This window comes from Pseudalkalibacillus sp. A8 (assembly GCF_045920555.1).
Lineage (GTDB): Bacteria > Bacillota > Bacilli > Bacillales > Fictibacillaceae > Pseudalkalibacillus.
Window position 1 is genome coordinate 4496534 of record NZ_CP174509.1, and the last position, 230686, is coordinate 4727219.

The window sequence follows — 230686 nt, forward strand, 5'->3', positions numbered from 1 at the left end:
CATTCAATGCTCGAACCTTGATGACATTCAATTCCTTATCAACTGCCACTTCTATACTTGGATTGATATCGAAACTCACGTATGCGGCTGCCGATGCCTTATTTTGTTGGAAGGGCATTCCGCCAGCGAATAACATGAATACGATGATTGCTACTAAAGAAAGAGAGAAGGAAGGTAATAACTTCCTATTAGGCTGAAAAAACGCATCAGAAACTTCGGGTGGACATATATATTCCTGTCCAACCTCAGGCTTTTCTCCTTTTTTCAACCGGACACGCTCGAAGCTGCCATCTTTTGTCAAAATTACAGCTTTTCGCTTGGAAACTTCCATAATCAAGCCGCGTTTCACTCATTGGTCCCTCCCTTCTGTAGGATGTCAGGAGGGCTCAATGTAAGATCTAAGCGCTGTGTACCCTCCAATATAAATCAATGCAATCGCTATTATATACTTTCGATTCCGTTCAATCGTTTTACGACTGCAAGAGACCATATTTAATAAATCTTTTATCGGGAGTTGCTTCTTCTCCGTTAAATATCCTGCCAATTTTTCGTTTTCCGCTAAAAGTTGGGCGATTTGTTTTGCATTTTCACGAGCATCAATATGCTTAGGACAGTTCTTGCTCAAGACTTTGAAAGTAATGCCATAATCTTTGAGCAGTTCTTGATACTCTTCGATTTCATACACACGATTCTCTACTTGCAATTGCTGATCATAGTGGCTGATCGCGGCTTGCTGTTCTGCAAAGCTGTCTTCTATACGACCTTCTTCATCGGTTTCCTCAGGCTCGAGAAAAATATACCTGTTTTGTCGAGCTTCTTTACGGATAAAATCAATCACACGTCTGCGGATGACCATATCGGCGAATGTGAGAAACCTGCTGCCTTGTCCTTCTTGATATTGATTAATTGCTTCGTTGAAAGCTGTCAATCCAATACTGTATTCGTCACGAGATTGATCAATATACTGGTTACAAACTTTTGACGTCACTTTTTTGATGAATGGTTGATAATCTTCAAGCAATTCATTACGCAGGTCTTCATCACCGCGTGCAATTCTTTTCACCTTATCTTCTATCGTAACTGTTCTGTTTGTCACTGCTTTATTGAATTTTGGTTTGATTAGTAAATTCATGTTCATTGATGTCATTATTGTATCCACCTCACTACGGACAAGTATTTTACACTTTTTTGTTTGAGGATATCCAAACGGAATATATATAAAAAGTTAGAATTTTTTATGCAAAGGACAAGAAATCCATAACTCATTTATATCATTATTTCAGCGGTTTGGAGGATACAATTTGATAACAATGTTACAAGCTCTTTAACAATTGTAACATAATTTTATTCTGACTGAATTGACTAAATTTTCAAACTTTTTCAAGTTTGGTGCGGTTTATTCGACAAACGTCTGCATCATTAGAGTGTAAGCGTTTTCCATGTGTTTCTTACTAGAAAAAACTTATCTCCCGCATTCAGAGATAAGTTTAGATTTGAAATATAAAAGGAAATATTATACATCAAAAATTAGTGTTATTTATAAAATTTTTTTATTAGATGATAAATATGGTCCACAGAACGGAACGAATAGAGCTTCTTAACCACTTTTCCATCATCCAGAAATGCCAGGCAAGGAACGCTTTGTATCTTCAGTTGCTTCGCTGCAGCTGGCATTTGATTGATATTTCCAAATAGGATGTCTGGTTTTTCTTGAACAGGAAAAACAGCTAAGGCAACTTCTAACATTTGATTGGCTAGTTTGCATGTTCCACACAAAGGGGTGTAGAAATAAATGACCGTCCGCTCCCTTTTAAAAATACGTTCAATCAATTGATGATGGTTCACTTCTTGTATCAAATCAAGCTTTCCTTCCTTTTAGGCTCTGTTGTACCTTATCATTGATTTTTGATTTTTCGAACGAAATTCAATCCCTTTCCGCGGGCTTAAGAAAAGCGGAAGCGACCACGCTTAGTCACGTAGGTCACTGGAAGACTGACGAGAAGACTGTTGCCGCCGCAGGAATTCTGAAGTGATCCAAGTGACTGGTCGCTGAGCTAGACATTACTTCTCTGAATTAGCCTAATTCAGTAAGCCTCCTCACTTGCACAGGATCTCAACACAAAAATGAAATCATTTTCGTGTCTGCGATGAGAATTCTTAGAAGCTGGCTTCGACGTTCATCAAAGGACGTGGTGTTATTTAGTCGAAGTTCATTATTATACTCGAAGATCCTTTAAAAGCGTGGGGTCTCGCCTGGCTCGCTTTTCCTGCCGGAGTTTCGCGAATTTCGCTAAAAACAAATAAAGAAACCAACATTAAGCTTTAACAACGTCTTTTTTGAAATCACTCTTTAAGCTGGAATTTTAATAACCGATCGTCTTCAGGAGTTGGATTGCCTCTTCCATCTCGATTGTTAGTAATGGCATATAAGGACCCATTTACGATTTCTACATCTCTCATCCTGCCATATCCTGCTGTAAAGGTTTGGCTTTTCTTTTCATCTAGATCAAATTCCCTGATCTGCTGGCCTGCTAGAAATGCCGCGTAAATCTTTGAACCTGATATTGCTATACCAGAAGGGGCCCAAGTATCCTCACCAGAATGAAATAAAGGCTCTATCATCCCTTCCTGTTCTTCATCACCTTGGATGACCGGCCATCCATAATTTCCTCCAGACACAATTTCATTGATTTCATCATGACCGGTAGAGCCATGTTCGGAGCTGTACATTTTTCCATCTTCCGTCCAGTCTATCCCTTGCGGATTCCTATGTCCATAAGAGTAGACGGGAGAGCCAGCAAATGGGTTGTCATCCGGTATGGATCCGTCCAAATTCAGGCGTAATATCTTACCTGCTAAACTCGATCGATCTTGTGCAAGCCCTGACTCACCTGCATCACCTGTTGTTATATATAGGTTTTCGTCAGGTCCGACAGCTAAGCGACCACCATTATGGATCGGCCCACCTGGGATCCCTTCCATCAGGATATCGGTTTCCTTCCAAGTCGATCCTTCCTGTTTAACTTTTACTACACGATTAAGAAGCCTTCCTCTGTCTTCATATGTATGATATAAATAAGCTTCTAACGGCTCTTGACTCCCGTCTATAATATGAAATCCCAGTAATCCACTTTCCGTTTCTGAGACAACGCCCTTAGTAAGGTCGACAGTCTGGCTTTCTTTAGCAGCATCCTGGATCTTTATGATTTCGCCTGGACGCCCAGACAAATAATAGACAGTATCTTCAACGATATTGATTTGCCAGGGGACATCCAGTTGTGTAGCCAACGTTTCAACCACTCGGCTTTGGTTGACAGGTTGAGATGAGGGATCAGATGGTGTCTTGTCATCAGGTGATGTCGAGTCGTTATCGGTACAGCTAAACAACATTAGTATCGATAAGACCGGTATCAATAATTTCATGTGGCACCTCCATTCAAAAGATAGCCGCGGTTTATTTCAAAATCAGCATTCATTAATATTTGGGCAAGGTACATATACGGGGTCTCTGCCACCTCCTTGTAAATACTCTGGGTATAAAGATGCCTCGCATTCGGAAGTTCTCTTTTCAAAATTTTTCTCAGCTTATGCCCCGCATCATCTTCATCCACAAGTATATAAATATCTCTATCCTCAATGGATTCGATAAGCTCTTCTAGTTTATCGAAACTTATCGTCCCATGTGTACAGATGATTTCAACAGGTTCATCCAAGAGTTTCCTTACTTTTTCACGGTCCGTTTTCCCCTCGACGATCAATACTTTCTTATCTATATCCATTTATCGTTCCCACCTGTTTCCTTATCGTTAGAAATTCGTTTGATAAAAGGCTCTGCTAAGTATAAATGCTTTTATAAGTGCAAAAGGTGGTGGTTTCGGAAGTGACACCCTGCACAACAGAAAAGCAGTTACTTTTTGGATGTACCATGGCTCAGCCTACGCCAAGGCTTGGCTTTCCCAACTTTTCTTTATGAAAAATTTCAAAGTGAAATTCACGACACTCCTGCGGGAATAGCGAGCCAGGCGAGACCCCGCAGCGATTCAAGGATCTTCGATTAACAACCACCACGTCCTGTGGTGAACGTCGAAGCCAGCATAAGGAAAGCTTCTAAGAATTCTCATCGCAGACACGAAAATGATTTCATTTTTGTGTTGAGATCCTGTACAAGTGAGCGAGGAGGCTCGCGGATCGCCCGCGGAAAGGGAGTGAATTTCGTAGAAATTAATAATAAAGAAAAACAATGCTAAAAAGAAAAAAGCAGCGGCTCACACTGGACCGCTGCTTAGCACCAACCAAATTCACAATCATCAACAAGCTGTTGATTTCGAGCAGGCGGGTTCGAATCATGTCGATAGAACTTGTCCGAGTCAAACTCGAAACCTTCTCCCATCTCATACAGATTGCCTTGATTAGTGAAAGTGATTTTACCTATCTTATCCTTGTTCAAGTACAGAGACATAGAACCCTGGTCCATTTTTCCATAAACCTTATCCGTAATATCTGTTCTACGAATATCTTGGCTCATATAGATCACACCCTTCTAAAATTTGTAGAAGTCATGCATCATTGTTATGTTCTGTCACTGTTGAAAAACTTATTCTTCACTTACCATCTTTTGATAATCATCTGCAGACATCAACTTCTCAAGCTCTGATTCATTAGAAAGCTCAACAACGATCATCCATGCTTTTTCATATGGTGATTCATTGACAAACTCAGGATTATCCTCAAGATCTTCGTTAACCTCTAAAACTTTTCCGCTGACTGGTGCATATAATTCAGATACAGTCTTTACAGATTCAACACTTCCAAATGGCTCGTCCACTTCGATATCGTCATCTACTTCAGGAAGCTCAACGAATACGATATCTCCAAGCTCATCTTGTGCAAATGCTGTAATTCCAATATAAGCTTTGTTTCCTTCAACTCTTACCCATTCATGTTCTTCTGAATAACGTAATTCCTTTGGATATTCCATTCTTATCCCTCCATAAATTTCATATATTGTTTAAATTCTAAAATGATTCTAATGTAATAGTAATATAAAACAGTACGCTCACGCAATCTGTTCTATTTCCAAGTTTGTTCGAACTGATCTTCTTTATAACCCACTGTAACCTTTTCGCCGTCTGTCACAATCGGGCGCTTGATCAACATTCCATCTGAAGCAAGCAATTCCAACAATTCTTCCTCTGTAGCAGTCTTCATCCGGTCCTTCATTCCGAGTTCACGATATTTCTTCCCGCTCGTGTTGAAGAACTTCTTCAACTCTAGTCCGCTTTTTTGATATAAAGTTCTCAATTCCTCTTTTGAAGGGGTGTTCTCCACAATATGTACATCTTCGTAAGAAACACCATTTGCATCCAGCCATTTCTTTGCTTTCTTGCATGTTGAACAGCTTGGATATTCATAAACTGTTAGCGTCAATAGGGACACTCCTTACTCATCAATTTCTGTATTTTTTGAAGAGCTCAATTCTATTCTATCACAAGTCATTTGCGGACAAACGTATAAAGGCTTAATTTTAACAAACTGGCGTTGAGGATTTTGGGTTAGCTTAATCGGCTGGATTTTGGTGTAATTAATCGACGCACAAATAATTTTTCTGGTGCAATAAATCCATCTATGGTTTGGTGCTATTGTATAGAATAGGCCTGTAAATTCGCGAATTCTTACTGATTTTTTTGAATCCTGACATCTTTTCACTGTTCTATCGGCATTTATCGTCTCATTTAATAGTAAAAGACAAGCTTTTTGAAGGAGAATGCCGATGTTCTCTACTATTTCTGGTTTCATCCTATTAGGTCTTTCAATCGCAGCTCCAATTGGTCCAATCAATATCGAAATTATCAAAAGGGGGCTCCAGTATGGATTTTGGTCAGCTTTTCTCGTGGGAGCAGGCGGGATTTCATCTGATTTTGCACTAATGGGTCTGATGTTTTTTGGGCTTTCCCATATCATGACTCTTACATGGATAAAAATCAGTCTGACTCTATTAGGTTGTTTCATCCTTTTGCATTCTGGTTGGACAAATCTCAGGATGGCATCCCTGACAATAGAACCTTCGAATCCTTCCGAGTCCATTCCCAGTGATATTGGTGTCCGCTCCTATTTGACCGGCATGACCATCGCGGCATCAAATCCAATGAATTTACTGTTTTGGCTCGGAATTTATGGCTCCGTCCTCAGCAGTTCACTACAAAAGAGCAACCATCTTCAATCTTTCTTTTTATGCAGCCTCCTTTTCATTGGAATAGGTTTATGGAACTTGAATCTCGCATTTACTGTTCATTTTGGAAGACTTTTGATGAATACCCTTGTGAAGAAGTGTCTCAATACTTTTGCAAGTCTCATATTGATCGGTTATGGCCTGAAGTTCGGTTTTATAGGAATCAGCGAATTGCTACATATAATTATTTCTTGAAGTCTCAACTCTTTTCCTCCTACAATCCATGGTATATGTAAAAGAGGTCCCCATCAGCATTGAGGACCTCTTTTGAGAGAGTGTGTTTTTATCTGGAAAAGAGAGTTTTGATTAAAGAACATGACCGAACCTAATTAGATTCAAATAGTCGATAAATAATTGATGTGAACCTCCTATCTAAACGACGTACTTTTCTTCTTTCAACAAGACACCTGTAACTTCACGCTTCTTTTTGACAACATTGATCGGTGTGTAACGGGTCAATTTCTTAAGAGCTGAAAGCATCATTCGAAGCTGATCCCCGTCTTCGATCGCGACGATGGACTCTTTTGCATGTGACTCAATACGCTCGAATGCTTCCTGACAATAAATTTCCGTCAAACGGATCTTTTGGGCAGCTTTTTCTGCACCTTGTTTTTGGATTGCCTTTTCTGTTCTCAAGACGACAGATTCAATTGCATATGCTTCACTTACGATATCCGCAACATTCGAAAGGATTTCTTGTTCATGTTCAAGCTTTTCTCCGTATTTCTGGACTGCAAGACCAGCAATCATCAAGAATATTTTCTTCGCATTTTTCACAAATTGCTTTTCCTGTTCAAGCGGCTCATCACTAAGCTCTTCCGGCATCAGCATCATCAGCTCGTTTTGCAGCTCTGTCGCTTTTTGAAGAAGAGGCAATTCACCTTTCATCGCTTTCCGGAGAAGCGTGCCTGGCACTAACAAACGGTTGATTTCATTCGTTCCTTCAAATATCCGGTTGATCCTTGAATCACGATACATGTTTTCAACTTCGTACTCGGACATGAAGCCATATCCACCATGGATTTGTACAGCCTCATCGACTACATGATCCAGCACTTCAGAAGCGAACACTTTATTCAGTGAGCACTCAATGGCATATTCTGCAATCCCTTTTGCAAGGAGTGAGCCATCTTTTTGCTCTTCTGGCGATAAGACACCTAAACGATATTCATACATTCCGACTGTACGATAGACGGAGCTCTCGGAAGCATACGTTTTAGCTGCCATCGTTGCAAGCTTCTCCTGGATGAGTGTGAAGCGCGAAATCGGCTGCTTGAACTGTTGGCGTTCATTTGCATATTTGATCGATACTTCAAGCGCACGTTTAGCTGCCCCTACACAGCCTACCGCAAGCTTGTATCGGCCAATATTCAAAATGTTGAACGCAATGACATGCCCTCGTCCGGCTTCACCTAATAGATTTTCTTTCGGCACTAAGGCATCCTCAAGGATAAGGGTTCGTGTAGATGAGCCTTTGATCCCCATCTTCTTTTCCTCTGGCCCGGTAGATACACCTTCGAAATCACGTTCTACGATGAACGCAGAAAATTGTTCGCCATCAATTTTGGCATAAACTACGAAAACATCAGCAAAAGCAGAGTTCGTGATCCATTGTTTTTCACCATTCAAAACATAGTGAGTTCCAGCGTCATTCAGCTTAGCGACCGTTTTCGCCCCTAACGCATCCGAACCTGATCCTGGTTCAGTCAGCGCGTAGGCTGCAATACGTTTTCCTGTAGCAAGGTCAGGTAAATACTGCTGCTTCTGATCTTCATTCCCGAACAAGACGATCGGCAATGAACCAATCCCGACATGGGCACCATAGCTTAATGAAAATGATCGTGCTCTTGAAAACTTCTCTGTGATGAGAGAGGAACTGATCTTATCGAGAGCAATACCTCCGTATTCCTCAGGAACATCGGCCCCTAGAAGCCCTAACTCACCTGCTTTCGTCAGTAAGTCTCTCGAAATGTCAAACTGATGGTTTTCAATTTTCTCAAGCTGTGGAACGACTTCTTTAACGACGAATTCTTCTGTTGTTTTCCCCATTAAAATCTGTTCATCGTTGAAATCCTCTGGTGTAAATACACTCTGCGCTTCAACTTCTTCTATAAGGAAGCTTCCACCTTTTGCTGCTTTCTTTTCAACACTGCTAGACATACCTTTTACCTCCTTTTTTATGATTGGATCAATTCGAATACTCCAGCGGCTCCCATACCCCCGCCGATACACATCGTGACAACTCCGAACTGCTCATTTCTTCGTATCATCTCGTGCATTAGCGTCAATGTCAGTTTCGCACCACTGCATCCAAGTGGATGGCCTAATGCGATCGCTCCGCCGTTAACGTTGACTTTCTCCTCATCAAGACTTAGCTGACGGATGACCTGCAGGGATTGTGATGCGAATGCTTCATTCAGTTCGAACAATCCAATGTCAGATTGCTCAAGTCCCGCAAGCTTCAATGCTTTTGGTATGGCTTCTACCGGACCGACACCCATGATTTCAGGTGCAACCCCAGCAACAGCGAAAGAACGGAACTTCAAAATCGGCTTAAGTCCTTCTGCTTCAGCCTTATCACGATTCATGACGAGCACTGATGCTGCCCCGTCACTCATCTGTGAGGAGTTGCCTGCTGTAACGCTTCCCCTTGCAGAGAATGCCGGCCTCAGTTTACCGAGCACATCAAGTGATGTATCTGCTCGTACTCCTTCATCCGTAGTGAAGTTAGTCGTTGTTTCTTGTAATTTATTGTTTTCATCAACCCAGCGATTCGTTACTTCCACTGGTACGGTTTCATCATCAAATTTACCTTCTTGGATCGCACTAGCCGCTTTCTGGTGGCTTCGTAACGCAAATTGATCCTGCTCTTCTCTTGTAATTCCGAATCGGTTAGCTACTTCTTCTGCCGTATAGCCCATCCCCATGTAGTATTCGGGTCTGGAATCCAGAAGAGCTGCATTCGGCTTGACGACATGCCCGGGAACAGGTACGAGACTCATTGATTCTGCTCCACCCGCAATGATCGCTTCAGCATGACCGAGCATGATCCGCTCAGCGCCATATGCGATACTTTGCAGTCCAGATGAACAATACCGGTTAATCGTGATAGCTGGAACATTATCTGGAAGTCCAGCAAGACCACCGATCAAGCGGGCCATGTTCATCCCCTGTTCCGCCTCTGGAATCGAACATCCGATGATCAGATCATCAATCGGTCCTTCATAGCCTCCTGCACGCTTCAAGGTCTCTTTCACCGTCAATGCTCCAAGGTCATCTGGTCTTACATTAGCGAGAGTCCCTTTTTTTGCTTTTCCGACAGGTGTTCTTGCACCTGCTACAATTACAGCTTCTTGCATCTTCACCCCTCCTTAGTTGCGTAGTGGTTTTCCTTTGACGAGCATATGCTGCATACGTTGTTGTGTCAGCGGTTCACCTGCAAGGCTCAAGAATGCTTCACGTTCAAGATCCAACAGGTATTGTTCATCAACGAGTGAACCTTCAGGTACTTTACCACCAGCAATGACATACGCTAATTTTTTAGCAATTTTCAAATCGTGGTCCGAAATCATGTTACCGAATTTCATCGTCTGAGCCCCGAGAAGCATCGTCGCATAACCCGCTTCCCCTGCTACAGGGATCTTTTTACGTTGAGGCGGTCGATATCCTCGGTTATATAAAGATAATACTTGTTGTTTTGCATCATAGATGAGATGGTCCGCATTCACACTGATACCATCCTGCGGTCGTAAAAATCCTGATTCCTCCGCCTCATGGGCTGATGTTGAAACCTTTGCCATCGCAATCGATTCGAATGTTTGGATAGCGAGCTTCTGAAGATCAGGTTTGATATCTTTCGGCACTTGTTCCAAGAGGCGAGTGTATAATTCTTTGTTACCGCCACCGCCAGGGATGATGCCGACCCCGACTTCAACAAGGCCCATATAAGTTTCAAAGGATGCCTGAAGACCTGCTGCAGGTAACGATACCTCTGTCCCGCCGCCAAGCGTCATATTGAAAGGAGCGGCGACGACTGGCTTCGCACTATAACGTACTCGTGCCATCGTTTGTTGGAATTGACGGACCATGAAATCAAGCTCGAAGAAATTATCATCCTGTGCTTCCATCATGATCAGCATCAAGTTGGCACCGACACAGAAGTTCTTTCCCTGGTTACCGATGACGAGACCTTTGTAGTTATTCTCCACTTCGTCAATTGCATAATGGATCATTTGGATGATATCCGGCCCGATTGCATTGTTTTGTGAGTGGAATTCGAGCAAGGCAACCTCATCACCCAAATCTATGAGGCTCGCACCAGTATTTTTCTTGATAACACGATTTTCATTTTTAAGTCGACTTAGACGGATGATTTTATCATTCTCAATAGCTTGTTTGTACTCACCCTTGTTATAGAATTCAAGAGTCGTACCTTTTTGCTGATAAAATTCCTTCTTGCCTGATTCAAGCATTTCAATAACCCATGCAGGAATCGTTTCACCTTCTGCTTTCATGCGCTCAACCGACTTTTCAACGCCGATTGCATCCCATGTTTCAAAAGGGCCTAACTCCCAGCCGAATCCCCATTTCATTGCGTCATCGATCGCTTTGATGTCTTCTGCAATCTCATGGGTTTTTTCCGCTGAATATAAAAGGACTGGTTTCAATATCGACCAGATGAGCTGCCCTGCACGATCATCCGCATATACAAGCGCTTTCATTTTATCCGGTAATGTTTTTGCTTGTTTACTAGTTTCGGTCGATGTTGTTTTCAACTTCTTACGCGGCCCGTATTCGAGTGTTTCAGGATCCAGCTCAAGAATCTCGCTTTTTCCATCGACTTTCTTCTTCAAATAGAAACCTTGACCACTCTTGCTTCCAATCCACCCTTTTTCATTCATTTTCTCCATGAAAGCTGGAACCTCAAAGACTTTCTTTTCTTCGCCTTCAACCAGTTCATGCACATTGTTAGCGACATGTATGAAGGTATCGAGACCGACTACATCCAATGTACGGAAGGTGGCACTTTTCGGTCTCCCGATCGCTGGTCCAGTTACACTATCAACCTCTCCGATTGAATAGCCGTTTTTCAACATTTCTTGCACCGTTACCAACAATCCATAGGTTCCGATCCGGTTTGCGATGAAGTTTGGCGTATCTTTAGCTTCAACGACTCCTTTTCCAAGTACATCTTCACCGAATTGATTGATGAACTCGAGCACTTCAGGTTTCGTCTTGTTGGTCGGGATAACTTCCAGCAGCTTTAAATAACGCGGCGGGTTGAAAAAATGCGTTCCAAGGAAATGTGCTTTGAACTCCTCGCTTCTTCCTTCTGCCATTGCATTGATTGAAATCCCTGATGTGTTTGAACTTACAATCGTTCCTGGCTTCCGATATTTTTCAACCTGTTCGAATACTTTCTTTTTGATATTCAAGTTTTCTACGACGACCTCGATGATCCAATCAACTTCACCTAATTTCTCAAGATCATCCTCTAAATTCCCCACCTCGATCATTTCCAGGTGATCCTTAGAGCTTAGCGGAGCTGGCTTGTGCTTTAATAGTTTCTGTTTTGCGGTTTCTGCCAATTTGTTTCTCACAAGCGGATGCTCAAGAGTGAGCCCCTTTGCTTTTTCCTGTTCAGTAAGTTCTCTTGGGACGATATCCAGTAACACACTCGGAATTCCAACGTTAGCTAAATGAGCGGCAATACCTAAACCCATGACCCCAGAGCCGATTACTGCTGCCTTACGAATCTGATACGACATGATGAACCTCCTTCACATGAATGAATACTCATTCATTTTTTAAGCAAAAAATAGAGTCTAACCAAAAAGTTTGTTAAAAATGAACTCCTCTATAAATACTATAAGAAATTTTCAGGCAAACCGCAACACAAATTTCAGAAAATTTTTATGATTTTGTCTTATATTTTACTCTGCTTGCTTTATGCTGATGGACGATTCATTTTTATTATTTCTTTGATTTGATCAATGTGTCTTCGCTCGTGATAACCGATAAATTCAATCCACTGCGATAATTTCATAGGTCCGAAAATCGGATGAGAAAATGCCCTTTTTTCAAGTAATGAAGGGTCTTCAATATCCTCTAAAACCTGAGTAAGTTTATTTCTTGATTGCTGTAAAGCGATTTTTGCTTCATCTTTCGATTGATACCGTCCGATCGGGCGTACATACTCCGGAGCTTCTACAACCGGGTACCTTTTTGCGGAACGATAAACTGGATGATCGGGTGTTTCTGTATCGACTCCCTGACAGATTAAGTGTTCACATTGTTTGGTAATGACTTTCTCGATTAAAACAAGGTGCTCCAGTACTTCAAGAACAGACCAAGAATTCACTGATATACGGGATTGAACCTGATCTTCTGGAATTTCATCAATGACTCCCATTAATTCTTTCCTGCCTTCTTGAAAAACGGACACTCCCATCCCTCCTCAAAAAACTTTAATGTCCACGATACCAATCTTCGACAAACACCTGGTAAAATCCCTTTATTTTTTATCATAATATGCTCGTATGTCCGGTAAAGGTGTTAATTTTTTCTCATTGATTAATAGCCAAGAAACTAAAAAAGAAACAGACGTTACATGCCTGTTCCTTTTTTATGATCTATTTACTTTCCAAATACACCTTTTAGTACGAAAGCTACGTTAGCAGGTCGTTCAGCAAGGCGTCGCATGAAGTAACCATACCAATCATTTCCGTAAGGTACATAAACACGCATTTTATAACCTTCATCACGAAGCTGACGTTGTCGGTCAATTCGAATCCCGAACAGCATCTGGAACTCAAATTGGTCATACGAGATATTGTGCTCTTTCACAAGCTCTTTCGTATATGAAATGATATCATCATCATGAGTAGCGATTGCCGTATAATTACCATTCAATAAATGCATTTTAATGATTTTTTTGAAGTTCTCATCCACATCTTTTTTCTCTGGAAAAGCAACAGAAGGTGATTCCTTATAAGCCCCCTTCACCAATCGCAAATTCGGATTAAGGGAGTCGAGATCCTGAATATCCTCAACAGTTCGATACAAATAAGCTTGCAAAACTGTACCGATATTTTCGTATTCTGATTTCAGTTCCTTAAATATATCTATGGTAGCCTGACAGCGTGCTTCGTCCTCCATATCAATGGTAACGAAGACCTCATTCTTATCTGCTGCTTCCATAATACGTTTCATATTATCTATTACTAATTCTCTGCTGATATCCAGCCCCATTGAAGTCAATTTCAACGAAAGCTGAGAGTTCAATTTTTCTTTTGCTATCGATTCGATCGCTTCAATACAGTGATCGGCCATCTCTTTAGCCTCACGCTCGTTATCGACAAACTCTCCAAGGTGATCGATCGTAACGTAAAGCTCTTCCTCATTCAACTTTTTAATGGCTTCTATTGAACTTTCTAACGATGCCCCAGCAACAAAGCGCCCTGCACCAAAGCGGAGGCCGTACCTCTTCGCCATCTCAGTTGCTACCTTATTTTTTCCCATGAATAAAAAGAAATTTTTCAGAATCTTTTCCATAAAAAATCCCCCTATACTAAAAACGAATACAAAAGGTTGTTAGACTATATGTGAACGAAAACTAAATTTCTTAAACTCCAACAGTATTTTAACATTTTTTCGACAACATTTTTACTTTTTTCAAAATTTAATTTTTTCTACTTTAAAATTGTAATGATTCTTATAAAAGTGTAAAATTACACAAAAGCATTTAAGGGAGAAATTCGTAATGAATATGAATCAGATGATTGAAATTGTTTCCTCAAAATTGAAATTAATCCGAATTGAACATGGTTACACCCAGGATAAAATGGCGTACACATTGGGAATCTCTAAGAAAACACTTTTACAGATCGAAAAGCAAAGAACGCAAGCGAACTGGACGACGGTAGCAGCAGTAGCAGCTTTGTTCCGTAATAGCGAAATATTGAGAACAGCATTGGGCGGAGATCCGGTGGAACTTGTTGAAATCCTTGCCCACCATGGAATCGAACGGCCAAAAGAACAAACATTAGGCGGAAAGGTATGGTGGAAGGATATGAAGCAAGAGAATGGATTCCGCCTTCAACAAAATTTGATCAGCAAACATTATAGGATTCTTGATGCCGATAATCACCGCTGGTACAGTTCGTTTGATGTAGACGAAGCTTACGAACGTTTAAATGAATTAGTAAACTCTTGATGCTGCTAGTTTGTATAACATTCGGGCATTGTGGAAACCTAACCTCGATATTAGGAAAAGATAAGAGGAGGGAACTCAATGCAACAACAGCCACAACAAACACCTCAGAATCAACAAGGCTATATGCCACAACCTCCACGTGTCATGACTGGAAAGGATCATCTATATGTTACCGACATGATGGACTGGAACCTGCTGGCAGCAAAAAAGTGCAGTTATTTTGCTAAACAGTGCAAGGATCAACAAGTTAAAGCAGCGATCGAACAAGCAGCACAAATGCATGCTCGTCACTATGACCAAATCTTGCAACATCTTCAAAGCCATTTGGGAGATCAAATTCAAAACCAGAACATGACGCAATAAGGAGGGTTAAGATGAAAATTCAAAATCCAGAAACAAACATACCGAAAACACCAGAAATGAATGACCGTGATTTCATCAATGACGTATTAGCAACAGAAAAATATTTGACAGATGCATACTCGACCGCATTGAACGAAGCAAGCCATCAAGCGCTTTACCAGGACATTTCGTCTATAGCAAAAGAAACGCAAGATTGCCAGCGTAACGTGTTAAATGTAATGTTCCAAAAGGGCTGGTACACATTTGAACAAGCGCAGCCCCAAAAACTGCAACAAGCTTACCAACAATTTTCCGGCTATAAGAATCAACTCCCCAACGGAGGAACACCAATGCAATAAGGTTGAAAACTTGGCCATATTCGGTAGCGAAATTTGCGACACACTCCTGCGGGAATAGCGAGCCAGGCGAGAACCTGCAGTTTGGATGCAGAAGTGATGTCCAGCTCAGCGACTAGTCACTTGGATCACTTCAAACTTCCTGCGGCGGCAACACACTGATTTTACATCTTATGTGTGAGCCCACGCAGAACCGAACTTTGTTTGGTTCGAGCTCTCGTCAGTTTTCCAGTGACCTACGTAACTAAGCCGGTCGCTTCCGCTTTTCTTCTGTCCGCGGAAAGGGAGTGAATTTCGCGATACAATCAACTTTAACAGTGCTAAGTGTGAAAAAAAGGCTTGGTTTGTGGACCAAGCCTCATCCTTTTACAATCTGTAAATTATTTCTTCTGCTCATTCCGATATAGTTCATTCTGCTCGCGAATCTCCTGGATGAGTTCTTTCATCCCTTCTTTTGCATCAGGGTACTGGTCGTTCCAGTGTTTGACAAGAGGCGGCATCGACTTTGACATGTACGTGTAGAGCGCCCACATCTGCACTTTCTCTTTCAACTCGTCGTCTGACTCTCCTAATAACAGCTCTGTATATTTGGTAAGTAATCCATCGAACTGTTCCCTTAGTTTTTGATCCATCAAATCACCGTCCTCCATATTTGTTGTCATTCTATCATAGGAAATCTCTTAATAAAAACAGCTCAAGCATCGAACCATTTATTCTTCATCGCTAAAATCGCAGCTTGGGTACGATCGTGTAATCCTAACTTTCCAAGTATGTTGCTGACATGGGTTTTAACCGTCTTTTCTGTAATGAAAAGCTCACTGGATATTTCCTTATTGTTTCGTCCAAGGGTGATCTGACGGAGGACATCTTTTTCTCTAGCAGTCAATTGGTTGAAGCTTTGTTCGGCTTCTGTCGTTTTTGTGCCATTCGAAACATGGCTCAACAGTTGAGAGGTCGCTGTCGGGTGGAGATGGGTTTGACCGGAATAAACAGCTTTGATTGATTTTACCAGTTCATCAGGCTCGATATCCTTCAATTGATAACCATCTGCTCCTGACTGTAATGCAGGGACGACATGATCCTGGTCTGAAAAGCTCGTAAGGACGATGATTTTCATTTCGGGATGTTCGTTTTTTATACGTTTTGTGGCCTCGATTCCGTCCATGACAGGCATGGTCAAATCCATCAAAACAACGTCAGGCTGTAAATCTCTTACTTGTTGGATCGCTTCCTCCCCGTTCGAGGCTTCCCCTACCAAGTCGATATCAGTCTGAGTGCCGAGAAAGAACCTAAGCCCTTTTAAAACCATCAGATGGTCATCCACTAACAATACTTTAATCCCCATCGAAACTCCCTCTTTCCTGCTTGATTTGAAATCTTACTTCTACTGTCGTTCCCATACCTAGCTCGCTTTCGATTTTCATCTGCCCCCCCATGATTTCTGTACGTTCTTTCATACTTGAAAGACCGAACGACCAACTATTACCATCCCTGAGAGTGAAGCCACATCCCTCGTCCTGAATATGTAAGACGACTTCATCTTTTTTCCGGCTTAAAAACAGGTGAACCTCGTTTATACGTGAATGCTTATGGACATTATTCAACGCTTCCTGGCCGACACGCCACAACGTTTCTTCAACTAATCTAGGAATATTCCCTACTCCTTCAATCTGTTCGTTGACATTCAATCCTAAAGATTCACCATATTTTTTCAGGGAAACGATGACCCCTTCTTCCAATCCTGCAGGCTTTAATTGCCAGATCATCGCTCTCATTTCACCAACGACCTCTTGGGACAAAGCCTGCAATTCGGTTAACGATTCTACAATCATTTCATTTTCCGGTAATTGTTTCACGTATTCCTTGAGGCCCCGTGCAGTCAAGCTTAATGAAAAAAGCTTTTGGTTCACAGAGTCATGTAAATCACGGGCTAGACGATTCCGTTCCTCAATCAGTGCAAGCTCTCGACTCCTCTCGAACAGGCGCGCCTTTTCCAGTACAAGCGCTAGATGATCCCCTAACGCCTTGAGAACATCATTATCAATATCGTTCGAGTTTTCCGCTTCTAGATTTCCGATCAGACAACCGATCCACTCTTCTCCGATCAATAAAGGTACGTTGAAGGACTTTCCGACGGTTAATTCATAGTTGTTCAACTCTTGTTGGATTTTAGGATTGTGAAGAGAGCCTTCTAGATCACCATCAGGAGAAATCGGATATCGCTTATGTACTTTTTGTGAAGCTCCTTGAAAATAGGTCGCTCGTAAAGCGAGGATATTTTCCTCTTTAATAAATAAGGCCAGTGAACCCAAGTCGAATAAGCGACCGATATTTTCAACCGCATATTGAGGCAGATGATGGATATCATCCATTTTCCAGATAGAGCGGCTGAATTCGTCCAGCTTCGCATATTGTTCCGCTTTTTTCTGTTGGGTTTCAAACAATTTTGTCCGCTTGATCGCCGTGCCAATTTGATAAGAGACTGATTGCAGCAGGTCCAGTTCGTCTTCCGTAAACTCGTTTTTCCCAGGTTCTGCTACATTCAACAGGCCGAATTTCTCGCCGCCAGCAATAAGGGGAACTGTCGCATGATGAGTAATCCCTTTCGTATCACCCCAATCATACTCGATCGCATCTTCAATACGCTTGCAATTGATGATGTTGACGGCCTTTTGCAAACGGCCATCCCAAATCTTATCTAAACACCAGCAACCACCCTGGCACATCGGTTTCTTCTCATCCCAGGACAAGGCTGGAGGCAGGTTCACATCCGCAACGAAAGTATAATTAGGTTCTTTACTTGTCAAAAAAATCCAACCAGTGGACAAACCAGTCACTTCCAGCAGCTTTTCCAACACAGACTGGAGCATCTCTTTCAAATCATTAGATTGATTCAACGTCTCAGCGATCACTTTCAACGTATGAACTCTAGACATGCCACCCACCCGCTTTCTCTTTATCTAAAAGTTTTTACTGCAAATTATACATGAAAATCCGCCAATCTATGTCCTCACATAAAAAGACGGATTACATAATAACTATTTTGCTATCGAACGTTCTGTTCCTGCTTAACACCAAGTTTTTCTGTCAAATCGACAAGCAGGTCCGTGATCACTTGCAAACGTTCTACTGATTCACGATCGACCAGATCATAATTTTCATCGTAACATTCAGGGTCAGAAACGAATTGATCAGGCAACACGAAAGCATATAGACCTCTCAGCACTGTCCTCATATTGTTCAACGCGTTGATGCCGCCTTTACTGCCACCAGAGGCTGCTGCAATGGCCGCTGGTTTATGCTTGAAATGAGTACCTCCAAGGAAATCCAATGCATTTTTCAAAACCCCGCTCATTCCATTATGATACTCAGGTGAAGTGATGAAGAATCCATCAGCCTCTTTCGCTTCTTTATAGAGCTTTTGAAGGGAATCATTTTCTTTATTATCTTCATCCCCAGGAAAAAGCGGTAATTTTTCTATTCCAAGGTCATAGTAGGCCACCATGACACCTTTCTCTTCCAATAGTTCTTTCACAAGCTTTGCAATGCCACGTGTCCTCGATTTTTCCATCGGACTACCATTGATCACTAGGATGTTCACCAAAAACCACACCTTTTTCTGTATTATTTATCATCAGTGTAACCAAAACGGCATGTTCAGACATCCGGTAAAGGATTGAAAAACCAATCATCAAATGGTTGTATAAATTCACACGATTCCTACGACTAAAGTTGTAGAGATTAGACAACACCCGACATTAATGAAAAATAAAATAAAGCAGAGGTAATTAGACCAAGTCCCACACTGATGACAACAGGAAACTGTTTGATAAGACTGAACAATGTCACCATTATCATAACGATTCCTCCAACTCCCCATAGCAACGTTTCCTTGGTCAAGATAAAGGATATCACTGATTGAGAATCGATTTTCCCGTCAAAAAAGTACATGAATAAAGGTGAAGGAGGTTCTTGCTGAATCGTCCGCCACACTTCATGAGGAGGAACCTGCTGGGACAGAAATGCGGTAACCGAAAAAACAAAAAGAACAAGGATTGTTTCCCCCTGGAGCGACCTTTTTACATGCTTGTTCCCATTTCTTTGAATCGATTTTTTCAAATAAAACCCGTGGATACAAGCATAAAGAAGTACCGGTATCAATAACAGGTGCTTAATCACTAAAGCTTGACCGTATGATAAAACCCATGAATCAACATATTGCGGCGCTACGATTTCGTTGATCAACAGGCCGCCTCCGGTCAATATGAGAACAGCACCGATTGAAAATGGCGTATACCACTTCAAGAACGGAATCCAATCCGAATTACGTGCGGAACCCCATGCCACGTATAAAAGTATACCGATCCATCCTGCTATCGCGATCACATGTAAGAAATGCGCGAGAAATCCGACTACAGGGTAGAGTGAGGCAGGGTGACTTGCAAATGAGAATGAACTGATCAAAATGACACTTAAAAATACACCGAGCCTGGCATAGAACGTCGTTTTATCCAAATCATTCTTATAGACAAGGAAAAATAAAACACCAGCAATCAAAAGGCTCGCAAACCATGCTTTCCCGACATTGAAAGAAAACAACACCGAGGTAAAGGTATCCCAGTAACCGATGCTCTTAGATAGGTACTGGATGATCTGCAAGAGCTGGACGAACATAAGGATCGGAATTGAAACAATGATCCATAATAACAGTTCCTTAGGAACAGCCACTTTCGGTTTATGTTTTTCAGGGATTGACTGAAGCAGTAAACCACCTAAGAGTAAAGAGAATGCTAAATACAAGATCCCTTTGAACAATATGATCATTCTGCAGCCTTCTTCCGTAGAAGCCACCAGATTAGACCTATACCAGCAAGTACAGCAATAGAAGCGATCCCGATAACGACTGGAGATAATCCATCTTCTACTTTACCTTGATTGTTTTCTCCTGTTGCGGAATCCTGATTTTTTTCAGATGGTTGTTCCACTTGATCCTCATCTGTATTTTGATTTTCCTCAGAATCATCCGATTCATTTCCAGATCCTTCTGTTTCACCTGTGTCTACTGAAAACGTAAATTCGCCCTCAACAACGTGGGAGTCCTCTGAAATAATCTCATATGAAACAGTATAAGCCCCGGTTTGCAAAGGTTCCGATAACTGGCCAAGCATTACATCATTCTGAATGTCTACTGACTCTACTTCTCTAGACACTCCACCCTGATCTGTGACCGTGAATTTACTGCCCTCTTTGATTTTCGAATTGAACTTGAAAGTAATGATATCTAGAGAATGCTTCACAACTTCTCCATCTTCAGGCGATGTACCTTGCAGAGACGAATGCGCATTTGAAGATATAGGATTGCTCATCATCGTAAAAATGATTATAAAACAGATGATCAAATATTTATGCATAAGATGTTCGATCCTTTCTTTTCAACTATCGAATCCATCTTACCACCTGTGCATTCCCGTTTCTACTTTGTTCACATATCTTTAACTATTTGGCGTTGCTATCATTCTAAAAATGCCCGGATGGCAAGTTGGAATCTCTCTTGTTCTTCCAGGAAAGGATAGTGATTACTGTATTGGAATCGTAAAAAGGTCGACTCACCATCATGTATTTCTTCCGAGCATTCGATCGGACACTGGACATCTTGTTCTCCGCATATTATCAATGTTGGAGTTGAGATATCTCCCAATTTACCCCTCAGATCGAAATTCGGAAAATCATACTCTCCGAAGTAATCCAATCGTATTGTTGCCATCTTTTTAAAAACATCTGCAGAAAAATAACGTTCATAATTTTCAGGATCTTGTAATGACCATTTCGTCCGTTCACGTGAAAGCAGCTTACGTTCATCAGGGTGTAGACAATTTGACTTCAGGCGATTGATCAATTCTTGCATTCTATTGAACTGTGGATGATCTTGGTGATAGATACTGTCTTTCTTTGACGCATACTCCCCACTTACTGCACTTCCTACTAAAACCAACCGGTTTAAGGAGTCTGGAAATTCCAGGGCATAAAGGAGACCAAGCATCCCTCCTGTTGAATGTCCTGCAAACGCCCATTCTTTTAGGCCTAATGCTTTCCTCAGGGCTTCCAGGTCCTTTACAGTTTCGAACATCGATAATTCCTCGATGTTTTCATATTTGTGAATATATTTGCAAAATGGTCCCCAGTTTCATTGAATTCTGAATATAGATGTGTGATACATACTGGGATCCCATCTCCTTTAGTAAAAATCTCGAACGTTCCCCGCCCTGTTTCAATCAACTGCGTTTTCCACGTACTCAATCCACCACTCTCCTTATCTCTAACTATTTTATAGGAAGAAATTTCCCTTTTATTATGATCCAAAACCTCTGATTTTTCGTTGGCTTTTTGAGTCTCTTTGAAAGTTTACTCAACCGTGTAAATGTTCTTATCCTGAATCCTAGATAGCGATGCAGTTTTTGCTTTGTAACTTAATTTGTATACAAATTATATTTACACATATTATTATTTCCTTTATACTGGTTGTATTGGCAGGAGGTGTTCTGGTATGGGTATGACAAAAGATAAAGCGATTGGATCAGCTACTGTAAGGCTTAGCAAAAAGTTAACACGCATCGTCAATGTTTATCTGAAACCCTATCATATTACGACTGAACAATGGAGTGTACTCCGGACATTGAACGAAGCGGATCATATTTCACAGAAGCAATTATCAAAGAGATCGGACAAGGACCAGGCGACTCTTACAAAGATATTGGATCTTTTGGAAAAAAATGAATACATCGATCGGATACCTAATCCGAGTGATCGACGTTCATTTCTTATCAAGATAACGGATAAAGGAATCACACTGACTGAAAAAATACTTCCATACTTAGAAGAAATTTATTTGGAGATCATTTTGGGGATAGATGAGGACGACTTGCAAATTTATCAGGATGTATTGCTTTCATTAGAAGATAACATTGATACACTGCTTGAAAACCGAACAACTAGAAAGTAGGCATATTATGAAACATACACACAAATTATGGACACTACAGTTCACAGCCATTGTACTGATGGCTTTTTTATTTTTTCTATCGTTACAGTTGCTGACCGCGGGATATCCTGCCTATATAACAGATTTGACGAACAACCCCGCCCGAGGGGGAATGATGACGACTGTTTTCATGATCGCGGCAATACTAACCCGACCATTCATCAGTCCGATCATGCTTCATGTCAACCTGAAAAAACTTAGCCTTTTGTCACTTATTTTCATTTCAATTACCATCTCTCTAGGATATGGACAGGAATCGGTATTTCAATTGTTTGTGCTACGATTCCTCCATGGGGTGGGATTTGGAATCATTTCAACCATATTATCCACTGTTGCCACTATGATCATTCCAAGAAAGCGTATTGGTGAAGGAATCGGATACTATGGATTGGCTACAAGTGTCGGAACCAGCCTAGCTCCTATGTTAGCTGTATCTATTCTCCAATTTTTTTCTTATAATCTCATGATTATCATAACTGTGTTGTTAACAATCGCCACGGTGATACTCAGCTTCTACATGCAAGTACCTGCTTCCCCTGCACAAAACAATGCACAACGGACTTTCAAAGATTACGTCTTCGATAAAAGTGCTCTAGTCCCCTGTCTGTTAGTAACCCTCTTCACTGTCTCTTTAGGCGGGGTCCTCAGTTTTTTGAACGAGTTAGGTAAGGAAGCTGGCATTATGGAATCGGTCCCTTTATTTTTCTTGATCATTGCAATCATCATGACGCTGGTTCGCCCAATCTCTGGCCGAGTTTTCGACTCTTACGGGCATAAAGTGATCATCATTCCTGCAACATTGAGCGGAATAATCGGGTTATTTCTGTTGGCAATTACCCATAGCACCCTCACCTTACTCATGGCTGGTTTCTTTTACGGACTTGCATATGGGGTCATGACACCGACGCTCCAAGCTCTCGCAGTAAGTTCAGTATCATTGGAAAAACAAGGAACTGCAAATGCCATGTTCTTTTCATCAATGGACTTAGGGATTGCCCTCGGTTCCGCCAGCCTTGGTCTGTTGGCAACTTTCAGCGGGTATCACTTCATTTATGGCATATCGATTTTAAGTTTAGTGGCGCTTCTTTTCACTTATACAGTTGTATTCTTCAAGGGTAAAAAACAATCGGAATTGGCTGGAGAAGCTTCATGATTATCTGTTTATAAAAAGGCTACGTTATACTTCATTGTTGATATATGCGAAATTCACTCCCTTTCTGCGGCGATCCGCAAGCCTCCCCGCTCGCCTCGCTGCGGGGTCTTGCCTGGCTCACAATAGAGCCTATAAAAAAGGACTGGGCCTGACATCGATCCGATGTTTTAGCCCAGTCCTTTTTCAATTCCTTTTTATTTTCGCATACATGGTCAAATCGATGAACCCTTTACCACTAAACGCATAATCCTTTAACACGCCTTCCCTTTCAAATCCTAATCTCTCAATCAAACTAGTGGAAGCTCTATTATGGGGCGAGATAAGTGCCCCTACCCGGTGGAGGTCCAGATGCTCGAATCCAAATTCGATAATGGCTTCAATCGCTTCCTTCATATAGGCATTGCCCCAATATTCCGGCGAAAGTTCATATCCGATTTCGGCTCTATAATAACGATGGTTCCAATTATGGAAACCGCATGTCCCGATCAGTCTTCCATTGGACTTCAAGAAAATCCCCCATCGTACGACCGTATTATGCTTTAAGCCAACACGAAATTTCCGAATCAGTTCCTCAGCTTCAGAAATGTCAGTCATTGGGTCCGAACCGTAATACTTAAGGACGTCTTTATTCGTAAAAAGATCATATAGTATTTCAGCGTGTTCATCTTTAATTTCTTTCAAATGAAGTCGATTCGTGCTCAATTCAGGAAATGATTCCATGTTATCCATTCACCTTTCTGCGCACTGTCCATCGATTCAAGATAGTCAGGGCATATATACAAGTCAAAAGCCAGACTCCTCCTGCTGAATAACCTGCTATCACATCGCTCGGATAGTGGACATGTAAATATATTCGCGATAATCCGATCAGAAAAATCCATACACTTACCAGCAGAACGATAGGCCAATATCGCTTGCCATTCCTTCGTAAATACCGGACATACAAATAGCCCATGATTCCATAAGCAGCGATCGAAACCATTGCATGACCACTTGGAAAGCTGTATCCCCCAACCTCGACTAGATGTTCAAGATCCGGTCTTGCCCTTTGGAAAGATCCTTTGAGCACTGTATTCAATCCCCACGCCCCAAGTACTGAAATGAGCAGGATAAGAGCTTCCCATTTCAGTTGTATTCTTAAGAGAAGGATGAGTATGATCAAAACCACAATAACGTATGTATACGTATCACCTGCATGTGTTATGAAAATCATGAAGTTTGTCAGCCAGGGTGTTTGCAAGCTATAAATAACATTCGAAATGAACATATCGAATCCCTGCAATTCATTTTCCAGAAGCTCATCAGACAACTTGGAGAAGAGACCTAATAAAGCCAATGCAGCGATAATGCCTAATATCAATTCAAGACTGATTTTTTCTAATGCTTTTTTTGTTCTTGAAGTATTGAGACCAACCATCAAACCCTCCCTTTCATGCCCTATGAATCCTATTTGATTTTATTTAGAAAATGAGCCGAAATTCATATTAAGGAGCCTATTTAAATGTAAATTTGCATAAGAGGATATGCCACTAAATAATAGTATTTTATCACGAAAATCTACTTGCTATGGTATACAGAAAAGATTTTCCAAATTAAATATTTAAGAAGGGATTTTAAAAATCCATCAAGAAATAACAACATCACAGAAATATAGTTTAAAACTTTGGGGTGGTTACGTGAAGAGGTTAATGGTAAAGCCGCGCAAACGGATTATAGTAAAACCGACTAGAGATGTTGAGTATAAGCTTGTCTTCATCGGAAGCCTGATCGGGTTCTTCTCCTCGTGCCTCTATTTCGTGTTATTCGAGCATATCTTCGGTACTGTAAATGACATGAATTTTGCGATCATCGGAAGCTTCTCAGGCGTCATCGCTTCATTTGTAGCCTATATGTGTCTGAAACTTGTAGATTATCAAACACGGAAATTCGCCATATGTATTGCCATCTGTTCAATATGGGGGTTGGTCAGTGTCAGTTACTTTTATACAATCCCTGCTCTGTTGTTATTATCGTCAACTTTCCTTTGCTTTTGGAGGAAAAACAGGGAAATACGTATCATTAAGTAAAATAAAAAGAAAAAAAGGGGTGACATGATCGCCAGCCCCTTCATTATTCCTTTACACGGTCGAACGTCTTTTTTCTTCTAACGAAATGATATCTTCCTCATCTTCATCTTCCTGATTCGAGGTCTTCAATCTTACTTCTTTTAAAAATACGGCCAGGATCACTGCCAAAATCATTGTAAATACCCCAATAAGGAATGCGCCGCTAAGGGCATCACTCAACGAATTTCTCATCGCGCTGATTACCTGACTCATTAAATCAACCTGTTCTGCAGGAACTTTTTCTTTAAAAGCCTGAAGTTGCTCAGGATCCATAAGAATTTTAGGATCCGCTGCTCCTTCAATGTTTCCTGCAGAACCAGCCATGTCTGTATTTTTCATATTAGAACTCATGATCATATTCATGATAGCACCCATTATCGATACCCCGATCGTACCCCCTAGCTGTCTAAACAATTGTACAGATGAGGTAGCAACACCAAGGTATTTATAAGCGACCGAATTTTGGATGGTTATCGTGAAAATCGGAAAACTGCAGCCCAGTCCAAGGCCGATGATCACCAATCGGTAAATTGTATCAAGGTTCGTACTGTTGATGTTTAACGTAGTCAATGAGAAGATCCCGATCCCCATCGTCGTTAAGCCGAGTATAGCCATTTTTTTATATTTTCCAGTCTTTGTGATCAACTGACCGACAATCGTACTTGATACGACCATGCTCAGCATCATCGACATCATGATGAAGCCAGTTTTCGTTGCAGATGTTCCGATTACGCCCTGGATGAAGAACGGCATATACATAATGGCACCGAACATGGCCATGCCAATCAATAATCCGATAAGGTTGGATATCGTAAAGACGCTATTCTTAAAAAGATCCAATGGCAGGACCGGATTAGAGACCTTCCGTTCGGCATATAAGAATGCCATTAAAGCTATGATAGATATGGCAAACAGGCTGTTCACCTGCAAAGAGCCCCACGCATACTGGTTCCCTGCCCATGAAAAGGCAAGCAACAACGGAATGATCGTACCTGCAAGAAAGAGGGAGCCGAAATAATCGATTCTTCCATGGTCTTTACGCGGTACACTAGGAAATAAACGCATTATCAAAATGAACGCGACAAATCCGACGGGGAGAAAGATCCAGAAAATCCACTTCCACGAAAAGTGATCGACAATGTACCCACCTAGGGTCGGGCCGAACACACTTGAGAGACCGAATACTGCAGCCATCAATCCCTGCCAGCGGCCTCTCTCGCGTGGAGAAAACAAATCACCAATCGACGCAAAAGATGTTGAAAAGATCATCCCGCCAGCTAAACCTTGGAAGCCTCTATAAAGAATGAGCATTGTCATTGTATCGGCCGTTCCACATAAAAAGCTCGCAATGATGAATAAACCTAATCCGAGCAGTATGAATGGTTTACGGCCATACATGTCAGACAATTTGCCGACTAAAATCGCTGTGACACTTGAGGCAAGCATATAGATCGTAAAGATCCAGCTAAAGTAATTCATCCCCCCGAGTTCGGATACGATTTTCGGCAGAGCCGTTCCAATGATTGTTTGGTTTAACGCGGCAAATAACATAGACGCTAACACCGCAACCATAATCGTGATTTTTTTCTTCATAGGTAAATGTTCCATATTTCGCATCTCCTAACTTTCATCCTATGAATAGTTCACTATGTGAATTAATAAACAAAAGTCAATGTTATACATCATTGTTGATATTTTCGAAATTCACTCCCTTTCCGCGGGCGATCCGCAAGCCTCCTCGCTCACTAGCACAGGACGTGGTGGTGTTAGTCGGAGATCCTTAAATCACCGCGGGGTCTCGCCTGCTCGCTTTTCCCGCAAGAGTGTCGCGAATTTCACTAAAAATTTTTCGGTAATAAATCAACATTAACCTTTAACAACGCCTAACAAAAAAGAAAACTTTGGGATTCACCAATGTTTTCATTCTTTTTTTAACTAAATTACATACCTCTTTGTTTATTTATGCTTAGAGGAATCAGTGATTTTCGAAAAAAGCTTCACAAGAGTTTGCATCTCATCATCGGAAAGGTTTTGGAACTTTCCTTCCATATAGTGATGCTTTTTTACCTCAAGTGAATTCACTAGCTCGCGTCCTTTTTCGGTAATACAAAGATAGATCACTCTTCGATCATTTTCTGCTCTTTTCCTTGTGACGAACCCTCGCTTGACCAGTCGATCAGTCACCGCTGTGATATGACTAGTAGCCACATTGAATTCTTGGGAAAGCATCGAAGTCATTACCTCTTCTTTTTCCATGATGAATTTCATATAAGTAAATTCAGTCGAGGTACATTCATCTTCAAAAAGGTTGTTGATTTCCTTCCTAAACATCCTGAATGTTATTCGGAAGCTTTTTTCCAACTTCCATATTAATTGCTGTCGATTATTCATTACACTACACCTAACAATCCTTACATTTAGTTAACCTAGTTAAGTATATCAGATAATTGGTGATATTAAAACCACTGGACTTGTTTACAATAGTAAAAAAGGAATTGTAACCATCTGCAAGGCAAGAATATTTATGCATATTTTATTAAAAGTATAGCTTCACATTATCAATTTTGATGAATTTATACTATACTGTTAGTGGAGTTTTGTTTGAAAGGAAGAGTCATATGAATATTGGCTTTTACTTACTACCAAAGAGTGAAGTGAAATACTTGAATCCTGAATCGACCATCCGGCAAGCGTTGGAAAAGATGTCTTACCATAAATATACGTCTGTTCCACTTGTCGATGACGAGGGTAAATATTCAGGAACCTTGACAGAGGGCGACCTTCTATGGAAATTGAAAGAAGACCTTGATGCAGAAGAAGATTATGATGAAATCCAAAGAATCAAATTAAAGGATGTGCCAAGACGGGTAAAGAACATTCCGATATCCATTAACGCCAATATGGAAGACCTCATTACACTGGCCACGGACCAGAACTTCATTCCAATTACGGATGATAATGGACATTTTATCGGAATCATCCGACGAAGGGATATCATCAAGTATTGTGCAAGTGTTATTTGGGAAAAAAACGAAGCATAAAGAAAACTTGGCAAAGCCAAGCCGCAGGCGTAGGCTTGAGCTATAGTTGCACTTATACTGAAGAAAGTACTTTATACTTTCTTTAAGTGTAAATGAAAGGGCGGAGCTGACAAAATGATCGGCTCCGCTTTTTATATTTGGCTCTGGTGAAAAATTCAGGTTGAATCTTACGATTTTCATCTCATTGGTTGTTCTATTTCTAAAACGTGGGAACAACCTCGCTTTCTCCTGTCGGTTCATTAAATGGAACAGAAATCAGCAAAAAATCAACAAGTTATTTAACAGAGCCCCATGACTGAATTTCTTTAATTTGTAAATTTTATTTTTATTGTACAATTAATCCTGGTTTCGTTCTATCGAATTTTCACCCCTCGTTTTTCCAGGTATTTTTAGGGGTAATATAAAGAGTAGTCAATCTGAGAGGATAATGTGGATGAAACGTATCAGACAGTTTTTTCTATGCTTGATTATGATCCTGTGCGTTGGAATCATCATTTCTGCACAACATTCGCCAGATCTTAAAATACTTGCAGGGATCATCTATCTTAGTATTGCATTATCGGTTTGTTATGTATTGATGCTTGAAAACCGTTCACCATATAAAACACTTTTATGGATGTATGCCATATTATTCATTCCGATACTGGGCTACATCTTTTTCATCTATTCTGGCCAGTTGGAAGTAAAAGGCCATTTATTTAAAGCAAAAAGGATGGATAACTATAGAAAAGCACAAGAAATGCAGCTTGAAAACAAACCTTCTGAAAGATGGACACACCTAAATGATACTGAGCGGGAATATTCGAGTTTGATTACGACTCTTAGTGATCAGACCATCAGTTTCCATTCTTATACGGAGGTCTTACGTAATGGCGATCAAAAATTCCCTCGGTTGCTATCTCAATTGAAAATTGCAAAAGACTATATCCATATGGAATATTACATTTTCCGTTCAGATGATATCGGTCGAGAAATCATAGATGTCTTGTGCGAAAAAGCGGCAGAAGGTGTCGAGGTTCGTTTCATTTATGACGCGATTGGAAGTTTGAAACTTTCAGACCGTGATGTATCGAGAATGAAAGAAGCAGGTGTCCAGGTTCATAGTTTTCTCCCAATACGGAAAGGATTTTTCAATCAAAAATTCAATTTCAGGAACCACCGCAAAATTGTCGTGATCGATAATAGGATTGGTTTTGTAGGGGGATTGAATGTCGGCAATGAATATCTGGGTAAAGACAAGAAATTCGGCTATTGGCGGGATACCCATCTCATTGTAAAAGGAGAGGCTTTACGGGATTTGCAACGCGTGTTTTTACTCGATTGGAGTTATGTCAACAATGAGACCTTATTTTTAGAACGATATCTATCGATGGAGCCAAGTGAGGAAAGCGGAGGTGTCCAGGTCGTGCCAAGTGGACCGGACACTTCCCAAGGCGTCATGAGCTATTTATATTACAGTATGATCACTTCCGCCAAAAAATCGGTATGGATTACAACGCCTTATTTCATACCGAGCAAAGAGATCCGTACGGCACTGCTTATCGCCGCTGTTAAAGGGATCGATGTAAGACTAATGGTCCCTGAAACGAATGATGGTTTTTTAACGCAATATGCCACCCGCTCCTATTTCAGTGAACTGTTGCGTTATGGAGTGAAGATCTACCTGTATCAGAAGGGGTTCCATCACCAAAAAACGATTATCGTAGATGGAAGTTATGCTACCCTTGGTACAGCAAATGTAGATTTACGAAGCTTCCATCTTAACTTTGAGGTGAACGTATTCATGTTCCGAACCCCAACAATCGAAACTTTGATTACGCAATATCAAGAGGACCTGGAAGACAGTTTGGAGATTGAAATGGAAAACCATCAAAAACGAGGGCTGTTCCTACGGACAAAAGAATCATTCTGTCGATTATTTTCTCCGGTGTTATAAATTGATGAACTTAAAATTTTGAATAGCTGCCAACAAACTTAGAAGCCTTCGCTGAGTACCTTACACCCAGTTTTTCGACCCGTAAAGTACTTAGAGGCCTTCCTTGAGTATTTTACATCTAGTTTTTCGTACAGCGAGGCACGAGAAAGCTTTTTTGAGAAGGAATGAATTCCACAAAAGCCTATGAAAAATTAACTCCAATCCGCGCATACTAAACGAAAGATGATTGCATAGGAGGATGTATGGATATGGGATGGATTTTTCCGATTGGTTTTTGGCTTATCGGCACACTTGTGGCAGCTAGCCCAGGAGTGCTTTTCCGCCTAGTTGAGAAGGAGAAGGAAACATTAAGGGAGGAAGCAGATGAAACGAGGTTCCGTGATCATTTAGCTTCTGTTTTCTTCACAGTCGAAGAGAAGTTGATGAGTTCGATACCCTGGTGGTCTTTCACATTAATGTGCTCTATCTTAGCTATTTTTTTGTTTACATTTGGTTTCGTCGCATTAAGCTTTGTGCTTGTCTGGTAATTGCTTAATCATCTTCTTTAAGCAATTTATCAAAATCCACCGTCCAGCGACTAGTCAAGCTATCTCTTTCCAACCGAATGACGGCATTATGCTTATCCAGCCCTCTTCTATTGCTTGTTATGACTTCTACTGAATATTCGGTAACAAGTAATGTAGAGGGTTCTTTGTCTGATAATGGCTTATTTGGATGGACAAAGAAAAGTTTATTCAGCATCCTTTTTTGAATTGGATGGCTGACTAACTTGTTGATGATCGTGTAGTCCTCCTGATTGACAGCATGGATGAAGATACTGGCCAATTCATCACTTGTCGCCTTTTCGATATAGTCATCCAACTTGCCCGAGGCCTTCAGGATCATCAATTGATGAGATGGGTCCTCTTTGTTCGTTTTATGGGTAGTGCTGTTCGGTAGATGAATGCAGAAGTGGCCCGGAAAGTTATTGGCTAATGCACCAGCACCATGAGGCATTCCGTGCATAGAGGCTGGGATCATCTCAGATCCATTCCGTATGAATATCGCTCTCCGCTTCCAGCTCCATCTCCCGTCATAAATCTCTTTCATGATTGCCGTATCGGTCTTAGTAAGAGGCTGTACATCGGCATGATGTGCCCCTGCCCTTCTTTGGACAGTAAAAAATAAACCTGTCTCAATATCAACAACTTCAAAGGTGCTTTTTCTCGGAAAAATCACATCGGTTTCTTCCCATGTCTTCCATTCGATTCGTTGCGGTACATGGGTACCATCATCAAAAATGGAAGGCAAATATTCAACTTTGATATTTTGGGCTACAGCTTCTTCTATTGAGGAAAGATTTGTTGAAAGCCCACAACAAACCACCAGGAGCGACACAAGGGGTCTTCTCATTTCAACTTCTCCGTTCCGCAGTTATTTCTTCTCCTCTATAGTGTTGCATTTGAACATTCCACACTATAACAGGTAATTTTTGTACCAAAAGACTTCCATTTACCAGTATCGGCAAGACCATATAACAGGGAATGCTATTCAAGTGAGGAGGGAAAATAATGAAAAGAAAAAAGAACCGATTGGTTGAAATCGAACATCCCCATATACGGGAAGTCGAAGAACACACCGTTCACCCAGGGGTAGATGAAGAACGTAATGGAGACCTTGTGCAAAATACGGCTCATGAAGAAGACTACCAAGCAGAACAAGCCCAGGGTTAAGCAGATACTGTAATAAAGAAAACTTGGCAAAGCCAGCCTTTAACGTACGCTGAGCCTTGGTTCCTTCTTATATTCAAGAAAGTATTTTATACTTTCTTCTGCAAAAAAAGGTTGATCCGAATCGGGTCAACCTATAATCTCGTCTCTTATGTTTTATCACCAAGTCTAATACGCGGATCGATCAATCCATAAGCAAAATCAATAATCAATATCATTGCTACCAACAAGAATGAATAGAATAACGTTGTGCCTATGATAACCGGGTAGTCATTGGTGGTAATTGAAAGCACGAACTGTTCCCCAGTCCAGGGACAGAGAAGATGCGTTCAATGACTAGAGTTCCTGTCATTATGCCGACCAACATTGGTCCCAATACGGTTATCAGTGGAATCAACGCATTTCGTACAGCATGGTAGAGGATGACATTTGCCGAACTGACCCCTTTTGCTTTCGCTACAACTATATACTCTTGATTCAAAACTTCCAAAAGTTCCGTCCTGATGAATCTGGCTGTAACGGCCATCGGGAAAATCATCATTGCGATCATAGGTAAAATGGTATATTCAAAACCTTCCCAAAATGCTACAGGAAGCCACTTCAGTTTTACACCTCCATAATATTGAAGCAACCCAGCAAAAACAAAACTTGGAACTGAGATACCGATTACCTAAACTAAAGTAGAGGAGTAATCTAAATAAGAATTTTGTCTTACAGCAGCTATAATTCCTAGAATCACCCAAACAAACTTCCAAAAACCATCGACTGAAATCCAAGTTGGGCTGAAGGACCAATCCTTTGCAAAATCAAATCAGTTACTTTCCGCCCCTCAAATTGGAAAGATATCCCCAAATCCCCTTGTACAAGGTTCGTCATATCTTTAACATATTGCAATGGGAGGTCCCGTAATGAAATATAGAACTTATTATTTACAGCTATGCGACCTTTTCTCGGCTGAAGAGTTTGTGGAAGTCCCGTTGAAACGCCTGGCAGATGAATGGGAAATCACTACACGGTATGCAAAAAAAATCATCCAAGAATTGCATCGACAAAAGTTCATTGAATGGAAGCCAGGAATCGGGCGCGGAAACCTTTCAAAATTACGGCTCTTATACAGTAAAAACGAAGTCGTTATACAATTGGCGAAAGAGCACATCAGGAAGTAAAAGATTCAAGAAGCCTTCACTGTCATACATACGCATGCTCCAGAGGTCAAAGAAAATTTTGTTGATTGGCTTTCTGATCCATCATTATAAAATAAAAAAGACTCATATGTTCGGAAGGAACAAATTGAGTCAGCTCTATTTCAACAATTTCTTCATGATTTTCAATCCATTTTTATTTGATGGGTATCGGAAATCGATGTCAAACCGGTTCGTCTGTCTGACAATACTTTTTTGATGTGAAAAAGCATCAAAACTCGCTTTCCCATGATAACTCCCGGTACCACTTTCCCCAACACCACCGAACGGTAAATAAGGTGAAGCAACATGAAGCAGGGTGTCGTTAATACAACCTCCTCCGAAAGACAAGCTCTCAACCACATATTTTTGCTGTCCTTTTGATTCAGAGAACAAATAAAGAGCGAGTGGTTTAGGGTATTTCCGTACTGTACTGATGACTTCTTCAATCGACTCGTATTCCAATACAGGCAAGATCGGTCCAAAGATTTCTTCCTGCATGACCGTGTCCGTCCAACTGACTTGATCGATCAATGTCGGTTCAATGGTCAGTGAATCTTCATTTTTCATTCCACCTGTTATGATCCGTCCTTCGGCAAGGTATCGGCTGAGCCTTCGGAAATGTTTTTCATTGACGATATTCGTCATCTCAGGGTTTTCGAGCGGTGTTTTCCCATAAAATTGATGGATATACTTTTTGATCTTATTGACGAGTTCTGTTTTTACTTTTTTGTGTACATATAAATAATCTGGAGCAATGCATGTTTGACCTGCATTCGTAAATTTCCCCCATACGATCCTTTTGGCAGCAAGTTCCAGATTTGCACTTTCATCGACAATCGTCGGACTTTTTCCACCAAGCTCAAGGGTTAACGGAATCAACCTTTTAGAAGCGGCTTCCATTACGATTTTTCCAACATTAACACTGCCCGTGAAGAAAATTTTATCGAAGTCTTGTTCCAGAAGTTCCTGACTAACTTCTACTCCACCTTCTACCACGGCAACATACCGTTCTTCATAGATTCCTCTAATGAGTTTTGCAATGACCTTGGAAACGGTCGGTGTCAGTTCTGAAGGCTTGATGACTGCACAGTTCCCGGCTGCGATCGCCCCTACCAATGGAGAGATTTGAAGCTGGAAAGGATAATTCCAAGGAGCAATGATTAGACATACCCCATAGGGCTCTGAATAAATATAACTTTTAGACCCGAAATGAGTAAGAGCAGTTTTCACACGCTCAGGTTCTGCCCATCTTTTTAGATGCTTCAGGGTAAAGCGGATATCTTTGAGTAAAATGCCTACCTCTGAAGAATAGGCTTCAAATTCCGATTTGTTGAGATCCTTTTTTAACGCGCTCAGGATTTCAGCCTCGTTTTCACTAATTGCATCCTTTAATGTTTCAAGCTGGTGGATCCGGAAGTTAACTGACTTCGTTTCACCTGAGAAAAAATAAGTTCGTTGCTGCCGAAGGGTTTCTTGGATTGTTGGCATATTTATTCGAACCTCCATGGTCTATTCACTCAAACACTTAAACAAAATGTATATCAGCTGCCACCTTCCGTCAATGAATAGGTAGATCCTTTGGATGAACGTGGGGTTTCGTATAAAAGTTGGTGTTCTTGGAAAAGTCCTTTAAACTATGGATAATACATAATTGTATGGAGGAGATTTCTTATGCACCCTTTATTGAAAAAGATGAATTATAAAAACCAGCCCGAAATCTGGGTGATCAAAGCACCAGCAGAATTCGAAGCTGTCATGAATGAAATGGCTGATGAAGTAACGATCATGGAAGATCTGAAAGCTGGAAACAAAATCGATTTTGTCATCATGTTTGCTTACAAACAAGCTGATGTCGCTCCTTTCGTGGATGAACTGCTGCCACAGCTTGAGGAAGATGCTTTCGTCTGGTTCGCCTACCCGAAGAAATCGTCCAAGCGGTATAAATCTAATCTATCAAGGGATACTGGGTGGCAGCCGATAGGAGATTCTGGTTTCGAGGGAGTCAGGCAAATTGCAATCAATGATGATTGGTCCGCGCTACGTTTCAGGCACGTGGATTATATCAAAACGTTAACACGCAGTAAGAAATTAGCAATAAGCGAGCAAGGTAAGAAGAGAGAGATCTAGTCGTTGAATGATAAATGTCAAAATAATTTGTGGTTTTGTCAAAATAGATGGTGACTTTGTTAAAAACAATGGAACAACAATGGGGATAGTCCACTCGGACCATCCCCTCTTTTTATTTCTCGCTTTTTACGTATTCATTTTCTTTACTGTTTTCCTTTTGGTTGGCTGGAAAACCTTCTCTTGTTCGTGTGATTTCTCTTGTCAATTCATCGACGCTAGAGCGGACATTCCCTTTTCCAGAGAAATTCTCGATTAGTTCCTTAACATCTAAACCAGAAGAAGCTTTCAATGACTCCTGCAACGTCGACATCAGATTTGTTGCATATCCTGTAACCTTGTTGGCTCCTCCACCTTCACCGCTTCCAGTATCGACGACTGTGATTTTATCAATGTTGGACAGCGGGCTTGCAACTTCTTTTGCATAAGAAGGCAGCATGTTAATGATCATATCGAGCATTGCAGCCTGGCCGTACTGTTCAAATGCTTCTGCAATTTTCTCTTTCGCTTCTGCTTCAGCAAGACCTTTCAGACGGATGACTTCAGCTGCAGATTCACCTTGAGCTCTTTCTGCATCAGCTTTCGCAACACCGTCGATTCGGATTTTCTCAGCTTCTGCTCTCGCCATTGATTCAATGCGATATTGTTCAGCATCTGCTGAAGCGATTTGTTTACGCTTATCAGCTTCTGCAGATTGTTCAACAGCATAACGATCAGCATCCGCTTTTTTCTTGACCTCTGAATCATATTGCTTCTCACGACGAGCGATTTCTTTTTCTTCAAGTTCAATTTGCTTTTGACGCTCAATGATCTTGATTTGCATCTGATGCTCTGTAACCTCTTGCATCGAGCGTGCTTCTTCAAGATGGTAAGCCTGGTCTGCACGCGCTTTTGCCCGGTCTTGTTCTTCCCTATATTCTGCGATTTTCAACTGATTGGTCTTTTCTGCTTCCGCTACTTCGGTGGCCCGCTCAAGCTCGGATTTTTTCGCATCTTTATCCGCTTCTGCACGTTTGATGCGAGTTTCTTTTTCAGCTTCTGCAGTTGCAATATCAGCATCACGTTTCACTTGAGCGATCCTCGGCTTACCGAGTGACTCTAAGTATCCGTTTTTATCACGAACATCTTTAATTGTGAAAGAGACGATATTCAGACCCATTTTGGCAAGGTCCTGGGAAGCGACACGTTGTACTTCTTGAGAGAATTTTTCGCGGTTTTTGTAAATCTCTTCGACTGTCATCGACCCGAGGATGGATCGCAGGTGCCCTTCTAGAACTTCACGTGCTTCATTCTCTCGATCACTTTTTGTCTTTCCTAAAAACTGCTCAGCAGCAGTAGCGATTTCTCCGATTGAACCTCCGATTTTGATGATAGCCGTCCCATCAGCCATGACTGGTACGCCTTGCTCTGTGTATACTTCTGGTGTTTGCACATCGATTTTACTGGACAAAAGGCTCAACGATTCAGCCTGTTGGAATACGGGAAGCACGAAAGTACCGCCCCCGTGTACGATTTTGATTCGGTTACCGCCTTCATCGATGTTGACATTCCTTGAGCCCAGGTAACTGCCTGTGACGATCAAGGCTTCATCAGGACCAGCTGTACGATATTTTGAAACGAACACACCGATTAATGCAATTAATAAAAATGCTACGATTCCAATTACAATGAAAAGTGGACTTAGACTCATGTTACCCTCCTGAAAATCTGTAATATTACACGTTGAAAGGTGATGACTCATATGGAGTAACGTGCAGAACTCCATCTTTAGTCTCTATGACCAAAATCTCTGAACCCGCCTTTATCGGCTGGTCATCAAGACTAACAGCAGACTTTGCGATATTTCCACTGTTCCCGCTGATCAATACCTCACCATAACCATCAGAAGGAATGGAAGTAATGACTTGGCCGATCCGACCTTGTAAGTCTTCAATTGCATACGTATTTGATTCCTCCGCTGAAGAGAGTGGAATCAAAACAAAAATATTTAACAGCGTGACTGAAAGGAAGGCTAAAAGTACTGAAACGATCAAGATCAGCCAGCTGTTCATGCCAGTCATGATTTCAAATAAGTACCCGCACGCACTGAATATCGTGATGAAAGACAGGATCAATGTCGGATTGAAGAAGGTCTCTGACAAGACTTCAAAAATCCCTTCCAAAATATCGCTCATCAAAATGTAAATGAGCGTCAAGCACCCTCCTATGATGAGTCCATAGAGATAGATCGTCTCCATGGAAAAGCCAAACAGTTCCATATGAATCCCCTACTCGTTCGTTACATTCGATTGGTTTGCTATTCTTTCTTTCAGTAAGCGTAATTCTTCATCTACAGTGCTTTTTTTCTCCATTTCTTTCAATTCATCGTCTAATGTTCTGCTGGAAACATTCAAATCCTCACTCGTTTCCGCTTCAGCCTCGTACCGAAGCACCTTTTCTTCCATACGTTTAAATCCCTTTTTCGAGCCTTCACTGTTATGCATTGACATGGAACGATTGATGTTCGTACGAGCTTTAGCAGACTGGGAACGGGATTTTAATGTCGCTTTCTTCATCTCCATATCACGGTATTCCGATTTCATTTCTGTCAGCTTTTCCTTCAGATCAGCTGCAGTTTTGGACGCCTCAACAAATAATTGCTCCAATTGATCAGCTTCTTGTTGAAGACGCCCTTTATCTTCCAATGCTCTTTTCGCTAGATCTTCGTTGTTTTCTTGAAGAGCGTGGATCGCCTGTTCTTCCCGTTTTTCAACCATGGATTGCGCTTCTTCCCACTTCATCTTCAGCAGCTTTTCTTCTGCCATGATTTTCGCTGTCGCTTTCTCAGCTTCCTGGATGTCCGATGCCATCTCGCGCAAGTATTGCTCGACCATCTTGATCGGATCTTCCGCTTTATCGATCAGACTGTTCAATTCCGAATTGACTACCGTCTTCACCCGTTTAAAAAGCTCAAACATTAAAATCCCTCCATTAGCCTGAATATTATTGATACATTCAACTTCTACTCATTGTTTTATTACGGTTAATTGTGTAAAAAGTTTCATATATTTGTAAAATAATTTTAATGATGATTTTTTATTGGAAAGCGTTCCAAGTGAGACCGACGCAGCGAAGAATGAGCGAGGAGGCTTGCGGATCGCCTGCGGAAAGGGAGTGAATTTCGTAAAAATAAACAATTACGTATAACAGTGCCAAAAAAATAAACAACCTTTTCAGGCTGTTATTAATTAGTCGGAAGTTTGATCATGAAGGTGGTCCCTTCTCCAAGCTCACTTTCCACCTTGATCGTTCCTTTATGATTTTGTATGATTCGATAACTAACCATCAGACCTAGCCCTGTTCCTTTACTCTTCGTCGTGTAAAAAGGTTCTCCAAGCCTTTCAATGATTTCAGGAGAAATTCCACAGCCCTCATCTTTTATCGTAATGGATACGGAGTCCGTGTTTCCCCTCGCTACTTTTACCCATAAGTTGCCTCCACTTTCCATGCATTCGATTCCATTTTTGATCAAATTGATGAATACTTGTTTCAATTGGTTTTTTTCACATAAGACGTTTGGTAAATTCTCCTCTATCAATATCCGGAGGGATACATTCTTCAACTTGGCTTGTGGAGCCATGAATGTAATTGTGTTTTTCATGATTGTACTTATATCCTCTTGGGAAATGTGGTGAGCTTGAGATTTTGAGAGAATCATAAACTCGGAAATGATCTTGTCGATGCGATCGAATTCATTCAATATGACATCATGGTAGTCAAGATTACAAGGGTCTTCTTTCAAGAGCTGGATGAAACCTTTGATTGCGGTGATCGGATTTCTGATTTCGTGGCCGATCCCTGCAGCCAATTCTCCAACTACTTGCAGGGTTTCGGATTTCCTTAAAGATTCCTCTAATTCTTTTTTATCGGTAATATCCCTTAAAATGGTGAGGTGGACACCCTGGAGGATATTTGCCTTTGCTACAAAATCGACATGGGGTTCCGCCCGTCCATTCTTTTGAGAACTGTTTCCCCTTTTATGCTTTCATCCGTTTTTAACTTTTCCAGTGACCTGTTGAGATGTTCCATCAAATCAGCTGGATATTCTCCCTCCTTAATATTTTCAATTGAAATTCCAAACAACTTGCTGGCTGCATGGTTCGATTCGATAGGTACTCCTTCGTCATTGAAGAAAATGATCGCATCCTGTGCCTCATTAAAAATCGCTGTGAACTTCCCCTTTTCGCTGTTTATTTTTTGCTCTGTAATATCAATAGCTGTTCCAACTACTTCAATCGTTTTTCCGTTATCAATAATTGGGGACAATATGGCCAAATAGTAGTGATCTTTAAAGAAGATCTCGAAAGTGACAAGCTCGCCTTGATATGCCAATTCATAATTTTCGTTTAAGATCGACGCGGCATCTGGCGGAAACATTTCCTCAACCGAGTGTCCTACCAGTGAAGCGCTGTGCAGTTGGTTCTGCTTCGATAATATGTCATTTGAAAAAGTATAGATGAATTTCCCCTCACCACGTTTAATAAATTTAAAAAGAACACAAAACAAATTGTTAAAGATGTTTTCATAGTTTTTTAATTCTTGTCGTAAATTTGAATTAATTTCCCTCAACTCAGCTAATTCTGAAAAGCCTATGCCTGCCTCAACTCTTTTCATTACTTTTCCACCTTTATAATAAAAATTCATTTAGGATGTATGTTTTTCTTTTAAAAATTATTATTCTCTTTTTCATAGGCTCATTCCTCTCTTTAATCTAAAGTTTGTAGTACTATTTACTCAACACTAATTATATTGATGAGGTGATTGTATGCGTAGTTCTAATCCTAGTTTAAATGATAAAACATTCCGTAGATTCCAAGGAACAGCTTCTGAAGGTAATGCCATGACAATCGGTGGTGCCGTAAATCGAACCTTCATCCTTCTTGTCGTGTTAATGGGAAGTGCCTTCTATTCCTGGAATCAGTACTTTTCAGGAGATACGGTTCAGCATCTGTTGTGGATTGGCATTCTTGGCGGACTAATAATGGCTTTAGTTACAGCATTCATTCCTAAAGTCTCCCCTATAACAGCTCCGGCCTATGCTTTACTTAAGGGATTGGCGATTGGTTCCCTTTCTGCGATCTATGAATCTCAATACAGCGGCATCACTTTACAGGCCGCTCTACTGACGATCAGTACTCTACTGGCGATGCTTTTGTTATATAAGACTGGGGCAATCAAAGTTACGAAGAATTTCAGAATCGGAGTCATATCTGCTACTATGGGGATTTTCTTCGTGTATTTGATTAATATCATCCTGAGGTTTTTCGGAATGAACGTTCCTTTTCTCCATGACACAGGATTGGTTGGAATCATCATTTCTTTGGTCATCGTTACTGTAGCCGCACTGAATTTAGTCTTGGATTTCGATTTCATTGAATCAGGTGCCAGACAACAAGTACCGAAATATATGGAATGGTATGCCGGATTTGGATTATTGGTAACACTCGTTTGGTTGTATATTGAAATGTTAAGGCTGTTGGCTAAGATCAGAAGAAATTGATATGGGGGCATCGGAATGAGCAAATTGAGGGTGGAGCATGCGAAGTCTTGGTTTCATGACGTTTTTGGGAGAGGTGACCTGGATCGGTTAGATGAAATTACTATTGGTGAGGTAAAAATAGAAACTGCAGGCCGTCATTCAGTCGGATATTGGATTCCTTGATTGGTACCGTTCGACTTTCACAAACAGTGAGTGGGAATTAGATGATCTCATTACAGGGGATGAAAAGGTTGTTATCCGCTATACTGGAACAAGTACGTATGCGGATGGCTTGGATTACCTGCACGGGAAGAGCCGGTAAAGGAAACGGGAGTATTGATTTTTGCTTATGATGGGGATCTGATCAGCAAAGTATGGTGTGAATTAAGCGACCTGGAAGTATTTAGTGACTTAGGCGGGCTAGCACATACCAAAAAAAGCTGAAAGCTGAGAATGTCAGAAAAACTCTGTTATACCCAGGGTTTTGAACCCAAACATAAGGGTTGATCCGAAATCATCGGGTCAACCCCTATTCAGGCCGTAACTCCTACGAATAAAACAACAGTCCCATAAAATGATACACATTTGTCGGATGAAACAGAGAACCATTCCATATATAATAAAGTCAGTGGACTTCGGTACCTGATACGGTTGAGAGTAAGCACCTTTTTTGGTGCCTGGTACCGTAGCATTTAATAAAGGATGATGTAGATGAAGCGTATTTTATTAACGGGGGGCGGCTCGACCGGTCATGTTGCTGTCAATCTTGCTTTGATCCCTCACTTGAAACGTAACAATTGGGAAATCCATTATATAGGCTCACACAATGGGATTGAACGTGAATTGATCGAACATATACCTGAAGTAACCTATTATCCGATTTCCACCGGGAAGCTGCGAAGATACTTTGACATTAATAACTTTAAGGACCCGTTCCGTGTCATTAAAGGGATCGGCCAGGCTTTTCGGATCATCCGGAAGGTAAAGCCGAGTATCGTCTTCTCCAAAGGCGGATTCGTGTCGGTTCCAGTCATTCTTGCTTCTCGACTTACGAAAACACCTGTCATTTCTCACGAGTCAGACATGAGTCCTGGGCTTGCGAATAAAATTTCAATGCCTTTTGCTTCAAAGGTTTGTGTGACTTTCCCTGAAACACTCAAACATCTCCCTGAAGATAAAGGGATTTTACTAGGGTCAATTGTTCGTGAAGAACTGAGGACAGGCTCGAAGCGAAAAGGACTCCATTTATGCGATTTCACTGAATCCAAGCCAGTCATCCTCGTGATGGGTGGAAGCCAGGGAGCGAAGAGAATCAATGAAGCGATCAGAAGCCTGGTACCTACATTGACGAAAAAATACCAGATCGTTCATCTTTGTGGAAAAGGGAAAGTCGATAAAACAATAAACGTCCATGGATATAAACAATTTGAATATATAAAAGATGAGTTGCCGGACATTCTAGCCATGACAGATTTAGTCGTCACACGAGCGGGTTCAAACTCGATCTATGAATTTCTCGATTTACAAATCCCGATGATTCTTGTCCCGCTCCCACTCAGCCAGAGCCGGGGCGATCAAATCCAGAACGCTGAATCTTTTAAAAAGCAAGGCTTCGCTGAAGTGATACAGGAAGAAGATGTCACGGACGAATCCCTTCATCAGTTGATCGAAAAAACATTCAATGAACGAGACAAGTATAAAGGAAGCATGCAGCGGAGCGAGCAAAGCAACCCACTTGAAAAGCTGTACGGATTACTTGAAAAGTACAGCAAATACTAGTTATCATTTGATTTTCTATTCAACTATCATTAAACTATAAACAAGAAAACTTCATAGGCTCATTCCTTAAAGGGGAGTAGCTTACCACAACAAGGTCGTCATTACAGGAATCTATTCCTCGGCTTTGTTGGCAACATCTTGTTGTTAGCGAGACCTTTACCAGTTGTTCGAATTTCTGGTGGTCTCTTTTAAATAGACGTGATCACCGGATAAGGTGGTCACGTTTTTTCATTCCTATGAAAGGAGAGGAGAAAATGGCAATTAAAAAACTGATCAAAGCATTCATCCTGAAGAAGGGATACAGTGTTGCAAAGAATCATATCATCCCTATGGCAAAGAGAGAATTTAAGAAACGTCGTAAAAGATAAATTTTAGCGAAGAACTAAAACAAGTTAAAAGGAGAAATGACATGAAAAAATGGTTGCTTTCCAGTGTGATGGTGTTAATTTCGATCATGATCCTAAGCGGATGCTCCCTACTTCAAGGAGTCAATAATACACTTGAATATGTAAACGAGGCTACGAACTATATCAATACTGCAAGCACCTTTGCCGATGAAGTCCCTGCACTTGCTGAACAAGCGGTCTCTGATAAGAATGCGCGCGTCGAGCTGGAGGAAAGACTCAATCAGATGAAGTCAGATATTACAGCATTCAATGAGTTGGATCCACCAGGAGTGGCTGAAGGCGTTCATGAGAAAATAGAAGGTTACAATGACACCCTCGAGCAAGGTATTGACGGTTATTTAAGTAAGGTTGAAAATGGAGAAGTAGACCCGAAGATGCTTGAAGACTACGAAATCCTTCAAACAATCAATCAATTGACGAATATAAAGAACCAGCTTGAACAGCTGGGTTCATGATATATATGAAAAAGGACTGCCCCGTTTCCTAAACGAAGACTCTGGCCAGTCCTTTTTTTATTATTGAATTATCTCTGCACTTCAAAGTGCTTTATTTGAATGACATCAGCAGCGACGTAATGTTCATTTCCGATGTTGATCAAATGTGGTGGATACGGTGACAATGGAGGGACTTCTATTTTCTCCTGGGTAACGACCCTTTGTGTAGGATCATTTCTTGGAATGGATGAGAGCAGGGCCTTTGTATAAGGATGTACTGGATTTCTGTATATCTCTTCTTTCCCGGCAATTTCTAACATATGCCCTCCATTCAAGATGCCCACTCGGTCGCTCATATGATGGACGACACTTAAATCATGAGATATGAAAAGTGTTGTCAGATTGAATTCTTTTTTTAAATCTTTCAACAAATTCAATATTTGAGCCTGTACAGAAACATCCAAGGCTGAAACTGGTTCATCAGCAATAATCAGTCTGGGATTCATGACCAGGGCACGGGCTATTGCAACCCGCTGCCTTTGTCCCCCAGAGAAGTCGTGGATCGTCTTATGATAGGTACTTTTCGCCAACCCGACATTTTCAAGCATCCGGTAAGCTTTTTGTGTTCTTTCTTCAGGAGAAAACATTTTCTGTATGACCATTGGCTCTCTAGAATTTCCCCTACTCTTAGACGTGGGCTGAGAGACTCATAAGGATTTTGAAAAATCATTTGGAAATCCCTTCTCATTTCCCTCATTTTATTTCCAGTTAACTTGGAGATGTCTGCTCCATCAAACTTTAGGAGTCCATAGTCAGGCAGCAATAGGCGTAAAATTGTCCTAGCCAGCGTTGTTTTTCCAGAACCTGATTCTCCAACAATACCTAAAGTCTCCCCTTCGTATACACTAAAAGTAACCCCTTCAATCGCTTTTTTTATATTCACACCATCATGAAAGGATGTAGATAGATTTTGCACTTCAACCAGCTTATTCATATATTCGACACCTCAGGGCTTTCAGTAAAAAACCTGACATGATGCCCAGGTTCCACTTCAATCAAGGTTGAGGGGGAATGATATACTTTTTCATCTGCTGAGAACGTTTCAGGAGCAAAAATTCTTCCTTCATAGGCCGCTTCTTCACTTACGGCATCTCTTATCGTCAGGAGATGATCCCTTGGCTCTTCAATTTTCGGGATGCTATTCATCAATCCCTTCGTATAGGGGTGAACCGGATTTTTAAATAGCGTAAATACATCAGCAGTTTCAACGATTTTCCCTCCAAACATCACAATTACCCGATCGGCATACTCTGCAACTAATCCGAAATCATGTGTAATAAATAGAATGGAAGTACCCGTCGTTTGCTTGTAGTCATTCATAAGGTCCAAAATTTGTTTTTGTGTAGTAACATCAAGTGCTGTTGTCGGCTCATCAGCAATAATTAATTGAGGGTTACATGAAATAGCCATCGCAATGAGGGCACGTTGTTTCATCCCTCCAGAAAGCTGGCCAGGGTATTGATTGAAAACTTCTGTTGGCTTATGAAATCCAACTTTCGTTAATAGGCGCAGAGCTTCACATTTAAGCTCTTCACGATTCATCATCCGATGATAAGCCAAACCTTCCGTAATCTGTTTTCCGATTTTCATAGACGGATTCAAGGAAATTGAAGCATCTTGAAAAATCATTGAGATTTTTTTACCGCGAATTTGCTGTAATTCTTTTTGGTCCAGTAATAATAAGTCTTTATCTTCGTAAAAAACATGCCCGCCAATAACCTGTCCGTTTCTGGGCAACAGTCCTAACATAGACAGCGATGTTATACTTTTTCCAGATCCAGATTCTCCAATCAACGCAACGGTTTCACGTTTATCAATCGAAAAACTGACATCATCAATTGCGATAAACTCTTCTTTTTCCGACTTGAAAGCGACTTTAAGATTTCGAACCTCTAATAGTATCATGACCCGCTCCCCCTGTCTGTCTGTTTCATCGTATTCTGCATTCCATTGATTATGAGATTCATAGAAAATATCGTCAATGAAAAGAAGGCTAACGGAATAAGAATTACATGCGGGTTATGTACGATCTCTTGAAAATTGTTGCCTATCAGACCTGACCATTCCCCGGTAAGCGAAACGAACACTTCATGTGTGCTCAAAAGATCCCCGTCCAAGATTGTTTTTACACCACCAAGAAAAATCAACAAAACGCCAAGATGAGCGAGCAAAATCAAAACTTGGATGATTTGTTGAGCGATCACCAATAAAAAACGACTAGCCATCTCCGGTAATACGTGTTTGATATATACATAGCGATGCTTTGCCCCCAAAGAAAATGTACTGACAATGTGCTCCTTTCTTGAAATTCTTGCGATATCCTTTGAAAAAATAGAGATAAGGGGTGGGACTCCTATAAGAATCAATATGATGCACTGAATCGTCACAATCTCAAGAAAACCGCTCCCCTTCTCTGCTTGTTTTACCGCTAAAGGTGCCATTAACAAATAGGCCAATATGGAAGCAGGTACAAAGATGGTAGACTCGATGATGTCCTCTAACAAAGGCTTAAGTTTTGCATTGTATTGATGATAAACAATTGCAAACAGACCTGAAAAGACAACTCGGAATACAGCAATCACAATAGCAACAAGCAATGTATATTTAGCCCCATTGATGAGGAGGATCAATAAATTCCTTCCAAATTTGTCCGTTCCAAATGGAGGGACTTGTGAAGGCGAAAATGGTGCTACATCAACCAGTCTCCCATCTTCGTATAAATATTTGACTTCCTCAGGATGGTCAAAAAACAAGAGGTACATGAAACTCAACATGATTAATGAAATGATGATGAAGCTTCCAATCAGGAACTGTGGTTGTTTCCATATGGTATGTCTCATGCTGCCTGCTCCTCCTTATTTCCAGTAGATTTATCGATCATCGATTGTGCTAGTTCAAATAAGAATAAGAAAGGGATCGTTATCATGATGGAACTGACGATAAATACGAAGATATTCGGGCTGAGCATGATTCTCATCAAACCATGAATATTGAACACATATTCCATAATAAAAAGATTTGAAAGCATAAATACAAAAATCGTTTTGAAATATAGAAATAAATTGAACAACACGTTTCTGAAAACATGTCGGATTAAAATGTAATAATCCCCCATACCCATTGATTTCGCTACGTTTACGTATGGTTTATTCCTCTCTTCTTCAAGTAGGAGAAAGGTTATTTTGAAGAGTTGGATTGTCGGCAGGACAGATAGGACCAATATTGGAAGCAAATAGATTTTATCATCATAAACGACAGTAACATTACTGATAAGCCAGCCTGTCTTTTGATATATGTAAACAATCAACAGTTGCAAAGATATTACGATGAACAAATCAGGTATGGATTCGAGTAATGTCAGCATCCCGTAAACCATTTTCTTAACAAAACGAGGCAATAACGCGGTGCAGAATGTAAACATGATCGCTAAAAATAAACCGAGTAATAATGCCCCGAAGAAAATCGTCATGGAATAAGCATATTTATCAAAAATACCTGGAAAGAAATCATACGTTTTTCCATTGAATGTATAGGATTGTAAGTTGATTGTCTGGTCGAAGCCATATAGAAGGCTTGGCAAAAAACCGATAAAAATAATTCCGATTATAATTGATTTTAGTCTTTTAAAATAACCGCCCAGCGACACCTTTACTCCCCCTCTTTCGTTCGATGAAGTCTTCTCTAAACCTGTTAATGGTTATTGAATATTCTGAAATAATCGTAACAATGAAAACAAATTATGTAAACAAATTCCATATTGTGTAAAGGGGGCTTAACAAATCGGGGACTTCCGTTGATGTGTTTTCTATTTCTGGGTATATGAAAAGGCGACCGATACGGCCGCCTTTTCATTCCTAGTTTTTATTCTTTTTTTTCTTATAGATGACAAACCAAACAATCAACAGGATCGCAACGATACCTAGGATGATATAGATCGTTTTGGAGTACAGCTTTACATATTGTATGATCTCCGTCCAATTTTCACCTAGTGCCGCACCAATGCTTACGAGGAGGATGTTCCATATGATCGTACCAAGGGTTGTGAGAACGATGAAAAAAAGAAAAGGCATATTTGACATACCTGCCGGGATAGAGATGACGCTCCTTAAAAATGGCATCATCCTTCCAAAAAACACGGTCCATTTCCCATAACGATCAAACCACTCATCGGCTCTATGTACGTCATTCTTTTTTAATCGAATGATACGCCCCCAACGATCGATGATTCTCTCGAGGTTTTCCACATCCAATAACAGCCCCACACCATAAAGGACGATCGCCCCAAAAACGGAGCCCGCAGTGGAGGCGATGATGACACCAATGATATGAAGATCCGTTGTTGTCGTAACGAATCCACTGAAAGGCAGCACCACTTCAGAAGGAATCGGTGGAAATAGATTTTCTAGAGCCATAATGAAGAAGATTCCAAAATAGCCATATTGCTCGATGATCGCTGTATACCAACTTTCCATTACATGCTCCTTTTAACAGATTCAAACGCTATGATCTTCCTATAATACTTCCCAATCCTCAAAAATTTGAAACGGTCCTGGTACCAATCTAAAAGCCTTCTCCCCCAAGGGATGCGAAACGGTGTCAGGTACATAAAATGAACCGTTGCTACAGATGGGTTCTGAAAGTGTACCTGGCACCGTTTAAATGATATCAGGCACCGTCTCGAAATGACAGTGCCTGAAGAATTATTAATTATTCAATTCTTCACGAGTTTGAATTTGATATCTTTGGTATTTTTGTCGATTGCGCCTACGTCGTTGTTGAAGATGTCCGATTTGTTTTCTTCTGTAGGTTCGATGTGGATATCAAACACATTTTCGCCATCAGCAAGAATGACCTCGTGGCTCCACGACATATCGTCATTAATTGTTACAGCTTCACCATTGATCGTAAGTACACCTTCTTTAATCGCATTTCCGCTCAAAACGACCTTGTCATCTGATATAGACTGTCCATTGGCGTGTGAGGTAATGACAATCGGTTGATCGATCCAGCGCAGGATCGTATCCTCAACAACCATTTTATTATTACCCTGGTTTTCAACGACCACCTTCATATCTGTGCCAGGTGCGCCATACCCATAATAACTGATATCGTCATCAGTCGAGTCATATGGTGTGTGATCAGCCAATCCTTCTTGATCCCAAGAATTACCCTTCACATATTTGTACGTCAAAACTTCACCGACCTGCATATCAACTGTATACTCCCAATCTGGTGTTACCGCTCCATTACGGCTCATTTCCCAGGCACTTGTATTCCAGCCGTTCAAGCTGTTCGGCATCGTAATTTTCGTATCAAGCGGGGTGTAATCCGGTGCATTCACCTTGAACGTCACTTCTACCATGACAATGTCTGGCTTTACAGCAACGGAATTGGAATCGACATAATTTCCATAACGATCATAGACACGTACCACATAGGTATACTCCTTGCCGTTTTCCACACTCAAATCTCGATAGCTGGTCGCATTAGGATCCCAAATTTTATCGATCACTACGCCGTCACGAACAATCGCAATCATATAAGGATCATCCGGGTTTTCCAGACTCCAATCCAAGTTGACCTGCCCAGACTCCTGGATCGGTTCCTCTAAAATAACCGAGTCTACCGGCAGTGTTTCATCTTCAGATTTTGTGATCGCAACTGTCTGTGTTTCCGAAAAAACCCAATTGCGGCCAAGATCTGTCGTAAACGCGTAACGGTATTGATAGTCCCCGGTTTCTAATGGTAAAAATTCTGCAGAAAACGTATTCGCACCATCTTTTTGCCCTTTATATCCGGTATTAACCGTTTCCCACTTATTAGAACCAGGAGAGAGTACTTGCAGGTTCGCCTCCAATCCTTCAACCAGCTCTTCAGCCGAATGGTCTCCAACTGAAATGGTTGCTTCTACTGTTTTCGACTCAGCCAAATCCAGAACAGAAGATTCAAGTTCCGTTACGCCTTCGATCGAGTACGATCCCTCTTTCAACGGAATGTGCGGGATTACTTGTTCAGTAGCGTTTTTTGCCGATTCATTCCCATATCGATCGACAGCAACCACCGCAAAATAATACTTCCGACCATTATCTAGTTCGTCGACTTTTATAGTAGTGCCCTCTGTCGTTTCTACCTTTTTATAAAGTGACCCTTCGATATTCGTCATGTAGACATTGTATTTTTCTGCCTTATTTCCATTCCATGAAAGGGTCACTTCTCCGATACCTTCCTCAGCTTTTAAATCTTTGACGGCTGAAGGTGCGTTGATATTCGCATTTTTTGCGATGAACATCTGACCGCTCATCGCAGGAATCGTCAGTGTTACTTTTCCATCCTCCACTTTCACATCATTCTTTTCAGATAGCTGACCTTTGAATTCAACCCCATTAAGGGCGAAACCTTTAACATCTAATTCCACTGTTTTCTTTTCACTTCCACGGTTAATCGCCACAAGGCCATGCTTTTTATCCAAACTACGACCATAGACGAATACATCACCATCCGCATGAAGATTCTCCAGATCACCATGTGCAAAAAGGTCTTGATATTGCGCACGTATCTTGCCAAGCTTCTGATAATGCTTGATCAGCTTTTCATTTTCTTCTCCCCATGGATATGTCCGTCTATCATCCGGATCCTTCGAACCTGTAAGGCCAGCTTCATCCCCGTAATAGACCGTCGGAGCACCTGGGTAACCGAACTGGAAGATCGCTGCCAGCTTCAATCGTTTTAAACCAAGCTCATGGTCATAATTTTGATCGAATTCCGCCCGTTCGGCATTTTCAGATCCATTTCCAAGTAAAAAAACCGCTCGGGCTGTATCATGGGAACCCAGCAAGTTCATCAAGTTGTAGAATGCTTCGTCTGGATAGTCCTCCTGGATGGCGGTCAGTTGTTCAGCAGCACCGTGTGCATTCCCGTTTCGTAAATAATCGAGCATCGCACCACGGAACCGGTAGTTCATCACTGAATCATAAAGATCCCCAAGGAAGTATTTGGACGCATCATCCCAAATTTCTCCGAGAATCAATGGATCGTCATTCGTCTCTGTTTTGGTACCTTTGATTTCTGTACGGAATTCTCTCCAAAACTCTGGATCTACTTCATTAGCCACATCCAGTCGCCAGCCCGATCCTCCGTGTTTCAACCACGATTTTGAAACGGAATCCTTATCGTACATGATATAATCCGCAAATTCCTCATTGTTCAACTCTGAATCATAAGGAACTGCCTCACCAGGAACCGAGGCGATTTCTGGTAAACTGTCAAATCCCCACCAGGCCTGGTAATCATAGCGCTCATTCGGTGTACCTTCTTCGACCTTATTATTCTCTATGTTAAACCAGTTGTGGAAACCGTATTCACTGAACACTTGTCCTTCTGCTAGAAATTCTTCCTCAGCTTTAGCCTTTGCGTCTTTCTCGGACAAACCTTGCTCATTCATATAATCGTAGATTCGCGCCCAATACTCGTAAGCTCCTACTGTTTCATATTTTCCATAACGGTCAAAATAAATCGAGTCGTCTCCTACATGATTGAACACACCATCCAATATGAGGTGCATATTCCGTTTTTTCAACTCTTGTGTAAACTTCTTGAACTCCTTCGGTGAACCGAACATCGGGTCGACCGCTTTGAAGTCAGTTGCATCATATTTGTGGTTTGATGCAGCATGGGCTACTGGGTTAAGATAAATGGTGTTTACACCTAGTGACTGGATGTAATCAAGCTTTTCATGGACACCTTTTATATCTCCTCCAAAGAAGTCATTGCTCCAGATCCCATCTCCCTCGTAACCTGAGGTAGTTTCGAGCCTTGGATTATCAGGAAGCTCACTCCATTCCTGATGTTCGATCGGCTCGATACCACGCGCATTCTCTTTCGAATCATCGTTTTCCGGGTTACCATTATTAAAACGATCAGGGAAGATTTGATAAACAACCGATTCCTTCATCCAATCAGGAGTTTTGTATTCTGGTTCGTACACTGTAAGCTGGAATAAATCAAGCACCGTATCACCAGTACGGCCAGATTTTCCTTGTGTCGTATCCTCCCCGTATTCTTTAACTGTTTTACCATCTAAAGCTATGAATTTATAGCCATAGACTCCTTTTTCTTCAGGTGTGAACTTCGCTTCCCAGTATTCACGTTCTCCTTTTCCATCAACATCAGTCCATCCGACCTTCTCCATTTTGATCAACTTGGAATTTCCAGAGGTTTGGTTCTTTAAAAGAAGGTTAGCGCCCGTCAAGTCGCTTTTTTCAGCCTCCAACCGCAGTTTCACTTCTTCTCCGGTTTTAATCGCACCAAATGGTTTACGGTAGACTTCATTCCACGAATCGTGAAATAGCTTGTCTGCTTTTATACTGCCATCAGGTCCAGAACCTTCGTTACTTGTCGTCACTTCCTTTGTTTCGTGATTAAAGTAGAATGTCACCTCTTGATCTTTAATTACGTCAAATTTCGCATTTTCGCCTGGATACTCTTCACCCCAACCATTTCCAAGGACAACCTTGAATTCATACTCGCCCTTTGGAATATTTGCTGTGTATTCGTAAATGTTATCGTGATTTCCATCTTCTAAAATGGCTGTCGATGTCCCTGGTGACCAGGCATCACCTGCACCGATGGGAGGTTGCAGGGATCCAGCTAGACGCGGTGCTTGGTCCTCAGTCATAGTCGTCGTTACATGTGTCTCGTCATTGTAGACGAAGAGTACTTCCTTTTCCTCATCCAAGTTGAGAATCATGTTTTGACCACCCGCTTCACCGTTTTCACCGTAATTTTCATCCCAGCTTCCATTGATTGCGATTTTAAATTCATAATTCCCAGGTGGTAATGTCTTTTTTAAATAAAATTTCCCACTCTCTGCTTCCGTCATCTTGAAATCATCCGATGCGGGGTTCCAGTATGTAGAGTCACCCTCTTCCCCAAAACTACCGACCACACGAACTGCCCTTTCTTCTGCATCAGCTTTTGACGTTTGCACACCGGAAAACATCTGCAACGTCAACAGAAAAACCATGACCAACAAAAAAATCTTCGAACCTCGTATTCTCACACGATTACTCCTTTCAGGCTTTGGATTTAATACGTTCACACAGTTTGAATGAAAGTTGCGAAAACGTTTGCACAAATGTAAAAAAAGAATGGCTGCGATAGTCGAGATAACTCGTGCAACCGTTTTCATATTATTATACAGAATGTTCTAAATACTTCATATGGGACTTTTTGCATAAATAAGTAAAAGGGCATCTTTTTAAGATGCCCTTTCATTACGTTTTCTTTAGCAACATCCCTGGTCATTATCACTGCCACAGCATGAATCTGCATCATCACTTCCGCAGCAAGAATCATTTTTCTCTTCTTGTACTTCCTTGATCTCAACACCACAACAATCACTGTTCCTTTGCCCTTTTCCAGATACTTTTTTGATCAATTGGATCATCTTCTTCATCTCCTTAAAATGTTTGTTTTTATTACATCAATTATTTTTGATTATATAGTTAAAAAATTTAGCAGGTGCACTGGCATTCATACTTTGTCTGGGAATCTACAGTTGCCTTCGGAGTTGCGAATTTTGCATACAGTTCCCTCAACTTGAACCAAACTGTATTTTGGTCGTTGGTTTCGACCTTTGGTAAAGCTTTGTTCATTTGCTCTTTGCGATACTCGATCTCTGTTTCCATTGAATAAAAGTTTAGCATTTGAAATTCCTTAAATCAAATTTTATTGATTAATTAGATTATATTCTTCCGGATTCCATTTTGCAACTATAAAATCAAATTTTTTTGATTTATTAATTGCATTTCAATTCTTCCCATAATATACTGTGGTTAATCAAACATTTTTGATCGAGGTGATTGAAATGAAAGAAATTGAACTTGTTGACGAATCCCTTCCTCGTACTTTTGAAAAATATGAAACGAAATTCAAAGCAATCGCCGATAAGAAAAGGCTCCAGTTGATGTATCTTCTCACTCAGAAAGGTGAAGTCTGTGTATGCGATCTCGTTGATATGATGGAAATGCCGCAGTCTAAGCTCTCTTACCATCTTAAGATACTACTGGATGCAGGCCTTATCACAAGAGAAACACGCGGAACATGGAGTTACTACAGATTGAATCAAGACGAAGTGAATCACTTGTTATCTGCTGAGCTTTGCTGCTTATTCAGACCTTCTTGCTGACAGAAGGTTTTCTTTTCACCTAATTAATCAATTTTGTTTGATTAATAAAAACAAAATATGAAAAGGATGATCCATATGTGGATGGAAACATTGGAAAACTTTTTATGGATTGCATTAGAATTAACAGTTCTTTTCGTCGGTATTTCATTTGTGATCAGCCTGCTCCAAGGCTACATCCCTTATGAAAAAATCGAAAAGAAACTCGTTGGTAAAAACAAACTGTTTGCTGCATTTTTCGCTCTATTCTTTGCGTTTATTACGCCTTTTTGCTCATGCTCGACAATACCGGTCGTCGTCAATATGCTTAAGAAAAAACTTCCCCTCAACATTGTAATGATTTTTCTATTTGCTTCACCAGTGCTTGATCCTACAATTCTAACAATCATGGGTGTCATACTCGGCTGGAAAGTAACGATCATTTATACCGTTCTGACATCAACATTCTCCGTCATAATTGGATTTACTCTCGGCGCTCTAGGATTCGAAAGGGCGATCAAAAATGTAGTCATGTCGGGTTACAATGAGAAAAGCCAAAAATTCAATTTTAAGTTGGCGTTCAAAGAAACCTGGGATCTGATGAAAAGCGTCTATCCGTATTTACTGCTCGGGGCGGCTATCGGTGCGATCATTCACGGAACCGTACCTACAGAATGGATTTCAAACGCTTTTGGAAAAGACGCCTGGTGGCTCATTCCTTTAGCTGCCATTATCGGGGTTCCGCTTTATATTAGATTATCCAGTATGATTCCGATTTCTCAAATATTGATTGCAAAAGGGATGGCTCTCGGACCTGTCATGGCCATGATGATCAGTTCAGCCGGAGCAAGCCTTCCAGAAGTCATTCTGCTGAAATCGATCTTCAAAAAGGAACTCGTCATCACTTTCGTTCTCTCTGTCATTACGATGTCGACGATCTCCGGATTCGTGTTTTACCTGATTTAAGTTTGAAATCTTAACTTGGAGTCTTGTCGAGTAACTTGGTGCTCTGGTCATGCATCTATGAGCTCTGGTCGTGCAACTTGGAGCTCTGGTCGTGCATCTTACAAACTTGGTCATGCATTCTAGGCTTCCATAGGGGAATTCTGTACCTTAGAACATAGATGAGGACCGCTTTCACATTGAGAAGCGGTCCTCTATCTTCTTATTAACAGCATTCGTCCTGACCAAGGAATACCAGCCCGGCTCCTTGAGGTGTTTGCTGAAAATCTACCGTAATACCCTCAGTCACTGAAACAATTCGTTCGTCGATAGATACACGGATACCATTCAATTCCTTAACTTCATCATTCTCTTGAGGCTCATCCAGAGCCATTCCCAATTTGGGACCGCCTCAGCCCATGCCCGCAAAATAGATACGGATTCCTTTTGCATCATGCTGATGGAGGATGCCCTCGATTGCTTGCTTTGCACTATCTGTAATTTGCATCAAACTCTTCCTTCCAATTAAAGCATTTCATACCTTAGTTTAGAGTATTCCTGTACCATACTCAACCGTTACTGTTTACTTTTTAGGTGATGTCATTTCAATAGTAATCGGTTGTGGTTGTGGCGGTGCACAGCATAAGGAAAGATCACGTGCGTCACCAGCGGATTCGAATTCGGAATCCTCTTTCGTATAAAAGATCTCCCATGCATTTCCATCTGGATCATATACCCAAACCTTATCCTGGACTGCATAGCAGCAAGTCGTATCCATTTCATCGATTAATAGCAATCCGGACTCACGAAGGCGTTCGCCCATTTTCAACACGTCATCTGTATTGTTCACTTGGAAGCCTAGGTGGTTCAATACGCCTTCCTTGTTGAAATCACGGACATTTAATGAAAAATGCAATGCTGGTTCTTCAAGTTCGAACTTCGCATAATTGTCTTTTACTTTCGTAGGCACAGCACCAAAAAAGCTTTTATAGAATTCAAGAGACTTTTCCAAATCGCTGCAATTCACAGCTACATGCATTCGGTTGATCATGAAAACCTCTCCTTTTCATTTGATAGGCTCGGTTATTCTTGTTGATGTCTGCAAAATTCACTCTCTTTCCGCGGGTGATCCACAAGCCTCCTCTCTGGGGTCTCGCCTGGCTCACTTTTCCCGCTGGAGTGTCGTGAATTTCGCTTATACTCCAAGAGCGCCTTTAAAAATCACTTTTCCTCTTTTGCAAACTTCTGGATCCGTTCACTGATTTCATCACGTACACGTTGGAAAAATGCCCACTTTTCTTCTTCTGTGCCTTCAGCTTTTGCAGGGTCGTCGAATCCCCAATGGTCCCGTTTTACATGAGGGGGTGTCATCGGGCACTTATCGTTTGCATCTCCACATAGCGTAACGACAAAATCCGCTTTGTTCAACAATTCCGGATCAATGATATCAGATGTTTGATCGGTGATATCGATATCGGCTTCTTCCATTGCTTTCACTGCATTCGGATTCAAGCCGTGCGCTTCTATTCCGGCTGAATGAACCTCAAATCGGTCCCCAAGATATTTTTTTCCGAACCCTTCAGCCATCTGACTGCGGCATGAGTTTCCGGTACATAGGAAATAGATGATTGGTTTAGACATTTTACATAACTCCTTTTAAATGTTTTTTAGATTCGGGTCTTGTTATTCTTGATTGTTGATTTTTGCGAAAGTCACTCCCTTTCCGCGGGCGATCCGCAAGCCTCCTCACTCACTTGCACAGGATGTACTGACTTCGACGTTCACCATAGGACGTGGTGGTACTTAGTCGAAGTTCATTATTATACTCGAAGATCCTTAAATCGCTGTGGGGTCTCGCCTGGCTCGCTTTTCCCGCAGGAGTGTCGCGACTTTCGTTCAAAATGTCATCTTCATATTTAACAATGCCTAAGATATGATCAACAACCAGATGTATAGTCCGGTCAGGGTGATGAACAATGTCGGTATTGTAAGGATTATACCGATTTTGAAATAATAACCCCAGGAGATTTTGACTCCTTTCAACGAAAGAACATGAAGCCATAACAATGTTGCCAGTGAACCGATCGGTGTTATTTTTGGTCCTAAATCGGATCCGATGACATTGGCATAAATCAACGCTTCACGAATTGTACCTGATGTCGTTGTGTCTTGAATGGCCAGGGCATCAATCATGACAGTCGGCATATTGTTCATAATCGATGAAAGAATCGCAGCAATGAATCCCATGGAAATGGTTGCAACGAATAAGCCTTGATCAGCTGCTGCTTCAATGACAGCCGCCAATACATCCGTCAAACCTTCATTCCGCAAACCGTAAACGACGACATACATACCGATTGAGAAAAAGACGATTGCCCATGGCGCTCCTTTTATCACTTTCCTTGTTGCGACAGCCGGACTCTTTTGTGCCATAAACAGGAAGAAGATAGCTACGACACCTGCAATGATCGACACTGGAATCCCGAAAAATTCACTCACAAAATAGCCAATCAAGAGTATTGCTAGTATCAGCCAGGAAAGATGGAACATCTTATGATCCTTGATCGCTTCCACTGGTTTTTTCAGTTGACTTAAGTCATAATTAGCTGGAATGTCTTTTTTGAAATACAGATACAAGACCAGAATGCTTGCCCCGATTGCGAAAAAGTTCGGCACGATCATGCGGGAAGCATATTCCACAAATCCGATGTCAAACACATCTGCCGATACAATATTCACCAGATTACTTACAATCAAAGGTAAGGATGTCGTATCTGCAATGAAACCGCTGGCCATGATGAACGGCAATATCATCCGTTCTTTAAAATTGAGGGCTCTTACCATCGCAAGGACAATCGGAGTCAGGATCAATGCTGCGCCATCATTGGCGAAGAATGCGGCCACAATCGACCCGAGAATCGTCACATAGACGAACATCTTCAGCCCGTTTCCTTGCGCGATCCTAGCCATATGCAATGCTGACCACTCGAAAAAACCGATTTCATCTAGAATCAAGGAAATAATGATGATTGCAATGAAGGCGAGTGTCGCATTCCAAACGATATCGGTAACGGCTATCACATCACCAAAATCTACGACTCCTACAAGTAGGGCTAGAATGGCACCCCCGCAGGCTGACCAGCCGATCCCCAATCCTTTCGGCTGCCAAATGACGAGAACTAATGTAACGATAAATATGAATAATGCTAAAATGACCGATAACAATTCAAAACCTCCAATTTTCGTAAAGAAAACTTGGCGAAATCAAGCTTTAGCTTAGATTTCGCCTTAGTTGCACTTATACTGAAGAAAAGTATAGATACTTTCTTCAAGTGCAACGAATACGAAGCCCTGCTTTTTCAAGTGCCTCGAAATGATGGGCACCATCAGGGACATGTTTTAAAATTTCTTTAATCATAGAATAACCTTCAAACTCTTTGTTAATGGAATAAAAGATCCATTGCCCTCTTCGTTGTTCCTTTACCAATCCAGTATCCCTTAATTTTCTGAGGTGTTGGCTGATTGCTGGTTGACTCATTTTTAAAATCTCGACGAATTCACAAACACAACAGTCCTGCTCATTGACTAGAGCGATCATCGTAAGACGGGTTTTATCGCCTAGCAATTTTAAAATTTGAGCAGCCTTCTCCGTTTCAAGCATCGTGGTCTCCATTCGGATTCACCTCCAACCTTAAATCATTATATAAGTATATACTTATATACGCAACAGTTAATTACTGAAATTCCACACATTATGATACATTAAGGTTAGTATTTTACAAAAGTCCTTCATAAGTGAATGAGGTGCACGAATTTGAATCTCTTACTTGTTATGATCGGAGGATTTCTCGGTTCGATCAGCAGATATATGTTAGGTGAATGGTTGTATATGGAGAACGGCTTTCCGATCGGTACTTTATCGGTCAACTTGATCGGGTGTCTTTTTCTTGGCTGGTTCACCGCATTCATAATAAAAAGAAAAAAAATATGGCCAGAAATCCCTTTACTGGTTGGAACCGGTTTTACCGGGTCTTTCACCACGTTTTCTACATTTTCTGTTGAGACAATCCAACTACTAGAACAGCAGATGATTATGACAGCAATTACATATATTCTGATAAGCGTCTTTGCCGGTATTGGATTGGCGTACATCGGCTATAAACTTGCTGGCTACAAGAAAGAGAAAGGTGGTAGCCTCCGATGATCGCATTGATTGGTATTGGTGGAGCACTAGGTGCAGCCACAAGATTCTGGATTGGCATGGCCTTACCCAAACACAGAATTATCAACGGAATTTGGATCGCTAACATAACAGGCTCTTTTATCCTTGGTATCCTTGCGAATCTTTTCTTTTCTCAACAACTTTCTGAATGGGTCTGGGCTTTTTTTGGTATCGGATTTTGCGGAGCGTACACGACGTTTTCAACCTTCAGTATAGAAGCTCTTGAAATGATACAGGCACAACAGGTGAGACGTGCTGTTATTTATGTCGTATCATCCGTAATAGTTAGTGTTACGTTTGCCGCCATCGGATTTTTCATGTGAAAGAAGGTGACCATTTAGGCCACCTTTTTTAAGGGAATTGTTCACTTCTTCTTGATCGTAAATTGATCTTCCAGCATCGTCCAGTTTTCTGGGAAGTCTTCTCCAAGAACCCAATAAGCAATGCCTCGGAGTTTGTACTCCTTCACCAAATTGAACTTCGCTTGCATGCTCTGTTCATTTTCGAACCAAACTTCATGCTTTTTTCCTTGGTCGTCTTTATAGTTGAAATGTGGTGCCTGGGATTTGTTATCAAATTGGACTTCAACATTTTCCTTAATAGCTAGATCTGCAGCCTCTTTTGGAGATAAGCGTTTTGCAAACTTACCGCCCTTTTTATAAGGTAGTGTCCAATCATAGCCATAGAGTGGTGCCCCCATAACAATTTTTTCAGGTGGAATTTTTGATAAGGCATATTCGACTACTTGTCTCATCTGAGGAATCGGGGAAACCGCCATCGGAGGACCACCCGACCAGCCCCATTCATAAGTCATCAGAATGACATAGTCCGCTAGCTCTCCGTGACGCTTATAATCATGCGCCCCATGCCATGGACCCGCTTGTTCATCACTTGTTTTTGGAGCGAGTGCAGTAGAAACTGTGTAACCTGCTTTTCTTACTTGTGGGAGAATCGTGTCGAGAAATCCGTTATACAGCTTGCGATCCTTTTCACGGATATGCTCAAAGTCAATGTTCAACGCTTCATATCCCTTTTCTTTCATCGTATTCAACACGTTTTGGATCAGCGCTTTATTCGCTTTTTTGTCTGTAAAAATCGAGTGGGCAACATCCGGGGAGAAATTTCCCTCTGTAAAGTTGGTAAGTACCATCATCGGAGTACCGCCAGCCTTCTTCACTTCCGCAATCGCAGCTTCGTCCTTGATAGGGGTAAGACTACCGTCAGCTTTGACCTGATAGCTGAAGAAAGCGACATTGGATAAATGTTTCCCTACCTCTTTGACCTCATTGACTGCTTTATTAGGATCAATCGGCTCAAGGAATCCAATTGTTTCAATTTGCATCTTCCCATGTTGGGTATCTTTCGGATCCACCTTTTGGATCTTAGCATCCGATTCAGGTTTTGGATGCGGATTCGCTTCCGAGTTTTGCTGAGTCTCATTCGCGCCAGGGTTATTATTGTTATTTCCAGCGCAAGCCGTCAAGGCAAGTGAAAGCGAAAATAATACGATCATCAATTTCTTCATCATAGAACAGCTCCTCTAACATTTCATAGTCATAGGTTTTGTAGCCGTTAGAAGAGTTATGCAAATAAAGAAAACTTGGCGAAATCAAGCTTTAGCGTAGATTAAGCCTTAGTTGCGCTTATGCCACGAGGTGTAAAGAAAACTTAGCGAGGCCAAGCCTTGTGAACGTCGAGCCTTAGTTCCTCGAAAAAGCAAATACTTTTCCTTCGTGCGATGCGTTGCTTTCGAAGCTATAAACTTGTGCGCTTATATTGAAGAAAGTATTTTATACTTTCTTTAAATGTAAAAAAGACGCTAATAAGGATTAACGTCTCTGATCATTCAGTCATTTCTTTTGCACGGAATGGCAAAATCACTTTTTTATAATAAAAGGCCACAAGTTCAATGATCAACTTCGGTATTTTTTTCAAGAAAATCTTTTTATAATAACGGTAGTATCCACGTTTCAGATCATCCCATTGCCGACATTTCTTCTTTTGGGTGAATCGGACGACATCAATGACTTTCACCTTACCTTCATTTGTCAATATAAGGTTTCGCAGATGGATATCCGATGGATTCAAGCCCATTGAGCGTGCAAAATCCAGCGCTTCATCTACTTTCTCTATCATTTCGTCGGTAATCGGAATGCCTTTTTGCAAGCATTCATAAAACGTATTTCCTTCTATATACTCCATTACAATATAATTCGGTCCTACTTCATGAATCGTTGGGAAGTACGAACATTCCTCTAGCTTTTTATAAATATCGCCTTCCTGCTGTGCTAAATCTGCAAATTGATCGAAAAATACTTTTACAGCGTGTTCACTTCTTTCATCCTTGAAAACGAACGCACTTCTCCCTTTTCCGATCATTGTATACTCAGTTGGCTTTCGAATTAATCGGTCTGACTTCGTGACCACCTGACCCGCCAGATTTGGAGATGTGATTTGCATGGCAAAACCTCTCTCTTTTTTGATATCTTCATTTGAAAAGATATGAAATGGATAGATGACATAGAATTCGTTATAGTGCCGTATTTTAGGACTATTTTAATACTGTTCAATCTTAGAAGCTTGGGGAGTAGTAGCCCTTTAGATAGAAATGAGAGGCTTATGACCAATTTTCAATGCGCTCGTCCAATTACCCAAACAAGCCTTATTGTACAAGCATAGGATAGTACTATCTTATGGTAATAAGGAGGTTTTTTCATGAGTGATTTAGTTGGAGGTATCGATTCAAGAAAATTGGCGGTTCTGATCATCATACTGTTCATCCTTCTTGTCATAGTAGGAGCAGCATTTCCTATAAGAAGAAGAAGACGCCGCTTCGGCTTTTGTAGTGGTGGCTTGGGCTGTTGGTAAGATAGAGGGGTATATGTCTACCCCTTTATTTTATATTTATATACATACTGAACAATGTGAAACTACTTCACAATCATGACGGGACACTGCGCTCTTTTTGCAACTTTATGGCTGACACTCCCCAGCACCATTTCCTGGAACGTATTCAGTCCTCTGCTGCCGATAACAACCAGATTAAACAAATTTTCGTTTGCATATTTTACAATCGATGGTCCTGGTTCGCCCTTAAGGACCTTTATTTCGTATGGGACATTATTGTTTATCAAGATTTCTTCAGTGTTTTGTAGCCTTCTTTTGCGTTTTTCTTCGATCGCTTCCTTGCTTCCCTCAGATAAAACATCTGTTTTTGAAGTTGCACCATCAATTACATAGACAACTGTCACCTTTGCCGTTTCGTCACACTGTGCGATGAAACTCGCTTTTTCTGCTGCCCTCATTGCATGATCAGATCCATCGGATGCAAGTAGAATTTTGGTAAACATGATCTCCTCCTAACAAAAAGCGATTTATGATATATTAATTTTCTCACTTTTTATATAAATTTACAATTTTCTAACTTTAACTTTCACACAAATTTTTAATATAACCCTTTTAATCGAAGTATTTGCTCGATAATCGAAGTATTGAAGAGAAGAATGCGTTTTCTCGGGATTAACGTTCCTATATGAAACGATGTTATAATCCATATGTTCACAACGGCTCCGACTTTCATGAGAGTTGAAAGTCATTAATATTAAAAATATACAAATAGAGAGGTGTATTAAGTCTTTGAACGTACAAAAATTACAACAAGAATGGTTTAGCAACGTCCGAGGAGATGTTCTTGCCGGTATTGTCGTTGCACTCGCTTTGATTCCTGAAGCGATCGCCTTTTCAATCATAGCTGGGGTAGATCCGATGGTCGGTCTATATGCATCGTTTTGTATCTCAGTTGTCATTGCTTTTATGGGTGGTAGACCAGGAATGATCTCTGCTGCTACAGGTGCAATGGCTTTGCTTATGGTGACACTAGTTGCCGACCATGGATTGCAATATTTACTGGCTGCAACCGTATTGACTGGTATCATACAGGTTTTGATGGGCGTATTGAAACTTGGAAAAATGATGAAATTTATTCCTAAATCCGTCATGGTAGGTTTCGTCAATGCTCTGGCGATTTTGATTTTCATGGCTCAGCTCCCACATTTTATAGGTGAAACTTGGATCATGTATGCAATGGTCGCAGGTGCTTTAGCCATCATTTATATTTTACCGAAGTTTACGAAGGCTGTTCCGTCGCCACTTATCGCAATCATCGTCATGACAGTAATTGCGGTCACGTCAGGTGTAGGTGTACGAACAGTTGGAGATATGGGACAGCTGACGCAAGCCTTGCCTATGTTCTTGATTCCTGAAATTCCGCTTAACTTTGAAACGCTGAAAATCATTTTCCCTTATTCATTCGCATTGGCAATCGTAGGGTTGCTTGAATCCCTGTTGACAGCTCAGATCGTCGATGATATGACAGATACGGAAAGTGATAAGAATAAAGAAGCGAAAGGCCAGGGAGCAGCGAACATCGTTGCTGGATTTTTCGGTGGTATGGCTGGATGTGCGATGATCGGACAATCCGTCATCAACGTCAAATCTGGTGGTCGAGGCAGACTATCGACTCTCGTTGCAGGAATTGTACTCATGTTATTGATTCTTGTATTCAACAATGTACTCGTGCAAATTCCGATGGCTGCATTGGTCGGCGTCATGATTATGGTTTCGATCGGAACATTCGATTGGTCATCATTGACAAAATTGCATGTTATGCCGAAAACAGATGCAGCAGTTATGATCGTGACCGTTGTGACAGTCGTAGTGACTCACGATCTTTCTAAAGGAGTGCTTGCAGGGGTTATCCTGAGCGCAATCTTCTTTGCTGCTAAGATTTCGAAAGTACATGTCGATACGAAAATCGAACAACACTTGAATACGAAAACGTACGAAGTTAGAGGACAACTATTCTTTGCCTCTGTTACAGATTTCGTATCCAAGTTTGATTTTAAAGATGAAGTGGAAACTGTAATCGTCGACTTTTCATATGCTCATTGCTGGGATGATTCCGCAGTTGGAGCTATCGATAAAATCGTATTGAAATACAAACAAAATGGCACAAAAGTGGAAATCATCGGGTTGAATGCAGATAGCCATAAATTGATCGAGCAATTAGCTGTCTACAATAAAGCCGGTGCTAAAATGGCAAACCACTAAGAAGAAGGTGTTGGACTGAATGTCCAGCACCTTTTTTGTATGGTAAAAAGCAATTTATGTACATCTTTTCAGTTTTATTGAACATTTCCGATGATGTATGTACAACTATCCCGATTTATTGAACATTTAGGATGACATATGTACATCTTTTCAAATACGTTGAACAAAACCTAAACGGGGATAGCATCCAAATAGTCTAGCCTAACTTTCCAGATCAAAAATGAAGTTATATCATTTACAGAAGAAAAGAATATTGTTATCATGATATAGATTTTCGATTTCGATTATCGATATTGATATTCGATTTTTGGAGGTGGTAGTTAGATATGACCGATAAAGTGTTACGGAAACTGTTCTTAGGTTTCATTCAGATCCATATTTTACACCATGCGAAAGAGCATCCGATATACGGAGCCTGGATGGTCGAAGAGTTGCAGGAGCATGGTTATGATATCAGCGCAGGAACGTTGTATCCTATACTTCATTCGATGGAGAAAGATGGCTTGTTAGTGAAGGAAGATCGCAATGTGGAAGGTAAAATCAGAAAGTATTACACCACGACTGAAGCAGGTGAAACTGTTCTGGATGAAGCAAGAAATCGTGCTTATGAATTGTTTAAAGAGATCTACGACTAAGAAGGGAGCTTGAATCATGAAAACATTATTGGAGATTTTCCTCATATCCTTGCGTTTAGGTGTTTCCTCATTCGGCGGCCCTATAGCGCATTTAGGCTATTTTCACGAAGAATATGTACGGAGGCGAAGATGGATTGACGAACGCACTTATGCCGATCTTGTTGCCTTGTGTCAGTTCCTCCCGGGACCTGCGAGCAGCCAGGTCGGAATCGGAATTGGTGTCGCCCGGGGAGGCGCGCTCGGTGGATTTATTGCATTTCTAGGATTCACCATGCCTTCTGTCATCGCCCTGATTTTGTTTGCACTCCTTTTAAAAGAACTGGATATTGCAGACGCAGGTTGGATTCAAGGATTGAAACTAGTGGCCGTTGCAGTAGTCGCTCATGCGATTATCGGAATGGCATCGAAACTTACACCAGATATCAGTCGGAAAACCATTGCCTTGCTTGCAGTCATCATTACACTTATTTGGCAAACCACGTTTACGCAAGTAGGTATCATAGTAGCTGCTGCAATTGTCGGCTTGTTCCTATTCAATAAAAAAAGCGAAGAGGACACCGAACATTTTGGACTACCGTTATCAAAACGATTTGCGACTGTTTGTATTATTCTTTTCTTTGGACTCTTAGCTTTACTTCCATTTTTAAGGGAAATTACCGGTGCTGATTGGATTGCCATGTTTGACAGTTTTTATAGATCAGGTGCGCTAGTGTTTGGCGGTGGACATGTCGTTTTACCTCTATTGGAACGCGAATTCGTGCCGACTGGATGGTTGAGTGAGCAAGAATTCCTTGCGGGTTATGGTGCAGCCCAGGCTGTTCCCGGACCACTCTTTACGTTCGCAGCTTATCTAGGAGCTGTGATCAATGGTTGGAAAGGCGGGTTGCTCGCCACTGTGGCAATCTTCCTGCCAGCATTCCTTTTGATTTTCGGAGCACTTCCATTCTGGGACAGCTTAAGGAAAAATCGAAAAATGAAAGGTGCATTACTTGGTGTAAATGCTGCTGTGGTAGGAATTCTGATTGCTGCCTTTTATCAGCCGATTTGGACGAGTTCAGTAACCTCATCCATCGATTTTGCATTTGCAGCTGTTTTGTTCAGCATGCTGGTTTACTACAAGCTCCCGCCATGGGTTGTAGTAGTGACAGGGGCACTAGGCGGGATAATATTAGGATATATGTAATTAAAAAGTGCCAAGCGCTCTCTTTAAAGAGAGACTTGACACTTCAACTTTACTGCTGAGTGAACATCTGTGTCCAATACTCACCATGTTGACCGCCATCTGTATGTCCAACTCCAATGTGTGTCAGCTTGGCATCCATGATGTTCCGTCGGTGACTAGGACTGTTCATCCATTGTCGAACAACTTCTTCAGGTGATTGTTGTCCTGCTGCAATGTTCTCAGCTGCAGATTGATAATCGACACCATTCTGCTTCATCATCTGGAAAGGTGATCCGTAGGTCGGTGAGTTGTGGGAGAAGTATCCTTTGTTTGCCATATCATTTGACTTTTTCTGAGCGACTTGAGCAATTTCTCTATCACCTTTTAACGCAGGCAAGCCATTCTTCGCTCTTTCTTGGTTCGTCAATTCAATGACTTTCTTTTCAACTTCGCTCATTGTTCCAGCACCAGTTTGTTGACCCGTATCGCCAGGCTGTTGAGCGGTATCACCAGGCTGCTGAGTACCAGGTTGCTGGATATCTGGCCGCGCGCTTTGGAACCCACCGCCATATTGCTGGCCATAAGGACCTTGAGTATTTGGTGTATAGTACTGGAAACCTCGATCGTTCCCCCAAATCGGTGTGAAACGATTATTCTGACGGACTCTCGCCCCGTCATCTGTACGATCATACCTTACCGTGTTGTATTGCATACCTTCTTCGTTTTCTTGACCTGTGTCATCCATATTACATCCAGCTAGCATCCCAGCTGATAGAAATGCTGTAAGACCCAGGGTTAGGATACGTTTTTTCATGCATCTATCTCCTTTATTGAAGGTTTTATGCCTTCTTAATGTTTGCATATCCGTATCATTTAACCCTGAGTAACACTTGGTGCAGTGGGAAAATATCGGTAAAAATGATTTTCCTTTTCTTGAGTTAGAATAAGCCTGATCGAGAATGATTCCGTCTAAACTGAAAGCTCGTGCGTGTTCGTCCGTTCTTTTTTACTATGTCTGAAAAAGAACACCTCATAGAGGACTGGTATTAAAATCAATGTCAATAAAGTAGAAGAAGTCAAACCACCAATTACCGTCAAGGCCAATCCTTTTGAAATGAACGTACCGGTTGATGTTGTGAAAGCAAGCGGGGTCAAAGCCGCAATCGTTGCTAAAGCAGTCATTAAAATCGGTCTTAGACGAGTTTTTCCAGCTTCAATCAATGCTTCACGGACACTCATGCCTTTTTCATCACGATTCCTTGTGATTCTGTCAGTCAAAACAATCGCATTGGTTACAACAATGCCGATCAACATCAAGAATCCGATCATAACACTGATTGATAGAGGTTCTTTTGCGAAATACAAAGCTGTAAAAGAACCGATCGGCACGAAAATAAGCGACGATAAGATGATAACAGGGATTCGCGCTTTTCCAAATGTAATGAGCATCGTCAAATAAACAAGTCCCATAGCAGCTATCATTGCAATCCCCATTTGCTGGAACTCCCCTGCCGTCTCTTCACTTCCACCACCGCTTTCAAAAGAAACGCCATCTGGAAGCTCAATTTCCGTTTTTACGCCGTTGACTACTTCATTCGTAACAGCCTGGACATCGTTCCCTTTCACATGACCGGTTACACGAGCAAAGACTTTTCCATCCAGTTTTTGAATCGCTGTGTAACTGTCCGTTTCCTTAATGTCAGCAATCTCATTCAATTTCACCGTACCTTGTGGACTGTAGACTTCCATCTCTTCTAGAGCTTCAGCAGTCAAGGTGTCTTCATAAGATAATTGAACAGTTTTGTTTTCATCATTTAAGTTCAATTCACCAATCTGGACGGGTCTGGTCTGATCTGTAATCATTCCTAGTATCTGCATGCCTGCAATCCCTTTTTCACTAGCCTGTTCAGAATCAATCTCGACGAGGTATTGCTTCTGTTTTTCAGAAAAATTGTTGGTAATGTCTTTAAGGTCGTCGTTACCATTCATATAGGATTCAACTTCTAGCGCTGCGGTTTGTAATTTATCTAGATCAGTGGAATAAAGATCGATCGACACAGCATTGTTTGTTGGCGGTCCGCTTGCTGTGAATTCCATTACATTGAATTCACCTTCTTCCGCTTCAGCATCCATGATCACTTCCATATCCGTGCGAATCTCTTCAAGAAATTCAGTAACATCAGTGTCGTCCCTCAACGTCAAATAGTAGGTTGCTTTGTTTTCTTTCTTCAAACCTGTGAAGAAATCTTTACTTCCTACGGCTGCGGTTACATTTCCAATTTCTCTTTTATCGATGAACATCTCTTCCATTTGAAGCGATACTTCATTCGTCCGTTCCATTGATGTGGTTGCTGGAAGTTCGATCGTCGCATTCAATATCTTTTGTTCCTCATTCGGGATGAACGTGAATCCAAGCGATGGCACAAGGGAAAATGAGCCGCCTAAAAGTAAAAATGAAAGCAGGATTGCGGTCACTTTATGGTTAAGGGAACGTTCGATCACTTTTCCATACATCCTTTGCAATGTCCCTTCCTTTTCTTCCTTCGGTGCTTTTTTGAACGAATATTTCGCCAGGATAGGTACAAGTGTGATCGAGATCAAGAGCGAAGCGATGAGTGCAAATGTTATTGCCAGGGCAAACGGCAGGAAAAATCCTCCTGTATCCCCTTCAACTAAACCAAGCGGTAAAAAGACTACGATTGTGGTTAGGGTTGAAGAGACGATCGCTTTGAAAATCTCTTTCGTCGAATCTGTGATGATTTCATTGGTGATTTTTTTGTCAGGCGATTTTCGAACACGCCTGAAAATGTTTTCGATTACGACAATGCTGTCATCAACGACCCTCCCGACTGCTACAGCCATACCACCTAACGTCATCATGTTCAACGATATTCCCAGCTGCAATAGGAAGATGGATGAAAACAGCAATGAGAACGGGATGGATATAATGGCGATGATTGTCGCCCTGATGTTCCTTAAGAAAAGCAATACGGCGAGCGATGCAAATAATGCTCCCAGTAACCCTTCACGTATAAGGGTGTGTACAGAATCCTTAACACCTTTTGCAGTATCAAACCCTATATAATAATCAATTTTCTTTTCATGTTCTTTTAAAACCTCCGTCACTTGATCAGCGACTTCAACAGTGTTCGCGTCCTGTTTTTTCGTAATCATCATAGATAACGAATCCATCAGATTATACCTCGTCATCTCAGCCTGATCAGTCACTTCCTCGATAGAGGCGATATCTTTCAATAAAATCGGGTTGGGATTAGCTTGTTGCTGATCCAGTTGGGTAGCCAGCTGCAGATTTTCAAGTTCTTCGGTCGTTTCAATTTCCTGCTCAACACGGACCGGTATCTGGAACTCATCGGCTTTCACTTGACCCGCAGGATATGAAAAGTATTTTTCATTGATTTGTTTTTGGATACTATCCAGCGTCAGACCATTCAGTAAAGCTTTTTCCTGATCAACGGTGATTTGGACAAGGCGATCCTTTTGACCAGAAACCTCAACATCATTTATCCCTGATATTTTTTTGATATCAGGAATGATTTCATTTTCGAGATAAGCATCCAGGTCAGTATCCCCCTTAGCAAAAATAGAGATATCATAAATCGGAATCATATCCATGGAAAAGCGTTTGACATCCGTTTGAACGGAATCTTCTAAATTCGCTTCCTCAATCAATTTGTTTATTTGCTGTTCTTTTTTATCAAGGTCAGTATTATGCGGAAAATTCAATGAGAGCAGTGCAAAGCTTTCATATGATGAACTTTCTAATGTCTTCAATCCTTCCAGCGAATTGAACTGTTCCTCAAGTTTGCCCGTGACATTTCTGTTCACATCGTCTGGCGATGCTCCTGGATACACAACTTCTACCGTCAACGTCGGATCTTCAATATCCGGAAACATTTCGATACGGAGGTTGGTTATTGCATAAAGGCCTCCGAGAATGATTAAAAAAGTAATGATTAAAATAGCTGCAACATTTTTGAGACTGAATCTGATCAATGAATTCATGTCCTCTCCCCTTTCTTCGTTTTCATTAAGCTGCACCGTTAATTGTAACCACTGGAAAAGGAGACAGTAACTGGCTCTGGAAGGGGATTCCAATACGGCTTAAGGCTTAGAGAATTGGAAGGCTGGAGGCTTATGAAGTGGCTGTTTTTTGTAGAATCACTTTAAAGAAAGAATTTTGAAATGAAATGAGATTATTTCTACAAATGCTCTCCTTAATAAAAATTATCTCTATACCAAAAAAGGGATAGTTCCTTTTCGGGCCATCCCTTTTCGTTCGATTCATAAATCAATCCTTTTGAAGGTCTAGTTGACAATCCTCACATACAACTAGTATTTCATAGCTGGATTCTTCTGTTTCTTCTTTTTCTACTCGTCCGCAAACTTCACACGTTCTTGGCAACTAAATCATCCTTCCTTGGGTCACTCTTTTTTCACGATGTCAATGGGATTTTCAATTTCAAAACCGGCATCAACGACCGCTTGTTGAAAATCTTCAAAGGAGGCAGCATTTTCATTGTACGATACAGTCGCCTCTTGCGTATCTAAATTCACTTCGACTTGTCGTACACCCCAAACATCATGTAAAACTTTACTTATTGTGTCTGCATCCGTTTTTGTATTCATCTGTTTGAATGCAATTGATTTGGTTTTCAATTGGAACCCCCCCTTAGATATCTTGTTCTAATGCAAGGTTTTTTTCTCGATTGCCTGTCCCATGCCTACCATAAAATTCATCATGAAGGTGAGGGACCGCTGGACATCTGGATCACGCATTAGTTTCGTCAGCCTCAATAAACTAACATTTTCTTTCTTATCCATATTTTCAGCCGACTTCTTAAGTCCTTCATTAATCCCATTCAACATGATTTTTAGTTGCTCTGGATCAAGTTCGGCTAAAAATTCGACCGCATTGATTCCGTTTTTGATGATCCGGTGCATACCAGGCTGGTTTAGTTCTCCGATAGCAAGGACTCCAATTTGGTCTCTTGTTTTCAGGAACCCTTTTATCATGTCGAGAATTTCCGATTGATGCAGTTCTTGAAGGATTTCCAGAAGACTTCCTAATGCTTCTCGGTTTTTAGCAGTCATTTCCATTAAACTGTTGAGCGCCTGTGTGCTTTCTTCCACCGTATTGGAGTTGTTTTTTTCAATTTGCTTGATCGCTTTCGCCATCGATGATAACCTCCTTTTCAATCATCTTGGAAACCGGAACATAATCAGATCGGTTCCATTTCTTTTCTATCTCGACACCTATGTGAGGTTGACGATTTCCAAAACGATGATTCTCTTTAGGCAGAGGTGATTCGCCGACTTGATCGAGGATCTCCATTTTGACCTGCATTTCTTTATAATTCGGCGTATGGGTAGTTACGTCGTGATAACTGCTGGTCAACTTGTTTACGGCTTCTAATTCTTCTCTCGAATTCATCGTCAAATACAATTCATTTCCTTTTACATGTTCTGTAACCCAGACCCTGACGTTGACTTCACCGTATGGAGAAACGAGCCGAACAAACGCCCCCGTTTTTATATTCCGTTCGTTTGCAAGTTCAGGAGAAACTTCCAGCCATGGATTTGGCACTTTATGAGTGATCCCCTTCGACTTATAGGTCATGTTGCCTTCGTGAAAGTGTTCAAGCAAACGTCCATTGTTCAGGTGCAAGTCATACTCTTTACCCGCTTTAAAAGGCTCCCTCCACTCTGCCGGAATCAATCTTGCTTTTCCGTCCGGAAATCCGAATGTATCCGTATATAACAGAGGTGTATCGCTCCCATCTGGCGCTACAGGCCAAACCTGGCTGTTCCACCCTCCCAGACGATCATAGCTCACACCTGCAAACATTGTTGCAAGACTGGCTGCTTCATCCATTATTTCTCCGGGATTCTTATAGTTCCAATCAGCCCCTAGGCGATTCGCAACTTCCTGAAAGATCAACCAATCAGGTTTGCAGTCTCCACGAGGATCAAATACTTGATAAAACCGTTGGATCCTGCGCTCTGTATTGGTGAACGTTCCATCTTTTTCAAGGCTTGGAGCAGCAGGTAAAACTACATCGGCAAACTGGGCTGTTTTGGAGAAAAAGATATCCTGGACCACAAAAAACTCCAACTTTTCCAACGCTTCATGGACGTAATTGATGTTCGAGTCGACCAATCCCATTTCTTCTCCAAACAGGTACATACCCTTGACTTTACCATCTTGTATGGCCTCGACAATCTGATGGTTGTCTAATCCTGGGTTCTTTGGTAACGTAACATCCCAAGCTTTCTCGTATCGAGCTCTCACTAGATCGTTTTCTACCGGCTCATAGCCCGGGAACCAGGCTGGCATTGTACCGAAATCGCAAGCACCCTGTACATTGTTGTGGCCACGTAACGGATAAGCGCCAGTTCCCGGTCTGCCATAATTCCCGGTAATCAACAACAAATTTGAAATGGCTGTGCTTGTTTCAGTCCCACCCATGTGTTGCGTCACTCCCATTGCCCACAGGATACAAACACTGTCAGCTTCATGGATATACGTTGCCAGTTTGATGATATCGTCTTTCGTTATTCCGGTAACTTCTTCTGCGTAATCAAGCGTGTATTTTTCAAGAGTTTTGACATAGTCTACATAACCGTTCACCCGGTTTTCCAAAAATCCTTTGTCTTCCCAGCCCTGGTCAATTATATATTTCGTTACTGCAGATATCAGCACTAAATCGGTCCCTGGGTTTGGATGGAAGTAATGATCTGCTAGTTGAGCCAGGTCATTTTTTCTTAAATCAGCAACAATCAGTTTCTGGCCAAAAAGCTTATGTGCACGCTTCACTCTGGTGGCGAGGACTGGATGGGATTCTCCCAGGTTGGCTCCAATGACGAACACCAATTCTGCGGTGGCAATATCACGAATTGTACCTGAATCTCCACCGAGTCCGACAGTCCTCATCAGGCCTGCTGTAGCAGGTGATTGGCAGTAACGCGAACAATTATCCACGTTATTGGTGCCAAAAACGGCTCGTGAAAGTTTCTGAAATAGATAATTTTCTTCGTTCGAACATTTTGATGAAGCGATGAATCCAAGAGCATCAGGTCCATGTTCATCCTTTATTTCGGAAAGTTTCGACGCAATGAGGCTAAGCGCTTCCTCCCAGCTCGCTTCTACAAAAGTATCCCCTTTCCGGATCAAAGGTTTCGTCAATCTATCCTCACTGTTCACAAAATCCCATCCGAATTTTCCTTTGACACACGTAGAAATGCCATTTACCGGTGCTTCCGGCTCAGGTTGTACCTTTAGGATGTCGCGGCCTTTTGACCAAATCTCGAAGCTGCACCCGACACCGCAATATGTGCATACCGTTTTTGTCCGTTTTATACGGTCTTTACGCATTGTTGCTTCTATATTGGAAATCGTGAAAATTTGCTTATAGCTGGGCTCTACTTCTTTGGTCAAATCAATCATAGGCTCAAGAATGTCTTTGGGAATCGACGTCATGTAACCGGCTTCTCCAAGCATCGACTTTTCCATCAATGCATTACAAGGACAGACAGTGACACAATGTCCGCAGGATACACATGAGGAATCATCGATCGGTACATCGTCATCCCAAATGACACGAGGTTCTTTACGCTCCCAATCGATGCTTAACACTTCACTCACTTGTAAATCCTGGCAGGCTTCTACACATAAGCCGCATAATATACATTGGTCAGGTTCATATCGATAAAAGGGATGAGAATTATCAGGTGGATATGGCTTCGGGGTAAATTCATATTTTTGATGTTCGATCCCTAGATGTTCCGCTGTATTGTGGACTTCACAATTACCATTGTTGTTGTCACACACAGTGCAGTATAATTCGTGGTTTTTTAAGATTCGTTGCATCCCCTCTAATTGTGCAGCTTTCGCCCGATCAGACAACGTAGATACCTTCATCTCTGATTCTACCTTAGTCGCACATGCCCGCACGATTTCACCATCAACATCGACCATACACGTATCACAAGTTTGAATGACACCGATACCTAGATCAGGTTGATAGGAACATATACCCGGAATGTAAAGGTCACTTTGTGATTTAGCGACTTCAAATATGGATTGACCCTCTTTTGCATTAAATTCTTTTCCGTCTATTTGGATGGCCAACATTTTCTCTTCCATTTCTTACACCACCTGAATGTAATTATTCATCCCGCCTTTTCACTGCACACTAGTATTACCTTCGATAGTGTAAATATACTATCAAGCATGGGTGTAAAGCTGACAGTGAAAAGGCGAAATCTACTACATGCATGGATATGAACGCAGGGCAGTCTAGAAAAAAAGAAAACGCATCTAAAATGCGTTTTCAACTAGTCATATAACCTTATTCTAAAAGAAAAAAGAGAGAATGACTCAACATCATTCTCTCTCGAATTATTTTCTTTCCCTAATTGATTCTCTTTCTATCAGCTCGGTTGACAGCTTGTAATATGGCTCTACTTTTTCCTTGGACAGCTGCTGGAAAATCAAGTGCACCGCAAGCGCACCTGCTTCGTATTTCGGCTGCCGGATCGTCGTCAATGGGGGCGAAACGAACTCGGACAACTGAATGTCATCAAAACCGACGATCGAAACATCTTCGGGCACCCGTATGCCTTTTTCCTTGAATGCCTGCAGTCCACCGATCGCCATTTCATCGTTTGCATAAAAGATTCCCTCAGGTAAATCATTCTGCGCAATCAACATTTTTGTCGCCCGATAACCGCTCTCACGTGTGAAATCACCGGAGATTTTCCATTTAGGGGCATACGGCAGGCCGTGCTTTTCTATGGCGGCCTCATATCCACGGAATCTCAGCGAATTGTCATGAGAATTGCTAGGACCACTGATGAACGCAATCTTACGGTGTCCTTTTTCAATCAAATGTTCCGTAGCTAAGAACCCGCCCTGCCAGTTGTCGACTTCGACCTGCAATACATGGTTATGATTCAAGTGCCGATCCAATACGACAATCGGAAATCCTTCACGCGCAGATTCTAAAATCGTTTCGTCACTGATGTTATGGGCTAAAATGATGACACCATCGACCCGTTTTTCTTTTAAAAACTTGACTGCCGTGGATTGTGTGTCCCCCATTGAATTACAGGCTATCAAGTCATAACCGTTTGTCATCGCGACGGTTTGAACCCCATTGATCAGCTCAGAATAATAAGGACCTGACAAATCGCTCAAAATCAAAGCGATCGTGTTCGTCTTCGTCCTTTTCAAGTCTGATGCGATGCCGTTCTTCTGATAGTTCAGCTCTTTGGCTGCTTCGATCACTTTCCTCTTCGTATCGGGACTGATTTTATCGATATTGTTCAGTGCATAAGAAGCTGTCGATACCGCCACTCCTGCACGTTTTGCTACATCTTTAATCGTTGCCATAACCTTCACATCCTACCGCTTGCTAATTATCTATCTCTTGAAAAACAACTCCAACACTCTCTGAATGTGCTGATCCCAATAACCCCATTCATGATTCCCAGGGAACTCTTCATACATGATATCCAATACAATCCCTTTACAATGATCGCGAAAACGAAGGTTCGATGCATAAAGATGATCTTCCGCTTCGCAATTTAAATATATAAATGGTTTGGGTGATTCACTCTGCGCCAATTGCGTTGCTAAATGAAACAGGTCGTCGTCACTGCCTTCAACAGGCCTGTCACCGAAAATCGCTGCAAAATCCTTTGGGAAATCAGGTAGTCTTTCCAGTATATCCACCGCACCTGAAAGACTTGCAGCTGCTCGGAATTTTTCCGGATGACGCATTGCCGTTTTCAATGCGCCATAGCCGCCCATGGAAAGCCCTGCAATATAGTTGTCTTTTCTTGCCGAAGACAATGGAAACATCGATCGCGCCGCCTTAGGAAGCTCATGACTGATGAAAGTGAAATAATCATGTCCATATTCCATATCCGTATAAAAGCTTCTGCCTACAGCAGGCATGACAACCGCAATCCCATAAGATTCCGCATAACGTTCTATGGAAGTGCGCCTGCTCCAGACCGTATGGTCATCCGAGAGCCCATGTAACAGATAGAGTGTCGGGTATATTTTCCCCTGAACAGCTTCATCCGGATCCAGCAACCCCACCGGCTGTGGTAAAATCACATGTATTGAAGTGGAACACTGCAAAGCTTCCGAATAAAAGTCACATTGAATGAATGCCATGAACGTTCACCTGCAATCTTTCAGCAAATAGACGACGGCTTCATACGGTCTTAACTTAAGAGCATCTGGAGATTCCGCTGAGTCGTCATAGTTACTTATTACTAATTCCGCATCAATAGCTGAAAACCCTGCTGGTAACGTGAACTTCGGTGTGCCTTCGTTAAAATTCGCAACGACAAGGAGAGATTCACCGTCAAGACGCCTGACATAAGCGAAAATTTCCTCATGATCTGCTTCAATCAGTTCGAAATTGCCATAGACGATGATCTCATGTTCTTTTCTTAACTGGATCAGCTTTTTATAATGGTAAAAAATCGATTTCTTATTATTTAGAGCATTCGACACATTGATTACACGATAATTCGGGTTCACTTTGATCCAGGGCTCTCCGGTCGTAAAACCGGCATGCTTCGAATCGTCCCACTGGATTGGCGTGCGTGCATTATCCCGGCCCTTCGTAAAAATCGATTCCATGATCTCATCATGTGGAGTGCCTTGTTCCGTTTTTTCCTGATAAATGTTAAGTGTTTCTATATCCCGGTAATCTTCAAGGTCATCGAATCGGATATTCGTCATCCCGATCTCTTCCCCTTGATAAATGTACGGTGTACCTTGCATCATGTGTAATAGGGTCGCAAGCATTTTTGCTGATTCGACGCGATATTCATCATCATCTCCCCAGCGCGAAACGATTCGAGGCTGATCGTGGTTATTCCAGTATAAACTGTTCCAGCCACGCCCATGAAGCTCTGTCTGCCACTTGCTCAAAAACGACTTCAAGTCCTTAAGCTCCAGCTGCTTTAAAGCCCATTTCCCTTGACCCTCAACCTCGTCAAGTGACATGTGCTCGAATGTGAACACCATATCAAGTTCTTTACGTTCGGGTGCTGTATAAAGTTTCGCTGTATCAGTCGTAGCTGAAGGTGTTTCCCCGACCGTCATCACGTCATACTTAGATAAGACCTTGTCATTCAGTTCCTTCAAGTATGGATGAAGCATCGTTCCATCGGTAAGGACACCCTGGTCGACTTCTTTTCCGATCAAATCGATGACATCCATCCGGAAACCGCTGATTCCTTTTTCGAGCCAAAAGTCCATCATCTTATGGATCTCGGCCCGAACCCTCTCATTATGCAGGTTCAAATCGGGTTGCTTCTTGCTGAACAAATGGAAATAGTATTGGTCTGTCTGCTCATCATATTCCCATGCTGGACCGCTGAAAACTGAGCGGATATCACTCGGTGGGCCACTTTCTCCATCCCGCCAAATGTAAAAGTCTCGATACGGATTTTCCTTCGATTTCAGTGATTCAATAAACCATGGATGTTCATCAGACGTATGATTGATCACGAGATCCATGATAATCCGGATATTTCGTGTTTTCGCTTCCATGATAAGTTCATCCATATCTTCCATTGTTCCAAACTCATCCATGATTCCGTAGTAATCACTGATATCATAACCGTTATCATCATTCGGAGACTTATAGACAGGACTGAGCCAGATCACATCGATTCCGAGTTCACCAAGATAATCCAGCTTCTGGATGATCCCTGGGATATCTCCAATTCCATCCCCATCACTATCATTGAAGCTCCTCGGGTATATTTGATATACCGTTGATGAATGCCACCATTTTTTATCCATAACATCCTCCAAAAAAATCATTAGTTAAAATTCAAAAGAGGAGGCAACTGTTCGTCATCCTCCACTTTTTATATCCTATTACTTATTTAAGTCCCGACATCGTAAACCCTTCCACAATATATTTCTGGAAGAATGAAAAGATGATGATGATCGGTACGACCATGAACGCAGCCCCAGCCATCTGCAAACCGTAGTTGCTCGCATATTGGCCTTGCAGCAACGATAATCCGACCGACAATGTATAGAGGCTTTCATCATTTGCAATGATCAACGGCCACAAAAAACTATTCCAGGCACCGATGAACGTAAGGATCCCCTGGACAGCGAAAATAGGTTTCGCGATCGGAATGATCAGCTTGAAAAAGATATAGAATTCTCCCGCTCCATCCAACCGAGCCGCTTCGATCAGGTCTGTCGGAATCGTTGTCATGAACTGCCTGAATAAGAAGATACTGAAGGCAGCAGCAAGTCCGGGCAATACGATACCAGTCATCGTATTGGTCAGACCCATTTCATTCAAAATCAAATAGACAGGGATCATTGTAACTTGGGCAGGAATCATCATTGTAGCCAATACGAGGTAAAAGATCGGTTCCCGCCCTTTGAATTTGAATTTTGCGAACCCATATCCCGCCATCGCATTGAATAGTAGACCTACAAATGACATCACGACAATGATGATCGTATTTTTCAAATAAACACCGAAATTGAGCCGCTCGAACAAATTGATATAATTTTCAAGAGTCGGGTTCTCAGGGAACAGCGTCGGTGGAAACAACAGCACTTCTCCGTTCGGTTTGAAAGAACTCGTAATCATCCATATGAAGGGGATGGAAACGAGGATTCCTCCAACGATAAGGAGGATACTGACGATTGTTTTTTCGAATTTATTGTTGATTGTATTTGATTCCATATGATCAACCCCGATCTAGTACTCTGTATCAGATTTCCGGATTTTGAACTGGACGAGTGTAACGACGATGATGAATACGAACAACATGAATGATCCAGCTGCTGCATATCCGAATTCGCTGTATTGGAAGCCTTTCTGATAAATGAACAAAGCCATCGAAATCGTACCGTTCAATGGACCTCCCTGGGTCATGACGAATGGTTCCTCGAAAAATTGCAGCCAACCGATCAATGTGGTGATCGTTACGAAGAACGTAGCATAACGCAAGAGTGGAATCGTGATTTGGAAAAGCATTTGAAAACGGTTCGCTCCGTCGATTTTCGCCGCTTCATAATAAGAATGCGGAATTCCCTGTAATGCAGCAAGGAAAATGATCATATTGATTCCGATCCCCTTCCAGACCGCAAGAACGATCAAGGAAAGCTTTGCAATCGTCGGTTCCTCGAGCCAAGGGATTTTGTCTGCATCCAATAATGACAAGATATAGTTGAATAGACCGTATTCCGTGTTGTATAAATAACCCCAGATGACTGCGACTGCAATGATGTTCGTAATGGAAGGCATATAATAGACTCCTCGGAAAAACCTGAACAACAAGTTTGAACCATAATTGAGGAGCAATGCGATTCCTAAAGAACAAACAATGACAAGAGGCACACCGATGATCGCATAGAATAACGTGTTATAGATTGATTTATGAAAAACTTCATCCGAGAAGAGTTCTTTGTAATTTTCAAGTCCGATATAGTTGATATTCGACCAGTTCGCAAGACCCTTCAAATCCAGGTCTGTAAAACTGATGAAAAAGGCTACAAAAATCGGAACGATGCTGAAGACCAATAAAATAAGGACTGCTGGCCCGATAAACATGAAGGGATGTCTATCCTGATATAACCGTTTGAATCCATTGCCCATAATACCCCACCTAACTGAACTATACTCCCGTCTATCGATTGATTCAGACTATCCTGTTTCGTAAAAATGGAGTTCAGGCATGCTCATTGATGCCTGTAACTCCACTATTGTCCTAATCAAATATCATCACTCTTCATTCGACTCAATGACTTTCTGACGATAAGCGTCTAATTCCTTATCGACGTCCGCACCACCGACAGTGATTTTTTCAATCGCATTAAGTAGCTCTTGACCGACAACTTCCCAGTTCTGGATTTGCGGAGAAGCTTTTGCCGTTTCTAACTGTTCACCGAACACCGCCAGCTTTTCATCTTCCTTCAGAGTTGGATCTTCCCAAGCTTCAACTCTTGAAGGCAACGTATTGGAAGTCTTGAACCATTCGATTTGAGTATCCACTTCGTTCATATAGGAGATGAACTTCAAAGATTCTTCCACTTTTTCCGAACTGCTGAAAATGGAGAAGTTCGATCCACCGATACTAGAAGCGACTTGTTCCTTTTTCGGCATTGTAGCAATCGCCCATTTCCCTTCGAGATCCGGTGCTTGATCATTCAAGATGTTCACCATCCAAGGACCACTGAAGAACATCGGCTTCACGCCATCTTTGAATGCTTGTACAATGTCCATCCCCTCTGCTGTCGTGCTGATTCCCTCTTCAAAATAGCTGGTATAATAGTTGATTGCTTCATCAAACGCCGGGCTGTCTAAGTTAAGGTTCTCTTTATCCGTATCGAATTCGAAACCATTTTGCCAAGCGAAAATGAAAGGCATGATTTGATCGTTACGGTCGATGTCCAGTCCGTAATACTTGTCTCCACGATCTGCCAGCTTACCTGCAGCATCTTTCAATTCATCCCAAGTTGCTGGCGGCTCCTCATAACCCACTTCTTTCAAAAGATCTGTGCGGTAATAAAGCACTCTTGTTTCGACATACCAAGGAATGCCGACAACCTGATCGTCATATGTCATTGTTTGTGCGGCACCTTCAAAGTAATTTTCAGGTTTGAATTCAGGGTAATCTTCCATATACTCAGATAAATCAAGAAGTGCACCTGCATCGGCAAATTCAGATACCCATGTCGTTCCTAATTGGACAACGTCAGGACCCTTTTGAGAGGCAACTGCCGTCAAAAGTTTGTCATGGGCATTCTCCCAGGGAATAGCTTGTACATTGACATTTATATCCGGGTTTTCTTCTTCAAATTTCTTTGCAATCTCGCCTAGCTTCTTACCTTCTTCCCCCATAGCCCAGACTGAGATGGTGTTATCATCTTCTCCAGAGCCGTTGGAACAACCTCCTAACAAAGCAGAAACAGCCAAGAGACAAACCATGAAAAGCATTACGACTTTTTTACTCATTCTTAAACATTCTCCCTTCTATTACTATTTTCGACTGAAAAATGATTTTAAACAAATATCGACATCTTAAAAATTATGAAGTTTATCAAACCTTGTCATTGAAACGTTTCGATAACTCGATTATAATCAAAGGTGTATCCGCTTTCAATACTTTTTTGAAAAAAATCAGAAATTTTTATCATTAAAAGCTTTCTATGAGTCTGGATAACTTGCCAATTTGCATATATAAAGAGTTTTCGATTCGTTTCTTTCTGATTGACTCTTTATAAGAAAGCGCTTATAATCCATGGTAACTAAAAATTGAAACGTTTCGATAAATACGCACATAAAATAATAATTCTAGAACCCAGGAGGATAAATATGAGCGACCAGAATTTATCTACACTTTTACATGAGATGACATTGGACGAAAAAATTGCTCAGCTGACACAGTTGGCCACCCCATTCTTCAAAGGGGCTTCTGATCAGGGACAGATTACTGGACCTATGGCTGAATTGGGAATAACCGAGGATGTCGTACAAAATAGTGGTTCTGTACTTGGAGCTTCCGGAGCGAAAGTGACGAAGAACATCCAACAAGCTCATTTAAAAGAAAACCGATTGGGCATACCTCTATTATTCATGTCCGATATCATTCATGGTTACAAAACCATTTTCCCAGTACCTTTAGCGATCGGCTGTTCATGGGACTTGGATCTAGCAGAGCAAAGTGCAGCCATTGCCGCAAAAGAAGCAGCTGTTTCAGGGGTGCATGTGACGTTTTCTCCAATGGTGGATCTCGTTCGCGATCCTCGCTGGGGCAGGGTGATGGAGTCTACAGGCGAAGACCCATTTCTGAACAGTGAATTTGCAAGAGCATTTGTACGAGGCTACCAGGGTGATGACCTCTCAAATGACCATGTTCGGGTTGCGGCCTGTGTAAAGCATTTCGCTGCATATGGTGCTGCAGAAGGCGGACGGGACTATAACACAGTCGATATGTCAGAAAGACAGCTTCGTGAGTACTATTTGCCAGCCTATAAAGCAGCGTTAGATGAAGGCTGCGAAATGGTCATGACCGCATTCAATATTTTGGACGGCATCCCGGCGACGGGTAACAAGAAACTTATGCGTGACCTTTTACGTGACGAGTGGAATTTTGACGGCGTCCTTATTTCGGATTGGGGTGCGGTGAAAGAATTGATTCCGCATGGTGTTGCAGCTGATGAAAAAGAAGCTGCGCATCAAGCTTTCTCGGCTGGTGTGGACATTGAAATGATGACACCTTGTTATGTACACAATGGCAAAGCGCTCATTGAAGAAAATATTCTTGATGAAGCGTTGGTCGATGAAGCTGTATTACGGATTTTGGAATTGAAGCAAAAGCTGGGACTATTCGACAATCCGTATCGCGGTGCAGATGAAGAGCTTGAAAAAGAAATCGTCTTCTCTTCCTCCCATCGCCATGCTGCTCGGGAGTTAGCTGCTAAATCTTCTGTGCTGCTGAAGAACGATGGAATTCTCCCGCTTAAAAAAGAACAGAATGTCGCACTTATCGGCCCTTTTGCTGAACATGACGACCTTCTCGGCCCATGGTCTTGGAAAGGCTCAAAAGAAGATGCTGTAAAAATAAGTGTAGGGTTATTGGAAAAAATCGGGTCAGCTCAACTATCTGTTACAAAAGGAAGTGATGTGAAAACCACTTCACAAGCACAAATCGATGAAGCGATGGAAGCTGCAGAGAATGCTGATGTCATCGTCCTTGCGCTTGGTGAACATTCAGAAATGAGCGGGGAAGCAGGTTCCCGGGCCGATATCCGCTTGCCACAAGCCCAGCTTGATTTGATAAAAGCTTTGAAATCTTTGGAAAAGCCGATGGTTGCAGTTCTTTTCAATGGACGGCCGCTTGATCTTCACGGCGTTGTCGATCAGACAAATGCGGTGCTCGAAGCCTGGTATCCAGGTTCTGAAGCAGGATCCGCTGTTGCTGATCTCTTGTACGGTGATTCAAATCCATCAGGACGATTGACGATGTCCTTCCCTTATTCGATCGGACAGGTTCCAGTCTATTACAACCATTACAATACAGGACGCCCAAAGGATGCGCCTGATGCCCAAGTACGGTATGTCTCTCAATATTTGGACATTCCGAATGAACCGCTCTTTCCGTTTGGATTCGGCTTAAGCTATACCACTTTTTCATATAGTGATGTAACCCTGTCGGACAATGTTTTAAAAGAAGATGAACCGATCACACTGACAGTGGACGTAACGAATACCGGTGAAATGAAGGGTGAAGAAGTCGTCCAGCTCTATGTACGTGATGTAGCGGGTGAAGTCGTCCGGCCAATGAAAGAGCTGAAGGGATTCGAGAAAGTATCACTAGAGCCTGGAGAAACGAAGCAAGTCACATTCACTTTGAATGAAGAACAACTTCGATACTATCATTCCGATTTAAGTTTCAAGAGTGATACAGGAGAATTCATCGCTTATATCGGACCTAACAGCCGAGACGTCAGTGCACATCCATTCAAACTAGAGAAATAGAGGTGGCTTCCATGAGTATAGATCTACAAAAAGACAGCAAGATCGAAATCAAAACAGGAAACTTACAGTTCTCATTTTTAAGTACCGGTGACCTGTTTGGAATCTTCCATCAATCCGCGATGATCAATCAGGTCCTTGCAAACCCGATCGACGGGTCATTGAACAATATCTACCTCCGTGTTTTTAAAGGTAAAGAGATCATGGCTGCACCGCTTATCGGTATGCATTCCGATAATGAAATGGCAGTCTCTGATTCCAAAATCAAATGGTCCGGAACCTTTGAAGGGATCCAGTATGAGGTTATATTTCATTTAGCGGACAATGGTGCGTGGTTCTGGGATGTGAATTTGGAAGGGGCCGATGTCGAGTTCGACTTGATCTGTGGCCAAGACCTCGGCTTGGCTGACAAGGGTGCGGTCCGTTCAAACGAAGCGTATATGTCCCAGTATATCGACCACTCTGTCTACGAGGATGCAAATCGAGGGTACGTCGTTTGCTCCCGTCAAAACCAGCAGACGCAATCCGGATTCCCTTATATCCAGCAAGGTTCCTTGAATAAAGTAAAGAGCTATTCAACAGACGGCTACCAATTTTTCGGGACATCTTTCCGGGATACGAATGAATCAGAAGCGTTATCGAAAGAATCACTCGCAAATGAAATCTATCAGTATGAGTTTGCATACATCGCACTACAGACTGAGCGTAAAACGCTAAGAGGAGAGGAAAGGATCGTTTTCTACGGGCTTTATAAGGAAGACCATCCGGAAGCAGTCGCCTCCTTAGAGTACGAGGATGAAGTTTTTGCTGCCTGGAAGCAGGTCGATCAAGCTGAAGAAACTGAATTCCGTTCACTCGATAAGGTTTCGATTTCTTCAAAGTTTGCTGCACCTTTAAAAACCGTAGAAATGACAGAAGATGAAATCAATCAACTCTTCCCTGCTAAAAAACATAAAGAATACCAGGACGAAAAGTTACTTTCATTTTTTACAGACACACACGAACATATCGTTTTAAAAGAAAAAGAACGACTTGTCGAGCGTCCGCACGGGCATATTCTTATGTCCGGCCATAACGACCGATTGGCCGAGAACGTCATCACGACAACTTCCTATATGACTGGGGTGTTCAATTCCCAACTCGTTGTCGGAAATACCTCGTTCAACAAAATGCTTACGAATACACGTAACGCATTGAACGTCATGAAAACATCCGGACAGCGTCTCTATATTGAACGCAACGGGACGTATCATCTACTAGGTATGCCTTCCCTGTTCGAAATCGGGTTCAATTACGTCCGCTGGCATTATAAAACGGAAGATGACCTGATCATCGTCACGAATCATACGACCGTGGACACTCCTGAGGTCCGGTTGAACGTACGATCTGAAAACGGAAAAACCTATCGCTTCTTGTTGACGAATCAGGAGACGATGAACAACAACGAATACGAGATTGCTTTCAACGTTGATAAAACCGGAGAAACAATCGTTTATACTGCTGGTGAAAAAGCAGACAGTGCGAAGACATTCCCTGAATTAAGCTACCGTATGAGAGTAGATGGAGCTGAAGCTCAATTGACAGATGAGCAGGTCTTCTCTCCTGCCCTTGATGCGAAATCAGCTTCCCTTTCCGTATTGGAAATCAGTTCATCTGATGATTGGACCGTGACGATCCAGGGCTTGCTTCATGGCGAAGAAATGGCTTTCACTGAAAAAGACGTGAAGGAAGAGATTGAAAAGTACCGGCGATATTTTGTTGACGTGATGAATGGGTTCAAACTCTCTTCGACTCGTTCTGCATCTCAACAGATCGATAAGTTGAACACCCTTTCCTGGTGGTATACGCATAATATGCTTGTCCATTTCTCCGTGCCGCATGGCCTTGAACAATACGGCGGTGCCGCCTGGGGAACACGTGATGTCTGCCAGGGGCCGACGGAATATTTCCTAGCAACACAGAACTATGAATCAGTCCGTGAAATCATCCAGACGGTATATTCTCATCAATATGGTGATGACGGCAGCTGGCCGCAATGGTTCATGTTCGACAAGTACTACAAGATTCAAACGGACGAAAGCCATGGTGATGTGATCGTCTGGCCGTTGAAGGTCCTCAGCGATTACATCCGTGCAACAGGAGACTTTGATATTTTACAAGAAGAAATCCCTTATACGTTACGCGATGGCTTTGATTTCAGCCAGGATAAGGCGACACTTTTCGATCATGTCAAAAAGCAAATTGGTTATATCAAAAACAACTTTTTATACGGCACGTTCTTGTCTTCTTACGACGATGGAGATTGGGATGATACCCTCCAACCGGCGAACCAGCAACTGAAAAAGTACATGGTCAGCAGCTGGACGGTAGCTCTCACGTATCAAGTGATCCATCAGCTTTCAAAAGTATTGGAAAAAGTCGATCATCAAGAAGCGATCGAGCTGAAAACGCTGGCTTTCGGAATCAAAGAGGACTTTAACCGATATATGCTCAAAACTGATGTGCTGCCAGGATTCCTTTACATGGAAAACATAGCGCAGCCAGAGTTGATGATCCATCCGACAGATACAAAAACTGGCATCGATTACCGTTTGATCCCGATGAATCGGAGCATCATCAGTGAACTCTTCACACCGGAACAAGCTCAGTCGCATTATAAGCTGATCAAAGAGCACCTCTACTGTCCTGATGGTGTCCGTTTGATGAATCGCCCAGCCAATTACGAAGGCGGGGTCAGCACTCACTTCAAACGCGCAGAGCAAGCTGCAAACTTCGGACGGGAAATCGGCTTGCAATACGTACATGCCCACATTCGGTTCGTCGAGGCGATGGCAAAGCTTGGTCGTGGTGATGAGGTCTGGAAAGGCCTTGAAATCATCAATCCGATCTGCCTGAAAGATGTCGTACCGAATGCAGAATTACGCCAAAGCAACACGTATTTCAGTAGCTCGGATGGAAAGTTCAATACCCGTTATGAAGCTCAGGAACGGTTTGAAGAACTTCGTAAAGGTACCGTCCCTGTCAAAGGTGGATGGCGCATCTATTCGAGCGGCCCAGGAATCTATATGAATCAACTGATTTCGAATGCCCTTGGAATCCGTCAGGAAGATGGCAAGCTGGTCATCGATCCTGTTCTATCTGAGGAACTGGATGGCTTGCAGTTCGAGTTTAAGATCCAGGGTCGGCCAGTAACATTTGTTTATCATATTAAAAATGAAGAAAAACAAGTGAATGTGAACGGTGAAACAGTCGAATCAACTGCCGTTTCTAACCGATATCGCACAGGCGGATTTGCGATTCAACTGGAAGAACTTAAGAACCGCCTCAAGACAGACGACAATCTAATCGAAATCAACTTGTAGACATAAGGAGTGCTGGAGAATTAGCTTCTGGCACTCTTTCATATTTGGGTCAAACGGGTTGCAAGTGTTTAACGGACATACAAGCCCTTATTCGGCATAAGCTTTCGGAAATGGGCGGTTGTTCACAAATAAGGTCGCTGATGTCCGTCAACCTAACAAAATATCCAAAAAACGACCACAGTAAAAATCCTGTGGTCGTCTTATCTTTTTCATTGCTTCAAACTTTTCAAGGCATTCGGAAAATGGTCATTATAGATTTGCAGTGTTTCTTTCGCTTTCTCATATGTTATCTGGAACATGATCATGAGAATAGCAGTACGGGCATCTCCATTAGCGGAATGACTATATTTCAATGCTGTTTTTTCATCTACTCCTGTCACTTCTTTGATGATATGCACAACTCGATGTCTCAGTTTTTCATTCGTCGCTTGGACATTCACCATCAGATTGCCATACACTTTTCCAAGCTTGATCATCACCGCAGTGGAAATCATATTCAACACCATCTTCTGAGCAGTGCCTGACTTCAATCTGGTCGAGCCTGTTATCACTTCCGGACCGACCAGAATCTCGATCAAATACTGAACATACTGGCTTAAATCTGCATTCGGGTTGCAAGATACAGCTACGGTCAACGCTCCGATGTTAGATGCCTTCCTGACTCCCCCGATGACATAAGGTGTCCTGCCGCTTGAGGTGATTCCTACTACAGCATCTTGGTCGGAAACAAGAGACATGACATCTTTCTCACCCGCTGCCATGTCATCTTCAGCATTTTCGATTGCCGTCTTTATCGCACGGTCTCCCCCAGCAATGATTCCATTTACCAAATCATAATCTACACCGAATGTAGGCGGACATTCGGATGCATCAAGAATTCCTAGACGGCCGCTCGTTCCAGCTCCGAGATAAAATAATTTACCGCCTCTTTCCATCACATCGACAATCGCTTCAATCGCTTTTGTAATCTGAGGTATGCTTTTCTCAACAGAGTAAGCAACCGTTTTATCCTCTCGATTCATGACTTGGATGATTTGATGGACTGAAAAAGTATCCAACTTTTCTGATTCCTTATTCCGCTGTTCTGTCATCATGTTTTTGTTGATCATAAATGCCCTCCTGGTCATCCTATCCAATTTTTCTTCATTTCCGGGCTTTTATCTCTTCACCTGGAAAGAAAACAGCTGAAATAATCCCCGTCCTCTTTTATTTGACCGCCCCGGCCGTCAAGCCTTCCATGAATTGTTTCGATGCAATGAAAAACAAAACGATCATCGGCAATGAAGATAACGTCAAGCCAGCAAAGAGCGCTCCCCAGTCCGCCGAATATTCTCCGAACAAAGAAAGCATCCCCACGGGTATCGTTTTCTTCATTTCATTTGTAATGAATACTAACGGGAAAAAGAAATCATTCCAGGATTGTATGAAATTGATGATCATGACAGTCCCTAAGGCTGGCCTCATGATCGGCAGCAATACATGCCAGAATACCTTGATATCCGTCGCACCATCAATCCTTGCTGCTTCTTCGAGCTCTTTTGGCATCGTCCTGAAAAATCCCGTCAAAATCAAGATGGATAACGGAATCCCTGTGGCCGTATAGATAAAAACGAGGGACCAAAGAGAATTGATGAGACTCAAATCTTTCATAAGCATGAATAATGGGACGATTCCTAGTTTGATAGGAATCATCATCCCGATCAAAAAGAAGAAGAAGAGATAGTTGTTCCACCAGAACGTATATCTGGCGATGTAAAATGCGGCAAGCGAACCGAATAATAAAATGAAAATGACAGACACTGCACTAACAAACACACTGTTCCAGAAAAAGGTGAAAAACGGTATTTGATCAAGCAGTTTTTGATAAGGTTCAAGACTGAAGGTTTTAGGGATTGATAACGGATCTTTGAAAATTTCCGCATTGGTCTTGAAGGAAGAATAGATCATCAAAAGGATCGGATATATGCTGATGACAGCAAATATGAAGGCGATTAAATAATAGATGGACCTGGATGCGATATGATCTTTCATATTCTTCCCTCCTAGTAAAGTAGTAGATTTGTCAGAACCGAGAGATTCGAGGAAGCAAGTGAACGATCACCGGAGTGTACTTTTAGGTACATGAGGATGAGAGCGAACACAGCTGACAACGAAGCTCGATGGTTATCACAAATCTGCCTTATAGTTGGACTTCACGCCTACGCAACACGAATAAGAATAGTGCTGATATGCTTGCGATGATCATGAACAGGACGACTGCTAATGCTGACCCTAAACCGATGGCTGCAGAGTTTGCACCGCCGGAGCCGAATGCGAGCCTGTAGAAATAGACCGCCAATGTATCAGTAGAATAATAAGGTTCTCCCATCGAGCCCTGCATTGCATAAACAAGTTCAAATGCCTCAAATGCATGGATGAAGGTCAACACCGTCATGATGGTGATCGATGGAATCATCAGTGGCAGAATGATCTTCCTGATCAGTTTGAACCCATTTGCCCCATCCAACCGTGCAGCTTCTATTAAGTCATGAGGAATCCCTTGTAAACCGGCAAGGAAGATCAATACCGCAAAACCGAGACCGAACCAGGAATTCACGAGGATGATCGCAATCAAAGCCGTATCCGGATCACCAAGCCACGCCTTTGCCCAGCTTTCTAGCCCAAGCTTTTCCAAAAAGACATTCAGGGCACCGAAATTGGGATTGAGGATAAGCTTCCATAAAAACCCTACGATAATGACTGAAAGTAACCGGGGCAAAAAATAAGCTGCCTTGAAAAACTCTGCAAATCTGATTTTTTTATAAATGATATAGGCAAGCCCGAATGCAATTCCGTTCTGAACGACCATTTCCAACAGGAAGTAGATGACGTTGTTTTCGAAAGCATTCCAAAACATACTATTGAAGGGTTCTCTCGTGAACAGCGCTATGAAATTTTCGATTCCGATGAACGCCCCTCTCCGGATGCCTTGCCAATCAAAGAGACTGTAAGAAAAGGCAGCAAAAAGCGGATAGATGATGAAAGTGACATATATGGCGAGGGCAGGAATCGGAAAAAGATGGATCGCCATCTTCCGCCAATTCCTCTTGTTCTTCTGCTTTGCTGGTATGTGGGTTTTCGTTTCAAGCTCCATCAATTCCTCGCCACCTTTTTACAATCATTGATTATTGAAATGGTTCGAAGTAGGTTACGGCATTTCCTTGCAGTTTTTCGGCAACACCTTTAGGTGTCTGTTTACCGAGATACATTCCTTGAAGTTCCGTTTCTAGCGTTGCCTTCGTTGTCGGGTTTCCTCTATTGAAATGGACGAGCATCATGTAAGAGGTGGAATATTCGTTGGACGCCTCAGCCATCGCAGTGACGAGCTCATCCTCTGTTTTTACACCTGGAACCGCAGGGATCCGTGCCAATTCATCTGAAAACAGCTTCGCAAATTTTTCAGTCGTCATGAATTCAAGGAATTTCTTCGCCTCCTCTTTATTTGTTGAGTTCGCATTAATTCCATATGAACCGTCCACCCATGTCGTCATCGTCGGATCCTTTCCTTCAGCTGACGGCATCGGGAAGAATCCGATCTCGAGGTCAGGGCTCATTTCACGGAGCACTTCAATTTCCCAGCTTCCTAACGGGAACATTGCAGCCTCTTCGGTAAAGAAGAGGGTACGGATATCTTCCATCCCGAGTCCTTCATAATTTTCCGGGAAGTATTGTTTCAGCTCATCCATTGCATCAAGGGAAGAAACGAATTCCTCACTAGTGAATGTTTTATCACCTTCAGTGATCTGATCCACGAACTCATTCGCACCATAATGTGCCGGGCCGACAATCGCATGAGCTAACGATAGCAACCAGCCTTCTTTCGTTCCAAGTGCGATCGGAGTGACACCTTCTTCCTTCAGTTTCTCATTCAATTCAATGAATTCATCCCACGTCTTAGGCTCTTCCAATCCAAGGTCATTGAAAATTTTCTTGTTATAGAACATCTGTGCAGAGTTAAGTGATAGAGGGACACCGTAGACTTTTCCGTCCTCAGATGTCGCAGCAGAAAGAGTTTCCTCAGTAAATACATCGATTCCGTCCAGATCATCAATCGGCTCGAGATAACCTGCTTTTGCTAGCTCCATTCCAGGAGCATACGGACGGAGTTGGATAATGTCAGGACCTTCTCCACTTTGTAAGGCGGTGTTGAGAATCGTATCGTATTCTGTGTTCTTCGATGGCTTGAACTCGACTTTGATATCTGGATGCTCTTCATTGAAAGCCTCGATGATTTTATCGTAAGCAGCTTTATCCTCTGTTCTCCAGCTCCCGATCGTCAAAACTTCACCATCGCCGTCTTCCCCATCACCTTCAGTGTCGCTGCCTGAATTACTGCATCCAGCAAGAGCAAGGGACAGGACCAGCAATACCCCTAGAAACAAACTCAACATCCGTTTCATAACATTGAACCCCTCCTGTGTTTTCATAAGTTTTATTACTCCTCATATACGAGGGAAAAAACTACCTTCAATCTATTTCTTTTGAAACCTGTACGGCCTTTCTTGTCCGTTCAAGAGCGTCAATACTTTTATCGTAATGACGGCTTGTAATCCCGATATACAAGATATCGATTACATTCAACTGCGAAATCCGTGAGCTCATCGCTCCGCTTCGGATGCTTTTTTCTAACGAGCTTGTGAACAGATTGATATCAGCCAGATCAGCTACTGGATTTCTTCCGAATTTTGTAAGCGAAATGGTCTCCGCTCCATTTTCTTTGGCAATCTTCAATGATTCGATGACATCCTTTGTACGTCCAGAGTAAGAAATGCCGAAAGCAACATCTTTTTCGGTCAGATTCGCACTGATCGTGCCTTGTGTATCAAAATCATAAGCAGCCTCACACCACCGATTGACCCTTGTCAGTTTCTGTTTGAAATCTTGGGCGATGACTGCAGAAGCACCGATACCGAAGACGGCGATTTTTCTTGCATTGCTCATAACCGATACAGTCTTTTCCACTTGTTCAGGTGAAAGAACGGATATTGTATCATTGATCGATTGGATATTGTTATGGGATATCGATGTAATGATGGATGATACCGAACCATCTGTCGGTATTTCTTGATAGGAATGATTGTTGTTATTGAACTGCGCCAGATCACCAGCGATCCGTAACTTCAATTCTTGAAATCCTTTATAACTTAGTGTCCTTGAAAGCCTTATGATCGTCGCTTCACTTACTTTCGTCTTTTTAGCCAGCTTTTGGACGGACAGATTGACAACCTCACCAGGATTCATCAAGATGTACTCCGCCACTTTACGTTCCGAAGGCTTAAGTGAAGGCATAGACTCCTGAATGCTGATCAAACCACCATTTAACATAGTCAAATCTCCTAATTTATCCTTATATTGATATTAAGTGCAGAAAATAATATTACATAAATCAATACTATTAACGAAATATTATTACTAAACTGAATTTTCAGAATGAAGGAGTCCGACAATAAAACATATTTTCAGATCCATAGAATTGTATCCTTGGAATTCAGGGGCTGACACAAAGCACCATTTTGTATCAAAAACACGATTTTTCAAAATGTTGTTAAGTACGGAGAGACTAAGACGCTTATGGTCAGCCCCGTGATAACCATTCTAGTAGATCAAGTATTGTTCTCGTGTTTCTTTGAATTGATCAAGTCCTTCCTGCCACTGGGCTTGAATTTCCTCAACAGGTTGGCCGTCTTCAATCGCATCTCGGACCCATCCGTTCCCGATCAACAGATCAAAGAAAGAAACACCTGCACTGTTTTCTGCACGGAATTGGAACTCTTCAGGATACAAATCATGGATGGTTTTTACGAGATGTAATCCTGTTTCAACAGGTGAGAACGCCTTTTTATCCGTTACATGAAGCTGTACACCATGACTCAATTTTCCGCTATGCTTCGAGAAGGTCGGCGTAAATGAAGCTGCCCTGAAGGTGACCCCTTTCAGATCCAATGCATTGAGTTCTGCTGCAAGTTCTGTACTGTTGATGAAGGGTGCTCCGATCAATTCAAACGGCTTCGTCGTCCCTCTTCCTTCCGACACATTTGTCCCTTCAATCAACGCTGCACCTGGATAGACGAGAGCTGTTTCCAGTGTAGGCATGTTCGGTGAAGGGAGGACGAATTCAAGCGGTGTTTCATCGTAATACATATTCCGTTTCCAGCCTTCCATCTTGACGACGGTCAGATTTGCGCCGATATCGAATTCGTCATTGAACAATTGCGCCAGCTCTCCGACTGTCATCCCATGACGGAGCGGAATCGGATACATGCCTACAAATGAACTGTAATTAGAATCAAGCACTGGCCCTTCTACTTTCGTTCCGCTGATCGGATTAGGGCGGTCCAGGACGATGAACGGGATATCGTTTTCAGCTGCTGCTTCCATCGCATAAGCCATCGTGTAAATATACGTGTAAAAACGTGTACCCACATCCTGAATATCAAACAGGAGCACATCTATGTTTTCCAGCATCTCGGGCGTCGGTTTTCTAGTTGATCCATAGAGGCTGTAAACAGGTAGTCCTGTCTCTTCATCAATGTAAAATTCGACATATTCACCTGCTTGAGCGCTTCCACGAACACCGTGCTCGGGACCATAGAGTGTAGTGAGATTCACATCAGGATCATCATGGAGCAAATCTACAATACTATTAAGCTCCTGATCGACTCCAGTAGGATTCGTGATCAACCCTACTCTCTGTCCTTCAATCAGGTCCTTCTGTTCATCCAGCAACACTTCTACGCCGAGCTTGAACTCCTTATGTTTTTCTTTTCCGTGACCCTTACCGTTGTTGTCATGAGCGAGCGCGACTGTAAGTGACGATAGTGCGAGAATGGATGTAAGCACCATGACCAACCATTTTTTCACGTCAATCCCTCCAATTTTTCAGATTTTGATTCCTAAAAACATCCAAAGCCTAGGTTAGGATTAAAACCTGCGCTGGTACCATCCTACTCCGGACCATTCAGGTTTCAACACCGTTCCATCTAGTAGTGTGAGTTTTAAGTTATCCAGATACCAACCTCTTCCATTCGTATAGGAATCTGTTTTATAGTTGAACCTTATGTGTTTCGTTTTGGCAGGAACCTGGACTGCTATCCCGCTCCAATCCTTGCTACCGGTCAACGGCTCATGGATCCGGGTCCAATTTTCACCATCCTCAGAGACTTCGATGTGTCCAAAATCATAATCTGATTCAAGCCTGTACCAAGTGTCAAAAGTCAATGTTGCAGATTCCTCTAAATCCACTTGTGCAGCAAGTGGACGTTCCAGGGTGTCTCCATAACCAGAAAACCATGCTGGACTCTTATCATTCATGGGAACTGGTATTGAATCGGCTACTTTTCTAGCGAATGCACGCCGTGCTACATTAGTAGATACGGTATTTCTCGTTGGATGTACACGGTTTGTCAGCAGGATGGCTATTGTAGCATTATTCAGGTCGACAACGACAGAGGTACCAGTATATCCGGTATGGCCGACAGTCGATTCAGAAGAAAGAGCATCCATGAACCATCCTTGCTGGATCTCCCAGCCTAACCCATGATCATCTCCAGGAAACTCCGGAATCTGGTTTTCTACGAGTAGTTTCACAGTATCTGGATGAAGGATCTGCTCATCTCCATATCTGCCTTCATTTACATACATATGGGCAAGTTTGGCGAGATCCTTAGCAGTAGAGAATACGCCTGCATGACCTGCTACTCCATCCAAGGACCAGGCATTTTCATCATGGACTGTTCCCCAGACGAGACCTCGGCCTGTCCATGGCTGATATTCCGTTGCAGCAATTCTTTCTTTTAAAGTGGAAGGCGGATTATACATCGTATCCTCCATCCCCAACGGATCTGTGATATTCTCTTTTACATATTGATCCAATCGTTTTCCTGAAAGACGTTCTACTAGTGCACCGAGCGTGATCATGTTCAAATCGCTGTATGTATAAGCCTTGCCCGGTTCATTTTTTAGTGGATGGGCGAATACGATCTGTAATCGATCCTCCCTGTTTTCTCCTTGCGTATAGAGTGGAATCCATGCGGTAAATCCTGAGGTGTGGGTCATCAGTTGTCTGATAGTCACTTCTTCTTTTCCATTTTGGGCAAATTCCGGGATATAGTCTGCAACCGGGTCGTCCAGATTAAAGGCGCCGTTTTCGTAGAGTTTCATTGCAGCTGTAGTCGTGAAGATCTTACTGATCGAGGCAAGGTCGAAAATGGTATTTTCTTGCATCCTGACTGGGTTTTCCATTTCATTTTTGCTGTCATCGGAATATCGTGCCGCATATCCATATGCTTCTTCTTTGACGACATGGCCTCTCCTGGCAACAAAGGTGACGGCACCTGGCATAACTTCATCTTCAATCATCGTCTCCATGACTCCATCGATTTCATGCAAAGGCGCTTCTCTCATTCCTGCTGCTTTCGCGGATCCTGGATGGAGGACTGGTGATATCGGTCCGGGTTCTCCCCACGAAAACTCAGGGTGTGCGTTATTCATTGCAGTTTTGCTTTGATGCTTTTCAATCGACTGTTTGATGGGGTGTTGTCCTTCTGCATTCGAAACATGACCACTCACAAATAAACTTGTACCTCCTAACAATACGGCCAAAGCAATCGGTAAGGATTTCTTTTCCATAGCTCCTCCTTGTCAAGTTTGTGATAGAAACTCACGGAACCCTCCCTCCCTGAATTTGTAAGTGTTATCAAAATGTAGTTTAAGAGTACCTAAGCTCCAAACGGGTTGTCTATACCACTTAAGTCCCTGACCACCGATTTATCGTCCGTTAATCGTGACATTGGAATTGGGTAGATTTCTTTATTTTTGAAATATTATGACATATTATAACTGGAGATTAGAAGTATTGTTTCGCAAGATGGAAAAGGTTGAGGACAAATATTCCACTATTTGTGACAAACAGGGGTTGGAGGACATCTGGTCCTTTATTTGGGTAAAACGCCGCTGATTTTAAATGATTTTTCGCAAATAAGGTCTGTGGTGGCCGCTATAAAAATACCATGTGGATCAATTTATAAAAGTGGAAAGGAGCTGACCCATAAGTGTCTGAGTCCCTCCGTACTTAACAACATTTTGAGAAAAATCGTGTTTTGATACAAAATGTTGTCTTGGAGGTGTCGGACACTTATCTTTTGGGTCAGCCCCTTTTTACATGATTATGAATCAATATTTATGATCCCGTGTTCTCCTCGTAGAACCTTGCCCGTTTTCTTTAAGACTACCTTTTCGTTTTCTTCTAAGTTGGTGAATACGATCGGAGTTACGACCGAGCGAGCGTTCTTCATCAGGTAATCGAGATCCAGCTCGATCAAATTCTGCCCTTGTTTCACCTCATCGCCAGCTTTAATATACGTTTTGAAGCCTTGACCATTCAGTTCTACTGTATCTAGACCGATATGGATCAGAATCTCATAACCTTGTCTGGATTCGATTCCGATTGCATGCTTGGTAGGGAATATATTGGCGATCTTCCCGTCGACAGGTGAAGTCACTAGATTGCCAGTTGGTTCAATGGCGAATCCATCTCCCATCATTTTTTCCGCAAAGGTAGGGTCATCCACTTCTTCAATCGGTATCACGTTTCCATCGATTGGAACTGTAAAATCACGAGCACCCATGTTCGTTTTCTTGCTTTGCTTCACCTCACTATGAGATGGACTGGAAGCTTCTTCGTATGATCCCCCGGCCATTTGCCGTTGCATGGAAGTCGCGACGAACTCGACATTCGTACCGACGATGACCTGGAGATTGGTCCGGTCCATTTTCATGACGCCTCTTGCACCATGCTTTTTCAACCCTTTTTCGTCGACCGAATCCATGTCAGCAACCTTTAAACGTAAACGGGTCGCACAGCTGTCAAGTGCTTGAATGTTTTGTTTGCCACCAAGTGCTTGGAGGAAATGATGAGCCATCACATCATGTTTATTGCCACTAGGTGTTCCGGATTCTGGTCCTTCACTTTCTTCTTCATTATCATCTTCGCGCCCCGGCGTCTTTAAATCCAGCGCTTTGATAAGGAAATAGAAAACGACAAAATAGATTGCCGCATATACCAGACCCACACCGAATAGCAGCCACTCACCTTTAGCAATACCAAGGTTCAGGAAGAAGTCGATTGCTCCAGCCGAAAAACCGAATCCATGATGGATATCCAGAACATAGGCTACTACCATTGCGCTTCCAGTAAGAAAAGCATGTACACCATACAAGATAGGTGATAAAAACATGAATGAGAACTCGATCGGCTCTGTAATTCCTGTCAAGAAGGAAGTGAAAGCCAATCCGATCAACATCCCTGTTACAGCTTTCTTCTTTTCCTTCTTAGCTGCCGCAATCATCGCAAAACATGCAGCAGGAAGTCCAAACATCATGATCGGGAAAAACCCAGCCATAAAGATACCGGCTTCAGGATCACCGGCGAAGAAACGATGCAGATCTCCAGTAGCGCCATTATATTCGCCAAATACGAACCAGACAAGACTATTGAGCACATGATGCAGACCGATCGGAATCAGCAGGCGGTTCATGAAACCATAGATTCCTACTCCAGCTGCTCCAGCATCGATGATCCATTGACCGACTGCATTGATACCGTCTTGGATCGGTGGCCAGATGAAGCCAAAAATCGCCGCTAGTACAACCATCGCCCCAGCCGTTATGATCGGAACGAAACGTCTGCCGCCAAAAAAACCAAGATAATCAGGAAGTTCAATGTCATAAAAGCGGTTATAAAGTAATCCCGCCACTACACCGGACAATATCCCGCCAAGGAAGGCCATATTGATGTCTTCATTTATAGCCTGTGTCCCCTGGGTCAAGATAAAAAATGCCACCGCACCAGCTAACCCTGCTGCTCCATTCGAATCTTTTGCCAAACCGATAGCCACCCCGATTGCGAAAAGCAATGGAAGATGGTCAAAGATGGCCGCACCTGCAGCTGCAATGAATGGAATACCCATTAGATCATCTTGTCCTAACCGTAAGAGCAATGCAGCTGCAGGCATGATTGCAATCGGGAGCATCAAAGCTCTCCCAATACGTTGCAAAAATCCTAACATAATCAATCCTCCTTTTACTATTAGAAATATTCAGAAAATAATACCTAACATACATAGATATATCAAAAAAACCTCAAAAATAGTTTTAAAATTTCATAAATAGGATAAAAGTACGAAATATAATTCCCAGATTTCTTTTAAGAGAAATATATGAAGCCTTCATAAGGACATTTCATCCGCTTTATGGCAATGGACTTGTCTTATGACACCTTCATACGCCATAGAAAGGGAATGAATTTTGCAAAAATCAAATCAGCCATCCTCCTCTAAAAAAGTGAGAGCACAAAAAAAGGTTGAGAAATCCCTTCTATAGCTAGAAGCAACTTTATACATCCCTTTCGCTCACCTTCTTCATCCTAATAATACTCCGACCCGGCTGAAAAAAGGTGTGCAAAGACACACAATATCCATTAAATGTTACGGTAAATGAAATTTATAGTTTGAATTGATTAGATATCCTTTAAAAAGAAAAGCGTAGTGATGATCTTCAGCTTTCAACGTTAAATGTTCTGCCTTTCCGTCATCTCCCCTTTTGAATAAGAGCCTGCCTGATGGTTTTTCAAAACTTATTTCGGCTGCATTTTCTCTCGGACAAGAATTAAGCGAATCGACTATCTCTTTTATTTCATCTGAATCCTCCGTAGTGAAATAGGAATTTTTCAGATTTACCTCGATCGAGCTGACTTCATATGTAATCAATTCTTTTCGGAATATGTTTTTACAGGATTGATCATAAAGCATGGAGGAAATGAAAATGACAAGAGTCAGAATCGTTCCAATAATAAGGATCAAAATTTTTTTCATATGGGGACCTTACTTTTCATGACTAGAAAATATTGGATATATTTAAGGTTTCCTTATTCATATCAGAATCCCTTTTATAAAAGAAAAAAATGATCGGCTATTATCAGCTAATCATTTTTACTTCGTCTATTTTGTTGGTGTTTTGTGGCAGATTTAACGTCCACTTCCATCCTGTCTATTCTTTTTTCGATAGCAGCTTCAATCATTCTCAGGGTGTTACGATCTTTTGAAGCAATGAAGGTGATCGCCATTCCTTTTTCCCCAGCTCGCCCAGTCCTGCCGATCCGATGGATATAACTCTCCGTATCCTGTGGTACATCATAATTGAAAATGTGTGAAACCCCTTCGATATCAAGTCCCCTCGAGGCTACATCGGTCGCAATCAACATATGGATTTCGCCATTTCGGAAACGTTTCATGACATCCTCACGCTTTGCTTGAGACAGCCCGCCATGCAGCTCATCTGTCAAATATCCTTTTTCTGATAAAGCATTATGCAGTTTACTTACCCGCCGCTGCGTCCGGCAAAAAATGATCGCTAGAAACGGCTGTGTCTCTTTGACCACTTTCAATAATGCATTCTTCTTTTGGCGGTCCGTCGTTTCTACCACATACTGTTTGATTTCTTGAACGGTTTTGGTCGTCGTTTTTACTTTTATTTGTTTAGGAGAACGCATATAACGGTTAGCGAGCTGCCGGATGTCATTCGGCATCGTTGCAGAAAAAAGCGCTGTTTGCCTCGATTCATGAGTATGATTGATGATTGCTTCGACATCCTCTAGAAAACCGATATAAAGCATTTGGTCTGCTTCATCCAGAACAAGCATCGAAACATTTGAAAAGTCGATTGTCCCTCTTCGGATATGATCCAAAATCCTGCCTGGTGTCCCGATTACGATATGTACACTATTTTCAAGCTTTCGGATTTGTTGAAGTACATCCTGACCACCATAAACCGCTAGAACTTTGATTTTCTCATCATCTGTCAACTTGTATAGCTCATTTGTCACTTGCAGCGCCAGTTCTCTTGTCGGCATGATGATCAAGCCCTGGATGACATTTTGATCGGGACGGATTTTCTCCAGCATCGGGAGGAGGAAGGCATAGGTTTTGCCTGAACCTGTCTGAGCCTGGGCAACGATATCTTCCCCTTTTTTTAAAAGAGGAATTGATTGTACCTGTATTTTAGTAGGATGGGTGATACTCTGATCCGCCAATTTTTTCATATACTTTTGTGATAATCCTAATGTTTTAAAGTCTGTCATATATGTCACCTGTTCTTCCCATGATCTTAAACAATTATTAAATGTTTGTTGGTATTTTTTCAATAAAGAAAGCCAACTTATCTCTTAATCATGATTTAAAAAGTATACTTCCGGTTTCAAAATTTGTATATAGACTAGCTAGATAAACTTCTCCATAGATAAAATACAGCGTAAGCTTCCCAATTCTCCCAACTGGAAAAAAGCTGGCGGATTTCTTCAGGAGCAGGCTTTGTTTCCCTCCCAAGGAGTTTTTTCAAAGCATTCTGCAATCCAGCATCACCGATCGGAAAAGCAGAGGGATCCCGCAAGCATCGCATCATAACATAATGGGCGGACCAGGGACCTATTCCGCGGATGGATAACAGCTTTTGTTCAGCATTTTGTAAATCTTCCATAAGCGATTCCTTCGTCAACGAACCATTTGCCATCATCTCCGCGATGCCGATGATATATTCCGCTTTCCTAGCTGTAAACTGGAGCTCTTTTAAATCTTCACTCATTAAACAAGTTATTTTTTGAGGTTCTGGGAATAGCCAGAATATTTGTCCATTATACTCTACACTTTTCCCAAAAGCTTCAACAAATCGTCTTTTTACCGTATAAGCAAACGGCAAATTCACCTGTTGGCCGATCACTGACCAACAAAGAGCTTCAAACAAATCAGGTACACCGATCACTCGGAGTCCATAGAAGTTTTTTGTCAAACCGCTTAATAACGTGTCCTGTCCAGCAATTTCATAAAATGGCTGCAAGTCCGTTTTAAGATCGAACCATTCTATAATATAATTTGTGACATTCCTATAAACAGATTCAGTGCTTGGAGGGCCTGTCACAAAATCCACCTGGATCATGCCTTCCTCGTTTTCTTTGATTTCAATGATCGTTGTACAGTCTTCAACCATCAGAAGTTTATAGACCTTCTCTTCCTTAATCGAATGCATGCATTCCAGAGGAGATCTTTTCAGATAATGAAGGGTTTCAGCAAAACTGAATTCATGTGGAGACCTGATTTTAATGCATTTTAAACTTGAATCAAAATTGAAAGCGGGCGTGTCCCTGTTTCGAGTAATCATGAAATCCCTCCAGTTGAAGCAATTTTTCTTTCGTTTGCAACCCGCCTCTGAACCCCGTCAGTGCAGCATTTTTTCCGATGACACGGTGACAAGGAGTGATGATCGGAACCGGGTTTGCACCGTTAGCTGTTCCAACTGCCCGGACTGCCTTCGGATTCCCTAAGGCATCCGCAATCTCTGAATAGCTACGGATTTGACCATAAGGAATATTCGTCAATTGTCTCCATACAGACGTTTGAAAGGTGGTACCTCTGAAATCGAGCGGAACATCGAACTCCTTCCGTTCTCCATTCAAATATTCCTTCAATTGAAGGATATATGGTGCAAGGTACTCATCGTCTTCTACAAGGATGGTGTCTGGAATCCGCTTTTCCACCCATGTTTTCAAAGTATCAAACGTTTCAGAAGGCCAGGTTATCCGGCATAAGCCTTTTTTTGTGGCCGCGATAAAAAGTGGATCATTTTGGAACATCGGATGTGTAAAGGTGCTCCAATAGACAGTCGTCATCATTTTTCCCTCCTAGTTACAGATTGATTATTTATTCGATATTCGATGGGGGTACACCCTGTCGTCTTTTTAAAGACAGAGGAGAAGTGCGAAACACTGTTGAATCCTACAAGTGGAGAAATTTCCGCAATCGGTATCTCCCTTTTTAAAAGTAAACCTTTTGCTGCTTCCATTCGTTTCTGCAATAATTTTTTCGAAGGCGTCATACCCGTCATCCGTTTATAGACACGTTGCAAATGATATGGGCTCATATTCAGCTCTGTAGCCATATGGGAAAGCGTCAAGCTCTGCGGGTATTTGTGTTGGATCATCTTATTTATTGACTTCACAACTTCTGCATCGGGGCCATGTTTACTCGGATTTTCCGGACGACATCGCTTGCATGGCCGGAACCCTGCCTCTCTAGCTTCTTCAATACTTTTGAACACCTTGACGTTTTCTGGTTTCGGGGTTCTTGAACGACAGGACGGTCTACAGAAAATCCCAGTGGTAACAATTCCGACATAGTACTGTCCATCATAACGTGTATCACGAGATAAAATCGTTTCATAGACTGATTTGAAGACTTGTTCTGAATCCATTCACTTCTCCCTCCTTATCTACTCAAATTATAAACCAACCAATCATCCGTGATAACACTTCAGGAATAGGACAGCAAAAAATCGACAGTGGAGCAATTCATTCGTTTTTTTGAATAGTTTGGTATACAATTTTTAACATACATTTGATAAGGAGAATGAAAAGATGATTGTACAGAAAGCGGCTTTGGAACATGTTGAAGGAATTTCGAGATACATATAAAGAAACCCACTCAGCAGAATATATTGAAAGAGTCATGTACGATTACAACTGGCAACGGAAAAATATGACCAACCATTGTGAGGACACCATCTATTCTGATCCTCTGGCACAAGATTACTGGGGTGTCGACTTGAACCGCAACCACTCTGTAGGTTCTGTTTATGATGGTTATATCGGTGCATCAACTGATTGTACGAGTGCGGTCTACGCTGGTCCGGAAGAAGGTTCAGAGCCTGAGGCGCAAAATCTGATCTGGCTCGCAGAACAGAATCCGAATATCAAATTCGGTATGAACATTCATAGCTACGGTGGTTACTTCATGTGGCCTCCAGGTGCTTATACGGAAGATCGTACGACGTTACCACGACCGACTGCTGGTGAAGAAGCGTATTTCTGGCAAGCCTCTGAAGTGATTCTCGATGAAATCAAAGACCACCGCGGTACAGTCATTTTACCAAGCCGTACTGGCCCGATCCCTGATGTACTATACTCTGCAGCAGGAAATTCCGCTGATGCTCTCTGGTACGATTATGGCATCTATGCCTGGGACTTCAAGGTAGGTGCAGACATCTGGAACGAAGGACAAGGCCGCTGGCAGGCTGTCGGTTTCCAGCCTCCTTTTGAAGAAGGCCATGAAGAAGCGATGGAATTTGCGAATGGTATGAACGGCTTGTTCAATGTAGCCTATCAATATGCAAAAGATAAGAAACCGCCTACCTCCAAAATTGAGCCAGGGAAAGAAAAATATGAGGATCCTGTCGAGATATCCTTCGAAACGAGTGAACCTGCAACCATCTACTACACACTCGATGGTTCGAGAACGACCTTTGAATCTGATAAAATCCAGATCAAGGATACAAGGGAAGGTGCTGAATCATTGTTGATCGAGGAAACGAGGACCATCCACTGGTTCGCAATGGATGCAGCGGGGAATATCGAAAAGAGTTACAAGCCAGACGGCAAAGGAAAGAACTACAATAAAGCGAAGATTACAATAAAATAGTTGTTATGTGAGGCTGCCGATATTTGTAGGCGGCCTTATTTACATTCTGGCGTAGAGTTTTGTAATGATACATAATCTCTGGAATAAATAAATTTACATATTCTTGTTGACTCTAACGTTACGTGATACCTTAAAGTAATCATTAAAGGGAGGTTGTAAAGCCATGAAAGTGAAAGAAGTAGCTGACCTGGTCGGCATCAGTGTGCGCACACTGCATCATTATGATGAAATCGGATTATTGAAGCCGGATGAGACGACAGAAGCTGGGTATCGCCTTTATTCGGATGATAATCTTGAAACCTTGCAACAGATCCTATTTTTTAAAGAGCTTGGCTTCCCTTTGAAAAAGATAAAGGAAATCATCAACAGTCCATCCTTCGATCGGCAGGAGGCATTGAAACTCCATCGGAAGATGTTAGTTGAAAAACGTACCCGCCTCGACAAGATGATTTCCACGATCGACAAAACGATTGAACACAAGAAAGGAGCAATTCAAATGACGAATAAAGAGAAATTCGAAGGATTCGATTTCAGTCAAAATCCTTATGAAAAAGAAGCGCGTGAACGCTGGGGTGATGAAGCTGTCGATAAATCGAACGCTAAACTGGCGAGCATGACAGAAGAAGAACGGAAAACATTAGGTGATAAGATGAACGAGATTTATCGTAACCTCGCCGATCTTCGGGACACATCGCCTGAATCAGAAGAAGCACAAGCTGCCATCAAAGAATGGTACGTTTTCTTGAACAGCAACTTCGACCATTATTACACACTTGAAGCCTTCAAAGGATTGGGCCAAATGTATGTGGATGATGCACGGTTCACCAAAAACATCGACCAATTCGGTGAAGGACTGGCGAGATTCATGCGGGATGCAATGGCAGTCTACGCAGACAAAAACAAAGAGTGATTTTTTTGGATGCGGGGCTGATGAGAAAACCTATGGAGAAGATGAGAATCTCCATGGGTTTTTGTTCGTGCTGTTTCCGTTTCCAGCATAAAATCTTCATCCATAAACGACTTAATGTGGACCCCTCCTCTAATCTGCTTTTGATTGTTCAACTTCATCAGTGATATGGATCGCATCCCGTTGCGCAATCAGGCACAATTCCGCTGCCTTGAATGTATGGGATTGTTTCATAGCATTCTCAGTACCGTTGATACAATCCAAAATCAGTTCCCCAAAGTACGGAAACCCTACTTTCCCACTCAATGAGAAATGCTTTTCTCCGTGATCGTTCACCAGATAAAGATGATCGCCATCCTCTTCCCTAGCAATGTCAATATACTTCCGCATCTCTATATATCCCTCGGTACCAAGGATGAGTGTTCGGCCATCTCCCCATGTTCGGAGTCCATCTGGCGTCAACCAATCGACCCGAAAGTAATTCGTAGTACCATTATCAGCTATCAAACTTGCATCCCCAAAATCCTCGAGCTCTGGATGATCCTTATGCTTGTAGTTTCCGACTTTGCTATGGACGACTTTTGCATCTTTCGCATCAACATAGTAAAGGAATTGCTCAATCTGATGACTGCCGATGTCACAGAGGATTCCGCCGTACTCCTCTTTTTTGAAAAACCAGTCCGGTCTGCTCTCGACACTGATCCTATGAGGTCCTGATCCCTGTACCTGGACAACTTTGCCGATCGCCCCTTGTTCGATAAGCTGACCTGCAAATACAGCACTTTTAACATGCAGCCGCTCGCTATAATAGACCGCCCAGATCAGGCCGGTTTGGAATGTTTTTTTACGGGCCGCTTCTAATTGCTCTAAGGTTGTGAATGGGGTTTTGTCGGTGAAGTAATGCTTCCATGGTCCATCACCTTCAAGCCTAAGTCACACCGTCGGGAAGGGATGGCAGCTCCGGCTACCAGTCTGATAGACGGGTCATTTAAAATCTCTTCCTCAGATGAAGCAACCTTGACTTGAGGGTAGACATTGCAGAAGTCCTGTACTTTTTCAGAATCCGGATCATAGACCCATTTCAATGTCGCCCCCGCTTCTGTCAACCCATTGCACATACCATATATATGACCATGATCCAACGCCATGGCAGCAAACTGGAATTCCCCTTCGTTGACGACAGGCTCACTTTTTCCTTCTGGCGCATAATTCATACCGTCTGCTTTTTGCATCCTATAACCTCCTTAATGATCCACATCCGCTACACAGCGGAATCCGATATTTCCAGTCGAACTATCTGGAGAGTTCGAGCTTCTCGCTGCCACCCGGTAGCGATTGCAATAGGATTTATGACAAAGGTAGGAACCGCCTCTCATCGACTTCACTTGACCTGAAACAGGTCCTGTCGGATTTGTGTTTGTACTTTCAAGGTGGTAACGAGGGCTGAACCAGTCGGAGCACCACTCCCATACATTCCCGCATACGTTATACAGGCCAAAGCCATTCGGGTCATAGGCATCGACTGGCGCCGTCCCTTTGTATCCATCCCTTGCAGTGTTTTTATTCGGAAATTCACCTTGCCAGATATTACATTGATGCTTCCCGTTCACAATCAGATCATCACCCCATGCGTAGGTTTTTTGCTCCAACCCGCCACGGGCAGCATATTCCCACTCTGCTTCTGTAGGCAGTCTCTTTCCAGCCCACTCACAATACGCTTGAGCATCATTCCAGGAAACATGGACGACAGGATGAGCCAACCAATCCTCTACTGTCGAGCCTGGCCCTTCCGGCTGTCTCCAGTCAGCTCCCTCAACTGCTATCCACCAGGGAATATTCGGGACTCTTTGTGGTTTCTTGGCCCACACCTTTTCAGCTATAAAATGATGGAATACGAAGGACCAGCCGAACTTTTCTGCTTCCGTCACATAACCAGTTGAATCGATGAACGCTTTGAACTGTCTGTTTGTAACTGCATGAATGTCGACATAGAAAGGGTTCAAACTGACTTCTCTTGCTGGACCTTCTCCATCTTTCAGAAAGCCTCCTCTACTGTCCGTCCCCATAATGAAGGTTCCACCGTCAAGAAAAACCATTCCCTCCTTGGAAAGGTCTTTCTTCTCGATGGTTTTCGTTCCTTTTTCCATTCTTTGATGGTCTTGGTTTCTTCTTGGTGCACAACAATTCTTCATTTTTCTCCTCCCACTACCAATGTTTGTTACATTATGTTCCCTCAAAATTTTAATGTGGTGATGACGGGATAATGGTCTGACGGATAAGCACCGTTAACTTCACTGTTATCAATCTCGCTTTTCACTACCTCGACATCTCGTGTCGTAAAAATATAGTCAATCGGTCCCCCTTCCTTTCCACCTTGAAAGCCGTGGAAAGTCTTTCGGAATGTACCTTCCAGTTTGATAAATGAGTCCTGTAAGTTTGCAGATCTGTCAAAAAGCTCTGCTTCTCCCCGTAAAAAGCGGACGACTGGATCATCAGGTTCACTGTTAAAATCCCCAGTCAAAATCACAGGGAGCTTCTTTTTCCGATGCTGTTCATTTAATTTTTCTGAAATCAAGTGGATTCCATGTTCCCTCGCAGACTGGCTTATATGATCAAGATGGGTGTTATAATGGATGAATTCCTGGTAGGGTTCTTTCTTGAATCGGAAATGCCCCCACGTACACACCCTTGGAAAATCACTTTCCCAGCTTATACTGTTTGGTACATCCGGCTTTTCAGACAACCAGAATTGGGCTGATTCAACTACTTCCAATTTCCTATGATCATAGAAGATCGCACAAAACTCATCCGTCATACCTCCGCTTCTTCCTTCGCCTATCCAGTGATAATCAGGCCAATCCTTACGTAAAGCTTCAATCATATAAAGCAGACCTTCTTGAGTACCCATTACAATAGGTTGATGTTTCTTTATGATAGAAGATACTTTTTTTATTCGATGAGGCCATGAATTCGCACCATCCTGAGGAAGATCTACCCTTAAGTTAAACGTCATCACTTTCATATCCATTTAATTTCCTTCCTTAATCAAAAATACGTGAAATTGCTTCGTATTCCTTTAAATGTGAAAAAAGGATCAACCATAGTAGTAGCTGATCCTTGTTTTTTAATTTTGTTCAATTTCGCATTCCTGCTTACAAGTCATTTTGTTTGAGAGACCGGGCTGTTATCCGTCAACCGTTCTGTAAAAAATGACATCCCCCGTTTGAATGCAGTCAATCCATACAACATGGAACTCCAATCAATCAAGGTGATTTTAGTCGGATACCATCGATCTTTTCGTTCCAGATGCCACCAGGAATAGCGGTGCAACCCGAAATGGTATGAAGCTCGAAACTTTTTTTCATCCTCTGGATCATCAGGGTTCGTATAAACATCATAAGGAAAATGGAGTTGATAAAGAGCGTATAGATCGTGAATCCCTGCAGGATAGACAGGCAAGAACCCTGCTACGATATAAGCAGACGCGATGTCACCCGGTGCATTATTGACTTTATCTGCATGATAACCCCCGTGCAGTCCATCATTCGGTCCAGCACCATACCCCCATACAAAGGATGGCACATCATCAAGCTCTTTCCATTTCAGACGGTCAACGTGACATGCATTGGTGTAGAAGTCTTTATACACCTCGCTTTTAGCGTATTCCTGCACGAGATAATAAGGAAATTGATGTACAAATGATGACAGGAAGGCGTTTTGATCATTATCTGTCAATACCGGGATATCACGATACTTGGCTTTTGGAAGCTCGGTCAATTTCTGTTCAGTAAAATTACTGTACCATAGTGTTTGGATATCTTCATTTTCCGGGTTGCCCAACAAGGCAAGATGAGCAACCAGCGCATATTCGTTGAAAGCAGGCAACGGAGCTGTTCCAGCACCGTCATTCACGATCATGTTGATGACACCATTTTCCTTATCAGCGACCACTACACTCCATTCGATCTGCTGCAACAGTTTTACAGCCATTTCTTCTATCTGTGGGGCAGTCTCCTTGAAATGTTTTCCTGCGAAGAGCGCCCCTGCTACCAATAAGGAAGTATCGATCGTCGATATCTCCGAATTGAGGTTTTCACCTGTCTCCATATCGACGAAATGGGCATAAAATCCTGTCGCAGCATCACGGGCTGGTTGACAACCTACTATTTCACCCATCACACACTTCAAGGTAACAAGTGCCTTTTCAGCAGCTTCTGCATCCCAACCTTCCATGTCTGCGACACATAAACCGATCAAGCCGACGCCAGTAGCTGCAATCGAGCATCTGTAATCAGGATTTTCGCCGAATGTCATGTAGGCATCAGCATACAAACCTGTCCGTGGATTACGTGAAGCATCCAGCAATGCATAGGAATCTTGATATTGGCGATCGAAAAAGGTTTTGACATCGGGAGGCAAGTATTGATAAAAATCCGTCAAATCGCTCATCTTCATAACCCCTTCCTAAACTTTATTGTAAATCCTATCGAATTTTTCATGGCGGCCTTCTAGACGTTCGGCTGCTTCATGCCGCTCTTCTTCCCGAAGTTTATTTACGTGTTGCGGGAATTCGCCTCTGGTATGGTAAGGTCCGCCTTCGTGGATGACATTCCACATCGGATCGATCGGATAATCGGAAGTTACCATCTGCTCTGCGACCCATTCGTCGAGGAGCCTCAATCCCTGCCCGACGATATCGGGACGTTCTTCAACTAGATTGTTTGTTTCATGTGGATCATTTTCGATATCGAACAACATCAGATCAGGAAAGTCTTTCAGCCCATCATGATATGTCCGGATCAGCATCCAATTATCGAACCTTACTGAACGTTGACAACTCCAAGCAGCCTGACTGACCACAAGATAAGGCCTTCCCGCCGATTGCCCATCCGTAAGTGCCGGCAGAAAGCTTTTACCGTCCCATTTTTTACGAGGTTCAGCCCCAGCCATTTCCGTCAGAGTCGGTCCAAGGTCGACTTGATAATGGAAATCTTCATCAACTTGTCCTTGACGTATTTCTGGACCAGCCATGATCAGAGGGATTCGGCTCGTTATATGATCCGCTGTCTGGTGGTCACCATACACATTCAGTTCACCCTGGTTTTCACCATGGTCAGCAGAGATGATGATGATCGTTTCCTCGAGCAATCCTTCCTCTTCTAAAGCATGGAGAATCATCCCGACATGATCGTCAACATGACGGATGGCTGTATCATATCCGTCGATCCATCTCTTGAAATCTTCACGAGAATGGATTTCCTGCGGCAGATCTGGCCATTGATTACCAGCAGGGACGTTCCTTGCACTCATCGGTCCGAAACTCTCCTGATGCTTGGCGATGATCTCGTCTGTCAACCATTCTGGAGCTGGATCGTTTTTGAAAGGGTTTCCATAAGATTCCGGGGTTCGATATGGTGTATGAGGATCCCAAAAATTGAGATACAACAACCAGTCTTGTTTTTCTGTCCCACGCCCCTTGATCCATCTTAGAGCTTCTTCTGTAACTTCTCCTGCTGTTTCTCCAGCATGCTTGCCAGTATCAATCATCTCAAGAAACCCTTCCACTACATCCCAGTTCGCATGTCGGCTAGGAAATGGACTGATCATAGCGGTATGATGACCTTTGAATCTCATCACATCCACCCATGCTTGATATGGGGAATGGTGATAATTGAATGGCCTCTCTGAACCGATTGGACGGTTATCTGCTTCAAGGCCGCCATGATTTACAGCACCAGTATGGATGCCGAAACGAGATTTGAACATCGCATTTCGTGAAGGAGCACATGGGGCATCAGATGCATAATAATTCGTAAAGGATGTACCTCTTTCTGCAATTCTATCAATATTAGGTGAGGTATTCCTATGATAGCCATAGCACCCTAGATGATCAGGACGTAATGAATCGATATCAATATATAGGATACGCATGATAATCTTCCTTTCTTTCATGTTTTCGATTTGTACAATTCATAGAATCAATTGATTTTTTTGATCAATGGCAGGATTGAATGATTTCAGCACTAATCCTAGATATTACATAGTCCCTCCTTTTCGTTTATAATAAAAGAAAAGACTCTGACTGAACATAAACAAAATTTATATGTTTGTACAATTCATAAATTTATTTATCCGGAGTGGTAAACGATGTTGAAAATCTATGGAGTTTATCATGATGTGGACCCTACCTGGCGTACCGAGAAATCCCGCGGTTTGAATACCCTCGTATACGTTACGGAAGGAAAAGTCCATTACTTTATTGAGGATGAGCAATTTGAATTGGAAAAAGGCGATCTATTATATATCCCTTTCAATCTGTACCGAGCATGGAAAAACCATCCGAATGAAACTCATAAAAAATATACGATCGTTTTTTCCTGGGAGGATCAAGCACAAGAAGAACTTCCGATTTTTACTGAAAGGAACCGGTTATTGAATTTCAAGCCGAGAAATTCCGCCTATTTCGAACAGCGTTTTGCGTTTCTGTTTGTACAATGGTTAGGCCAAAGGTCTTTCTATGAGCGATTGTGCCATAACGTCATGTCGGAACTTCTACTGCTGCTCTCACAAGAGAAAACGGAGAGGAATGCATCTCCTGCCAAAGAACAGATCGTAAGAAGGATGCAAGAGTATATCCTTTATAACTTCCGGCGGAATATAACCATCGATGAGTTGGCTTCAATAGTGGATGTGACACCTAATTATGTCACCATCCTATTTAAAGAAGTCATCGGCGTCACACCGATTCAATATCTGCACCAGATCCGTATCAATACAGCATGGGATCTGATGACAGATACAGACATGACGATCAGAGAGGTCGCAGAATATCTTGGATACTGCGACCAATCTTATTTCAATCGCATGTTCAAAAAATGGATGGGTACTGCACCTTCACGAATGAAGTCTTAGAAGTGATGATGTTGGTAATCTACCATTTACCAACATAAATTCATTGTTTACCAATAAAATAAACAACTTAACCAACAATTTCTGGCACTTTACCAACAAAATCATGTCCTTACCAATATTTCGTGTAAAAATACACTTGACTAAAATATAATCTATTAAACGGTTACTACACTTGACTTGGATAGGTTACGGACTTCATCTGCCGTTACTTCTCTTCCAAGATGGTCGGATAAATAGATACCTTCACTGATTAACATGGTATCCAGGGCAATCTGTGGTGTCGGAAGAAGATCCACACGGCCTTGAAGGGCTGCAATCCAGTGATGTTGTGAAGAATCATAAGCGTCTGTGTTTTCCCTTAATTGATGCCATCGGTAATCAGATTGGTCTCCGGGAAAAACAGTGTCCACATCCAAGTCACACATCGTAGTATGGTAACTTAACGGCGTCCTTTTTCCATTATGAACCCCGCGTATGCGGATTCCACCTTTAGACCCGACAATGCTGCTTCCATCGAATTCATTCAGATGGATCGCCCAGCTCTCCAGAATATCAAGGGAAACCCCATCCTTAAACCTGACATAGCCTGTTGCCACTTCCTCAGTATCGAATCTGCAGATCTCCCTTCTTTTCGGGTCCATATCCATTTCTTGATAGACATTTCCGGTGATTGTAGACACCTCTGGCATATCCATCAAGTACAAGAGCTCGGATATATGATAAACACCCATATCGAATAATGCTCCGCCGCCTGCGGTTTCTTTTCTCGTAAAGAACTCTGTGCCAAACCCATCTACGTATGGTCTACCTCTCCTTCTATAGCCAGCTGAACGTGCATGAAAGATTTTACCGAGCTTGCCCTCTTCAATGAGCACTTTGGCTGCTTTCGTTTCTCTCAAATAAAGATTACTCAGTTGGATATGAAGCTTTTTCCCACATTGCTGGGCCATTTGAAGCATATCACTTCCATCAAGATAAGATCCTGCGATCGGCTTTTCACAATAGACATGTTTACCCGCCTGTAACGCTTCTATTGTGACAGGTGCATGATAGTTATTATGAAGGCATACATCAACTGCATCCAGATCATCCCGTTCAAGCATTTTACGAAAATCGGTATACTTGTTCGCTATGTTGTATTTTTCAGCAACACGATCCAGCTCTTTCTCATTGATATCGGAAGCAGCGATCACCTCAACTCCAGGGATTTTCGAATAAAACTCCAAATGTTGTTTTCCTATTATACCGACGCCGATAATGCCAACTTTGATCGTTTCCAAATTGAATTCTCCTCTCTTGGCCCTTTAGAGTGATAGGACAGGTGATCGGTGTTTCAATGCTCGTCTGACAGAAGCAAGCTGCCACTCGACTTCTATATACTCATTTACGCCGGAATGGTGTTCAACGCCCAGACAACCTTCATATCCGGAATCAAATAAAATATCGATCTTCTCATCACACTGAGGAATCGTCCATGCAGCCATATGTGTATGGAACGTATAAGGGGCACAAAGCCGATCACCATTTTCTTTATCAACATCCCAATTGTCAAAATGGAGCAGGATGCCGAATGCCGGATCATTGACTGCGTCAAACACTTTTTTGATATTGGCTGGAACTCTGGATGTACCCCAATGGTTTTCAGGGCCCACTTTATAACCACCTTCTCTTGCTCTTGAAGCATATTCTTTATACCGATTGACCGTATACTCAAATTGTTCCTCACTCATATCGATGTCATGGCCCCCCATATCGATCCGTATTGTTTCAGCTCCAAGGACTTCCGCAGCCCGAAGATTTTTCAAGGCGTTCTGATAGTTTTGCTCTCTTTTTTCAGGATTTTCTTCCCATAGATGAGCGCCATCCACGCATAGGTTGGCAAGAGTCAGACCTTTTTCATCCATTGCTTCTCGCACTTTTTTTAAATAATCTTCATCCGTGTTGAGTAACATACCATTCCAAATGTCGGCTTTGTTTAAGTGATAGCGGTACTTGATACTTTCCAAATAGCCGAACACATCCATTTTTCCTTCTTGTAAAAGTCCATGAAAAGCGAATGATGCAATCGAAATGTTCATGTACATATCCTCCGATTCTATTTTTCATTAAACTCTACTAAAAAACGGCTTACTCCTTTATATCCCTATTCCTTCACGCTTCCAACACCTCCTTAAAGAAAACATAGAAAACCCAAGCTTTTAGCGGTGGCTGTACCTTTGATGCAGCTCTAGATGCATGATTGTCTTTAAGTAAAAAAAAACAGAGCACACCCATAATGCTTTTGATGTCTCTGCTTCTAGTTGAATTTTATGGAATTTATGATAGAACTATAGATTCACTTAAAGGAAACTGTTAAATGGTCATCAACTTTCGCATGTTTTTTTGAAACAACATACGCTACATCTCCATTCAACTCCACAACGTAATCATCACTTTCCGCAATTTCACGATCAGTATCAAATGCGATGATATCTTCGCTCTGTGTGAGACGGAAATCTATCCGATCGTCCTCTACATTTTGGATTTCTGCTGTAGAGTAAAGGATTTTCACATCCCCAAAGGAAACATCAACAGGAAGCATGACCCCGTCTTTGCTTTGCAACTCCAGTAAACGACCATCAAAAAGCTTTGTTTCATCCTCATAAAGATGCAGTTCCTTATCAAACCCATCAAGGTTCAAAAGATGGATGAAGCGTTCCCTCTCCTTCGTTGCGGTAGAAGTCGTGAATATCCCATGATACTTGCAATCATGTTGGAGTGCAGGTTTCGCACCAAGCTTTTCTAATGCTTCTTTATAAAAACCGATATTACAATTGTAATTGGTTGATATCACGATCGCCCTTCCATCACCCACTCTCGTATCGAAACCGCATACTTCATCGGTTCCATATACGCGGATGATAGGTGCTGCCTCTCCAGAATCAAAAACCTGGGCAATATGGGTCCTGATTTCAGGACGGGTTTCAGCCCAGTTATCCCCATAAACGGATAATGCGTAGTGTTGGGATGCTTGTCGAAAGCCAGTCGGCTTCACACCAAGAGCTTCAGCAAATATGGTGCATGGTTCACCTTCCAAATCATATGTTGGTACTTGTCCGTAAAGAAGTATATTTCCACCATCGCTCAGATAGTCAGCAAGTTTTTGCTGTAGTCCCTCATCCATATATAGAGCGGAAGCTAAAACTAGTACAGGTGTCGATTTTGGATCGATCGTCCTATTCTGTACATCGATAGAACCGAACCGGTAACCAGCAAGCAGCATCGCCCGAGCCATGTTATCCCATGCCGCCGAAGCACGATTAGCTTCGATATTCTGGTACATTTCTTTGATCTTCTCACTATTCGGGTAACGTGATTCTGTCATGAAGTAGTCCGGAATGAAGGCGAATGAAACATCATCATGTTCCTCTTCCATTACAGCAAGTTTATCGGCAACTGCCATCATCGTTTTTGTAGCACGTGCCATCCTCAGAAACGTATAATTCAGTTCTCCTTCTGGACTTATAGGAGCCGCGAATCCATGCCGCTCTCCGGTATGAGCGATTCTGTCATTTCCATCGTCAAATTTCTGATCAAGGCGATAGTTTCTTCCACCCGTGAACAGGTAATAGTTGATAAGGCGGTTGCCTTGTGCGATACACATACGCAACTTGAAATCTGCAGCAGATGGATCGTACCGGCTGCTAAGGGTTTCCCCGAAATTCCCATCCCCGCAATTAAATTCGACCGAGGTCAGAGGCTGGTCTGGATTGTGTACAGCATCCATGAATCCATTGATCAAATAGAGATCCTGGAAAGTACTCATATCCAAATCGCCGAAATAGATATCGGAACCAGAAATGTAGCCTTGTGCTTGTGTGTAAGACTCATAAAGTTGACTGATCCCGATCGGGTATGTCAATGTGCGGCCTCCCCCTGTGCCATGTATGTTGATGACAAACGGCACATCTTTTACCCCGAATTCTTCTGCATATGAGCGAAGGGTTGTGACATACCTGGCAAAACGGTTCCTCATATAACAGCCGAGATCGTGATGAAGGGAAGGAGAATAATCTTCCTTCGGAGAGCGGATGGAATCATTCCGTATCACTTCATTCTCCATTTCGAACGGATAACGGTGTCTCAATTCTTTAGGATCATAACGTTCCTTCAACCATGCAGTGAAATCATCTAGGACATGATCGGTGAGGTCCGGGCTGTTGCTGACCCAAGAAAGCATCCCTATTTCATTGTCGAGCTGCACCCCGATGATGTTCCCTCCTTTTGTGTATAACCTTGGGGCAATGACGTCCATGACCGCTTCATACCATTTCTTCGTTTCTTGTAAAAATGCTGCGGCGAGATAATCGAGCGTCTTAGTCGCAACCTGCTTTCCGTCCCAAGTGATTGGTACGACTTCCGGGTGTTTCTCTATCACCCAATAAGGAATCCCTTCATTTTTCATCTCAGCCATTATAAATGGTCCTGGACGGACGAAGAAATAAAGGTCATTCTCTGCACATAAATCGATGAATCCTTTCAAATCCAGTTCGTGGCGCGACTTTCCTTCCAAATCGAACTCCCCTTCAACCGGTTCATGACAAAGCCATGGGACATAAGAGGCGACAGCATTACAACCTGATGCTTTCAGCTTATCAAGACGGTCTTGCCATTCTTCCCGATCCAAGCGGTAATAATGGATTTCACCACACATGATGATTTTGGCTTCCCCATCTATGAGAATCTGCTTGTTTTTGATATCGATCATTTTATACCCTCCAATTTCCTCTCTACTTGTCATCCATTTTCAAACCTTCCTCTTGTCTTTCATCAATTTTCCTAAACATCATTTGTGCAACCCATGTGAGGAACAGCGCACTAAGACTTCCACCGAAAAAAGGGAAAAGGGTCGGAAGAAGAAACATGACGAAACCGATGAATGTTATCCCAGAAATCGCCGTAAGACTCTTCAAGGGATGCAACATCGCAATGAAGATCGTATTCCTGAACAGATGGATAAGCGTCAATTTATAATGAGCGAATACTGGGAAAATCATCACCAGGATCAAACCATAAACGAACAGGAGCATGATGGTGAACGATTTCAAAAGAAAAAAGAGCGTCGTATCCGAGGATGAGAAGAATATATAATCCAAATATAAAATAATCCCCAATCCAGCCATGATCCATCCGAAAGCATTGGCCTTCCAAAAATCGTTCTTATACGTTTTCCAAAACAAAGAGAATACGGAAAAGTCATCCTCCCCTCTTACCCAGCGACGAATCAAAACGAACATGGCTGACGTTGCCGGGAAAAGGCCGAGGATCACCAGCCCAAGTACGGTGAACACGATCCACAATACGTTTACATAGGCCATCCTCGTGATCCATTCAAATAATACAAACAACTTACCTTTGAAATTGGTACCTTTCAACACATCAATCCGCTCCATTATTGTATTTGGCACTGTCAGTCTTCTTTGTTGTTCTTCGAAATTCGCCTGGCTCGCTGTTCCCGCAGGAGTTTCGTGCATTTCGCTAAAATTTAACAGCCTAATTTAAAAATTGAACCGCCCGACGATTGCTTCAACCCGTTACGGATTCTCTCAATCGTTTGATGACGACCGTTTTCGGCTCACTGATCTCTTTGAATATGATCGTGTCTTTATCTGAAGAATCATCCGAATCTGCCATCCAGCTGTCATCGCACCTTAATTTCACAGACCCTTCAGGTCCGACCGGATGCAGGGTCATTTCGATTTGATCATTGTCTTCCGCCAAACGAGTCAGTTCTACTGTCGCAAACTCGATCGTCAAACCGTCGGTAACTTCATAGTTTCTGAGATAGATTGCCGAAGATCTTGGCGGCAGGACAACCTCTTCCTCATCAAACAACGGTTGACCATTTTCATAGATGACAGCAGATCGTTCCACTTCATCATAATTTCCGACAAAAAGGAACGATTCAACTCCGTTCTTCCGTTCTACGAGCGATAGGTCAGGATCCGTAGACTGCAAATGTGTATTGATCTCCATTCTGTCTGCAATTTTCTTGATGACATCCAATTGATAACTGTAATCATGCCCGATCGCAATTCCTAACACGAGGACATGTCCTTTTCCGTAAGGTTTCTTATAAGCCGCAACCTCATTTCCTCCTGATCGGGTGAATGCCGCGATGGGTTCACCATCAAAGAAAGTGAAGCGCAGCCGTTGTTTGATATTGACGGAATCAATATCTAATACATCTACATAATCCGTACCTCCGACGACCTGCCATTCCCCAAGGTCGAGTTCATCAGCTAGTATTTTACACGTGTTCCCTGAGAGATCTTTTGTCGGAATCTCCGGATAAAGGATGAGATTCCCTCCTTGTTTTACATACTCAGCAAGGCGTCTCTGCAGCTTTCCATCCATCCTTTTGCTTGAAAACACCCATAAGGAAGGAACGTCTTCGACCGGGATGTCTTTCAAAAGATCAAGGGCTTCGAATTGGATATTCGTGCTGACCAACAATCGGAGTATTCCATCATAGGAAACGTGATCCCGTTTTCCGATTGAATCGCCGAGCATTCCTCTGTCACGGTCCTCAACCACTTCTGTCATATAATCATCCGGATTGAAACCGACGTAGGTATGTACTTTTTTCTGTGAATTTATCAATCTCGTACCGATCGTTTTGAAAACATTCCCTAAATGTTGCGCTTTATGGTAGTTGGGGCGTAATCCGCCTTTTGAATCGATCGGTGCTTGCCACTCATGCCTTCTTCCGAAAAGTCCGAGATTTTCATAGTTTTCTCCTGCCACAAACATATAGTAGTTTAATGCGTTCATCCCATGCGCGACGCAAGTACGTGTGTTCAAATCCAAGTCCTGCGGGTATAACCTTGGCCGATCCGCCAATCGTCCAGATTGGAATTCTGCTGAGAAAACAGGCTGGTCCTGCTGTGATATCGCTCTTGTGAAAGTGGTTGATAATACGAGATCATGATAGTTGTCGTAGCCGATCCTACCAGGATAGAAATCTCCGGCAATGGCGACATCATCAAATTTAGCCGTGCGATACAATTGGGATAACCCGATCGGATAGTGGATCCCCCTGCTGTAAATCGAAAAATCAGTGAATCCGTGCACATTGATGATGAACGGAACGGTTATTCCTGTATCCTTCGCAAATTGCCGCAGATCCCCCGTATAATCCCTGATGTATTCCCTTCTGAATTCGCCCCATTCATAATGGAAGGAAGGGTAATCTGCAGGCAGCTCCTTCTTATAGGTTTCAAGGAAACTTGTAAAAGACTGTTCTTCAACTTGGTAGTGTGAGTTGAACTTGTCGATCGTGCCATATTTAGTTTCGAGATAGTCACCAAATTTCCCAAGCGTATCCGGGTTGTAATCAGAACTGTTGCTTACCCAATGGAACATGCCGATCTCATTGCATAATTGATACATGATGATCGGCCCGTCTTGTTCGATTTGCTGCGGGGTGATCAGTTCGTTCACTGCTTCATACCACTTTTTCGTCTTTTCCAAAAATACGGGATGCCTGTATGAAACGACCCGGGTTCCATGTTCGTCTCCATTACGTTTTCGTGAAATCACCTCTGGGTATGAGTCCAGAAGCCAATCGGGAATGCCATGGAATCGGACTTCGGCCATTACATATGGGCCTGGTCGGACAATACAATAGAGACCGTATTCTTTTACGAATTCCAAGAAAGATTTCAGATCTCTTTCGGCTCTAGTTTCACCTGTAAAGTCATAAACGCCTTCCTCGATTTCATGCCACACCCATGGGACATACGAACTGACCAGGTTACACCCAGCCTTTTTCAATTTGTTGAGGCGATCCTTCCATTCGCTTTTAGGAACACGATAGTAGTGTAATTCTCCACCATAGAGTAACTCTTCTTTTCCGTCGATGATAAATTTCTTCTGCTTCATTCCAACTGTCATGAATTGTTTCCTCCTTGGAATTCCTCTCCCATTAATTTGTTTTGATCAGTTGCTCTGCCAGTTCATTCAAATTGTCATAACTGATTTGCAAGCTGTCCATCGGATCACCTGGGCACTCATCCTGCTCGACTGCATACCATTCGACACCATTTCCTTCTCCCCAGGCCAGAATCGGCTTGAAATCGATTGACCCTGTACCGATCTCAGCATATGTCTGGTTATCGTCAAGCGTCATATCTTTAAGGTGGATGATCGGCATCCGATGAGCATATTGTCTGATGAAATCTAATGGGTCATGCCCTGTTTTCTTGACCCAATACGTATCGATTTCCGCCAATATGTGATTATCTTCGACAGGATCAAGCATAAATTCTAACGCTGATTTCCCGCCGATCATCGTCTTAAATTCAAAATCATGGTTATGGTAGCTGATCCTGTATCCTTTCCCTTCAAGTTTTCGCGCGATCCCATTCAAGTCCCATTTTATAGCTTCATAGCTTTCAATAGTCCTAAGTGCTTCTTGTACATAAGGACAGACGATGTCTTTCGTATGGAAAGCTTCCGCTTCTTCCACCACTGCCTGCAAATCCTCCCGCAATCGCTCAATACCAACATGCATACCTGCAGCTTTTAGACCGGTTTCTTGCAAAACAGCCGAAATTTCTTCCTTCGAATAACCGAAAAGTCCGCTGATTTGGACTCCAGACCAACCCATATCCTTCAATTCTCTCAATACACCTGGAAAATCATCCTTGAGCAAATTTCTCACTGTATACAATTGAGCTGCAAATTTGTGCTTCATAATAAAAAACTCCTCATCCAAGTTTTTAAAATGTTCCTTTGACATCAAGCGTCTTATTTTCAACCTTTTCTTCATCATAAGCCGACTGATCAATCCTGTCCTTTAACATTCCATAGAAGCGATCTTCATCAAGTGGAAGATCAATCCATGCATTTGTCCAGGTTGATAAATGCATCGCATTGGATAATGTCAGTCCTTTGATCCCTTCTTCACCCGGAGCAATCAACGGACTACCGTGAAGAATCGCCTCGACCCAATTGGCAATGATCCCTTCATGTCCTGTTTCGATCCCGTGTACCGGTATCTCGCACCTCCAATTTTCTGGTAGGCCGAAACCGCCTTTCCACTCCTGATTGAACTGTGTTTCTGAAACCCGGTTCCGCCAAAAAGTGATCTTATTATCTTCGACGACCATTTTGCCTCGATCCCCATAGATCTCAAACCGATTCGTCTCCGGAGCCATCCCGGTAGAGGTGACGAACAAGCCGGTCGCTCCGTTTTTATATTCCACATAAGCTGTCACATCATCTTCCACTTCAACATTTCGATATTTCCCAAAATTGCAGAACGCCCGTACTCGTTTCGGCATCATGTTGATCGACCACTGCCATAAGTCAAGCTGATGGGGACACTGGTTGATCAGCACTCCGCCGCCTTCTCCAGCCCAGGTAGCCCGCCATGATCCGGAGTCATAATAGCTTTGGGAACGATACCAATCGATGATCCAGATTGTCCGTCTGATTTCACCCAGCTCTCCGGAAACGACAAGGTCCCTGACTTTTTGGAATACCGGGTTCGTTCGCTGGTTGTACATGATCGAGAAGACTTTATCTGCCTTCGCCGCCGCTTCGTTCATCTCCCTGACTTGTTTGGTATAGACACCCGCTGGTTTCTCACAAAGGACATGAAGGTTTTTTCCGAAAGATTTCATGGCGATTTCTGAATGTTGGTAATGAGGGGTAGCAATGATCACACCATCGACTCGAGCAGAAGAAATCAATTCATCCGGGGTTTGATAGACCTCCACATCCTCCCCCAGGTTTTCATTTGCCCATTTCCGCCTTTCTTCACTTGGATCACAGACAGCCGTCAATTCAGCTCCTTTGATCCGATGATTCAAAATCATTACTGAATGGGCTGTTCCCATATTTCCGATTCCGATGATACCTATTCGAACGTTTTGCATATTCTCACACTCCAAATAACCTTTTACTCTATTTAACGGCTTAGTTTTTGTTCGAAACGTTTCAATAAAGTTGTAAAAATTTTTATCCACTGCAGAAAACATCAGATCTTTTAAACAATTTCTTACTCACCAGTGATACCGGTTTTATCAAGTACTTCAACAAACCATTTCTGTGCAAACATATAGAGGACCAATAATGGAAGGATGACTAAGACTGTTCCGGCAAATTTGATCGATTCATTGATATCAGCACCGTTACCTTCACCACCAGCTGATGAATAAAGGGCTTTGAACGAATCATTGAACTCCTTCAGCTTCAATGGCAGTGTCGACATGCTATCCCCTAAATAGAGGGAAGCCGTATATGTCTCATTCCAATGCCATACCAAAGAAAACAAGAAAACCACTACCAGGGCCGGAATGGAGATCGGCAGTATGATTCTGAAAAAGATGGTCAGGTAATTCGCTCCATCCAATTGTGCAGACTCATCAAGAACTTGCGGTATAGATTTAAAAAATTGCGTGTAGATCAGGATGAACAGCGCACTCTTGATCCCTCCTGCGAAAATAGCCGGTAAGATGAATGGCAATGATGTACCCAGCATTCCATATTGCTCGAACATAAGGAACATCGGGATCATGACAATCTGTGTCGGGATAATAAAAGTAAGGAGCATCAGTCCAAAAAGTATAGTTTTTCCTGGAAACCGGAACCTTGCAAATCCGAACCCCACAATCGCACACGATACCATTTGTGCAATCGCCGGCAAGACAGAATTCATAAGGGATGTCAGAAATGTTTTCGGAAACTCGAGGACATTCCACGCCTTTACAAAATTATCAATATACAATTCTCTCGGAATCCATAAAACCGTTGGATCCAGCAAATCTTTTAAACTTTTGAAGCTTTGTGAAACCATATATAGGATTGGATACAAATAAATGAATCCTACACTGATCAACAGGGTATAGATGAAGGCTTTGAAAACCAAGCCGTCATTTCCCTGCATTCCCAATAATAGCTTCTTCATGCGAGTTCCGATCGTATTCACTTTCTTAAAAAATGTTTTATTTGTGGCGTATTCAAGTTTCATAAGGTGTCCACATCCTACTTGGTTAAGATTTTTTGAATTCCAATCTTTCCTTCCTTGTGAACAGGAAAATCGAGATAAGCAAAATGACGAAGATGACCATGAAATAGATCCACGACAGTGCAGTCGCATAGCCGAATCCTGTCTCCACTTTAAACATGTTTTCTTTGATCAGCACGATGACGTTATTCAACGAATTCGTTGAAAGATCGACTGTTGTATAGATGATATTGACAAGGATGAATGGCTTGATGCTCGGCAAAGTGATCTTCCAAAAGATTTCCCATGGCGTCGCCCCATCGATCGCTGCCGCCTCATAAATCTGTTTATTCACTTTCTGTAAGCCGGCCAGAAAAATCAAAATTTGAACACCCGAATACCAAAGGATGATGATGAGCTGCTCTATGACATTGATGATCGGCGCGGCCCATGAAGGACTTAAATTGGCATCTAAAAAGTCGATAATTCCGTATCTTTCTATGATTGGAATGGTTGTAGCTCCTTGTGCAAACAGTTCATTGACGACCTCCCCACTGGTTATGATGACGGGAAGGAAAAAAATTGCTCTGAAGAATCCTTTCATCCGTATCGGTTGATTGATCATCAAAGCGACAATGAGCGAAAAGACGATGACAATCGGAATCAGCAGCACGACAGACTTCAGGAACATGATCAACTCTTCTAAAAAATGAGGGTCTGATAGAAAAGCGAATTTGTAGTTTTCCCATTTCAAAAAAGTTGTCTTGATACCGGAAGCTGTCACATACACCTTATTGAAACTCATGAAGAGGGAGTAGAAGAGCGGATACGCCATGAAAAGCACGAACCCGATCAACCATGGGAGTATGAACATATATCCCGTAAAATATTCTCTGGTTTTACGATTGAACGATGGCATATTCATCTATTCCCCTCCCTCGATCAATTTGAAATCAAGCGCTTCGATTTGATGATCATCGGCCTTCATCTTTTTTGTGTTGTAGTTGACGATGATCTTCACATCATTGGAGTACGTGACTTCGACAACCCCGAGTCCAATGACCTTTCGATTTTCAATCGTTGCGTTCTGTACTTTCTTCAGAGCTTCATTGACCATTTTATACTGGCTGACGACGTCTTCGCTCCAATCCTCATATGAAGATGTAAAAAGATCCTTAGACGGTGTGTTTTGCAGTTTCCAAGACGATTCATGGGTCAAATAAAAGGATGGATAGGCGCCATACTCAATCATTCTTAAGAGTTGTTTCTTTGGATCTGCATGATAATTTGAAAACGTCGTATAATAATTGATGTATCCATGCATGACGATTTGAAGGAATGGAACAGTGTCTGTTTCATACACGTATCGTGATGAGGTCATAGGAATACTGAAGATTTCATCACTGTATTTGAATAAATAGTCATTAGGTTGATAGAATGATAGCCTTTTTAATTGATCCGATAATGTATCAGCCAGTTCTTTATATTTTGAAGCTGATTCTCCTCTGGAAAGCCTGCTTTCAGAATGATGGTCTGAAAACAAGATCGATCCGGTGTCATCGATCGATATTGCATTTATTCCCAATTTGTCAAAATGCTTTATATCTTCCTTTACAATTTCCAAAGCTTTCTCAGGATTCATATAATTGATTTTCAGATCAGAAAATTTTTCATCTACCAGGTTGTTGGAAAATGAATATTCCAGGATTCTATTGCTGATCCGTCTTACGCCATCCACTTCAACGTCAAAATTATCCTGATCTCCATATGCTTTCGTATAATTCGTATAAAGGTGGAGAGGGATCCCTTTCTTATCCAGGTGACTCTTCAGTTCTTCAAGTTTTTTTTCACCGCCCAGGTCATCCTCGACCGGGAATTTCACAGGATTTCCTCCAGTCAATCCTCCCTTATTCCATCCTCGGAATACAGCGGTCATCTCCTTGACACCTGATCTGGTCAGGTCATCGATTATCCTTTTAGCTTGATCGAACGTCGTCATCGATACAAGGTTTTGGCCAATCAGTCCAGGCTCCATTTCTCCGCCAAGGAACTCGATTCTCACAGGGACATCCCCTTTTTGATCCTTACTGCCCTGAACCTTTATCTGATCATTCTTGTCCAAATAATTCCGATAGGTTTTAGCCATGCCTACGTAGTCGGATTCATTTTCTGATAAGAATACGTATCGGATTTCTTTGTCTTCATGCAGCCTCTTTTTTTGGAAGGTATTGATTCCTCCCATACTCTTACTTGTAGGCTGGAAATACGGATACCGGACAATGAATCTCGGAGATAGCCAGTTGAAATCCGTATTGACTCCACTTGGATAAGCGACAATTTCAGAATTGAATTGCCCCTTTTCAATGATGCCGAGGAAGCCATTTTTCTGAACACCATGCACCATGCCAAAGACCGGTATGGAAATCGGCTGTGGCTTGACCTCCAAGTCACCATGCGATTCTACTGCTTCATCCTTTCCGTAGATTTTTCCTATGAAAGGACTATCATATAGAGGATGTTCATCTTGATAGCGAATTAGTGCGCCGCTTCCGTCAGGAATGAACATATATCCTGGAATATCTTCCTTTTTCACTGCTCCTAGAAAAGGGAACAGCTGGACAGAAGCGATTTTTTGTTCCCCATTTTCTTTGAAAGCCTCATCAGGCATCCGAACAACTACTGAATCATCTTCCAAAACAACTTCAATAGACATGTCAACGTTTACTGTTTCTAGATTAAAGTCAGCTTCAAATCCATCTTTAGTATGTTCAAAGCGACCGACTGAGCCTTTAAGAGATACATAGCTTCCGGATTTAAGCATTTTATCTTTATTGAAGTATTGGACAACGATCGGTGACATGACGGTTGCTGCCCATTCGTTATTCAATCGAGTATCTTCTAGCGCTGCCTCATCAGGTACAGAGCTCCAAACGTAACCTGTCCTTTTATTTTTAATCATGATGTTCAAGGTTTGTTGAGAAACATAGAGTTCGAGCCTCTCATTTTGGGCTGCTAAGGCGTATCCTTCTGGTATTTCCTTGTTCGGCAAGTCGATTTCCTTTTCTTTCTCAGGTTGGGTGAATTCGTTCCCTTTGAATTGAAATGTACTATGGGTGACTTCTTCATTTTTAATATCCACCTTATTCTTCTTGGTTTCTTCACTGTATCCAATTTGATAGGTTATGAGGATCATCAGGATGATGCTTCCGAGCAAGATGACCATTTTCTTTTTATTAGACACGAAGCTTCACCTCTTGAAAGATAGAGTACATAAAGTCAATCACCTGATTGGAGAGTCCAAATAGGATAAATGAAATAATCCCCAATACGAGCATGCCGGCAACGCTGAGCACCATATTTTTAATCGTCTGGCCGATTTCATAGGAATGAATTTCTTTTACCATCATGAAAAGGAGAAATCCACTCCACAGGATTATCGCTTTTTTAGAGAAGTCATAAATGACAACCTCCATATTCGTCAGCCCTTTTGACATTAATGTGAGGGGGATGGAGAACACAAGATAAGGACTCAATGCATATACCGTTCCGATATATACATTCTTGAGTTTCCCGATTCCATCGTTGATCGTACTGATCAAATAATTACAAATTACCCAGGCAAACAAAGGAATATAGACTTTATAAAGTTCTGTCAGAAGGTTGACTCTTTTCGAATCGACATCACTGAATAATGCATTGGTTTCAAAAATGGCGAACACATGGACGACGAACAGAAACAGCAATAATAGAGTGGCCGAAAATACGGAAGCCCTTTCGTTCGTTTTCAACTCATAATATCCGTCGATTGGATGCCGTAACATACGGAATATGTGTAGCAAGTGGGAGATGATCTCGATTTTCTTGAACTTGTGCCAAAATTCTACCACTTGGCTGCCATATCCATATTTCCTGTAAAGCCGCTTTGCAAGGAAAATCGAAAATGCCAATAAAACGATTCCGACCAATACCCAGGAAACATACTTCATCAACCAATTTCTCCTGATTTCCCAATAGGCTTCTGAAAAACTGTCTTCGTTCCCTGCAAGTCTGAATTCTTCAAGAGCTTTTTCATAATTTCCTTTTTTGAAAGCTGCCTTCCCAATCCCGTTATGAGCGAGGGAAAACATACTATTCCGTTTCAAAACTTCGTTCCAATAGTTTTCACTTTCCAGATACTTCCCATCTGAATTAAGCGAAATGGCTTTATGGATCAGATTGGTGAATTCTGTTGGTTTCAATATTTGAATATTGCTTTGTTTCTTATCAAGAATGAACAGTTTCCGGTCAGAAGAAACAGCTATTCCTGAAGGGGCTTTGAATAAACCCAGCCTTTGGTTACCGGTGTTGAGCCCGCCGAATACGAATAATAGATTTCCGTCTGGATCATATTCGAAGATATACCCTAGATTGGAATCCACTGCAAAGATATTTTTATCCTGATCAACAGTTATATCTGCAATGCTATTTGATGCAGTGACATCTGGCAGAAGATTTTCTCCAGCTACATTTAGTTTTTTGATCGTTTCTGTTTTCAAACCTGCTGTACTTGTATAAATCAGCCCCTCGTCATCAACTGCGACATTCGTCGCAGATGGAGGGAATTTTTTCATCAATTGACTATACTGTTTGTCCGTATAAAGTAGTTTTTGCATCTGATGGATGAAATCGAAACTTGTACGATTCCCACCGTAATACCCCAGAAACTCTCCTTCAGGACCAAACTGGATCAATCCTTGCGTTGATCCATCCCCGACCATGTAGACATTTTTCTGTTTATCTATGATGACTTTGGTTGGATTGAAGGGACTCTTCTTTCCATAAATGACGGAATCCGGTTTTTCATATTCAAAAGCGACCGAACCATCTTTTTGGAATTTGAAAACCTTCTTTTTTTGATAATCCGCAACATATATGGACCCGTCATCATCAACGAACACACCTGTAGGTTTTGAAAGGATGTCCTTACCGACAGTACGCTGGAAATTCCCGAATGAGTCGAAAATGACAACCCTGGAATTACCTGTATCCGCAACATAGATCATGTCATCCTTGTCAATAAATATGTCCTCCGGTTGGAATAAAGGATCACTTTCTCCCGCAACAGGATCCGAATCGTCGGTTTGGATATCAAAGCCATCGATGGTGCCAATCGGCTGATAGGCTGTCTGGGTATAGATCGGGTAGCCGTCTTTATCAAATGTATAGGTGATGTAAGGTGCTTCTGCAGATGCCGTTGATGTACTTGAAAGGACAACAGCAACGGTCAAAAGCAATAGGATCTTAAGCCGCGCCATTTTTTACCTCCTCTGCTACTTCAGTCCTGAATGAGCCATCGTATCAATCACTTTACTTTGCATCAATAAGAAGATGATGAGGTTCGGCAAGAACATGAGTGCAGCTGCAGCTGCCGCCATTCCCTGACCAGCAACCTGATTATCGTTCCCCATATTTCCTGCTAACGTACTCATGTAAAAGGCGAATGTTTTCAGGCTCTCATTATTCATATAAATCTCTGAGGTTTCTGTATTGTTCCATGCCATTTGAAAAGCAAGTATAGATACAGTAGCAATCGCAGGAGTGACCATCGGAACGATGATCTTCCGGAAAATATAGAAGTTGCTTGCTCCATCTACTCGAGCTGCTTCAATTAATGCATCCGGAATCTGATCAATGAACTGTTTGATCAGGAAAAGACCGACTGGCATGGCTAAAACCGGCAGGATATGTCCGAACATGTTATCGGTCAGACCGATCCTGTCAATGATGAAATACCTTGGAATCGCAACTGCTGCAGGGACGAACATCAACGCGATGATATTCGCCTCAAAGATCACTTTCTTCAATTTAAAATCCAATTTCGATAAAGCGAAGCCAGCCATTGCACTTATGAAGACACTTGCAAACACGATCCCGACGGAAATGATGATACTGTTGAACAGATACCTTGTCATCGGAATGACGGTAACGCTTGTCTCCTTAAACAGATCACCGAAGTTTTGTAATGTCGGTTTTTCAACCAAAAACCTTGGCGGGTACAGGAAGAGCTCGTCGATCGGCTTCAACGCCTGTGAAAATATGAAAATGATCGGCAGCGCCATAAAAATCGATAGCGGGATTAGAAATGCGAAAAACTTGGTCTGAGTAAAACTTAATTTACTTGGGTCGATCTTGGATCCTTGAAAAGAAGCCATGAAATTTTCCCCTTTTCTTCAATGATGAGGCTCTTTCAATCACAAAGTTCATGGTGAGCCTTACGTTTAGTTAGCTCTGTGATTCTTCTCTGTTGATTTCCTGGAAATTCGCTCCCTTTCCACGGGCGATTTGCAGGAGTGTCGTGAATTTCGCTTAAATAAAATCTTTATTAAAAATCAACAACAAGATTTAACAGCGCCTCTTATTTAGCATCGAGTGTCACGGACGGAAATTATCCATCCTGACCTTCCGTTTTATCGTATTGTCTTAATCATCCCTTTCGCCAAACAGGCGCCAGCAGAATCTTGATACGCCATAGACGAAGATGAGTAGGACAAGCGATATTGCAGAAGCATATCCCATATCAAAACGAATGAAACCATGGTCCGCAATATGGGTCAGGATCAATTGCCCTGAATATTGCGGAGTCGGATTCGAGCCCGACAGCTGAACAGCGATATCCCCTGCCTGGAAGGTCTGTACGACCGCCATGACTGCACCGAACAGCATTTGCGGCTTCATGGACGGTATCGTGATATACCAGATTTCTTGGAAACGGTTCTTCAAACCATCGATATATGCCGCTTCATAAAGCTCTCGGTTAACGTTCAAGATTCCTGCCAGCATGGCCAAAAATCCAACACCCATGCTGTTCCAGAGTGAAACGAGAATCATGATGGTCATAAGGTGGGCAGGTGATTGCAGCCATTGGATCGGTTCATTGATGAACCCGATCTGGAGCAGGATGCTGTTCAAATAACCTGCCCGGTCTCCACTGAATAAAATGAGCCATACAACCGACATTGCTATACCAGCAGTCATCGAAGGTGAATAGATCGCTAATGTCAGGATCGTTCTCGGTTTTTTCGGAATTTGTGCCAACATCCAAGCCAATAAGAAAGCAAGGACATACCCACCGACACCGACAATCAAAGCGAATTGGAATGTATTAGGAAGCACATGCATCATGAATACATTGTCTTGTGTAATCAAATTCACAAAGTTCTTAAGTCCGATGAACTTTGGGGGCTGGATGGTATTGAAGTAAGTAAAGGCAAAGTAAGCAGCAACAATCACAGGAACAACGATGAATAGCGTAAAGACGATTAAAAATGGGGCGACGAACCCAAGAGCGCCAAGTTCTTTTTTGACAGCATCAATCCAAACCGCTTTCCGACTGCTCGTCCTTGTTTTAATGTTGACGTTCTGCTCTATATTCGTAGCTGGTTTCACCGGCCTCCCCCTTTGACTTGATTTTTTCTACAGTAGGTACTTCAAGCTCTTTTACAACTTTTCCATTCTTGATAAAACCGAATTCTTCCAGTTTCTTTCTCATTTCCCTATTCGTTGTGATGACGGCGTCTTCTATGGCTTTCCGTTCATTTTCACCTTCGAAAACGACTTCATTCCAGGCATTGCTTATTTCACGCTCGAGCATGTAATCACCAGGTACATGCGGAATGTCTCTCAACCATTCCCATTGTTCTTTGATGACTTTCAAATCTTCATCTGGCCATGGCAATTCACTAAGAGCCTCCACGTTGGATGTGTTCCAACGGAATTCCGTGCCATAGATCGTTTCAATCAAATTACCGAATTCAGATTGTGTATCCTTTGAAGTCCACCATTTGATAAATTCCCAGGCATCATCCTTTTTATCACTGCTATCGAACATGATGACGCCTTTACCAGTTCCAGGTGCCCAGCGGACTACTTCACCATCATCATTCTTCACCCCGGGATATGGTGCGACCCCCCACCAACCTTGGAGCTCCGGAGCTGCTGCGGTTATTTTGACATAATTATCAAAATCAGCGATACCGATCGGGAGGTCACCTTGTCTGAAATGGCTGTAGAAATTCGGTACCTGTAACGGCATACTGTAGATGGTGAACAGATTCGTCATCTGTTTGAACCCTTTCAATGCGGCGTTACTGCCTATTGCAGTACTCATCCCATCTTCATTGAAAAGCTCTCCACCATTCTGGTAGATGTAAGGTACGGTTACAGGTGATTCTTTAAGGCCACCCATTCCGGCGATCGGCACATAGAAATTCATTCCGAATCTTTGCAATTTCGGAAGCATTTTTCGTACATCCTCCCACGTGTCCGGAACTGACATGTTGAGAGCTTGCAGGATATCTTTCCTGTAGAAAAGAACATAAAATTCTTGGGTTTCCGGCAAGGCATAGGTCCCCTCATCGTATATGAACGGAAGAAGTGCACCTGGTGAAAAGCGTTTAGCCACCTGGTCATAATCCGGAAACTTGCTTAAGTCCGCCAACGCCTGCCTCACAGAAAGTTCAAACGGAAATTTTTGAGTAACGCCCAAAGCCAGATCAGGCGATTCGTTCGATGCATTTGCCAAAATCAATTTCTCTTCAGATGGCATCAAGCTTAAATTGACCTTGATTCCTGTTTCCTTCGTAAAGTCTTCATTGGCCATTTGCTGCATCAACATGACATATTGACGTGGTCTGTTCACCCAGATTTCGATTGAATCTTCATCCGTTGAACTGACTTGATTGTAGTCTTTAGTAAACGAGGAAAAGAAATTGACGGCCATGGAGCTCGCTTTTTGCAAGAGATTCGCCTTGGCATCGGGAAGTTTCTTATCTGAATAAACATAAAATTTATCAAATTGCAAAGGTTGATTGGGCAGTAATAAGAGAAGATCTCCAAGCTTCTGGGTCACGGATCCCGAACTTTGCGACAGTTCCTTAAAGCGTACAGGTATTTTGGCGGGTTCATCCGCAATATCTTCCATTTGTTTAGCACTGATCATCAGATTCCTTGCTTGATCGGGTTTGCTGTCACTCAATTTCTCAAGATATTCATATTTTTCTCGAAGCTCCCCTGCCAGCCGGTTCAAACGGGGAACGATATCCGGAATCTGTTCCTCAATATCCCAATCTCGATAAATGTCACTGGATTTTCCAGTCGCCATTTGGATTTCCAAAGATAGGTCATTCACTTCTTTCATGACATCTTTTATCGTGCTGATGACAGGCTGATAAGGTGATGGATTGGATATCAGTGTAAGTTCGTGCTCCCCTTTTGTAAGAAAGAATTGATACGGTTTCCCATTTGCATCTGAAAGGGTTTCATTTCTCCATTCCGTTGTGTAGTCGAATGGATATTTCAACATTTCGCCGAAAGGAACTTCACCATCGATTTTGATTGTCCGATACACAGGGACATTCACATTGAAATATTGATTGTACTTGAAAGCTAATTGATAGAAACCTGTTTCATCCACTTGGATCTTCCATGTGACGGCTTGTCCGCCTGCTTGCCAGGTGTCTCCACCGAATGCATTGAGGGATAGCTTGCTTCCACGGTTCGGTGTCACATTCGGTTCGCCATTGGATAGCGCCCTTATGGAAGAATCAGACTTTGAGTATGGATGCTCTGCTTCAATTTCCAGCAGCCCTTTTGTTTGTTCCTCATCATCATGTTTTTGCAAGTACTCTTTATAAGAGGCGTGCTTTTCAGGTGACTTGACGGTCACTTGCCCCAATAACATCGGCTCGCGAATGTTCAACAGTGAAATCGTGTTTTCCCCTTTTTTAAGATGGAACTTCAGAGGACGATCGTATAAGTAGCTCGCATCCATGAATGGCCTGTTTTGCCAAGTATGGATTTCTTCTTGTTTCGGGTACACCTGATTGCCGAGCCTATCTTCTTCAAATTTCTTGACGGTATCCTTCCATAACCTTGGAAGGACAATCCTTCTGGATTCATAATATTGAAATTCTCCATTTACCTTGATACCACGTTCTATCGGTATGATTTTACCTGGTAAGGCATAGTAATCCACTTCAATTGTATAAAGACCTTCTTTAGGAACATTGATGGATAATTGCAATTCTTTTGTTTGTTCTTCCCACCGGAATACGCTACCGCCGTCGTATTCCTCATGGGAAGTCAATTCCACTTCTTTTTTGGGAATCGTAAACTCTTCTGGTAGAATGACCTTCTCGAATCCCTTTGTATCTTCGATGCCTTTTTTGTCCCATTCTGCTAATTTATCTTTGTAATCAGCCTCGATGACTCTTGTTTCGAACCGTTCTTTCTTGTCTTTTTTCTTCTTGTCATCCTTGGACTTTTCAGAATCTCTCTTGTCTTTATCGAAAAGATCGTCCAATAAATCACCGGTATCTGTTTTTTTATCCGTGTTCGCAAAACTGACATTCGATGGTTGATCACTTATGAATGATACTGTGGATAGGATTAACAATCCGATCAAAATGATGGTAATGGTTTTTCTGCGCATAGGATTTCTCCTTTTCGAAAGTGCGTGTTCAGCTTTCGAAGTTACAAGCTTGTGCACTTATACTGAGGAAATATTTATTCTTACTTTTATTGAAATAAATTTTGGATGGGGAAAACTAAACCCCATCCATTTTTGTTTGTGGTTTATCATTCACCAATCACTTCGTTCAATTTCTCCTTGGCCTTTTCATAGGTTGCATTGGTTTTCTGGTCCATTTCAGCACCTACATCACTTGGTTTGGCTTCACCCTTATCGAACTTTTCATTCATTGGTCCGATGATATTGAGTGCTTCCGTATAGCCAGGGTGTGCTTTAAGAGGATCGACCGTACCATTCGGGATTTCTTTGATGATTTCTTCCATCTCTGCAGGCACGGCTTCGTCACTTAGATAAGCCTCCCATATCTCTTCATCATTGATGAGCGGGATACTTCTTGCTACTGGTACTCCTGCATCTTTACGGTCAAACCACCCTTCTTTGGAGAAGGTCAACCATTTCAAGAATTCATACGCAGCTTCTTTATGTTTCGAACTTTTAGAAATCCCTACGTAATCAGCAACTAAAGGAACTCTATGTCCGTCAATGCCAGGAATCGGGAGCACAGTCCAGTTGAATTTGTTGTTTTCCGTATTTCCAGTCAAGCCCCACGTCCCATCATAACGGATCCCCACCTTTCCAAGTGTCCATGGATCCTTGTCCTTTCCGTACCACTTATCTCTTTCTTCTTGTGTATAAACGGATGGACTGACTTTATCTTCATTCCATAACGTATTGATATAATTTTGTGAATCTACGTAGGCTGCAGAACTGAAATTGTACTGCTCCCCATCCCAAGTTCCCCATTCAAGTGAATTATCGAATTGAACAGGCAGTACTTCACGGTAAGCTCTAGGATTCAGAAAACCGAATTGGTGTTCATTATAATTGGTCAATTGGACAGATGATTTCCTTAAATCATCTAAAGTCCAGCTGCTATCCGGTACAGGAACATTCTCTTTTTCAAATAAATCCGTATTAAGAAGCATCACGATTGCATGCATCGAATGTGGCATCGCGTATTGATGCCCATCATAATTAGCGGTTTGGAGGATACTTTCAAACGTTTTCTCAGGATCGTAGTTATCATCTTTTTCTAAATATGGTGTCAAATCTTCAAGCCATCCGTTTGTAACTGCTGTCGGCACACCAAAGGTCCAAAATACATCCGGTAATTTACCTGCAGCCGCAGCAGCAGAGAGTTTTTCATTCCAAGGCCATCCAAGTGATTTATCTTTCTTTACCTTAATATTTGGATGTGAAGCTTCAAATGCTTTGATAACCTGATCGACTTCTTTATCCTCCTGCCATGTTCCATATGTAATCGTTATTTTTTCATCGGAATCAGTAGCAGACTCGTCCTTCTCGGAATTTCCATTTGAATTTTCAGTTTCAGAATTTGCTCCTTCATTGCTGGAGCATCCTGCCAACCCCGCAACTAGGATAAGCAATACAACTAATAAGCATTGGAATAGCGGTTTAACCTTCAATCTAATCCCTCACTTTTTGTTTTTTTTGTACCAGGCACGTGTAACCAGTTATTAAAAACTACAGCCCCCCTTTTATCTCAGCTTTGGATTGCCCATTTCAGAACCTGACGACAAATTGAAACGTATCGATAAAAACTAATATTTTTACCCTCTCAGAAAAGGGGAAAATAATGAAATTAATATTCTTTTTAAGTGAGTACAAAAGTGGATTCTTATGGCTCATGGTGGAAATACCCCATCATAACAATAGTTACTGCTACTATTATCCTAGTTTTTATGATCTTTTATATTGATCTTCTTCACCTTTAAATAATGGATAATAAAATCTCAATACCCATCAATTTTTGAAATCAAGCATGTATTTCGTCGAAACGTTTCGATAACCTTATATTAAAAATTATCATGAAAGCCTTTTCAATTCAATAGTTTTTTGAAAATTTTCTAAATTTTTAATTCAATGAATTCTCGCGTTTTGATCTGGAAAGCCTTTTACACAGTTTTTGAATACAGGTAATACCTAGTTTTTCAATCGGTTAAAAGGGCTTAAAAAGCTTTTAGTTTTTCTTTAAAAAGGGTTGAAGTTTCCTGCGTTTTGTTGTAAATTTAATGAAATTTAAAAATTCTGTTTCTTATCCAGAGAGGTTGAGGGAATGGCCCTATGAAACCTCAGCAACCATCAGTGTTCCGAACATTGAAAAGGTGCTAATTCCAACAAGTGGTTTTCCGCTTGTGAAGATAAGAAGAACGACACGTCGATACTAAAGTCTTCTTCTTATAGAAGGCTTTTTTCTTTTTGAAAAATCAGCCAGGCTACGAAATTACAAATATTTCAGGGGGATTCAGATGGGAATTTTAGATGAATTAAAGCACGATAAAATATTGATCGGTGATGGAGCGATGGGGACGCTGCTCCATTCATATGGATCGGACCGATGTTTTGAAGAGCTGAACCTTTCACAATCAGAACAAATCTTTAATATTCACCGTGCTTATATCGATGCTGGTGCTGGTATCATCCAGACGAATACTTATGCCGCCAACTACATTAAGCTCGAGCGATACGGCTTGCAGGATCAAGTGAAAGAGATCAACACAGCTGCCGTTCGATTGGCGAAGAAAGCTGCCGATGATGACGCATATGTCGTGGGTACGATCGGAGGGATCCGAGGCATCAAACCTCACACGATCAACATGGAGGAAATCAAACGTACCTTTCGAGAGCAATTATATTGCCTCCTTTCGGAAAATGTAGATGGTCTTTTACTAGAAACCTTTTATGATCTAAATGAATTAGAAACGGTCCTAACCATCGCCCGTAAAGAGACGTCATTACCAATTATTGCGCAAGTCTCATTGGAAGAGACCGGTTATATGCAAAATCGGACACACATCACAGAAGCTTTCGAAAAACTGGAAACACACGGAGCCGATATAATCGGAATCAACTGCCGGCTCGGTCCTTATCATATGCTATCGACTTTGGAAGAAGTCCCTCTTCCGAAGCATGCTTACCTGTCAGCCTATCCGAATGCAAGCCTGCCTTCCTATGTGGATGGAAAGCTCCAGTATGAAAGTGATGCGGATTACTTTAAAGAATGTGCCCGTTCCTTCCGTGAACAAGGAATACGATTATTAGGAGGATGCTGTGGTACGACTCCTGCTCATATACAGGCTTTCTCTAATGAGCTTGAATCATTGTCACCTGTAAAAGAAAAAGAAGTCAAACCGAGACAGACTGTTAAAACTGCAGTACAACCACCCGCACAGCCAGGACCTCCACCGCTGCATGAAAAAGTGAAAGACGGGCAATCGATCATTGTTGAATTGGATTCACCAAGAAAATTGGATACTACGCGTTATATGGAAGGAGCAAGAGCACTAAAGGAAGCGGGGATCGATGCGATTACACTTGCTGATAACTCCTTAGCATCTCCCCGTATTTGCAACACTGCCGTCGGATCCATCGTGAAGGAACAGATCGGGCTGCGTCCTCTTATCCACATCACTTGCCGGGATCGGAACTTGATCGGCTTGCAGTCACACATTATGGGGCTTCATACACTCGGCATACGTGACGTACTTGCGGTGACTGGTGATCCGACAAAAGTAGGGGATTTTCCAGGCGCATCTTCTGTCTATGATGTAACCTCATTCGAGCTGATCAAAATCATTAAACAGTTCAACCAGGGGATTTCGTTATCAGGAAAAGAACTTGATCAAAGAACGAACTTTTCTATCGGGGCTGCGTTTAACCCGAATGTCCGCTACATCGATAAAGCTGTCGAGCGCTTGGAAAAGAAAATAGAGTGCGGGGCAGATTATTTCATCAGCCAGCCCGTCTTTTCAAAGGAAAAACTGCTGGAAATCCATGAGGCTGTCAAACATTTGGATGTTCCAATATATATCGGAATCATGCCGCTCACAAGCAGTAAGAATGCGGATTTCCTCCATCATGAAGTGCCTGGTATCAAGCTATCATCGGAGGTTCGAGAACGTATGGCGAGATACAAGGATGATCGTAAACGCGCTAGTCAGGAGGGCGTTAAAATCGCCAAATCCCTTCTCGATACCGCAATCGGATTATTCAACGGCATTTACCTTGTTACGCCGTTCATGCGATACTCAATGACAGTAGAGCTTGCCCGCTACGCACACGAACATCATCTTAACCAGTCATCTAGGAGGCTACAAAATGTCTAATCAACAATTTGAACAACAATTACAAAAAAGAATCCTGATCATGGATGGTGCGATGGGGACGATGCTGCAACAAGCCCAGTTGACCCCTGACGATTTTGGCGGGGAATTTTATGATGGATGTAATGAATACTTGAACATCACTACGCCAGACCTGATCGAATCCATCCATACGACCTATCTCGAAGCGGGTGCAGATATCATCGAAACAAATACATTCGGTGGCACAAGCCTCGTGTTGGATGAATACGAACTCGGATACAGAGCCTATGAAATCAATAAAATAGGAGCCGAAATCGCCAAAAAGGCTGCCAAGAAAGCTTCAACCCCAGATCGGCCGAGGTTCGTAGCTGGAGCTCTCGGACCGACTACGAAAACGCTAAGTGTCACAGGTGGAACGACCTTTGACGCACTGACGGATTCATACGCTGAACAAGCGAGAGGTCTTTTAGATGGGGATGTTGACCTGCTTCTTCTCGAAACGAGTCAGGATATGCTCAACGTAAAAGCTGGTTTTTCAGGCATCCAGAAAGCTTTTGAGGAGACGGGGCGGACCGTTCCATTGATCGTTTCCGGTACGATTGAGCCGATGGGGACCACCCTTGCTGGCCAGACGATTGAATCGTTCTATATCTCGCTGAAACATATGAACCCGATCGCTGTCGGCTTGAACTGCGCCACCGGACCAGAATTCATGCAGGATCATGTACGTGCCCTTTCTGATTTATCAACGTCAGCAATCAGCTGCTACCCTAACGCAGGACTTCCTGATGAAGAAGGCCAGTATCATGAAACCCCAGAGTCCCTGGCAACAAAGCTTGCTGGTTTTGCAGAAAAGGGGTGGCTCAATATTGTAGGCGGATGCTGTGGCACTACACCTGAACATATCAAGGCAATCGCCGCAAAGCTTGCCGTTTACAAACCGCGTGAACTACCTGAAAAAGAACTTCACATGGTCTCCGGGATCGAGCCATTTTTATATGACAGTCCAGATTTGCGACCGATCATGGTTGGCGAAAGAACAAACGTTATCGGCTCCCGGAAATTCAAACGGTTGATCGCAGAAAAGAAGTTTGAAGAAGCTGCTGAAATTGCAAGAGCTCAAGTCAAAAGAGGTGCACACGTAATCGATATTTGTCTGGCGGATCCTGACAGTGACGAACAAGAGGATATGGAAGCGTTCATCCAAGAGGTCGTCAAGAAAGTGAAGGTTCCTCTCGTCATCGACTCTACAGACGAAGATGTGATCGAAACCGCTCTGAAATATTCCCAAGGTAAGTCCATCATCAATTCGATCAACCTTGAAGATGGTGAAGAGCGATTCGAAAGTGTCGTCCCCCTCCTTCATAAATACGGGGGTGCAGTAGTCGTCGGGACGATTGATGAAAAAGGCATGGGTGTTTCGGTTGAACGGAAGCTTGAAATCGCAAAACGTTCTTATGACCTTTTAGTCAATAAATACAAGCTTTCCCCTACCGATATCATTTTCGATCCATTAGTGTTTCCTGTCGGAACCGGGGATGAACAATATATAGGGTCAGCAAAAGAAACCGTCGAGGGGATCCGTCTCATCAAAGAACAATTCCCAGATTGCCTGACGATTTTAGGCGTAAGCAATGTCTCATTCGGCTTGCCTCCTGTCGGAAGAGAAGTTTTGAATGCTGTGTATCTGTATCACTGTACCCAAGCTGGATTGGACTATGCCATCGTCAATACGGAGAAGCTCGAACGATTCGCTTCGATTCCTCAGGAAGAGATCCGGATGGCTGAAGACCTGCTTTTCAACACTACGGATGAAGTGCTAGCCAAATTCACTGAATTTTATAGAGGGAAAAAGAAAGAAGTTAAATCGTTGCTTCCTAAAATGACGCTGGAAGAAAGAATTTCGTTTTATGTTGTCGAGGGTACGAAGGAAGGTCTCATACCAGATCTCGAGAAAGCGTTGGAAAAATACGATAAACCGTTGGACATCATCAATGGGCCGTTGATGGACGGCATGAAGGAAGTCGGCCGTCTTTTCAACGACAATCAACTCATCGTTGCCGAGGTGCTTCAAAGCGCGGAAGTGATGAAAGCATCTGTCGCCTTTTTAGAACCTTATATGGAAAAGGAAGATACCGCGTCTTCAAAAGGAAAGATTATTCTGGCCACCGTCAAGGGTGATGTTCATGATATTGGGAAAAACCTGGTGGATATCATCCTCAGTAACAACGGCTTTGATGTCGTTGATTTAGGGATCAAAGTCACCCCTGTTGACTTGATCGAAGCAGTGAGAAAAGAAAAACCGGATATCATCGGCCTTTCTGGACTGTTGGTAAAATCTGCGCAGCAGATGGTGATCACCGCTAGTGACATGAAGCAAGCCGACATTTCAACACCTATCATGGTCGGCGGTGCTGCGTTATCTAGGAAATTTACAGATACGAAAATTTCAAACGGATATGATGGGCTCGTCTTGTATGCAAAGGATGCGATGACAGGACTTTCCCTTGCAAACCAGATCCAAACACCAGCCGAATTCGAAGAGCTTATCGGTGCTCATGAAGAGAAGAAAAGGAACACCGCAGAGCCAGTTCTTCAAACAGATTCCGGAGGCGGTACCGGCGTGGCTGTAAAAGTCCGATCTAAAGTCTCGAGAGAAGTTCAAGTCTTCATACCGAGGGATACGAAGAGACATGTCTTGAAGAATCATTCAATCTCCCATATCGAACCGTACATCAACTGGCAAATGCTATTGGGACATCACCTCGGAGTGAAAGGCAAGGTTTCGAGGTTACTAGAAGAAAAAGACAAGAGAGCACTTAACGTCAAAGAAGTCGTTGATCAACTCCTGCTTAAGGCAAAGGAGAAAGATCTGATTAAGCCAGCTGCAGTCTATCAGTTTTTCCCGGCTCAAGCCGACGATGAAACGGTCTTGATCTATGATCCGGAAGATCATACGAGAGTCATCGAACAATTCGAGTTTCCAAGACAGCCTAAAGAGCCGCATTTATGCTTGGCTGATTATTTGAAAACGAAGGAAAGCGGAATCATGGACTATGTCTCCTTCTTTTCCGTCACTGCAGGAAGAGGGATCCGGCAACTCGCCACTCAGATGAAAGACGCTGGCCGATACTTGGAAAGCCATGCACTCCAAGCCCTGGCACTGGAAACCGCCGAAGGATTTGCAGAACTTATCCATCAGCAGATCCGTGACCAATGGGGGTTCCCGGATCCAGTCGATTTTACGATGAGAGAGCGGTTTTCAGCTCGGTATCAAGGCCAGCGCTTCTCATTCGGATATCCTGCTTGTCCAGAATTGGAGGATCAGAAGAAGTTGTTCAAACTGATCAGGCCTGAAGAAATTGGAATAGAGTTGACAGACGGCTGTATGATGGAACCAGAAGCTTCTGTCTCAGCAATCGTATTCGCGCATCCAGAAGCACGCTATTTCAATGTGATGAATGGAGACTGAAAACTTTTAAGAAAGAACGTGTCTCTCGCCTTTCCAGGCCAAACTGGTTGCTGCTGAGAAGGATCAAAGGTTTGCATTCCTAACGGACATACAGGCTCTTATCTGTGACAAACCCGTTTTCCATGAATTCATATAAATAAGGTCTCTGGCGTCCGTTAACCCTTTGAAAATATGGAGTTGTTCACATATAAGGTCTCTAGTGTACGCTAAATTTCTGTCAATTAGCGACACTCCTAAAAAACGATCACAATTAAAAGTCCCCCGTAGAGCTAAATGTAAGGATGATCCCGGCCATGTTCAGGTCGGGATCATTTTTATTCCTCTATCGACTGGATTCAGTGTTCGTATATCATTTTTCTTGTCATACCGCCGTCGATGACGAGGTTTACCCCGGTTACGAAGTCATTCTTTTCATCAGTCAAGTATAAACAAGCGCTGGCAATATCCTCCGGCCTTCCGACACGCTTGGATAGATGCTGTTCGTGATCGATTTCTCTCAGATTTTCATAGTTTCCGGTTTCGATCCACCCAGGAGAAATGGCATTGACCGTAATCTTGTCTGTTGTAAAAGAAGCAGCGAGCGCATGGGTGATCGAGACGATTCCGCCCTTTGATGCGGCATAAGCTTCAGAGTTCGGCTCAGACATGCTTGCACGAGTAGATGCAATATTGATGATCGCCCCACCCTTTTCATTCTCCCGTATATGTTTGGCTGCTTCGCGCGAACAAAGGAAGATACTTCTCAAATTGGTATTGAGGACATCATCCCATTCTTCTATCGTGAGTTCGTAAGGCGATTTGAATTCTGAAACCCCTGCATTATTGATCAGTATATCGATTCTTCCTGCTTCACTCTTCGTCTGATTGATCAGGCTGATCACATCGGTCTCCTTCCTTACATCCGTTTTGAGGAAATATGCTTCTCCCTCTTGTTGGGCGATCTCTTCAACCACTCGTTTCCCGTTCGATTCATCAAGATCGGCACCTATAACCTTTGCCCCGTTTGCAGCATATTCTTTTGCTATCGCCTTTCCGATCCCAATAGCAGCGCCCGTTACAATGACCACCTTGTTTTTGAATGACACCATTCATGCTCCTCTCTATTCGAAACTGTTAGTTTAAGTTTTTCAAATCACGATTTAAACAACAACTGAAATGCTTGATTTAATTTTTAAAATAAACGTTCTCTACGTATTCTAATTCATATCCTTTATTGTTGCCGGATTTTTTCAAGTCCATTGCAGTCAATAGTTTGGATTCTATATCTCTCGAAGGAATTGGAGGAAATTTCGAAATTCACGATTCGTTATGTATGGGTTTATAAGAAGAACGTAATCTCATACATGGAATATGTGTGTGCTTCAAAATCAACATACTCGCAATTCGTACAAATCCATTTTCCGAATTGCCTTTTCATCGATATAGTGGAGCAATTCTTACAAAAAACCCCTTTTATTTAACGCTTCTAGAGAAATCTTAAACCTTTTAAGGATATCTGCATCAAATGGTTGATTATCCTTTAATAGAAGCCTAGAAAGTTTTTTCATGTCTTTATAAGCCGATTTTTTATTTTATAAGCGGATTTTCAAATTTATAAGCCAATTACACAAATATATGCGTAATCATGAAAAATCCCGCCATCAAAGGCGGGATTCATCCTTTCTAATCAACATCCAGATGATTCTTTCTCATATCCTGCATCAATTGCATCCTTTTCTTTTAAAAAGAAGACACGGTGTTCAATAGGGATACTCTCCCATTTTTCCGGGTCAACATATCGTTTCGTTTCATAATGCCCTACAAATTTATTCGGTCCGCCCCGTTTGTTGAATCGGAATTCGTAAGGAAGTTCATCGATCGGTCGGTCAGGATTCCATATACCTTTCCCTGCTTCTTTTGCTCTGACAACAGCATCGCCATATTCTTCTAAGTTGTCCAAATTCGGATAGATGAAATACGGAACTGCCATGCCGATTCTAATCATTTCCATATTAATGTTCTGTTCGTCTTTCCGAACAATCGCGAGTAGCCGTCCATATTGATCGAAGGCTTCATCACCAACTCGGATTGATACGTCTTCCCCTTCAGGTAAAAGGTTTTGAAGCTGTCTAGTTGCTTCTTCTGCATAATAACCCTGGGAATCACCTTGATAGTTTGTTTCAGGAGTGTCTATAGATACAAAACGGACCTTCGTCGTACCTAATACAGGAGTTTCCAGATGGATCGTGTCGCCATCTACAACCTTTTTTACCGAGGATGAAAATTGTCGTGAGTAAGAAGGAGTTTCCAACTGAGTTCTAAATTTACTTACATCTGCATCGGAGGTGACATGCAATTCTTGCTGGTGAGTATGATCCAGTTTCCCGCTTACGTGGAACCATTGGCCAGACTCAAGATTTTCAAGCTTGTTTCTCGATTTGACGAGTATCCCATTCAAATCCTGATCAATGAAAGGATAGTTGTATCCATCATCAAGCGACTCATCGGGCTTTCCAGCAAGGTATCCTTTTACAGTGATATCTTGTCCTTTCAAATCTCTGTTTTCAAGATCAACCAAATCTGCAATTCTCACTTCAAGATTATTTGTCAATCATCTCACCCTCTTTCATGTATTACCTCCAGTTTAAATCATAATAAGCAAATTAACTTCAATCTCTCAAAAAACAATTCTAAGGTACTTATTTATAGCTATCCAGAAAGCATGACTAAAGACCTTCAAATGAATAACCTGCCGCCATTCTTTTCTGACTCTTGCTTTGGGGTTCCATCCACGTTATGAAATCACGATTTGTTTTTCTTTCGTTTCTTCAAATAAACGATGAGGAGCAGTAAAAGCGGAAACAGAATTTGGAACGGAAAATGTAAAATGATCGGTACGATGACCAGTCCTTCTTTAATATGCTCAGAGATATTGCTAGCAATCGAATTCGATAATAGTAGAACGACTAGTCCGAGAGGATAGATCAATTGTTTGACTTTAGTTACCTTGAATAGATCCCCCATTCCAATTACTGCAGCATAGAAGAATATCGATATTTTAATGAATATACCGATAATAAGGGCAAGCATGAAGAAAACATCTAACCGCTCTAAAAAATCCGCTATTTGTATACTTTGTATTGTCGTAAGCAAAGGAAATTGGGAACGCTTCGTAAGGTTGACACCTAAAACCGATATATTCATGACCATTACAATCATAAGATTGATTCCACTAAGGCATAAAGCGAAGATTCCGACCTTTTTCGCCTTTTTCGGATTGTTCAAGTAAGGAAGAATTACAGAAAAAGCGATCGCTTCCCCAAAAGGGACATAAATGGTTTGTGTAATCGCTACTTTTACAATTGGAAGGAACCCATCCTCCAAGACTGGCTTTAAGTTGCTTAAATCGATCAGTCCGGAACTTACAATTAAAATGAACCCGGAAACGGCAAGTACATACAATATGACGAATAGTAATTCACCTGTCCTAGCCATCACTTCGATACCTTGATAAACGGTATAAATAATGAGCAAAATCAACAACAGATTGACTATGAAATGCGGGGTCTCATGATAAGCGACTGTCAACAGCATTGATCCAAAATCCCTCAACACCCTTGCGGACAGGTATAAAAAGTACATGCAGTAAGCAAACCCCAGCAACCATCCTAAATATTTCCCGATTATTTTTCGCATATATTGAGTCGGCAATGAATCTGGATAGTTTTGATACAAAGCATGATAGATTAAAAACATAAGGATGCCGCCTGCCAGCCCAAAAAAGATGGCAATCCATGCATCCTCCTCTGCTTCAATCGCTAGAGGAACCAGCAATGCACTTCCCAATTCAAAAAGAAAGATCAAAATGAACAGCTGGATCGCATCTATCTTCGCTTTTTCCACTTAAAATCCACACTTTCCATCATTTAGTATCTATTAGATAAGGTTTATTCCTTAAACCTGTCCGGCGGATGAACGATTCTACTTTGATATTGGCTTTCAGCTCAGGGAAATAGGTATCGTTCCACTCTTTTTCCATCCTTCTCCATTGTTCAGGATAGGTGCTATGGAATGACTCGCCAAATCCAAATATATCTGTCTTGTTTTCCTTTGCTTTTTCTATTGCTTTTGACAGTTCGCCTTTGATTTCCTTATTAACCTCTTGCTCAATACGTTTCAATGTAGCAGGATTGGTTAAATCCATTGCAACCTGGACCTCGCCTATTTTCCCCTCTGCTTTGACATGCACGTCAATCTCGGGCTTGCCGTTTTTAATCACCGGCTTCACATTCGTGCTTTGCCTGATCATATTGTATACGACCGCCTCCTCATTTCCATTCCAATCAATGCTGATGGCAGTTTGCTTCACTTTATTCAAGAGAAAAACGATGCCACGTGCAGTCTCTTCCCTTGCCCAATCGACCAGCTTATCGTTTTTGAATAATGCAATTCCTCCTGCCTGGATAACAGACTCTGGTTCAGTTTGCTGTATACTTGTTAATTTTTCTCCACCGTCTTCTCCAGTTACTTCAACACCTGTTATGACAGGTTCTTTCCCTTTCGTCGCAATTGCATCTATCACATGTCTAGTCTTGGCGTCAATGTTCTTTCCTGACATCATTTCACTAGTCTTCAGCATTTTGATCACTTTATCCGCAGGGATTTGATCAATAGGTGTCAGGGTATTGATTACATCCACGGCCTTGGTTTTTTTGGCGATAATGATGGTAGTCGTCGTACGGAAGTTCGGGTCACGATCGAGAGCATCCAGCAGGTTGTTGATCCCCTCTTCTCTAGCCAGTTCCTCTCCAATCACTACGACACTCGTATGTGCATAATAAAGTCTTCTAGAAACTTTTGCCGAGATATCACGACTGAGCCCGACAAGATTCTTGTCTGTTGAGGTATAGACGGAAACAGGAGGACCGGCGCTCCCCTGGCCAATCTTGCTTCCAGCCACACTTCCAGGGTTGATGATTTGCAATGAACCTACATATTCTCCCTCTTCGTTCTTATCGATCCCGATCGCAGAAACCAGCGCCAGTTCATTCAATTCTATTTTGCTCCAGCATGCCGTTAACAAAACAATAGAAAAGGCCGGTATAAGAACCAATCGGAGTTTTCGAATCATGGTTGATCACCCTGGTCATTTTTGGTTTTCAGCGATCGGCTTGTAGGAGGTCCTGGTTTTTGATTACCTCCTTGCCTTTGATTGTTCTGATTTCCGATCAAACGGGGTCGCTGTTTAAAAGACCATAACGGAGCACGGACGATAGTATCCCCCAAGTTTGACAGAGTCAACGGGGCCAGCGGTGACATATATGGAACTCCAAATGACCTCAAACTACATAAATGGACGAGCATGAAGATGAACAATAATGCTATTCCATAAAACCCGAATGTAGCTGCCGACAACATGAAGATAAAACGGATCAATCTGGCAGAAATCGCAATCGCATAAGATGGAGTAGAAAAGCTGGCAATAGCCGTGATTGATACGATGATGACCATTGCAGGTGAAACGATACCTGCTTCTACCGCTGCCTGTCCGATGACAAGAGCACCAACAATGGATACGGTCGACCCGATTGCCTTCGGCAGACGTATGCCCGCCTCTCTGAGAATCTCGAAGGTCACTTCCATCAATAGCGCTTCCACAACGGCTGGAAAGGGTACGGCTTCTCTCTGGGCAGCAAGGGCAATGATGAGCCTTGTCGGGACCATTTCCTGATGGAAGGTAGTCACCGCAATATATAACGCCGGTGCAATAAGAGATATAACAAAGGTCAATACTCTTAAAAAGCGGATGGAGGTCGAAATATCAAATCGAGCATAATAGTCCTCAACTGCTTGGAAAAATTGGATGAATACAGCAGGTGCAAGTAAAACGAAGGGTGTTCCATCCACAAGGATCGCTATTCTTCCCTCAAGGACATTACCTGCAACAGTATCTGGCCTTTCTGTATGATACAGTGTCGGAAAAGTCGTCAATGTCTGATCTTCTATCAATTGTTCGATGTAACCCGATTCCAGAATGCTGTCAACATCTATTTTTTTTAATCGGGCTCTCACCTCATTGACGATTTCTTCATTCGCGATCCCATTCAAATACATGATCGAGACACTCGTTTGGGTCATACTTCCGATTTTCATCGTTTCAACCCATAGGTTAGGATTTTGAATTCTACGTCTTATCAAGGATATATTTGTTTGAATCGATTCGGTAAAGCCATCTCTCGGTCCACGAATGGATACTTCAGTAGGCGGCTCTTCAACATTCCTTTTTTTACCCCCTCTTGTATCGATCACCATAACCTTGGCAACGTCATCAACAAACAAGATTGTGTTACCAGCCATCAACAGCAGAAAAACTTCCTTCCAATTGGAAAGCTGTTTCACTTCCCCTATGGAGACGACCTCAGCAAAAATTCTTTCAAATAGTCCTTGCTTATCCTTTTTACCTTCTGGCTGCGGATCTATATTCTGGAAAACGGAATCGACTACAAATTTATTTACTGTAGGATTGTCTACTAGACCATCAATATAAACGGCAGTCATGTTAACAATATCATTCCCTTTCAAGGGACGAATGATAAGGTCGGAACTATTGCCTGTGATTGTTCGTATCTGCTCGATATTTTCTTTCAGATTCTCACTGATTTCATCGTCTGGAAGATTGAACGTGCGAATTTCCTTTTCGGCTTGTGATTTCTTTTGTTTGCGTTTTATTTTCCGGCGTATTTTGATTGGCATGATGAAAAACCTCGTTGTTTTTAGTCATTCATTATTTTTAAACAATAGTTGGGCGAATCTTCTCGAAGTAATTCAAAAGGATTTGGAAAAGCTAAAAAGAGGAGTGATGCGAAATGAAGCCAACCTGGATTGCAGTCCTTACAATAGGAATATTGCTGGGCTTTTCAATATGTATGGATATTTTTCTAGGTGTAGCAGTTAAAGAAGCTGTAGATAATGCGATCAATCCATTCAGGGTCATGGAATTTGTAGAAGTTTCTATATTGATCCTGCTGACAGCTGTGCTTTTTTTAAAACCACTCGCACAATGGATTTTAAAAAAATACAAACCTTCTTATACAAATAAATAAAAAACAGATCTGCCCATCTCCTTTGTCAAAGGAAGAATGGGCTCTCCTGTTGTTCTATTCCAATGTCCGGTTGTTCTCATCTACTTGAAAAAGGTGATCTGGTTCCGGTCTTTCTCCAGAAGTGAAAATGCCGTCACCACCACATACTGTACAGCTGTATTGCCAGTTTTCATCATCTGCCAGGAGGCCGCTTCCGTCACAAGCTTTACATAATTGGTTCCGATCAACCATGGATTTCATTCCTTTCTCAAATTCCTTTTATTTTGGCTTTGTAAAAGAGTGATGTTGATTTTTTCCGAGACACTCCTACGGGAAAAGCGAGCCAGGCAAGACCCCGCAGCTTGGATGCAGAGAAGTGATGTCCAGCTCAGCGACCAGTCACTTGGATCACATCAAACTTCCTGCGGCGGCAACACACTGATTTTACATCTTATGTGTGAGCCCACGCAGAACCGAACTTTGTTTGGTTCGAGCCTCCACGTCAGTTTTCCAGTGACCTACGTGACTAAGCGAGTCGCTTCCGCTTTTCTTCAGCCCGCGGAAAGAGGGTGAATTTTGCATATATCAACAATGAGCTTTAACAGAGCCTTTATTTTAATGTTGTCGGTCTCTCTCCCAGTTGATCAGTCCACCTTTCAGCATGATATCAACTTGACGTGCTGACATGGTATGGACAGCTCTTACTTCCTTTTCTTTCTCTTTTAAAGTCAAGGTAAGTTCTTTTCCTTCCTTAAGTTGTGTCCTCAGATTTTTCAGTTGGATGATGTCGTCTTCCTCTAACAGATCATAATCTGCTTCATTTTTGAACGTAAGCGGCAGCACACCGAAGTTCACGAGGTTTTGCCAATGAATCCGCGCAAAGTCTTTGACTAATGCAACTCGTAATCCTAGGAACCTTGGTGCAAGGGCAGCGTGTTCCCGGCTTGAACCTTGTCCGTAGTTGAAGCCGCCTACAATCGCATGGCCACCAAGCTTCTGGATTTCCATTGCGCGGTTATAGTAGGTTTCATCAATGATTTCAAAAGTGAATTTACTGATTTCGGGCAGATTGCTTCGGTAAGGAAGGACCCTGGCACCACCAGCTAAAATTTCATCCGTAGAGATGTTATCTTTCATTTTCAGCAAAATTGGAAGCTCCATCTCATCAGGCAGTTTATCCATTTCAGGAATCGATGCAATATTCGGGCCTTTCACAAGTTCGACCTTCTTAGCTTCTTCAGGTGGAAGTGGTTTATTCAATAACGCATCATCTACCGTCGGATGGTCAGGGTCTTTCACTTTTGGATACTTCATATCCAATGTCCTTGGGTCAGTGATTTTCCCTGTCAATGCTGAAGCGGCTGCTGTTTCTGGGCTGCATAAGAACACGCTGTCCTCTCTCGTCCCGGAACGTCCTGGAAAATTACGCGGTGTCGTCCGTAAACTATTCCGGCCGGTAGCAGGGGCCTGCCCCATTCCGATACAACCGTTACATCCAGCTTGATGCAACCTTCCTCCAGCAGTCAGAAGACTTCCAATATAACCATCGTCGACAAGGTCAGTCAGCATTTGCCGTGACGTCGGATTGATGTCGAATGAAACCCCATCTGCAACCTTTCTTCCTTTCATCATTTCGGCAACAATGGCAAAATCACGATAACCAGGATTAGCAGATGATCCGATATAGGATTGATAAATCGGTTCTCCTGCTACTTCCCTGACAGGTACAACATTACCGGGGCTGGATGGTTTTGCAATCATCGGCTCAAGTTCTGATAGATCGATTTCCTCTTGAATATCATACTCTGCGTCCTTATCAGCTAAAAGCTCCACCCAATCATTATCCCTGTTTTGGCTCTTCAAAAACCGCTTCACTTCATCATCAGATGGAAAAACGGTTGTCGTTGCACCAAGCTCAGCACCCATGTTGGCGATGACGTGACGGTCCATCGTACTTAAATCCTTAAGCCCAGGACCATAGTACTCGATGATTTTTCCAACTCCGCCTTTTACATCATGACGGCGGAGCAGTTCAAGAATGACATCCTTAGCGCTCACCCAATCGGGGAGTTTTCCAGACAATCTGATCCCCCAGATTTGAGGCATTTTGATATAGATCGGTTCTCCTGCAATCGCCATCGCTACATCAATTCCACCAGCTCCCATGGCAAGCATGCCCATACAACCGTTCGCGCACGTATGGCTGTCAGACCCTAATAAGGTTTTACCTGGTATAGCTAGCCGCTGCATATGAACCGGATGACTGACTCCATTACCAGGGCGGCTGTAAAATAAACCGAAGCGCTTTGTCGCACTTTGTAAGAACAAATGATCATCCGGATTTTTGCTATCCTCCTGAATGATATTGTGATCGACATATTGCGCTGACACTTCCGTTTTTGCACGATCGAGTTTCATTGCTTCAAGTTCAAGCATCACCATAGTACCGGTTGCATCCTGGGTAAGTGTTTGATCGATTTTCAGACCGATTTCGTTACCCGGTTTCATCTCGCCTGATATCAAGTGATCTTTAATTAATTTTTGGGAAACGTTCAAAGCCATTTTTCTCCCCCCGTTCAAGATTTAGGTTAATTGATCCATATGTACCTAAATGTTAAGTTCTGTTATTTTGCGGAAAATATTCATTCAAAATCAATCAACCTTCTTACTTATGCAGTACCCCATTTAATTCCATTTCAACCGTTCATATTCCAGTAATAAAGCCATCCTCTATTGGTTGTGAGAATGGCTTATTGATCCATTTTTTGTATTTATATATTTCAGGCTTTCAAGCGTGGTTTTGTCGGATCGCATTTTGGTTGGGATAGATCAGATACTTCGGCTAGTTTCGTTAAATAATAACACTCCTCCCTCATCATATGATCTGCCATCAAGGGAGCAAAGGTACCCAGTGCTTTTTTGCTTAACTCCATTTCTTCGATTTCTTTAAGAAAATTCATGAACAGCTTCATTTCGAGAGAAACGTCATCATTGAACTTCTCCAATGCTGGGAAAGTAGAAAGGTTTGTCCTCAAGAATCCGGCCAATTCAACCGCTTTCAAATAGAACGCCTCAAAGTCTTTTGTAAAACTGGCACTCTTCTCTTTGATTTTCTTTTCGATCAGATCCATATTATCAGAAATGGCACCAGCATGACCTACCGCATCCAACAGCCATATCAGGTGATGATGAAGCTCGTGGAGTGTCGGTGGAATTTCCCCTTTTTTCAGATAACGTAAAATCCGTAAATACTCTTCTAACTCATTGACCATGTGATTCAAGAAAGCCGGACCTAATCCGATTTTGATTTTACCGACCAAATGCCGCTTAATCAGATCAAGCTTAAACTCCCTTAATTTATTGCCCTCTTCTTCAGCTTGTTTGCTCAATGCAATCATATCTCCATCCTTGACTCTGTTTAACAATTGATCGAAGGTCTTTATGAAGTTATTCGCTTGAGCGATCTCTTGTGTCTGATCCGGGGCCAGTGAGTCATGGATGAAGCGGGCGTGATCACCAAGTATCTGCAACCAGAAACTGTGTTCGAATTTCGCGGTTTTAGCAAAATCAGCCATGCAACGTCCTCCCTTTAGATCCTCATAAAATCATATCAATGAAGGATGGAATTTATGACGACTATAAAAAAATGACTCCAGCTGCGAAGCCGAAATCATTTTTCTAGATCCTATCTGGTTAAACCAGTAATCTTTTTATCTCTTTCAATCCTTTCCTCTTGAGGAGCTAAATCGTATTTTTTCAGTAAATGGAATAACTCATTCAATTCTTCTTGAGTTGGATTACTATTCAGGAAGTTTACACTGCTCATGTATAATTCGCCTGGTAAAAATGCCGATTGGGATTCCAATTTCTTCGTAACATCCTCTAAGGAATGGTCAATATTACATGCCATTAAGTTTTCTCCTTTCTTCTCAGTTAATAATTTTTGTGTTTTTCACAATAGCAATCTTCCTTTAAAAATACAATAAATAAAAATTTAATATTGAAATAAATTTACAGAACATGCTATTATTTAATAAAGTTCATAGATCTGTAACATTTTTGATACGAGATAGCGACCCTGTCATCGGTTAAAAATAGTACATAGTTTTGAAAGCGATTTACTGTTGGTCTGATAGTAGCGGAACCTGCTAAATACTAACTGTCGATCTCCCTAATGGAGAATACCTTAATGGGATTCTCTGTTGGTAGATGGGCAGTTTTTATTTTGTCTTCGAATTTTTACGATTTTCGGCGTTCAGGTGGAGTGCTATTACGGAATTGACCAAAACAACAAAGAACATTTAAAACGTAGACTTTGTTAAATAGTCATGTTGATAATTTTCTATAGCGAAATTCGCGACACTACAACGGGAAAAACGAGTAAGGTGACCCAGCGACCTACAATTTAAGGATCTTCGACTAACACCCACCACGTCCTTTGGTGAACGTCGAAGCCAGCATAAGGAAAGCTTCTAAGAAATCTCATCGCAGACACGAAAATGATTTCATTTTTGTGTTGAGGTCCAAGTGCAAGTGAGGAGGCTTGCGTATCGCCCGCGGAAAGGGAGTTAATTTCCAAAAAATCAACAGTGAAATTTAACAGAGCCAAAAAGTAAAGGGGATGAATGTGATGAAAAAGACGAAAAACAGATGGCTCATTGCTGCTTCAGCTGTTGGTATACATATTTCCATCGGTTCTGTGTATGCTTGGAGCAATTTTACGAATCCGTTGATCAATGAGTTTGGGTGGTCAGCAAAACAAGTACAATTTACATTTAGTCTAGCCATTTTATTCTTAGGATTATCTGCAGCCTTTCTTGGGCATTTTGTGGAAAAGCATGGACCTAAAAAAGCGGGTCTACTTGCCTCGATCTTTTTCGGAGTTGGGATCTTCGGCTCTGGATTTGCGGTCAATATCGGTTCCCTCCCACTGTTATATTTATTTTATGGTGTCCTTGGTGGAATCGGTTTAGGTGTGGGTTATATCGCTCCGGTCTCAACCCTTGTCAAATGGTTTCCGGATCGCCGAGGAATGGCAACAGGTCTTGCGATCATGGGCTTTGGATTTGCAGCGGCAATCTCTAGTCCAGTTATGGATACATTGATCAAATCTGTGGGGACAGCAAATACATTCTTTATTTTGGGTGTCTCCTATTTTATCGTTATGGCAGCTTCATCTTTATATCTAGAAAAACCTGCTGTAGATTGGGAGCCGGAAGGATTCAAGGAAAAGATCAAATCAGGAAAAACCAAAATTGCACAAGATATTTCTCAATTGACGGCTAATGAAGCGATCAAGACACCTCGATTCTATTATTTATGGGTGATGTTATTCATCAATGTTACATGTGGGATCGCGATCTTATCTGCAGCTAAACCTTTAGCTGAGGAAAGTGTCGGTTTATCAACTGTTGAAGCAGCTGCTCTGGTGGGTGTACTGGGGTTATTCAATGGATTAGGTCGTATCGGTTGGGCTTCTATTTCAGACTATATCGGACGCCCGAATACGTATACAACATTCTTCGTCTTACAAATCATGCTTTTCGCACTATTACCGCATACATCGTCAGTGATATTGTTCCAAGTGATGCTGGCCATCGTCTATACGTGCTATGGGGGAGGATTCGCATCGATCCCTGCATTTATCGGAGATTTGTTTGGCACTAAACAGCTTGGTGCTATCCATGGGTATATTTTAACAGCATGGGCCGCAGCTGGTTTAGCAGGTCCGATGTTCGCAGCATGGATGAAAGATACTACCCAAAGCTACGCAACAAGCTTGACGTTTTTTGCAGGTCTGTTTGTTATTGCCCTGATCGTTTCTCTAGTCGTAAGGAAAGATATCCGTAATGTCCGTGAAAGAAACGGGCTAGAAACTGGAAACAAAATCGCGGGCTAAATTCTTTCATAAGCTGAGAGCGTGTGGTAAAATACGCTACATGTTAAAAACATTAAGGAAGTAGGAGCCAATGAATAAGTACGAAGCGGAATTCAGTAATCTTGTTCGCTCTTTCAGAAAAAAGCATATGGGTAAAGGACCAAGTAAAATAACAACTACTTTTTGTAAGAACTGGGCAATTTGTGAGATGGAGGGTAATCTTTCACCTGTAGAAAAGTTCATTGCAAGTGCGAATGATGGAAAACAAATGCTTCGCGCTGCTCGAACGGAAATGGTTAAAGAAATGTACCGGAATAATCCTCCAGTTGAAATGGAAGAATTTTTACAATGCAAATTGATAGATTTATTCGTAGATATTGATATCGATCGTGATTTCGGCATGTCGATCTTTGTTTTTGAAGATGATATACAAGATAGATTCTCATAAAAGGTTAGGCACTTGGCAGCGAACCTGTTAAAGACTCAACCACCGTTAAGTTTCTTTTGTTATTAACGAAAGGACACAGCGGTGGTTTTTAATGGTCAAAATTTACATCAGGAGTGATGAGTATATGGGTGTATCCAGACATCAGGGACCTATAAAAGCAACAAAAACACCTCAACCGAAGCATTGGGTCAGTCCGATTCCCTTTGGCATAGGTAAGGTTAAACCACAACATTTCCGGGACACAATGAAAATTGCTTGGGAAAATAAAGATAATCTCGGCTATGCGTCACGTATCATCACAGAAGGTGTTTGTGATGGCTGCGCATTAGGCGTATCTGGACTTTATGATCAAACCTTGAAAGGCCCTCATGTGTGTACTACCAGGTTGAACGTTCTCCGCCTGAACACAATGCCTGCATTGAAAGAAGAGATCGTTCATGCTGATATTGATCAGTTACGTAAATACAGCAGTACTGAATTGAGGAAATTAGGGCGCATCCCCTATCCCCTTATCCGTCGTAAAGGGGCAAGAAAGTTCTCACGTATTTCGTGGGATGACGCTATGGATATAATCGCTGATAAAATGAAGGCATTGGATCCGAAGCAGTATGCATTTTATTTAACATCAAGAGGAATCACGAACGAATCCTATTACACCGCAGGGAAAGTAACCCGCTTCTTAGGGACGAATCATATCGATAATGCATCCCGTATATGTCATTCACCGAGTAAGACAGCATTGAAGCGTTCAATCGGTGTTGGTGCTTCCACTGCCAATTATCAGGATTGGTTCGGGACAGATGTATTGATGTTCTGGGGAAGTGTCGCTTCAAACAGTTCACCCGTTTCAACGAAATATATGTTGGAAGCGAAAAAAAGAGGGACTAAAATCATCGTTGTAAATCCATACAGAGAACCTGCAATGGACAAATATTGGATTCCATCAAATACTGAATCTGCCTTATTCGGAACAAAAATTGCAGACGATTTCTATCAAGTGAATGTTGGCGGGGACATTGCCTTCATGCAGGGTATCATGAAGCATTGGTTTGAAATGGAAGAAACCGAACATGGTTCAGCGATCAATCACCTTTTTGTCAAAGAACATGTCAATGGATATGATGAACTTAAAACACAGGTGCAAGAGCAATCATGGGAGGAAATCATCAAATCTTCAGGAATTTCAAAAGAGCGGATCATTCAATTATCCGTCCTGCTGGCAAAAAGTAAAAATGCTGTATTTGCATGGGCGCTGGGATTGACGATGCATTCCTTTGCAACAGACAACATTTCCCAGGTAGCGAATCTTGCCCTTTTACGCGGATTTTTAGGCCGTAAAAACAACGGTCTAATGCCATTCCGTGGTCATTCTTCTGTACAAGGTTCTGGTGAAATGGGAGCGGATCCATTTGTATTACCGGGAAGTGGTTTCGATCCCGAAAACATCAAACGTATGGAACAGATTTGGGGCTTCGAGATACCGAAATGGCAGGGTGACATCGTAGGCGTTACACTTGAAAATATCGTCCTTCCAGATGACCATGAACGGAAAATCAAGCTGTACTATCTATCAGGCGGAAACTTCCTGGAGACGATGCCCGATCCTGATTTTGTCGAGAAAGCATTATCGGAATTGGATATCCGTGTACACCAGGATATCATACTGAACACGTCGACTTTGGTTGATGCGAAAGAAGCTGTAATCGTACTTCCCGCGAAAACAAGGTATGAACAAGACGGCGGCGGAACGTCTACATCTACTGAGCGTATGGTCTACTTCTCTCCAGAAATCAAAGGAAATAAAAATCTGATTGAAGAAGCACGTTCCGAATGGAAAATCTACATCGATCTTGCGAAACGTATAAAGCCTGAAACAGCTCACTTAGTTGATTTTAAGACAGGTCAAGAAATACGGGATGAAATTGCGATCGCTAACAAGGACTACGACGGAATTCAACACCTGAAGAAAAAAGGTGATGTATTTCAATGGGGGGGTGCCTGGTTATGCGAAGGCGGAATCTGCCCTACTCCAGATGGAAGAGGGAACTTGATTCCTGTCAACATTCCGGATCTAGAGAATAAAGAAGGACAATTCGTCGTCACCTCCCGACGAGGCAAACAGTTCAACTCCATGGTCTATAAAGAAACAGATCCATTCAATAAAGCTGAGCGTTATGACGTATTGATGAATGCTGAAGACGCTAATGATTTGAGTATCGCTGAGGGTGAAGGAATCGTCGTTTATAATGGTTTCGGCGTCTTCCAAGGCAGAGCGAAATTCGTGGATATCGCAAGGGGGAATTTAGAAGTTCATTTCCCCGAAGGAAACTTCTTATTACCTAGAGGTAGATATGAGAAATTCGCCGGAATCCCAGACTATAATATAACCGTCACAGTAGAAAAAGCGGAACGTTATAATGCCCGTAAAGATATACAATACCAAGAAAAAGTCATTGAAGACCTGGAAGTGGATGCCCCAAGTTAAAAATATAAAGAAAACTTGGCTGAGCCAACCTTAGTTGCCCTTATACTGAAGAAAGCCCTAGTTTCTTTAGTGTGAATGAAAGCCCCTGCTTAAAGGGGCTTTTTATTTTTTATCTCGATTTATCTTAAAAAGGTCTAAACGACAAAATTAGAAATCATCTGCAAAAATCGAGAAATAATCTACAAAATAAAAGATTACTACCTAACGCTTCAGATATCCACTAAATTCCAACAACAAGATGGAAAAAGAGCACTAACTGAATGGTGCCCTATAACTTGGGGTTAATATGGTTTTGTAGCATTATCGATTTCATCAAGATGCATAAGCCTTTGCAACGGCTTGGAAAGTACAAGCAAGACTAGACCAAGTACGATTGCTGCAATTCCGAGATACATGAAAATTTCAAGGTAACCGAACTCCGTTGTCAAGGATGCAATGTAACCTGCCATATAATTCGCAGCAGCGTTACTTAAGAACCATACACCCATCAATAATGAAGCGATTTTGATCGGCGCCATCTTACTTACCAGCGACAAACCGATCGGTGATAACGATAATTCACCCAGCGTATGAAGCAAGTAAGTCACGATCATGAACATCATTGTTACTTTGATCGGATCCGCTTCATTGCTTCCAGACATCATGACTGCGGGGACCATCACCATGAAGCCTGCTCCGAGTAAAATCAAACCAAATGCCATTTTTGTCGGTATCGCAAAATCTCCACGTTTCGTTCTGGATAATTTAAGCCAGAAAGCCGAAACGATTGGTGCCAATAATAAAATGAATAATGGGTTCAGTGACTGGAAGAACGATACAGGCACTTCAAACCCGAAGATCGTACGGTCCACAAAGTCCCGTGTATAAAGTGTAAACGATGCACCTGCTTGTTCAAATCCAGCCCAGAACATGACAGTGAAACATGCAAGGATCAAGATGACTGCTGTTCGATGCTTCTCGTGACGAGACAATGGCTTTGGTTTTGCCGTTTCGTCAAGAGAAGGTTTCGCTTTTGCAGACGCAGGTTTCGTTCCGATGTCTCCCAAGTATTTCTTGGATAATGCGTTGAATGTCACCTGGCCGATGATCATACCGATCGAAGAAGCCAAGAACGCATATTTGAAACCGAATACTTCCACTCCGCCTGTATTCGAGTAGAACCAGTTCGCATAGATCAATCCAGCGACAAGCGGTGAGAAGAATGCCCCAAGGTTGATCCCCATATAGAAGATCGTGAAAGCTGAGTCTTTTCTAGGGTCATTCTTAGAGTACAGTTCTCCAACCAGAGTGGATATGTTCGGCTTGAAGAAACCGTTTCCAATAATCAATAATAGAAGTCCGAGATATAAGCCCCATTGAGCTTGTACTGCGAATAATGTGAAATCCCCAAGCGCCATGGTGATCCCACCGATTGTGATCGCTGTCCTCAGACCCATCATTTTGTCAGTCAAATAACCACCAATTAAAGGTGTGAAATAAACTAATCCTGTATAAAGTCCGTATAGCTGCAGGGCCGAACTCTTGTCCATCCCCAGGCCGCCGCTGAACAATTCAGCTGTCAAGTAAAGTACGAGAATGGAACGCATTCCATAGAAACTGTAGCGTTCCCACATTTCTGTAATGAACAATAAAAAAAGACCTTTCGGATGTTTTTGCTTCTTTTTCGTTGCCACATCCGAATTTTCGTTGATCGTTCTCTCCATGATGTTCCTCCTAGCTGTAAAAGTTTGTCCATTAGTTAATATTTCCAATTAACTACAGATGATCACTTTTAGTGTTTCGATAAAAAATGGTTGAAAGTAGGAGTAAGGAAAAAAGTAAAAATTTAGAGAAAAGTTTGCCATTTTTCCGAACCATATTAATTATGGAGCAATCTCAATGTCGTGGATAAAGGTAAATGATCCGAAGCCTTACTGTTCGTTTCTACTACTTTGGCCTCTAATACTTCAAAAAAATCATTCATGAAAATATAATCCAATTTCATTCTGGGCCGCCTTGATGGAAAGGTGTAACCTGACCCTCCATTTCCTTGTTGTTCCTCCCAGGTATCCTTCAATTGCTCCGTAACCAATTTCCAACTGCTTGAATAAGGTTTCATATTCCAATCTCCCATAATGACGGAGGGTTTCACATCTTGCGTAACACGTTCCAGGATGAATTCCGTTTGTTTCGAATGCAAAAACGGAGCGAAACTTAAATGTGTGATATAGATGGCTACCTCCCGTTTTTCTATCTCTACGATCACTTTGAGCAGCGACCTGTCTTCAACGATCCGAGGCAAAAAATCAAATGGATAATTATCAGACGTTATGATTGGAAACCGGGTAAGGATTGCACTGCCATATTGGCGAATATCCCCTTCTTTCTTCCCCCTCCTCGTTATGGATGGACCAAACACATACCCCATATTGAGGTCTTTTGCAATCCATTCCGCTTGATCGACAAACTCACTTCTCTTCGAAAATTCTTTATCCACTTCATTCAAGCCGATAATATCAGCTTTTGAGTTCTTCAATACCTGACTGATCCTTTGTAAATTATGATTCTTGTCCATTCCTTTTCCATGCCGGATATTAAAGGTCATTATTTTTAATTCCATTGAAATCACCCATTTAGACTTATTAAATCTATTTATTTTGAAACAATAAGAACAATGTACGTAAAATAAAAAGGATGGTAACTTTATGTCAAGCTCAGCAACCGGAAATTCTCAAAATAAACCAATCATCATGCTTATCGTTGATACTTTGATGGATGAAACCTTGCAAAAAGCGATTGAAAATGATAAAGCCCCTGCCTTTCAATTCTTTATGGAGAAAGGCCAATACTTTCCCGATCTCGTCAGCCCTTTCCCTACAATGTCCGTAACTGTAGATACAAGTTTGCTGACCGGGACATATCCAGATCAGCACAACCTTCCGGGATTAGTATGGTTCGACAAACAGGAGAATCGGCTCATCAATTATGGAAGCTCTTTTCAGGAATGTCGTAAACTCGGCATTCATCAAACCCTGGAAGACGCATTCTTCAATATGAATAACAAGCATATCAATCAGGATGTTGAAACCATTCATGAAACACTGTGGGAACAAGAACTCGAATCAACCTCGATCAATGCGCTCGTTTTCAGAGGAAATACCAACCATTATTACAAGTTCCCTCTGCTGGTGAAGTGGTTTGCACGTATGAACGACAATCTTGCTGTAAAAGCTTCAGAAGGTTTCACTTACGGAAGGTTCTCAAAATACATACCTTCTAACCAAAATCAACATTTCTGGCAACGATTCGGCTTCAACAATACGTTTTCTACCCAAGAACTGCTCCATCTTATCGAAAGGGACAAGGTTTCTCCTTTTACAATTGTATATTTGCCAGATTTGGATAAATGGATTCATAAACATGGACGTATGTATACAAAAGGGATCGAAAAGGTAGATCACCAATTGCAGAATGTGTTGAATTCCTTTGATTCATGGGAAGAAGCACTAGAAAAATACACTTGGATCCTCCTGGGTGATAACGGCCAAGCTTGGATCGATTCGGATAAACAAAAAGCATTGGTTGATTTGAGAAACATGTTCAATGACTATAAAATCATGAAATTGAATAAAGGAGTCATGCCAGAGGACCAGATCATTCTGGGAGTAAACGAGAGAATGACGTTCATTTATACGTTGGATTCCAAGAATCTCCCTGTTTCGGATTTCGTGCCGTACTTGGAAAAAGACGAGCGGATCGATATGATCGCCTGGAAAAATAGTGATTGGATCGAAATCAGATCCGGTACACAAAAAGGAAAGCTGAAATTCCGTCCGGATGGGGATTATAAGGATGATTATGACCAGGAATGGTCAATTGAAGGAGATCCGGCGTTATTGGATATTGACTTGGGTGATAAACATATCAAATATGGCGAATATCCCGACACATTGGCTCGTATTGCCAGCTGCTTGAACTCCCACGAAGGGGATTATCTTATTGCAAGTGTCAAACCAGGATATGAATTTATTGGAGAAGGTTCACCAACCCATGTAGGAGGCGCAAGCCATGGGGGGCTGCATCGACAAGACTCACTGATTCCGATGATCGTGACAGGGACGGATTCCAGTCCAGAATATCTACGGATGATCGATTTGAAAAAATGGATATTATCGATGTTAGTAAAACAATAACCTAATTGCGATACGTATAGGTCTTTAACACAAAACAAATATTATTATTATTGGAAACCAAAAGGAGGTGGCCTATAAATGGACGCACGCCGTGCTCAAGAAATCACATCATCACCTGCCATGATCGATGTAACTTATAATGGACAACATGTGTACATCGAACATGTTGATCAATCAAACGGAAAAGCTACGATCCATCCTCTTGATAATCCGGACAAAAAAGAAAGCGTTTCTGTAGACAGCTTAATGGAACAATAGGACATCCATGATCCTCCCCACTCAAAAGTGGGGTTTTTGTTTTCCAAAAGCAACGTATAAGACTATACCGTTAAGTTTGAAAAATAAGCTAAAGGGGAAAACATTACAAAAGGAGGAGTTTCATCATGTGATTTGAACTCGGATCTAAAGACAGGAGGTGAACCCCTAAGGCCGTATGTTAGTACACGTACATCCTGTCCCCTCAATACCTGAATTCAAATATGCAAGCGAACTTTTGAGAGGAAGGAAAGGAGAATGGACATGAAGTACTATAATATCCTGATTCCGATTGATGGCTCTGATGGAAGTAAGAAGGCCTTAGAAACAGGTGCAGAGATTGCAAAAATGTCCAATGGTGAACTGACTTTGGTTTATGTAGACGAAGATCTTGCACTCGCTCCTTATGGTGTAGGCCATACCCTAAGCGGCGATAATACGGCGGTTTTACGTGATAACCTGAGAGAAGTCGATACCAGCGTGGAACGGAATGAACAAAAATTGAAAGAAGCGAAAGAATATGTTGAACCGCTCTACAACAATGTGAAAATCGAATTACTTGCAGGTGAACCGGCAAAATCGATCTGTGAATATGCTGAAGACCAAAAAACCGATCTTATCGTGATTGGAAGTCGCGGTCTAAGCGGATTGAAGAAATTAATGTTAGGCAGCGTCAGCCAAAAGGTCGTATCTGAAGCTGATTGCCATGTACTAGTTGCGAAGTGACTGTCTCATAAAAACAAATAGCCTCTCGCTATTTCGTGAGAGGCTTTAGTTATACCTTAATGACGAAATAAAGTAAGGTCGATCGCATCAGCCATTGCTTGGTAACCAGCATCATTTGGATGCAAATGATCTCCCGCATCATATTCCGCTCGTAGTTTTTCAGGATTTTCTGGATCCTGCATCACTTTGTCAAAATCAATGACACCATCAAATACTCCACTTGTGCGGATCCATTCATTCACTTCTTGTCTTACTAACTCTCCCTCTTCAGTAAAATACCCTTTAATCGTTGTATCTCTAAATGGTAAAAGTGTTCCTGCATAAATCCTTAACCCCTTTGAATGGACTTGAGATGCAATCTGTTCCATACCTGCGATAATTTTTTCTGAATCAAGAGTATGGGGTATATGGCCAATATCGTTGATTCCTTCAAGCAGGATCACATCAGTTGCACCAGTTTGGGACAATACATCACGATTAAGGCGTGCCAATGCATTCACTCCATATACTGGTGAATCTCTTAAAATCTTATTTCCTGATATGCCTGCATTTAGAACAGAGAAGTTTTTGTTAGGATATTCCTCATCAAGACGATCATCGAGAATATCCGGCCAACGTAGGTTTGCATCAATCGTGGAACTATGACCATCTGTAATGGAATCTCCCAATGTTACAATAACCCGGCCATGATTCTTTTTCGTCAGCACATCTACTCCCGAGAGCCAAAACCAGGAAACATCGGTATCAGTAAATGCTGATTCGTCTATTGCCTCAGTATGATCGCCGCTTCCCGAAATGTAGGAAGTTTGTCTCGAAAGATTATGCCATGTTGTAGGACCACTCGCTTCCGGTATGTATACACTGACTACGAGATTTTGGTCATCTATTACTTCAAAATCCAGGGGATCACTAATAACCTCTGCACCAGGCGGAATAGTAATGCTGTCCTCTCCAGAGAAAGTCACATGTTCTTGTGAGTCTGGTATCGTTTCAGCCCCACTCTTTGAAAGCGCAATGCTTACTTTTCCAAAGGTCAAAGGCTGGGAATTGAACGCATTAGAAAATCGAAGGCGAACTTGCTCTCCAGAAGCATGCGGGTGGACGATCATCCTGACGGTTTGATTTTCAAATCCCTCTTGGGAAATACCGTTTTCATAAGGTGGTTGTGGACTCGTTGACCATGCCCCGATCCAATTTAGTTGATTTTCACTTTTGTTCGTGATTTTCGTCTCTCTTTCGTCCTTTTGTACCGAAGAAGAATTAGTAGGATTCGCAAATGCTGCCGTAACACCGAGAAGTAAACTTGCTACTACGATCAAAATCAACATTTTCAAGCGTAACAAAATAATACCCTCCTTAAAATTTCATAATTTATGAAATAAACTTTATCATAAAAAAAGGATATTATATGTGTTTTTCTAATAATCAGGATGATAGATAGAGGCATGTCCATCCAATAGAACTACTCTTTTAATGTTGATAAATCATTCAAGGACTTTTTGCCTTTAATTTTTCCCAAGGGATTTCAAGATGAAGATGAATTCATTCGCAATTTTAATTTGAGGTTTTTAAAAAAGATTCTTTTTCTCCAGACACTAAAAAACCGTGGTTTAAGTCCCACAGTTTTTAGTCAATCTGTTCGCTATAAATCTTTATTTTATTGTTTATATTCCGCATTATAGGAATTTTCGCCTGAATGGACAGATAAAAGGGTATCAGCATATCCGACAAGACGATTGACGATTTCATCTGATACTGCATAAACAAGACTATGTAAATCTGCCTTATGCAATGCAGGGTCATCAAATATGATCGTCGTATTGATAAAGAAATGTTTGGTATCATATAGATTATAATGAATGATTGTTTTACCGGCCGCTCCCCCTGTGACGATGTCTTTATAACCAGGCAAAAACACATACCATTCTTCTGCAGTCGGAGATCTGAAATTTTTGGTGAATTTAAGCCCGCTGATTTCCTCTTCAATCTGTTTTTTTGAATCTTCATCCATCATGTCGATAAGGTTATCCATTTCACTTCCTTCTTTCTGGCACCTTAATCTGCTGGATTCGCATCCACAGCGATTTCATATGCATTAAGAATCATTTCTTTTTTATCAGGGTCTTCGATGCTTATAAGATATTGCCCATCTTCCTCATTTTTCACCTGCATCACGAGCGTCTCGTTCATATCCTCTTCCGATTTCAATAATGCGTAACTTGAGTCCTCCATATCAAATAAAGCCTCAACGGCAAATTGTTTTTGTTCTCCATTTTCGTCTTCTACGGTAATATGGTCTCTTTCTTGGCCATTAGTCATAATTAAAACCTCCATTCCTTTTATGGGTATTGTCCCCTCAAAGCTGTGATAATAAAAATTGTGCCTACATTTTTTTGTAACGAACAAAAGCAATCCCCATACAATATTAAAGGCGAAACGCCCATATTTTCCAAATAGAAGTAGGTGTTGTTTTTTGAGACAAAATGAAATGTGGCAACCTGTCATATTAGAGCTGCGACGTAGCTTGTTCAGTGAAGAGATGGTTTGCTCCATGAGCACGCAGCTGTTCCATATTCCTGAAACAAAAGATTTGAAAGGGAATGCAGAAATACATGAAAGTCTTGTTCCCGCTTCCTATCATCGTGTGACGGCAAATGGCTCTGTATATAGGCTGGCAAACGGGGAACAACAAATGTCAATCGTTCAAACCTTGATCTCTTGCATACAAAATGCCCAAAAAGAAGATCGCGACGTTCGTAATGGATTGAATATTATGAGGGAAGCAGCACCCACCTCATACAAGCCATTTATTGAAAACATCATTCGTTGGCAGGACTATGCTGAAAGACACCTTCAAAACGCGAAACAATATACGATGCAGATAACCGGCAATATTGCTTTACAGGATCAACCCCCTTATAGGGAATCATAGAAATGAACCTAATTCATTTGGAACATCAAGATGGAAGGTCCCTTATTCGGTAAGTGGATCTTCATTTTACATAAAAGAATATCATTTGTATTTTTAGTGATCGGAATCTTCCTGAAAGTGTTCATTCAAATAAGAATTTTCAGTTGTGGCGAAATTGACTGACTGGAGGCTTTCGCCTGAATCAACCCCATAAAGTTCATCTTCAGAGTTCTTCTTATCGTTTCTGTGTTGTTTTTTCTTACCAGTTTCCTTGTCCATTTTCTTCTCCTTTTCAACTAAAGATGGGTGACTCTGTCCTATTATCATCTCCAGACGTCCCTCTAAAGCTTCATCAAATATATCTATTGTTATAAATTTCAAAATAAAAATCCCTCTGGTGACTTGCACAAGAGGGATAATCTATTATAAGTATGGACTTTCATGCTTCGCCTTCAGCTGCTTCCAACGGCGCTCCACTTCATCTTCAAACATTTGCAACATTTCATTGCTGTCCTCTTTCAGCAAATGCTTTGTTTTCCCCATCAGTTTCAGCCACTCAGTTACGTCGATCCGTTTATTTTTCCCCTCTGGGTCATAGGTGACCTTCGTATTTCCTCGTTCAACTTCATAAAGCGGGAAAAAGCAGGAGTTGACTGCGGCTTCAACAATCGTTTGGCCCAGTTCATCTTTTGATTTCCAGTTAAGCGGGCAGGTGATCAAGATCTTTCCGTAAACCAATCCTTCATTATTGGCATACCATTGTGCTTTTGCAGCTTTCTTCAATAAGTCACGGTCAAAGGCTTCTGTTCCAGTGAATACGTAGGGAATATGCGTTGCTGCCATGATCTGAGGTGTATCTTTGTGATGGAACGGCTTTCCGTTTTGGAAGCTGCCGACATTCGATGTACTTGTCATATGTCCCATCGGTGTCGAATACGATAGCTGACTTCCTGTATTCATATAGCCTTCATTATCATATTCAAGGATGATCATTTTATGGTTGCGGAGGGCTGTTCCGATCGCAGGACCCATCCCAATATCCATTCCGCCGTCACCTGTCACCATTACAAATGTAAAGTCATCACTCAATCCCAGTTCATCCAGCTCACCGCGTCTTTTCCGTTCATGGAACATTTCAACCAGTCCAGATAGAGTCGCAGATCCATTTTGGAACAGGTTATGAATGTAGGTGGCCTTATGGGAGCTGTACGGGTAACCAGTGGTAACGACCATCGCACAGCCAGTATGGAACAACGCGACAATATCGCCTTCAATCCCTTTGAAGAAAAGCTCAAGTCCTGAAAAGATCCCGCAACCCGGACATGCGCCATGCCCGGAAGCCAGCCGTTTGGGCTTTTTCGTCAAGTTGCGCAGCGGTGGGATTTTCACCTTCAGTTCACCAGTTTTTTCATCAGGTGTAACGGTGACCAAGCCCGTTTTCAAGTCTTCCTTTTTCATCGGATTCAAGACCCTTTGCGGCTCACTTTCCTCTTTTCCAGGTGTATGTCCGAAATAATCAAACGGCTTTTCGACATGACCTTCGTGTGCTGCATCCTGTGCCAATTGGAAGAAATGCTCCGCTTCATCCGCATAAAAATCTTTTCCACCTAATCCATAAATCCGGTTGATGACCTGTGTTTTCATATTCCCATAACGATGAAGCGTCGCCCTTAGTTCAATCGCCATGTTCCCCCCATGGCCGCCATAAGAATCTGCGCGATCCCCGATGGTCACAGCTTTGACGCTTTTAAGTGCATCCGCCAGCTTCTTTTGTGGAAATGGACGGATCATATTCGGAGAGATGACGCCGGCTTTTATTCCTTTTGAACGGAGCTTGTCAGCCACATCCTTACACACCTCTGCTGCTGAATTCAGCATGAATACAGCCACTTCCGCGTCATCCATACGGTAAAGATCAAGAACTGGATATTCCCTCCCTGTCAGTTCCGCATACTCTTTCGAAATTCGCTCAAACACACTTTCTGCATTGTACATCGCTTCAGACTGCTGGTAACAGTTGTTGATGTAATCCGGTTCATTCATATAAGGTCCGATGGTGACCGGATTTTCACGGTCCAAGGCGTGAGGGAAGTTGGTCGGTGGAGTTCCAATGAATTTATGCACGTCATCCTTGGACCTTATGACCTGGACCCGCCGCTTTTGATGTGAGGTAAAGTAACCATCGAATGACACGATAACCGGGAGTCGGACTTCAGGGTCCTCCGCCAGCTTGATCGCAATAAGGTTCATATCGTAGACAATCTGCGGATCACGGGCCATCAGAATCGGCCATCCTGTATTCAATGCAAAGTATAAATCTGAATGATCACCATGGATGTTCAATGGACCTGAAACAGAACGGTTCACCAGGTTCAATACCATGGGGAAACGGGTTCCGGATTGGACTGGAAGCTGTTCCAGCATATACAGGAAACCATTGGCGCTCGTCGCGTTAAAGACTCGTCCGCCACCGGTCGCTGCTCCATAACAAATACCAGCTGATCCATGTTCGCCGTCGGCCGGAATCAAAACGATCTCATGCTCCCCTTTTGCTTTCATGCCATCCAAGAACTGGGCCACTTCCGTTGAAGGAGAAATAGGGTAATACCCCATGACATGATAATTGATTTGGTGTGCGGCATATGCTGCCATTTCATTGCCCGATTCAAAAACGACGCTTTGTTCGATTGTACCGTTTGGAGTTATACTTCTTTCCTGGTTTAAATCGATCGACATTCATTTCCCGCCTTTCTTTAATTTTGGTTCACCAGATCAAATAAATGAGGCACCCTATTACGGTCAGCATAGCCGTCATTATGTTCCCTTTCCCTAGTAAGCGCTTCCACAGGACAGGCTTGGACACACTTGAGGCATCCTTTGCAATATTGATAGTCGATCCCTTTCAGGAACATTTGCGGTCGGCCCCGTTTGTCTTCTTTTTCTTCCCAAACAAAACAAAAATCAGGACAGGCTGTATCACAGGCTGCGCAATTGATACATTTATCATCATGGAAGTGTGGCAGCATTCCGGCTCGTGAAATACTTAAATCTTTGAGAATGCTGTTTCCGGGGTTGGTAACCGTGCCGCCAATCGGCTGTGTTTGATAGCCAAGGGCAGGCTCAAGTCTTTTGAAAGGTCTCGGTTCCAATCCTTCTTCAGGCTCAAATGTCTTGAATTCTATTTCATGATACCCCCTGTCAAAAGTCCTGATATTCGGCTCAACAAAATGTGGATATTTCTTTTCGAACGTTCGGCGGATCGTATCTTTCATTGAATCCGGATCAAGGAAGTCGAGGATTCGGTAAAGCGCACCCAGCATGGCGGTATTCACTTTCGTCTGTTCCTCCAGAGCAATCTCGGTGGCGTTAACAACGGCTATTGTCCCGCCATCAATTTTCATTAATTCTTTCAATTCTTCAGGAGATCTTTGTGAGTTGACAAGGATGGTACTATCGGGATAAATCCCGCTTGCGCAATCGGTGGTTTTAAGCAGGGCATCATGGAAAATTCCTACTACATGAGGGCGTTCTATAGGTGTAGTATCGCGAATGTTTGTGTCTGGATCGCAGAAACGAATATAAGCTTTTACAGGGGAGCCTTTTTTTTCAGAACCGTATGAAGAGAATCCGACTCCATTCAATCCATTACCAACAACTCCGTCTTCGGAGAGCATTTTTCCAGCCAGGTTTGCTCCAAGGCCGCCAATGGATTCAAGGCGTATCTCAAAGAAACCTAACTCATTGACTTTCGGTAATTTTGCCAAAAGTATTCCTCCAATCTGTTTAAAGGTTTCCGAGAAGAGAGTGTGAATATTAATAATTTTCTAATAATTATTCAAAATTTATTGTAACAAGATGTTAAAAAGAATACAACACATATTTTTTAGAATCCAAAAATCTTGTACACAAAGGGTCCAGTTGTTGATTTTATAGGGTTGCAGGGAGCATTCATACCTGATTTTTGATATATAACAGATTTAATTTTGTATTATAACAGTCTTATTCATCGTTCAAAATGGATGATAACAGTACTATAAGTGGATTGTATAATTGTCAAAAGATAAGCCATATTAATTGAAAAAGTGGTGATAGGATGTTTTATACAAGAACAAACCGTATACTATTATGCAGTACGATCTTATCGAGCGTTCTCAGTGCGTCCATTATCGCATTGACGATTTACCATCACTTTACTGTTCAAAAGAAACTTGATGACTTAAAGGGTAAATGACTTTACGAAAGAATGAGATTAGCATGTCCCCCATTTCCCCATCAATATTTAGACCGATTGCTATTAACTCTGGAACCGTACTTAACCAAAACTGCAGAGTAATTTCCTATGTCTCATATTAGAAAGACTCCTTCAGAAATACTATCAAACCCTGTCAATGCTTGCTCCATTGTGAATATAAAGTGTCAGACACCTCCAACACCACATTTTGTTTCAAAAACACGCTTTTTCTCAAAATGTTGTTAAGTTCGGAGAGGCTCAGACACTTATTGGACAGCCACGATTAGTAGTAAAATTTTATTTTGAGTTATTCCCCGTAATCATGAGGTTCTAATAATGGTAAAAAAATGATTCAGTTCTATATTGTTGTTATTTTATAAAATGGTATAATTATACAAAATGATTATTACAACTAAAAATCTTAGGAGTAATATTATGGAAAAATATGAGGCTGCTTATTTAGCGGGTATAATTGATGGCGAAGGCAGTATAACTCTAACAAGAATGCATGAAAAAGAGCACAGAAGACCATGCATAACTATTTCTTCTACCGACTTAGAATTACTGACCTATATTCAAACTCTAACTAATGGGACGATAAGCAGTAAAAAGAATTACAGACCAGGCATACATAAAAACTCGTTTACTCTGAACATAAAGAAAAAGAAAGATGTATTTTTTGTTCTGAAAAATATAGTACCTTATTTAAGAATAGAGAAGAAGAAAATGAGAGCATTATGGATAATAGAATATTATGATGATGTTACGCCAAGGAACGGAAAATATAATAAGGATCTTTTAATGAAAAAAATTAAGTTTGAAAATGATTTTTTCGTTCTCTAGGATATAAAAAAACCACCATAGTTATGTATGGTGGAGACGGTGGGACATGTTGTTCCATGCTTTCGTCATGGCACTGACTATATCTTGAACCTGTTTATCAGGTCCTCCGGCGTATTATACGAAATGTAATTTTGCTTATGCTCCATAAGCAGGATTACGTATCCTAGTACTACCTAGAAGGCAGCCTATGAGTCGATACACGGCTGTTGGATTGCTCCACATACCGCTCGATATTACCCTATCGCATTAGTGGCTGTTTAAAATAAATCCAAATGATAACAGTCGAATTTATAATTTTAAACTTCTATTTTTCGCGACTTAGGTTTCATCGATTAAGCCGGATTTTCACTTTTGTGTTACCACAAAAGGCGACTATTTACTAATCGAACCCACGTCCAGAAATATCGGCACTTAAGCTTCTACGAGCGTAGTCGATATATTGGCATTTCGCCAGCACTTCAGCCTATCGACAGGCATCCGTGTGGCTAGCCTGGTTATTCTCTTCCTTCATCCTCAGGCGGTGGAATCCGGCGTAGCCCACTTAAGTTGAGTCCCTTACCCTAGCACATGGGCGATGCAGGGAGGAACCGCAAAGCTACTGTTACGCAGCTACTGCGAAGTTGTTGTTTTCTTTGCCAGTTATAGGCGTTGGCGTTTTTACGAGGCCGACCCCCTCGGCTCGCAACTTAAGCTCGACCTATCCCTGTCGAATCCGTAACGTCCCCATATAAAATATGAGTGTTACTGAAAGTTGCATTTAAGCATTTCCTTACTGGCAACAACTTCTATTATAACATAATTGATGTTTTTTGTTAATGGACTTGCAAAAACTTACATCTTCTGGCGTTCACGGAAAGCTTTTTCGATTTCGCGCTTTGCCGTCTTGCGCTTCAAGTCCTCACGCTTATCGTATTTCTTCTTCCCTTTTCCGACTCCGAGCAAGATCTTCGCAAACCCGTTTTTGATATAAAGCTTCAATGGAACGAGTGCATATCCTGATTCTTTAGATACGCCGATCAACTTGCTGATTTCTTTTTTGTGTAAAAGCAGTTTGCGTGTTCGCAAAGGGTCATGGTTGTATCGGTTTCCTTGTTCATAATGGCTGATATGCATATTATGAAGGAAAACTTCACCGTTCTGGACACGTGCGAAAGAATCCTTCAAATTGACTCTTCGTGCACGGATCGCTTTGATTTCAGTTCCTTGCAGGACGATCCCAGCTTCAAACGTATCTTCGATGGTATAGTCGTGTCTTGCCTTTTTGTTTTGTGCGATCAATAATCCTTCATGACGTGCCATAACTTCGTTCCCCTTTCAAACTGCATGATACATTTTAACAACATAGGTCAAGGAAAGTCAAGAATATCGCCACTTATAAAAGCAGAACCCCATCCAGCTATTGAATGAGGTTCAACATGATTATCGACGCTTCTTCTTTTTCCCTTTTTTCTTTTTCTGAGCATCCTTATAAAAGGGTTTGTTGCCTTTCTTTTTACGGGGTGATCCATCTTGACCTTTGTCATTGCGTTTTTTTTCTTTTGTAGGACTCTTACCGCCGCTCGTAATCACGCGAGCACGGTCTCTACGTTTCCGTTGAGCAGGTGCTTTCATACCGACGATTTCAAAGTCGATCGCGCGTTCATCAACGTTGACAGCCAATACACGGATTTGAAGCTCATCACCTATTCGGAACACTTTTCCGGTACGTTCACCGATCATTGCATATTGCTGCTCATTGAAATGATAATAATCATCAGTCAAGTAGCTGACATGGACAAGGCCTTCAATCGTGTTCGGCAGCTCGACGAACAAACCGAAGTTCGTCACACCGCTGATGACTCCTTCAAATTCCTCACCAATCTTATCTTGCATGAATTCTGCTTTTTTCAGATCATCAGTCTCACGCTCTGCATCGACCGCACGGCGTTCTCGTTCAGAAGCATGCTGGGTGATTTCAGGCAGACGTTCACCCCAATGATTTTTCGTCTTTTCGTCCACTTTTCTTTTAATCAAATAAGTACGAATGAGGCGATGAACAATCAAGTCAGGATAACGGCGGATCGGCGACGTGAAGTGGGTATAAAATTCAGTTGATAACCCATAATGCCCATGGTTTTCCGGTTCATAGCGCGCTTGTTTCATCGAACGCAGCATGACTTTGCTGATGACCGCTTCCTCAGGCTCACCTTGCACCTCTTCTAAAATCTGTTGAAGGGCACGAGGATGTATTGAATTCGCAGAACCGCGGACCACATAGCCGAAGTTCGTAATGAACTCAAGGAAGTTCGTCAGCTTTTCCTCATCAGGATCTTCGTGGATCCGGTACATGAACGGAACATTCATCCAGTGGAAATGCTCTGCTACTGTTTCGTTTGCCGCTAGCATGAATTCCTCAATCAATTTTTCAGCTACCGTCCTATCACGCAATACCACATCTACTGGCTTGGATTCTTCATCGACGAGGACACGCGCTTCGCTGAAGTCAAAATCGATTGCACCGCGGTCAAAACGTTTTTTACGAAGAATATCAGCAAGCTCACCCATGAGGTCAAAGAATGGCACAAGCTCTTTATAACGGTCTAGCACCTCTTCGTCTTCCCGCAATAAGATTTTTCGGACATCCGTATAGGTCATCCGTTCATTCGTACGAATCACACTTTGGAAAATCTCATGGTTTACGACTTCTCCATTCGGTGTGATTTCCATTTCACAAGATAGCGTCAAACGGTCAACTCTCGGATTCAAACTGCAAATTCCGTTTGAAAGGCGATGCGGGATCATCGGTATGACACGGTCGACAAGGTAAACGGACGTACCGCGCTCGAGGGCTTCCTGATCGATTGGAGAACCTTCAGTAACATAATGGCTGACATCTGCAATATGAACACCCAGTTTATAGTTTCCGTTGTCGAGCTTCACAACGTTAACCGCATCATCCAAGTCTTTTGCGTCTGCCCCGTCGATCGTCACGATCGTTTCGTCGCGTAAATCGCGGCGGTCAGTGAGATCAGCAACATCGATCTCATCAGGGATAGAGTTTGCGTGATCCAACGCTTCCTTAGGGAATTCCCTCGGAAGCCCATGCTTATAAATGATCGACAGGATATCGACTCCAGGGTCATTCTTGTGCCCTAAAATTTCGATGACTTCACCTGTCGCACTTGATCTTCCCTCAGGATAGTTTGTTATTTTCACAAGGACCTTATGGCCATCGACAGCATTGTTGATCGCTTCTTTCGGAATGAAGATGTCATTCGGAATCCGCTTGTCATCTGCTTCGACAAACCCGAAGCTTTTACTATCAATGAATGTACCGACCACCTCGGTCACACCACGTTCGATGATCCGAATCACCGTGCCCTCAGGCTTTGCATCTCCTGGGCGGGAGGAGATTCTGACAAGGACTGTGTCCCCGCTCATCGCACCATTCAGGTCGGAAGGTGAGATGAATACATCTTTTTCACCTTTTTGTTCCGGAAGCAGGAATGCGAATCCTTTCGCGTGTCCTTGAAGCTTCCCTTTGATCAGGTTCATTCGCTCCGGCACACCATATCGATTGCTTCGGGTCCGGACGATGTCCCCTCTTTCCTCCATCTCGTTTAAGGTGATGACGAGTTCTTTAAATTCCTCTACGTCATCCAGGTTTAGCTCTTGCTCGAGTTCCTGGACAGTCAGCGGTTTATAGGCTTCTTCTTTCATAAATGATAATATTCTTTCTTGATCCATTTTGCTTGTTTCCCTCCTTCGTAGTAAGCTAAGTATTTTTGTATAAGTATAGGGCCAAGATTTCTCGTTTACGACCAGTCAAGACTGTTGAGGAAGGCAAGGACATCCTCATGGAGCTGCTCTTTTTCCTTATCCAATGTAATGACGTGGCCGGATTCCTCATACCATTTCAAGTCTTTCTGATCGGATTCTATGGAGTCGTAAATGATATTCGCACTGTCCGTATTGATCATTTCATCGTGCCTCGCCTGTACCACAAAAGTCGGCGTATAAATCATATCGATGTTATCGCGGACATCTGCAATCAAGCCCTGCAGAGCCTTCAGAGTTTTCATCGGTGTTTTTTTGAAATCTTCCATCTCTTCTTCAATTTGTGAATCTGATTTGCCCTCATATTTCTTATACTCTCTTGCGTAATCCAGCACACCTTCATACATGACTTCTTCACTTTTTATATACATAGGTGCACACATTGGGACGATGCCTTTTACAGTTAATGTATACCCAAGTTTCAGAGAAAAAACGCCTCCAAGGGAAAGACCAGCTACAGCAATTTCCTCATAACCTTTTTCTTTCAGCTCGTTGTAACCCTTCATGACGTCCTGCCACCAATCATCCGGGCCGGTATGGACCAGTTCTTCTGGCGGAACGCCGTGTCCTTTATATTGCGGTGCTAAACAGGAATATCCCTCTTTTTGTAGGAATCGTCCAAGCATACGAACGTCTGCTGAATTCCCGGTGAAACCATGCAGTAGTAATACTCCCCGGTCTCCACCTTCAAAGAAAAATGGTTTTGGTGAAACGATTTTCATGATGTCACCTCTCCTTTTGCTTCATCTATTTCTGTGTCTGTTAGAAATCTATAAACATGCCGGATAACGTCTTCTTGTTCGACATCATGGCATACAATATGTTTTGACTGAGGTAGTAGGATGATTTCTTTATTCTTGGAGCGAATGGTGTTGTAAATATAATGAGCACTTTTTTTCGGTACTACACCGTCACATTCCCCCTGGATGATGAGTGTCGGGGTGATGATTTTCTTTAAATAAGGTCGCAGAGAACGGATGAGGCTTCGAAATTGAAAAGTCATCGACAACGGGGTTCCCTTGAATTTTCGTAAGTACCGCTGAAACATCTCGTTTTCGTATAAATTACCTTTGAAGAGGTCTTGAAGCATGGATTTGATGTCTTGTACTAATCGGGACGGGCTGACGTAATGAGCTGCTGCACTTAAGAGCACCAGCCGATCGATTTGGTTTGAAGCAGCAAGATAACCTGCAATGATCCCGCCCATAGAAAAACCGACTACATAGATTTTGTTACATTTTTCTTGTAAAGCCCTAAGCTCCATTTCAGCCGTATGGATCCACTCTTGATACGTGACACGCTCCATTCTGCCATCTTTTGTATCATGACCCGGAAAAGTCGGTGAAACGACAATCCAATTCGTATTTTCTTTTAAAAAAGTGACGAGCGGTTCGACCTCATAAGGGCTTCCGGTAAAACCGTGAAGACATAGACAACCAATCATGCTAGTACTCCTTCATTTCTTTCTTATAGTTTGCCCCTTGTAAGAATCATTAAAACGTATGTACCTCAATCTGATTGGGGAAATATTGTAAGACTTCTTCATACGGACACTTCATCCAGTTTTTCGTGCCAGACTTGTCTTATGAAGCCTTCATACGGACATTTCATCCGTTTTTTCGTGCCAGACTTGTCTCCTCATGAAGCCTTCATGCGGACACTTCATCCGGTTTTTTGTGCCAGACTTGTCTCTGAAGCCTTCATACGGACACTTCATCCGGTTTTTTGTACCAGACTTGTCTTATGACTTTAGAAGACCCTCATCCGCCTTATTTTTCTCATACCATAAATAAAACAGCAAGCTTTTACACTTGCTGTTCACGAGAACAAATTAATATACGTATGCTAACAAAATGGTAAGGATAAAGAATAATACCGCTAGTACGATCGTCAACTTTTGGAACACGGCATCGATTCCGCGAGCTTTTTGTTTACCGAAAAGCTGCTCTGCTCCACCTGTAATCGCACCGGATAATCCAGCACTCTTACCAGATTGAAGTAATACGATAGTTATAATTCCAAGCGCATCAATAATCAATAACACCATTAAGAATGTTTCCAACTCATCCACCTCCAACGACACAATCCAGTACTATAAATGTATCACAATGAAGATGGAAGATTCAACAAAAATCGCTAATGAAGACATAGTTCCTGAGCATTTGTTTAATCAGCAAAGTACCAGGCACCATTTCAGATCCCTTGGAGCGCAAGGGTTTCATTTTGGTGCCTGGCACCGTTTGAAACCTCTTGTGCGTAAGGCCTTTGTTTTGGTGCCTGGTACATCTGTTATTTGATGTAAAAGCTCGCGCCATCGTTGATTTCGATATTTTCGTATTGTTTTATGTCATCCATAAGTTTGAATAAAGCTTCGTCTTTTCGTTTCGCTTCAATCATACAGTCGATTTGATCCACACTTCCTTTAATTTCGTTCAGGAAATCCATGAACATCTTAACATCCACAAAATCATTGTGCGCCCTGAACTGCTTTTCGCTTTTCGGGCTGGAAATGTGCATTTTGATTGGAAGGTGTGAAGCCGACCACGATTTTAAAATCCGGTCCCACTGATCTTCCCAATGCTTATTTTTGTGATGCGCGATGTGGTGGTGATAATCGAAGACCAGTGGAATACCTAGCTTCTCACACAAATACAAGGTATCATCCAGGTGAAACAACTTATCGTCATTTTCTAAAATGATCATGTCTTGAATACCTGTTGGGACGAGCATCCAGTTATGAATGAACCGTTCTAATGCAAGCTCTCGATCCCCATAAACACCTCCAACATGGAGGACACATCGATGCTTCGGGTCGATACCCATTCCCTCCAGAAGCCGTTTATGCAAAATCAACGTTTTCACCGTCATTTTCAGCACTTCTTTTTTCGGTGAATTGATCAATACAAAATGGTCAGGGTGAAAGTCGACTCTCATTTCTCTTTCCACAACAAACATTCCAACCTCTTTAAGGCTGTCCTCGATCGCCGCCATGTAATCCCAATCAGGAAGCCCTTCGAAAGTCGCTAAAGGTACCAATCTAGATGTCATCCGGTAGAACTGGATATCGTTTGCCGCATTATGACGAAGAATCCTTAAGGTGTTGTGAAGATTGGACCGTGTAATCCGTTCAAGCTTCAAGATTGCTGCACCTTTATTCTGGATTTTCTTAAAATTTGTTATCGTCATCGTTTGAGAGGGTGATGAGTTCGGAACCTTAAGGCTCATGGCCACGTAACCAAGACGTACGAATGTCATTGAATGTTCCTCCGTTCAACCTGTTACGAGTAGTATTTCAAAAGTCATGGAAAATGATGAGTAACATATTTTCACTTTACGCCACCCATATTAAAATCATGGAGGTGTTTACGCGATGCGAAGAAAAGAACGAGAACACAAGAAAGAACTTCCGACCGCAACCGACATGAACCCAGCATTTACGGTTCAAAGTGATGCCTTCCAACCACTCGACCTACTCATTAATCAGGCGGACAATGGGCTGGAACAAGAACGAAGCGACGTTCACGCCGACAACGAAGACATGTAGCTTTTCGGGTGCCTGGCACTTTTCAGTAACCGTTGGGAGAGTAAGGCGAATTTATCGTGCCTGGTACAGATATAAAAAAACCCCGAGGGCCGCAATGAGCGGCTTTCGGGGTTCTTCCATCTTCACACTAAAATGTGCTCTCAGGCTATTGCTTACTTCTTTACGTTGTAGAATGCGTCTTTCCCTGCGTAGATCGCTGTGTAGTCGAGTTCGTCTTCGATGCGTAGCAGCTGGTTGTACTTCGCTACACGGTCTGTACGGGATGGCGCACCTGTCTTGATCTGACCAGCATTTGTTGCAACCGCGATGTCTGCAATCGTGCTATCTTCCGTTTCACCAGAACGGTGGGAAATGACTGCAGTATATCCTGCACGTTTTGCCATTTCGATTGCATCGAATGTTTCACTCAATGTACCGATTTGGTTTACTTTGATCAGGATGGAGTTACCGACTTTACGCTGGATCCCTTCAGAAAGCTTCGCTGTATTTGTAACGAACAAGTCGTCACCTACCAGCTGTACGCGGTCACCAATTGCAGCGGTAAGCTTCTCCCACCCCTCCCAGTCGTTTTCGTCAAGTCCGTCTTCGATTGAGATGATCGGATATTTAGAGGTCAATTCTTCATACCAGGCAACCATTTCTTCAGAAGTCTTCGTTACACCTTCACCGGATAGGTGATACTTGCCATCTTTATATAGCTCTGAGGATGCAACGTCCAATGCAAGCTTAACTTCCGCATCAGGCTTGTATCCAGCTTTTTCAATCGCTTCGATGATCGTTGAAATCGCTTCTTCATTCGACGATAGGTTAGGTGCGAATCCACCCTCATCACCAACCGCCGTATTCAAACCTTTGTCCTTCAATACTTTTTTCAATGTGTGGAAAATTTCTGCTCCGACACGAAGTGCTTCACGGAATGATTCAGCTCCGACTGGCATGACCATGAACTCCTGGATGTCCACGTTGTTGTCAGCGTGCTCTCCACCGTTCAAGATATTCATCATCGGTGTCGGAAGAGTTTTAGCGTTGAATCCACCAAGGTAGTTGTAAAGAGAAACATCAAGGTGATCTGCAGCAGCATGTGCAACAGCCATGGATACACCTAGAATGGCGTTAGCGCCAAGCTTTCCTTTGTTTTCTGTGCCGTCAAGCTCTAGTAACTGCTTGTCAATAGCAACCTGATCAAGCGCATCGAAAAATACGAGTTCAGGCGCGATCACTTCGTTGACGTTGTTTACTGCGTTCAAAACACCTTTTCCTAAGTAACGGTCTTTGTCACCATCACGAAGTTCCACTGCTTCGTATTCACCTGTTGAAGCTCCACTCGGTACAAGCGCGCGTCCACGAGCTCCTGATTCTAACCAGACTTCAACCTCTACAGTTGGGTTCCCACGAGAGTCTAAAACTTCACGTGCAAAAATATTGACGATATTCGATGTCATAACTTTTCATCTCCTTGGTTTTTAAGTTTTATTTTGTTAACTACTATCCCTTAATCAAGGTTTTCCCTGTCATTTCCTTCGGCTGATTCCCACCTAACAAATCCAGCACAGTCGGCGATAAGTCGGCTAAAATTCCGTCATTCCGGAGGTGCACACCTTTTTTCGTAACGATGACCGGGACGGGGTTGGTCGTATGGGCCGTCATCGGCTTATCATTAGTCGTAATGACCTCGTCTGAATTTCCATGGTCTGCCGTGATGATCGCGGTACCATCTTTTTCTAAAATCAAGTCGACGATTTTTCCGAGACATTCATCGACTGCCTCAATCGCTTTGATCGTAGGTTCAAGCTTACCAGAATGTCCGACCATATCCGGATTCGCGAAGTTCAAGATGATTACATCGTGCTTGTCTGCATTCAGTTCATCAAGCAACGCATCTGTCACTTCATAAGCACTCATTTCAGGCTTCAAATCATATGTTGCTACTTTCGGTGAATCGATGAGAATCCGTTCTTCTCCAGGGAATTCATCTTCCCGGCCACCACTGAAAAAGAAAGTGACATGCGGGTATTTCTCAGTTTCTGCAATACGTAGCTGCTTATAATCCTGCTGTGATAAAACTTCACCAAGTGTATTGTCCAAGTTCGTTGGCTTGAATGCAACCTCACCATCCACTGATTCACTGAAATGGGTTAGGCAGACGAAGTGTAGATCCTTCGGCAGTTTTTCACCCCGATCGAACCCTCGGAAGTCCTCATTCGTAAAGACTTGTGAAATCTGAATCGCGCGGTCAGGACGGAAGTTGAAGAAGATGATCGCATCATCGTCCTCGATCGTCGCAACCGGAGAACCGTCTTCTTTCGTAAGAACAGACGGCAGGACGAACTCATCATGAATTTCATTTTCATAGGAATCATCCACAAGTTCGATTGGATCTTTATATGACGGACCTTCACCATAGGTCATCGCACGATAGGAGCGTTCCACGCGATCCCAGCGCTTATCCCGGTCCATTGAATAATAACGTCCTGATAATGTTGCGATTTCTCCAACGCCATACTCATCCATTTTTTCTTGAAGGGCTTTGATATATGTCTTAGCTGTTTGCGGTCCGACATCACGGCCATCCAGGAAGCCATGGATATACACCTTTTCGACATTCTCTTTCGCAGCTAGTTTCAATAGCGCGTAAAGGTGATCGATATGACTGTGGATGCCTCCATCTGACAGCAGTCCGAAGATATGGAGCGCTGAGCCTTTCTTTTTCACATGGTTCATGGCATCCAAGAAGGTTTGTTTTTCGTAAAACTCGCCTTCTTTGATCGATAGATTGACGCGCGTCAAACTCTGATATACGACCCTGCCAGCCCCGATGTTCAAGTGGCCGACCTCAGAGTTCCCCATCTGTCCTTCAGGAAGGCCGACCGCTTCTCCGGAAGCCTGTAACTGGGAGTGCGGAAACTCGCTCCAATAACGGTCGAAGTTCGGTTTTTTCGCCTGAGCGACAGCATTTCCTTTTGTTTCATCCCGTAACGCAAACCCATCAAGAATGATGAGTGCGACTGGTTTTTCAGCCATTATTTACAACCTCCAACAACTGTAAGAAAGACTGAGGCTTCAAGCTGGCCCCACCCACAAGTGCACCATCGATATCGGATTGGCTCATTAATTCATCGATCGTTTCCGGCTTCACACTTCCGCCGTATTGGATGCGCACTTGTTCAGCAATATCTTTCGAAAACTTCTCAACAATGACACTTCGGATGTATGCACAAACTTCATTCGCATCTTCAGCAGTCGCTGATTTACCTGTTCCAATCGCCCAGATCGGCTCATAAGCAATGACAGCCTTTGCAACTTGCTCTTCGGAAAGTCCGCTTAGCGCTTGCTCGACTTGCGTTTTGACATGTGATTTGGTTTCATTGTTCTCACGTTGTTCGAGAGATTCACCGACACAAACAATCGGCACAAGATCATGCTTAAAGGCAGCGTGTACTTTCTTGTTGACAGAGCTATTCGTTTCATTAAACATTTCGCGGCGCTCAGAATGTCCGATAATGACATACTCAACTTTCAAATCTTTTAGTGCTCCTGGGCTGATTTCGCCTGTAAATGCTCCGCTTTCTTCGAAATGCATGTTTTGTGCTCCAATATGAAGCTTCGTATCAGCTGTTTCGTTCACCAGAGCATTCAAAAAGAGTGCAGGGGCACAAATGACAGAATCGATTTTATTTTCATCCGGCACCAGACCTGATATCTCTTTTACAAAGCTCTTGGATTCCTCCAATGTTTTATGCATTTTCCAATTTCCTGCGATGATCGGTTTACGCATCCTTCAAGGGCCACCTTTCATTTAGTTTGGCTCTGTTATTCTTCATTATTTATTTTCACGAAATCCACTCTCTTTCCGCGGGCGATCCGCAAGCCTCCTCGCTCACTTGCACAGGATCTCAACACAAAAATGAAATCATTTTCGTGTCTGCGATGAGAATTCTTAGAAGCTTTCCTTATGCTGGCTTCGACGTTCACCACAAGACTACAGACTTAAATTCCATCCTTGTAGTATTGCGCCGAGTAACCGCAGCGCAGGACTTGGTGGTTGTTTGTCGAAGATCCTTAAATCGCTGCGGGGTCTCGCTTGGCTCGCTTTTCCCGCAGGAGTGTCGTGAATTTCACCTAAACCATTTGAAATCAACATAAAAATTTAACAAAGCCTTTAGCCATTCAATTATTTTTAGTGCTTCTTATCATTCGGTTTTGTTTTTAAATGTCCTCTTATTTGTCTTTTAACGCTGCGACGCCCGGCAAAACCTTCCCCTCCATAAATTCAAGAGAAGCACCTCCGCCAGTAGAAATGTGATCCATTGCATCTGCCAGTCCGAATTTCTCGACGGCAGCTGCAGAATCTCCACCACCAATGACACTGTACGTATCTTTAGCGTCTGCCAAAGCTTTAGCGATCGTCATCGTACCGTTTGAAAAGGCATCGAGTTCGAATACACCCATTGGTCCATTCCATATTACAAGCTTCGAGCCTTCAATGACGGTTCTGTACTCATCGCGAGTACCTGGTCCAATATCTAATGCTTCCCAATCTGAAGGGATTTCATCAATTGTAACGACTTTCGTATTCGCATCATTTGAAAAATCATCTGCAACGACGACATCTTTAGGAAGATACATTTTGACGCCTTTTTGCTCAGCCTTTTCCATGAATTGCTTCGCCAAGTCAATTTTATCCTCTTCTAAAAGAGATTTCCCGATGTCATAGCCGAGCGCTTTTACAAATGTATAAGCAAGACCTCCGCCGATGATCAGGTTGTCCACTTTATCTAAAAGGTTATCAATGACACCGATCTTATCCTTTACTTTTGCACCACCGATGACCGCCGTAAATGGGCGCTCTGGCGTTGATAGTGCTTTTCCAAGAACCTCGAGCTCTTTTTCCATTAAAAGTCCCGATACACCCGGAAGATGATGTGCTATACCTTCTGTTGAAGCATGTGCACGGTGAGCAGCTCCGAATGCATCATTAACATACAAGTCTGCGAGATCAGCAAAAGCTTTTGCCAGCTCAGGATCGTTCTTTTCTTCACCAGGTTCAAATCGAACGTTTTCTATCAGTAAGACTTCTCCATTATTCAGGCTAGAGATTGCTTTGTCGACTTCTTCACCATAAACTTCATCGGTCTTTGTAACGGTCTGGTTCAAGAGTTCACTTAGTCGTTTTGCGACTGGATCAAGACGTAAATCATCAACGACTTGTCCCTTCGGACGCCCTAAGTGGCTTGCTAGAATTACTTTTGCTCCGTTTTCTATTAAATATTGAATGGTTGGTAATGCGGCACGGATTCGAGTTTCGTCATTCACTTCGCCATCCTTCATCGGCACATTGAAGTCCACACGACAGAATACTCTCTTCCCTTCAACATTCACATCGCGCAACGATTGTTTTTGCATGGAAAAGCCTCCTTCGTTTTAATTAAATTGCTTTCAGGTGAATCATAAGTTACCTTCAATTTGATTAAACATTTTTGCTCCTAGACTCTCGTAGTTGGAATTAAGAGGCGCCATGGTTATATGTAAGACTCTTTTTGCAACAGAGAGTCAGGGGATGATTAATCTTAACTTCTTCAAAAGTACATGTGAAAAGAGGAGTAAAAATACCCCTCCCCCACATTCTATATAAACTTATGAAAATGGTACAGTTTTTTCATGTTGAAAAACTGTTCCTGTTGATTTTTGACTTCCTCTTAAAGTCCTTTAGAAGCGATGAACGCCGCAAGGTCAACAACACGGTGAGAATATCCGCTCTCATTGTCGTACCAGGAAATTGCTTTTACCATGTTGCCTTCCATGACCATTGTAGAAAGCGCATCAATTGTAGAAGAGTCAGGGCTTCCATTATAGTCACGAGATACTAGTGGTTCCTCACTGTATCCGAGGATTCCTTTCAAGTTTGTTTCAGAAGCTTCTTTCAATACTGCATTCACTTCCTCAACTGTTACATCTTTATCAAGCTCGGCTACAAGATCGACTAATGATACATTTGGTGTCGGTACACGCATTGCCATACCGTTCAGCTTACCTTCAAGCTCTGGAAGGACAAGAGATACCGCTTTTGCTGCGCCAGTTGTCGTCGGAATGATGTTTTCACTTGCTGCACGCGCACGACGATAGTCTTTGTGCGGCAGGTCAAGGATTTGCTGATCGTTCGTGTAAGAGTGAACAGTTGTCATCATTCCACGCTTGATACCGAACTTATCGTTCAATACTTTAGCAAGCGGTGCAAGACAGTTTGTCGTACAAGATGCGTTAGATATGACATTGTGGCTAGCGGCATCATACTTGTCTTCGTTTACACCAAGGACAACCGTGATGTCTTCGTTTTTCGCCGGAGCAGAAATGATGACTTTCTTCGCGCCTGCTTCAAGGTGTTTAGCTGCATCGTCACGTTGAGTGAAACGACCAGTCGATTCAACGACGATTTCTACTCCAAGGTCTCCCCAACCTAATTGAGCCGGATCGCGTTCAGAAAGAACTTTTATTTCTTTTCCATCTACAACAAGGTTTTCACCGTTCACTTCAACTTTTGCATCCAGGGTTCCATGAACAGTGTCATATTGTAGTAGATGAGCGAGCATCTCAGCGTCTGTAAGGTCATTGACTGCAACAACCTCAACATCGTTGTTCTTCAATGCTGCACGGAAAACGTTACGTCCAATACGTCCAAAACCGTTGATACCAATCTTTGTAGCCATTATAAAACTCCTCCTTGGATTTAATAAACATATTTTATTATTTAGTAAGTGCCTGGCACCGTTTTGAAACCCTTATCAGTCCTGGCTTCTTAAAAGGTGCCTGGCACCGAAGCACTTATTCCATCAGTTTTTTTGCGGCGCCTTCATCGGTGATGAGGATTTGGTGCGGGCCGCGTTTCATGTATGCTGCAATTGCTCTTGCTTTACTGCTCCCGCCTGCCACCGCCAAAATCGTTTTGTCGTTTGTCAGGTCATCTAGCTGTAAGCCTACTGTTTTCACTTTGTGGACGATTTTGCCATCCTTGTCGAAATAGTATCCAAAGGCTTCAGCTACTGCTTCATGTTCTTCAATCTGCTGATAGACTTCAGGGGAAGATTTTCTTCTTTCAGCCATCGTTATTGCTTCTCCAATACCATGGATGACAATTTCTGCTGAACGGATCACCTCGAGTACATCCTTCACACCAGGCTCACCAATTAAACTTTGATAGGCTTCATTGCTTAATTGATCCGGAACATGAAGCAACCGGTACTCACCGTTCGCTTTTTGAGCCATCGTTGCGCAGATTGTGTTCGCTTGATTTTCAACTTGTTCACCAAGCCCGCCTCTGGCAGGTACGATCAACGGCTGCCGCTTTTTTGACAGAGGCGTCATCATATCCGCAACTGCAGCCAGCGATGTTCCCCCAGTGACTGCGATCGTCTTTTGAGTCTTTAAAAGCGGTAAAAGCCTCTTGATTGCAGCTTTCCCCATTTCTTTTTTCACCCAAGAATCTCGGTCACTATCACCTGGGACAATAATAACTTCCGCCAAGTTTAAGTTTTCCCGCAATTGCCCTTCTAAAACATGAAGACCTGAAACTTGTTTCATGATATTTTCAAGCTCTAGAAGAATATGATTACCTTCATCGGTCAAAGTCATACCTGAAGAAGTAATCTTCAGAAGACCTTGTTCATTCAAGAACTCAACCTCTGCTCGGAGTACCCGTTCCGTTTGTTGGAGATTGGCAGCTAAACTTCTTCTGCCGATCGGTTGCAAGTACCGGACATTCTGTAGGATCCGATAACGATTCTGCATAACATCCAGCAAGTCTGGTAATAATTTTCGTTGTATATCGATTAACGGCTCCATCGCAACTCCCCTTTTAAAATAGGGTTAGTTAGGGACTTTTTTCGTCCCGCTTAGTCATAATATGTCCCAATAAGTGTAAAAAAAATACGACTTGCTCCTCCATCTATTATATTAGCAAGTCCGTAAAAAGGTTTCAACAAAAATTACTTATAAAATGTAAGTAAGCGTTTTCTTAATGAATTCCCATCAATAATGCCATATTGAAGGTCCTCTCCATTCACCTGTACGACAGGGATCATCACCCCGTATGCCTCCAACCATTCATCATTCTGGTAAATGTCCCGTTCTTCGATTGTAAACCCAAGTTCTTCCTGCAGCTCCTCAAGTATTAAAAGTGCTTTGTCGCACAGTGGACAATTCGTTTTCGTATAAAAATAGACTGTCAACATGATTTTTGCTCCTTTTTAATGAGGCTCTGTTAATTCTTAATTGTTTACGAAATTCACTCCCTTTCCGCGGGCGATCCGCAAGCCTCCTCGCTGCGGAGTCTCGCCTGGCTCGCTTTTCCCGCAGGAGTGTCGCGATTTCGCTTGAAAAAAATCTTCTATAAAAAATAAATATTAAAACTAATAAAGACTTTTATGATGAATTGAAAACGATGGAACTGTGTCTGTTCCACCGTTATACGACAATGCTTTTTCTTTTTGATGAAGATGGAATCCGTAATTCTTCTCGATATTTTGCAACCGTTCTTCTTGAAATATCAATGCCTTCTTCTTTAAGAGAGTTGGCGATTTTTTGATCAGAAAGCGGCTTATCCTTCGGTTCCTCTTCCACCATCCGCTGTATCTGTATTTTTACTTGAGCAGAAGATGTTTCCTCCATTTGATTGGTTTTATCCAGCTTTGAAGTAAACAAAGACTTCAACGGGACAGTACCTCTTGGTGTTTGGATCGTCTTATTTTTCACAGCCCTGCTTATTGTCGATTCATGGACATCGATATGCATCGCAACTTCCTTTAATGTCATCGGGCGCAATGCTTCATATCCATGATCGAAGAAAGCGCGTTGGGCCTCCAGCAAATATTCGCCAAGCTGCTGAAGCGTTTGCCTTCGTTGATCAAGACTTCGTTTCAGCCACCCGAATTTCTGAAGCTGGTTTTCTAGATATGCCTTTACATCACTATGCTGCTTCATAATCCGGAAATACCGTTCATTCAATGACACTTCTGGCACCAAGTCTTCATTCATCCTTATATATAACTCACCCTGTTTATTCTGTTCGATAAAGAACTCAGGGTCGATCCATTCAGTTCGGCTTTTTTCAAAACCTGAACAAGGTCTCGGATTCAGTGAACGAATGAAATCATCCGCTTCCTTCAACTCTTTCATCGAAATATTCAAGGTCTTAGATAGATAGGAATACTTCTTATCCGCAAAGGCATCGAGATGGTGTTCGATGATCGCCCTAACCTCTGGCATGCGACAATCCATCGCTTTCAACTGAAGTAACAGACATTCTGAAAGTGATCTCGCACCTACGCCAATCGGGTCAAGCTGCTGGATTTCATCCAAGATCCGTTCAATTTTTTCATATGGGACTCCGAGCTCTTTCTGCAGACATTCAAGGCTGCAATCCAAATACCCGTTTTCGTCCAAACAATAAATCATATATTCTGCAATTGCTTTATCTTCATCAGTAAGTTCAAGCCATGTCAACTGCTCAAGAAGATGTGCCTGTAAAGAATCATCTTCTGATTTTATAAAATTGACTGGGTTAAAATCATTCTCATCATCATAAAACCAGGAATCCTGATCACTTCCGGTTGTTGAATTCTGATCCTGCTGGATATCAACTGGTTTTTCCTCCAGGTCGATCAATGGGTTTTCCATCGCCTGCTGGTGTAAAAATTGAGAAAGTTCGAGTGTAGGATATTGTAAAATCGTTATCGCTTGCCGTAACTCTTGGGTCATGACAAGTTTCATCGATTGTGTCTGATATAAGCCTAACTCCATAACAATCCCTCCTACCAACATCATATCAAAAATGTATGCGCTTTAGCACCTTGAAATATTTTGAAAATGGTTGGCAGATAGTGGTTGTCATCAAATCATGAATAATAAAAAGGAGATTGTAGCAAGGCTTGCGACCGTACTGACAAACATCGCACTGGAAACATATTCTGACTTCAACTCGAATTTCGTAGCCAGTAAAGTTGTTGTGGCTGCTGTCGGTGTAGCTGAGGAAAGGATGAGCACTTTTGCCCAAAGTGAATCCAATGGATAAAAGAATCCGATGATCAGAAAAGCAATCGCCGGATAAACGATCAACTTGAAAGTCGTCGCCATACTGATGAAGGACATCGCACTCTTCACATTGATGTTGGAAAGGTTGATTCCAAGCAACGTCAGTAGAGCCGGAATGGCGGCATTCCCCAATAGTTCAATCGGGTTCGACAGTGCAGCTGGAACCTGGATACCTGCTAATTTCAGAAAGATCGCCAAAAGGATCGCAACGAATGCGGGCATTTTGAAAATGTTCGAAAAAGCTTGGCTAAACCCTGTCTCTTCATTTCTCGATGCATAATAGATTCCTGCAGAGTTCATGAGCAGGGATTGGATGACGGCAAATATGATCCCGATCGTCACGCCTGTTTCCCCGAAAGCAAACATAAGGATCGGAAGCCCATAGTTCCCTGCGTTCGGGAACGCGCTCGCAAGCATCATCGCATTTTTATAAGAAGGTTCCCATTTGAAAAAGAAACTGATCAAATTCATCAAAACGGCAAATAAAACAAACAACGATACTCCGAAAAGGGCAATTTTCCCTAGATCCGAAAAATTCAAGGATGAAGTAGTTACTGAATAAAAGAACAGGGCAGGACTAAAAACGTAGATACATAAATCAGAGACTGGTTTCGGGTTCACACCTAGATACCTGCCGACGATAAAACCGATCAATATGATAAAAAATACGGGGAATACAATATTGAGCAAATCAATTATGAACATAACTTTCACCTGACTAATCTATTTTTCTATATGAACAGGAAAAACAAATGAGGAGTCCCCCTCCCCATTTGTTCTATTAGGCTCTGTTAAGGTTTCTTGTTGATATATGCAGAATTAACTCCCTTTCAGCGGGCTAAAGAAAAGCGGAAACGACCTGTTTAGTCACGTAGGTCCCTGGAAGACTGACGAGGAGGCTGTGCCGCCGCAGGAAGTTTGAAGTGATCCAAGTGACTGGTCGCTGAGCTAGACATCACATCTCTGCAGGACGTACTTGTACAGGATGTACTGACTTCGATGTTCACCATAGGACGTGGTGGTATTTAGTCGAAGTTCATTATTATAGTCGAAGATCCTTTTAGTTATTAACTGCGGGTCTCGCCTGGTTCGCTTTTCCCGCTGGAGTGTCGCGAATTTCGCTTTAGGAAATTTCTTACAAAATTCAACATTACTATTTAACAAAGCTATTAAAATAGTATTGGAATTAACACACCTGCTAACAGCAAGATCAGTGCTCCACCCAGTCTGGATGAAATCTGTGCGAATGGCATAAGTTCCATTCTTCTTGAGGCTGATAGGACTGCAACGTCTCCGGTACCGCCCATATTCGCCATACACAGTCCGGCTGTAATCGCTGATTCGATCGGGTAGAAACCGACAAGACGACCAACCAGGCCTGAACCGATCGTAGCACCAAGCACGACAGCGAGGACAATCGCAATATATTGAAGGCTCAGCGCATCAATAACCGCACCTAAATCCGTATAAGCGATCCCGATCCCAATCAGTAAAGCAAACGTCCAGTTCTTAGCGACGAATTGGTACCATTGACTCGCACCTTCTTCCACACTATTTGGAATGAGGTTGAAGATCTTACATACCGCAACGACAATGATCATGAGAGCATAGGCATGCAATGGAATAAAACCTGCAAGGACTTGACCCAAAACGAAAAATGCTAAAGCGGCAAGTAGTCCTGCACCCATTTTTCCAATATTCAAAGTCGTTTCTTCTTTTTCATATTTGAAACCTTTCATCAACTGTCCATTGCCGGAAAGTGACGGTTTCTTCTTACCGATCATATTGAGGACACTTGCAATGACGATCGCGAATACGTTCCCTAATGCCAGGGCTGGAACAAGAATTGAAATATAATAGCTTGGATCATTCCCCAGTAACTCAGAGTAGATTTGGGACATTGGGACTGCACCAGCACCCATTCCACCACCCATGATCGGAAGGGTTATGACAAGTATAGCATCCAATACATCAAAACCTACAATATAGCCGACCAAACCTGCAAGGATGACCGCACCGATCACTGCTGAAAGAAGGGGCAATGCAAAACGTGCTCCGGCCTTGATCAGGATTTTAGAATTCATCCCTAGTATGCTACCTGTAATCAAGGCTGCAATATAAAAGTTCAAGAATTGTCCATCTTTCATGAAGTCGGTGATCATGGTGACACTTTGTTCTGGCAGTAAATTTCCATAAACGAGAAAAGAAGCTCCGAAGATGGCAACAATCGCTCCCCCGCCTAAATATGTCTTTACAATCGGGGTGTGATCACCTAACCAGCCGAATAATTCGCCTAAGATGATCATGATGATCAAGCTGCCGATCATCCCGCCTGGCATTGTATCCGTGTAAAGCGCCGTCAGCATGACAGCTCCAAAGATGACAAACCATATGATAGGGGTGTTGAATAATGTCATTTTTTTCGGCGGTTCTTCTTGGATCTGTGACCGTTCTTCGAATTTCTCTTCTTCCTTGTACGCTAGATTACTCATATTCTCATCTCCTCACATGTGTTCTCCTAGGTTGCAAACGGTTTCAATTATCCGTGCACCTATTTGACGTAGAAATTAGTCTTATTTCGCATTGTAAAAGAATGTGAGCAATCAATTAAGGTTTCGTTAATTTTAAAAGAGTTTTGTAAATAAAGAAAGCAGGGCAGGTGAAAGGCTGATTCGCTGTTCACAAATAGTTGTTGATGATATTTTCACTTAGCGGGACTCGGTGGTATCGCGTCTGCGGTCTGCCGACAGACCCATATACGGTTTGGGATTCGAGCACTCCGATCTCCGTAAGAAAAGATAAATATTTACGTGTGGAGACGCGCGAAATACCTACATTGAAGGTGAGATCATCAGTAGAAAAATCATTGTCCAAACCTATGATTTCATTCCACACCATGCTCAGCGTCTCCCTCGTCAACCCCTTCGGTAATTCATTCCCTCCAGCAACGTCCTGTTCATCTTTACGGAAAAGCAGCTCATCCAGCTCCTCTTGACTGGATTCCTTATTCCGATCAAAGTAGAATTTCTTGCTCTTATATCTATTCAACGATGATTCAAACCTTTCGAATTCAAAAGGTTTGATCAAATAATCCACCGCCCCAAGCCGAATTGCTTTATTGATATTCACCTTATCGTTTGCCGCAGATATGACGATCACATCGACCGCTGCCTCTTTCGCACGCACCTCAGATAAAAATTCAAGGCCATTTAGCTTCGGCATGAAAATATCAAGCAAAATCAAATCAACCTTTTCCTGCTCGAGCACCTGGAAGGCTTCGGCCCCATCGTCAGAAACAGATACAAGATTGAATCCTTCCATTTGCTCTAAGTATCTTTTATTGAATTCTGCCACCATAGGATCATCTTCTATGATCAATACGTTAATCATCTTTTTCATCCTTGCTTTTATAAGGGATTCGCACTTCAAAAATCGTTCCTTTATCTGGCTCAGAGGTGACCACGACTTCCCCATCCAATCTCTGTATACTTTCATGGACAAGATGAAGTCCGTACCCTCTCTCTGCATCTTTCGTCGAGTATCCTTTGCGGAAGACTTGTCTTAATTTTTCATCGCTCATGCCTGTGCCTTTGTCTTTGACTTCAAGTGTAAGGGATTCCTCTTCTTCATCAAAGACAAAACTGATCAATATCTTTTTGTCATTTGCATTTTTGACAGCTTCCAATGCATTGTCGATCAAATTTCCGACGATCGTGATGATTTCATGAATGATTTCCTGTTCTTGAGGCAATGGAACGAATGTGTCTTCTGATAAGGAAACATTCATGCTTTGTTCACGTGCGTAGCTCATTTTAGCAAGGACAAAACCAGCTAAAATCGGGTCCTTGATCCTTTTTACGATAAAACCGATTTCTTCTTGATAATGGTTTGTAATGTGGTTGATGTAGGCTGGGAGCTGATCATAGGATTTCATATGGACCATTCCTAAGATCACATGCAACTTATTTTTGAATTCATGCGCTTGTGCCCTGAGCGCTTCTGCATACATCCGTACGCCTGTGAGCTCTTTAGCAAGACGTTTGATTTCCGTCAAATCCCTGAATGTGGATATTGCTCCAACCACCTTTTCATCAACCTTGATAGGTACGATATTCGCCAACAGGGTGATGCCATTCAAGCTGGCCTCTTGATCAAGCTCTGGAATTCCAGTTTGAATCACTTTCTTGAGTTTGGAATCATGGAGATAAGAATCGATATTCTCTCCCAACAAATCCCCTTTTAAACCTGCTTGCCTGAAAATTTGTTTAGCCTTATCATTTGCCAGCGTAATCGTGCCTTTTTTATCAATTGTCAGTATACCCTCTACCGTCGACTGAAGCATCTTGTTCCGTTCTTCAAACACTTTCGCGATCTGGGAAGGTTCAAGACCAAACAGGATTTTCCGGACCCTCTTGCCTAAAAAGATTGCACCGATAACGCCTATTACTGCCCCGAAGAGGATCCCTATGTAAATGATGTATCTGCTTTTATTGACAGCCTCTTCAATACTGCTTAACGAAATTCCAACCGCAACAGCACCAATCTGTTCACTGTCATCCGAGTTATAGATCGGTGTGAAGGACCTCAATGACATCCCTAACGTGCCTTTGGCGATTGAGACATGCTCATTCCCTTTTAAAACTTCAGCCTCATCCCCACCGACAAAAGACTTCCCGATCTTCTCTTCATCAGGATGGGATTTACGAATGCTATTCATATCAAAAACAACGACATAGTCTACATTCGTCACCTCTCGAATGTCTTCAGCAAACGTTTGGATCTCCTGCTCAGGCAAATCACCTTCCATCCCATTGATCACAACAGGAGAATTGGCGACCATCCTTGATATATTCGTCGCTTTTTCCTCTAAATGCAGATACGTCCGCTTCGAAACCTCTTCACCTATAAGAAGGTATGTAACCAGCAGGGCGAGGATCACGACGCTGCAAACGAGTAATATGATTGTTGTCTGTAACCGTAAATTCGGCATTTTCAGTTTCACCAAAAGAGCCCCCAAATTGAATCATTTCATTGCGATTGAAAATTGTGATTGCATCAACGTCCAGTCTCTACTATAATATCCATGCATATGTTTTTTCTATGTCCTATTATAGAGTCATCTATAATCATTTACCATTTTGCGCTCGTAGCTCAGTTGGATAGAGCAATGGTTTCCGGTGCCATGAGTCGGGGGTTCGAATCCCTCCGAGCGCGCTAACGAAGAAAGACCGTCCTGCGGGGCGGTCTTTTTTCGTTATCATCGAGTGTTTTAGGTCAGGGCAATTAAGGCAAATTCGCAACACTCCTGCGGGAAAAGCGATCCAGGCGAGACCCCCGCAGCGAAAGGATCTTCGACTAACAACCACCACGTCCTGTGCAAGTGAGCGAGGAGGCTTGCGGATCGCCCGCGGAAAGGGAGTGAATTTCGCAAATTATCAATAAAAAATCTAGACACCCTTCACCATCTCCAAAATTTTTCCTTACCTTAAAAAGGACCTGAAAAGGCCATTTCAAGCCCTCAGGTCCCTCTTCCACTTTATTGAATTGGTACAATTCCTGCATAATCGGTCAAGTATCCGTCCGCAGGATAGGCCGGGATGTCATTCCAATGATCCGGATCGACTTCATGGATCTTGTTCGATGCGATCCCCATCAACAATTCTTTTAAGGCTAAATAGTTTTGCTTGGTCAAATATCCGTTTGATTTCTGACCTAGGTTTCCTTCACGGGTATTTCCTTTCGTTTCAAAAAAGATCGCAGGGTTGCTGTGTCCATCAGGGTTCAAATTATTGTAGTTCAACCCGAGCATCATCGCAGAAACCACTCCGCCTTTGATGTCTATATAATATTTCGCGTCGTCACCACCGACCTGATATTGATCGATGTGCGTGTATCCATAGCCGGTAAGCCTGTCATACACATATGCTTGCATTTGTTTTGTGACCTTATTGTAGTAACCGTCTTGCAATCCAGGGAGTGTAGGCCCATCTGGTGCCAACGAAATACCGAGTGAAAAACTGGTTGATTCATTTGTTCCATAGACGGTCTTAAAGCCTTGATGATGCAGATCGATCGCGAAATCCGGTTTAACATCTGTCCAATAGGAATAGACGGCTTCAGACTCCCTTGCTTCAAAACCATCCAGCGTCCAATCCCGATTGAGGTCTACATAAGCAGAGTCACTAACAGGTTCACTGTTCTCATCCATCAGCTGTGTTCCTCTAGTATTCATGATGCTTCCATCAGGATTGTACATCGGAATCACGTAAAGGGTAAGTTCATCCAGTAACGTTTTCACGTCTGGATTCCCTGAGCTACCTAATGTTTTTAAAAGTTGCATGACAGCCTCTGTCGTCAACTTCTCATCCCCATGGATCTGCGCTTGAACCCAGACTTTCGTATCTCCATTGCCGACTTTGGCAACGTAAATGCTCCGGTCTTGCTCTGATTTCCCGTATTCATCCAGTGTAGCTACTTCAATTTTTCCGTTGCTCTTCTGTTCGAGATGATAGAGCTGATCGACCATCTCTTCATAGGTCATGATGCTGCTGATATTATCGTTGCCATTTGTTGAGGGGCCGCCAGGTTGGGTGTTTCCGGCTGCATAAACGCCGCTAGTACCTAGTACTAACCCGAAAATGGACAGTAACGTAATGAATTTCATCAACTTTTGCACGTAATGAAAACCTCCTATATTATCCGCTGAAGTAGTTACCTAATATTGCTCCTATCTGGAATCAGTGTTTATTCCCCTTTCCAGCCGCTTTCAGGCAACGTATCCCAGAAAGATGTATCCGCTGTTTCGATCGAACCATCGGCAATCGCCTTCAAAGCAGCTTCCATGGCCACTACAGCTTGCTGAATCAAGTATCCGTTACTCTTTTGCCCTAATACGTATGGCTCATAATAATGATCAGCCATCCCTCTCATTTCCATTAGAAGTGTAGACACTCCGTATTCGAGGGCAATTCCATTTCTACCGATCGTCGGGGCTGTACCGCCTACATACTTAGAGAGTGTTCCGTACCCCTTAGCTTCGACTGCTTCATAGACCACTGAGCCGAGTTGTTTAGACTTTTCCACCACTTCAGGTGAAACATTCTCATTCGTAGGGTAAAGGATGGATCCAGATACAAGTTCGTCACTATCTCCTAATGTCGTTTGGGTACCCTGATGATGGAGATCGATCATGTAATCAGGTTGGTATTTTTGCAGGACATTTTCGTGGAACGCTTGTGTTTCCGGCTGTTCTTTTGCAACATGATCACGATTTAAATCCACTTCGTTAGCGTTATAACGCGTGTGTGTTCCTGATACATAATCTTCAAGTGAAAAATTGACGTCGCCTTCTGCACCATCAACGTTCAGGCGAGGGGCAACAAGCACATTCACGTTTGCGAGGATGTTCTGTACATCCTTCCCGTTCGATGTGAGGTGCTGAATCAATTTCAGTGCACCTTCTGTCGTCAAGGTTTCGTTTCCATGCTGTTGGGTTAAAAATAAAATAGTTGGATTATCAGGATTGCCCATGAATTTGGCGAGGTACAGATCTCTGTTTTTCACAGATTTTCCATATGATTCGACAGACAATGCTTCGGATTTCTTATCTTGCTTCTCCAAGAAATCAACCATTTCCTCATAATTGTGGAGCCTTTCATTTTTGATCGTCTCATTTCCATTGTAATTAGGACCCTCTCCTCCTGCATTTACATTACCGACAGGAAAGCTGAAAAGCATCCCAGCACTAAGTGCAACACTCGACAAAACAGTCATCGTTTTCTTCATCATTTTTTCCCTTCCTTTCGAAAATCGAAATATATATACATGATTCTTTTAAAGCTGACAAATTACCTTCAATATGAAAATAATCAGGAAGGAATAGCTAAAATTTCGACAAACTCGTTCATATTTTGACAAAATGAAGGTCTGAAGAACTAGGCTTATATGCTCGATTATCTTTTGGGGACCAGTGATAGCAGTTGCTCGACCGATTCGACATTCTTCCAGGTTATCATTTCTTGATCTTCTGAAACTCTCACGCTTTTAAATCGTCTATATATGAGGAGGTATTTTAAGGTAATCCTGTCATTGCGATGTGGGGTTTGACAAAATATGATATAATTTTGCAAAATGTAAACTTCATTATTACCGACTACTGATGGTGGTGAATATAGATATGGCTTCTCGAATGGAGCAGAAAAAGAAAAAACGCAAGAAGGGAAGTTTTCTGAAGAAGACTTTGTTGGTTTTGGTGATTCTTTTTATCGCAGTAGTAGGTTATGCAGCGATCCAATACTATCAAGGTCTGCAACAGGCAAAACCTTCTGCAGAGATGGAAAGTGATTATGAATTCAATCCCCCTGAGGAAGAAATCGAGGGGAAATATAATGTGCTTTTATTAGGAGTCGACGCTCGAGGAGAAGAGGACTCGAGAACGGATACGATCATGATTGCACAATACGATACCAATACCGAGGAAACAAAACTTGTTTCCTTAATGCGGGATTCTTACGTCGAAATACCTGGTTATAGTAAAAACAAGATCAATGCTGCCTTTTTCCATGGCGGCCCTGAGCTTTTACGAAAAACGATCAAGCATAACTTCGGTATAGACATCCATTACTATGCTTTGGTCGATTTCAAAGGGTTTGAGCATGTAGTAGATACGGTCGCACCGGATGGTATCGAGATGGATGTCGAAAAACGGATGTCCCAAAATATCGGTGTTACTCTGGAACCTGGTGTCCAGAATCTGAATGGGAAGGAATTACTCGGGTATGCAAGGTTCCGACATGATGCTGAAGGAGACTTCGGCCGGGTAAAACGTCAACAAAAAGTGATTACGGCAGTTAAAGATGAGTTCACAAGCCTGTATGGGATTTCCAAGCTTCCGAAGGTTATGGGGACGATCCAACCTTATATTGACACGAACATGAAAATGTTAACTGCTATAGGCCTTGCAAAAGATGTCATGTTGAATAAGAGTGAGATCGAGACGATGAAAATCCCGATCGATAACACGTGGAATGATCCAACCTACCAGGGTGTTGGCCAAGTGCTTGAAATGGATATGGAAGCAAACAAACAAGCATTGCAAGACTTCCTAGGAATTGATCCCAACTCAAGCAACATGACTACACAATCCGATGATGAAGAACCCGAATCATAAATAAAATTTGGCGAAGGCTGAGCCTAACTGAAGAAAGCAATTTATATTTTCTTTAAGTGAAGAGAAAAGCTGCCTCGAACATCTATGTAAGATGTTTAGGAGGCAGCTTTTTTTGGTGCTTTTTTCGTGCCAGGCACCGATTCAGCCCCCTTGGTGCGCCTGCGTTTCGAAAAGGTGCCTGGCACCATCTGAAAACCCTTGGGCCCCAACACTTCTAAAAGGGTGCCTGGTACACAACGTTTGGTTTATTCCTCTTTGCCCATCCCTCTGAGGAAGGCGAGGATAACGCGTATGGATCGGTTCACCTCGGGATCTTTCAAGGCTTTGATAAGTTGGAACATGCTGATCATGTCATCTTTTTCTTCCTCGACATCGGCTTCTAACATACCTTTATTGATTTTTTCCATGAATGGTTGCATATTTTTGAATTCGATCGTTCCCAAAAATCCGATGAAATCGACGACATTACGTGCGAACTTCGCATTATGTGGCCGGTTGATTTCCCGGAAGAAAGCGGAAGTCGCCAGGTCACGGTGGTTCACCAACGCATTGATCAATGGCAGCAGATCGCTTTCGTGCAGCCGGTCTACCAGGTGGATCAGCTCGATAATCGCGTCCTTACGCTCAGCTAATGCCTGTTCGATCTCCTCCATCCCTTTTTCACGGAATTCATCCTTGGATGGTACCAGAGGTTCTACTTTACGGGTAGGCTCAGCCATTACTTATTCACTTCCTTCTTGCGAATGACATTCCCTGGAAACACGTAATCATCGCGCTTCCATTTTTCCTCGATTTTAATCCCGATCTGCGGCTGCCGGTTACCGAATCGATGGTTGTTATGCGGAAGCGGCCTCTCACCTTCGAAGTTCAACAATTCCATCCTGACCGAAGTATCTTTATAAGCTGGTGTATCGGTATCCTTATCGACCTCGCTTGACGTCAATTTGTTCACTGCAAGATCACCATTGTCATTAAGAGGAATATAAAGCTCCTTCCCTTTCACTCGCTCTGTAACAACGACTCTGCCTTTGACTGACCCCGTCCTAGACGTCAGCCTTACTGTAGAACCGTCTTTCAGTCCGCGCTCTTTTGCCAGATCAGGAGATACTTCAATGAAACAGAATGGCGTTTTCCGGGTAATCCCTTCCGATTTGTAGGTCATATTCCCTTCATGGAAGTGCTCAAGCAATCGTCCGCTATTGACGTGAAGGTCGTATTCCCCGTCGGTACCCGTTGGCTCTGTCCAATCGACGAAATACAATCTAGCTTTTCCATCATCAAAATGGAATTTCTCTTCATAAAGCATAGGCATGTCAATCCCCTCTTCATCGACAGGCCAGACAAGACTTTTATATCCTTCCAACCGTTCATAGGATACACCTGCAAACATCGGCGTCAGCTTAGCGATTTCATCCATGATCTCTGCTGGGCCTTGATAATCCCAACCCGCTCCAAGTTCATTCGCGATCATTTGCGTGATTTCCCAATCCGGTTTTGTATCTCCAAGTGTTGGAAGTGCAGGATAGATACGCTGGATTCGACGTTCCATATTCACGAAAGTTCCTTCTTTTTCAAGACTCGGTACTGCCGGTAAAATGACATCCGCAAATTCAGATGTCCTTGATAAAAACAAGTCCTGGACAACGAAGAAATCTAGTTGTCCAAAACCGCGCTGGACGTAATTTGCGTTTGCATCCACAATTCCCATATCCTCACCTTGAAGATAAAGGGCACGTAAAGACCCTTCATGAATGGCATCGACCATCCCGTGGTTGGTCAGTCCAGGTTCACCTGGTAAATCAACTCCCCACGTATCTTCGAACTTTTTACGGATCTCATCATCCTGCACATCCTGGTATCCAGGGAATGTGTTTGGCATGCTGCCGAAATCGCTGCAACCTTGTACGTTGTTATGCCCTCTCAGCGGATAAGCTCCCGTACCATGACGTCCGTAGTTGCCAGTTACGATCAACAAATTAGAGATCGCTGTGCTGGTATCACTTCCGCCTCTTTGCTGCGTAATACCCATCGCCCAGCAAATCACAGTCGAACCAGATCTGTGGATTTCCTCTGCAATTTTGATCATCGTCTCCTTCGAAAGCCCTGTTACCTCTTCAGCATAATCGAGGGTGAACTTCTTAATCTTTTCAAAATATTCTCCGACATTGATCACTCGTTTTTTCAAAAATTCCTCGTCATGCCAGCCTTGTTCGATAATATAATTCGTTACTGCTGACAGCCAGACAAGGTCTGAGCCTGGTTTCGGCTTGATGAATAAGTCCGCACGTTCTGCCATCTCATGTTCACGGATATCAGCAACAATCATCCTCTGGCCGAACAGTTTTTGTGCTTTTTTGATCCTTGATGCCAAAACAGGATGTGATTCCGCAGTGTTTGAACCAACCGTGATCACAAGGTCTGCAGTCGCAATATCGTCGATCGAACCGGCATCCCCGCCATAACCGACAGTCCGGAACAAGCCTTTTGTTGCAGGAGACTGACAGTACCTTGAACAATTATCGACATTGTTCGTACCAAAGACCTGTCGGGAAAGCTTTTGCATCAAGTAGGACTCTTCGTTCGTCGCTTTGGAGGAAGCGATGAATCCAAGCGCATCCGGACCGCTTTCGGCATGGATCTCTTTCAATCTTTTTGCTATATACGAAATCGCCTCATCCCATTCCACTTCCTTGAACGCATCCCCGTGCCGGATAAGAGGCTTTGTCAACCGCTCTTCACTATTTACGTAATCCCAGCCGAATTTCCCTTTCACGCAGGTCGAAATCCCGTTGGCTGGCGCTTCAGGCTGTGGCTGGATTTTTAAAATATGCCGGCCCTTCGTCCAAACATCAAAACTGCAGCCCACTCCACAATACGTACAAACCGTTTTCGTTTTCTCAATACGATCCTCCCGCATTTCCGCTTCGGTATCTGAAATCGCGAACAATGGACCGAATCCAGACTCCACATTTTTCGTAAAATCAATCATCGACCTCAACGTGCCTTGTTCAACGTCTGTCAGATATCCTGCTTCTTTGATCATTGATTTTTCCATGAGCGCGTTACACGGACAGACGGTTACACATTGACCACAGTTGACACAAGAAGATTCATCAATCGGTACATCGTTATCCCAGAGAACGCGTGGCTGCTCCCGTTCCCAATCGATCGTCAGCGTTTCATTGACCTCGACATCCTGGCAAACCTCGACACAACGACCGCATAATATGCATTGGTTCGGATCATACCGGTAGAACGAACCTGAATCATCAATGTCGTATCCCTTCTCTTTGAAAGGAAGCTGTTGGTGTTCCTTCTGCATCTCAGCCACCGTGTTATGGATATTGCATCGTCCATTATTGTAATCACAAACCGTACAATACAATTCATGCTTGTGTAAAATCTGGTCCATTGCTAGATCCTGAGCTTTATGTACATCTTCGTGCTGCGTACTGATTTCCATATCCGCTTCAAGTTTCGTCCCGCAAGCCCTCTTCAGTTTCCCATTCACTTCCACGATGCACGTATCACAACTCTGGATCGGACCTAGGCTTTCGTGAAAACAGATGGCTGGTACACTGACATCTTCTACTTCTAAAAATTGCAATACGTTCTGCCCCTCTGATGTCTGATACTCCACCCCATTGACATTGACTCGAACCATTTCCTCAGACACAGTTGAAACCTCCTCATTTTTCTCAATCACAAATAGAGCAAGCGATCATTGATGGAATTTCGCTGCTCTCAAAATACCTTATCTAGTACTCTGTTTCCCGTTCAATCTTGCTGTAAACCATCTATCAATATTCCAGCGAGCCTCTTCCACTTTCATTTCTTTCAAACAATTGAATGTTTAAAACCGATAAGAACGGGAAAAATGATATGATGTATACATAGATTCTTACATAAGGGTTATAGGTTCATTTTAAAAGTTTTCTTAAATTCAAATGTTGATTTTTTCAGATAAAGCATAAAGCGAAATTTGCGACTCTCCTGCGGGAAAAGCGAGCCAGGCAAGACCCTGCATCGATTTAAGGATCTTCGAGTATAATAATGAACTTCGACTAAATACCACCACGTCCCTATGGTGAACGTCGAAGCCAGCATAAGGAAAGCTTCTAAGAATTCTCATCGCAGACACGAAAATGATTTCATTTTTGTGTTGAGATCCATGTGCAAGTGAGGAGGCTTGCGGTTCGCCAGCGGAAAGGGAGTGAATTTCGCGAAAAGCAACAAGTGAAAATAACAGAGCTTTTGAAAAAGGAAAAAAAACGTCGAACGAAAAAACCGATGGTAAGAGCCTAAAAGTTTGACCTATATTGACCTATTGAGTAAGATGAAGTAAAGCCATAAAGATACTTATGGAAAGAGGAGGATTTCTGAAATGAACTTGATCCCAACAGTTATTGAACAGACGAACCGCGGGGAACGTGCCTATGATATTTACTCCCGCCTTCTAAAAGATCGTATCATCATGTTAGGAAGCGCGATCGATGACAATGTTGCAAACTCGATTGTAGCGCAATTATTATTCTTAGCTGCTGAAGATCCTGACAAAGACATTTCGCTTTATATCAACAGTCCTGGAGGATCCATCACTTCAGGTATGGCGATTTATGATACGATGCAATTCATCAAGCCGAAAGTCAGCACAATCTGTATCGGTATGGCAGCATCAATGGGGGCATTCTTACTTACAGCTGGAGAACCTGGAAAGCGTTTCGCACTTCCGAACAGTGAAGTGATGATCCACCAACCACTAGGCGGAACACAAGGTCAAGCGGCTGACATTGAAATCCATGCTCGTCGAATCATCGAAATGCGTGAAAAACTAAACAAAATCATCGCAGAACGTTCAGGGCAACCACTAGAAGTTGTTGAACGTGACACAGATCGAGATAAGTTCATGAGTGCTCTTGCAGCGAAAGAATACGGTCTGATTGACGAGGTCATCGAAAAACCGGTAACCCAAGATAGTAAATAATCGTTCAAGAGACTGGCTCCGATTAAATCGGGGTCAGTTTTTTGTTGCCAAATGCTAGTGATCATAAACACACATTCTAATGGTTTTACCGAAGCTTTGCCTGGCAATACGGACAATACTTCGGTAACCGATTGAAGGTCAAGCCAGGCGGCTTGAATGCTTTTCTGCACACTTGGCAATTTGAACGGTAAGATTGATTGGTGCGCCCAATCCTGATCCGCAAATAGAAAAACAGGGCGAGGATCAGAAAAAAACCGATCCATACAAGGTTGAGCATCTTGGATCTCTCCCCTCTTCTCTATTAATCCTGTACCTCGGTTCAATGTATATTTTAAGAATACCAGAAATAGTAATGAGGGAGGACAAAATTTCGGGGTGATCACTTGAAAGAACTCGATGGTCGACTTAATGTTGAAGATCTGGAAACATGTAACTTACCATTTTGTGGACAAACGACAGAGGAGGCACCTCACTTTAATGCTGAAGCTTACAACAACGTTGAAAAGAAAATCATCGATGTATCACTTAAAACATATAAAGGGAAATGGGTCATCCTCTTTTTCTATGGAAGTGATTTTACTTTCGTTTGACCGACTGAATTAGCGGCGGTCGCTGCTATTTTATCCTAAGCTGCGTTCATTGAATGCAGAAGTGTTGGCAATCAGCACAGACAGTGTACACGCACATAAAGTATTCACCGAAACCTCTCCTTCGGCTTCAAAAGTCAATTTTCCGTTGGTCAGCGATCGGAACCAGGTGATCACCCGTGCCTATCGTGTACTGGATGAAAAGAAAGGAGCGGCGCTTCGGGCTACTGTGATTATCGATCCTGACGGAGTGATCGTTTCCAAACTGGTCAATCCTCTTGAGGTTGGGCGGAACATTTTTGAAATTTTAAGATTGCTTCAGGGAATCCAGCATGGACGGAAAACAGGCGAAGGCGTCCCAGCCAACTGGTTACCCGGCCAACCAGGCATAAAGAGGAATTCGATTATGATCGGGAAAATCTGACATCGCCTTCTAGATAATCAAAAAGCGAATTATGAAGATGATTTCGGTATTTCCTTGGCCGGAGTCTTTTTGCTGATATTTCCGAAATTCACTCCTGAACAGTGATCTGAAAGAAAAGTGGAAGCGACCCGATTAGTCACTGGAAAGCTGACGAGGAGGCTCGAACTAAACAAAGTTCGGTTGTGCGTTGGTAAGCACTTCAACCTAAAATAATGGCATCCTTTTCAAAGATGTACATGAATTTTTAGTGGAAATCTATTCTGTTGATATGTACAAAACTGTCACGACCCCTTTCTTTGTTTTTCTATGTGCTCTCCAGCCGCCTTAGTTGGAAAACATAATTTTTAAAAAACAGTGTTTGACTCTTTTTGACGGCCATGCTAGTATTCTTTTATTAATCCAATTTATAAATCTCTTATTCAGAGTGGTGGAGGGACTGGCCCTATGAAACCCGGCAACCGACCAAACGATGGAGCTTGGTGCCAATTCCAGCAAAGCGAATGCTTTGAGAAATGAGAGAGGTCTTTCAAATCGAAACCTCTCCTCCGAGAGGTTTTTTTGTGATTGACAGTCAAATATCGACGTTCCACAGGTGCTGGACCTCTATGCAGTTCCAGCTTAAAAGGGAAGTCCGGTGAGATTCCGGCACGGTCCCGCCACTGTATTTGGGAGCAGCCTGCAAGCATGTCACTATCTCAGTATGGGAAGGCGCAGGTTTGTGAAGAGCATAAGTCAGGAGACCTGCCTATGGAACCCTACACTACGACCTACGAGGAATAGGCAGGTGTTGGCATCTTACGGGATTCGTCTGTCTTCTTCGACAGCTTTTTCCCTATGCCGCTCCGCCGTCTCTCTTCTAGGAAAGAGGGATTTTTTTATTGGATTGAAAAAAGAAACATGGAGGAATGGCAATGCAAAAAGCAAAAAGTTCAACCATCGGTTACCCGAGAATCGGTGAAAAACGTGAATGGAAGAAAGCACTTGAACAGTTTTGGAAAGGAAAGCGGACCGAAAAGGGATTGCTTGAGGAAATGGAACAGCTTCGCTTGCAGGACTTAAAGAAGCAAAAGGATCTTGGCGTCGACTGGATCCCAACCGGGGACTTCAGCTATTATGATCATGTGCTTGATACAGCAGTCATGTTCGGATTCATCCCGCAGCGTTTCCAGTCATCAGGGGAAGAATCGCTGCTTCAAACGTATTTTGATATCGCCCGCGGGAACAAGGTAGCAGTCGCGTCCGAAATGACCAAATGGTTCAATACCAATTACCACTATATCGTCCCTGAAATTGAAAACGATGCAAAACCTTACCTGACAGAAAATCGCCCGCTTTCCTATTTCCTTGAAGCGAAAGAAAAGCTAGGCATTATTAGTAAGCCAGTTCTTCTCGGCCCGATCACCTTTTTAAAACTTGCGAAAGGGTATGAAAAGGAAACGTTTGGAAATCTTCTGGAAGCACTTGTTCCTCTATACATACAAGTGCTGCAGGAACTGAAAAAGGAAGGCGCAGAATGGGTCCAGATCGATGAACCGATTTTATGCACGGGCCTGGACAAAGAAGAGCTTGCCTATTTTAAAGAAGTCTATGGTAACATTCGACTGGAACTTCCTGAATTGAAAGTCCTTCTGCAAACGTATTTTGAATCGATCAATCACTATGAAGAAGTCCTGTCTCTCCCTGTCGACGGCATCGGAATCGATTTCATCCATGATGATGGAGAAAACCTTGCCGCTCTGAAAAAACATGGCTTCCCTGCTGACAAAACCCTTGCCGCAGGTCTCATCGATGGCCGGAACGTATGGCGCAGTGATTTGGAGAAAACATGGCAGCAAATTGAAGTGATACGTAAGCATGTCAATGATGAACAATTGGTCATCCAGCCATCCTGCAGCCTGCTGCACGTACCGGTTACGACCGATTCAGAAGAACGATTAGATGATGAACTGAAGCACGCTTTGGCCTTTGCTGACCAGAAATTACAGGAGACCGTCCTTTTGACCAAAGGTGTAAACGATGGAAAAGACAGTATCGCTGCTGAGGTAGAGAAGCAGATGAGCCGTCTTGATCAGTTTTGGAATTCAACGGAACGCAACAACCCGGACGTTCAGGAGGAAGTGGAAAAATGGAAAGGAAAAGAGCCAGCCCGTGCCCTCCCTTTCATCGAACGCCAGGCTTTGCAGCAGGACGTTTTCCAGCTACCTTTACTGCCTACCACAACCATCGGAAGCCTTCCGCAAACGACGGAAATCAGGCAGGCACGCTCCCGTTTCCGTAAAGGGAAATGGTCAACAGAAGCTTACGAAACCTTCGTTAAAGAAAAAACATCCGAATGGATTGATCTCCAAGAAGAAATTGGACTCGATGTTCTCGTTCATGGAGAATTCGAACGGAACGATATGGTCGAATACTTTGGTGAAAAGCTCAAAGGATTCGCCTTTACAGATTATGCGTGGGTTCAATCTTACGGTTCCCGTTGTGTGAAGCCGCCGATCATTTTTGGTGATGTAGCTTTACCAGAGCCGATGACCGTCAAGGAAATCATCTATGCCCAGTCACTCACGAAGAAACCGGTCAAAGGAATGCTTACAGGACCGATCACGATTCTGAACTGGTCCTTCGTCAGAGATGACATAAAACCGTCCGAGGTCACAAAACAAATCGCCCTGGCATTGCAAAAAGAAATCAAGTATTTGGAAGACAACGGCATCGGCATGATTCAGGTTGATGAACCTGCACTCCGCGAAGGCTTGCCGCTGAAAAAAGACAAACAGCAAGCGTATCTTAATGAAGCTATCTATGCGTTCAGAATCGCTACTTCATCGGTGAAAAATGAAACACAAATCCATACTCATATGTGTTACTCCGAATTCGGGGAAATCATCGATACGATCGACCAACTGGATGCAGACGTCATTTCGATTGAGGCTGCCCGTAGTCACGGCGAATTAATTGAAGACTTTGAGAAAATCGGGTACGACAAAGAAATCGGACTTGGCGTGTACGATATTCATAGTCCTCGCGTCCCAAGTATCGAAGAAATGGAAAAAAGCATTCTCCGTGCTTTGCAGGTCCTTGACCCCCGCCAATTCTGGGTCAACCCTGATTGCGGCTTGAAGACCCGCGGTATCGAAGAATCCATCGCCGCCCTGAAAAATATGCAGGAAGCAGCCCTTCGTGTACGAGAAAAGCAGACAACTTCGGTACAAGGATAATCGAAGACTGTTGTGATCGCATTTTTGATCAAGCTCCCCTTTTTCTTTCAAAGATAGATAAATAAATGTTAAATGCCTGTCCCATCGGTGGGACAGGCACTTTTTTCATTGTTATTTTTGTCTTGATAAGAATTCGCCAATAACTCTTTTACCTGATTACGACAAACCGGATTGTGCATTTTTTCGTTTCACTTCATCTATAATCGTTCCTGAACTGGCAAACAATGTTGTTAAGTACAGAGAGACCCAGACACTTATGGGTCATCCCCATCTTATTAAATGACAAGGTTGATGCGATTTCCGGAAGGATCCTCCGACCAGAGAACGCCGTCTACTTTTTCCACAATAAAACCTAGTGAAGTTAATCGTTCAACAGTCTCCTTCAATCTTTGATGATTTGGAAAGTTGATCGTATACCACTTCATCCCGACTACATTTACAGGCGGCCGCTGTGCACCTGTTCCATTCCAGGTGTTCAATCCGACATGATGATGATAACCGCCAGAAGCCACAAATAAAGCCTGGTGACGGAATGGTACCGTTATTTCGAAACCTAGCCCATCAGTATAAAAACGCTTCGCTTCTTGAAGATCATTGACATGGAGGTGTATATGCCCCATCACTGTTTCAGCAGGAAGTCCTCCCCATGCTTTTCCGTCAGCTTCCTTCAGCAAGCCTTCCATATCAAGCGGATCACTGACAAACGGCAGTTCACCATTCTCCCAAGTCCATTTCTCGGCTGGACGATCCGTGTAGATTTCAATACCATTCCCATCTGGGTCAGCTAAGTATAGCGCTTCACTGAACAAATGATCCGCTCCGCCTTGGAGAGGATATCCCTTTTCTATAAGCCTTGTTAATGATGCACCAAGGTTTTCCCTTGTCGGTACCAGGATCGCAAAATGGTACAGTCCGGTCGATCTTGTTCGTTTCGGTTGAGCATCCCTATTCTCTTCTAACGTGATAAGAGCTTTTGTACCATCAACTGTCAGCGATGCCGCTCCCTCTTGTTTCTCTAAAACTGAAAAGCCTAAGACATCCGTATAAAAATCGAGAGAACGATCAAGATCAGAAACAACCAGATGCACAAGACCCACATATATGTTTGAATGACCGTGAAATTTCATTTTCAATTCCTCCTACTTACTTTTAATAAGTTGTTGACTTTAGTATACCACACTTCTTGTTACTTACAATAAGTAAGTTGATAATTATAAAATCCTCCTAAATCAGCGGACAGATTATGGAATTTACCTGATTAACCCTATTTTTTACTAGACGAACCTTAGTTTTGGTTACATTAAAAAATCCGATTCACAAAAAAACACCGCTCCTTCTGATTCAGGAGCAGTGTTTATGTACTTATTCAGCTGTTGTAATGTATTTTTCTAATGCATTGAGTGCCTCTTCTTCATCTCTACCGTCTGTCACGATCGTTACTTGCGAACCTGATCCTACAGCCAGGCTCATAATTCCCATGATGCTTTTCGCATTCACTTTCTTTCCGTCTTTCTCTAAAAATACATCTGCTGAAAAACGATTCGCTTCTTGAACGAAGAGCGCTGCTGGACGAGCCTGCAAGCCGGTTTTCAATTCAACCGTCAACTTTTTTTCTAACAATGGATCATTCCTCCTTGTACATTCCTATATATGATTTATATATCGATTTTTTATAATAATGCACGGTTATTCTTCATTGTGCGATTTTTGCGAAATTCACTCCCTTTCCGCGGGCTAAAGAAAAGCGGAAGCGATCTGCTTAGTCACGTAGGTCACTGGAAGACTGACCAGGAGGCTGTGCCTTAGCTGAACTTATACTGAAGAAAGTATTTAATACTTTCTTCAAATGTAAATAATCAAACTACTTAATTTAACAGCGCCTAAAATAAATGTAAAAAAGTTACGCTAAGCTTCTTTGCAACTTGAAAGGCAGACAGGCTGTTCCCTTGCTGGCCTATATGTAAGCGTTAACTTAACTTTGAAAAAAAAACGCCTGCTTTACATTTTTCCCAGGCGTATTTTATTGGCCATTTCATCAAGCTTACGTAGTCGATGATTGATGCCAGATTTACTGATTGGACCAGAAGTGACGAGTTCTCCAAGCTCTTGTAGTGTAACATCCTGATATTTTACGCGCAGTTCGGCGATTTCCCTCAGTTTGTCAGGCAGTTTCTCCAATCCGAGTTCACGTTCGATCAAACGGATGTTCTCGACTTGGCGCAAGGAGGCTCCGACGGTTTTATTCAGATTCGCTGTTTCGCAGTTCACGAGACGGTTCACTGAATTACGCATGTCCTTCATGATCCGGACATCTTCAAAATACAGCAGAGCATTATGAGCGCCAATCAAAGTCAGAAATTCAGAGATCTTTTCTCCTTCTTTCAAGTAGATGATAAATCCTTTTTTTCTCTCTAACATTTTTGCATTCAGGTCGAAAGTATTCATCAGTTCCAACAGAGATTGGGTATGCTCTTCATACATCGAGAATATTTCCAGATGATATGAAGTTTCCGGATGGTTCAGGGATCCACCTGCAAGGAAAGCGCCTCTTAAATATGATCGTTTACAACAGTTTTTCTTGGTGATCTCTTTTGAAACGTCCCTCTTGAAGGAAAAGCCTTCGCCCATTATATCCAGTTCGTTCAATAACGCCTGCGAATTTTGCTTGATTCGGACAATGTAGACGTTATTCTTTTTCAATCTCATTTTCTTCCTGACGAGCAGTTCAGCTGGGTAACTGTACAACTGCTTGATCAATGTATAAATCCTACGTGCAATTGCAGCATTTTCGGTAGGAATATCAAGTATGATTTCCCTGTTCGCTAATGAAATCGAACCGTTCATTCGAATCAGGGCCGACAGCTCAGCCTTCGAACAGCACTTTTTCAACTCAAGCTTCGTCAGTTCTTTTTTCGTATCTGAAGCAAAGGACACCACGTACACCCCCTCTTCATTTCCTGTACCGGGGTCTAATAATCTGACACTAAATCTAAAATGATTTCTGAAACACGCTTCGCATCATGTCTGATAAGCGAATCATTATATTGAACTATTTTATCACTGATTACCTCAAAGCCAAAGGATTTTAGCCTCTTCTCATCATATTCGACAGGCTCTCCACCTTCTGCTTCATATTTCGTCAACACATCTTCAGGTACTTTATCATTATTGACAATAATCGTATCAATTATCTGCTGGCCAATATGAGAGACGAGTATATTCACATGATCAGAAGCGGTGAAGTGGTCGGTCTCGCCCGGCTGTGTCATCACATTGCAAATATAGACTTTCTTGGCAGCAGAATTCTTGATCTCTTCAGTAATTCCTGGTACGAGTAAGCTTGGAAGTATGCTCGTATATAAGCTTCCCGGTCCGATCAGGATCAGATCAGCGTCCCGGATCGCCCGTAAACTTTCATCAAGCGGCTTTACAGTATCTGGTGTCAGGAAGACCCGGACGATCTTTTTACCGGTATGCGGTATTTTCGACTCACCTGATACGATTGACCCATCATTCATCTGGGCATTCAAGATGACACGATGGTCGGAAGCAGGCAATACTTTTCCGCGTACGTTCAAAACCTTTGACAATTCCCGGATTCCCGTCACGAAATTACCGGTGATGTCTGACATAGCAGCCAACAATAGATTTCCTAGCGAGTGTCCTGATAAGCCATTTCCATTGGTAAAACGATGCTGGAACAATTGCTCGACAAGCGGCTCAACTTCTGAAAGGGCAGCTAATACATTTCGGATGTCTCCCGGAGGAATGATATCGAGCTCTTCCCTCAATCTCCCCGAACTCCCGCCATCATCAGCAACCGTAACGATTGCTGTAATATCAACGGGGAATTTCTTCAACCCTCTCAACAGGACCGACAATCCTGTTCCCCCGCCGAAGACGGCTACTTTAGGCCTTCGTTTCAATCTCTGGTACCTTTTTATCTTTCTTGATATCACGGTGGCTGCTATGAACGTGATATTCTTTTCTTAAATAATCCTTCAAGTGTTCAGCAAGGGTGACTGAACGATGCTTTCCGCCTGTACAACCGACCGCAATCACAAGCTGGCTTTTTCCTTCCCGTTTGTAATGGGGAATGATGAAGTCCAGTAGAGCGGTAAGCTTTTCGATGAATTTCTGCGTCTCAGACCACTTGAGTACATATGAAGATACTTCTTCCTCTAAGCCGGTTTTTGGACGCATATGCTCGACATAATGAGGGTTCGGCAAGAAACGGACATCGAACACGAGGTCGGCATCAATCGGCATACCGTATTTAAAGCCGAAAGACACCACATTGATCGTGAACGGATGGGATTCATTCGTCTTATACCGATCAATGATCGTTTCCCGGAGCTGCTTCGGTTTCATATCAGTCGTATTTAAAATTTTTTGGGCTCTTCCTTTCAGCTCTTCAAGCAATTCTCTTTCATTTTTGATTCCATCAAGCGGCAAACCATCAGGAGCAAGTGGATGTGAACGCCGAGTCTCTTTATAGCGTTGCACCAGTGTTGCATCCTCTGCATCCAAAAAGAGAATATGCGGTTTTACAATTGAGGAATCTGTCAGTTCATCGATCGTTTCAAACAGCTGATCGAAAAACTCCCTTCCGCGCAAATCCATGACAAGGGCTACTTTCGTCAGCTTGCCAGTGGAATCTTCCATCAGCTCGACGAACTTCGGAAGGAGCGCTGGCGGCAGGTTATCGACACAGAAATAGCCAAGGTCCTCGAAGCTTTGCATCGCTACCGTTTTTCCTGCTCCGGACATTCCGGTGATGATGACCATCTTGAATTCTTGTTGTTCCATCTATACCCCGCCTTTCTTATTAACCTTCATAGTAATACAGGCCTGATCTAACCCCAAATGTTGATAAACATTCACCTGTTTTTTTCGACACCTTTTTTAAGATGGATCTAAACGATAACTGAGCAATTTGAAGTCAGGTGTATACGTAAACGTCCCGATGATCATTCCGTTTCCGGTCATCATATAATCGAGGATATGATGATCCCCTGGTGCCATCGGCAAACTTGAAATTTCTTCTTTCGGTTTCCAGGCTAATTTGCCTTCCTCTGATTCGGAAAGCACTTCACCTTCGAAATCAGTTGTATAGAAGGTGAACATCATCCATTCTTCTACAATCTGCTCATCTTGTTTAATGATAAAATTAAAAACACCTTTTAATTTTGGATTGAGTAGGTAAAGGCCCGTTTCTTCGCGATACTCTCTGATAACCGCATCTTTAATCGTCTCTTCAGACTCCATTTTTCCACCGGGTGCTACCCACCACCCACGACGAGGTTTTTGCAGCACTAAGATTTGATTATCTTTTTCGAGTACACAATTCGTCACTCGTTGCACATTATTCACCTCTTTCCTTGATTATACTATGTTTTCGAGCACTCCAACAATTCTATTACCTAGTTTATGTAATCTGATAGGCATTTTAACAATCAATTGATGAATGTACATAAATTCAATTTTCCTGTTTCTTTTATTTTCGGCGGGACAAGCCGCGATTCCTTTCAGATTCCATATTTACATGTTACATGGCGGGAATGGATCGGTGACACTCCGGCGGAAAAAGCATCTGGATTTTTTGCGCTCGACTGGCCGTATAAACCGACCATAGAGTATAATAGAGCTAAAAAAAACGGGGCGATTCCTCTTATACCCTTGTTTCCAGAAAATAACCTGGATAGGCTAACATATACCTCTGGAGGTAGAGCAATACGCGTTTTAAAAACACAAAAAAAGAGCACGGAACCATATGTCCCGTGCACAAAAATAAGAAATTTATTAAAAGGGGGTCAATTTCTTAATTTTATAATACCCCACCAATATTTCACAGTTGTTACAAAATGGTTAAGACGGAATTACTTTTTCCGACTAAAGAAAAATTCAACCTGTTTTTTACGAATTAACACTTAATTTTTCCATGAGTTCCTCGACATAATGCTGTGCACTTTGTGCCGCGATACTTCCATCACCAGTCGCTGTTACAATCTGGCGCAATGTTTTTTCACGGATATCTCCCGCTGCAAAAATGCCAGGAATTTTCGTTTCCATTTCTGAGTTCGTTTCAACGTAACCATTTTCATTCGTGATTCCAAGATCTTTGATCGCTTCGTTCAATGGAATCATGCCGATATAGATGAAAACACCATCTGTCTTAAATTCGCGTTCTTCACCGTTTTCAGTGCTTACAAGCGTCACACTGCCAACTTTGTTATTATCTGCGTTGATTTCTTTTACAGTATGGTTCCAGATGAAATCGATCTTTTCATTATCAAATGCACGGTTTTGTAAAATTTTTTGGGCGCGAAGCTTATCACGACGGTGGACGATGGTCACCTTTGAAGCGAAGCGAGTCAAGTAGACGCCCTCTTCAACCGCAGAGTCTCCTCCGCCTACGACGACTAGTTCTTTATTTTTGAAGAATGCGCCGTCACAGACCGCACAGTAGGAAACACCACGTCCGCTTAGTTCTTTTTCCCCAGGAATACCAAGTTTCTTGTATTCGGCACCTGTACCGATGATGATCGAGCGGGCTTTATATTCCTTACCGCCGCCAGCTTTGACCGTTTTATATTCTTCTCCATCGATGATTTGTTTCACATCACCATAAGCATATTCAGCACCGAATTTCTTTGCGTGCTCGAACATTTTATTCGATAGATCTGGCCCTAGAATATGATCGTATCCAGGGTAGTTCTCGACATCTTCTGTGTTTGCCATCTGACCGCCTGGAATTCCGCGTTCAATCATCAATGTGCTTAAATTCGCACGAGATGTATATACAGCAGCTGTAAGCCCAGCAGGACCTGCACCTGCAATGATCACATCATAAATCTTTTCCTCAGACATGCTCTCCACTCCTTTTCGAAAACCAACTTAAAGTTAGTTTGAACGAATGTTTACCTTCTTATTAGTATCGTATTAAATGCCCCGATGCTACGTCTAATAAAATGCTCAAATCGTCCTAAGTATGTGCTTCGGTGACCTGCGGCGGTACCAGGCACCAAAGCTCAGCCATACTCTCCCAAGGAATTGTGAATGGTGCCTGGCACCCAGCTATTGCTTTAGTTTGGTTTCATTGTTTGTCGGTGGTGGAGTATTTTGAGCGTTTTGATATATTTCTGGATTGTCGAAGCTGATATCCCGAATTGTTCAGCGACACTTTTTTGGGTTGTCTGTTTCTCTTGAAGATAGTCTGACATATAGGCTATTGCTGCCGCCCACCCTTTTGAATTTGCGATCGACAATGATCCATCCCTCGCCTCATTGATCAAGAGGTGCCACAGGAATGCCGAATTGGAATCAAATTCTTCTCGCATGGCTAGCACTTGTTCAAGAATTGCCAATCCCTTTTCCATATCTTCTGATGGCTGATTGAGGTGCTCGATACCGCTATCCTTTTGGATTTGTACCGATTCATAGCCGCGTTCGAACAAGATCGTCGCAGCCAGCTCCTTCATGATAACGGACTCATTCTTTTCTGCACAGAATGCTTCCAAGGTAGCCGTCGTTTCTTCATCATTCCATTTCCGAATCAACAACAAATGAGACAGCTTGTTTTTATGGATCGTACTTCTCAGCTTTTTGATCCGTTCTGACAAATCATTTGGATCCTGCAGATTATTCAAAGGGATAGTATATTGATATTCAGCTTTCTCTGAATCGAGAGTATTATCTCGCAACTTTTCCAAATAGTACGTTGCAACTGTGCTCTCCTCATCCAGATCAAGCACTTTTTCCCATGCTTTTTCAGCAGATTGGACCCGCCCCGTCTTTAAAGAAGCGACAGCCAACCAATGGAAAAACGTCACATTCCAAGCGTATCCATGCGATCTCACCGAATTCAACCACATGAAAGCAAGCTCGTCCTCTTCTAAAAGCGCGAACGTGCTCCCAAGCTTATACCGGTGTTCCGGAATGATCGGATGGATCACCTTCAGGCAGTTTATAAAGCGATCAAGTTCTTTCTGCAGATGCAGCTGCTTATAAAAAAGGGAAGCATTACATAGTGCATGAAGATTCCCAGGGTTTTTACCGAGGACATCATCAAGCACCAAAAAGGCTTCATCATATTCACCGAGATAAAAGTGCGCGAGTGCCAGATTATTATACGCCGCCCAAAATTCAGGATGTGTCAGGACCATCTCTTTCAGCAAATTCCGCGCACCAGAAAAATCACCTTTTTCAAGGCTGCGGCGTGCTTTTTCATGTTTAACAATCAGCTTCTCTTCGGACGAACGCTTTTCTAAATCTTCCCCAAATTCGGTATGTATCAGATCGAGCAATTCCTCAGAATCCTCATAGAATTCACCGTTAGGATCATTTTCCATATAGCGCACTGCTTCACTTTCGGCTTCCCGGAACATGCCTAAATGGGCGTAATTATTCGCCATGAAGTAATAGCATTCCGAAATGTCTGAGTCAATTTCGCTTACGATATATTCAAGCAAGTCGTTCGATTCGATGAAATCTCCTAGTTCAGCTAGTGTAGCTGCAAGTTGACACAAGTAAGTCGGTTCCTTCGGTTCGACATCGACCGCTTTTTTAAATAGCTGTTTCGCTTTTACAAGGTCTTTCTTTTGATACGATTTAAGACCACGCTGAAAATAATACTCCCCGCTTCTCGCAAAGGGAACGACATTACCCCTTGCTTTCACCGGAGTGTTCTGATTTACCTTCATTTAATTCAATCACCCGTTCTCTAAAACTATCCATCGAAAGTATAACACACCCGTTCCCTGACGAACATAACAAATCAAGAGTTTTCAATTCACGGAAAATTATAGGAATTACCAAAGTGTTACTTGTGAATACACACTTTCCTGTAATAAACCCCAACATATAGGTGAATAGCTTTAAATGATCGGTAACTCGAACATAAATATGGAATTTCAATTTCCGACGTAGTTTTCGGGTCCATTGTTAGTAAGAGGCAGATACATATATATAAAAGAACACACAAACTAAATTCCTCAAATTTGTGTGTTCTTTCTTAAATACTTGTTATTTTAGAAGATCAGCTAACTCTGTCAAAAGATTGCTATTTTCTTCAGTAATAGATTTTCCCTTCTGAGAAGCCAGTTTGTTTTGGTAAGCGTTAAGCTGGCCATTCGCCGTCTTATCATTACCCTTTTCAGCTGATTTTTCTGCTGCTTGCAGCGATTTGACCAGTGAGTTGGCAACTCCTTTATTTGTTACAAACTCCTCTGTCAGACGGCTTAAGCTATCAAAATCGACTGTCACTGTAAACTGGATTTTCGCTTCCGCCGTGTTTCCAGCATGGTCAGTCGCCGTGGCAGTTACGGAGTTTTCCCCGATATCAAAGCTGTAGGCTTGTCCTTCGACAACCGAACATTCTTTAAAAGCAACACCAGATACCTCGTCGGTTACACTGCAAGTGATTACAATAGCGGCATCTACGGAATAGGGTTCTTCATTACCGCTAAACTCAATCACAGGAGCGTTTGTATCAAGGGTTATTGATTGTCGGTACGTTTCACTGGTATTTCCGGCATTATCATTAAACTGGACATATACCGTTTTTCCGCCATCGCCGGCCGGTAAAGTAAATGGCTTGGAAGCCTCGTACGCTCCCCACTCTGTCCATTCTTCTGTGTCTGTAGAGAAACGAACCTGATTCACTCCGCTCTCTTCATCGGTCGCTTCGAGCTCAAGCGTTATTTGCCGATCATTCGTAAATTCATCTCCGTTATTAATCGTAAACTTGCCTTCAGGTCCTTCGGTATCATTCCCGGAATCGATGAATACCGGTTCCGTGATGCCTTCTAAAGTCGGCTGGACTTGTTTGATTGTACCGTCTTTATTAAACTCCATCTTATCGATCATCACTTCACGGTTATACCCGTTACCGCCAGGAATTGCGTGTCGGTGATAAACCATGTAGTAATCATCGGTATTGGGAACATTTAACACAGTGTGGTGTCCAGTCGCCTTGATTCCATGCGATAAGTCTTTACTTAAAATCACACCCTGCTTTGTCCAAGGTCCCATCGGTGAGTCACCTGTTGCATAAGCAACCTGGTAATTTTCGTCACGTGTATCGTTTTCTGACCACATGAGATAATACGTATCATTGCGCTTAAAAACAACAACGCCTTCTCTAAAGTTAGGTGGGGTCATTTCAACGGGGTCTTCTGCAAAGGAAACCATATCCGCATTCAACTTGGCACCAAATAAGTGCCCATTGCCCCAATAGAAGTAAGACTCTCCGTCATCATCTGTAAACACATACGGATCAATAGCCTGTCCCGGATGTTGGCCTGCCGGTATTAAAGGTTCTCCTAAAGCATCTACAAAGGGACCGGTCGGAGAGGAGGATTTTGCTACGCCGATGTTCGTGTCTGCTGAGAAGTAATAATAGTAGTTACCATCCCTTTCCGCAATCGCAGGCGCCCACGCGCGGTTATCAGCCCATGTAACATCATCAGTCGCCAGATCCAATATTACCCCTTGGTCCTCCCAGTTCAATAAATCTTTGGAAGAGAACACTTTGAATTGAGAACCGGACCATCCTTCAAATCCATCGGTTGTCGGGTACAAGTAGTAAGTGTCCCCGAACACAGCGATATGCGGGTCCGCATAAAGTCCAGGCAATGTCGATTTTGGATGGACCTTGACACGGACCGTCCATTTCTCTGTATTGCCATCTTCATCGGTCACCGTGTACGTAACAGGATTCGTAAAATCTTGCGCTTCACCGGATGCAGGGCTTACAGTAGAATCAGATAATACCGTAATCTTCGGAGTTAGATTGGTAATGTCAACACCTTCCCCGTCCTTTACATGAACGGTGATCGTGTTGGAATCTTTATCGATTTCCGATCGACTCTTTTGGCCAGGGACTTCGAAATTACCGATATCTGTGGCGTCAAGGTTAGATTCCAAGACTTCTGTTTCGTTAAGAGCACGGTTATATACTTTTACATTGTCGAAATACCCTTCAAAGTACTGGTCTCCGGAGTAAAAGGACTTCCCTAAATACGCCAGCAAGTCTGCCCCCAGGTCTGACATCGACAAGGTAACATCATTGTTTTCATCAACAAGCACGCCGTCTTTGTACATCTTCATGCTCGTAGGTTCAATCACCAAGGTGATATTCATCCACTTGCCCTGGATCGGATCGGTACTCGTTTTCACATCCTGTTCATTTGACCAACTGCCTGTCGTGATGGCGTTTCTAATTTCATTGTTCCGGGTTCTCAGGAACATATATCTCTGATTATCTTTTCCAACCGTAAAGGTGAAAAAGTTTCCGGAAACAGTTTCCGCTTTAATATCCATGGAGACGGTCACGGTATCTCTTCCTTCGAAGAACCCTATCGGGAAGGAAGCAAACGTTTCGTTTGTTCCATCTAAATACAGCGCTTGTGAATCTTTTTCTTCATCTGTCACATACGTGGCATTTCCATGCAAAGTACCAGTGTAGCTATTGCCGGAAATGTCTTGAATGGTATCGCCAGAAGCCATTTCGTCAAAATTGTACGTAAGCACAGGCTCTTCCTGTTCTTCTTCGTCAGGTGTTTCCACTTCGACTGCCCATTTTTCCATTACGGTATCATACTCTTCCTGGGTGATATTCAGCACAGAACCATGTCTTTTTTTGTTTGAGCCTAATGAATACTCGGAAGTAGACAATTTTTCAAAGTCTCCGCTTGCCAGATCAGTCGTCAGTAGTGGAAGATATCCTTTGCTGGTTGCATACTGATCGACCATCAGGTTCCATTCTTCACGATCATTGAACTTAAAGATGAGCGGTCCTTCCACATCACTTCCGGTTAAGCCCAGCGGTTCAAGGTTGCCAACCTTTGACCATTCGCCAAGGATTTCCTCGCTTTTTTCAATCGTTAACTGGCCGTCCCCCGAGTAGCGGTAATACAAGCCATCGTCTTCGATGATGGTTGTATCGATAATATGTTGATCGCCCGGGCGGTCGATATACACCTGTGGTTCGGTGAACGTATGGAAGTCTCTTGTCTTTGCATAGTAGATATCGTGCGGTTGAAAATCTTCTTCACCAGGCATCCTTGAAGCCCAGAACACGACATACTCACCGGTTTTCTCATCATAAAAAGTTTCCGGTGCCCACGCATTGCCCGCCTGTTCCGGTGCGACTTCTACCATTCTGGGTTCCGACCAGTTCACGAGATCAGTAGATTCCCAAACTATAATCGACCGGCTGCCTGCCCTTTGTGCCGCATTCCAGCCTTTTCCATTGGCAATCCGTAAATCCGTGGCGATCATGTAAAATTTATCACCTTCCTGAGAACGGAAAAGATACGGATCACGTACACCTTTTTCACCTACATCGGATGTCAGTACCGGATTACCGTCATTTAAGTCTTTCCAATTCAATCCGTCGGTACTACTGGCGAAATAGATCTGTTCACCGGTAGAATGTTCACCGGTAAAATGGGTCATTAAGTATGCGTCGTATTCCTTTTCCTCTGGTTTTGCTTTTACAGTGAGCGGAATTTCTTTTGTCGCGCTTGCTTCCCCGTATGTGATTGTTGCCGTTAAGGTTACTTCTGTATCGGTTTCCTGCCTTGTAACAACACCTGAAGGAATGTCATCATAGTTTTCATTTACCTGTTCGTTGACATTGACCACATCCGTTTTATCTGTTTCCCAAGTGATTGCGGCTCCTTCCATACTGCTTGATGGTAAGGTGATATTGCCGCGAATGTCGTCTGCGTTCGGAATGACAAGATCAGCTTTTGCTTCCTCAACTAATTCTTCGTCTGTTGATTCCTCCGCTTGCACAGCTTGTATTGGAAGTAGTGAAAATAACAGGGTGATCGTTAAAAATATGGAGAGATACTTTTTACCCTTCAACCTTTTTACCTCCTTAATGAACTCCTGACGCTCTTCGTCCAAACAATCCCCAGCAATGCTCCGGTCAGAAGAAAAATTATGGCTGTCTCCGTGTTAGTCTCTTTTTAGGCCGTAATTACGGGAAACTCGCCAATCATTTCTTCGGTCCACACCAGAACGCCTAGCAACGTGTTTAATAAAATCCGGCTAAAGCAGGAGGGGTAACCCTCCTGCTCACCAGTAAACCTATTGATTGAAACCGTTCTCGATCAAAAGCTCCGCCCGCTTACTTAACTCTTGTTTGGCCTCTTCTGTAACATGGGCATCTTTTGCTTTGTCGAGGTGTTTCAAGAAGATTTCAAGATGTTTCACTGCTTGGCTATCATGGCCTTTATCCTGGTGTTGGATGACTTCCTCCAAGCTGTTTTCCAGTTTGTTCACCAACGGACCGTTGACGTTGCCATTTTCCACATACTGTGCAAGCCGGTCTTCCAGATGCTCGATGCTAGTTGTCGTGGCGGCAGCTACCGCTTCACTTGCATCCGACACATTACCGGCATCATCAACAGCTGTAACGATGTATTCATAGGTGGTCGCATCGGTTAATCCGGTGTCCTTGAAAGTAGTCGAGGTGGTTGATCCGACTTCTTCCCCGTCACGGAAAATCCTATAACCGGTTACTTCAACATTATCTTCCGAAGCTTCCCAGCTCAGCTCCACTTCACTTGCTGAAACAGTCTTTGCTTCGACGTTTGCCGGAGCAGCCGGTGCTGTTTCATCTGCCTCCTCTATCTCTGCCAGCTTGAATGTTGCTCTTCTTTCCTCATCCTCTGAGTCGACCATACGAACCCCAAGTGTCTGGTCATCTTTCTGATACAAGTACCGGCCATCCTTGTATGCCTGGAACGATGTCCAGCCTTCATCTGCCAAGCCTGGCGTTACTTTAAATGTAGCCAGTTCTTTAAATTTTTGTGACCCGTCATGTTTGGCTAATTTAATGTCACTGCCATCCCTGATCAAATAGAATCCTGGGTTGTTCTCCGATTGGAAGGATACGTACTCTTCCTTATCGTTTGCCAGCCCGGCTACTTTGTGCCATTGAAAATCATACGTAGCATTTTCCATCTGATCTAAATGGATGTCCCTATCTGTATGACGTACATACTCGTCTTGATTATCGAATCCTTGCAGTACATAAGGAGAATAATGGACTCCTGAAGCTGTCGGAACAACTTTCTGGATCGAGCCGTTCGGATTGTAGATCAGTTCTTCAATAGCAACCGAACGTCTGTATTCTCCGCCAGTCGGCAATGCGGCATTATGATAAATAAGATACGATTTCCCTTCAAATTCGATGACGGCTGGATGGCTTGTCGGGCTGTTATAGACGGTCTCCATCAGCTTACCGCCATAAACCCATGGTCCTTCCGGTTTGTGGCTGGTTGCATATGCAAGCTCTTCCGGATAGTTCATCGCGAAAGTCAGGTAGTATGTCCCATCCTTTTCATGGATGTGTGGACCTTCGGTAAATGTTCCTGGCAACCCTTCAATGTCCACCTCATGAATTTCTCCATCAAATTCTATCATGTTGTCTTTTAACTTCGCATAGTAAAGTTTGGTGTTACCCCAGTACAGATAGGCTTGCCCTTCGTCATCGATAAAGACGGTTGGGTCAATGTCATCCCATGAGTTGTTGCCCATGAAATCAGGATTTTCGGTATCGGTGCTTTTCACAAGCGGGCCGCCGATGGCATCTTTCCAGCCAGTGACGGGATCATCCGATTCTGCTACACCGATCGCCATTCCTGGTGCATTACTGTCACTGTCATCTACAGTCACATACCAGTAGAATTTTCCGTCTTTTTCAATCGTTTCAGAAGCCCAGGCACTGTTACCGGTTGCCCACTCGAAAGTGGTTCTAGGCATGGAACCTTCCAACTCCCAGTTTTCCATGTCACTGGAAGAATAGATATCCCACTCCCTCATATCAAAGAAATTACCATTAATGGAAGCTTGATCATGCCCTGCATACAAATAGACTTTACCATCATGTTCGATTGCAGCCGGGTCCGCGCTGAAACGATTCTTTATGATCGGGTTGCCGACGATATCATTCGGCTTCGGTTGTGTTGGAATGTCGTCTTCTTCCGCGTGCGGTATGTTGTTTTGCAGTCTTTCAAACTCTTCCTGGGTAATGCTCAACACATCGCCGTGGCGCGGTCTGGCCGGCAGGTTGATATCCTCGGAAAGCTTCCAGTCTGCCGAGTCGATATCGTTTGTTTCGAATAAGGTGTAGCCTCTGCCTCCGCCGTATTCGTCGATTAACAGATAAAACTTATCTTCTTCTGTGTTCGATTTGAAGATTTCAGCACCTTCGCCATGGTCGAGCACATCCATGCCGATCCCTTCTTTTACCAATTCAAAATCGCCAAAGAAAGAGTCGCCTGCTTCCTGGAAAACGTGCTCTCTGATTTCTTCGCCGGCCCATTCTTTCTCAGAATAATACGTCCCTTTGGTAATCCGATAGATTTTATCGTTGTGTTCGATCGCTACCGTATCCAAGATGTCATGGCCTAAGTCCAACAACGTTTTAGGCTCTGTGAACGTGTGGAAATCTCTTGTTTTGGCATACATGATCCGGTTATGACTTTCGCCATCACCGTATCGGTCTGCTACGCTGTCATAGACAAAAGAGGACCAGTAGACGATATATTCTCCGGTAGAGTCATCATAAAAAACCTCTGGCGCCCAGGTGTTCCCTGTTTCCGGTGTCGTGATTTCTACCATTCTTTGCTTCGACCAATTTACAAGGTCCGTAGATTCCCAGATCATTAAAGAATTGCTTCCCTCTCTAACGGTTCTGGCCCAGTTGCCGCCAGTTCCATACACTTTCAGATCTGTCGCAAGTAAATAAAACTTGTCCCCTTCAGGAGAACGGATGATCGACGGATCCCGCAGTCCATTTTCTCCGAGATGGCTTGTGATGACCGGCTCACCATTGTTGATTTCATTCCACTGGGTTACATCATTGCCATCACTTAATGCGAAGCGGATTTGCTCGCCATCCTCATAAGCTTCGCCGGTGAAGTAAGTCATCATATAGGCCTTGTTATCTTCCACTTTTTCCGGCAGTTCTTTCACGATCGTAGTGAATTCTTTTACAGCTGTTTCGTTGTTCAAAGTCAGTGTCGCCGTCAGATGAACGGTTACATCCCCTTCGCCATAGGTCGGGCGGGAAACTTCACCAGTTGTCGTGATAACGGATGTGTCGGATGATTCCCATCTGATCGATGAACCCTTTTCCCCTTCTGTAGGTAAATTCAGGTTTCCGCGGACATCGTCCTGGTTATAGACGAATAAGGTATCGGTATCCGCTTCGATTGTATCAGCATCTTTCATTTTTCTTACCACGTTTAAGGTAAATTCTTTCGTAACAGAGTCTGTTCCGTCAGAAATCGTTGCGGTAAGGATAACGGGTTTGTCCCCTTCTTCATAAGCAGGCCTGTTCACCTTTCCGTCATTTGAAATGACATCTGGGTTACTGGATTTCCAAGTGATGGTTGTGTCGTAAGCTCCGGAATCAGGAAAATCCAGGTCTGATGTAATTTGCTCAGCATCGTCGTTATATCTGAGGAAGTTAAGAAGCTTAAGTTCCTCAGCAGCTTTATCTACATAGTAGCCGCTTAAGCCGCCGATGTCCTCCACTTTTGCCACTGCTTCTTCATATAAAGTACCAACTTCTTCTGCTGTTAAAGCATCTTTGTAAACTTCAAAATCGGCTACCATTCCTTCAAAATATGGATCAGCCGCATAGAATGACTTTCCTATGTAACCACTGAGTCCATCCGTATTCTTAATATCAGCCAACGATATACCGTTGGTTGAGCCAGTTGCTACCAACTCTCCATCAACATACGTTTCCAATGTTTCTTCCGGTCCGTTGATGACATTCGTGACAAGTTTCCACTCGCCCGAAGCTAATCTTGGGGAAGCTGCATACGTTTCATTACGCCATCCGTTCGTCGCTATGCCGACCCGATCAGCCGAACCACCTATATAAGCCGGAGTATAGTACACATAGTGAGTTTCACCCTGGCCAAAGCCATAGACCCACTGTGCTCCTCCGGTTCCGGCCCAGTTAACGAGGGAAGATACGGTTATACTTTCCACCCCGTTCAAAACCCCGTTAGGAATTTCAATAAAGGAATCCGTCTGGCCGCCTTTAAAATTGACAACACTGGTGTTGGTGTCATCGTTCGTGATCCACTCAGCGTTTTCCGGGTTGACGAATGTTCCATCAAAGTTGCCAGTACTGTCTTTAACGGTAGTGCCATTGACATTGCTCATGTCATAGTCCAAAATTTCCTTATCCTCTACTGCCGCAGAAGCATCGGTAGCTCCAAAGGTGAAAAATGATGAGGTTACCAAAGCTGCAGTAAGGGCAAAAGCTATTCCTCTCTTTTTAAACATGTCATTTCTCCTTCCTGTTTTAAATACTTTTTAATAAACTAACTAAGAGAAATACAGGTCTATGGTGATATTATTGTGTAGGGGGATACGCTCTAATTTGTTCATACTGCCAACCAGAATGCTAAAGTTTGCATGACAACAATAGGGTCAACCGCCCCTCTATAAACAGGAACGGCTTTCCCTAAGATCAATTCCAACCATTATTCTGCAAAAGGTTCACCTGCTTGCTTAAAATAGCTTTTGCACCTTCAGATAGGTGTACGGCTTTTGCTCTTTCCAAGTGTTTGAGGTAGTTTTCCAAGTGTTTTATAGCCTGAGCCTCATGTCCATTTTTCTGGTGGTGGATGACCTGTTTTAGGCTGTTAGTCAGTTTTGGTACCAACGGACCGGATATATCCCCGTTTTCCACGTATTGTTCAGTTAGTTCCTGGAGATCAGCAATGCTCGTTTTCGGGGTCACGTTAACTTTTGTCGTATCGATATATCCACCTTCGACAGTGGTTACTGTAATCACAGCACTACCCTCTTGAAGTGCAGTTACGGTCCCATTTTCGTCGACGACAGCTACTTCCTCATTATTGCTGGACCATAAGACGTTTTGATCATCCGTTTCTGCTGGTACAATTGTTGAAGTTAAATGGATCTTTTCTCCCTCTGTCAGCTCAATAGCTTCCTGGTCAAGAGTCACGCCTGTTACCGGATTTTCCGATACAGGTGCTTCCACTTCTACTGGTACGTTTTCCAGAAGTGCGTCATATTCCGCTTGGGTAACCGGTAAAACGGTCCCATGACGAGGGCGGTCCGGCAAATCATAATCTTCCGGAATCGTCCATTCCCCGGAATCAAGGTCTGTTGTTTCAAATGGCACATAACCTCTTCCGCCGAACTCATCGATAAACATGTACCATTTTTCTTCGGTGTTTGATTTAAATACCAAAGGTCCCTCTCCTTGGCTTATATCGCCTTTACCAATGCCTTCCCGGATTAGTTCAAAGTCCGGGTCAAGCACTGAATCGCCGACTTCCTGAAAAATGAATTTGCCGTTTGGCGTAGAGGAAGTATTGCCTCTTTCATCTTTCATGAATCGATAGATTTTGCCGTCATGTTCAATCATGGTTGTATCAATGATCGAATAGCCATAGTCCATATAAACTTTTGGTCCACTGAATGAGTGGAAGTCTCTTGTTGTGGTGTACATCATGCGCTGGTAACTGTTTCCGGTGCTTCGATCGTCTTCATTTTCATAAAGTTTGGAAGCCCAGAAGATGACATATTCACCGATTTTTTCATCATAGAAAATCTCCGGTGCCCATGTGTTGCCTGCTTCCGGCGGGGCAACTTCTACCATTCTTTGTTCCGACCAGTTTACGAGATCACTAGATTCCCAGACCATGATTGATCGGCTGCCGTTAGTTTGGGCTCTACCCCAGTCGCCGCTTCCATGCATTTTTAAATCGGTGGCAATCATGTAAAACTTATCGCCTTCAGGAGAACGGATGATAAATGGATCTCTCAAGCCTTCTTCACCCAGCTCTGAAGTGAACACAGGCTCTCCATTATTTAGTTGCTGCCAGTGCAGCGGGTCATTTCCTTCACTCAAACCAAAATAAATTTGCTCGCCATTGGCATAGCCTTCCCCAGAGAAGTAACTAAATAAGTATCCTTTATAATCCTCATTTTTTGGCATTTCTTTAACATGTGCCAAGAAAGCCTTGGTTATGGATTCATCATTTAGCATGATTGTCGCTTTAAGCTTAACGGTTACATCTCCCTCACCATAGGCAGGTCGGTTAACTTCCCCGGTCGGAGTGATGATTGACTCATCCTCGGAATTCCAGGAGATGGTTGTGTTATACTCTCCTTCTATCGGAAGAGTAATGTTGCCACGAACATCGTTGATATTGTAAACAGTTAGTTCTTCGGCTGCGATTTTCACAGCAACAGAGTCTTCGGGGTTATGGATTACGGTCACGGTGAATTCTTTTGCAAGAGAATTTGTGCCGTCCGAGATAGTTGCTGTCAGCACTACTTCCTGGCTTCCATCTTCGTAAGAAGGACGGGTAACGGAACCATCGTTACCGATGACTTCCTGGTTGCTGGATTCCCAAGTAATCGTCGTTCCATTGGCACCATTTTTGGGGAACGATAAGTCTGTTTTCACTTCCTCTTTGCTGGCATTTTCATTCAACAAATCGTCGTAATCCAACTGGGTTGCAGCTGAGTCCAGCAGTAATGTTTCCATGTTTGCAATTTCCTCATCCGCAGCTGTTGTTAATTCTTTTATTTCATCTGCATTCAAAGCTCCCTCATAAACTTCAAAGTCTGCAATCATTCCGTTGAAGTTTGGATCAGCACCATAAAAGGATTTACCTAGGTAACCACTGATTCCATCAGTATTATTGACGTCTTCTAATGTGAAGTTTGTAGAACCACTACCAGACAATTCTCCGTCAATATATAATTCCAGCGTTCCTCCAGAAATGACTGTGGTTACTAGTTTCCACTCGTTCTTGGGTAAAGTGGATGTTTTTGTGGAAACTTCATTTCTCCATCCATCAGTCGCAATTCCGAATCTTGCCGTACCGTCACTAGGATAGCTTGGAGTGAAATAGACGTATCTTCTGTCGTTCTGGCCGAACGTGTAGAGCCATTCCGCTCTGTTTTTTCCGCTCCAGTTTACTAAAGCGGACACGGTTAAGCTATCTTTGCCATCCAAAACACCTTCTGGAATGGAAATATTGGCGTTGTTTCCGCTAAAACTCACCACGCCTACATTGTCTGTCGATATCAATTGCGCATCTTCTGGGTTCACCAATATCCCATCAAAATTACCAGTACTGTCTTTTATGAGAGTCCCTTCTGTCCCATTCATCTCATAATCCAGGATTTTCTCGGCATTTATGGCTGCAGACGGTTCGGAAGATCCGATACCCAAAAACACTGCCAAAGTCATGACTGCTACTGCAATAAATGTGAAAAATCCCTTACTGCAATATGGCATCCAACTATTCCTCCCTATTTATAGAAATCTATCTTTACAGTGAGTTACCTGCATTTTAATTTTTTTCGGGCTCCTTCATAGTGGTGACATGTTGTGCCGTAATAGAAACTGTCGTCTCACAAAGATAGTGATCGGGGCAGCGGCTCCTGATTCAGAAGCCGACACCCCTTCGCTATCCCTGCTGCTTATTCAGGGCTCATCATCTCTATCAATAGATTCGCCCGCTTGCTTAACGCTGCTTTTGCGTCTTCCGAGATTTGGTCTGTTTGTGCTTTGTCAAGGTGTTTCACGTAATTTTCAAGTTGTATTACGGCTTGTGTGTCTTCGTCTTTTTCCTGGTGGTGGAGGGCTTGTTTCAAGATGTTGGTCAATTTTTTCACTAATGGACCGTTCACTTCACCGTTTTCTACATAGTGGTCTGTTCTTTCTTGAAGGAGTGTGAGGCTCGTCGTGGTAGTAACACTTACTGCTTCACTTGCTTTCGACACGTTGCCGGCAGAGTCTGAAGCTGTGATCGTGTATTCGTAAGTGGTAGCATCCGTTAAGCCAGTGTCTTTGTAAATGGTCGATGTAGTAGTCGCAACTTCTTCACCATCACGATATACAGTGTAACTCGTTACACCGACATTGTCGGTAGATGCTTCCCAATTTAGTTCGATTTCATAATCGGACACTGCAGCTGCATCTATATTTTCCGGAGTAGTCGGTGCTATTCCGTCGGCCGGTTCTACCAATTCAGCAATCTCTTCTGAAGAAAGGGCACGGTTATAAACCCTGAAGTCATCGAACTTCCCATCAAATAGATTGTGGGCATTGCTTCTGGACTTGCCCAACGTATTCAATGTTGTTTCCAACAGCATCCTCGGTTCCATGTTAAAAACAGAACTGCTTGCCACTTCTTCCCCATCTACATATAATCTGGCATCAAAGTCGTTCATGGTGACAGCTACATGGTGCCATTCACTTGTAGACATGCTTGGTGCCCGAAGTGAATATTTGTAGTTGGCTCCAAGCTTGGATGATTCATTTCTGAACTTTTCGGTAAACGGTGTCACAATAGCGAACTCGAGGTTGCTTGTATCACCCTTTGTGCTCAGGTACATTGTATTTCGGTTGGCAACTCTTCCCGTTTCAGAGGAGAAGTCAAAAATCCGCTGGTCAGCCTGATCGTTATCGATTTGCACCCAGGTTGACATGGTCATGTTTTCCAAATTCAAGTCTTGAATCAAGTTTCCCGGCATTTCCACATAACCAGTAGATCCGTCCAAGTCGACAGCATCGGCATCAATTGCTGCTCCGCCGACTAGCTGGGCATCATGGCCATTGCCTGATACGTCCTTGACAGTCGTTCCATCAACATCGTCACCGTCGAATGTGTAGTGTAGAACTGGCTCTTCTACAGGTTCTGGTGAATCAAGGCCGTACTTTTCTTGAAGTGCGCTATATTCCTCATTTGTGATCGGAATAACCGTACCATGGCGCGGTCCCGGCGGCAATGCATACTCTGATTCTGGCAATACGTTATTGACTAATTGTTCACCATCAGATAAATCAGTCGTCCAGCGGACATGATATGGCCACGAATCCAGGAACAAGTACCATTTGTCCTCATGGATATCTTTAAAGACTGTCTGACCTTCATTGTTTCCTCCATGACCGATTAAACCGAGATTGCCATCTTTTGTCCCTTTAACTGGTTCGAATTGGAATCCATTTTCTTCAATCCCATCCAAGTCATCAAAAATATTGGTTGCTTTTTCATAGTAAACTTTGTAGTTCACTTCTGATTTCGTGAACCTATATAGTGTTTCACCGTCTTGAATAAAGGTCGTATCGATAGTCGGGAAGGAATCATCAATCATCACTTTCGGCTCCGAGAATTCATGGAAATCCCTTGTGGTTGCATAGTACATAACATTGTACTGGCCACTCGGTCTGCCGTGCGGATAATCGCCATACGTTTCTTCGTTCGGGATAGAAGATGCCCAGAATACGACATATTCACCGGTTTTTTCATTATAAAAGGCTTCTGGTGCCCAAGTATTACCGCCATTTTCCGGTGCCACTTCCACCATTCTTTGCTCGCTCCAGTTAACAAGGTCCTCGGATTCCCAAACCATGATTGAATGACTTCCGGTGATCTGGGCTTGGTCAAAGTTGGTGCTTTCTCCCATTTTCAAGTCAGTTGCGATCATGTAAAATTTATCGCCTTCAGGAGAGCGGATCACAAATGGGTCACGCAATCCTTTTTCACCCATTGTCGACTGGATGACAGACCGGCCGTTGTTCAGTGTTTCCCAATGCAATGGGTCTTTAGCTGTGGCAAACGAAATCTCTTCTCCACCTTCATACTCCCCGGTAAAATAGGAGAAGAAGTAGGCATCGTATTCTTTTTCGCCTGGATCGGCGATAACCGTTACGTCAAAAGTCTTTTCGATTTCGGCTTCGCCGTTCGAGATGGTTGCTATTAAAGACACCTCTGTATCTTTTTCCGGCCGGTCAACTACGCCAAGTTCTTTAGGATCGTCGCCAGTTTCGGCAGTGCCTTTGATGATCACAGGATGGGAAGATTCCCAAGTAATCGTCGAGTCGTTTTCACCGATTGTCGCTAAATGTAAGTTGCCTTTCACATTATCCTGGTTATATACGACTATATCAGCGGTATCGAGTTCCGCTTTTTGTTGATCGGTATATTCACTTATCACAATGACATGGAACGTCTTCGTGGTTTCCAGACCTTCATAGGAAAGAGTTGCAGTAAGCTCGACCTCACCTGCTGGTTCTCCTACCGCTGGGCGTGTTACGATCCCGCCATTGGTAATGATGTTCGTATCGCTGGAAGACCAAGCAATAGCTACTCCATGCTTTCCGTGATCCGGAAGCGATAAATCTTTAGTAATTTCTTCCGTGCTAGCATCACCTTCAGCCAAGTAATCGGAAATATCCAGGGATTGTGCTGCATCTTCAAGGACAAGCTGATTGATTTGGTCGACCTTTTCAGCTGTTTTGTTGGATAAAGCAACTACTTGCTCAGGGCTCAAAGCTTTGTTGTAAACACGGAAGTCACCGATCATCCCCTTAAAGTAAGAATCATTCTGGAAGATCGATTTTCCGATGAACCCGGAAAAATCAGCTGAGGAATCAATAATATTCGCTAATTTTTTGCCTTGGGCAGAGCCTGTTGCAACCTCTTCCCCGTTCACATATAGAGTCAAAGTGTCATCGGATCCCGAAAAGACCGTGGTCACGACTTGCCAGTTTTCAGATTCCAATCCTTTATCTCCTCTGATCAGCGCTTCATTTCTCCAGCCTGCTTCTGAAATTCCTGCCGCGGAGGTATTGTTGCTTCCATGCCTTGGGGTTGCAAAAAAGTAGCTGTTGCCATTTTCAATGTCGCTCGAAACTTTTCCGAATCCGTAAATCCAGCGGTTGGCGCCATCATTCGTCCAATTGACGAGGGCGGAGACAGTCACATCTTCCAGCCCGTTTAATAAGTCTGCGCCATCTTCATCTTTCGGAATTTCAATATAACTGCTGTCCGAATTGGAGCCTCCGCCATCAAAGGCAACGTATCCGGATTTCCCGTTTGTCATCAGCTGACCGTTGTCCGGATTTTTAAATGTACCGTCAAATTCCCCTTCACTTGCGACATTTGGAATAATAATTTCGTCGCCGTTTTCCTTGATGACGGCATTCATATCGTAGTGTAATATCAGATCGTCTGCTTCCGCCGCCGCAACGTAATGTACAAATTCCTTAGGAATGGTACTAAGTACGAGAAGAACACTTAAAAAAATGTACAAACTGGATTTTCTTCGTTTCATTATGTTCCCCTTTCATGATTAGAGATTTTGACGTGTCAGCTTTTTCTCCTCAACTATTTTCACCACCTCCCTTCCTGAAAAGGATTGTCAATGCCCGGAAATCGGTTGGGTTTTACTTCGCCCTCTAACTGAACTCAAACGTTGGAAGACAATGAATAAAAGGAGCAAAACGCCGATCGCTATTTTTGTCCACCAGGAGCTCAGTGTTCCTTCAAATACAATAAGTGTCTGGATCACTCCTAATATCAAGACACCGATGACACTGCCGGCTACATAGCCGATTCCGCCTGTTAACAACGTGCCGCCAATCACGACAGCTGCAATGGCGTCCAACTCCAATCCATTGGCATGCAGTCCATAGCCTGATAGCATGTAAAAGGTGAACACAAGCCCTGCAAGTGAAGAACAGAACCCGCTCAACGTATAGATAAGGATTTTCGTTTTTCCAACGGGCAGTCCCATCAACAAGGCAGACTGCTCATTCCCGCCGATCGCGTAGACATATCTTCCAAATTTGGTATAGTGGGCTAAAAAGATGGCGGCTGCCACTATAGCGAGGGCAATCAGTACACTGATGGAAATATGAAAATTACCGAGGTGAATTTTGGTATTGGCCATAAATTGAAAAAATGGATGGGTGATCGAAATCGATTCAACACTGATCACATAGCTCAGCCCTCGTGCCAAAAACATCCCTGCCAATGTGACAATAAACGGCTGGAGATTGTAAAAATGGATGAGACTGCCCATGATCACCCCAAGTATGGGTCCGATCAGCAATGCAATCGGGATGACAATGATCGGTGAAACGTCAGCCTGAAGCATGCTTGCCGTCACCATACTCGTCAAGGCGATGACGGATCCTACGGACAGGTCGATTCCCCCGGACAAAATCACAAAAGTCATTCCAACTGCTACAATGATCAGAAAGGCGTTATCAATAAACAGGTTCAACACGACTTGCAGTGAAGCAAAGCCGGTATAATTGATCGAACCATACAAAAACATGAGAATAAATAAACCAAACGTGACTAAGAGCGGGTAATATTTTTTGTTGAGCTGCCAGGACATCACGAGATTTTCACCTCTTGTTCATTAATGCTGTCTCCCGTTTCCTTTTTAAGCGTTTTTTTGGTACGAGGCCACCGCACTTTCTGCCTGAATTCCGGTGATTGCAGTAAACATACGATGATGACCACGATCGCTTTTACTAAAAGGTTTGTTTCCGGCGGGATCCCGATCGAGTATATGGTCGTTGTCAGACTTTGAATGATCAAGGCGCCAATCACAGAACCCGTCAAGAAGAACCTTCCACCCATCAACGATGTGCCTCCGATAACGACGGCCAGGATGGCATCAAGTTCAAACCACAATCCGGCGTTGTTCCCATCGGCGCTTGACACGT

Annotated in this window: 188 protein-coding genes, 1 tRNA gene, 1 other RNA gene, 5 pseudogenes and 3 riboswitches (2 of these 198 cut by a window edge); of the genes and pseudogenes, 48 read left to right on the top strand and 147 right to left on the bottom strand. The window is 42.5% G+C overall.

What is annotated here, in order from left to right; genetic code table 11:
• The 9 genes from ACJROX_RS23105 to ACJROX_RS23145 form a co-directional block, all read right to left on the bottom strand.
• Positions 1-349: the 5' portion of an anti-sigma factor domain-containing protein gene (locus ACJROX_RS23105; protein ID WP_408007551.1), read on the bottom strand. It extends 989 nt beyond the left edge of the window; the window shows 349 of its 1338 coding nt (coding positions 1-349); its start codon is at positions 347-349; its stop codon lies off the left edge, out of view.
• Positions 350-376: 27 nt separating this feature from the next.
• The gene (gene sigI, locus ACJROX_RS23110; RefSeq protein WP_408007552.1) at positions 377-1147 is read right to left on the bottom strand and encodes an RNA polymerase sigma-I factor; all 771 of its coding nucleotides are present in this window, start codon (positions 1145-1147) and stop codon (positions 377-379) included.
• 386 nt (positions 1148-1533) lie between these two features.
• A complete protein-coding gene (locus ACJROX_RS23115) occupies positions 1534-1845 on the bottom strand; it encodes a thioredoxin family protein (RefSeq protein WP_408007553.1) in 312 nt (103 codons plus the stop codon).
• 498 nt (positions 1846-2343) lie between these two features.
• A complete protein-coding gene (locus tag ACJROX_RS23120) occupies positions 2344-3423 on the bottom strand; it encodes a PQQ-dependent sugar dehydrogenase (protein WP_408007554.1) in 1080 nt (359 codons plus the stop codon).
• Entirely contained in the window at positions 3420-3779 is a 360-nt protein-coding gene (locus ACJROX_RS23125; RefSeq protein ID WP_408007555.1) for a toprim domain-containing protein, read from the bottom strand. The genes ACJROX_RS23120 and ACJROX_RS23125 overlap by 4 nt, the downstream gene beginning before the upstream one ends.
• A 503-nt stretch (positions 3780-4282) precedes the next feature.
• The gene (locus ACJROX_RS23130; protein WP_408007556.1) at positions 4283-4525 is read right to left on the bottom strand and encodes a YusG family protein; all 243 of its coding nucleotides are present in this window, start codon (positions 4523-4525) and stop codon (positions 4283-4285) included.
• A 69-nt stretch (positions 4526-4594) separates the two neighbouring features.
• Complete coding sequence (gene gcvH, locus ACJROX_RS23135) at positions 4595-4978, bottom strand: glycine cleavage system protein GcvH (protein WP_261130395.1); 384 nt, start codon at positions 4976-4978, stop codon at positions 4595-4597.
• A 92-nt stretch (positions 4979-5070) separates the two neighbouring features.
• Entirely contained in the window at positions 5071-5427 is a 357-nt protein-coding gene (locus tag ACJROX_RS23140; RefSeq protein WP_408007557.1) for an arsenate reductase family protein, read from the bottom strand.
• Positions 5428-5439: 12 nt separating this feature from the next.
• Positions 5440-5796: a hypothetical protein gene (locus tag ACJROX_RS23145; RefSeq protein ID WP_408007558.1), complete on the bottom strand. Its 357-nt coding sequence runs from the start codon at positions 5794-5796 to the stop codon at positions 5440-5442.
• Here ACJROX_RS23145 and ACJROX_RS23150 point away from each other — a divergent pair.
• Positions 5771-6424: a LysE family translocator gene (locus ACJROX_RS23150; protein WP_408007559.1), complete on the top strand. Its 654-nt coding sequence runs from the start codon at positions 5771-5773 to the stop codon at positions 6422-6424. The two genes, ACJROX_RS23145 and ACJROX_RS23150, sit on opposite strands and share 26 nt — an antisense overlap.
• A gap of 177 nt (positions 6425-6601) precedes the next feature.
• Here ACJROX_RS23150 and ACJROX_RS23155 read toward each other — a convergent pair whose 3' ends face one another.
• From ACJROX_RS23155 to ACJROX_RS23175, 5 genes are all read right to left on the bottom strand, one after another.
• Positions 6602-8389 (bottom strand): acyl-CoA dehydrogenase family protein, encoded by a 1788-nt coding sequence (locus ACJROX_RS23155; RefSeq protein WP_408007560.1) that lies wholly within the window; start codon positions 8387-8389, stop codon positions 6602-6604.
• 17 nt (positions 8390-8406) lie between these two features.
• On the bottom strand, positions 8407-9588 hold the full coding sequence (locus ACJROX_RS23160) for an acetyl-CoA C-acetyltransferase (protein ID WP_408007561.1): 1182 nt from the start codon (positions 9586-9588) through the stop codon (positions 8407-8409).
• Positions 9589-9600: 12 nt separating this feature from the next.
• Complete coding sequence (locus ACJROX_RS23165; RefSeq protein ID WP_408007562.1) at positions 9601-11997, bottom strand: 3-hydroxyacyl-CoA dehydrogenase NAD-binding domain-containing protein; 2397 nt, start codon at positions 11995-11997, stop codon at positions 9601-9603.
• A 179-nt stretch (positions 11998-12176) separates the two neighbouring features.
• A complete protein-coding gene (locus ACJROX_RS23170; protein ID WP_408007563.1) occupies positions 12177-12674 on the bottom strand; it encodes a DinB family protein in 498 nt (165 codons plus the stop codon).
• 191 nt (positions 12675-12865) lie between these two features.
• The gene (locus tag ACJROX_RS23175; RefSeq protein WP_408007564.1) at positions 12866-13783 is read right to left on the bottom strand and encodes a proline dehydrogenase family protein; all 918 of its coding nucleotides are present in this window, start codon (positions 13781-13783) and stop codon (positions 12866-12868) included.
• Positions 13784-13991: 208 nt separating this feature from the next.
• On the opposite strand from ACJROX_RS23175, the gene ACJROX_RS23180 reads away from it, so the two are divergent.
• The 3 genes from ACJROX_RS23180 (at position 13992) to ACJROX_RS23190 (ending at position 15145) form a co-directional block, all read left to right on the top strand.
• On the top strand, positions 13992-14444 hold the full coding sequence (locus ACJROX_RS23180; protein WP_408007565.1) for a helix-turn-helix transcriptional regulator: 453 nt from the start codon (positions 13992-13994) through the stop codon (positions 14442-14444).
• A gap of 78 nt (positions 14445-14522) precedes the next feature.
• Positions 14523-14807, top strand: coding sequence for a hypothetical protein (locus tag ACJROX_RS23185; protein ID WP_408007566.1), 285 nt, complete (start codon positions 14523-14525; stop codon positions 14805-14807).
• An 11-nt stretch (positions 14808-14818) separates the two neighbouring features.
• Positions 14819-15145, top strand: coding sequence for a spore coat protein (locus tag ACJROX_RS23190; protein WP_408007568.1), 327 nt, complete (start codon positions 14819-14821; stop codon positions 15143-15145).
• Between the two features lie 377 nt (positions 15146-15522).
• On the opposite strand, the gene ACJROX_RS23195 is transcribed toward ACJROX_RS23190, so the two are convergent.
• From ACJROX_RS23195 to ACJROX_RS23225, 7 genes and pseudogenes are all read right to left on the bottom strand, one after another.
• Complete coding sequence (locus ACJROX_RS23195; protein WP_408011747.1) at positions 15523-15774, bottom strand: YusU family protein; 252 nt, start codon at positions 15772-15774, stop codon at positions 15523-15525.
• A 62-nt stretch (positions 15775-15836) separates the two neighbouring features.
• Positions 15837-16487, bottom strand: a complete 651-nt coding sequence (locus ACJROX_RS23200; RefSeq protein WP_408007569.1) for a response regulator — start codon at positions 16485-16487, stop codon at positions 15837-15839.
• A complete protein-coding gene (locus ACJROX_RS23205; RefSeq protein ID WP_408007570.1) occupies positions 16477-18078 on the bottom strand; it encodes a GAF domain-containing sensor histidine kinase in 1602 nt (533 codons plus the stop codon). Before ACJROX_RS23205 ends, ACJROX_RS23200 begins: the two co-directional genes overlap by 11 nt.
• Before the next feature lie 110 nt (positions 18079-18188).
• Entirely contained in the window at positions 18189-18743 is a 555-nt protein-coding gene (locus tag ACJROX_RS23210; RefSeq protein ID WP_408007572.1) for an NADPH-dependent FMN reductase, read from the bottom strand.
• Between the two features lie 140 nt (positions 18744-18883).
• Positions 18884-19966 (bottom strand): copper resistance D family protein, encoded by a 1083-nt coding sequence (locus ACJROX_RS23215; protein WP_408007573.1) that lies wholly within the window; start codon positions 19964-19966, stop codon positions 18884-18886.
• Positions 19963-20553 carry a copper resistance protein CopC gene (locus ACJROX_RS23220; RefSeq protein ID WP_408007574.1) on the bottom strand — a complete coding sequence of 197 codons (591 nt, stop codon included), beginning with the start codon at positions 20551-20553 and terminating at the stop codon, positions 19963-19965. The genes ACJROX_RS23215 and ACJROX_RS23220 overlap by 4 nt, the downstream gene beginning before the upstream one ends.
• A gap of 101 nt (positions 20554-20654) precedes the next feature.
• Positions 20655-21439 (bottom strand): annotated as a pseudogene (locus tag ACJROX_RS23225) (alpha/beta fold hydrolase).
• Between the two features lie 247 nt (positions 21440-21686).
• Here ACJROX_RS23225 and ACJROX_RS23230 point away from each other — a divergent pair.
• Entirely contained in the window at positions 21687-22142 is a 456-nt protein-coding gene (locus tag ACJROX_RS23230; protein ID WP_408007575.1) for a MarR family winged helix-turn-helix transcriptional regulator, read from the top strand.
• 7 nt (positions 22143-22149) lie between these two features.
• Entirely contained in the window at positions 22150-23334 is a 1185-nt protein-coding gene (locus ACJROX_RS23235; RefSeq protein WP_408007576.1) for an MFS transporter, read from the top strand.
• A 183-nt stretch (positions 23335-23517) separates the two neighbouring features.
• Here the strand turns inward: ACJROX_RS23235 and ACJROX_RS23240 are convergent, their stop codons facing one another.
• A complete protein-coding gene (locus tag ACJROX_RS23240; RefSeq protein WP_408007577.1) occupies positions 23518-24054 on the bottom strand; it encodes a GNAT family N-acetyltransferase in 537 nt (178 codons plus the stop codon).
• A 1-nt stretch (position 24055) separates the two neighbouring features.
• Positions 24056-24751: a phosphatase PAP2 family protein gene (locus tag ACJROX_RS23245; protein WP_408007578.1), complete on the bottom strand. Its 696-nt coding sequence runs from the start codon at positions 24749-24751 to the stop codon at positions 24056-24058.
• A gap of 259 nt (positions 24752-25010) precedes the next feature.
• Between ACJROX_RS23245 and ACJROX_RS23250 the strand changes: the two genes are divergently transcribed.
• Positions 25011-25400, top strand: coding sequence for a hypothetical protein (locus ACJROX_RS23250; RefSeq protein ID WP_408007579.1), 390 nt, complete (start codon positions 25011-25013; stop codon positions 25398-25400).
• 51 nt (positions 25401-25451) lie between these two features.
• On the opposite strand, the gene ACJROX_RS23255 is transcribed toward ACJROX_RS23250, so the two are convergent.
• On the bottom strand, positions 25452-27047 hold the full coding sequence (locus ACJROX_RS23255) for a DHA2 family efflux MFS transporter permease subunit (RefSeq protein WP_408007580.1): 1596 nt from the start codon (positions 27045-27047) through the stop codon (positions 25452-25454).
• Positions 27048-27395: 348 nt separating this feature from the next.
• Complete coding sequence (locus tag ACJROX_RS23260) at positions 27396-27830, bottom strand: MarR family winged helix-turn-helix transcriptional regulator (protein WP_408007581.1); 435 nt, start codon at positions 27828-27830, stop codon at positions 27396-27398.
• Positions 27831-28057: 227 nt separating this feature from the next.
• Here ACJROX_RS23260 and ACJROX_RS23265 point away from each other — a divergent pair, with 227 nt between their 5' ends.
• The 3 genes from ACJROX_RS23265 to ACJROX_RS23275 all read left to right on the top strand — a co-directional run bounded on the left by ACJROX_RS23265 (position 28058) and on the right by ACJROX_RS23275 (position 30943).
• A complete protein-coding gene (locus ACJROX_RS23265) occupies positions 28058-28480 on the top strand; it encodes a CBS domain-containing protein (protein ID WP_408007582.1) in 423 nt (140 codons plus the stop codon).
• Between the two features lie 433 nt (positions 28481-28913).
• Complete coding sequence (gene cls, locus ACJROX_RS23270) at positions 28914-30416, top strand: cardiolipin synthase (protein WP_408007583.1); 1503 nt, start codon at positions 28914-28916, stop codon at positions 30414-30416.
• A gap of 248 nt (positions 30417-30664) precedes the next feature.
• Positions 30665-30943 carry a hypothetical protein gene (locus ACJROX_RS23275; protein ID WP_408007584.1) on the top strand — a complete coding sequence of 93 codons (279 nt, stop codon included), beginning with the start codon at positions 30665-30667 and terminating at the stop codon, positions 30941-30943.
• 4 nt (positions 30944-30947) lie between these two features.
• Here ACJROX_RS23275 and ACJROX_RS23280 read toward each other — a convergent pair whose 3' ends face one another.
• Entirely contained in the window at positions 30948-31808 is an 861-nt protein-coding gene (locus ACJROX_RS23280) for a hypothetical protein (protein WP_408007585.1), read from the bottom strand.
• Positions 31809-31966: 158 nt separating this feature from the next.
• Between ACJROX_RS23280 and ACJROX_RS23285 the strand changes: the two genes are divergently transcribed.
• Positions 31967-32128 (top strand): hypothetical protein, encoded by a 162-nt coding sequence (locus ACJROX_RS23285; RefSeq protein ID WP_408007586.1) that lies wholly within the window; start codon positions 31967-31969, stop codon positions 32126-32128.
• A 146-nt stretch (positions 32129-32274) separates the two neighbouring features.
• Here the strand turns inward: ACJROX_RS23285 and ACJROX_RS23290 are convergent.
• Positions 32275-33118: pseudogene (locus tag ACJROX_RS23290) on the bottom strand (ABC transporter permease); the annotation flags it as partial.
• Here ACJROX_RS23290 and ACJROX_RS23295 point away from each other — a divergent pair.
• Positions 33034-33291 carry an SgrR family transcriptional regulator gene (locus ACJROX_RS23295; protein ID WP_408007587.1) on the top strand — a complete coding sequence of 86 codons (258 nt, stop codon included), beginning with the start codon at positions 33034-33036 and terminating at the stop codon, positions 33289-33291. The pseudogene ACJROX_RS23290 and the gene ACJROX_RS23295 sit on opposite strands and share 85 nt — an antisense overlap.
• 135 nt (positions 33292-33426) lie before the next feature.
• Here the strand turns inward: ACJROX_RS23295 and ACJROX_RS23300 are convergent, their stop codons facing one another.
• Entirely contained in the window at positions 33427-34797 is a 1371-nt protein-coding gene (locus tag ACJROX_RS23300) for an aldehyde dehydrogenase (RefSeq protein WP_408007588.1), read from the bottom strand.
• 183 nt (positions 34798-34980) lie between these two features.
• On the opposite strand from ACJROX_RS23300, the gene ACJROX_RS23305 reads away from it, so the two are divergent.
• Positions 34981-35436: a DUF3052 domain-containing protein gene (locus ACJROX_RS23305; RefSeq protein ID WP_408007590.1), complete on the top strand. Its 456-nt coding sequence runs from the start codon at positions 34981-34983 to the stop codon at positions 35434-35436.
• Positions 35437-35548: 112 nt separating this feature from the next.
• Here ACJROX_RS23305 and ACJROX_RS23310 read toward each other — a convergent pair whose 3' ends face one another.
• From ACJROX_RS23310 to ACJROX_RS23330, 5 genes are all read right to left on the bottom strand, one after another.
• Positions 35549-37123 (bottom strand): SPFH domain-containing protein, encoded by a 1575-nt coding sequence (locus tag ACJROX_RS23310; RefSeq protein ID WP_408007591.1) that lies wholly within the window; start codon positions 37121-37123, stop codon positions 35549-35551.
• Between the two features lie 25 nt (positions 37124-37148).
• Complete coding sequence (locus tag ACJROX_RS23315) at positions 37149-37691, bottom strand: NfeD family protein (RefSeq protein WP_408007592.1); 543 nt, start codon at positions 37689-37691, stop codon at positions 37149-37151.
• Between the two features lie 9 nt (positions 37692-37700).
• A complete protein-coding gene (locus tag ACJROX_RS23320; protein ID WP_408007593.1) occupies positions 37701-38390 on the bottom strand; it encodes a PspA/IM30 family protein in 690 nt (229 codons plus the stop codon).
• A 266-nt stretch (positions 38391-38656) separates the two neighbouring features.
• Positions 38657-39280: an ATP-binding protein gene (locus tag ACJROX_RS23325; protein WP_408007594.1), complete on the bottom strand. Its 624-nt coding sequence runs from the start codon at positions 39278-39280 to the stop codon at positions 38657-38659.
• A 113-nt stretch (positions 39281-39393) separates the two neighbouring features.
• Positions 39394-40086, bottom strand: coding sequence for a PAS domain S-box protein (locus ACJROX_RS23330; RefSeq protein WP_408007595.1), 693 nt, complete (start codon positions 40084-40086; stop codon positions 39394-39396).
• A 151-nt stretch (positions 40087-40237) separates the two neighbouring features.
• Here ACJROX_RS23330 and ACJROX_RS23335 point away from each other — a divergent pair, with 151 nt between their 5' ends.
• The 4 genes from ACJROX_RS23335 (at position 40238) to ACJROX_RS23350 (ending at position 43592) form a co-directional block, all read left to right on the top strand.
• Positions 40238-40972, top strand: a complete 735-nt coding sequence (locus tag ACJROX_RS23335; RefSeq protein WP_408007596.1) for a Bax inhibitor-1/YccA family protein — start codon at positions 40238-40240, stop codon at positions 40970-40972.
• Positions 40973-40987: 15 nt separating this feature from the next.
• Positions 40988-41134 (top strand): hypothetical protein, encoded by a 147-nt coding sequence (locus tag ACJROX_RS23340; protein ID WP_408007597.1) that lies wholly within the window; start codon positions 40988-40990, stop codon positions 41132-41134.
• A gap of 528 nt (positions 41135-41662) precedes the next feature.
• Positions 41663-42730: an undecaprenyldiphospho-muramoylpentapeptide beta-N-acetylglucosaminyltransferase gene (locus ACJROX_RS23345; RefSeq protein ID WP_408007598.1), complete on the top strand. Its 1068-nt coding sequence runs from the start codon at positions 41663-41665 to the stop codon at positions 42728-42730.
• A 409-nt stretch (positions 42731-43139) separates the two neighbouring features.
• Positions 43140-43592: a DUF6376 family protein gene (locus ACJROX_RS23350; RefSeq protein ID WP_408007599.1), complete on the top strand. Its 453-nt coding sequence runs from the start codon at positions 43140-43142 to the stop codon at positions 43590-43592.
• A gap of 68 nt (positions 43593-43660) precedes the next feature.
• Here ACJROX_RS23350 and ACJROX_RS23355 read toward each other — a convergent pair whose 3' ends face one another.
• From ACJROX_RS23355 to ACJROX_RS23390, 8 genes and pseudogenes are all read right to left on the bottom strand, one after another.
• Complete coding sequence (locus tag ACJROX_RS23355) at positions 43661-44077, bottom strand: hypothetical protein (protein WP_408011748.1); 417 nt, start codon at positions 44075-44077, stop codon at positions 43661-43663.
• 24 nt (positions 44078-44101) lie between these two features.
• Positions 44102-44565 (bottom strand): annotated as a pseudogene (locus tag ACJROX_RS23360) (ATP-binding cassette domain-containing protein); the annotation flags it as partial.
• Positions 44562-45536: an ABC transporter ATP-binding protein gene (locus ACJROX_RS23365; protein ID WP_408007600.1), complete on the bottom strand. Its 975-nt coding sequence runs from the start codon at positions 45534-45536 to the stop codon at positions 44562-44564. The gene ACJROX_RS23365 and the pseudogene ACJROX_RS23360, both read right to left, overlap by 4 nt.
• Complete coding sequence (locus ACJROX_RS23370) at positions 45533-46471, bottom strand: hypothetical protein (RefSeq protein WP_408007601.1); 939 nt, start codon at positions 46469-46471, stop codon at positions 45533-45535. Before ACJROX_RS23370 ends, ACJROX_RS23365 begins: the two co-directional genes overlap by 4 nt.
• Positions 46468-47277: an ABC transporter permease subunit gene (locus tag ACJROX_RS23375; RefSeq protein ID WP_408007602.1), complete on the bottom strand. Its 810-nt coding sequence runs from the start codon at positions 47275-47277 to the stop codon at positions 46468-46470. The genes ACJROX_RS23370 and ACJROX_RS23375 overlap by 4 nt, the downstream gene beginning before the upstream one ends.
• A gap of 208 nt (positions 47278-47485) precedes the next feature.
• Complete coding sequence (locus ACJROX_RS23380; protein ID WP_408007603.1) at positions 47486-48103, bottom strand: DedA family protein; 618 nt, start codon at positions 48101-48103, stop codon at positions 47486-47488.
• A 239-nt stretch (positions 48104-48342) separates the two neighbouring features.
• Entirely contained in the window at positions 48343-52689 is a 4347-nt protein-coding gene (locus tag ACJROX_RS23385; RefSeq protein WP_408007604.1) for an alpha-amylase family glycosyl hydrolase, read from the bottom strand.
• 225 nt (positions 52690-52914) lie between these two features.
• Positions 52915-53076, bottom strand: a complete 162-nt coding sequence (locus ACJROX_RS23390; protein ID WP_408007605.1) for a hypothetical protein — start codon at positions 53074-53076, stop codon at positions 52915-52917.
• Positions 53077-53496: 420 nt separating this feature from the next.
• Here ACJROX_RS23390 and ACJROX_RS23395 point away from each other — a divergent pair, with 420 nt between their 5' ends.
• Positions 53497-53817, top strand: coding sequence for an ArsR/SmtB family transcription factor (locus tag ACJROX_RS23395; protein WP_408007606.1), 321 nt, complete (start codon positions 53497-53499; stop codon positions 53815-53817).
• A 75-nt stretch (positions 53818-53892) separates the two neighbouring features.
• Entirely contained in the window at positions 53893-54759 is an 867-nt protein-coding gene (locus tag ACJROX_RS23400) for a permease (protein ID WP_408007608.1), read from the top strand.
• A gap of 202 nt (positions 54760-54961) precedes the next feature.
• On the opposite strand, the gene ACJROX_RS23405 is transcribed toward ACJROX_RS23400, so the two are convergent.
• The 5 genes from ACJROX_RS23405 to ACJROX_RS23425 all read right to left on the bottom strand — a co-directional run bounded on the left by ACJROX_RS23405 (position 54962) and on the right by ACJROX_RS23425 (position 58408).
• Positions 54962-55246, bottom strand: coding sequence for a HesB/IscA family protein (locus ACJROX_RS23405; protein WP_408007609.1), 285 nt, complete (start codon positions 55244-55246; stop codon positions 54962-54964).
• Between the two features lie 72 nt (positions 55247-55318).
• Positions 55319-55783, bottom strand: coding sequence for an ArsI/CadI family heavy metal resistance metalloenzyme (locus ACJROX_RS23410; RefSeq protein WP_408011749.1), 465 nt, complete (start codon positions 55781-55783; stop codon positions 55319-55321).
• Positions 55784-55956: 173 nt separating this feature from the next.
• A complete protein-coding gene (gene arsC, locus ACJROX_RS23415; protein ID WP_408007610.1) occupies positions 55957-56376 on the bottom strand; it encodes an arsenate reductase (thioredoxin) in 420 nt (139 codons plus the stop codon).
• A gap of 285 nt (positions 56377-56661) precedes the next feature.
• Entirely contained in the window at positions 56662-57960 is a 1299-nt protein-coding gene (locus ACJROX_RS23420; protein ID WP_408007611.1) for an arsenic transporter, read from the bottom strand.
• Between the two features lie 103 nt (positions 57961-58063).
• Positions 58064-58408 carry an ArsR/SmtB family transcription factor gene (locus ACJROX_RS23425; protein WP_408007612.1) on the bottom strand — a complete coding sequence of 115 codons (345 nt, stop codon included), beginning with the start codon at positions 58406-58408 and terminating at the stop codon, positions 58064-58066.
• A 141-nt stretch (positions 58409-58549) separates the two neighbouring features.
• On the opposite strand from ACJROX_RS23425, the gene crcB (ACJROX_RS23430) reads away from it, so the two are divergent.
• Both crcB (ACJROX_RS23430) and crcB (ACJROX_RS23435) read left to right on the top strand, forming a co-directional pair.
• A complete protein-coding gene (crcB, locus tag ACJROX_RS23430) occupies positions 58550-58939 on the top strand; it encodes a fluoride efflux transporter CrcB (RefSeq protein WP_408007613.1) in 390 nt (129 codons plus the stop codon).
• Positions 58936-59280: a fluoride efflux transporter CrcB gene (gene crcB / locus ACJROX_RS23435; RefSeq protein ID WP_408007614.1), complete on the top strand. Its 345-nt coding sequence runs from the start codon at positions 58936-58938 to the stop codon at positions 59278-59280. Before crcB (ACJROX_RS23430) ends, crcB (ACJROX_RS23435) begins: the two co-directional genes overlap by 4 nt.
• A 41-nt stretch (positions 59281-59321) precedes the next feature.
• On the opposite strand, the gene ACJROX_RS23440 is transcribed toward crcB (ACJROX_RS23435), so the two are convergent.
• Together ACJROX_RS23440 and ACJROX_RS23445 are read right to left on the bottom strand one after the other, a co-directional pair.
• The gene (locus ACJROX_RS23440; RefSeq protein ID WP_408007615.1) at positions 59322-60485 is read right to left on the bottom strand and encodes a glycosyl hydrolase family 18 protein; all 1164 of its coding nucleotides are present in this window, start codon (positions 60483-60485) and stop codon (positions 59322-59324) included.
• Positions 60486-60799: 314 nt separating this feature from the next.
• A complete protein-coding gene (locus ACJROX_RS23445; RefSeq protein WP_408007617.1) occupies positions 60800-61417 on the bottom strand; it encodes a protein kinase family protein in 618 nt (205 codons plus the stop codon).
• Positions 61418-61672: 255 nt separating this feature from the next.
• On the opposite strand from ACJROX_RS23445, the gene ACJROX_RS23450 reads away from it, so the two are divergent.
• Positions 61673-61825, top strand: coding sequence for a YjcZ family sporulation protein (locus tag ACJROX_RS23450; protein ID WP_408007618.1), 153 nt, complete (start codon positions 61673-61675; stop codon positions 61823-61825).
• 62 nt (positions 61826-61887) lie between these two features.
• Here ACJROX_RS23450 and ACJROX_RS23455 read toward each other — a convergent pair whose 3' ends face one another.
• Positions 61888-62307: a universal stress protein gene (locus tag ACJROX_RS23455; protein ID WP_408007619.1), complete on the bottom strand. Its 420-nt coding sequence runs from the start codon at positions 62305-62307 to the stop codon at positions 61888-61890.
• 286 nt (positions 62308-62593) lie between these two features.
• Here ACJROX_RS23455 and ACJROX_RS23460 point away from each other — a divergent pair, with 286 nt between their 5' ends.
• From ACJROX_RS23460 to chrA, 3 genes are all read left to right on the top strand, one after another.
• On the top strand, positions 62594-64066 hold the full coding sequence (locus tag ACJROX_RS23460) for a SulP family inorganic anion transporter (RefSeq protein WP_408007620.1): 1473 nt from the start codon (positions 62594-62596) through the stop codon (positions 64064-64066).
• A gap of 326 nt (positions 64067-64392) precedes the next feature.
• Entirely contained in the window at positions 64393-64701 is a 309-nt protein-coding gene (locus ACJROX_RS23465; RefSeq protein WP_408007621.1) for a PadR family transcriptional regulator, read from the top strand.
• Positions 64702-64717: 16 nt separating this feature from the next.
• Positions 64718-65884, top strand: coding sequence for a chromate efflux transporter (gene chrA, locus ACJROX_RS23470; RefSeq protein ID WP_408007622.1), 1167 nt, complete (start codon positions 64718-64720; stop codon positions 65882-65884).
• A 49-nt stretch (positions 65885-65933) separates the two neighbouring features.
• Here chrA and ACJROX_RS23475 read toward each other — a convergent pair whose 3' ends face one another.
• The 11 genes from ACJROX_RS23475 to ACJROX_RS23525 form a co-directional block, all read right to left on the bottom strand.
• A complete protein-coding gene (locus ACJROX_RS23475; protein WP_408007623.1) occupies positions 65934-66677 on the bottom strand; it encodes a CAP domain-containing protein in 744 nt (247 codons plus the stop codon).
• Positions 66678-66832: 155 nt separating this feature from the next.
• On the bottom strand, positions 66833-69886 hold the full coding sequence (locus ACJROX_RS23480) for an efflux RND transporter permease subunit (protein WP_408007624.1): 3054 nt from the start codon (positions 69884-69886) through the stop codon (positions 66833-66835).
• Positions 69887-70306: 420 nt separating this feature from the next.
• The gene (locus ACJROX_RS23485; RefSeq protein ID WP_408007625.1) at positions 70307-70540 is read right to left on the bottom strand and encodes a heavy-metal-associated domain-containing protein; all 234 of its coding nucleotides are present in this window, start codon (positions 70538-70540) and stop codon (positions 70307-70309) included.
• 27 nt (positions 70541-70567) lie between these two features.
• Positions 70568-71059, bottom strand: a complete 492-nt coding sequence (locus ACJROX_RS23490) for a DUF1641 domain-containing protein (protein ID WP_408007626.1) — start codon at positions 71057-71059, stop codon at positions 70568-70570.
• On the bottom strand, positions 71034-74027 hold the full coding sequence (gene fdhF, locus ACJROX_RS23495) for a formate dehydrogenase subunit alpha (RefSeq protein WP_408007627.1): 2994 nt from the start codon (positions 74025-74027) through the stop codon (positions 71034-71036). The genes ACJROX_RS23490 and fdhF (ACJROX_RS23495) overlap by 26 nt, the downstream gene beginning before the upstream one ends.
• A 255-nt stretch (positions 74028-74282) precedes the next feature.
• Positions 74283-75275 carry a LacI family DNA-binding transcriptional regulator gene (locus tag ACJROX_RS23500; RefSeq protein WP_408007628.1) on the bottom strand — a complete coding sequence of 331 codons (993 nt, stop codon included), beginning with the start codon at positions 75273-75275 and terminating at the stop codon, positions 74283-74285.
• Positions 75276-75305: 30 nt separating this feature from the next.
• Positions 75306-76067, bottom strand: coding sequence for an alpha/beta hydrolase (locus tag ACJROX_RS23505; RefSeq protein ID WP_408007629.1), 762 nt, complete (start codon positions 76065-76067; stop codon positions 75306-75308).
• A 6-nt stretch (positions 76068-76073) separates the two neighbouring features.
• Positions 76074-77714, bottom strand: a complete 1641-nt coding sequence (locus tag ACJROX_RS23510) for a glycoside hydrolase family 13 protein (protein ID WP_408007630.1) — start codon at positions 77712-77714, stop codon at positions 76074-76076.
• Positions 77715-77796: 82 nt separating this feature from the next.
• On the bottom strand, positions 77797-78627 hold the full coding sequence (locus ACJROX_RS23515) for a carbohydrate ABC transporter permease (RefSeq protein WP_408007631.1): 831 nt from the start codon (positions 78625-78627) through the stop codon (positions 77797-77799).
• A 15-nt stretch (positions 78628-78642) separates the two neighbouring features.
• Positions 78643-79542, bottom strand: a complete 900-nt coding sequence (locus tag ACJROX_RS23520; RefSeq protein WP_408007632.1) for a carbohydrate ABC transporter permease — start codon at positions 79540-79542, stop codon at positions 78643-78645.
• 126 nt (positions 79543-79668) lie between these two features.
• A complete protein-coding gene (locus ACJROX_RS23525; protein WP_408007633.1) occupies positions 79669-80901 on the bottom strand; it encodes a sugar ABC transporter substrate-binding protein in 1233 nt (410 codons plus the stop codon).
• 360 nt (positions 80902-81261) lie between these two features.
• On the opposite strand from ACJROX_RS23525, the gene ACJROX_RS23530 reads away from it, so the two are divergent.
• A complete protein-coding gene (locus ACJROX_RS23530; RefSeq protein WP_408007634.1) occupies positions 81262-83427 on the top strand; it encodes a glycoside hydrolase family 3 N-terminal domain-containing protein in 2166 nt (721 codons plus the stop codon).
• Positions 83428-83438: 11 nt separating this feature from the next.
• Positions 83439-86786, top strand: a complete 3348-nt coding sequence (locus ACJROX_RS23535) for a GH36-type glycosyl hydrolase domain-containing protein (protein ID WP_408007635.1) — start codon at positions 83439-83441, stop codon at positions 86784-86786.
• A gap of 209 nt (positions 86787-86995) precedes the next feature.
• Here the strand turns inward: ACJROX_RS23535 and murQ are convergent, their stop codons facing one another.
• The 13 genes from murQ to ACJROX_RS23600 form a co-directional block, all read right to left on the bottom strand.
• Positions 86996-87895, bottom strand: coding sequence for an N-acetylmuramic acid 6-phosphate etherase (murQ, locus tag ACJROX_RS23540; protein ID WP_408007636.1), 900 nt, complete (start codon positions 87893-87895; stop codon positions 86996-86998).
• A gap of 97 nt (positions 87896-87992) precedes the next feature.
• On the bottom strand, positions 87993-88817 hold the full coding sequence (locus tag ACJROX_RS23545) for a carbohydrate ABC transporter permease (RefSeq protein WP_408007637.1): 825 nt from the start codon (positions 88815-88817) through the stop codon (positions 87993-87995).
• Between the two features lie 148 nt (positions 88818-88965).
• Positions 88966-89856 (bottom strand): carbohydrate ABC transporter permease, encoded by an 891-nt coding sequence (locus ACJROX_RS23550; RefSeq protein ID WP_408011750.1) that lies wholly within the window; start codon positions 89854-89856, stop codon positions 88966-88968.
• Between the two features lie 94 nt (positions 89857-89950).
• Positions 89951-91225, bottom strand: a complete 1275-nt coding sequence (locus ACJROX_RS23555) for an ABC transporter substrate-binding protein (protein ID WP_408007638.1) — start codon at positions 91223-91225, stop codon at positions 89951-89953.
• Positions 91226-91292: 67 nt separating this feature from the next.
• Positions 91293-92150: a MurR/RpiR family transcriptional regulator gene (locus ACJROX_RS23560; protein ID WP_408007639.1), complete on the bottom strand. Its 858-nt coding sequence runs from the start codon at positions 92148-92150 to the stop codon at positions 91293-91295.
• A gap of 270 nt (positions 92151-92420) precedes the next feature.
• Positions 92421-93686 carry an exo-beta-N-acetylmuramidase NamZ domain-containing protein gene (locus ACJROX_RS23565; RefSeq protein ID WP_408007640.1) on the bottom strand — a complete coding sequence of 422 codons (1266 nt, stop codon included), beginning with the start codon at positions 93684-93686 and terminating at the stop codon, positions 92421-92423.
• Positions 93687-93746: 60 nt separating this feature from the next.
• The gene (locus ACJROX_RS23570) at positions 93747-95453 is read right to left on the bottom strand and encodes a serine hydrolase (protein ID WP_408007641.1); all 1707 of its coding nucleotides are present in this window, start codon (positions 95451-95453) and stop codon (positions 93747-93749) included.
• Positions 95454-95989: 536 nt separating this feature from the next.
• Positions 95990-97891: an N-acetylglucosamine-specific PTS transporter subunit IIBC gene (gene nagE / locus ACJROX_RS23575; protein ID WP_408007643.1), complete on the bottom strand. Its 1902-nt coding sequence runs from the start codon at positions 97889-97891 to the stop codon at positions 95990-95992.
• A 417-nt stretch (positions 97892-98308) separates the two neighbouring features.
• Positions 98309-98695, bottom strand: coding sequence for a hypothetical protein (locus ACJROX_RS23580; protein WP_408007644.1), 387 nt, complete (start codon positions 98693-98695; stop codon positions 98309-98311).
• 107 nt (positions 98696-98802) lie between these two features.
• Positions 98803-99960 (bottom strand): DEAD/DEAH box helicase, encoded by a 1158-nt coding sequence (locus tag ACJROX_RS23585; protein ID WP_408007645.1) that lies wholly within the window; start codon positions 99958-99960, stop codon positions 98803-98805.
• A 134-nt stretch (positions 99961-100094) separates the two neighbouring features.
• Positions 100095-100901, bottom strand: coding sequence for a DNA-3-methyladenine glycosylase family protein (locus ACJROX_RS23590; RefSeq protein WP_408007647.1), 807 nt, complete (start codon positions 100899-100901; stop codon positions 100095-100097).
• Between the two features lie 91 nt (positions 100902-100992).
• A complete protein-coding gene (locus ACJROX_RS23595; protein ID WP_408007648.1) occupies positions 100993-101541 on the bottom strand; it encodes a methylated-DNA--[protein]-cysteine S-methyltransferase in 549 nt (182 codons plus the stop codon).
• Positions 101541-102122 carry a bifunctional transcriptional activator/DNA repair enzyme AdaA gene (locus tag ACJROX_RS23600; protein WP_408007649.1) on the bottom strand — a complete coding sequence of 194 codons (582 nt, stop codon included), beginning with the start codon at positions 102120-102122 and terminating at the stop codon, positions 101541-101543. The genes ACJROX_RS23595 and ACJROX_RS23600 overlap by 1 nt, the downstream gene beginning before the upstream one ends.
• A gap of 191 nt (positions 102123-102313) precedes the next feature.
• Here ACJROX_RS23600 and ACJROX_RS23605 point away from each other — a divergent pair, with 191 nt between their 5' ends.
• Positions 102314-103345, top strand: coding sequence for a M14 family metallopeptidase (locus ACJROX_RS23605; protein ID WP_408007650.1), 1032 nt, complete (start codon positions 102314-102316; stop codon positions 103343-103345).
• A 163-nt stretch (positions 103346-103508) separates the two neighbouring features.
• Positions 103509-104255, top strand: a complete 747-nt coding sequence (locus ACJROX_RS23610) for a MerR family transcriptional regulator (protein ID WP_408007651.1) — start codon at positions 103509-103511, stop codon at positions 104253-104255.
• Between the two features lie 129 nt (positions 104256-104384).
• Here the strand turns inward: ACJROX_RS23610 and ACJROX_RS23615 are convergent.
• The 5 genes and pseudogenes from ACJROX_RS23615 to ACJROX_RS23635 form a co-directional block, all read right to left on the bottom strand.
• Positions 104385-105484: pseudogene (locus ACJROX_RS23615) on the bottom strand (Gfo/Idh/MocA family protein).
• Between the two features lie 12 nt (positions 105485-105496).
• Positions 105497-106444, bottom strand: coding sequence for a formylglycine-generating enzyme family protein (locus ACJROX_RS23620; protein ID WP_408007652.1), 948 nt, complete (start codon positions 106442-106444; stop codon positions 105497-105499).
• Between the two features lie 41 nt (positions 106445-106485).
• Positions 106486-107280 carry an endonuclease/exonuclease/phosphatase family protein gene (locus ACJROX_RS23625; protein WP_408007653.1) on the bottom strand — a complete coding sequence of 265 codons (795 nt, stop codon included), beginning with the start codon at positions 107278-107280 and terminating at the stop codon, positions 106486-106488.
• Positions 107281-107411: 131 nt separating this feature from the next.
• Positions 107412-108701: a hypothetical protein gene (locus tag ACJROX_RS23630; RefSeq protein WP_408007654.1), complete on the bottom strand. Its 1290-nt coding sequence runs from the start codon at positions 108699-108701 to the stop codon at positions 107412-107414.
• Between the two features lie 15 nt (positions 108702-108716).
• Entirely contained in the window at positions 108717-110183 is a 1467-nt protein-coding gene (locus tag ACJROX_RS23635; RefSeq protein WP_408007655.1) for a sulfatase, read from the bottom strand.
• 216 nt (positions 110184-110399) lie between these two features.
• On the opposite strand from ACJROX_RS23635, the gene ACJROX_RS23640 reads away from it, so the two are divergent.
• Positions 110400-111164 (top strand): helix-turn-helix domain-containing protein, encoded by a 765-nt coding sequence (locus ACJROX_RS23640; protein WP_408007656.1) that lies wholly within the window; start codon positions 110400-110402, stop codon positions 111162-111164.
• 155 nt (positions 111165-111319) lie between these two features.
• On the opposite strand, the gene ACJROX_RS23645 is transcribed toward ACJROX_RS23640, so the two are convergent.
• The 15 genes from ACJROX_RS23645 to ACJROX_RS23715 form a co-directional block, all read right to left on the bottom strand.
• Positions 111320-112444: a Gfo/Idh/MocA family protein gene (locus ACJROX_RS23645; RefSeq protein WP_408007657.1), complete on the bottom strand. Its 1125-nt coding sequence runs from the start codon at positions 112442-112444 to the stop codon at positions 111320-111322.
• Between the two features lie 24 nt (positions 112445-112468).
• Entirely contained in the window at positions 112469-113242 is a 774-nt protein-coding gene (locus ACJROX_RS23650; protein ID WP_408007658.1) for a sugar phosphate isomerase/epimerase family protein, read from the bottom strand.
• 257 nt (positions 113243-113499) lie between these two features.
• Positions 113500-115911: a beta-galactosidase gene (locus ACJROX_RS23655; RefSeq protein WP_408007659.1), complete on the bottom strand. Its 2412-nt coding sequence runs from the start codon at positions 115909-115911 to the stop codon at positions 113500-113502.
• Between the two features lie 22 nt (positions 115912-115933).
• Entirely contained in the window at positions 115934-116677 is a 744-nt protein-coding gene (locus ACJROX_RS23660) for a YesL family protein (RefSeq protein ID WP_408007660.1), read from the bottom strand.
• 52 nt (positions 116678-116729) lie between these two features.
• Positions 116730-119099 (bottom strand): beta-galactosidase, encoded by a 2370-nt coding sequence (locus ACJROX_RS23665; protein WP_408007661.1) that lies wholly within the window; start codon positions 119097-119099, stop codon positions 116730-116732.
• 31 nt (positions 119100-119130) lie between these two features.
• Positions 119131-119901: a sugar phosphate isomerase/epimerase family protein gene (locus ACJROX_RS23670; protein ID WP_408007662.1), complete on the bottom strand. Its 771-nt coding sequence runs from the start codon at positions 119899-119901 to the stop codon at positions 119131-119133.
• Positions 119902-119926: 25 nt separating this feature from the next.
• Complete coding sequence (locus ACJROX_RS23675; RefSeq protein ID WP_408007663.1) at positions 119927-121087, bottom strand: Gfo/Idh/MocA family protein; 1161 nt, start codon at positions 121085-121087, stop codon at positions 119927-119929.
• A gap of 122 nt (positions 121088-121209) precedes the next feature.
• A complete protein-coding gene (locus ACJROX_RS23680; protein ID WP_408007664.1) occupies positions 121210-122181 on the bottom strand; it encodes a carbohydrate ABC transporter permease in 972 nt (323 codons plus the stop codon).
• 22 nt (positions 122182-122203) lie between these two features.
• A complete protein-coding gene (locus ACJROX_RS23685; protein WP_408007665.1) occupies positions 122204-123082 on the bottom strand; it encodes a carbohydrate ABC transporter permease in 879 nt (292 codons plus the stop codon).
• Positions 123083-125398 carry a DUF5696 domain-containing protein gene (locus ACJROX_RS23690; protein WP_408007666.1) on the bottom strand — a complete coding sequence of 772 codons (2316 nt, stop codon included), beginning with the start codon at positions 125396-125398 and terminating at the stop codon, positions 123083-123085.
• Positions 125391-127451 carry a YIP1 family protein gene (locus ACJROX_RS23695; protein WP_408007667.1) on the bottom strand — a complete coding sequence of 687 codons (2061 nt, stop codon included), beginning with the start codon at positions 127449-127451 and terminating at the stop codon, positions 125391-125393. Before ACJROX_RS23695 ends, ACJROX_RS23690 begins: the two co-directional genes overlap by 8 nt.
• Before the next feature lie 15 nt (positions 127452-127466).
• Positions 127467-128348 (bottom strand): carbohydrate ABC transporter permease, encoded by an 882-nt coding sequence (locus tag ACJROX_RS23700; RefSeq protein WP_408007668.1) that lies wholly within the window; start codon positions 128346-128348, stop codon positions 127467-127469.
• Between the two features lie 268 nt (positions 128349-128616).
• Positions 128617-129510 (bottom strand): carbohydrate ABC transporter permease, encoded by an 894-nt coding sequence (locus ACJROX_RS23705; protein WP_408011751.1) that lies wholly within the window; start codon positions 129508-129510, stop codon positions 128617-128619.
• A 31-nt stretch (positions 129511-129541) separates the two neighbouring features.
• Positions 129542-132625, bottom strand: coding sequence for an extracellular solute-binding protein (locus tag ACJROX_RS23710; protein WP_408007669.1), 3084 nt, complete (start codon positions 132623-132625; stop codon positions 129542-129544).
• A 146-nt stretch (positions 132626-132771) separates the two neighbouring features.
• A complete protein-coding gene (locus ACJROX_RS23715; protein WP_408007670.1) occupies positions 132772-134151 on the bottom strand; it encodes an ABC transporter substrate-binding protein in 1380 nt (459 codons plus the stop codon).
• A gap of 626 nt (positions 134152-134777) precedes the next feature.
• Positions 134778-134893: riboswitch (SAM riboswitch) on the top strand.
• 101 nt (positions 134894-134994) lie between these two features.
• Here ACJROX_RS23715 and ACJROX_RS23720 point away from each other — a divergent pair.
• Both ACJROX_RS23720 and metH read left to right on the top strand, forming a co-directional pair.
• The gene (locus ACJROX_RS23720; protein ID WP_408007671.1) at positions 134995-136851 is read left to right on the top strand and encodes a bifunctional homocysteine S-methyltransferase/methylenetetrahydrofolate reductase; all 1857 of its coding nucleotides are present in this window, start codon (positions 134995-134997) and stop codon (positions 136849-136851) included.
• Positions 136844-140302, top strand: coding sequence for a methionine synthase (gene metH, locus ACJROX_RS23725; protein ID WP_408007673.1), 3459 nt, complete (start codon positions 136844-136846; stop codon positions 140300-140302). Before ACJROX_RS23720 ends, metH begins: the two co-directional genes overlap by 8 nt.
• Positions 140303-140637: 335 nt before the next feature.
• Here metH and ACJROX_RS23730 read toward each other — a convergent pair whose 3' ends face one another.
• The 5 genes from ACJROX_RS23730 to ACJROX_RS23750 form a co-directional block, all read right to left on the bottom strand.
• Positions 140638-141387: an SDR family NAD(P)-dependent oxidoreductase gene (locus ACJROX_RS23730; protein WP_408007674.1), complete on the bottom strand. Its 750-nt coding sequence runs from the start codon at positions 141385-141387 to the stop codon at positions 140638-140640.
• Between the two features lie 581 nt (positions 141388-141968).
• Entirely contained in the window at positions 141969-142892 is a 924-nt protein-coding gene (locus ACJROX_RS23735; RefSeq protein ID WP_408007676.1) for a thermonuclease family protein, read from the bottom strand.
• Positions 142893-143083: 191 nt separating this feature from the next.
• Positions 143084-144184 carry a GerAB/ArcD/ProY family transporter gene (locus ACJROX_RS23740; protein WP_408007677.1) on the bottom strand — a complete coding sequence of 367 codons (1101 nt, stop codon included), beginning with the start codon at positions 144182-144184 and terminating at the stop codon, positions 143084-143086.
• Positions 144185-144203: 19 nt separating this feature from the next.
• The gene (locus ACJROX_RS23745) at positions 144204-145412 is read right to left on the bottom strand and encodes a Ger(x)C family spore germination protein (protein ID WP_408007678.1); all 1209 of its coding nucleotides are present in this window, start codon (positions 145410-145412) and stop codon (positions 144204-144206) included.
• A complete protein-coding gene (locus tag ACJROX_RS23750) occupies positions 145409-147034 on the bottom strand; it encodes a spore germination protein (protein WP_408007679.1) in 1626 nt (541 codons plus the stop codon). Before ACJROX_RS23750 ends, ACJROX_RS23745 begins: the two co-directional genes overlap by 4 nt.
• Before the next feature lie 113 nt (positions 147035-147147).
• On the opposite strand from ACJROX_RS23750, the gene ACJROX_RS23755 reads away from it, so the two are divergent.
• On the top strand, positions 147148-147384 hold the full coding sequence (locus tag ACJROX_RS23755) for a hypothetical protein (RefSeq protein ID WP_408007680.1): 237 nt from the start codon (positions 147148-147150) through the stop codon (positions 147382-147384).
• A gap of 54 nt (positions 147385-147438) precedes the next feature.
• On the opposite strand, the gene ACJROX_RS23760 is transcribed toward ACJROX_RS23755, so the two are convergent.
• The 4 genes from ACJROX_RS23760 to ACJROX_RS23775 form a co-directional block, all read right to left on the bottom strand.
• A complete protein-coding gene (locus ACJROX_RS23760; RefSeq protein ID WP_408007681.1) occupies positions 147439-147615 on the bottom strand; it encodes a hypothetical protein in 177 nt (58 codons plus the stop codon).
• 363 nt (positions 147616-147978) lie between these two features.
• Entirely contained in the window at positions 147979-149925 is a 1947-nt protein-coding gene (locus tag ACJROX_RS23765; protein ID WP_408007682.1) for an aconitate hydratase, read from the bottom strand.
• Between the two features lie 218 nt (positions 149926-150143).
• Positions 150144-150938, bottom strand: a complete 795-nt coding sequence (locus ACJROX_RS23770; RefSeq protein WP_408007683.1) for a DUF2935 domain-containing protein — start codon at positions 150936-150938, stop codon at positions 150144-150146.
• A gap of 110 nt (positions 150939-151048) precedes the next feature.
• Complete coding sequence (locus ACJROX_RS23775) at positions 151049-151273, bottom strand: hypothetical protein (RefSeq protein ID WP_408007684.1); 225 nt, start codon at positions 151271-151273, stop codon at positions 151049-151051.
• Between the two features lie 720 nt (positions 151274-151993).
• On the opposite strand from ACJROX_RS23775, the gene ACJROX_RS23780 reads away from it, so the two are divergent.
• From ACJROX_RS23780 to ACJROX_RS23790, 3 genes are all read left to right on the top strand, one after another.
• Positions 151994-153262, top strand: a complete 1269-nt coding sequence (locus ACJROX_RS23780; protein WP_408007685.1) for an OFA family MFS transporter — start codon at positions 151994-151996, stop codon at positions 153260-153262.
• 70 nt (positions 153263-153332) lie between these two features.
• Positions 153333-153689, top strand: a complete 357-nt coding sequence (locus ACJROX_RS23785) for a DUF2294 domain-containing protein (protein ID WP_408007686.1) — start codon at positions 153333-153335, stop codon at positions 153687-153689.
• 124 nt (positions 153690-153813) lie between these two features.
• Positions 153814-156174: an FdhF/YdeP family oxidoreductase gene (locus ACJROX_RS23790; protein ID WP_408011752.1), complete on the top strand. Its 2361-nt coding sequence runs from the start codon at positions 153814-153816 to the stop codon at positions 156172-156174.
• A 281-nt stretch (positions 156175-156455) separates the two neighbouring features.
• On the opposite strand, the gene ACJROX_RS23795 is transcribed toward ACJROX_RS23790, so the two are convergent.
• Both ACJROX_RS23795 and ACJROX_RS23800 read right to left on the bottom strand, forming a co-directional pair.
• Positions 156456-157877: a peptide MFS transporter gene (locus tag ACJROX_RS23795; protein ID WP_408007687.1), complete on the bottom strand. Its 1422-nt coding sequence runs from the start codon at positions 157875-157877 to the stop codon at positions 156456-156458.
• Positions 157878-158032: 155 nt separating this feature from the next.
• Complete coding sequence (locus tag ACJROX_RS23800) at positions 158033-158773, bottom strand: endonuclease/exonuclease/phosphatase family protein (protein ID WP_408007688.1); 741 nt, start codon at positions 158771-158773, stop codon at positions 158033-158035.
• 85 nt (positions 158774-158858) lie between these two features.
• Between ACJROX_RS23800 and ACJROX_RS23805 the strand changes: the two genes are divergently transcribed.
• The 3 genes from ACJROX_RS23805 to ACJROX_RS23815 all read left to right on the top strand — a co-directional run bounded on the left by ACJROX_RS23805 (position 158859) and on the right by ACJROX_RS23815 (position 161327).
• The gene (locus ACJROX_RS23805; protein ID WP_408007689.1) at positions 158859-160346 is read left to right on the top strand and encodes an alkaline phosphatase family protein; all 1488 of its coding nucleotides are present in this window, start codon (positions 158859-158861) and stop codon (positions 160344-160346) included.
• A 78-nt stretch (positions 160347-160424) separates the two neighbouring features.
• Complete coding sequence (locus ACJROX_RS23810) at positions 160425-160604, top strand: small acid-soluble spore protein H (RefSeq protein ID WP_408007690.1); 180 nt, start codon at positions 160425-160427, stop codon at positions 160602-160604.
• Between the two features lie 261 nt (positions 160605-160865).
• Positions 160866-161327: a universal stress protein gene (locus ACJROX_RS23815; protein WP_408007691.1), complete on the top strand. Its 462-nt coding sequence runs from the start codon at positions 160866-160868 to the stop codon at positions 161325-161327.
• A 56-nt stretch (positions 161328-161383) separates the two neighbouring features.
• On the opposite strand, the gene ACJROX_RS23820 is transcribed toward ACJROX_RS23815, so the two are convergent.
• The 3 genes from ACJROX_RS23820 to ACJROX_RS23830 form a co-directional block, all read right to left on the bottom strand.
• Positions 161384-162670 carry an SGNH/GDSL hydrolase family protein gene (locus ACJROX_RS23820; RefSeq protein ID WP_408007693.1) on the bottom strand — a complete coding sequence of 429 codons (1287 nt, stop codon included), beginning with the start codon at positions 162668-162670 and terminating at the stop codon, positions 161384-161386.
• A 314-nt stretch (positions 162671-162984) separates the two neighbouring features.
• Positions 162985-163359, bottom strand: coding sequence for a hypothetical protein (locus ACJROX_RS23825; protein ID WP_408007694.1), 375 nt, complete (start codon positions 163357-163359; stop codon positions 162985-162987).
• Between the two features lie 23 nt (positions 163360-163382).
• Positions 163383-163646: a DUF1292 domain-containing protein gene (locus tag ACJROX_RS23830; protein ID WP_408007695.1), complete on the bottom strand. Its 264-nt coding sequence runs from the start codon at positions 163644-163646 to the stop codon at positions 163383-163385.
• A 154-nt stretch (positions 163647-163800) separates the two neighbouring features.
• On the opposite strand from ACJROX_RS23830, the gene ACJROX_RS23835 reads away from it, so the two are divergent.
• Entirely contained in the window at positions 163801-164259 is a 459-nt protein-coding gene (locus ACJROX_RS23835; protein ID WP_408007696.1) for a hypothetical protein, read from the top strand.
• 93 nt (positions 164260-164352) lie between these two features.
• Here the strand turns inward: ACJROX_RS23835 and ACJROX_RS23840 are convergent, their stop codons facing one another.
• Genes ACJROX_RS23840 through ACJROX_RS23850 form a run of 3 tightly spaced genes read right to left on the bottom strand, consistent with a single transcriptional unit; the run spans position 164353 to position 168002 of the window.
• Positions 164353-164619: a hypothetical protein gene (locus ACJROX_RS23840; protein WP_408007697.1), complete on the bottom strand. Its 267-nt coding sequence runs from the start codon at positions 164617-164619 to the stop codon at positions 164353-164355.
• Positions 164620-164661: 42 nt separating this feature from the next.
• Entirely contained in the window at positions 164662-166974 is a 2313-nt protein-coding gene (locus tag ACJROX_RS23845) for a thiamine pyrophosphate-dependent enzyme (protein ID WP_408007698.1), read from the bottom strand.
• Positions 166975-166991: 17 nt separating this feature from the next.
• Positions 166992-168002, bottom strand: a complete 1011-nt coding sequence (locus ACJROX_RS23850; RefSeq protein WP_408007699.1) for a 2-oxoacid:acceptor oxidoreductase family protein — start codon at positions 168000-168002, stop codon at positions 166992-166994.
• A 329-nt stretch (positions 168003-168331) separates the two neighbouring features.
• On the opposite strand from ACJROX_RS23850, the gene ACJROX_RS23855 reads away from it, so the two are divergent.
• Together ACJROX_RS23855 and ACJROX_RS23860 are read left to right on the top strand one after the other, a co-directional pair.
• Positions 168332-168469: a hypothetical protein gene (locus tag ACJROX_RS23855; protein ID WP_408007700.1), complete on the top strand. Its 138-nt coding sequence runs from the start codon at positions 168332-168334 to the stop codon at positions 168467-168469.
• A 435-nt stretch (positions 168470-168904) separates the two neighbouring features.
• Positions 168905-169312: an LAGLIDADG family homing endonuclease gene (locus tag ACJROX_RS23860; protein ID WP_408007701.1), complete on the top strand. Its 408-nt coding sequence runs from the start codon at positions 168905-168907 to the stop codon at positions 169310-169312.
• Positions 169313-169692: 380 nt separating this feature from the next.
• Here ACJROX_RS23860 and ssrA read toward each other — a convergent pair.
• From ssrA to uvsE, 7 genes are all read right to left on the bottom strand, one after another.
• Positions 169693-170029: a transfer-messenger RNA gene (ssrA, locus tag ACJROX_RS23865) on the bottom strand.
• 114 nt (positions 170030-170143) lie between these two features.
• Complete coding sequence (gene smpB / locus ACJROX_RS23870; protein ID WP_408007702.1) at positions 170144-170611, bottom strand: SsrA-binding protein SmpB; 468 nt, start codon at positions 170609-170611, stop codon at positions 170144-170146.
• 120 nt (positions 170612-170731) lie between these two features.
• The gene (gene rnr, locus ACJROX_RS23875) at positions 170732-173038 is read right to left on the bottom strand and encodes a ribonuclease R (protein WP_408007703.1); all 2307 of its coding nucleotides are present in this window, start codon (positions 173036-173038) and stop codon (positions 170732-170734) included.
• Between the two features lie 68 nt (positions 173039-173106).
• Positions 173107-173850 (bottom strand): alpha/beta hydrolase, encoded by a 744-nt coding sequence (locus tag ACJROX_RS23880; protein ID WP_408007704.1) that lies wholly within the window; start codon positions 173848-173850, stop codon positions 173107-173109.
• Entirely contained in the window at positions 173847-174572 is a 726-nt protein-coding gene (locus tag ACJROX_RS23885; RefSeq protein WP_408007705.1) for an alpha/beta hydrolase, read from the bottom strand. The genes ACJROX_RS23880 and ACJROX_RS23885 overlap by 4 nt, the downstream gene beginning before the upstream one ends.
• Before the next feature lie 387 nt (positions 174573-174959).
• Positions 174960-175175, bottom strand: coding sequence for a preprotein translocase subunit SecG (gene secG / locus ACJROX_RS23890; RefSeq protein WP_408011753.1), 216 nt, complete (start codon positions 175173-175175; stop codon positions 174960-174962).
• Between the two features lie 242 nt (positions 175176-175417).
• Positions 175418-176383 carry a UV DNA damage repair endonuclease UvsE gene (gene uvsE / locus ACJROX_RS23895; RefSeq protein ID WP_408007706.1) on the bottom strand — a complete coding sequence of 322 codons (966 nt, stop codon included), beginning with the start codon at positions 176381-176383 and terminating at the stop codon, positions 175418-175420.
• Between the two features lie 115 nt (positions 176384-176498).
• Here uvsE and ACJROX_RS23900 point away from each other — a divergent pair, with 115 nt between their 5' ends.
• Complete coding sequence (locus tag ACJROX_RS23900) at positions 176499-176672, top strand: hypothetical protein (RefSeq protein ID WP_408007707.1); 174 nt, start codon at positions 176499-176501, stop codon at positions 176670-176672.
• A gap of 152 nt (positions 176673-176824) precedes the next feature.
• Here ACJROX_RS23900 and eno read toward each other — a convergent pair whose 3' ends face one another.
• The 12 genes from eno to dcuS form a co-directional block, all read right to left on the bottom strand.
• On the bottom strand, positions 176825-178114 hold the full coding sequence (gene eno, locus ACJROX_RS23905; protein WP_408007708.1) for a phosphopyruvate hydratase: 1290 nt from the start codon (positions 178112-178114) through the stop codon (positions 176825-176827).
• Between the two features lie 43 nt (positions 178115-178157).
• On the bottom strand, positions 178158-179693 hold the full coding sequence (gpmI, locus tag ACJROX_RS23910) for a 2,3-bisphosphoglycerate-independent phosphoglycerate mutase (protein ID WP_408007709.1): 1536 nt from the start codon (positions 179691-179693) through the stop codon (positions 178158-178160).
• On the bottom strand, positions 179686-180447 hold the full coding sequence (tpiA, locus tag ACJROX_RS23915; protein ID WP_408007710.1) for a triose-phosphate isomerase: 762 nt from the start codon (positions 180445-180447) through the stop codon (positions 179686-179688). The genes gpmI and tpiA overlap by 8 nt, the downstream gene beginning before the upstream one ends.
• A gap of 443 nt (positions 180448-180890) precedes the next feature.
• Positions 180891-182075, bottom strand: coding sequence for a phosphoglycerate kinase (locus ACJROX_RS23920; RefSeq protein ID WP_408007711.1), 1185 nt, complete (start codon positions 182073-182075; stop codon positions 180891-180893).
• Between the two features lie 293 nt (positions 182076-182368).
• Positions 182369-183376 (bottom strand): type I glyceraldehyde-3-phosphate dehydrogenase, encoded by a 1008-nt coding sequence (gap, locus tag ACJROX_RS23925; RefSeq protein ID WP_408007712.1) that lies wholly within the window; start codon positions 183374-183376, stop codon positions 182369-182371.
• A 115-nt stretch (positions 183377-183491) separates the two neighbouring features.
• Positions 183492-184508 (bottom strand): sugar-binding transcriptional regulator, encoded by a 1017-nt coding sequence (locus tag ACJROX_RS23930; protein WP_408007713.1) that lies wholly within the window; start codon positions 184506-184508, stop codon positions 183492-183494.
• Between the two features lie 143 nt (positions 184509-184651).
• The gene (locus tag ACJROX_RS23935; RefSeq protein ID WP_408011754.1) at positions 184652-184894 is read right to left on the bottom strand and encodes a glutaredoxin family protein; all 243 of its coding nucleotides are present in this window, start codon (positions 184892-184894) and stop codon (positions 184652-184654) included.
• A gap of 235 nt (positions 184895-185129) precedes the next feature.
• Positions 185130-186464, bottom strand: coding sequence for an RNA polymerase factor sigma-54 (gene rpoN, locus ACJROX_RS23940; protein ID WP_408007715.1), 1335 nt, complete (start codon positions 186462-186464; stop codon positions 185130-185132).
• 90 nt (positions 186465-186554) lie between these two features.
• Positions 186555-187460: an AEC family transporter gene (locus ACJROX_RS23945; RefSeq protein ID WP_408007716.1), complete on the bottom strand. Its 906-nt coding sequence runs from the start codon at positions 187458-187460 to the stop codon at positions 186555-186557.
• Positions 187461-187924: 464 nt separating this feature from the next.
• Positions 187925-189247 (bottom strand): 2-hydroxycarboxylate transporter family protein, encoded by a 1323-nt coding sequence (locus ACJROX_RS23950; protein ID WP_408007717.1) that lies wholly within the window; start codon positions 189245-189247, stop codon positions 187925-187927.
• Positions 189248-189434: 187 nt separating this feature from the next.
• Entirely contained in the window at positions 189435-190145 is a 711-nt protein-coding gene (locus tag ACJROX_RS23955; RefSeq protein WP_408007719.1) for a response regulator, read from the bottom strand.
• Complete coding sequence (dcuS, locus tag ACJROX_RS23960; RefSeq protein WP_408011755.1) at positions 190138-191745, bottom strand: DcuS/MalK family sensor histidine kinase; 1608 nt, start codon at positions 191743-191745, stop codon at positions 190138-190140. Before dcuS ends, ACJROX_RS23955 begins: the two co-directional genes overlap by 8 nt.
• A gap of 150 nt (positions 191746-191895) precedes the next feature.
• On the opposite strand from dcuS, the gene ACJROX_RS23965 reads away from it, so the two are divergent.
• A tRNA-Arg gene (locus ACJROX_RS23965) sits at positions 191896-191969 on the top strand.
• A 322-nt stretch (positions 191970-192291) separates the two neighbouring features.
• Here ACJROX_RS23965 and ACJROX_RS23970 read toward each other — a convergent pair.
• Positions 192292-193431, bottom strand: coding sequence for a M14 family zinc carboxypeptidase (locus ACJROX_RS23970; RefSeq protein ID WP_408007720.1), 1140 nt, complete (start codon positions 193429-193431; stop codon positions 192292-192294).
• 68 nt (positions 193432-193499) lie between these two features.
• A complete protein-coding gene (locus ACJROX_RS23975) occupies positions 193500-194543 on the bottom strand; it encodes a M14 family metallopeptidase (protein ID WP_408007721.1) in 1044 nt (347 codons plus the stop codon).
• Between the two features lie 388 nt (positions 194544-194931).
• Here ACJROX_RS23975 and ACJROX_RS23980 point away from each other — a divergent pair, with 388 nt between their 5' ends.
• The gene (locus tag ACJROX_RS23980; protein WP_408007722.1) at positions 194932-195924 is read left to right on the top strand and encodes an LCP family protein; all 993 of its coding nucleotides are present in this window, start codon (positions 194932-194934) and stop codon (positions 195922-195924) included.
• 245 nt (positions 195925-196169) lie between these two features.
• On the opposite strand, the gene ACJROX_RS23985 is transcribed toward ACJROX_RS23980, so the two are convergent.
• Both ACJROX_RS23985 and fdhF (ACJROX_RS23990) read right to left on the bottom strand, forming a co-directional pair.
• A complete protein-coding gene (locus tag ACJROX_RS23985; RefSeq protein WP_408007723.1) occupies positions 196170-196643 on the bottom strand; it encodes a DUF1641 domain-containing protein in 474 nt (157 codons plus the stop codon).
• On the bottom strand, positions 196643-199588 hold the full coding sequence (gene fdhF / locus ACJROX_RS23990) for a formate dehydrogenase subunit alpha (protein ID WP_408011756.1): 2946 nt from the start codon (positions 199586-199588) through the stop codon (positions 196643-196645). The genes ACJROX_RS23985 and fdhF (ACJROX_RS23990) overlap by 1 nt, the downstream gene beginning before the upstream one ends.
• 720 nt (positions 199589-200308) lie before the next feature.
• On the opposite strand from fdhF (ACJROX_RS23990), the gene clpP reads away from it, so the two are divergent.
• The 3 genes and pseudogenes from clpP (at position 200309) to metE (ending at position 205134) form a co-directional block, all read left to right on the top strand.
• Complete coding sequence (clpP, locus tag ACJROX_RS23995) at positions 200309-200908, top strand: ATP-dependent Clp endopeptidase proteolytic subunit ClpP (protein ID WP_408007724.1); 600 nt, start codon at positions 200309-200311, stop codon at positions 200906-200908.
• Positions 200909-201327: 419 nt separating this feature from the next.
• Positions 201328-201919, top strand: a pseudogene (locus ACJROX_RS24000) (peroxiredoxin).
• A gap of 412 nt (positions 201920-202331) precedes the next feature.
• Positions 202332-202438, top strand: a riboswitch (SAM riboswitch).
• A gap of 54 nt (positions 202439-202492) precedes the next feature.
• Positions 202493-202683: riboswitch (cobalamin riboswitch) on the top strand.
• A gap of 147 nt (positions 202684-202830) precedes the next feature.
• Entirely contained in the window at positions 202831-205134 is a 2304-nt protein-coding gene (metE, locus tag ACJROX_RS24005) for a 5-methyltetrahydropteroyltriglutamate--homocysteine S-methyltransferase (protein ID WP_408007726.1), read from the top strand.
• A 275-nt stretch (positions 205135-205409) separates the two neighbouring features.
• Here metE and ACJROX_RS24010 read toward each other — a convergent pair whose 3' ends face one another.
• The 14 genes from ACJROX_RS24010 to ACJROX_RS24075 form a co-directional block, all read right to left on the bottom strand.
• On the bottom strand, positions 205410-206261 hold the full coding sequence (locus ACJROX_RS24010) for a VOC family protein (protein ID WP_408007727.1): 852 nt from the start codon (positions 206259-206261) through the stop codon (positions 205410-205412).
• Positions 206262-206496: 235 nt separating this feature from the next.
• Positions 206497-206754, bottom strand: coding sequence for an HPr family phosphocarrier protein (locus ACJROX_RS24015; protein ID WP_408007728.1), 258 nt, complete (start codon positions 206752-206754; stop codon positions 206497-206499).
• 378 nt (positions 206755-207132) lie between these two features.
• A complete protein-coding gene (gene whiA / locus ACJROX_RS24020) occupies positions 207133-208068 on the bottom strand; it encodes a DNA-binding protein WhiA (protein WP_408007729.1) in 936 nt (311 codons plus the stop codon).
• A 35-nt stretch (positions 208069-208103) separates the two neighbouring features.
• Positions 208104-209060, bottom strand: a complete 957-nt coding sequence (gene yvcK / locus ACJROX_RS24025; RefSeq protein WP_408007730.1) for a uridine diphosphate-N-acetylglucosamine-binding protein YvcK — start codon at positions 209058-209060, stop codon at positions 208104-208106.
• The gene (rapZ, locus tag ACJROX_RS24030; protein WP_408007731.1) at positions 209044-209943 is read right to left on the bottom strand and encodes an RNase adapter RapZ; all 900 of its coding nucleotides are present in this window, start codon (positions 209941-209943) and stop codon (positions 209044-209046) included. The genes yvcK and rapZ overlap by 17 nt, the downstream gene beginning before the upstream one ends.
• Positions 209944-210039: 96 nt before the next feature.
• Positions 210040-210498, bottom strand: coding sequence for an 8-oxo-dGTP diphosphatase (locus tag ACJROX_RS24035; RefSeq protein WP_408007733.1), 459 nt, complete (start codon positions 210496-210498; stop codon positions 210040-210042).
• Between the two features lie 552 nt (positions 210499-211050).
• Positions 211051-212004 carry a thioredoxin-disulfide reductase gene (trxB, locus tag ACJROX_RS24040; RefSeq protein ID WP_408007734.1) on the bottom strand — a complete coding sequence of 318 codons (954 nt, stop codon included), beginning with the start codon at positions 212002-212004 and terminating at the stop codon, positions 211051-211053.
• Between the two features lie 215 nt (positions 212005-212219).
• Complete coding sequence (locus ACJROX_RS24045) at positions 212220-213836, bottom strand: tetratricopeptide repeat protein (RefSeq protein WP_408007736.1); 1617 nt, start codon at positions 213834-213836, stop codon at positions 212220-212222.
• 322 nt (positions 213837-214158) lie between these two features.
• On the bottom strand, positions 214159-218007 hold the full coding sequence (locus ACJROX_RS24050) for a family 43 glycosylhydrolase (RefSeq protein ID WP_408007737.1): 3849 nt from the start codon (positions 218005-218007) through the stop codon (positions 214159-214161).
• Between the two features lie 225 nt (positions 218008-218232).
• Positions 218233-222456: an immunoglobulin-like domain-containing protein gene (locus ACJROX_RS24055; protein WP_408007738.1), complete on the bottom strand. Its 4224-nt coding sequence runs from the start codon at positions 222454-222456 to the stop codon at positions 218233-218235.
• 187 nt (positions 222457-222643) lie between these two features.
• A complete protein-coding gene (locus ACJROX_RS24060) occupies positions 222644-225457 on the bottom strand; it encodes an immunoglobulin-like domain-containing protein (RefSeq protein WP_408007739.1) in 2814 nt (937 codons plus the stop codon).
• A gap of 185 nt (positions 225458-225642) precedes the next feature.
• Positions 225643-229281 (bottom strand): LamG-like jellyroll fold domain-containing protein, encoded by a 3639-nt coding sequence (locus ACJROX_RS24065; RefSeq protein ID WP_408007740.1) that lies wholly within the window; start codon positions 229279-229281, stop codon positions 225643-225645.
• Positions 229282-229368: 87 nt separating this feature from the next.
• Complete coding sequence (gene yjfF, locus ACJROX_RS24070; RefSeq protein WP_408007741.1) at positions 229369-230352, bottom strand: galactofuranose ABC transporter, permease protein YjfF; 984 nt, start codon at positions 230350-230352, stop codon at positions 229369-229371.
• Positions 230352-230686, bottom strand: partial view of an ABC transporter permease gene (locus ACJROX_RS24075; RefSeq protein WP_408007742.1) — the 3' portion only. It continues 715 nt past the right edge of the window; 335 of the gene's 1050 nt are visible here — the last part of the coding sequence; the start codon falls outside the window, past its right edge — the gene reads right to left on this strand; the stop codon is at positions 230352-230354. Before ACJROX_RS24075 ends, yjfF begins: the two co-directional genes overlap by 1 nt.

Coding starts and splice junctions, on each gene's coding strand:
- sigI (WP_408007552.1), bottom strand. CDS start 1,147: ATGACATCAATGAACATGAATTTACTAATCAAACCAAAATTCAATAAA.
- ACJROX_RS23120 (WP_408007554.1), bottom strand. CDS start 3,423: ATGAAATTATTGATACCGGTCTTATCGATACTAATGTTGTTTAGCTGT.
- ACJROX_RS23125 (WP_408007555.1), bottom strand. CDS start 3,779: ATGGATATAGATAAGAAAGTATTGATCGTCGAGGGGAAAACGGACCGT.
- ACJROX_RS23130 (WP_408007556.1), bottom strand. CDS start 4,525: ATGAGCCAAGATATTCGTAGAACAGATATTACGGATAAGGTTTATGGA.
- gcvH (WP_261130395.1), bottom strand. CDS start 4,978: ATGGAATATCCAAAGGAATTACGTTATTCAGAAGAACATGAATGGGTA.
- ACJROX_RS23150 (WP_408007559.1), top strand. CDS start 5,771: ATGTTCTCTACTATTTCTGGTTTCATCCTATTAGGTCTTTCAATCGCA.
- ACJROX_RS23145 (WP_408007558.1), bottom strand. CDS start 5,796: ATGAAACCAGAAATAGTAGAGAACATCGGCATTCTCCTTCAAAAAGCT.
- ACJROX_RS23155 (WP_408007560.1), bottom strand. CDS start 8,389: ATGTCTAGCAGTGTTGAAAAGAAAGCAGCAAAAGGTGGAAGCTTCCTT.
- ACJROX_RS23160 (WP_408007561.1), bottom strand. CDS start 9,588: ATGCAAGAAGCTGTAATTGTAGCAGGTGCAAGAACACCTGTCGGAAAA.
- ACJROX_RS23165 (WP_408007562.1), bottom strand. CDS start 11,997: ATGTCGTATCAGATTCGTAAGGCAGCAGTAATCGGCTCTGGGGTCATG.
- ACJROX_RS23175 (WP_408007564.1), bottom strand. CDS start 13,783: ATGGAAAAGATTCTGAAAAATTTCTTTTTATTCATGGGAAAAAATAAG.
- ACJROX_RS23180 (WP_408007565.1), top strand. CDS start 13,992: ATGAATATGAATCAGATGATTGAAATTGTTTCCTCAAAATTGAAATTA.
- ACJROX_RS23185 (WP_408007566.1), top strand. CDS start 14,523: ATGCAACAACAGCCACAACAAACACCTCAGAATCAACAAGGCTATATG.
- ACJROX_RS23190 (WP_408007568.1), top strand. CDS start 14,819: ATGAAAATTCAAAATCCAGAAACAAACATACCGAAAACACCAGAAATG.
- ACJROX_RS23195 (WP_408011747.1), bottom strand. CDS start 15,774: ATGGATCAAAAACTAAGGGAACAGTTCGATGGATTACTTACCAAATAT.
- ACJROX_RS23200 (WP_408007569.1), bottom strand. CDS start 16,487: ATGGGGATTAAAGTATTGTTAGTGGATGACCATCTGATGGTTTTAAAA.
- ACJROX_RS23205 (WP_408007570.1), bottom strand. CDS start 18,078: ATGTCTAGAGTTCATACGTTGAAAGTGATCGCTGAGACGTTGAATCAA.
- ACJROX_RS23215 (WP_408007573.1), bottom strand. CDS start 19,966: ATGATCATATTGTTCAAAGGGATCTTGTATTTAGCATTCTCTTTACTC.
- ACJROX_RS23220 (WP_408007574.1), bottom strand. CDS start 20,553: ATGCATAAATATTTGATCATCTGTTTTATAATCATTTTTACGATGATG.
- ACJROX_RS23230 (WP_408007575.1), top strand. CDS start 21,687: ATGGGTATGACAAAAGATAAAGCGATTGGATCAGCTACTGTAAGGCTT.
- ACJROX_RS23235 (WP_408007576.1), top strand. CDS start 22,150: ATGAAACATACACACAAATTATGGACACTACAGTTCACAGCCATTGTA.
- ACJROX_RS23240 (WP_408007577.1), bottom strand. CDS start 24,054: ATGGAATCATTTCCTGAATTGAGCACGAATCGACTTCATTTGAAAGAA.
- ACJROX_RS23245 (WP_408007578.1), bottom strand. CDS start 24,751: ATGGTTGGTCTCAATACTTCAAGAACAAAAAAAGCATTAGAAAAAATC.
- ACJROX_RS23255 (WP_408007580.1), bottom strand. CDS start 27,047: ATGGAACATTTACCTATGAAGAAAAAAATCACGATTATGGTTGCGGTG.
- ACJROX_RS23260 (WP_408007581.1), bottom strand. CDS start 27,830: ATGAATAATCGACAGCAATTAATATGGAAGTTGGAAAAAAGCTTCCGA.
- ACJROX_RS23265 (WP_408007582.1), top strand. CDS start 28,058: ATGAATATTGGCTTTTACTTACTACCAAAGAGTGAAGTGAAATACTTG.
- cls (WP_408007583.1), top strand. CDS start 28,914: ATGAAACGTATCAGACAGTTTTTTCTATGCTTGATTATGATCCTGTGC.
- ACJROX_RS23275 (WP_408007584.1), top strand. CDS start 30,665: ATGGGATGGATTTTTCCGATTGGTTTTTGGCTTATCGGCACACTTGTG.
- ACJROX_RS23280 (WP_408007585.1), bottom strand. CDS start 31,808: ATGAGAAGACCCCTTGTGTCGCTCCTGGTGGTTTGTTGTGGGCTTTCA.
- ACJROX_RS23285 (WP_408007586.1), top strand. CDS start 31,967: ATGAAAAGAAAAAAGAACCGATTGGTTGAAATCGAACATCCCCATATA.
- ACJROX_RS23295 (WP_408007587.1), top strand. CDS start 33,034: ATGAAATATAGAACTTATTATTTACAGCTATGCGACCTTTTCTCGGCT.
- ACJROX_RS23300 (WP_408007588.1), bottom strand. CDS start 34,797: ATGCCAACAATCCAAGAAACCCTTCGGCAGCAACGAACTTATTTTTTC.
- ACJROX_RS23305 (WP_408007590.1), top strand. CDS start 34,981: ATGCACCCTTTATTGAAAAAGATGAATTATAAAAACCAGCCCGAAATC.
- ACJROX_RS23310 (WP_408007591.1), bottom strand. CDS start 37,123: ATGAGTCTAAGTCCACTTTTCATTGTAATTGGAATCGTAGCATTTTTA.
- ACJROX_RS23315 (WP_408007592.1), bottom strand. CDS start 37,691: ATGGAACTGTTTGGCTTTTCCATGGAGACGATCTATCTCTATGGACTC.
- ACJROX_RS23320 (WP_408007593.1), bottom strand. CDS start 38,390: ATGTTTGAGCTTTTTAAACGGGTGAAGACGGTAGTCAATTCGGAATTG.
- ACJROX_RS23330 (WP_408007595.1), bottom strand. CDS start 40,086: ATGAAAAGAGTTGAGGCAGGCATAGGCTTTTCAGAATTAGCTGAGTTG.
- ACJROX_RS23335 (WP_408007596.1), top strand. CDS start 40,238: ATGCGTAGTTCTAATCCTAGTTTAAATGATAAAACATTCCGTAGATTC.
- ACJROX_RS23340 (WP_408007597.1), top strand. CDS start 40,988: ATGAGCAAATTGAGGGTGGAGCATGCGAAGTCTTGGTTTCATGACGTT.
- ACJROX_RS23345 (WP_408007598.1), top strand. CDS start 41,663: ATGAAGCGTATTTTATTAACGGGGGGCGGCTCGACCGGTCATGTTGCT.
- ACJROX_RS23350 (WP_408007599.1), top strand. CDS start 43,140: ATGAAAAAATGGTTGCTTTCCAGTGTGATGGTGTTAATTTCGATCATG.
- ACJROX_RS23355 (WP_408011748.1), bottom strand. CDS start 44,077: ATGAATCCCAGACTGATTATTGCTGATGAACCAGTTTCAGCCTTGGAT.
- ACJROX_RS23365 (WP_408007600.1), bottom strand. CDS start 45,536: ATGATACTATTAGAGGTTCGAAATCTTAAAGTCGCTTTCAAGTCGGAA.
- ACJROX_RS23370 (WP_408007601.1), bottom strand. CDS start 46,471: ATGAGACATACCATATGGAAACAACCACAGTTCCTGATTGGAAGCTTC.
- ACJROX_RS23380 (WP_408007603.1), bottom strand. CDS start 48,103: ATGGAAAGTTGGTATACAGCGATCATCGAGCAATATGGCTATTTTGGA.
- ACJROX_RS23390 (WP_408007605.1), bottom strand. CDS start 53,076: ATGATCCAATTGATCAAAAAAGTATCTGGAAAAGGGCAAAGGAACAGT.
- ACJROX_RS23395 (WP_408007606.1), top strand. CDS start 53,497: ATGAAAGAAATTGAACTTGTTGACGAATCCCTTCCTCGTACTTTTGAA.
- ACJROX_RS23400 (WP_408007608.1), top strand. CDS start 53,893: ATGTGGATGGAAACATTGGAAAACTTTTTATGGATTGCATTAGAATTA.
- arsC (WP_408007610.1), bottom strand. CDS start 56,376: ATGTCTAAACCAATCATCTATTTCCTATGTACCGGAAACTCATGCCGC.
- ACJROX_RS23425 (WP_408007612.1), bottom strand. CDS start 58,408: ATGGAGACCACGATGCTTGAAACGGAGAAGGCTGCTCAAATTTTAAAA.
- crcB (WP_408007614.1), top strand. CDS start 58,936: ATGATCGCATTGATTGGTATTGGTGGAGCACTAGGTGCAGCCACAAGA.
- ACJROX_RS23440 (WP_408007615.1), bottom strand. CDS start 60,485: ATGATGAAGAAATTGATGATCGTATTATTTTCGCTTTCACTTGCCTTG.
- ACJROX_RS23445 (WP_408007617.1), bottom strand. CDS start 61,417: ATGCAAATCACATCTCCAAATCTGGCGGGTCAGGTGGTCACGAAGTCA.
- ACJROX_RS23450 (WP_408007618.1), top strand. CDS start 61,673: ATGAGTGATTTAGTTGGAGGTATCGATTCAAGAAAATTGGCGGTTCTG.
- ACJROX_RS23455 (WP_408007619.1), bottom strand. CDS start 62,307: ATGTTTACCAAAATTCTACTTGCATCCGATGGATCTGATCATGCAATG.
- ACJROX_RS23465 (WP_408007621.1), top strand. CDS start 64,393: ATGACCGATAAAGTGTTACGGAAACTGTTCTTAGGTTTCATTCAGATC.
- chrA (WP_408007622.1), top strand. CDS start 64,718: ATGAAAACATTATTGGAGATTTTCCTCATATCCTTGCGTTTAGGTGTT.
- ACJROX_RS23475 (WP_408007623.1), bottom strand. CDS start 66,677: ATGAAAAAACGTATCCTAACCCTGGGTCTTACAGCATTTCTATCAGCT.
- ACJROX_RS23480 (WP_408007624.1), bottom strand. CDS start 69,886: ATGAATTCATTGATCAGATTCAGTCTCAAAAATGTTGCAGCTATTTTA.
- ACJROX_RS23490 (WP_408007626.1), bottom strand. CDS start 71,059: ATGGCGAAAGCGATCAAGCAAATTGAAAAAAACAACTCCAATACGGTG.
- fdhF (WP_408007627.1), bottom strand. CDS start 74,027: ATGGAAGAGAAAATGTTGGCCATCCAAATAGACGGAAAAGAATTTAAT.
- ACJROX_RS23500 (WP_408007628.1), bottom strand. CDS start 75,275: ATGGCAACGATTAAAGATGTAGCAAAACGTGCAGGAGTGGCGGTATCG.
- ACJROX_RS23505 (WP_408007629.1), bottom strand. CDS start 76,067: ATGGCATTCATTCAATGTGACTTTTATTCGGAAGCTTTGCAGTGTTCC.
- ACJROX_RS23510 (WP_408007630.1), bottom strand. CDS start 77,714: ATGGATAAAAAATGGTGGCATTCATCAACGGTATATCAAATATACCCG.
- ACJROX_RS23515 (WP_408007631.1), bottom strand. CDS start 78,627: ATGGAATCAAATACAATCAACAATAAATTCGAAAAAACAATCGTCAGT.
- ACJROX_RS23520 (WP_408007632.1), bottom strand. CDS start 79,542: ATGGGCAATGGATTCAAACGGTTATATCAGGATAGACATCCCTTCATG.
- ACJROX_RS23525 (WP_408007633.1), bottom strand. CDS start 80,901: ATGAGTAAAAAAGTCGTAATGCTTTTCATGGTTTGTCTCTTGGCTGTT.
- ACJROX_RS23530 (WP_408007634.1), top strand. CDS start 81,262: ATGAGCGACCAGAATTTATCTACACTTTTACATGAGATGACATTGGAC.
- ACJROX_RS23535 (WP_408007635.1), top strand. CDS start 83,439: ATGAGTATAGATCTACAAAAAGACAGCAAGATCGAAATCAAAACAGGA.
- murQ (WP_408007636.1), bottom strand. CDS start 87,895: ATGATCAACAAAAACATGATGACAGAACAGCGGAATAAGGAATCAGAA.
- ACJROX_RS23545 (WP_408007637.1), bottom strand. CDS start 88,817: ATGAAAGATCATATCGCATCCAGGTCCATCTATTATTTAATCGCCTTC.
- ACJROX_RS23550 (WP_408011750.1), bottom strand. CDS start 89,856: ATGGCGATCCATCTTTTTCCGATTCCTGCCCTCGCCATATATGTCACT.
- ACJROX_RS23555 (WP_408007638.1), bottom strand. CDS start 91,225: ATGAAACGGATGTTGAGTTTGTTTCTAGGGGTATTGCTGGTCCTGTCC.
- ACJROX_RS23560 (WP_408007639.1), bottom strand. CDS start 92,150: ATGTTAAATGGTGGTTTGATCAGCATTCAGGAGTCTATGCCTTCACTT.
- ACJROX_RS23570 (WP_408007641.1), bottom strand. CDS start 95,453: ATGGAAAAGAAATCCTTACCGATTGCTTTGGCCGTATTGTTAGGAGGT.
- nagE (WP_408007643.1), bottom strand. CDS start 97,891: ATGTTAGGATTTTTGCAACGTATTGGGAGAGCTTTGATGCTCCCGATT.
- ACJROX_RS23580 (WP_408007644.1), bottom strand. CDS start 98,695: ATGAAAAAAATTTTGATCCTTATTATTGGAACGATTCTGACTCTTGTC.
- ACJROX_RS23585 (WP_408007645.1), bottom strand. CDS start 99,960: ATGACAGACTTTAAAACATTAGGATTATCACAAAAGTATATGAAAAAA.
- ACJROX_RS23590 (WP_408007647.1), bottom strand. CDS start 100,901: ATGCATTCGATTAAGGAAGAGAAGGTCTATAAACTTCTGATGGTTGAA.
- ACJROX_RS23595 (WP_408007648.1), bottom strand. CDS start 101,541: ATGACGACTGTCTATTGGAGCACCTTTACACATCCGATGTTCCAAAAT.
- ACJROX_RS23600 (WP_408007649.1), bottom strand. CDS start 102,122: ATGGATTCAGAACAAGTCTTCAAATCAGTCTATGAAACGATTTTATCT.
- ACJROX_RS23605 (WP_408007650.1), top strand. CDS start 102,314: ATGTTGAAGGAATTTCGAGATACATATAAAGAAACCCACTCAGCAGAA.
- ACJROX_RS23610 (WP_408007651.1), top strand. CDS start 103,509: ATGAAAGTGAAAGAAGTAGCTGACCTGGTCGGCATCAGTGTGCGCACA.
- ACJROX_RS23620 (WP_408007652.1), bottom strand. CDS start 106,444: ATGAAGAATTGTTGTGCACCAAGAAGAAACCAAGACCATCAAAGAATG.
- ACJROX_RS23625 (WP_408007653.1), bottom strand. CDS start 107,280: ATGGATATGAAAGTGATGACGTTTAACTTAAGGGTAGATCTTCCTCAG.
- ACJROX_RS23630 (WP_408007654.1), bottom strand. CDS start 108,701: ATGAGCGATTTGACGGATTTTTATCAATACTTGCCTCCCGATGTCAAA.
- ACJROX_RS23635 (WP_408007655.1), bottom strand. CDS start 110,183: ATGCGTATCCTATATATTGATATCGATTCATTACGTCCTGATCATCTA.
- ACJROX_RS23640 (WP_408007656.1), top strand. CDS start 110,400: ATGTTGAAAATCTATGGAGTTTATCATGATGTGGACCCTACCTGGCGT.
- ACJROX_RS23650 (WP_408007658.1), bottom strand. CDS start 113,242: ATGAACATTTCGATTGCATCATTCGCTTTTCATGGACTTTTACAAGAA.
- ACJROX_RS23655 (WP_408007659.1), bottom strand. CDS start 115,911: ATGATCGATATCAAAAACAAGCAGATTCTCATAGATGGGGAAGCCAAA.
- ACJROX_RS23660 (WP_408007660.1), bottom strand. CDS start 116,677: ATGCACGAAACTCCTGCGGGAACAGCGAGCCAGGCGAATTTCGAAGAA.
- ACJROX_RS23665 (WP_408007661.1), bottom strand. CDS start 119,099: ATGACAGTTGGAATGAAGCAGAAGAAATTTATCATCGACGGAAAAGAA.
- ACJROX_RS23670 (WP_408007662.1), bottom strand. CDS start 119,901: ATGAAGCACAAATTTGCAGCTCAATTGTATACAGTGAGAAATTTGCTC.
- ACJROX_RS23675 (WP_408007663.1), bottom strand. CDS start 121,087: ATGCAAAACGTTCGAATAGGTATCATCGGAATCGGAAATATGGGAACA.
- ACJROX_RS23680 (WP_408007664.1), bottom strand. CDS start 122,181: ATGAAACTTGAATACGCCACAAATAAAACATTTTTTAAGAAAGTGAAT.
- ACJROX_RS23685 (WP_408007665.1), bottom strand. CDS start 123,082: ATGAATATGCCATCGTTCAATCGTAAAACCAGAGAATATTTTACGGGA.
- ACJROX_RS23695 (WP_408007667.1), bottom strand. CDS start 127,451: ATGGCGCGGCTTAAGATCCTATTGCTTTTGACCGTTGCTGTTGTCCTT.
- ACJROX_RS23700 (WP_408007668.1), bottom strand. CDS start 128,348: ATGGCTTCTTTTCAAGGATCCAAGATCGACCCAAGTAAATTAAGTTTT.
- ACJROX_RS23710 (WP_408007669.1), bottom strand. CDS start 132,625: ATGCGCAGAAAAACCATTACCATCATTTTGATCGGATTGTTAATCCTA.
- ACJROX_RS23720 (WP_408007671.1), top strand. CDS start 134,995: ATGGGAATTTTAGATGAATTAAAGCACGATAAAATATTGATCGGTGAT.
- metH (WP_408007673.1), top strand. CDS start 136,844: ATGTCTAATCAACAATTTGAACAACAATTACAAAAAAGAATCCTGATC.
- ACJROX_RS23745 (WP_408007678.1), bottom strand. CDS start 145,412: ATGATTCGAAAACTCCGATTGGTTCTTATACCGGCCTTTTCTATTGTT.
- ACJROX_RS23750 (WP_408007679.1), bottom strand. CDS start 147,034: ATGCCAATCAAAATACGCCGGAAAATAAAACGCAAACAAAAGAAATCA.
- ACJROX_RS23755 (WP_408007680.1), top strand. CDS start 147,148: ATGAAGCCAACCTGGATTGCAGTCCTTACAATAGGAATATTGCTGGGC.
- ACJROX_RS23760 (WP_408007681.1), bottom strand. CDS start 147,615: ATGGTTGATCGGAACCAATTATGTAAAGCTTGTGACGGAAGCGGCCTC.
- ACJROX_RS23765 (WP_408007682.1), bottom strand. CDS start 149,925: ATGGCTTTGAACGTTTCCCAAAAATTAATTAAAGATCACTTGATATCA.
- ACJROX_RS23770 (WP_408007683.1), bottom strand. CDS start 150,938: ATGGCTGATTTTGCTAAAACCGCGAAATTCGAACACAGTTTCTGGTTG.
- ACJROX_RS23775 (WP_408007684.1), bottom strand. CDS start 151,273: ATGGCATGTAATATTGACCATTCCTTAGAGGATGTTACGAAGAAATTG.
- ACJROX_RS23780 (WP_408007685.1), top strand. CDS start 151,994: ATGAAAAAGACGAAAAACAGATGGCTCATTGCTGCTTCAGCTGTTGGT.
- ACJROX_RS23785 (WP_408007686.1), top strand. CDS start 153,333: ATGAATAAGTACGAAGCGGAATTCAGTAATCTTGTTCGCTCTTTCAGA.
- ACJROX_RS23790 (WP_408011752.1), top strand. CDS start 153,814: ATGGGTGTATCCAGACATCAGGGACCTATAAAAGCAACAAAAACACCT.
- ACJROX_RS23795 (WP_408007687.1), bottom strand. CDS start 157,877: ATGGAGAGAACGATCAACGAAAATTCGGATGTGGCAACGAAAAAGAAG.
- ACJROX_RS23800 (WP_408007688.1), bottom strand. CDS start 158,773: ATGGAATTAAAAATAATGACCTTTAATATCCGGCATGGAAAAGGAATG.
- ACJROX_RS23805 (WP_408007689.1), top strand. CDS start 158,859: ATGTCAAGCTCAGCAACCGGAAATTCTCAAAATAAACCAATCATCATG.
- ACJROX_RS23810 (WP_408007690.1), top strand. CDS start 160,425: ATGGACGCACGCCGTGCTCAAGAAATCACATCATCACCTGCCATGATC.
- ACJROX_RS23815 (WP_408007691.1), top strand. CDS start 160,866: ATGAAGTACTATAATATCCTGATTCCGATTGATGGCTCTGATGGAAGT.
- ACJROX_RS23825 (WP_408007694.1), bottom strand. CDS start 163,359: ATGGATAACCTTATCGACATGATGGATGAAGATTCAAAAAAACAGATT.
- ACJROX_RS23830 (WP_408007695.1), bottom strand. CDS start 163,646: ATGACTAATGGCCAAGAAAGAGACCATATTACCGTAGAAGACGAAAAT.
- ACJROX_RS23845 (WP_408007698.1), bottom strand. CDS start 166,974: ATGTCGATCGATTTAAACCAGGAAAGAAGTATAACTCCAAACGGTACA.
- ACJROX_RS23855 (WP_408007700.1), top strand. CDS start 168,332: ATGTTTTATACAAGAACAAACCGTATACTATTATGCAGTACGATCTTA.
- ACJROX_RS23860 (WP_408007701.1), top strand. CDS start 168,905: ATGGAAAAATATGAGGCTGCTTATTTAGCGGGTATAATTGATGGCGAA.
- smpB (WP_408007702.1), bottom strand. CDS start 170,611: ATGGCACGTCATGAAGGATTATTGATCGCACAAAACAAAAAGGCAAGA.
- rnr (WP_408007703.1), bottom strand. CDS start 173,038: ATGGATCAAGAAAGAATATTATCATTTATGAAAGAAGAAGCCTATAAA.
- ACJROX_RS23880 (WP_408007704.1), bottom strand. CDS start 173,850: ATGAAAATCGTTTCACCAAAACCATTTTTCTTTGAAGGTGGAGACCGG.
- ACJROX_RS23885 (WP_408007705.1), bottom strand. CDS start 174,572: ATGATTGGTTGTCTATGTCTTCACGGTTTTACCGGAAGCCCTTATGAG.
- secG (WP_408011753.1), bottom strand. CDS start 175,175: ATGGTGTTATTGATTATTGATGCGCTTGGAATTATAACTATCGTATTA.
- uvsE (WP_408007706.1), bottom strand. CDS start 176,383: ATGACATTCGTACGTCTTGGTTACGTGGCCATGAGCCTTAAGGTTCCG.
- ACJROX_RS23900 (WP_408007707.1), top strand. CDS start 176,499: ATGCGAAGAAAAGAACGAGAACACAAGAAAGAACTTCCGACCGCAACC.
- eno (WP_408007708.1), bottom strand. CDS start 178,114: ATGACATCGAATATCGTCAATATTTTTGCACGTGAAGTTTTAGACTCT.
- gpmI (WP_408007709.1), bottom strand. CDS start 179,693: ATGGCTGAAAAACCAGTCGCACTCATCATTCTTGATGGGTTTGCGTTA.
- tpiA (WP_408007710.1), bottom strand. CDS start 180,447: ATGCGTAAACCGATCATCGCAGGAAATTGGAAAATGCATAAAACATTG.
- ACJROX_RS23920 (WP_408007711.1), bottom strand. CDS start 182,075: ATGCAAAAACAATCGTTGCGCGATGTGAATGTTGAAGGGAAGAGAGTA.
- gap (WP_408007712.1), bottom strand. CDS start 183,376: ATGGCTACAAAGATTGGTATCAACGGTTTTGGACGTATTGGACGTAAC.
- ACJROX_RS23930 (WP_408007713.1), bottom strand. CDS start 184,508: ATGGAGCCGTTAATCGATATACAACGAAAATTATTACCAGACTTGCTG.
- rpoN (WP_408007715.1), bottom strand. CDS start 186,464: ATGGAGTTAGGCTTATATCAGACACAATCGATGAAACTTGTCATGACC.
- ACJROX_RS23945 (WP_408007716.1), bottom strand. CDS start 187,460: ATGTTCATAATTGATTTGCTCAATATTGTATTCCCCGTATTTTTTATC.
- ACJROX_RS23950 (WP_408007717.1), bottom strand. CDS start 189,247: ATGAGTAATCTAGCGTACAAGGAAGAAGAGAAATTCGAAGAACGGTCA.
- ACJROX_RS23955 (WP_408007719.1), bottom strand. CDS start 190,145: ATGATTAACGTATTGATCATAGAAGATGATCCTATGGTGGCAGAATTC.
- dcuS (WP_408011755.1), bottom strand. CDS start 191,745: ATGCCGAATTTACGGTTACAGACAACAATCATATTACTCGTTTGCAGC.
- ACJROX_RS23975 (WP_408007721.1), bottom strand. CDS start 194,543: ATGATGAAGAAAACGATGACTGTTTTGTCGAGTGTTGCACTTAGTGCT.
- ACJROX_RS23980 (WP_408007722.1), top strand. CDS start 194,932: ATGGCTTCTCGAATGGAGCAGAAAAAGAAAAAACGCAAGAAGGGAAGT.
- ACJROX_RS23985 (WP_408007723.1), bottom strand. CDS start 196,643: ATGGCTGAGCCTACCCGTAAAGTAGAACCTCTGGTACCATCCAAGGAT.
- fdhF (WP_408011756.1), bottom strand. CDS start 199,588: ATGGTTCGAGTCAATGTCAATGGGGTGGAGTATCAGACATCAGAGGGG.
- clpP (WP_408007724.1), top strand. CDS start 200,309: ATGAACTTGATCCCAACAGTTATTGAACAGACGAACCGCGGGGAACGT.
- metE (WP_408007726.1), top strand. CDS start 202,831: ATGCAAAAAGCAAAAAGTTCAACCATCGGTTACCCGAGAATCGGTGAA.
- ACJROX_RS24010 (WP_408007727.1), bottom strand. CDS start 206,261: ATGAAATTTCACGGTCATTCAAACATATATGTGGGTCTTGTGCATCTG.
- rapZ (WP_408007731.1), bottom strand. CDS start 209,943: ATGGAACAACAAGAATTCAAGATGGTCATCATCACCGGAATGTCCGGA.
- trxB (WP_408007734.1), bottom strand. CDS start 212,004: ATGTCTGAGGAAAAGATTTATGATGTGATCATTGCAGGTGCAGGTCCT.
- ACJROX_RS24045 (WP_408007736.1), bottom strand. CDS start 213,836: ATGAAGGTAAATCAGAACACTCCGGTGAAAGCAAGGGGTAATGTCGTT.
- ACJROX_RS24055 (WP_408007738.1), bottom strand. CDS start 222,456: ATGTTTAAAAAGAGAGGAATAGCTTTTGCCCTTACTGCAGCTTTGGTA.
- ACJROX_RS24060 (WP_408007739.1), bottom strand. CDS start 225,457: ATGCCATATTGCAGTAAGGGATTTTTCACATTTATTGCAGTAGCAGTC.
- ACJROX_RS24065 (WP_408007740.1), bottom strand. CDS start 229,281: ATGAAACGAAGAAAATCCAGTTTGTACATTTTTTTAAGTGTTCTTCTC.
- yjfF (WP_408007741.1), bottom strand. CDS start 230,352: ATGTCCTGGCAGCTCAACAAAAAATATTACCCGCTCTTAGTCACGTTT.